Source organism: Corallococcus sp. AS-1-12 (assembly GCF_020036995.1).
Lineage (GTDB): Bacteria > Myxococcota > Myxococcia > Myxococcales > Myxococcaceae > Corallococcus.
Genome location: NZ_JAIQDD010000016.1, coordinates 1 through 180055, shown reverse-complemented (window position 1 = coordinate 180055; position 180055 = coordinate 1). Strand labels below are relative to the sequence as shown.

General features: G+C 71.0%; 147 protein-coding genes and 1 tRNA gene. 88 read left to right on the top strand and 60 right to left on the bottom strand.

Going from position 1 to position 180055, the window contains the following annotated elements; all coding sequences use genetic code 11:
* Positions 1 to 388: 388 nt before the first annotated feature.
* The 12 genes from K8556_RS24175 to K8556_RS24120 form a co-directional block, all read right to left on the bottom strand.
* Positions 389 to 1507, bottom strand: a complete 1119-nt coding sequence (locus K8556_RS24175; RefSeq protein WP_223742436.1) for an LptF/LptG family permease — start codon at positions 1505 to 1507, stop codon at positions 389 to 391.
* Complete coding sequence (locus tag K8556_RS24170; RefSeq protein WP_223742435.1) at positions 1504 to 2616, bottom strand: LptF/LptG family permease; 1113 nt, start codon at positions 2614 to 2616, stop codon at positions 1504 to 1506. Before K8556_RS24170 ends, K8556_RS24175 begins: the two co-directional genes overlap by 4 nt.
* Positions 2613 to 3872, bottom strand: coding sequence for a phosphoribosylamine--glycine ligase (gene purD, locus K8556_RS24165; RefSeq protein ID WP_223742434.1), 1260 nt, complete (start codon positions 3870 to 3872; stop codon positions 2613 to 2615). Before purD ends, K8556_RS24170 begins: the two co-directional genes overlap by 4 nt.
* Position 3873: 1 nt before the next feature.
* The gene (locus K8556_RS24160; protein WP_223742433.1) at positions 3874 to 6915 is read right to left on the bottom strand and encodes a zinc-ribbon domain-containing protein; all 3042 of its coding nucleotides are present in this window, start codon (positions 6913 to 6915) and stop codon (positions 3874 to 3876) included.
* A 4-nt stretch (positions 6916 to 6919) separates the two neighbouring features.
* On the bottom strand, positions 6920 to 8464 hold the full coding sequence (gene purH, locus K8556_RS24155) for a bifunctional phosphoribosylaminoimidazolecarboxamide formyltransferase/IMP cyclohydrolase (protein ID WP_223742432.1): 1545 nt from the start codon (positions 8462 to 8464) through the stop codon (positions 6920 to 6922).
* 107 nt (positions 8465 to 8571) lie between these two features.
* Positions 8572 to 9063: a sigma factor-like helix-turn-helix DNA-binding protein gene (locus K8556_RS24150; protein ID WP_014397952.1), complete on the bottom strand. Its 492-nt coding sequence runs from the start codon at positions 9061 to 9063 to the stop codon at positions 8572 to 8574.
* 57 nt (positions 9064 to 9120) lie between these two features.
* Positions 9121 to 9645 carry a MerR family transcriptional regulator gene (locus K8556_RS24145; protein WP_223742431.1) on the bottom strand — a complete coding sequence of 175 codons (525 nt, stop codon included), beginning with the start codon at positions 9643 to 9645 and terminating at the stop codon, positions 9121 to 9123.
* A gap of 157 nt (positions 9646 to 9802) precedes the next feature.
* Positions 9803 to 11953 carry a serine/threonine-protein kinase gene (locus K8556_RS24140; RefSeq protein WP_223742430.1) on the bottom strand — a complete coding sequence of 717 codons (2151 nt, stop codon included), beginning with the start codon at positions 11951 to 11953 and terminating at the stop codon, positions 9803 to 9805.
* A 20-nt stretch (positions 11954 to 11973) separates the two neighbouring features.
* Complete coding sequence (locus K8556_RS24135) at positions 11974 to 14781, bottom strand: protein kinase (protein ID WP_223742429.1); 2808 nt, start codon at positions 14779 to 14781, stop codon at positions 11974 to 11976.
* A gap of 102 nt (positions 14782 to 14883) precedes the next feature.
* Positions 14884 to 15192 (bottom strand): hypothetical protein, encoded by a 309-nt coding sequence (locus K8556_RS24130; protein ID WP_223742428.1) that lies wholly within the window; start codon positions 15190 to 15192, stop codon positions 14884 to 14886.
* A gap of 205 nt (positions 15193 to 15397) precedes the next feature.
* On the bottom strand, positions 15398 to 18352 hold the full coding sequence (locus K8556_RS24125; protein WP_223742427.1) for a choice-of-anchor D domain-containing protein: 2955 nt from the start codon (positions 18350 to 18352) through the stop codon (positions 15398 to 15400).
* A 206-nt stretch (positions 18353 to 18558) separates the two neighbouring features.
* Complete coding sequence (locus K8556_RS24120; RefSeq protein ID WP_223742426.1) at positions 18559 to 19212, bottom strand: phosphatidylcholine/phosphatidylserine synthase; 654 nt, start codon at positions 19210 to 19212, stop codon at positions 18559 to 18561.
* A 140-nt stretch (positions 19213 to 19352) separates the two neighbouring features.
* Here K8556_RS24120 and K8556_RS24115 point away from each other — a divergent pair, with 140 nt between their 5' ends.
* Positions 19353 to 21923 carry an acylase gene (locus K8556_RS24115; protein WP_223742425.1) on the top strand — a complete coding sequence of 857 codons (2571 nt, stop codon included), beginning with the start codon at positions 19353 to 19355 and terminating at the stop codon, positions 21921 to 21923.
* A gap of 370 nt (positions 21924 to 22293) precedes the next feature.
* Entirely contained in the window at positions 22294 to 22746 is a 453-nt protein-coding gene (locus K8556_RS24110; RefSeq protein ID WP_223742424.1) for a DofA protein, read from the top strand.
* Between the two features lie 77 nt (positions 22747 to 22823).
* Here the strand turns inward: K8556_RS24110 and K8556_RS24105 are convergent, their stop codons facing one another.
* Together K8556_RS24105 and K8556_RS24100 are read right to left on the bottom strand one after the other, a co-directional pair.
* A complete protein-coding gene (locus K8556_RS24105; RefSeq protein ID WP_223742423.1) occupies positions 22824 to 23657 on the bottom strand; it encodes a ThiF family adenylyltransferase in 834 nt (277 codons plus the stop codon).
* Positions 23658 to 23668: 11 nt separating this feature from the next.
* Positions 23669 to 24385 carry a class I SAM-dependent methyltransferase gene (locus K8556_RS24100; protein WP_223742422.1) on the bottom strand — a complete coding sequence of 239 codons (717 nt, stop codon included), beginning with the start codon at positions 24383 to 24385 and terminating at the stop codon, positions 23669 to 23671.
* 440 nt (positions 24386 to 24825) lie between these two features.
* Here K8556_RS24100 and K8556_RS24095 point away from each other — a divergent pair, with 440 nt between their 5' ends.
* Positions 24826 to 26205, top strand: coding sequence for a hypothetical protein (locus tag K8556_RS24095; RefSeq protein WP_223742444.1), 1380 nt, complete (start codon positions 24826 to 24828; stop codon positions 26203 to 26205).
* A 30-nt stretch (positions 26206 to 26235) separates the two neighbouring features.
* On the opposite strand, the gene K8556_RS24090 is transcribed toward K8556_RS24095, so the two are convergent.
* Positions 26236 to 28029, bottom strand: coding sequence for a sigma 54-interacting transcriptional regulator (locus K8556_RS24090; RefSeq protein WP_223742421.1), 1794 nt, complete (start codon positions 28027 to 28029; stop codon positions 26236 to 26238).
* A gap of 619 nt (positions 28030 to 28648) precedes the next feature.
* Here K8556_RS24090 and K8556_RS24085 point away from each other — a divergent pair.
* Together K8556_RS24085 and K8556_RS24080 are read left to right on the top strand one after the other, a co-directional pair.
* On the top strand, positions 28649 to 29878 hold the full coding sequence (locus K8556_RS24085) for a heparin lyase I family protein (RefSeq protein ID WP_223742420.1): 1230 nt from the start codon (positions 28649 to 28651) through the stop codon (positions 29876 to 29878).
* A gap of 80 nt (positions 29879 to 29958) precedes the next feature.
* Positions 29959 to 30525 carry a hypothetical protein gene (locus K8556_RS24080; protein WP_223742419.1) on the top strand — a complete coding sequence of 189 codons (567 nt, stop codon included), beginning with the start codon at positions 29959 to 29961 and terminating at the stop codon, positions 30523 to 30525.
* Positions 30526 to 30532: 7 nt separating this feature from the next.
* Here K8556_RS24080 and tesB read toward each other — a convergent pair whose 3' ends face one another.
* Positions 30533 to 31402, bottom strand: coding sequence for an acyl-CoA thioesterase II (tesB, locus tag K8556_RS24075; protein ID WP_223742418.1), 870 nt, complete (start codon positions 31400 to 31402; stop codon positions 30533 to 30535).
* A gap of 155 nt (positions 31403 to 31557) precedes the next feature.
* Between tesB and K8556_RS24070 the strand changes: the two genes are divergently transcribed.
* Both K8556_RS24070 and K8556_RS24065 read left to right on the top strand, forming a co-directional pair.
* Positions 31558 to 33003 (top strand): glycosyltransferase family 39 protein, encoded by a 1446-nt coding sequence (locus K8556_RS24070; protein ID WP_223742443.1) that lies wholly within the window; start codon positions 31558 to 31560, stop codon positions 33001 to 33003.
* Positions 33004 to 33223: 220 nt separating this feature from the next.
* Entirely contained in the window at positions 33224 to 36787 is a 3564-nt protein-coding gene (locus tag K8556_RS24065) for a fibronectin type III domain-containing protein (protein WP_223742417.1), read from the top strand.
* Between the two features lie 80 nt (positions 36788 to 36867).
* On the opposite strand, the gene K8556_RS24060 is transcribed toward K8556_RS24065, so the two are convergent.
* Positions 36868 to 37269: a VOC family protein gene (locus K8556_RS24060; protein ID WP_223742416.1), complete on the bottom strand. Its 402-nt coding sequence runs from the start codon at positions 37267 to 37269 to the stop codon at positions 36868 to 36870.
* A gap of 219 nt (positions 37270 to 37488) precedes the next feature.
* Between K8556_RS24060 and K8556_RS24055 the strand changes: the two genes are divergently transcribed.
* The 14 genes from K8556_RS24055 (at position 37489) to K8556_RS23990 (ending at position 53759) form a co-directional block, all read left to right on the top strand.
* Complete coding sequence (locus tag K8556_RS24055; RefSeq protein ID WP_223742415.1) at positions 37489 to 37812, top strand: hypothetical protein; 324 nt, start codon at positions 37489 to 37491, stop codon at positions 37810 to 37812.
* A gap of 296 nt (positions 37813 to 38108) precedes the next feature.
* Positions 38109 to 40160, top strand: coding sequence for a M20/M25/M40 family metallo-hydrolase (locus K8556_RS24050; protein ID WP_223742414.1), 2052 nt, complete (start codon positions 38109 to 38111; stop codon positions 40158 to 40160).
* 176 nt (positions 40161 to 40336) lie between these two features.
* Positions 40337 to 40594: a hypothetical protein gene (locus K8556_RS24045; protein WP_223742413.1), complete on the top strand. Its 258-nt coding sequence runs from the start codon at positions 40337 to 40339 to the stop codon at positions 40592 to 40594.
* The gene (locus K8556_RS24040) at positions 40591 to 41208 is read left to right on the top strand and encodes an ATP-grasp domain-containing protein (RefSeq protein WP_370639961.1); all 618 of its coding nucleotides are present in this window, start codon (positions 40591 to 40593) and stop codon (positions 41206 to 41208) included. The genes K8556_RS24045 and K8556_RS24040 overlap by 4 nt, the downstream gene beginning before the upstream one ends.
* An 82-nt stretch (positions 41209 to 41290) precedes the next feature.
* Positions 41291 to 43522, top strand: a complete 2232-nt coding sequence (locus K8556_RS24035; protein WP_223742411.1) for an FUSC family protein — start codon at positions 41291 to 41293, stop codon at positions 43520 to 43522.
* Positions 43523 to 43574: 52 nt separating this feature from the next.
* Positions 43575 to 45467: an RICIN domain-containing protein gene (locus K8556_RS24030; protein WP_223742410.1), complete on the top strand. Its 1893-nt coding sequence runs from the start codon at positions 43575 to 43577 to the stop codon at positions 45465 to 45467.
* A gap of 245 nt (positions 45468 to 45712) precedes the next feature.
* Complete coding sequence (locus tag K8556_RS24025) at positions 45713 to 46837, top strand: hybrid sensor histidine kinase/response regulator (protein WP_223742409.1); 1125 nt, start codon at positions 45713 to 45715, stop codon at positions 46835 to 46837.
* A 22-nt stretch (positions 46838 to 46859) separates the two neighbouring features.
* Positions 46860 to 48485 (top strand): ATPase domain-containing protein, encoded by a 1626-nt coding sequence (locus K8556_RS39845; RefSeq protein ID WP_223742408.1) that lies wholly within the window; start codon positions 46860 to 46862, stop codon positions 48483 to 48485.
* Positions 48482 to 48838, top strand: coding sequence for a response regulator transcription factor (locus tag K8556_RS24015; protein WP_223742407.1), 357 nt, complete (start codon positions 48482 to 48484; stop codon positions 48836 to 48838). Before K8556_RS39845 ends, K8556_RS24015 begins: the two co-directional genes overlap by 4 nt.
* A gap of 120 nt (positions 48839 to 48958) precedes the next feature.
* The gene (locus K8556_RS24010) at positions 48959 to 50341 is read left to right on the top strand and encodes an MATE family efflux transporter (protein WP_223742406.1); all 1383 of its coding nucleotides are present in this window, start codon (positions 48959 to 48961) and stop codon (positions 50339 to 50341) included.
* Positions 50342 to 50476: 135 nt separating this feature from the next.
* Positions 50477 to 51700: a glutathione-independent formaldehyde dehydrogenase gene (locus K8556_RS24005; RefSeq protein WP_223742405.1), complete on the top strand. Its 1224-nt coding sequence runs from the start codon at positions 50477 to 50479 to the stop codon at positions 51698 to 51700.
* A gap of 101 nt (positions 51701 to 51801) precedes the next feature.
* Positions 51802 to 52155: a PleD family two-component system response regulator gene (locus K8556_RS24000; protein WP_223742404.1), complete on the top strand. Its 354-nt coding sequence runs from the start codon at positions 51802 to 51804 to the stop codon at positions 52153 to 52155.
* 109 nt (positions 52156 to 52264) lie between these two features.
* Entirely contained in the window at positions 52265 to 53290 is a 1026-nt protein-coding gene (locus tag K8556_RS23995; protein WP_223742403.1) for a hypothetical protein, read from the top strand.
* 76 nt (positions 53291 to 53366) lie between these two features.
* Positions 53367 to 53759 (top strand): hypothetical protein, encoded by a 393-nt coding sequence (locus tag K8556_RS23990; RefSeq protein ID WP_223742402.1) that lies wholly within the window; start codon positions 53367 to 53369, stop codon positions 53757 to 53759.
* Positions 53760 to 53830: 71 nt separating this feature from the next.
* On the opposite strand, the gene K8556_RS23985 is transcribed toward K8556_RS23990, so the two are convergent.
* The 3 genes from K8556_RS23985 to mprF form a co-directional block, all read right to left on the bottom strand.
* Complete coding sequence (locus tag K8556_RS23985) at positions 53831 to 55396, bottom strand: carboxylesterase/lipase family protein (RefSeq protein ID WP_223742401.1); 1566 nt, start codon at positions 55394 to 55396, stop codon at positions 53831 to 53833.
* A 136-nt stretch (positions 55397 to 55532) separates the two neighbouring features.
* Positions 55533 to 57050 carry a virulence factor family protein gene (locus K8556_RS23980; protein WP_223742400.1) on the bottom strand — a complete coding sequence of 506 codons (1518 nt, stop codon included), beginning with the start codon at positions 57048 to 57050 and terminating at the stop codon, positions 55533 to 55535.
* Positions 57047 to 59590, bottom strand: a complete 2544-nt coding sequence (mprF, locus tag K8556_RS23975; protein WP_223742399.1) for a bifunctional lysylphosphatidylglycerol flippase/synthetase MprF — start codon at positions 59588 to 59590, stop codon at positions 57047 to 57049. The genes K8556_RS23980 and mprF overlap by 4 nt, the downstream gene beginning before the upstream one ends.
* A gap of 549 nt (positions 59591 to 60139) precedes the next feature.
* Between mprF and K8556_RS23970 the strand changes: the two genes are divergently transcribed.
* From K8556_RS23970 to K8556_RS23920, 11 genes are all read left to right on the top strand, one after another.
* Positions 60140 to 62317 carry a methyl-accepting chemotaxis protein gene (locus K8556_RS23970; RefSeq protein ID WP_223742398.1) on the top strand — a complete coding sequence of 726 codons (2178 nt, stop codon included), beginning with the start codon at positions 60140 to 60142 and terminating at the stop codon, positions 62315 to 62317.
* Between the two features lie 31 nt (positions 62318 to 62348).
* Positions 62349 to 62567: a hypothetical protein gene (locus tag K8556_RS23965; RefSeq protein ID WP_223742397.1), complete on the top strand. Its 219-nt coding sequence runs from the start codon at positions 62349 to 62351 to the stop codon at positions 62565 to 62567.
* 9 nt (positions 62568 to 62576) lie between these two features.
* Positions 62577 to 62735, top strand: a complete 159-nt coding sequence (locus K8556_RS23960) for a hypothetical protein (RefSeq protein ID WP_223742396.1) — start codon at positions 62577 to 62579, stop codon at positions 62733 to 62735.
* A gap of 109 nt (positions 62736 to 62844) precedes the next feature.
* On the top strand, positions 62845 to 63483 hold the full coding sequence (locus K8556_RS23955; RefSeq protein ID WP_223742395.1) for a hemolysin III family protein: 639 nt from the start codon (positions 62845 to 62847) through the stop codon (positions 63481 to 63483).
* 18 nt (positions 63484 to 63501) lie between these two features.
* Positions 63502 to 63918 carry a DUF6310 domain-containing protein gene (locus tag K8556_RS39840; RefSeq protein ID WP_370639960.1) on the top strand — a complete coding sequence of 139 codons (417 nt, stop codon included), beginning with the start codon at positions 63502 to 63504 and terminating at the stop codon, positions 63916 to 63918.
* Entirely contained in the window at positions 63819 to 64541 is a 723-nt protein-coding gene (locus tag K8556_RS23945) for a DUF5953 family protein (RefSeq protein WP_223742441.1), read from the top strand. The genes K8556_RS39840 and K8556_RS23945 overlap by 100 nt, the downstream gene beginning before the upstream one ends.
* Positions 64542 to 64607: 66 nt before the next feature.
* Complete coding sequence (locus K8556_RS23940) at positions 64608 to 65846, top strand: FAD-dependent oxidoreductase (protein WP_223742394.1); 1239 nt, start codon at positions 64608 to 64610, stop codon at positions 65844 to 65846.
* A gap of 131 nt (positions 65847 to 65977) precedes the next feature.
* Positions 65978 to 66778 (top strand): SRPBCC family protein, encoded by an 801-nt coding sequence (locus K8556_RS23935; RefSeq protein WP_223742393.1) that lies wholly within the window; start codon positions 65978 to 65980, stop codon positions 66776 to 66778.
* A 97-nt stretch (positions 66779 to 66875) separates the two neighbouring features.
* Positions 66876 to 67181: a hypothetical protein gene (locus tag K8556_RS23930; RefSeq protein ID WP_370639959.1), complete on the top strand. Its 306-nt coding sequence runs from the start codon at positions 66876 to 66878 to the stop codon at positions 67179 to 67181.
* Positions 67182 to 67716: 535 nt separating this feature from the next.
* The gene (locus K8556_RS23925; protein WP_223742392.1) at positions 67717 to 68310 is read left to right on the top strand and encodes a class I SAM-dependent methyltransferase; all 594 of its coding nucleotides are present in this window, start codon (positions 67717 to 67719) and stop codon (positions 68308 to 68310) included.
* A gap of 179 nt (positions 68311 to 68489) precedes the next feature.
* A complete protein-coding gene (locus tag K8556_RS23920; RefSeq protein ID WP_223742391.1) occupies positions 68490 to 68915 on the top strand; it encodes an OsmC family protein in 426 nt (141 codons plus the stop codon).
* Positions 68916 to 68933: 18 nt separating this feature from the next.
* On the opposite strand, the gene K8556_RS23915 is transcribed toward K8556_RS23920, so the two are convergent.
* Positions 68934 to 69197, bottom strand: a complete 264-nt coding sequence (locus tag K8556_RS23915; RefSeq protein WP_223742390.1) for a hypothetical protein — start codon at positions 69195 to 69197, stop codon at positions 68934 to 68936.
* A gap of 106 nt (positions 69198 to 69303) precedes the next feature.
* Here K8556_RS23915 and K8556_RS23910 point away from each other — a divergent pair, with 106 nt between their 5' ends.
* The 6 genes from K8556_RS23910 (at position 69304) to K8556_RS23885 (ending at position 74684) form a co-directional block, all read left to right on the top strand.
* On the top strand, positions 69304 to 69879 hold the full coding sequence (locus K8556_RS23910) for an RNA polymerase sigma factor (RefSeq protein ID WP_223742389.1): 576 nt from the start codon (positions 69304 to 69306) through the stop codon (positions 69877 to 69879).
* Between the two features lie 4 nt (positions 69880 to 69883).
* Positions 69884 to 70666: a hypothetical protein gene (locus K8556_RS23905; protein ID WP_223742388.1), complete on the top strand. Its 783-nt coding sequence runs from the start codon at positions 69884 to 69886 to the stop codon at positions 70664 to 70666.
* On the top strand, positions 70663 to 72309 hold the full coding sequence (locus tag K8556_RS23900) for a caspase family protein (RefSeq protein ID WP_223742387.1): 1647 nt from the start codon (positions 70663 to 70665) through the stop codon (positions 72307 to 72309). The genes K8556_RS23905 and K8556_RS23900 overlap by 4 nt, the downstream gene beginning before the upstream one ends.
* Positions 72309 to 73037, top strand: a complete 729-nt coding sequence (locus tag K8556_RS23895) for a carboxypeptidase-like regulatory domain-containing protein (RefSeq protein WP_223742386.1) — start codon at positions 72309 to 72311, stop codon at positions 73035 to 73037. Before K8556_RS23900 ends, K8556_RS23895 begins: the two co-directional genes overlap by 1 nt.
* A 148-nt stretch (positions 73038 to 73185) precedes the next feature.
* The gene (locus K8556_RS23890; RefSeq protein ID WP_223742385.1) at positions 73186 to 73680 is read left to right on the top strand and encodes a hypothetical protein; all 495 of its coding nucleotides are present in this window, start codon (positions 73186 to 73188) and stop codon (positions 73678 to 73680) included.
* Between the two features lie 74 nt (positions 73681 to 73754).
* Positions 73755 to 74684 (top strand): DUF4382 domain-containing protein, encoded by a 930-nt coding sequence (locus K8556_RS23885; protein ID WP_223742384.1) that lies wholly within the window; start codon positions 73755 to 73757, stop codon positions 74682 to 74684.
* Between the two features lie 14 nt (positions 74685 to 74698).
* Here K8556_RS23885 and K8556_RS23880 read toward each other — a convergent pair whose 3' ends face one another.
* Positions 74699 to 75247 (bottom strand): YceI family protein, encoded by a 549-nt coding sequence (locus K8556_RS23880; RefSeq protein ID WP_223742383.1) that lies wholly within the window; start codon positions 75245 to 75247, stop codon positions 74699 to 74701.
* Positions 75248 to 75398: 151 nt separating this feature from the next.
* Between K8556_RS23880 and K8556_RS23875 the strand changes: the two genes are divergently transcribed.
* Both K8556_RS23875 and K8556_RS23870 read left to right on the top strand, forming a co-directional pair.
* Entirely contained in the window at positions 75399 to 76304 is a 906-nt protein-coding gene (locus K8556_RS23875; RefSeq protein WP_223742382.1) for a LysR family transcriptional regulator, read from the top strand.
* A gap of 108 nt (positions 76305 to 76412) precedes the next feature.
* Complete coding sequence (locus K8556_RS23870) at positions 76413 to 77108, top strand: pirin family protein (protein WP_223742381.1); 696 nt, start codon at positions 76413 to 76415, stop codon at positions 77106 to 77108.
* Between the two features lie 81 nt (positions 77109 to 77189).
* On the opposite strand, the gene K8556_RS23865 is transcribed toward K8556_RS23870, so the two are convergent.
* Both K8556_RS23865 and K8556_RS23860 read right to left on the bottom strand, forming a co-directional pair.
* A complete protein-coding gene (locus tag K8556_RS23865) occupies positions 77190 to 77732 on the bottom strand; it encodes a DUF2378 family protein (protein WP_223742380.1) in 543 nt (180 codons plus the stop codon).
* A 189-nt stretch (positions 77733 to 77921) separates the two neighbouring features.
* Positions 77922 to 78464: a DUF2378 family protein gene (locus K8556_RS23860; protein ID WP_223742379.1), complete on the bottom strand. Its 543-nt coding sequence runs from the start codon at positions 78462 to 78464 to the stop codon at positions 77922 to 77924.
* 407 nt (positions 78465 to 78871) lie between these two features.
* On the opposite strand from K8556_RS23860, the gene K8556_RS23855 reads away from it, so the two are divergent.
* From K8556_RS23855 to K8556_RS23815, 9 genes are all read left to right on the top strand, one after another.
* Positions 78872 to 82798: a Dyp-type peroxidase gene (locus tag K8556_RS23855; RefSeq protein ID WP_223742378.1), complete on the top strand. Its 3927-nt coding sequence runs from the start codon at positions 78872 to 78874 to the stop codon at positions 82796 to 82798.
* A gap of 504 nt (positions 82799 to 83302) precedes the next feature.
* Positions 83303 to 83833, top strand: coding sequence for an RNA polymerase sigma factor (locus tag K8556_RS23850; protein ID WP_223742377.1), 531 nt, complete (start codon positions 83303 to 83305; stop codon positions 83831 to 83833).
* Positions 83833 to 86796, top strand: a complete 2964-nt coding sequence (locus K8556_RS23845) for a CHAT domain-containing protein (protein ID WP_223742376.1) — start codon at positions 83833 to 83835, stop codon at positions 86794 to 86796. Before K8556_RS23850 ends, K8556_RS23845 begins: the two co-directional genes overlap by 1 nt.
* 83 nt (positions 86797 to 86879) lie before the next feature.
* Entirely contained in the window at positions 86880 to 87536 is a 657-nt protein-coding gene (locus K8556_RS23840; protein ID WP_223742375.1) for a hypothetical protein, read from the top strand.
* A gap of 7 nt (positions 87537 to 87543) precedes the next feature.
* A complete protein-coding gene (locus K8556_RS23835; protein WP_223742374.1) occupies positions 87544 to 88962 on the top strand; it encodes a hypothetical protein in 1419 nt (472 codons plus the stop codon).
* Between the two features lie 189 nt (positions 88963 to 89151).
* Positions 89152 to 91017, top strand: coding sequence for an SAVED domain-containing protein (locus K8556_RS23830; RefSeq protein ID WP_223742373.1), 1866 nt, complete (start codon positions 89152 to 89154; stop codon positions 91015 to 91017).
* On the top strand, positions 91010 to 92098 hold the full coding sequence (locus K8556_RS23825) for a cyclic GMP-AMP synthase DncV-like nucleotidyltransferase (RefSeq protein ID WP_223742372.1): 1089 nt from the start codon (positions 91010 to 91012) through the stop codon (positions 92096 to 92098). Before K8556_RS23830 ends, K8556_RS23825 begins: the two co-directional genes overlap by 8 nt.
* A gap of 4 nt (positions 92099 to 92102) precedes the next feature.
* Complete coding sequence (locus K8556_RS23820; protein ID WP_223742371.1) at positions 92103 to 93848, top strand: ThiF family adenylyltransferase; 1746 nt, start codon at positions 92103 to 92105, stop codon at positions 93846 to 93848.
* Between the two features lie 32 nt (positions 93849 to 93880).
* Positions 93881 to 94360 (top strand): Mov34/MPN/PAD-1 family protein, encoded by a 480-nt coding sequence (locus tag K8556_RS23815; protein WP_223742370.1) that lies wholly within the window; start codon positions 93881 to 93883, stop codon positions 94358 to 94360.
* Positions 94361 to 94705: 345 nt separating this feature from the next.
* Here the strand turns inward: K8556_RS23815 and K8556_RS23810 are convergent.
* The 6 genes from K8556_RS23810 to K8556_RS23785 form a co-directional block, all read right to left on the bottom strand.
* Positions 94706 to 94787 (bottom strand) — tRNA-Leu (locus K8556_RS23810).
* An 85-nt stretch (positions 94788 to 94872) separates the two neighbouring features.
* Positions 94873 to 95274, bottom strand: coding sequence for a preprotein translocase subunit SecG (gene secG, locus K8556_RS23805; RefSeq protein ID WP_223742369.1), 402 nt, complete (start codon positions 95272 to 95274; stop codon positions 94873 to 94875).
* Positions 95275 to 95358: 84 nt separating this feature from the next.
* A complete protein-coding gene (tpiA, locus tag K8556_RS23800; RefSeq protein WP_171422625.1) occupies positions 95359 to 96120 on the bottom strand; it encodes a triose-phosphate isomerase in 762 nt (253 codons plus the stop codon).
* 36 nt (positions 96121 to 96156) lie between these two features.
* Positions 96157 to 97350 carry a phosphoglycerate kinase gene (pgk, locus tag K8556_RS23795; RefSeq protein ID WP_223742368.1) on the bottom strand — a complete coding sequence of 398 codons (1194 nt, stop codon included), beginning with the start codon at positions 97348 to 97350 and terminating at the stop codon, positions 96157 to 96159.
* 51 nt (positions 97351 to 97401) lie between these two features.
* On the bottom strand, positions 97402 to 98415 hold the full coding sequence (gene gap / locus K8556_RS23790) for a type I glyceraldehyde-3-phosphate dehydrogenase (protein WP_223742367.1): 1014 nt from the start codon (positions 98413 to 98415) through the stop codon (positions 97402 to 97404).
* 97 nt (positions 98416 to 98512) lie between these two features.
* Positions 98513 to 101392 carry an N-acetylmuramoyl-L-alanine amidase gene (locus K8556_RS23785; protein ID WP_223742366.1) on the bottom strand — a complete coding sequence of 960 codons (2880 nt, stop codon included), beginning with the start codon at positions 101390 to 101392 and terminating at the stop codon, positions 98513 to 98515.
* Positions 101393 to 101472: 80 nt separating this feature from the next.
* Here K8556_RS23785 and K8556_RS23780 point away from each other — a divergent pair, with 80 nt between their 5' ends.
* On the top strand, positions 101473 to 102117 hold the full coding sequence (locus K8556_RS23780; protein WP_223742365.1) for a diacylglycerol kinase family protein: 645 nt from the start codon (positions 101473 to 101475) through the stop codon (positions 102115 to 102117).
* A 196-nt stretch (positions 102118 to 102313) separates the two neighbouring features.
* Here the strand turns inward: K8556_RS23780 and K8556_RS23775 are convergent, their stop codons facing one another.
* Positions 102314 to 102523, bottom strand: a complete 210-nt coding sequence (locus K8556_RS23775; RefSeq protein ID WP_223742364.1) for a hypothetical protein — start codon at positions 102521 to 102523, stop codon at positions 102314 to 102316.
* 334 nt (positions 102524 to 102857) lie between these two features.
* Here K8556_RS23775 and K8556_RS23770 point away from each other — a divergent pair, with 334 nt between their 5' ends.
* The 5 genes from K8556_RS23770 (at position 102858) to K8556_RS23750 (ending at position 109694) form a co-directional block, all read left to right on the top strand.
* Complete coding sequence (locus K8556_RS23770) at positions 102858 to 104453, top strand: NAD(P)/FAD-dependent oxidoreductase (protein WP_223742363.1); 1596 nt, start codon at positions 102858 to 102860, stop codon at positions 104451 to 104453.
* Between the two features lie 48 nt (positions 104454 to 104501).
* Positions 104502 to 104876 (top strand): hypothetical protein, encoded by a 375-nt coding sequence (locus K8556_RS23765; RefSeq protein ID WP_223742362.1) that lies wholly within the window; start codon positions 104502 to 104504, stop codon positions 104874 to 104876.
* A 127-nt stretch (positions 104877 to 105003) separates the two neighbouring features.
* The gene (locus tag K8556_RS23760; protein ID WP_223742440.1) at positions 105004 to 106143 is read left to right on the top strand and encodes a class I SAM-dependent rRNA methyltransferase; all 1140 of its coding nucleotides are present in this window, start codon (positions 105004 to 105006) and stop codon (positions 106141 to 106143) included.
* A gap of 60 nt (positions 106144 to 106203) precedes the next feature.
* Positions 106204 to 107718: an OB-fold nucleic acid binding domain-containing protein gene (locus tag K8556_RS23755; protein WP_223742361.1), complete on the top strand. Its 1515-nt coding sequence runs from the start codon at positions 106204 to 106206 to the stop codon at positions 107716 to 107718.
* Positions 107719 to 107723: 5 nt separating this feature from the next.
* Positions 107724 to 109694, top strand: coding sequence for an HD domain-containing phosphohydrolase (locus K8556_RS23750; RefSeq protein WP_223742360.1), 1971 nt, complete (start codon positions 107724 to 107726; stop codon positions 109692 to 109694).
* Here the strand turns inward: K8556_RS23750 and K8556_RS23745 are convergent.
* From K8556_RS23745 to metG, 3 genes are all read right to left on the bottom strand, one after another.
* On the bottom strand, positions 109681 to 110457 hold the full coding sequence (locus K8556_RS23745) for a TatD family hydrolase (RefSeq protein WP_223742359.1): 777 nt from the start codon (positions 110455 to 110457) through the stop codon (positions 109681 to 109683). The genes K8556_RS23750 and K8556_RS23745 overlap by 14 nt on opposite strands.
* Complete coding sequence (locus K8556_RS23740) at positions 110454 to 111428, bottom strand: HEAT repeat domain-containing protein (protein ID WP_223742358.1); 975 nt, start codon at positions 111426 to 111428, stop codon at positions 110454 to 110456. The genes K8556_RS23745 and K8556_RS23740 overlap by 4 nt, the downstream gene beginning before the upstream one ends.
* A 171-nt stretch (positions 111429 to 111599) precedes the next feature.
* A complete protein-coding gene (gene metG, locus K8556_RS23735) occupies positions 111600 to 113726 on the bottom strand; it encodes a methionine--tRNA ligase (protein ID WP_223742357.1) in 2127 nt (708 codons plus the stop codon).
* A gap of 109 nt (positions 113727 to 113835) precedes the next feature.
* Between metG and K8556_RS23730 the strand changes: the two genes are divergently transcribed.
* The gene (locus K8556_RS23730) at positions 113836 to 114630 is read left to right on the top strand and encodes an NRDE family protein (RefSeq protein ID WP_223742356.1); all 795 of its coding nucleotides are present in this window, start codon (positions 113836 to 113838) and stop codon (positions 114628 to 114630) included.
* Positions 114631 to 114640: 10 nt separating this feature from the next.
* On the opposite strand, the gene K8556_RS23725 is transcribed toward K8556_RS23730, so the two are convergent.
* The 5 genes from K8556_RS23725 to holB form a co-directional block, all read right to left on the bottom strand.
* The gene (locus tag K8556_RS23725; RefSeq protein ID WP_223742355.1) at positions 114641 to 115528 is read right to left on the bottom strand and encodes a patatin-like phospholipase family protein; all 888 of its coding nucleotides are present in this window, start codon (positions 115526 to 115528) and stop codon (positions 114641 to 114643) included.
* Between the two features lie 145 nt (positions 115529 to 115673).
* Entirely contained in the window at positions 115674 to 117563 is a 1890-nt protein-coding gene (locus K8556_RS23720; protein WP_223742354.1) for a M4 family metallopeptidase, read from the bottom strand.
* 336 nt (positions 117564 to 117899) lie between these two features.
* On the bottom strand, positions 117900 to 118349 hold the full coding sequence (locus K8556_RS23715) for a hypothetical protein (protein WP_014398053.1): 450 nt from the start codon (positions 118347 to 118349) through the stop codon (positions 117900 to 117902).
* Positions 118350 to 118374: 25 nt separating this feature from the next.
* Entirely contained in the window at positions 118375 to 119679 is a 1305-nt protein-coding gene (gene holA / locus K8556_RS23710) for a DNA polymerase III subunit delta (protein ID WP_255652114.1), read from the bottom strand.
* A gap of 8 nt (positions 119680 to 119687) precedes the next feature.
* On the bottom strand, positions 119688 to 120722 hold the full coding sequence (gene holB / locus K8556_RS23705; protein ID WP_223742352.1) for a DNA polymerase III subunit delta': 1035 nt from the start codon (positions 120720 to 120722) through the stop codon (positions 119688 to 119690).
* Positions 120723 to 120805: 83 nt separating this feature from the next.
* Between holB and K8556_RS23700 the strand changes: the two genes are divergently transcribed.
* From K8556_RS23700 to nadE, 8 genes are all read left to right on the top strand, one after another.
* On the top strand, positions 120806 to 122296 hold the full coding sequence (locus tag K8556_RS23700; RefSeq protein WP_223742351.1) for a mechanosensitive ion channel family protein: 1491 nt from the start codon (positions 120806 to 120808) through the stop codon (positions 122294 to 122296).
* Positions 122297 to 122430: 134 nt separating this feature from the next.
* Positions 122431 to 123285, top strand: a complete 855-nt coding sequence (locus K8556_RS23695; protein ID WP_223742350.1) for a hypothetical protein — start codon at positions 122431 to 122433, stop codon at positions 123283 to 123285.
* Between the two features lie 3 nt (positions 123286 to 123288).
* Positions 123289 to 123831 (top strand): DapH/DapD/GlmU-related protein, encoded by a 543-nt coding sequence (locus tag K8556_RS23690; protein WP_223742349.1) that lies wholly within the window; start codon positions 123289 to 123291, stop codon positions 123829 to 123831.
* Positions 123828 to 124424: an acyltransferase gene (locus K8556_RS23685; RefSeq protein ID WP_223742348.1), complete on the top strand. Its 597-nt coding sequence runs from the start codon at positions 123828 to 123830 to the stop codon at positions 124422 to 124424. Before K8556_RS23690 ends, K8556_RS23685 begins: the two co-directional genes overlap by 4 nt.
* Positions 124425 to 124534: 110 nt before the next feature.
* A complete protein-coding gene (locus K8556_RS23680; protein ID WP_223742347.1) occupies positions 124535 to 124783 on the top strand; it encodes an acyl carrier protein in 249 nt (82 codons plus the stop codon).
* Between the two features lie 7 nt (positions 124784 to 124790).
* A complete protein-coding gene (asnB, locus tag K8556_RS23675; RefSeq protein WP_223742346.1) occupies positions 124791 to 126761 on the top strand; it encodes an asparagine synthase (glutamine-hydrolyzing) in 1971 nt (656 codons plus the stop codon).
* Positions 126758 to 128350 (top strand): class I adenylate-forming enzyme family protein, encoded by a 1593-nt coding sequence (locus tag K8556_RS23670; RefSeq protein WP_223742345.1) that lies wholly within the window; start codon positions 126758 to 126760, stop codon positions 128348 to 128350. Before asnB ends, K8556_RS23670 begins: the two co-directional genes overlap by 4 nt.
* Positions 128351 to 128352: 2 nt before the next feature.
* Entirely contained in the window at positions 128353 to 129348 is a 996-nt protein-coding gene (gene nadE / locus K8556_RS23665) for an NAD(+) synthase (RefSeq protein WP_223742439.1), read from the top strand.
* Positions 129349 to 129354: 6 nt separating this feature from the next.
* On the opposite strand, the gene K8556_RS23660 is transcribed toward nadE, so the two are convergent.
* On the bottom strand, positions 129355 to 130419 hold the full coding sequence (locus tag K8556_RS23660; RefSeq protein ID WP_223742344.1) for a lipase secretion chaperone: 1065 nt from the start codon (positions 130417 to 130419) through the stop codon (positions 129355 to 129357).
* Between the two features lie 22 nt (positions 130420 to 130441).
* Positions 130442 to 131371, bottom strand: a complete 930-nt coding sequence (locus tag K8556_RS23655; RefSeq protein ID WP_223742343.1) for a triacylglycerol lipase — start codon at positions 131369 to 131371, stop codon at positions 130442 to 130444.
* 215 nt (positions 131372 to 131586) lie between these two features.
* On the opposite strand from K8556_RS23655, the gene K8556_RS23650 reads away from it, so the two are divergent.
* Positions 131587 to 132372, top strand: coding sequence for a hypothetical protein (locus K8556_RS23650; protein ID WP_223742342.1), 786 nt, complete (start codon positions 131587 to 131589; stop codon positions 132370 to 132372).
* A 14-nt stretch (positions 132373 to 132386) separates the two neighbouring features.
* Here the strand turns inward: K8556_RS23650 and K8556_RS23645 are convergent, their stop codons facing one another.
* Positions 132387 to 133139, bottom strand: coding sequence for a pyridoxal-phosphate dependent enzyme (locus tag K8556_RS23645; protein WP_223742341.1), 753 nt, complete (start codon positions 133137 to 133139; stop codon positions 132387 to 132389).
* A gap of 160 nt (positions 133140 to 133299) precedes the next feature.
* Here K8556_RS23645 and K8556_RS23640 point away from each other — a divergent pair, with 160 nt between their 5' ends.
* Complete coding sequence (locus tag K8556_RS23640) at positions 133300 to 134328, top strand: lipoate--protein ligase (protein WP_223742340.1); 1029 nt, start codon at positions 133300 to 133302, stop codon at positions 134326 to 134328.
* A gap of 25 nt (positions 134329 to 134353) precedes the next feature.
* Here the strand turns inward: K8556_RS23640 and K8556_RS23635 are convergent, their stop codons facing one another.
* Positions 134354 to 135673, bottom strand: coding sequence for a YXWGXW repeat-containing protein (locus K8556_RS23635; RefSeq protein WP_223742339.1), 1320 nt, complete (start codon positions 135671 to 135673; stop codon positions 134354 to 134356).
* A 116-nt stretch (positions 135674 to 135789) separates the two neighbouring features.
* Here K8556_RS23635 and K8556_RS23630 point away from each other — a divergent pair, with 116 nt between their 5' ends.
* From K8556_RS23630 to K8556_RS23615, 4 genes are all read left to right on the top strand, one after another.
* Positions 135790 to 137619 (top strand): HAMP domain-containing sensor histidine kinase, encoded by a 1830-nt coding sequence (locus tag K8556_RS23630; RefSeq protein WP_223742338.1) that lies wholly within the window; start codon positions 135790 to 135792, stop codon positions 137617 to 137619.
* Complete coding sequence (locus K8556_RS23625; RefSeq protein WP_223742337.1) at positions 137616 to 138341, top strand: response regulator transcription factor; 726 nt, start codon at positions 137616 to 137618, stop codon at positions 138339 to 138341. The genes K8556_RS23630 and K8556_RS23625 overlap by 4 nt, the downstream gene beginning before the upstream one ends.
* 116 nt (positions 138342 to 138457) lie before the next feature.
* Positions 138458 to 139219: an energy transducer TonB gene (locus tag K8556_RS23620; RefSeq protein ID WP_223742336.1), complete on the top strand. Its 762-nt coding sequence runs from the start codon at positions 138458 to 138460 to the stop codon at positions 139217 to 139219.
* A 187-nt stretch (positions 139220 to 139406) separates the two neighbouring features.
* Complete coding sequence (locus tag K8556_RS23615; protein ID WP_223742335.1) at positions 139407 to 140894, top strand: NAD(P)/FAD-dependent oxidoreductase; 1488 nt, start codon at positions 139407 to 139409, stop codon at positions 140892 to 140894.
* A 42-nt stretch (positions 140895 to 140936) separates the two neighbouring features.
* On the opposite strand, the gene eutB is transcribed toward K8556_RS23615, so the two are convergent.
* From eutB to K8556_RS23580, 7 genes are all read right to left on the bottom strand, one after another.
* A complete protein-coding gene (gene eutB, locus K8556_RS23610; RefSeq protein ID WP_223742334.1) occupies positions 140937 to 143174 on the bottom strand; it encodes an ethanolamine ammonia-lyase subunit EutB in 2238 nt (745 codons plus the stop codon).
* Positions 143175 to 143298: 124 nt separating this feature from the next.
* Positions 143299 to 144693, bottom strand: a complete 1395-nt coding sequence (locus K8556_RS23605) for a hypothetical protein (RefSeq protein WP_223742333.1) — start codon at positions 144691 to 144693, stop codon at positions 143299 to 143301.
* 44 nt (positions 144694 to 144737) lie between these two features.
* A complete protein-coding gene (locus K8556_RS23600) occupies positions 144738 to 145892 on the bottom strand; it encodes a hypothetical protein (protein ID WP_223742332.1) in 1155 nt (384 codons plus the stop codon).
* Positions 145889 to 147841 (bottom strand): hybrid sensor histidine kinase/response regulator, encoded by a 1953-nt coding sequence (locus tag K8556_RS23595; RefSeq protein ID WP_223742331.1) that lies wholly within the window; start codon positions 147839 to 147841, stop codon positions 145889 to 145891. The genes K8556_RS23600 and K8556_RS23595 overlap by 4 nt, the downstream gene beginning before the upstream one ends.
* 77 nt (positions 147842 to 147918) lie before the next feature.
* Positions 147919 to 148848 (bottom strand): TIGR02757 family protein, encoded by a 930-nt coding sequence (locus K8556_RS23590; protein WP_223742330.1) that lies wholly within the window; start codon positions 148846 to 148848, stop codon positions 147919 to 147921.
* A gap of 13 nt (positions 148849 to 148861) precedes the next feature.
* Positions 148862 to 149329 (bottom strand): molybdenum cofactor biosynthesis protein B, encoded by a 468-nt coding sequence (locus K8556_RS23585; protein WP_223742438.1) that lies wholly within the window; start codon positions 149327 to 149329, stop codon positions 148862 to 148864.
* A gap of 245 nt (positions 149330 to 149574) precedes the next feature.
* Positions 149575 to 149889: a Rieske 2Fe-2S domain-containing protein gene (locus K8556_RS23580; RefSeq protein WP_223742329.1), complete on the bottom strand. Its 315-nt coding sequence runs from the start codon at positions 149887 to 149889 to the stop codon at positions 149575 to 149577.
* A gap of 78 nt (positions 149890 to 149967) precedes the next feature.
* Here K8556_RS23580 and polX point away from each other — a divergent pair, with 78 nt between their 5' ends.
* The 3 genes from polX to mrtX are packed head-to-tail and all read left to right on the top strand — an operon-like array spanning position 149968 to position 153069.
* Positions 149968 to 151716: a DNA polymerase/3'-5' exonuclease PolX gene (polX, locus tag K8556_RS23575; protein ID WP_223742328.1), complete on the top strand. Its 1749-nt coding sequence runs from the start codon at positions 149968 to 149970 to the stop codon at positions 151714 to 151716.
* Between the two features lie 19 nt (positions 151717 to 151735).
* A complete protein-coding gene (locus tag K8556_RS23570; RefSeq protein WP_223742327.1) occupies positions 151736 to 152347 on the top strand; it encodes a serine protease in 612 nt (203 codons plus the stop codon).
* Positions 152344 to 153069 carry a myxosortase MrtX gene (mrtX, locus tag K8556_RS23565; protein ID WP_223742326.1) on the top strand — a complete coding sequence of 242 codons (726 nt, stop codon included), beginning with the start codon at positions 152344 to 152346 and terminating at the stop codon, positions 153067 to 153069. The genes K8556_RS23570 and mrtX overlap by 4 nt, the downstream gene beginning before the upstream one ends.
* Positions 153070 to 153077: 8 nt before the next feature.
* Here the strand turns inward: mrtX and K8556_RS23560 are convergent, their stop codons facing one another.
* Positions 153078 to 153911, bottom strand: a complete 834-nt coding sequence (locus K8556_RS23560; protein ID WP_223742325.1) for a class II glutamine amidotransferase — start codon at positions 153909 to 153911, stop codon at positions 153078 to 153080.
* Between the two features lie 216 nt (positions 153912 to 154127).
* Between K8556_RS23560 and dnaK the strand changes: the two genes are divergently transcribed.
* Positions 154128 to 155735, top strand: a complete 1608-nt coding sequence (dnaK, locus tag K8556_RS23555; RefSeq protein ID WP_223742324.1) for a molecular chaperone DnaK — start codon at positions 154128 to 154130, stop codon at positions 155733 to 155735.
* Here the strand turns inward: dnaK and K8556_RS23550 are convergent.
* Both K8556_RS23550 and K8556_RS23545 read right to left on the bottom strand, forming a co-directional pair.
* On the bottom strand, positions 155732 to 155980 hold the full coding sequence (locus tag K8556_RS23550) for a hypothetical protein (protein WP_223742323.1): 249 nt from the start codon (positions 155978 to 155980) through the stop codon (positions 155732 to 155734). The genes dnaK and K8556_RS23550 overlap by 4 nt on opposite strands.
* A gap of 699 nt (positions 155981 to 156679) precedes the next feature.
* The gene (locus K8556_RS23545; RefSeq protein ID WP_223742322.1) at positions 156680 to 156952 is read right to left on the bottom strand and encodes a hypothetical protein; all 273 of its coding nucleotides are present in this window, start codon (positions 156950 to 156952) and stop codon (positions 156680 to 156682) included.
* Here K8556_RS23545 and K8556_RS39520 point away from each other — a divergent pair.
* Both K8556_RS39520 and K8556_RS23530 read left to right on the top strand, forming a co-directional pair.
* Positions 156951 to 157907: a J domain-containing protein gene (locus tag K8556_RS39520; protein WP_304503991.1), complete on the top strand. Its 957-nt coding sequence runs from the start codon at positions 156951 to 156953 to the stop codon at positions 157905 to 157907. The two genes, K8556_RS23545 and K8556_RS39520, sit on opposite strands and share 2 nt — an antisense overlap.
* 21 nt (positions 157908 to 157928) lie before the next feature.
* Entirely contained in the window at positions 157929 to 158693 is a 765-nt protein-coding gene (locus K8556_RS23530) for a CvpA family protein (protein ID WP_223742321.1), read from the top strand.
* Here the strand turns inward: K8556_RS23530 and clpX are convergent.
* Positions 158683 to 159759 carry an ATP-dependent Clp protease ATP-binding subunit ClpX gene (clpX, locus tag K8556_RS23525; protein ID WP_223742320.1) on the bottom strand — a complete coding sequence of 359 codons (1077 nt, stop codon included), beginning with the start codon at positions 159757 to 159759 and terminating at the stop codon, positions 158683 to 158685. The two genes, K8556_RS23530 and clpX, sit on opposite strands and share 11 nt — an antisense overlap.
* A 237-nt stretch (positions 159760 to 159996) precedes the next feature.
* On the opposite strand from clpX, the gene speA reads away from it, so the two are divergent.
* A complete protein-coding gene (speA, locus tag K8556_RS23520; protein WP_223742319.1) occupies positions 159997 to 162003 on the top strand; it encodes a biosynthetic arginine decarboxylase in 2007 nt (668 codons plus the stop codon).
* A 5-nt stretch (positions 162004 to 162008) separates the two neighbouring features.
* Here speA and K8556_RS23515 read toward each other — a convergent pair whose 3' ends face one another.
* The 3 genes from K8556_RS23515 to K8556_RS23505 form a co-directional block, all read right to left on the bottom strand.
* The gene (locus K8556_RS23515) at positions 162009 to 162536 is read right to left on the bottom strand and encodes a hypothetical protein (protein ID WP_223742318.1); all 528 of its coding nucleotides are present in this window, start codon (positions 162534 to 162536) and stop codon (positions 162009 to 162011) included.
* A gap of 133 nt (positions 162537 to 162669) precedes the next feature.
* Complete coding sequence (locus K8556_RS23510; RefSeq protein WP_223742317.1) at positions 162670 to 163098, bottom strand: OsmC family protein; 429 nt, start codon at positions 163096 to 163098, stop codon at positions 162670 to 162672.
* A 45-nt stretch (positions 163099 to 163143) separates the two neighbouring features.
* Positions 163144 to 164367, bottom strand: coding sequence for a deoxyhypusine synthase family protein (locus tag K8556_RS23505; RefSeq protein WP_223742316.1), 1224 nt, complete (start codon positions 164365 to 164367; stop codon positions 163144 to 163146).
* 205 nt (positions 164368 to 164572) lie between these two features.
* On the opposite strand from K8556_RS23505, the gene K8556_RS23500 reads away from it, so the two are divergent.
* Positions 164573 to 165403, top strand: a complete 831-nt coding sequence (locus K8556_RS23500) for a PHP domain-containing protein (protein WP_223742315.1) — start codon at positions 164573 to 164575, stop codon at positions 165401 to 165403.
* A gap of 1 nt (position 165404) precedes the next feature.
* Here K8556_RS23500 and K8556_RS23495 read toward each other — a convergent pair whose 3' ends face one another.
* Positions 165405 to 166946: a methyl-accepting chemotaxis protein gene (locus K8556_RS23495; RefSeq protein ID WP_223742314.1), complete on the bottom strand. Its 1542-nt coding sequence runs from the start codon at positions 166944 to 166946 to the stop codon at positions 165405 to 165407.
* A 294-nt stretch (positions 166947 to 167240) separates the two neighbouring features.
* Between K8556_RS23495 and K8556_RS23490 the strand changes: the two genes are divergently transcribed.
* Together K8556_RS23490 and K8556_RS23485 are read left to right on the top strand one after the other, a co-directional pair.
* Positions 167241 to 167609 carry an NADH-quinone oxidoreductase subunit A gene (locus K8556_RS23490; RefSeq protein WP_143901814.1) on the top strand — a complete coding sequence of 123 codons (369 nt, stop codon included), beginning with the start codon at positions 167241 to 167243 and terminating at the stop codon, positions 167607 to 167609.
* Between the two features lie 9 nt (positions 167610 to 167618).
* Positions 167619 to 168182, top strand: coding sequence for an NADH-quinone oxidoreductase subunit B (locus tag K8556_RS23485; RefSeq protein WP_120552544.1), 564 nt, complete (start codon positions 167619 to 167621; stop codon positions 168180 to 168182).
* An 83-nt stretch (positions 168183 to 168265) separates the two neighbouring features.
* Here K8556_RS23485 and K8556_RS23480 read toward each other — a convergent pair whose 3' ends face one another.
* A complete protein-coding gene (locus K8556_RS23480) occupies positions 168266 to 168634 on the bottom strand; it encodes a PaaI family thioesterase (protein ID WP_169820855.1) in 369 nt (122 codons plus the stop codon).
* Complete coding sequence (locus K8556_RS23475) at positions 168624 to 170807, bottom strand: sulfatase-like hydrolase/transferase (RefSeq protein WP_223742313.1); 2184 nt, start codon at positions 170805 to 170807, stop codon at positions 168624 to 168626. Before K8556_RS23475 ends, K8556_RS23480 begins: the two co-directional genes overlap by 11 nt.
* Positions 170808 to 170964: 157 nt before the next feature.
* On the opposite strand from K8556_RS23475, the gene K8556_RS23470 reads away from it, so the two are divergent.
* From K8556_RS23470 to K8556_RS23435, 8 genes are all read left to right on the top strand, one after another.
* Positions 170965 to 172239: an adenylate/guanylate cyclase domain-containing protein gene (locus K8556_RS23470; protein ID WP_223742312.1), complete on the top strand. Its 1275-nt coding sequence runs from the start codon at positions 170965 to 170967 to the stop codon at positions 172237 to 172239.
* A 170-nt stretch (positions 172240 to 172409) separates the two neighbouring features.
* Entirely contained in the window at positions 172410 to 172928 is a 519-nt protein-coding gene (locus tag K8556_RS23465; RefSeq protein ID WP_120549976.1) for an NADH-quinone oxidoreductase subunit C, read from the top strand.
* Between the two features lie 14 nt (positions 172929 to 172942).
* On the top strand, positions 172943 to 174202 hold the full coding sequence (gene nuoD / locus K8556_RS23460) for an NADH dehydrogenase (quinone) subunit D (protein ID WP_223742311.1): 1260 nt from the start codon (positions 172943 to 172945) through the stop codon (positions 174200 to 174202).
* Positions 174199 to 176088 carry a 2Fe-2S iron-sulfur cluster-binding protein gene (locus K8556_RS23455; protein WP_223742310.1) on the top strand — a complete coding sequence of 630 codons (1890 nt, stop codon included), beginning with the start codon at positions 174199 to 174201 and terminating at the stop codon, positions 176086 to 176088. The genes nuoD and K8556_RS23455 overlap by 4 nt, the downstream gene beginning before the upstream one ends.
* Before the next feature lie 2 nt (positions 176089 to 176090).
* Entirely contained in the window at positions 176091 to 177533 is a 1443-nt protein-coding gene (locus K8556_RS23450) for a complex I subunit 1 family protein (RefSeq protein ID WP_223742309.1), read from the top strand.
* Between the two features lie 27 nt (positions 177534 to 177560).
* Entirely contained in the window at positions 177561 to 178313 is a 753-nt protein-coding gene (locus tag K8556_RS23445; protein ID WP_223742308.1) for an NADH-quinone oxidoreductase subunit I, read from the top strand.
* 171 nt (positions 178314 to 178484) lie between these two features.
* Entirely contained in the window at positions 178485 to 178847 is a 363-nt protein-coding gene (locus K8556_RS23440; RefSeq protein WP_223742307.1) for a (2Fe-2S) ferredoxin domain-containing protein, read from the top strand.
* 17 nt (positions 178848 to 178864) lie between these two features.
* Positions 178865 to 179938 (top strand): prolyl oligopeptidase family serine peptidase, encoded by a 1074-nt coding sequence (locus K8556_RS23435; protein ID WP_223742306.1) that lies wholly within the window; start codon positions 178865 to 178867, stop codon positions 179936 to 179938.
* The last annotated feature ends 117 nt before the right edge of the window (positions 179939 to 180055 follow it).

Genomic DNA, 180055 nt, shown 5'->3' with positions numbered 1-180055 from the left:
CTCCTGTCCCCCTTGTCGCTTGGCAGCCGGCCAACTGGCCTCGCTATTCCGCGCAGACCTCCTGTCGGACAGGTTTTGGGACGTCTCGGCCGCCATGGGGACCCGCGCGGCGTCCGGGTCGCGGAAGCCTGTCCGATTGTCCGACAGGTTTTGGGACGTCTCGGCGCGCGGCGGCCTGCGCGAACCTGTCCGACTGTCCGACAGGTTTTGGGACGTCTCGGCCGCCTTGGGGACCCGCGCGACGTCCGGGTCGCGGAAACCTGTCCGACTGTCCTACAGGTTCTGGGACGTCTCGGCCGCTCCGGGGACCTGCGCGGCGGCCTGCGCGAACCTGTCCGACTGTCGGACAGGTTTTGAGCGGTCCGGGCCCGCGCGGGTGCCTCCGGGCTCAGGCCTGCCGCGTGGCGTTACGGCGCGGTAGGTGCAGCAGCCCTTCGCGGCGCAGCCACAGGGCCGCCGCCACCAGGGTCAGCAGCGTCGTGGGCAGCCAGGCCGCGACGGCGGGCGCCAGCCGCTCGGTGAGCACCAGCGTGCGGGACACCACCATCAGGCCCCACATCGCCACGGCGATGAGCAGCCCCTCCACCACCGCCGCCGTCAGGTGGCCTCTGCGGTTCGTCCGCAGCGCCAGGCCCACGGCCAGCAGCGCCGCGGGCAGCCCCGCCAGCGGGTATGCGAAGCGGTTGTGCCACGCGAGCTGGAAGGCCTTCGTCGCGAGCCCCACCTCCGCTCGCGCGACGATCTGCTCGCCCAGCTCTCCCAGGCGCATCTGCTCCGGGCGGCCCGGCCGGATGCGAAACGTCGTCGCGCCCACGCCCAGCTCGTACTCCGCGGTGGGCAACTGCGTCACGGACGTGCGCCCGTCCTCCGTGAACGTGCGCTCCACCACGTCCGTCAGCTCCCAGAGGTTGCCCTCCACCGAGCGCATCCGCCCCGCGTCCACGCGGCGGCGCAGCTTGAACTCCGGCGTCAGCGTGAAGATGGAGACGTTCTCGAAGCCCTCCTGCGGGTTGCCGCCTCGCAGGAAGAAGATGGAGTCCCCTCGCCGGAACCACTGCTTCGGCGTGTAGTACATCCGCCAGTCGCCCCACCGGTTGAAGCGCTGCGTGGTGATTTCATCCACGCGCCGGCCCGCCCGCGCGGCCACCGTCTCGTCGAACGCCACCAGCCCCACGCACGCCACCAGCGCGCACACGCCCACCGGCAGGTACAGCGCCGCCGGCCCGAAGGTGAGCGCCCGGAGCGCTGTCACCTCGCCCTTCTTGCGCAGCGCCGACACCGTGGTGCCCGCCGCCAGCAGCAGCGCCGCCGGCCCCAACTGCTGCACCGTCACCAGCGCCTTGTAGCCGTAGAGCTTGAGCACGTCCCACACCCAGCCCTCGCCGCCGTAGGCCTTCGCGCGGTCCACGAAGTCCACCACCAGGAACACCGCCACCACGCCCGCCAGGATGCCCAGCGTGTAGCGCACGTACGCGCCCACCACGTACCGGAAGAGGGTGCCCTTCATCGCACCGTCCCCGAACGCGTCACGCGGTACAGCGCGAACGCCCCCACCGCCATGAAGAGCACGTTCGCCAACTGCCCCGCGACGAACACCGGCAACTGGCCCTTCTGCCCCATCTGCTCGAAGGCGCGGCTCAGCAGGTAGTAGAGGACGTAGCCGCCCAGCGTCAGCAGGTAGCCCCACGCGCGGCCCGCCTGCCTGCGGCCAATCGCCAGCGGCGTGCCCAGCAGCGCGAACGCCACCGGCGCCACCGCGTTGCCCATGCGGCTGTGCAGCGCCATCAGGAAGGGCCGCGCGTCCTCGCGCCGCTCCTCCGCGTCCTTCGCCGCCGCCAGCAGCTCCGCCGGAGTCAGCTCCTCCTTCGGCGAGCGGAACCGGTTGCGCCGCGACAGCGACCCGCCCAGCCCCACGTTGATCTCCGCCTTCTCGAAGGCGACGACGCTCGCGTCCACCGAGGAGCGGTTGGCGCGGTGCACCTCGCCTTCCTTCAACTCAATCCGCAGCGCCTCGCCCCGCTCAGACGTGCCCACGCTGCCCTTGTGCGCCAGCACCAGCAGCGGCGAGCTGGGGTCGCGGTCGTCGTGCAGCAGCACGTTCGTCCACCCGCCGCCCTTGGGCGCCACCTTCTGCGCGTACAGCGTCAGGTCGCTCAGGTCCTCGTAGAAGACGCCGGACTTCACGTCGCCCGCGACGTTCTTCTGGATGACCTCGCCCACCAGGTCCTTCACGCCCGTGAGCCCCCACGGCTCCACCGTGGACGTGAGCAGCACCATGAACGCGCTCAGCGCGATGCCCACGCCCAGCGGCGCCGCCAGCAACTGGATGGGGCTGATGCCCAGGGCCTGCAGCGACGTGAGCTCCCGGTCCTCGCCCAGCCGCCCCAGGCCCAGCAGGATGGCCAGCAGGAACGCGATGGGCAGCGCCATCACCAGGAAGTGCGGCGCCAGGTACGCGATGAGCCGGCCCAGGTCGACCAGCGTCACCGCCGAGCCCAGGAGCACGTCCGTGCCCCGCAGGAACTGCATCACGAACAGCAGCAGGAACATGAACGCCACCCACACACCCAGGGGGACGAGCAGCTCCTTGAGCAGGTAGCGCGCCAGCAGCTTCACGGCCGCGCCCGCAGCCCCCGCGCGCCGATATCCCGGCGGAAGTGCTTGCCCTCGAAGCGCACGGCGTCCGCCGACTCCAGGGCCCGCTCGCGCGCCGTCGCCAGGCTGTCGCCCCGGGCGCACACCGTCAGCACCCGGCCGCCCGCCGTCACCAGCGCGCCGTCCTGCTTCGCCACGCCCGCCAGGAACACGGGCGCGTTCGACGCCACCGCGTCCAGGCCTTCAATGCGCGCGCCCTTCTTCGGCGCCTCCGGGTAGCCCTCCGCCGCCAGCACCACGCCCACCGACGCGCCCGGGAACTGCTTCAGCGTCCGGGGCTCCAGCGTCCCCTTCGCGCACGCCTCCATCAGCGGCAGCAGGTCCTCGTCCACCTGCATCATCAGGACCTGCGTCTCCGGGTCGCCGAAGCGCGCGTTGAACTCCAGCACCTTCGGGCCGGACGCCGTGAGCATCAGCCCCGCGTACAGCACCCCGCGCAGCGGCGTGCCGCGCTTCTTGAGCACCGCCAGCGTGGGCGCGATGACCTGCTCGCCCACCTTCGCCAACTGCTCCGGCGTGAGGAACGGCGCCGGGCAGTACGCGCCCATGCCGCCGGTGTTGGGGCCCGTGTCGCCCTCACCCACGCGCTTGTGGTCCTGCGACAGCGGCAGCAGCACGTAGCGCTCGCCGTCGCACAGGGCCATGAGCGAGACCTCCTCGCCCTCCAGCAGCTCCTCCAGCACCATCCGCTGGCCGGCCTGCCCCATCTGGGCCACGGCGCGCACGGCGTCGCGCGCGGCCGTCGCGTCCGGCGCGACGATGACGCCCTTGCCCGCGGCCAGGCCGTCCGCCTTCACCACGATGCGGCCCTGCGCCAGGGCGTACGCCTCCGCCTCCGCCGCGTCCGTGAAGACGCGGAAGGCCGCGGTGGGCACGCCCGCCTCCGCCATGACCTCCTTGGCGAAGGCCTTGGAGCCCTCGATGCGCGCGGCCGCCGCGACGGGGCCGAAGCACGGGATGTCCACCTGCGCCAGCGCGTCCGCGACGCCCGCGACGAGCGGCGCCTCCGGGCCCACCACCACCAGGTCCACACGCTCGCGGCGCGCCAGCGACACCACCGCCTCCGGCGAGTCCGCCTGCAAGGGCACGTTGGTGCCCCAGCGCGCCGTGCCCGGGTTGCCCGGACCGACGAGGAGCCGCGAGAGACGGGGACTCTGGGCCAGCTTCCACGCGAGCGCGTGCTCGCGGCCGCCCGACCCCAGCAACAGGACCTTCACGTCAACCTCGCTCGTCCAGTTTGAAGAGCAGCTTCTTCGCCGGGAAGTAGGCCGGGTCCAGCCCCACCACCTTCTCCAGCACCGCGCGCGCTTCCTTCGGCTTCGACGTCATCAGCAGCTCCGCCAGCTTCGTCTGGGCGGACAGCATCTTCGGCGCGACGTCCAACGCGGACTGCAACGTGCGCATCGCGCTCGCCACGTCCCCGGCCGACGCCTGCGCGAGCCCCAGCGACAGACGCGCCACCGGCAGCCCGCGCTCGACCCGCACCGCGCGCTCCGCCAGGCCCCGGGCCTGCGAGCCCTTCGCCTCCAGCGCGATGAGCGCCAGGTACGCCTGCGCGCCGCCGTTGTTCTCGTTCACGTCCACCACGGAGTGCAGCAGCCGCTCCGCGCTCTGCCGGTCTCCCTGATGGAAGCGCACCAGGGCCTCGTAGAGCAGCGGCTGCACGTCCTCCGGACGGTCGCCCAGGGACTTCACCACGTTCTCCACGCCCACCAGCGTGTCGCCCGGCCGCAGCCAGAAGCGCGACAGCGCGGGCCGGGGGGCCAGCCGCAGCGGGTCCCACTCGCGCGCCTCCAGCACCGGGTAGAACAGGCGGAAGGCCTCGTCGCGCTTCTTCGCGCTCGCCGCCGCCACGGCCTCCAGCAGCTTCGCGTCCATGCGGCGCTCGTCCAGCCGCACCGCCTGCTGGAAGCGCTCCTGGGCTCCGGCGACGTCCCCTTCCAAGAGGTGCACGCGCCCTTCCAGCACCTTCTCCAGCGCGGCGTCCTGCAGCCGGCCCTGGAAGCCCTTCAGGTGCTCGCGGGCCAGGGCCGCGTCCTTCTGCGCCAGCGCCACCATGAACCACTGCAGGTGGGCCTCCGGCATCGCCGGCACCACCTTCAGGGCCGCCGCCGCCGCGGTCGCCGCACCGGCGTCATTGCCCGCCGTGCGCTCCGCCGCGGCCAGATGGCTCCAGATTTCGGAGGCGTCGCGCGGGCCGTAGCGGGACGCGTTCTTCGTCAGGTCCTTCAGGGCGCGCACTGCCTCGCGCGCGTTGCCCTCCGCCTGGTAGCGCAGCACCGCCAGCGCCAGGGAGGCGCGCACATCGCCCGCCTTCGCCTTCAGCCGGTCCTCGTACAGCTTGCGCGCGCGGGCGGTCTCCCCCACCTCCACGTAGATGCGGGCGGCGGCCTCCAGGCTGTTCCAGTCCTGGGGATCCAGCTCCATCCGCTGGCGCAGTTGCTTGAGCGCCAGCCCGTACTGGCCGGCCTGCTCGTGCGCGAGCGCGCTGTAGTAGTCCACGCGCTGGAGCTTCGGCGCCAGCTTCCGCGCGGCGTCGAACTCCTGGTTCGCCAGCTCGCGCGACGTGGCCACGTGGGAGCGGCCCAGCACCAGGTGCGCCTCCGCCTTGTAGGCGTCCGCGGCCTCCGGCTGGGACAGCACCTCCGTCGCCAGCCGCGCCGCCTCCTCCAGGTTGCCGGGCTGACGCGAGCGCGCCAGCAGCAGGTTCGCGTGCGCGACGAGCAGCGCGGGCGTCTCCCCGGCCATGCCCTTCGCGGCCTGGATGAGCTCGCGCGCCTCCTGGAAGGAGTTGTCGTCCATGCCCGGACCGCGCCCGAGCGCCAGCGCCTGCACGTACCCGGCGATGGCGTCCGCGCTGTGGGGGTCGAGCAGCAGCGCCTGCTGGAAGGACTCCTCGGCCTCCGCGTAGGCGACGCGCTGGTCCAGCTCCAGTTGCTTCCGGCCGGCGGCCAGGTGCTCCGCGCTGGTGCCCTCCAGCTCCAGGAACTGGAGCTTCCACCGGCCCACCGCGGCCAGCACCTCCTGCGGCACGGCCGCCGGAGCGGGGGTCTGCGCGGCCCGGGCCAACTGCTCCTGCTTCGGCTTGTGCACGAGGAAGTAGTAGCCCGCGCCCCCGGCCCCCAGGACCGCCAGCGCCAGCAGGCCGAAGACTCCCGCACGGCTTCCGCCGCCACCACGCTGCGCGCTGCGGACTGGAGCGGCCGTGATGTGCGACGTGCGCGCGGGCTTCACCGAGCTCACGCGCGAGTCCGTCGCCAGCGCCGTGGCGCCCTCGGACCGGGGTTCGTCTCCGGACGCGGCGGAGTCCAGGCCGCTCATCACGGGCAGCTCCACCAGGCCGCCGTCGGACGGCGGCGGCGCCACCTCGGGCGCCACCAGCACCGTGGACTCCCGGGGGAACGAGGCCTCCCGCTGCTTGCAGTCCTCGCAGATGCCCAGGGCCTGGTCGAAGGGGTCCGTCAGGTCCTTGCCGCACGAGCGGCAGTTCGTGTGCGACTCCGGCTTCGGGAGGACCGGCGCGGGCGCGCGGGACAGGCGGCCCAGCGATACCGCTCCGGAGGGAGGCGAGGAGGCCCGTCCGGACGCGGGCGCGGCTTCCGGCTCCAGGCCTCCGGGCGGCGGGCCCAGGAAATCGAGCAGCGGATCCGCCGCGGACGCGGGCGTCGCGGGCGCGTCGGGCACCGGCGGTCCGGCCTTCGCGGCGGGCGCGGGCCTGGGAGCTGCCGGAGGAGCCGATGGGCCCGAGTTCGCGGCGGGCGCCGCCCTGGCAGCGGACGGGCCCGGGCTTGCAGCGGGCGCCGCCCTGGCAGCGGACGGGCCCGGGCTTGCGGCGGGAGCGGCCCTGGCAGCGGAGGGGCCCGGATTCGCGAACGGGTCCGAGGGCAGCCCTCCGGAGACCTGCGACGCGGGCGGCCCCAGGTCCGCGAACGGGTCCACGCTCCCCGGCGGCCCCAGCTCCGGCATCTCGCCGAAGTCCCCGAAGAGGTCCGATTTCGGAGCCGCCTTCGGTGCGGCCGGGGCCTCCTGCGGTCGGGCCGCGGCGGCGGGATTGCTCCGGGGCTCGCGCGCGAGCGGCTTCGGCTCGGCGGCGGCGGGCACGGCCCCTTCAGCGGGAGCCGTCGCGGACGCGGCCGAGGCCTCCCGCTTCACGAGCTGGAGGTGACGGCAGCGGGGACACTGCGCGCGGACACCCTTGGGCGTGATCAACCGATCGTCGATCGCGTAGGCCGCCGCGCATTTCTGGCAGACGATGCGCATGAAGTTAGTGGCGGAAGTGTCGCACTCCCGTCACCACCATGGCCATCCCATGTTCATCCGCGGCGGCGATCACCTCCGCGTCCCGGACGGACCCGCCCGGCTGGATGACCGCCGTCGCCCCCGCCCGGGCCGCCTCGTCCAGCCCGTCCCGGAAGGGGAAGAAGGCATCCGAGGCCACGGCGCTGCCCTTGAGGGCCTCGCCACCCCGCGTCATCGCGATGCGCACGGAGTCCACCCGGTTCGTCTGCCCGCCGCCCTGGGCCAGGAGCTGCGCCGGCGCCGCGAAGACGATGGCGTTGCTCTTCACGTGCTTGCACACCTTCCAGGCGAAGCGCAGGGCCCGCTCCTCCTCCGGCGTGGGGGCGCGCTTGGACACCACCTTCCACTCCAGGGGCGGCTCCACCGCGTCCCGGTCCATCAGCAACATGCCCCCGGACACGCTGCGCGCGTCCACCTGGGCCCGGGGCGCCGCCGAGGGGGACGCCAGCGCGGGGCCCGCCTCCAGGAGGCGCAGGTTCTTCTTCCCCGCCAGCACCTGGAGCGCCACCGCCGAGTACGACGGCGCGATGACCGCCTCCAGGAACGTCTCCGCCATGGCCCTCGCCGTTGCCTCGTCCACCTCGCGGTTGAAGGCGACGATGCCGCCGAAGGCGCTCACCTCGTCCACCGCGCGGGCGGTGCGGTAGGCCTTCTCCAGCACGTCATCCACCGCCACGCCGCACGGGGTGTTGTGCTTGATGACCACCGCGCAGGGCTTCTCCGGGAACTCCAGGACGAGCCCCAGGGCCGCGTCCAGGTCCAGGATGTTGTTGTACGAGAGCTCCTTGCCCTGGAGCACCTTCGCGAAGGCGACGGACGGCTCCTTCGGCGCGGCGTACTCCTGGTAGAAGGCGCCGCGCTGGTGCGGGTTCTCCCCGTAGCGCAGCCCCTGCACCTTGCGGAACGCGAGCGACAGCTCCTCCGGGAAGGGCTCCCGGGCCTCGCCGGACAGCCACCCGGAGATGGACGCGTCGTAGGCCGCCGTGTGCGCGAACGCCTTGCGCATCAGCCGGCGCCGCGTCTCCAGGCCCACGCCCTTCTGGCCCTCGATCTCCGCGAGCACCGGCGCGTAGTCGTCCGGGTCCACCACGATGGCCACGTGCTTGAAGTTCTTCGCGGACGCGCGGACCATCGCCGGCCCGCCGATGTCGATGTTCTCGATGACATCGTCCTCGCCCGCGCCGGACGCCACCGTCTGGCGGAACGGGTAGAGGTTCACCACCACCAGCGAGATGGGCTCGATTTTGTTGGCCGCCATCTCCGCCTTGTCACTCTCAAGGTCGGGCCGGCCGAGGATGCCGCCGTGGATGCGGGGGTGGAGCGTCTTCACGCGGCCGCCGAGGATTTCGGGGCTCTGCGTGTGCTCGGACACCTGGGTGGCGGGGATGCCCGCGGCCTTCAGGGCCTCCAGGGTGCCGCCCGTGGAGAGCAGCCGGTAGCCCAGCCGCACCAGGCCCTGGGCAAAGGGGACCAGACCGCGCTTGTCGGAAACGCTCAGGAGAGCCAGCACGTGTGCGCCTCGCAATGGGTGGGGGTGGCGCGGGTCCTAGCAACCACCCCCTGGGGTGTCAACGCAACACGTCACCCCAGGCCCGGAAGCGGAACAGTGCCCTGCCCTCAGGGCTTGCGAGCGGACACGGGAGGCTCTGCCTCCGTGGCCTCGCGCAGCTTCATCAGGCCGCGCGTCTCCACCTGGCGGATGCGCTCGCGGGTGAGGTTCATGATCTCCCCCACCTCCTCCAGGGTGATGCCGCCCTTCTCCGCCACGTCCAGGGCGCAGGTGTGCTCCAGCTCCGTGATTTCCTTGTCCGGGAAGTTGAGCTTGATGGAGCCCGTCTCCGGGTTCACGTCCAGGTAGAGGTTGTGCTTGCAGGACACGAAGAGGCACGGGCGCGGGCCGTTGATGCAGTCCGCGCGGGTGCGCGGCCGCTGCTCGTCCACGAGCTTGAGCGTCTCCGCCTCCTCCGGGTCCAACTGACCGGCGAGCCTGCGCCGGCGCAGGTCGCGCGCCATCTCCTTGCGCGACATCGTCTTGGAGCGCCGGCGTTCCGCGGGCTGCTCCTCCTCATTCCCCCCCTCGCCCTCCTGCAGCTGCTTCACTTCCGACATGTGTCGTCCTCCAGATGCGTGGAGTCTATCCGGTTCAACAGGACCCTGGGGGGCATCCTATTGTGGCCGGAGCGTTTCGTCTTCACGCGCCGTGACGGCGCTGCCCAACCGGGCGACATCGCGGACCAGATCCTGCGCCCGTTGCCTGAGCGTTGCCAACTGGGCTTCGAGTGACCTCCTGCGTTCTCCTCCCAGGGCCCGTCCTCCCAGCTCCTCCTGGAACCCGTCCAGCACCTCCGACAGGTCCCTCTGGAGCTGGTCGATGTGGTTGCGGTGGAACACGAAGGAGCGGCGGATGTCCTCCAGGGTGTGTCCTTCGGCCATCATCTTCTTGATGACGTTGATGCGCCGCACCGCTTCCACCGGGTAGAGGCCCAGGCTGCCCTGGTGCTTCCCCTTGCGGCCCACACGGCGGCTGCGGGGGAGCAGACCGGCCTGGACGTACTTCCGGAACGTCGCCTCCGAGAGCCTCACACCCCGGGGCCGGAAGATTTCCAGGATCGCGTTCGCGGGCAGGCCTCCCGCGTTCTCGCGCTCGATGCGCTCGAGTTCATCGGGCGCGAGCAGGTCCATTGATTCCATTGAATAGAGGCTACTGAATGGACGCCATAGGTGCCAGATTCGCGCGTCATTCGTCAAGGAGGACGAGCAGGCGCGCGGACGGACGTCGTCCGGCCGACGCTGCGCGCCGGCGGCCGGGGGCTTCAGGGGATGGAGGGACGGGAGGGAGGCTTTCCGCTCAGCGGCCGCGAGGCGCGCGGAACTCCTGCATCACGGTGCCGTCGGCGGGGACGACGACGGTGAACGTCTTCTTGCTGGTTGGATGCTGGAAGGTGACGGAGTACGTGCCGGCCGGCACCTTGTAGGTCGCGCGGCCCTGCACGTCCCCGAGCCGCTTCGTGCCCAAGAAGACGGTGGCGTAGGGGGTGGCCTTCACCTGGAGCGTGCCCATGGCCTTCGCCGTGTCCGCGGCGGGCGGCGCCGTGGCGGGGTCGGCCGTGGGCGTCGCGGCGGGGGCAGCCGGCTCGGTGCCCGGGGGCTGAGCCAGGGCGGCTTCGCGCCGCTGCCCTTCCAACTCCGCGTCGACGGCGTCCGAGGAAGGCGCGCGGGCGGGTTCGGCCGCAGGCACCGTGGCGGTGGCCGGAGGCGGGTTCGCGGCGGGGGCCGTCGTGGGCGGAGGCGTCGCGGCCGGGGCCGTGGCCTGGGCGGGAGGGCTCCCCTGCCCCGCGTCCGGCGCACCGGTGTTCGAGCGGGCCACGGCGATGACGCCCACGAGGCCCGCGAGCCCCAGCGCGGCGGCTCCGGCCCACAGGGCGCGCTTGCGGCCCGGAGGGACGGGAGGACCCGGCTCGGTGGCGGAGACCGTGTCGAGCTCGCGGTCGTCGGAGCCGGAGAGTTCGTCGGCGGCGAACGCGCCCCGGTGCGCGGAGGCGGTGTCAGGCTTGCCGGCGGAACCGGCTCGGCGCTCGGAGGCAGTGTCAGGCCTGCCGGCGGAACCGGCTCGGCGCTCGGAGGCAGTGTCAGGCCTGCCGGAGGAACCGGCTCGGCGCTCGGAGGCGAATGACCGCGAGCCTCCATCCTCGGGACGGTCCGCGGGCGCACCGGTGTCCTCATCGGCGGAGCCGGTCCAGGCCATGGAGTCCTCGTCGCTCGGGGACCCGGCCCTGGCGGCGGGGACCTCGCGGGACTCGCTGCGCCGGGCCAGCGGCGCTTCCCTTCCCATGGACTGCAACGGCATCTGCGGCGTGGGCTGCGGAGGACGGCCGCTCCGCGCCTCGTCGTCTCTCGACAGCACCAGCGTCGTCCCGTGGCGGTCCTCGTCCGGCGAGACGCTCCGCTTCGCCCCCGAGGCGTGCTCGCGCGACGGCATCACCGCCGTGGGTTCGCGGGGCGGCGCTCCGGCGGCGGGCAGCGCTCCATCCTCCAGCGCCGTGCGCTCCGGGAGCGCGGGCAGCGCCTGGTTGCTGGCCGCGATGGGGAACAGCGGCCGCACGAACGCGCCCACGTCGGTGTCATCCACGGAGCGGGCGTGGTTCAGCACGCACTGCGCCAGCGCGCGCTCCAGCTCCCCCGCCGTCTGGAAGCGCTTGGACAGGTCGCGCTCCAGCGCGCGGCAGATGGCGGCGTCCAGGTCCGGCGGCACGTCCGGGTTGAGGCGCGCGGGCGGCACGATGGTGCTTTCCTGCACCGCGCGCAGGACGGCGATCTCCGAGTCCCCCTGGAACAGCCGCCCTCCCGTGAGCAGCTCCCACAGCACGACGCCCAACGCGAAGACGTCCGTGCGCACGTCCACGCTCTCGCCCCGGGCCTGCTCGGGCGACATGTACGCGAACTTGCCCTTGAGCACGCCGGGGTTGGTCAGCTTGTTGCCCGCCTTCGCGATGCCGAAGTCGGTCAGCTTCACCGCGCCGTCGTAGGACACGAGCACGTTGTGCGGCGTGACGTCCCGGTGCACCAGGTTCAAGAGCTCGCCGTTCACCCGCAGGCGGTGGGCGTAGTGCAGGCCGCGCGCGACCTCCGCGCCGATGTGCGCCACCAGCACGGGCGGCATCGGCGTCATCGCCTCCTTGCTCCGCTTGCGCAGCTCCCACAGCGAGCAGCCGCGCACGTACTCCATCGCCAGGTAGTAGGTGTCCTCGTGCTTGTCGAAGTCGAAGATCTGCACCACGTTGGCGTGGTTGAGCCGCGAGGCCAGCCGCGCCTCCGCGATGAACATCTGCACGAAGTCCGGGTCGCTCGCGAGGAACGACCGCACGCGCTTGATGACGACCTCCTTCTCGAAGCCCTCCGGCCCGCGCGCGGTGCACAGGAAGATCTCCGCCATGCCCCCTTCGGCGAGCTTGCGGCGCACGACGTACTTGCCGACGTGGGTGCCTGCCTCGAGCGTCACGGAAGGGTCCAAGGCCACACCTACTCGAACTTGACCGTCACCACGTTGAGGTCGATGGGACGCACCTCGATGCGGCGGCTGACGGTGCGCTTCAGTTCGGGGTTGGTGAACTTGCAGTCATAGGTGCCCACCCGCAGCTCCACCGGCTGGAACGGGGTCTCCCCCAGCTTGCGGCCGTTGCACGACACCTCCGCCCAGGGCGTCACCACGAAGCTCACCGGCGCGGCCCGCTCCAGCGCGCGCGCGGCGTCACGCACCTCGGCCGCGGGCAACACCGTGGCCACCGGGGTGACGGCGGCCTTCGCCACGGGCGCGGGAGCCTGGGCGCCAGGGGACTCCTGGGCCTGCTTCACTTCGGGGACCACGGCGTCCTGTTCACGGGGACCGGCCACGCCGGAAGGTCCCACGCCGGGCTCCGGGGTCGTTGGAGCCGGAGGCGCGGGCGCGGGCGCGGGCGGCTCCGTGCCGGGCTTTCCGGGCGACGCCATCGGCATGAGCTTCAGCGGCCCCACGTCCAGCCGGCCGGACGGAGGGATGACGATCTGCGTGCGCAGCTCGCGGTAGCCTTCCTTGATCAGCACGACCCAGTAGCGGCCGGGCTTCACCGCCGGCAGCGTCAGCGGCGTGCGCTCCGGGAGCACCCGGTCCTCGAACACGACGCGCGCGCCGGCGGGGTCGGACGACACGTGCACGCCGCTGGCGCCCGGGCCCAGGCTCCACACGAGGCCCACGCCCACCAGGATCGCGACCAGCACGATGGCGCCGTACAGGAGCCCCCGGCGCTTCGGTGACTCCACGGCGGACTGCTCGGTGAGCGTGCCGGTGCGGGCCGGCGGCGCCCACGCGTTGGGCATGGGCGCGCGGGACGCGGAGCGCGGCGCGGTGGACGCGGTCATCTCCTCGATGGTCGCGTGGGGCGCGGGCAGCCGGTGGCCGCGGTGTTCGCCGGACGGCGCCGGAGTGCCCGTGCGGGGAACGGGAATCTCGGAGCGCGGCACGGCGCGCAGGTCCTGCGTGGGGCCCTCGTCCAGGTCGGCGCGGGAGACGGCGCGCATGTCCAGGGTCGAGTCGTCCTCGTCATCCTGGGTCAGCGTCGCCGTCAGGGAGCGATGATCCAGCGTGGGACCGTCCTCCTCCACCTGGAACCTGCCGGACAGCTTCCCCTGCGTGTCCACCATCGCGAGCGTGGGGCCGTCCTCCTCCACCTGGAACCCGCCGGAGAGCTTCCCCTGCGTGTCCACCATCGCGAGCGTGGGGCCGTCCTCCTCCACCTGGAACCCGCCGGACAGCTTCCGCTGCGTGTCCACCATGGCGAGCGTGGGACCGTCCTCGTCCTGAGTCACCGTCGGGAGGGAGGGCTCCTCCAGGCGCACCGGCCGGATGCTCCGAGAGGGCGGTGACTCCAGCGCCCGCCGCGAGCCCGTCATGCCCCGGGGCGCCTCGGCGCGCGGCTCGGCGTTGCGGACCTCCGAGCGAGGCTCCGGCCGCGCATCGACGGCGCGGGCATCCACTCGCGGGTCGGCGTTGCGGACCTCCGAGCGGGGCTCCACCCCCCTCGGGTCGGCGCCGCGGACCTCCGAGCGGGGCTCCGGCCGGGCGTCGACCCCGCGCGCCTCCGCGTTCCGGGCCTCCACCCGCGCCTCCGCGTTGCGCCCCTCCGGACGCGTGTCCGGACCCCGGACCTCCGAGCGCGCCCCGTCCGCCTCCGGGTCCTCACGGCGCGCCTCCACCTTCCCGCTGGGTCGGCTCGGCCGGTTCGGGCGCAGCGTGGTGGTGGGCTCGTTCTCCGTGCGCGCGGGCGCCGTCGCGGGCCGCAGCACCGAACGTTTCGGCGCGGACGGCGGAGCCACCCCCGCCTCCTCGTCCGTCACCTGCACCTCGCCGGAGCGCGCCTCCTCCGTCAGCCGGTCCGCGTACAGCTCCCGCATGAACCCGGCCAGGTCCGCGGGCGTGCCGCACGGCTGCGGCTGCGACGCGAGCCACCCCTCCAGCGCCCGCTGCAGCTCCTGCGCGTGCTGGTAGCGCGCGTCCGGCTCCTTCGCGAGCGCCTTGAGCACGATGGCGTCCAGCTCCGCCGGCACCCGGGGCGCCACCTGCGAAGGCGCCGGCACGTTGCACTCCGCCACCGCCGACAGGGTCAGCATGTCGCTGTGGCGCTTGAAGAGGCGCCCCCCGGTCAGGAGCTCATGCAGCACCACGCCCAGCGCGAACACGTCCGAGCGCCGGTCCACGCGCTGCCCGGAGGCCTGCTCCGGCGACATGTACGAGTACTTGCCCTTGAGCACCCCGGAGCGCGTCACGGTGGCCTGATCCGCCGCCTTCGCGATGCCGAAGTCCACCACCTTCACGCCGCCGTCGAACGTCACCAGGATGTTCTGCGGGGACACGTCCCGGTGAACGATGCCCAGCGGTCGCCCCGCCGCGTCCGTCTTCTTGTGCGCGTAGTCCAGCCCCGCGCACGCCTCCAGGAGGATGCGGCACACCAGCGGCACCGGCAGCGGACGCCCCGCCGTCTCCGCGCGCTTCCAGAGCCGGCGCGCGTCCACGCCATGGATGTACTCCATGGCGATGAAGAAGGTGTCCCCCTCCGCCCCCAGGTCGTAGATCTGCACCACGTTGGGGTGCGCGAGCCGGGCCGCGATCCGCGCCTCGTCCAGGAACATCCGGACGAACTCGTCGTTCTCCGACAGGTGCGGGAGGATCCGCTTCAACACCAGCAGCTTGTCCGGAGCATCCGAACCCGGCCGGCGCGCGAGGTAGATCTGCGCCATGCCGCCCGTGGCGAGGCGCTTCAGGAGCTGGTAGCTGCCGTAGGTTTCGATGGACACGGCCGGACGCGAGGAGGCGAACCCCAAGCGTAAGCGGCCGGGCCAGGGGAATCAAACATCGAATCCCCCTGGGCTTTTTCCCGGCTCCACCGGGCGTGCGCCCTAGCGCCGGGCGGCCCGGACCTCGCGGGTCTCCCGCATCAGGGCCTCCAGTTCGTCCAGGTGCCGCTTGAGCACCGGCATCAGCACCGGCGCCACGTCCACCCGGTCGAACAGGTCCAGCACCCGGTCCACCTTGCGCTCGATCTCCTGCGCCCTCACCGGGCTGATGCGCTTGAGGAGCAGGTCCGCCCCCGCCTCCATCAGCACCCGCGCCACCGCGTTGCGGTCCGCGAGCGCCTCCTGCTTGCGCTGCCCCCCGCCACGGATGACCCGCAGCCCCGGCGCACCGGCGCGCGGAGGGGACTTCAAGGGCTCATCAGGGGTCCAGGTACTCACAGCGCCTCCAGGGCAACAGCGTGCAGACGCTCCGCAGGGTACACACCGAGGGAGCGCCTCCAATTTTCTGGTCATCCGCACAGGCAGATGCAGTGCTGTAGCACCGGGGTCTGACACCCCCGTTCGAGGCCGGATGACCGGCCCGTCACGGGGTCCACAACCACGGGTCGCCCACCGTTCAGTCGTTGGCGCAGGCGCGGCGGTAGGTGATGGCCACCTTGGAGCCCGGCGGCGGCACCGCGCTGAACACCACGCTGTTGGACGCGGCGTCGTAGGTCCAGCCGCTGGTGGTGGGAGTGCCGTTGACGCTCACCACCACCGTGCCCGCGTCGGGCTCCTCGCTCAGCGGGAAGCGGTCCTGCGCGCTGAACGCCTTGTTGGCCACCTGGCGCAGCAGCGGCGCGTAGTCCGCCGCGCAGACGTTGAGCACCTCGCCGCCCGTCTGCGCCGCCGCGTCCGCGTACCGGGTGCCGGTGCCGCCCGCCGTGGCGCACGACGTCTTGGTGGGCGCGATGGCGAAGAACGTGGCCCGCTGCGGCTGGTTCTCTCCCTTGCGCTGCTGCGCCCACTGCACGTACGTGGAGACCGCGTCCGGCGAGTGGTCGTCCTCGTCGCCCACGAACACCACCACCAGCGCCGCGGAGTCGCGCAGGAAGCCCGCGTTGCCGTCGTTGGGCAGCGCCGTGCGCGGATCATCCACGTTGTTCACCAGGGGGGACGTGAGCGCGCGGCGCATCGCCTCGAAGCCCTGCTCCACCTGGGCGCACTGGCCCACCTGCACGTTCTGCTGGAGCACCTGCGTCACGTCGGGCGTGCCCAGCGTGAGGATGCGCTGGCGGCTGTTGTCCGCCGGGAAGAAGCGGCCGGCCTCGCCACCCAGCGCGCCGCCCGGGCACGCGCCGGACACCGCGGAGATGCCCGTCGTCGTCACCGCCATGTTCACGTCCACCGCCTTGTTGCGCGCGGCGTCCACGAACGAGGGGATGGCGGACACGAGCTTCGGGTGCTCCTCCACCATGGACGCCGTGTTGTCCACGACGAAGAGCACGTCCACCTTGCTCACGTCCTGCTGCACGAAGGTGTCCGTCTTGTCCGTCTTCTTCGACGACTCACCGATGAGCGGCACCATCAGCGGGATGGGCAGGTCGCTGGAGTCCACGTAGAGCGGCGACAGGTTCATGCCCGTCACCTGCGCCAGGTAGTCCACGCCCACCGTGAAGGACTCGCCCGGCTGGAGCTGGAACGCGGGCGGCGCCGGGTGGTCCAACAGCTCGAACTCCGCGTCCGTCGTGCCCGGCCCGATGAAGACGTTGGAGATGGTGACGGGCGTGGTGCACGCGTTGAGGTAGTTCACCTCGCGCGGCGCCGGGCGGCAGTCCTTGCGGCCCAGGCCGAAGTCCAGGTACCAGGGCGACGCCACCAGGCACGTCTCCTGCGAGTTCGCCAGCAGCGGCACCTGCCGCACCGGCGTCACCGGGTTGTACTGCTCCACCTGCAGCTCCCCCGCGAAGCTGCCGCCGGTGAAGGGCGCCTGGAAGGCCACCTGGAAGCTGAACCAGTCCCCCGGGTAGATGATGCCGCCGAAGAGCTCGCCGCCCGGCATCTTGAACACGCCGCCGCCGTCATTCGCGATGCGGATGTTCTTCACCGGGCACAGGTCCGCGCCCTTGTTCTCCAGCTTCACACCCAGCACCGCGCCGCGGCCCGGCGGGAGGGTGCCGAAGTCCACCAGCTCCGGGGTGACGGTCAAATCACACGGCGCGTGCGCCTTCGCGTTGCCGAAGAAGTCCAGTTGCACGGTGGCCGCGGAGAACGCGCTCGTGGTCATCACCAGCGCGCCGGACGCGCTGCCCTCGCGCATGGGCTCGTAGAAGACCTCCAGGTTCAGCTCGCCGTTGGCCGGCAGGGTGAACGGCAGCGTCACCGGCTTGTGGTTGAACTGGAGCTGGGCGCCCGTCGCGTCCGGCGTCCAGTCCAGCGTGTTGATGGTCAGCGGCCCCGCGTTGTCCGTGCCGCAGTTCTTCACGTTCACCACCACGCGCACCTTGGAGCCCAGCGGCTGCTCGCCGAAGTCGTGCATCATCGGCGACACGCACAGCTCGGACGCGCCGCCGAAGCCGCGCAGCGGCACGGGCAGCGTGGGGTGGCGCTTGCTCACCACGGTGTAGACGGCGCGGTCCGTGGCCGGGCCCATGTGGCCGGGGCTGTAGCGGATTTCAAAGGCGCGCACCTCGCCCGGCTGGAGCACCAGCGGCAGGCCCGTGTTGTTCTGGCTGAAGGACGCGTCCGTGCCGTCCAGCATCAGCGACGTCACCGTCACCGGCTCCGTGCTGATGTTGCGCAGGCTGGAGGCCTTGATGGCGTCGCGGTCCACCGGCACCGCGCCGAAGTCCACCACCTCCGGCTCCGCCACCACCGCGCGCTCCAGCGACTCCGCCGTCACCGTCACCGGCACGTCCGCGCACCCGTGGCAGGGCGAGATGGCCAGGGCGATCTGCTTCCTGCCCACCCGCACCGGGTTGAAGGTGAGGGGCAGCTCCACGCGCTCGCCCGGGTTCACCGTCACCGGCGCCGCGACGAACTCGTCCTTGTCCGCGCCCACCAGCTTGGGCGTCACCATCACCGGCAGCTCGGTGGGGTTGTCCAGCGTCACGCCCAGCGTCTTGGTGGAGTCCGCCTCGATGCGGCCGAAGTCCAGCGCGCGCGGCGTCACCCGCGCCCACGCGTCCACGCCGGCGCCGTTGAGCGGGATGCGCATCAGCGGCTCGATGCGCGTGTCCGAGCGCACCACCAGCACCGCGGGCAGGCCGCCCTGCGCCAGCGGCGCGAAGCGCACCTTCAGCGTGCACTCGCTGCCCGGCACCAGGCTGTGGGGCCCCTCGTGGGTGAACTCCGCCTTGTAGGCGCCCTCCGGCCCCTCCACCCAGGCCTCGTCCACCGTGATGCGCGCGCGGCCCACGTTGCGCAGCGTCACCGTGGACTCGCGAGCGTCGAAGACCGCCACCCGCGCGAAGTCGACGCCGCCCGGCGTCGCCGTCAGCCGGCCGTCCGCGAGCGATGAACGCTCCCGGTCCGCGCAGCCCGACAGCAGTCCCACCACCACCAACCCCAGCAGGCCCCAGCGCCCCGTCATGGCACCCACCCGTCCCTCCCGCCTCGCCCAAAAGCCTTGAAGCCGCGCCAGCGACCCCACCGTCCGGGTGGGGTCCTCGCGGATCAGGTGGCGAAGCTAGGCACCCACCCCGGGACTGCCAACCGCCTCACCGTGGGAAAAACAGGGGAACTGCCCTCCAGAACGTCCACTGGATGGCACCCCCATGCCCACCCCGGCGGAAGACTTCAGAATTTCGGAATCCGCAACGTCTTGCTGATCATCGCGCTGCCGCTGGCCACGTAGAGCAGCGCCAGCGGGTGCAACTGGAGCGGTCCCAGGTTCCACACCCCGCCCCACAGCGCGTCGCCAATGCGGCCCTGCCAGGTGGCCGCCGCCAGCACCATCACCAGCAGCAGGCTGGTGGGGATGGGGGTGCCCTCGAAGTACTTCACCTTGCCGGTGCCGTCGGACAGCTCCGCGGACGTGACGTTGAAGCGCGCCAGGCGGCTGATGCCGCACGCGACGAAGTAGAGCAGCGCCGCCACGTCCAGGTTGCCGCGCAGCCCCACCGCGAACGCCAGCGCCGCGGGCGCCATGCCAAAGGAGATGACGTCCGCCAGCGAGTCCAGGTCCGCGCCCAGCGGCGACTTGCGGAAGCGCCACCGCGCGATGCGCCCGTCCGCCACGTCCATCACCAGCGCCACCGGCATCAGGCAGAACGCCACCCACAGCCAGCGGGGGTTGCCCGTGGCCAGCGACTGCATGGCCGCCAGGATGGCCCCGGCGCCGGAGAAGCCGTTGCCGAGCGTGACGAAGTCCGCCAGCACGAAGGTGCGAATCATGGAGAAGTGGCGGCGCGGGCGGCGGGCCGCGGGCGGCGACGAGGGCTCGGACGTCATGGCCCCCGTGTAACACACACCGTCTTTCCGGCTTTCCCAAACCCACGACGCAATGCATCCGCGCGTTTCATCTCCGGGGAAAAGTCAAATCCCAGAAACATTGACCGGCGAATCTCCACCTTCCTAGTCTCCGGGCCGCCATGCCCGAGCACACCCCCGATACTCTTCCTCCTCGCGGAGGGTTCCGTTCTGTCCGGACCCGCCGTCTTTCTTTCTCCCTCATCGCTTCCCTGGCGCTCGCCGCGTTCAGCACCGGCTGTGACGACGAAAAGGAGCCGGTCGACCCGACTCCGACGCCGACCACGCCGAAGTACACGGCGAAGATCAAGCGCACCTCCTACGGCATCCCGCACATCACCGCGGACAACTACGGCAGCCTGGGCTTCGGCCAGGGCTATGCCTTCGCGCAGGACCACGTCTGTACGCTGGCGGACCAGATCCTCAAGGTGCGCGGCGAGCGCGCGCGCTACCTGGGCCAGGGCGCGGGCAACAAGTTCGTGGGCAGCGACCTGGCGTACCTGGCCATGGACCTGATGGGGCGCGCGGAGGCGGCCTTCCCCACCCTGTCCCAGGAGATGCAGGACATGGTCACCGGCTACGCGGCCGGCTACAACAAGTACCTGGAGGACGTGCCCGCGGACGCGCGCCCCGCCGAGTGCGCCAACGCGGCCTGGGTCAAGCCCATCACCCCGGTGGACCTGCTGGCGTACAACACGGACCTGACGCTGCTTGCGGGCATCAACGCGCTGGCGCTCACCATCCCGTCCGCCACGCCCCCCGCCGTGAGCGCGCAGACGGTGGACCCGAAGCAGGCCGCGCTGCGCCCGCAGGCGCCGTCGCTGCAGGAGCTGCAGCGGCTGAAGCTGGCGGACTTCGGCAGCAACGGCTGGGCCCTTGGCGGTGAGCGCACCGACAACGGCAAGGGCATGGTGATGGCCAACCCGCACTTCCCCTGGGAGGGCGAGCTGCGCCTGTGGGAGAGCCAGCTCACCGTGCCGGGCCAGATGAACGTCTACGGCGTGGGCCTGATGGGCGTGCCGGCGGTGCTCATCGGCTTCAATGACAACCTGGCCTGGACGCACACGTTCTCCGCCGGCCAGCGCGCGACCATCTACCAGTTGCAGCTCGTGCCGGGGAAGCCGACCGTCTACAAGTACGGCAACGAAGAGCGCCAGATGACCTCCAAGACCTTCACCATCCTGGTGAAGCTGGCGGAGGGCTCGCTGACGAACTACTCGCAGACCGTGTGGTTCAGCCACTACGGCCCGATGATCGCCTTCCCGGACTCGGCCGCCCCGGCGGGCTTCCCCCCGGGCGCGCTGGGCTGGAACAGCCAGACGGCGCTCACGCTGCGTGACGCGAACATCGACAACACCAAGTTCCTGGACCAGTTCCACGGCATGAACAAGGCCAAGACGCTCACCGAGTTCAAGAGCGTCTACGCCACCGAGCAGGGCCTGCCCTGGGTGAACACCATGTTCGCCGACAAGGACGGCAACGCCTGGTACACGGACGCCACGCCCACGCCCAACCTCACGAAGGACGCGTACACGAAGTGGGCCACCGAGGCGAACACGCCCGCCCTCAACGTCACCTACGGCATCTTCCAGGCCCTGGGCTTCGTGGTGCTCAACGGCAGCGATCCGGCCAATGAGTGGCAGGTGGAGCCGGGCTCGCGCAGCCCCGGCCTGGTGCCCTTCGCGAAGGTGCCGCAGTTGGACCGCAAGGACTTCGTCTTCAACGCGAACGACAGCTACTGGCTGGCCAACCCGGCCGCGCCGCTCACCGGCTTCTCCCCGCTGCACGGCTTCGAGAGCGTCCCCCAGTCGCCGCGCACGCGCATGAACGCCAAGGTCCTCACGGAGGTCTCCGCCACCGGCGCCTCCGGCGCGGACGGCAAGTTCAGCTTCGACGAGCTGAAGACGGCGGTGTTCAGCAACCGCAGCTCCATGGAGGAGCTGCTGCGCGCGGCCGTCGTGGAGCGCTGCACGGGCAAGACGACGGCGACCTACAACGGCACCGCCGTGGACATCAGCCAGGCCTGCGCGCTGCTGGCCGGCTGGAACGGCCGCTACGACCTGGACCAGAAGGGCGCGTTCATCTTCCGCGAGTTCCTGGGCGCGTACACCGGCGCGCAGTTGGTCAACAAGGGGCCGCTGTTCAACGTGCCCTTCGACCCGGCCAACCCCATCGCCACGCCCAACACCCTGACGCCCGCGCCCGCCACGGGTGACGACCCGGTGCTGGTGAAGCTGGCGCAGGCCGTCTTCACCATCAACCGCTCCGGCAACGCGCTGGACAAGACGCTGGGCCAGGTGCAGTTCACCACCCGCTCCGGCAGCCCCATCCCGCTGCACGGCGGCATGCACCGCGAGGGCGTCACCAACGTGATGTCCTTCGGCGCCGCCCGCACCACGGTGTTCGACTTCGCCCAGCCCCACTCCGCCACGTACAACAGCGCCACCCTGCTGGCCAAGGAGGGCTACCCCATCAACAACGGCAGCTCCTTCATCATGGCGCTCCAGTTCACCGACGCGGGCCCCAACGCCAACGCCGTGCTGACCTACAGCCAGTCCGGCGACCCCAAGTCCCCGAACTACGCGGACCAGACGGTGCTGTACTCCCAGAAGCAGTGGCGCCCCATCCTGTTCACGGACGCGCAGATCAACGGCGACGCGAACCTGGTGGAGACCACCGTCTCCGGCGGGTAGCCGCTCCCGTCTGACGGCCTGAAGCCTCTTGAAGGCCCCGGGAGCCACCGCGCTCCCGGGGCCTTCTTGTTTTCATGGGGAGTCGCCGTTGAAACTTGTCACATGGAACGGAATAGACAGACAGGGTGGGCGGCCCTGGCGTCTGGGTTCAACATCCGTTAGCGGACACCCCAGGGGGCCTCCGAGGCAATCACACAGTTCGTGACGCCGTCAGGATTGCGAGGATGTGTCGTCCCGGCAATGTCAGCCTCCAGGGCTAGTTTCTTGACCGTGGCTGAAGCGCAGGATGTCCCCCAGGCCCAGGGAGAAAGCCCGGACGGGTACCGACCGGGACGGCCGCTGGGCCCGACACGAAGGAGTCGCGAACGCCATGGCACTTCCGGTCTACAAGACAGACGTCATCGACAAGGTGTTCTTCCTGCGCTGGGACGCTCCACCGACGCCGGAAGAGATTCAGGCCGTGTTCCAGAAGATGCAGGCCGCCTACCAGCAGCACCAGCAGCAGCCGCTGGTGCTGGTGACGATCGCGGGAGCGAAGTCCGCGGTCCCCAACAGCGAGCAGCGGCGGCACCTGTCCAACATGCTGTCGGACGCGCGGTCGCTGTTCTCCGAGATCCACGTCATCATCGAAGGCAACGAGCTGCAGCACAACCTCCAGCGCGTCATCGTGTCGGGGATGCTCATCGTCACGCGGACGTATGACGATCAGTTCATCCGCGTGCACAAGAACGCGGACGGCGCGGCGGGCTTCATCGCCCGGCGGCTGGGGGTGGACGGCTCGCAGGTGGTGAACGAAGCGCGGTCGCGCGGCGTGGTGATGTAGTCCCCGGGGGGATTCGGGGGCCCTTTTCGAGGGCCCCCGGCCCCGGAAGCGAGAGAAGCCTGCCCGGCGGGCGGCCTTCAGCCCCTCGCGCCCTGCCCCACCGGATGGGCCGGACGGGCGGCGCCGACGGAGCCGCGCACGTAGCGGTGGTCGAAGAGGTCCACGTAGAGGTACTCGGGCCAGGACACCATCGCGCGAGCCCCCAGCATCACCCCTCGCATGATTTCACTCACCATCAGCCCCGCGGCGGTGGTGGCGCCAATCACGCACGTGGGCGCGTGGCCCTTTCCCTGGTAGCAGGCATCCATGTACTCCTGGAGCATGTAGCTGCCCAGGTGCGGGATGATCTTCGGCAGGTCGATGCGGCCGTCCGGGAGGATGAAGAGCTCCTCGTAGAGCGGCGCGTCCGGCTGGAAGACGTGGAGCGCGGCGCCGAAGCCCAGCATCAGCCCGGTCATGATGGGGGTGCCCATCCGCCGGCACGTCTGGTGGAGCGACTCCTTGGCGCGGGCCCCCGCGATGTCGATGACCTCCACCACGTAGTCCACCGGGGGCAGGCCGCCCAGGCCCTTGAGCACGTCCGCCACGTTGTCGTCGGTGATGCCCTCCTTCACCTTCTGCACGCGCAGGTCCGGGTGGATGTCCCGGCACATGCGCTCCACCACGTCCACCTTGTGCTGGCCCAGGGTGCTCTCGAAGCAGCCGATCTGCCGGTTGATGTTGTGGCGCTCGTAGACGTCGAAGTCCGCGAGCGTCAGGCAGCCGAAGCCCAGGCGCGCCAGGTCCACCGCGCACTGGCCTCCGGCGCCGCCCACGCCGGCGACGAGCACGTGGGTGCTGGCGAGCTTGTCCATGGTCTGCGGGTGGAGGACGCCCAGGTTGCGCTGGAAACGGGGGTTCACGTTCGTCATGGAAGGCCTCCCTACTTGCGCATGCAGACGTAGAAGTTCTCGCCGTAGTAGTCGTCGCCGTCGGCCACCAGCGCCTCGCTGAAGCCCACCTTCTCCAGGAGCTTCACCGCCTGGTCCGTGTCCAGGAAGGTGACCATCTCGTTGGGGTCCGTGGTGAGCTTCTGGGCGCAGGTGCGGTGGTGGTTCACCGCGCGCTGGAGGCTCTCCGTCCACCGCCCCTGGGCCTCCCACTCCCGGATGGAGTTCTTCAGCACCAGCTCCAGGTCGGGCCGGGGCCGCTTGTTGCTCGTCATGCACAGGACGCCGCCGGGCTTCAGGTGCGTCCAGGCCTCGCGCAGCACGGCCTCCGGGTCCCTCACGTAGAAGAGGACGTTGTTCATCACCACCGCGTCCGCGGCGCCCTCCACCTCCAGCGGGAACTGCGTCACGTCCCCGGGCAACAGCGTCCAGCGGGCGCGCACCGCCTCCGGCTCCTTCGCGCGGCGGCGCACCGCCAGCGCCAGCATGGCCTGGTTGTTGTCGAAGCCGACCACGCGCTGCCCCCGGCGCACCAGGGGCTCGCTCACGAGCCCCGTGCCACACCCCGCGTCGATGACGTAGGCGCGCTCCCGGGTGTCGCGGAGGATCTTCTCGCGCTGCCGCTGGTAGCACGGCAGCTCGGGGATCATCTGATCGTAGCTGTGCGCGAAGTCGTTCCAGATGTTGTCGACGAAGACGGTCTCGGGCATGGGTCCTCCCCCTCCGAGGGGAGTCAGGGTGAGACCCGCTGTTGTCTCCCGTCCCACCACCCCCAAGCGATTGCCCCGCCGTCTTCCCCAACCATCCAGGACTTGCCTGTTTCAGATGTATGTGTTGGATTGAATGAACAAACACACCCTGGGGGGCCGGAGGGGGCGTCCGTTCAGTCCCCGGGCGTCCGCGCCATCCGTGGTGCGCATGTCTCAAGTTTGAAGGACTCGCCGTCCTGCGTTTCTTCACTCGGGGGATGCCGGGACAGGCGTCCGGCGGTCTTCACCGGTGAAGCTTGCCCCGCGGGGCAACACCAATGAAATCAATGACTTGGGCCCTGGCGCGGAAGGTGCTCTGGGAAGGCCTGCATCAGGAGGCGCCGGGTGTCAGAGCCTGGCGCTTGTCTGCGTGGGGGACCCTCATGCGAGTCGAGGTCGGTATGCGTAGGACGTGGAGCCTGTGGGTGATGCTGGTGTTGTTCGTGGCGCTGCGCGCGAATCCGGGGGACGCGCACGAGGCAGCGATCCAGGCGGAAGAATGGAAGCGATCGCTGGTGGCGGCGGGCCTGGTGGCCTCCCCCACGAAGCGCGAGTCGCTGGGCGGTGGGCTGGCGCACTACACCTGGAAGGTGCGGGTGGGCGGGGGGAGGTACGACGCCATCACCGTGCACCGCGTGGTGCGAGAGGCGCACCCGTGGGTCCCGGCGCGCAGCAGCCGGGCGGTGTTCATGGTGCACGGGGACCTGTGGGGCTTCATGCCCGCGTTCCTCACCAGCAGTTGCGTGACGACGATGCCGGAGAACCGCTCCCTGGCGGCGTTCCTGGCGAGCCAGGACGTGGACGTGTGGGGCCTGGACCTGCGCTGGGTGGGCGTGCCCGAGTCGGAGACGGACTTCCAGTTCATGGAGGGCTGGACCCTGCAGACGCACGTGAAGGACGTGGGCACGGGCCTGGCGCTGGCGGACGTGGTGCGGCGGCTGTCCGGCAACGGCGGCAAGGACGACCGGATGTTCCTGCTGGGCTGGAGCCGGGGCGCGACCATCGGGTACGCGTACCTGGACGGGGAGTCGCAGCGTCCGCGCGCCCTGCGCCGGGTGGACGGCTTCGTGCCCATGGACATGGTGATTCGCTACGGGCCGGACGCGGCCGAGCAGCGCCAGTGGGCGTGCCAGCGGTACGAGGCGCTCCAGGCCGCCCGCGACGAGGGCCGCACGGAGGGGGGCCTCCTGGGGCCCGCGCCGGGCATGCCGGTGAAGACCATCGGGGAGCTGGCGGACCGGGCTCCCGACGAGCCCTCTCCGCTGGCCCCGGCGGGCTTCGCGGGGCCGGTCAGGCCCACCAACCGGAAGTTCGCCGTCATCGCCGCGGGGCGGACCGGGGCGCTGCTGGCGCCGCTCCAGCCCATCACCCCGGGCTACCACCTGGCGGGCAGCGTGCCGGACACCGCCGGCCTCCCGGACACGACGGCCTTCACGGCGGAGCCCACCCTGTTCGACTACCTCCAACTGGCGGTGCCCTACCAGAGCCTCAACGAGGTGGTGGAGACGGAGAAGCAGTTGTGCGGCCTGGACGTGCCCTATGACGACCACCTGAAGGACGTGAAGGTGCCGGTGCTGTACGTGGGCGCGGCGGGCGGCGTGGGCCGCTACGGGGAGTACTCCACGCGCCTGCTGGGCAGCACGGACGTCACCCACCACATCGTGCGCAGCCGCGCCGAGGGCGAGCGCGCGCTGGACTTCGGCCACGCGGACCTGTTCCTCGCCCGGGACGCGCGCGTGCGCGTGTGGCAGCCCATCCTCCAGTGGATGCGGGCGCACTGACGGCGCGCCCCGGGACATGGGGGGCGGGGGCTACTCCGCCTTCCACAGCCCGTGGCGCCGGGCCCGGCGGCCCAGCGTCACGGGGTCCATGCCCAGGGCCACGGCGGCGCGGCGCAGGACGCCGCCGTGGCGCTCCAGGGCCTCGCGGATGAGGTCGCGCTCCACCTGCTGGAGCCGGGCCCGGAGCGAGCCGTCCCCGGTGGGGTCCGCCCGGGGCAGCGTGTTGTTGAGGAGCGCGGGCGGCAGCAGGCGCCGGGTGAGCATCTCCCCGGGCCGGGACAGGAGCACCGCCCGCTCCACCACGTTGCGCAACTCGCGCACGTTGCCCGGCCAGCCGTAGCCGTGCAGCACCTCGTCCGCGTCCGGGGCCACGCCCGTGGCGGAGCGCTTGAGGGTGCGGTTGAACTGCTCCACGAAGGTGCGCGCCAGCTCCGGGATGTCCTCCGGGCGCTCGCGCAGGGGCGGGATGTCGATGGTGAAGCTGTTGAGCCGGTAGAAGAGGTCCGCGCGGAAGCGGCCGGCGCGCACCTCCTCGCCCAGGTCCCGGTTGCTCGCGGCCACCACGCGCACGTCCACGTGGCGCACCTGGGTGCCGCCCACCGGGCGGATGTCGCCCGTCTCCAGCACGCGCAGCAGCTTCGCCTGGAGGTTGGGCGTGGTGTTCTCAATTTCGTCCAGGAAGATGGTGCCGCCGTTGGCGAGCACGAAGAGGCCCGGGTGGTCCGACACCGCGCCGGTGAAGGCCCCCTTCACGTGGCCGAACAGCTCGCTCTCCAGCAGCGTCTCCGTGAGCGCGCCGCAGTCCTGGACGACGAGCGGCAGGTCCCCCCGGCCGGAGAGCCGGTGGAGGATGCGCGCCAGCACCTCCTTGCCGGTGCCCGTCTCGCCCTGCAGGAGCACCGCCACCCGGTGGGGGGCCACCAGGCGCACCATCTCCATCACCCGCTGCATGGGCGGGCTGCGAAAGCCCACGTCCTCCCCGTGGCGCCCCACGCCCACCACCGGCGTCTGGGCCAGCGCGCGCTCGCGCAGCAGGTTGCGCTCCAGTTCCAGCGCCATGCGCCACTGCTCCGTGCGGAAGCCGTGCTCGCGCCCCGCCTGGAGCACCGCCTCGCGCATGGAGTCCGGGTCCGGCCACGCCCCCAGCGCCCGGTAGATGCGGCCGGTGTTGAAGAGCGCCACCAGCCGCTCCGGGGCCGCCGGGGCGCAGTAGACGATGCGCGAGGCCAGGTCGCTGGGCGGCCCCGCCCCCGTGGGGTCCACCTCCGCGCGCATCGCCGCCAGGGACTCCACCAGCGCGAGCGCCCGCGACTCGTCCTGGCCGCACACCAGCAGCACCGCCATGTCCCCGCGCGTGAGCAGCGCCTGCACGTCCTCCGACGTGGCGGCGAAGTGCGGCGTGGCCACGCCGTCCAGGGCCTGGCGCACCGCGCGTGACTCGTCCTCCGAGGCGAAGGCGGCCACCACCTGCAGGTGGGACGTGGCCAGGTAGCGCGCCAGCTTCACGCCGTCCGCCGCGTCGAAGGCGCCGAAGCTGATGCCCAGCGCCGCGACGGTGCCCCCGCCCCCCGCCGTGTCGTGGCGCCAGCGCACCGTGCCGTGCACCCGCACGTGGGCGCCCGTGTCCGGCAGCGAGAAGGCCATCTCCACCGGCTCGTTCTCGTGCGGGCCCTCCGAAGGCCGGCGCGGCGTGGCGATGAGCCCGATGCCCGTCTCGCTGATGTTGACGGACCAGCAGCCGTGCAACGCCGGCTGCGTCACCACCTTCACGTACAGGGGCTTGCGCTCGCTCCGGGGCACCTGCTCGGACGCGGAGCGCGACATGGGGTGCGTCACTCGACCGGCCTCATGGCCGCCGCGCGGCGGGCTTCCTGGAAAAACACGGACATTTCAGCGGGGGTTTCTGCCTGATTCTCCCGGCATCGCAAGTCGGCGGCAAAGGGGTGTCTCTCCGGCACGTCACAAGTGGACACGGGTCCAAAACACCCTGCCTGGAACACGGAGGCCGCTCCCCCCACACCGCACCACAACCCGCGGCGCGAAACAGCCGTGCTCCGGGGGTACGCATCCCACGCGACGGGCCGTATCGCTCCTGCCGGTGTGTTGAAGGATTCCAACCCGGCCGTCTGAAATTGATGTCTGTCTTTCGGTTTCGAACCTGCCCGGCGTGCAGGCGGGCTCGACGTCGCTTGTGTTCGAAATAAAACTTCGCTATTCGGATTATCACCTTGGAAACGGCAGGCTTTCGAACGCTGCCGGATGGAGCACCGCACCCCGTCACATCGTCTTTCTCCTCCCGTCGACGCGGCCCTGTCGAACAGGTCCGGGAGCACGAGAGGGGATTGCCCCGCCGTAAAGCCAGACATCCCCCAGCCATGCCCCCTGACTCCTGACGTTGGAGCATGGTTTTTCATTGCCTGTCCTTTCCCCCTGGGCCAACCCCTTGAAGAAAACCCTCCTCCTGGTTGAAACGTTGTTCGTCCTGGGCGCCGCCGGCTGTGGCGCTCCGGATGGTTCCCTTCCGGCGGAAGAGCGCCAGCCGTCGCTCGAGACCGCCGGTGAGGACCTCACCACCACCGGCTGCACGCAGCTCACGCCCACAAGCGTGAAGGCCAGCGGCGACGACGGCACCGGCAGCGTCGCCACGAACACGCTGGATGATCAGCTCACCACCCGCTGGAGCAGCCTGGGCAAGGGCCAGTGGATCGACTACGACCTGGGCGCCACCAGGAGCGTGGGCGCGATGGCGGTGGCCTGGCACCAGGGCAACACGCGGGTGAACACCTTCACCGTCTCCGTGTCGCCGGATGGCTACACCTATACGCAGGTGTACAGCGGCAAGAGCAAGGGCACGACCACCGCGGCGGAGACGTACACCTTCACGCCGGTGAGCGCGCGCCGGGTGCGCGTCACGGTGCAGGGCAACACCCTCAACGACTGGGCCAGCATCGCGGAGGCGCGCCCCTGCGCCGGCACCACGACGACGCCGCCGCCCACCTCGCCGGGCGGCATCGTGTGGCGGGGCGACTTCGAGTCCGGCGACCGCGGCCAGTGGGACGGCACGCAGATGATGTCCGCGGACCGGCTGCAGGTGATTCCGTCGCCGGTGCGCGAGGGCGGCTACGCGCTCAAGGCCACGGTGAAGCAGGGCGACGACCCCATCAACTCCAGCGGCAACCGCAATGAAATCTTCAAGATGACGAAGGAGCCGTCGGGCTCCGAGTACTGGTACCGCTGGAGCACGCGCTTCGCGCCGGACTTCCCCAGCGTGAACACCTGGCAGCTCTTCACCCAGTGGCACCACGACGGGTGCTGCGGCTCGCCGCCGGTGGAGTTCTACGTCTACGGCGAGGAGATGCGGCTCAACATCGGCGGGTCCCCGGGCATCATCGTCTGGCGCACGCCGCTGGTGCGCAACGCGTGGCACGACTTCATCTTCCACGTGAAGTGGTCCCCCAACGCCACCGTGGGCTTCGTGGAGCTGTACTACAACGGCCAGCTCGTGCTGCCCAAGCGCTACATCGCGACGCAGTACTCCGGGCAGCTCAACTACCTGAAGATTGGCCTGTACCGGAACGACACCATCGCGCCGGTGGGCGTCGTCTACCACGACGGCTGGGTGATGGGCCGGACGCAGGCGGACGTGCTGGATGCCAACTACAAGCTGAAGTGAGACACCGGCCGCGTGCCCCGGTAGGCGCCGGGGCACGCTCCGGGATAGGCTTTCACGAGCCCATCCCCAGGAGTGCCCCCTTGCGTCTGTGCGCCGCGCTGACCGCCTTGTCCCTGCTGGCGTCCTGCACCACGACCTACGCCATCCCCAAGCCGGAGCTCGCGCGGCTGGATGGCTTCCGGGACGACAACGCGGCGCTGATGCGGGAGCTGGGCGACGTGATGCTCAACCGCGCCACGGAGCGCAAGCGCGTGCTGCGGGACGTGGAGGGCCAGCCGCACCCCTTCACCTCCGACACACCGCTGGCGCTGGCGCGGGTCTCCGCCCGGGCGGACGCGGAGTTCCAGCGCTTCATCGAGGTGGGCGTGGACGGGGACCGCTTCCGGGGCGTGCCGCTGGAGGGCTCCACCTCCAGCACCGCCGCGCCCCCCATCGTCGTCCCCCTGTCGGAGGTGGACCACGCCCGGCTGCGCGAGTTCAGCCTGGGCAAGACGCTGCTGTTGACGGGCACCATCGGCGCGGTGGTGCTCGGGTCGCTGGTGGTGGCGAGCATGTTCTTCGAGCCCACCACCGGCTCGGACCCGGACGACCGCGGCGTCATCGACCTGGGCCCGACGCCCCGGCTGACCTCGAACCTGGGCTTCTGACGTCCCGCTAGCGCGCGTCCGTGCGCTGGCGCAGCAGGCCCTCCTGGGCCACGGAGGCCACGAGCCGCCCGTCGCGGGTGAAGACGTGCCCGCGCGCCAGGCCCCGGGCGTTGCCGGCCCAGGGGCTCTCCATCGTGTAGAGCAGCCAGTCGTTGACCTTCAGGTCGCCGTGGAACCACAGCGCGTGGTCCAGGCTGGCCATCTGGAAGCCCGGCTGGAGGAACGTCTGGGCGTGCGGCTGGAGCGCGGTGCCCAGCAGGTTGAAGTCGCTGGCGTACGCGAGCACGTAGCGGTGCACCTGGGGCTCGTCGGGCATGGCGCCGTCAGCGCGGAACCAGACGTGCTTCACGGGCGCCTCGGCCTTGGGCTCGAAGGGGTCCACGTACGTGACGGGGCGCATCTCGATGGGCTTGGCGGAGAGGAACTTCTCCCGGTGCCGCTCCGACATGCGGCCCGCGTGGCGCCCCAGCAGCTCCAGGTCCGTGGGCAGCGACTCCGGCGGCGGCACGTCCGGCATGGTGGCCTGGTGCGTGAAGCCCGGCTCCTCCCCCTGGAAGGACGCCATCAGCGTGAAGATGGGCTGCCCCTTCTGGATGGCCACCACGCGGCGGGTGGTGAAGCTGCCGCCGTCGCGCACGCGGTCCACGGTGTAGACGACGGGCAGGCCCGCGTCCCCGGGGCGCAGGAAGTAGCCGTGCAGCGAGTGCACCGTGCGCTTCTCCGCCACCGTCTGGCTGGCGGCGGACAGGGACTGCCCCAGGACCTGCCCTCCGAAGAGCTGCCGGAAGCCCAGGTCCTGGCTCGCGCCACGGAACAGGTTCTCCTCGATGGGCTCCAGCTTCAGGAGCCCCAACAGCTCATCCAGCACCCGGCTCATGTACGTCCTCCCGTTTTGACGCACCCCGTCCATATCCCAGCCCCGGGCCCCCGCGCGCGGGCCAATGTAGAGTGCGGCGCCTTTCCGTCCCGGAGGAGCCCGTGGCCTCGCTTTCCCTGCCAGACGCCGTCCGGCGGCACCCGGCGGCCTGGGGCATGGCGGCCACGTTCGCCGCCAGCCTGCTGCTGCGCGGGCTGTACCTGGCGGGTTCACCGGACCGGGACTGGCCCTTCTCCGTCTTCTTCGCGGGCGACGCGCGCTTCTTCCACACCGCCGCGCTGGACCTGGCGCGGGGCCGCGAGGGCCCCACCGCCCTGCCCTACCACCCGCCCCTGTTCCCCGCGCTGCTGGGGCTCCTGTACCGGGTGCTGGGCGAGCCCCAGGGCAGCGCGCTGCCGTACAAGCTGGCGCTCGCCTATCTGGGCGCGGCCACGGTGGCCTTCTGCCAGGGCTTCTGGCGGCGCCTGCTGGGGACGCCGTGGAGCCTGGTGGCGGCGGGACTGTATGCCACGAGCTTCGGGTGGCTGGTGCTGTCCACCTCGTACAGCAACGAGACGCTGTCCGCGCTGTGGCTGTGTTTCACCTGTGCGCTGGCGTCGCGCGTGGGCGGCGCGGCGCCGTCCTGGCCCGCGGTGCTGGGGTTGGGGGCGGTGATGGGCTGGGGCACCCTCACCCGCGCGGAGCACCTGGGGCTGTGGCCCTTCCTGCTGACGTATGCGTGGACCGCGCGCGAGCGGGGACCCTGGAGGCCCTGGGCCCTGCGCTGGGGCGCGGCGGTGGGCGTGTCCCTGCTCCTGCTGGTGCCCTCCGCGCTGCGCAACCTGGACACGATGCGCGAGCTGAACGCGCGGGCGCCGCACCTGGAGCCGCTGCCGGAGTGGGTGCCCGTCACCGTGTACGGGCCGCTCAACTTCGCCATGGCCAACCACGCGGGCGCCACCGGGGGCTTCACCCCGACGTTGATCAACCAGGGCGGCAGCAACGGCCAGTTGGATCCCTCCCGCCCGGAGCACCGGCGCCTGCTCCTGCACGGCTACACGCAGGGGCTGCGCTGGATGGTGGCCTCGCCCGCGGACGCGGCCCGGCTGCTCGGGGCGAAGCTGGACCTGTGGCTGGACGGCCTGAGCCTGGGCGTCGGCGTGTCGGACGTGCCCGGAGGCCTCACCGGCGAGCGCGCCCCGGTGGACGTGTTCGTCCCCGACTCCGCGTGGCTCAAGTGGCCGCTGGCGGCGCTGCTGCTCGCCGGGATGCTGCTGTCGCTCAAGCCCGCGCACGCGCCCTTCCGGCTGCTGTCGCTGGTGGTGCTGCACCGGGTGCTCGTCACGCTCGCCTTCTTCGGCTACGCGCGCGGCCTGCTCGTCGTCTTCCCCGCGCTCCTGCCGCTGCTGGTGCTGCCGCTGAAGGTGCTGGGCGAACGCCACGCGGCCGTGGCCCGGAGGCTGCCCGCGCTCGCGGGGGCGCTGCTGCTGCTCGTGTGGGGAGAGGCCGCGCTCGTCGCCACGCGGCAGACGCCCCGCCGCTTCATGGCCAGCGGCACCACCGACGCGGCGAACGGCAAGCTCATCCAGGACGACCGCGTCCGGCTCTGGCCCCAACCCTGAGCGGGGGCCCGGGTGGAATACTGCGAGCGGACCAAAACGCTCCGCGAGTGAAGAATCCCCCAGTGAACATTACAACCCCATGAATTTACTTATTTTCCATAAATTCACAGATACTCAGGAATAACCGCAATTCATTTTTAAAAAGCGAATGACCTAAGCAGGAGGCGCTCCGCCCCGGAGCCCGCCGGACCCGTCCGGCGGCATCACCCGAGGAGACGTCATGCGCCCCCTGCGGTCCGCGTTGTGTTGTCTTGCCCTCCTGGTGTCGTCCACGACATACGCCTTCCAACCCACCCCACCCGAGCAGCAGGGCGCGGTGGCGAAGAAGGCCTTCTTCAAGCCGGACCTCTACCTGCCCATCCAGAACGTGCCGCTGGAGAAGGCGCGGTCGCTGATGCCGCGCGCGGGCGCGGACCGGTGGGCGGGGTTCATCACCCGCTATGGCGGCAACGTGCAGGTGTACCTGGATCCGCTGTCCGGCATGCCCACGGGCATCCAGGGCAGCTTCCCGCTCATCCCGGGTGACGGCTTCCGCAACAGCGTCACGCTCGAGTCCGTGCGCCAGGGGCTGGGCCGCTCGGTGGGCAGCGTGGACGAGTCCGTGGTGGGAGAGCTCGTCTTCAAGTTCGTCGCGGACCACCAGGACGCGATTGGCGTGGACCTGCTGCAACTGGGCTCGCCGCGCGTGACGCAGGTGTCGGACACGCTGTGGCAGGTGCACATCCCGCAGGTGGTGAACGGCGTGCCGGTGCGCCACGGCCGGCTGGCGGCCACCATCAGCCACGGCAACCTCATCCTCCTGGGCACGGAGGCGTGGGCCAACGTGGGCATCGACACGAAGCCCCGCTTCAGCGCGAACCAGGCGCTCGCCGCGGGCAGCACGTTCCTGGGCCAGACGCTGTCGCCCACCAGCCTGTGGCAGCCGCCCACGCTGGAGGTGACCCCCTACGCGCGCACGGGCGCGGCCTTTGGCCAGGGCTATGGCCACGCGCTGGTGTGGAGCTACGGCTTCTCCAACCCCGGTGAGCACGAGCGCTGGAAGGTGACGGTGGACGCCAACTCCGGCGAGGTGCTCGCCGTGGAGGATGACAACCACTACTTCGACGCGCAGGTGAAGGGCGGCGTGTACCCGTCCACCAACATCGGCACGTGCACGTCCAAGGAGACGTGCGGCACCATGCAGCCCAACACGCCCATGCCGTGGGCGAACACGGGCTTCGCGTCCCCCAACAACTTCACGGACGGCGCGGGCGTCTACAACTACAGCGCCGGCACCCTCAACACGACGCTCGCCGGCAAGTACGTGAAGATCGCCGACAGTTGCGGCGCCATCAACGTGAGCTCCGCCACGGGCAGCCTGGACCTGGGCGGCGTGAACAACGACCACGACTGCACGGTGCCCGCGGGCACGTCCGCGGGCAACACGCCGGCGGCGCGCTCCAGCTTCTACGAGCTGAACAAGATCAAGGAGGTGGCCCGCGGCTGGCTGCCTGCCAACACCTGGCTGCAGGGCCAGCTCACGTCCAACGTGAACCTGAGCAGCACGTGCAACGCCTTCTGGAACGGCAGCACCGTGAACTTCTACAAGTCCGGTGGCGGCTGCCGGAACACCGGTGAGATTGGCGCGGTGTTCGACCACGAGTGGGGCCACGGCATGGACAACTTCGACGCCAACGGCTCCCTGTCCAACTCCAGCGAGGGCTACGCGGACATCGCGGGCATCCTGCGCCTGCAGACGTCCTGCGTGGGCTACGGCTTCTTCCAGACGACGGACACGGGCTGCGGCCTCACGCCGGACGGCACGGGCTACAACCAGCAGGAGTCGCAGGTGGCGGGCCAGTCCTGGTGCAACCTGCGCTGCTCCGGCGTGCGTGACGCGGACTGGGCGGCGAGCGCGCCGAACATCCCGGCCACCCCGCAGAACTTCACCTGCAAGATGTGCTCGTCCGGCTCCGGCCCGTGCAGCAAGCAGGTGCACTGCGCCGCGTCCCCCGTGCGCCAGGCGGCGTGGGACCTGGTGACGCGCGACCTCACGGCCGCGCCCTTCAACTACAACTCCAACGACGCGTTCCTGCTGGGCAACAAGCTCTTCTACCAGGGCTCCGGCAACATCGGCACGTGGCACGCCTGCAACTGCACCGCCGGCACGTCCGACGGCTGCGGCGCGACGAACGGCTACATGCAGTGGCTGGCCGCGGACGACGACAACGGCAACCTGGCGGACGGCACGCCGCACATGACGGCCATCTACGCCGCGTACAACCGCCACAACATCGCCTGCTCCACGCCCGCGCCCACCAACGGCGGCTGCGCGGCCGGCCCCACCGCGGCCCCCACCACCACGGCCACCCCGGGCGACAGCCAGGTGAGCCTGTCGTGGACGGCCTCCGCGGGCGCCAACCAGTACTGGGTGATGAAGACGGAGGGCTTCGCGGGCTGTGACTTCGGCAAGGCGCGCGTGGCCACCGTCACGGGCACCAGCTACACGGACCCGGAGGTCGCCAACGGCCGCCAGTACTGCTACTCCGTCGTGCCCGCGAGCAGCAACGCGTGCTTCGGCCAGGCGTCCGCCTGCACCTGCACCACGCCCACCTGCGCCGCGCCCGGCGCCCCCACGCTGTCCACCCCCGCCTCCGGCGCCACCGGCGTGGAGCTGCTCGCGGCGCTGGACTGGGCGGACGTGACGGGCGTGTCCGGCTACGAGGTCCAGGTGGCCACCGACAGCGCGTTCACCAACGTGGTGCGCAGCGCCAACTCGCTCGTGGCCAGCGCCTGGACGGTGTCCCCGGGCCTGACGGCGAGCACCGCCTACTACTGGCGCGTGCGGGCGCTCAACTCGTGCGGCGGCACCAGCTCCTGGAGCGCGACGCGCAGCTTCACCACGCGCGGCTGCGTCACCCTGGCGGCCCCCACCCTGACGGCCCCCGCCAACGCCGCCACGGGCGTCGCGCTGACGCCGGCGCTGGACTGGTCCGACGTGACGAGCGCCTCCGCGTATGACGTGCAGGTGGCCACCGACAGCGCGTTCACCAACGTGGTGCGCAGCGCCACCGGCCTGTCCTCCAGCGCGTGGAACGTGACGCCGGGCCTGTCCAACCTCACGGCGTACTACTGGCGCGCGCGGGCCACCGATAGCTGCGGCGCGAGCCCCTACAGCGCCGCCTTCAGCTTCACCACCACCAACGTGTGCACGCCCACCGTGGCCACGTACAACGCCACCCTGCGCACCCCGGCCTGCGGCTCCGTGTGCGGCTGCGACACCGGCCCCACGCTCGTCAACGGGCGCGGCACGGTGTCCGGCGGCGTGGAGCCCAACCAGCCCAACACCCTGGGCGGCACCTGCGCGGACGGCTCCAGCGGCAGCTACCACGCGGATGAGAGCATCGACCGCATCGTGCTCAAGACGGTGGACCAGGGCACCATCACCCCGGGCAAGCAGCTCACGGTGGACGTGACGGTGTGGTGCTACGGGACCAGCGACCAGTTGGACCTGTACTACACGACGAACACCACCACGCCGTCGTGGACCGCCATCACCACGGCCCAGGCCTGCACCGCGGTGGGGCTGAAGACGTTCTCCTTCCCCGTCACCGTGGGCAGCACCACCGGCAACCACGCCGTGCGCGCGCAGTTCCGCTTCAGCAGCACGCCGACCAGCGCGTGCGTGTCCGGTTCGTACAACGACCGCGACGACCTGGTCTTCAACGTCGTGTCCCCGGTGGCCGCCAGCCCCTCCGCCCCGTCCGCGAAGCAGGTGCGGGGCCGGGCCCTGACGGCGCGCTAGTCAAGACGCGCGCGGCCAGAGGGCCGTGACATGGGGGCTCCCGGTCCACGCCGGGGGCCCCCGTGCCTTTTCGCGCCCCGTCACCAGGTGTAGACGACGGACGGCGCCGAGCGCTTCGCGGGCCCGTGGTGGACCATCTCGATGTTGTTGCCGTCCGGATCCAGCACGAAGGCCGCGTAGTACCCCGGGTGGTAGGAGCGCTCCCCCGGCGCCCCGTTGTCACGGCCGCCCGCGGCCAGCGCCGCCTGGTGGAAGCGGTGCACCATCTCCCGGTCCTTCGCCTGGAAGGCCAGGTGCACGCGCGCGGTGGGCTCGCGGTCGTTGCTGAGGAAGAGCTCGTCCGCGGCCAGGTGCCGCTCGCTCTCGTTGAAAACGGGGATGCCCATCACCTCCAGCACCGCGCGGTAGAAGCGCTTGCTTGCCTCCAGGTCCCGGACCTGGAGGTGGACGTGGTCGAACATGCGGCCGTGGTGCAGTTCCATGGTCTGCCTCCCGTGATGGGCGTGTCGGGTGTCGTTCAACACCTCGCGCTCCCGCGACCATCAGAGCGGCAATTCGCGCATGTCAAGGCGGCTGCGCCCGGGAAGTCGTGAAAGCGGCAGCGACTTCCACAAAAGCACGGGCGCGCGGCGTCAGGACGACGCAGGTTCGTGCGATAGTCCGCGCCACTTCGCTGTTCTTGCCTTCAGGAGGGTGCCGCGATGTTCATCGAAATCATCGTCCTGCCCCGTGAAGAGCAGTCCCCGAAGCGGCGTACGCCGAAGGCCGCCCGGGCGCCCCTGGCGCAGGAGCGGCGCGGCCGGGCGGAGCTGGCCCAGGAGTGGCGTGAAGAGGGCAAGGCCTTCCACACCTCCGTCCTGGAGTTCATCAAGGCCCAGCACCTGCTGGGCGCGGTGAAGTGGATGAGCGAGCCGGGCCTCCTGCCCCAGGTGACGCTCATCGCCACGGACCGCGTCCTGGAGAAGCTCCAGGCGGAGCCCCGGTTCGCGGCCGGCCGCTCGCTGTCCATGAACCTGCAGACCTGAAGGCCGCCCGCCCCCGCGGTCTCCCCCTCTCCGTTTCCCAATTTCCAATCATCCGTCGTGACACCCGCGTGAGCCCTTCCGCGGCGCGTCCGGCCGTGGCCCGCGTGCGTCATCGTTGGCGGAAAAACCTGTCTCATCCTGTTTCACGCTGCTCTCCGCCTTGACGGCAGTGTCTTGAATTCCACAGGATGCGCTCCCAACCCACGAGGTCTGGCCAGACGGCCCGGACTTGAGCGTGGGGGGTCCTTGGTCGTGCCCCCCGTCAGTGCGCCCCTCGCCTGGAATCGGAGCGGAACATGCGTTTGAAGAGAGTGGTCCCCGTCGTCGTGTCGCTGTGTTGCGCCACCGCCTCCGCCGAAGCGCCGCGTGACCGGGAGGTCTTCATCACCATCGGTTCGGACGCGGCGGGCACGGTGCGCTCGTCGTTCCGCGGCGTGGGCACGCCCACGCTGGTGCGCGAGGCGAACGGGGTGAGCGTGCTCAAGCTCACCGAGTCGCAGTTGGGCGACGTGTCCGCCGTCATGCATGCCCAGTATCACCGCTGCGCGGGCTACATGGCGCACGACACGCAGGAGGAGGCGCTCGCCCAGCTCACGCCCGCGCAGCCGGCGCAGCCGCTGGTCAGCTACACGATGGACAACGCGGCGGTGGTCAACTCGCTCTTCTCCGGCCTCCAGGAGGCCAGCATCCGGAGCGCCATCACCCAGCTCTCCAGCTACACGAACCGCTACTACAACAACTCCACGGGCGGCACGCAGGCGGCCGACTGGCTGAAGACGACGTGGGAGTCCTACGCCAGCGGGCGCAGCGACGTGAGCGTGCAGTTGTACACGCACTCCGGCTGGACGCAGCCGTCCGTCATCGCCACCATCACCGGCACCGTCTACCCGGACGAGGTGGTGGTGATTGGCGGCCACCTGGACTCCATCAACATCACCGTGGGCTCCTCCAGCCGCCCCACGGCGACGGCGCCGGGCGCGGATGACGACGCCTCCGGTGTCGCCACGCTGTCGGAGGTGTTCCGCGTGGCCATGGCCAAGGGCTACAAGCCGGCGCGCACGGTGAAGTTCATGGCGTACGCGGCGGAGGAGGTGGGCCTCTACGGCTCGCAGGCCATCGCGCAGGCGCACAAGAGCGCGAACACCAACGTGGTGGGCGTGCTCCAGTTGGACATGACGAACTACCGCGGCTCCACGGTGGACATTTCGCTCGTCACGGACAACACCAACGCGGCGCAGAACGCGTTCCTGGGCAGCCTCATCGACACGTACACGGGCTACACGCGCGCCAACATCACGTGCGGCTACGGGTGCTCGGACCACGCGTCGTGGCACGCCCAGGGCTACCCGGCGTCCATGCCGTTCGAGGCGCGGTACGACCTGAACCAGGAGAACCCCTACATCCACACGGCCAACGACACGCTGGCCAACAGCACGGACGGCACCACCGGGGGTACCGCCAACCACGCGCTGAAGTTCGCGCGCATCGGCGCCGCGTACCTGGCGGAGCTGGGCAAGGGCTCCATCCCGGGCATGCCCACGGACACCACGCCTCCCACCGTGTCGCTCACCGCTCCGGCGAGCGGCGCGACGGTGAACGGCACCACCAGCCTCACCGCTTCGGCCAGCGACAACGTGGGCGTCAGCCGGGTGGAGTTCCTGGTGGACGGCGCGGTGAAGGGCACGTCCTTCGCGTCGCCGTACAGCTACGCGTGGGACAGCCGCACGGTGGCCAACGGCAGCCACACGGTGGCGGCGAAGGCGTATGACAGCGCGGGCAACAACACCGTCACGGCGGCGCGCACGGTGACGGTGGCCAACGTGTCCACGTCCGGCACCTACGACGCCACGTTCATGACCGTGCGTTGCAGCGCGGCGGCGGCCACCTGCGACAGCGGCACGCTCTTCAACGGCCGCGGCACCCGCGGGCCGGAGCTGAACACCCCCAACACGCTGCGCGCCACGTGCAAGGACGGCAGCACCGGCACCTACAAGAGCGACGAGTCCCTGGAGGCCCTGAAGGTGTCCACCGTGGACGGCTCCAACTTCGCCGCGGGCAAGCAGGTGAAGGTGGAGGCCACCCTCTGGGCCTACGCCAACCCCGCGTCGGACCGGCTGGACCTGTACTACACGGCCAACGCCAGCGCGACGACGCCCACCTGGACGCTGATCACCTCCGTCACGCCGTCGGCCGCGAACCTGCAGACGATTTCGGCCACGTACACGCTGCCCTCCGGCACCAACCAGGCCGTGCGCGCGCAGTTCCGCTACGGCACCGGCACCCCGACCAGCGCGTGCATCTCCGGCGAGTACAACGACCGCGACGACCTGGTGTTCACCGTCCAGTGAGCGGCACCTGAGCTGAGCTGACACACGAGGGGATCCGGGGCACGCAGCCCGGATCCCCTTCGTGTTTCAGGCGGTGAAGCGGGCCTCCGGCATCCGCGCGGGCGCCCGGCCGGCCGCCTGCCGAGGGGCAGAGGGCGGGCTGTCCTCCGCCGGGTCCCGGTCCCACCTTGGAGGGGATGATGACCTCCCCCCAGGCCGAGTCCCGCGTCCTGCGCGAGAAGCATCCCACCGAGGGCGCGGAGCGGGGCCGGCTGTCGCCCCGGCGCGAGGCGCTGCTCCAGGCGCGCATCAAGGACCTGTCCCTGCGGCTGGGCGGCACGCCCCTGGAGCGCTACATCGCGCAGCTCCACGCGGAGCTGGAGGCGAAGGGCATCTCCTTCAAGACGAGGCAGGCCGCGCGTTCAACTACGCCTACCGCCTCTACGACGTGGTGAAGCCCGCGCGCTCGGATGCCTCCATGGGCCTGGGGGTGGAGAAGGACATGGAGGGGCTGGCCCGGCGGGTGAAGAAGATCCGCCAGGAGTACGACGACGAGGCGCTGGCGGAGGAGTACATCGAGGGCCGCGAGCTGTACGTGGGCGTGGTGGGTGACACGGCGGCGCCCGAGGTCCTGCCGGTGGTGGAGCTGGACTTCGGCTCGCGGTGGAACCGCAAGCGGATGAAGATCGCCAACCGCGAGGTGAAGTTCGGCCCGGAGACGCCGGGCAGCCCGCACCTGGTGCTGCCCACGGACCTGTCGGACGAGCTGCGCGGCCGCATGGAGCGCGCGGCCGTCACGGCGTTCCGCGCGCTCAAGCTGCGCGACTACGCGCGCATCGACTTCCGCGTGTCCGCCCGCACCAACGAACCCTACCTCCTGGAGGTGAACCCCAACCCCTACCTGGAGACCCAGTGCGAGGTGGCCATGGGGGCGAAGGAGCGCGGCCTGGGCTACGAGGCGCTCGTGCAGCGCATCGTGGACACCGCGGCCCGGCGCCACGGCCTGGGCGTGGAGCCCCGGGCCACGGCGCGTCCGCCCACGCGCGAGCCCGCCCCCGCCCCGCACTGAGCCGGGCGCGCGAGTGACGCCCCCACGGCACCGGTCCCGGATTCCGGTGGCCCGGCCTGGGGCGTTGCTCTAAGGGGGAGGCGTGCTCCACCGTCAGCTCCTGGACCATGCGAAGGCCGTGGCCCGCTTCGCGCCCGTGCGGCCCGCGGTGAAGTCGGGCCTGCGCGCCGCGCTCGCGTTCTTCGTCCCCACCGTGGTGGGCACCGCGCTGCACCTCCCCGGCGCCCTGTGGCTGGCGGTGGGCGGCTTCAACACGTCCTTCGTGGACAAGGGCGGCTCCTACCACGCCCGCTTCCGCGCCATGGGCGGCACGGCGCTGGCGGCGGCGGTGTCCGCGGTGATGGGGGGCCTGGCGGGAATGCACCCGGCCCTGGCCATCCCCGCCACCCTGCTGTGGGTGACGGCGTGGAGCTTCGCGGGCGTGTACGGCGCCGCGGCGAACCTCACCGGCAACATCGCCGCCACCACCTTCGTCATCGCGCTGGGCCTGCCGGCGCCCACCGCCCTGCACGCGCTGGAGTCCGGCGTGGCGGTGCTGGGCGGCTCCGCGTGGGCCATGCTGCTGTCGCTGGTGCTCTGGCCCATCCGCCCCTACCGGCCCGCGCGCAAGGCGGTGGCGGCGTGCTTCGACGCGGTGGCGGACTACGCGGAGGGGCTGTCGCGCGCGGTCCAGGGCGCGCGCGAGGACGCGTGGCAGGCGCTCATCCAACAGCAGCACGGGCGCATCCGCGAGACGCTGGAGGTGGCGCGCACCACGCTCGCGGCCACGCGCCAGGGCCGGGGTGAGCGCGGCCGGGGCGAGCGGCTGCTGGTGCTGCTGGAGTCCGCGGACGCGATGTTCATGGGGCTCATCGCCCTGGGCGAGCAGTTGGAGAGCCTGGGCCCGCCGGTGAGCGGCCCCGTGGGAGACCCGCGCGCGGCGGTGGCGGTGGCGCTGCTGGACTGCGCCAACACGGCCCGGGACCTGGTGCGGCTGGTGGAGCAGGAGGGCCGCAGCCGCAGGCCCCAGCCGGAGTGGGACGGACGCGCGCTGAAGGACGCGGTCGGGGACCTGGACGCGCGCGGGCTCGTCACGCGGCTGGAGCGGGCGCGGCTGACGGACATCGCGCGGCTGCTCACGGAGATGCGCGAGCGCGCGGACGTGGCGCTGGACACCGCGTGCCGGCTGCCCGGCCCCTTCCCCCAGGCCCCGCCTCCCGCACGCGCGCTGGCCGAGGAGTCGCACGTGTCCCTGGGGGACCCCGTGCGCGCGCACCTCACGCTGGACTCGGAGGTGCTGCGGCACGCGCTGCGCGTGGGCATCACCACCACGGCGGCGGTCTACATCGCCAGCGTGTTCCGTCCGAACCACGGCTACTGGGTGACCCTCACCGTGCTCACCATCATGCAGCCGTACACCGGGCCCACCTTCCTCAAGGCGCTGCAACGGGTGCTGGGGACGGTGGTGGGCGGCCTGCTGGCCATCGCCGTCGCGTCCTGGCTCCAGGACCCGCGCGCGATGATGGGCCTGCTCTTCTGCACCGCGGCCCTGTGCGTGAGCCTCATCCCGCTCAACTACGGGCTGTTCACCATCTTCGCCACGCTCACCTTCGTGCTGCTGGCGGAGCTGGGCAGCGGGGACTGGACGCTGGCGACCGTGCGCATCGTCAACACGCTCATCGGCGGCGGGCTGGCGCTCGCGGGCACCTTCTTCCTGTGGCAGCGCTCGGAGGAGCAGCGCTTCCCGGCGCAGTTGGCGGACGCGCTGCGCGCGGACCGTGAGTTCTTCGCCGTGCTGGCCCGCGCGTGGCAGCAGGGCGGGCCGCCGGACCCGACCGCGCTCGCGGAGGCGCGCCGCAAGCTGGGGCTGGCCACCATCAACGCGGAGACGTCCTTCCAGCGCCTGCTCAATGAGCCGCGCTGGCGCACGGAGACGGTGGAGCCGCTGATGACGCTGCTCGCGTTCACCCGCCGGTTCGCCGCCGTCTGCACCCTGCTCGCCTCGCGGCGCTCCGTGCCCTCCACCCCGGCGGTGCAGGAGGCCCTGTCACGCTACGCGCGCGCCATGGACGCGAGCATGGAGGACCTGGCGGACGCGGTGCACCATGGGCGCCGCCCCAGCCCCCTGCCCGCCTTCGACGTCCTCATCGGCTGGAACGTCCCCACCCCGGACGCGGCCGGCGCGGCGATGGCCGCCGAGGCGCCCCTGCTCCAGTCCCAGTTGGAGCGGCTGGCGCGCCAGATCACCGTGCTCCACACCGCCGCCGTCCGCCGCCTGGAGGCCCTTCCCGAGGCTCCGCCCCAGGCCCAGACATCCATGATTACCAAGTCATGACAGAACAATCTGGATAGACTGCGGGGCTCCCCCCTTGGTGTCTGGAGCCCCCATGTCCTCCTGGTTGTCTCGTGTCCCCCTGCAGGGCCTGCTGCTGGCCGCCTCCGCCCTCCTGCCGCCCGCCGCGAGCGCGGCGAACGAGACCGTGCGGGTGTGGCTGACGACGACGTCAGGCAGCGCGCTGGCGAAGAAGCTCAACGCGGAGGCGGACAAGGCGTTCGGCCCGGAGACGGGCAGCGCGACGGCCATCGACGTGAACGACGGCGTCACGTACCAGACCCTGGACGGGTTCGGCGGCGCGCTCACGGATTCGTCCGCGTGGCTCATCTTCAACTCGCCGCAGCGCACGGCCATCATGAACGACCTGTTCAGCGTGAGCGCGGGCGCGGGCCAGAGCGCCATCCGCCTGCCCATGGGCGCGTCCGACTTCGCTCGCGCCAACTACACCTACGACGACACCTGCTGTGACCTGAACGACTTCTCCGTGGGCCACGACACGGCGTACATCCTGCCGCTGCTCAAGCAGGCGCGCGCCATCAACCCGGAGGTGAAGGTGTTCGCGGTGCCGTGGAGCGCGCCCGCGTGGATGAAGTTCAACAACTCGCTCACCGGCGGCGGATACCTGCGCAACGATTTGTACGGCACCTACGCGAGCTACTTCGTGCGCTTCGTGCAGGCCTACCAGGCGAACGGCGTGCCCATCCACGCGCTGAGCCTCCAGAACGAGCCGCACAACGCCAACGGCGGCTACGCGACCATGCAGATGGAGTCCAACGATCAGTCCGTCTTCGCGGCGCAGCACCTGCGCCCCGCGCTCAACGCCGCGGGCTTCAGCGGCGTGAAGCTGCTGGCGTGGGACCACAACTGGTACGACGGCTCCGGCCCCGCGGGCTACCCGCACGAGGTGATGGCCTACAACGGCGGTCAGGCGCAGGGCGCCGTCGCGGGCGTGGCCTACCACTGCTACGAGAGCCCCGAGGGCAGCTACAGCGTCCAGTCCGCCTTCCACGACGCGTACCCCGCCAGGGAGGTGCACTTCACGGAGTGCACCGGCGGCTTCTGGGCCACCAACGCCGCGGCGAACCTGGAGTGGGCGCTGCGGAACAACCTCTTCGGGCCGCTGCGCCACTGGTCGCGCACGTCCTTCTACTGGAACCTGGCGTTGGATCCGAACCACGGGCCGCGCGTGGGCGGCTGCGCGGACTGCCGGGGCATGTTCACCGTGGACAACGCCAACGGCACGTACACGCGCAACGAGGAGTACTACGCGTGGGCGCACCTGGCGAAGGTGGTGCGGCCGGGCGCGGTGCGCGTGGGCGCCACGTCGCTGGGCAACAACAACATCGAGACGCTCGCCTTCCGCAACCCGGACGGCTCGCGCGCACTCATCGCGCTGAACTCGAATGACGGCGCCACGCTGTCCTTCAAGGTCCGCTGGAACGGCCAGGCCTTCGAGTACACGCTGCCTCCGCGCTCGGTGGCGTCCTTCCAGTGGGGCGGGACGTCCAGCCCGCAGGGGCCCTGGTACCGGCTGGTCAACAAGGCCACCGGCAGGTGCGTGGACATCGTGGGCCCGTCCACGGCGGACGGCGCCGGGCTGCACCAGTGGACGTGCCACACCGGCGCCAGCCAGCAGTGGTCGCTGGTGGCCACGGACAGCGGCTACTCGCGGCTGGTGTCGCGCTACAGCGGCAAGGCGGTGGACGTGGCGGACGCGGGCCAGGCGGACGGCGCGCGCGTGCAGCAGTGGTCCTGGGCGGGCGGCGCGAACCAGCAGTTCAAGCCGGTGGCCACCAGCGGCGGCTACACCCGCTTCGAGGCCCGCCACAGCGGCAAGGTGCTGGACGTGAGCAACTGCTGGAGCAGCGGCGACGGGGCCACCGTCCAGCAGTGGGTCTGGTCCAACAACGACTGCCAGCAGTTCCGCCTGGAAGCCGTGCCCTGATCAGCGCACCGTCGGCGGCGGCGGGGTCGAACCGGAGCAGCGAGCCCATGGCCGCCTTCACGGCCCCGCGGTGTGTCCGCCACCCCGTTCCCGCAGGCCCGCCTGGGGAAAGGCGGACGTCTCCAGCGCCGGATCCGTCCTGCGGGCAACACCCGGCGGGGCGCACAGCGCACTCGCGCCAATCTTTTTCGATGCGGGTGGTTCCATTCGCCGCCCGCGCCCCCACTGTTTCCGGTGCACCGCCCGTGAACTCCTCCGACGCCAACAACGCCCACACCGGTCGCACTGCTGTCACGGTCCTCAACGTCAATGACGACCCGGCGACGCTGTACCTGCTGAGCCTCACCCTGAAGCAGGGTGGCTACCAGGTCCTCGAGGCCACGGGAGGACGCGAGGCGCTCCGGCTGGCCCAGGGGCTGCCCGACCTGGTGCTGCTGGACGTGCACATGCCGGACATCGACGGCTACGAGGTGTGCCGCCGCCTGCGCGCGGACGAGGCCACGCACGACCTGCTCATCGCCCACCTGTCGTCCGTCTCCGTCAAGCGCGAGGACCGCGTGCGGGGCCTGGCCCAGGGCGCGGACGCGTACTGGACGCGGCCCCTGGCGGAGGACGAGCTGCTCGCGAACATCGAGGCGCTCCTGCGCCTGCAGGCCCGCGCCCGGGACGCCGTGCGCGCGAGAGACCGGTTCCTCCGCGTCGCCGGCCACGAGCTGAGGACGCCCCTCACCGTGCTGCGCCTCAACCTGGAGCGCGCGGTGGAGATGGTGCGGGGGGACGCGAACACGGGCGACCTGATGCGGAAGCGCCTGGCCCCCGCGGTGCGCCAGCTCACCCGGCTCCAGGGCCTGGTGGACAGCCTGGCGGACGTGTCGCGCCTGTCCACGCAGGACGTGGCCCTGGTGGTGGACACCGTGGACTTCTCCCAGATGGTGCGCGAGCAGGTGGAGCGCTTCCAGGCCCCGGCCCGCAGCGCGAACGTGGCGCTGACGGCGGAGCTGCCGGACGCGCCCGTCCTGCTCTTCGGCGACCGCCGCATGCTGGAGCAGGCCGTGGGTCACCTGTTGTCCAACGCCATCAAGTTCGGCGAGGACCGGCCCGCGAAGGTCCGCCTGTCCACGCAGGAGGACCACGCGGTGCTCGCCGTGGAGGACCACGGCGTGGGCATCGCCCCGGAGGACCAGGCGCGCATCTTCCGCCGCTTCGAGCGCGTGCCCTCCGGCGGCCGCTTCGACGGGCTGGGGCTGGGGCTCTACCTGGCCCAGGAGATCGCCGCCGCGCACGACGGCACGTTGACCGTGAAGAGCGCCCTGGGCCAGGGCGCGTGTTTCGAGCTGAGGCTCCCACTGCATCGCACCCAGCGGTACTGACGTCTCAAGAGGAGAAGGATTCGTGTCGAACAGCGAAGACGCGGACGGGAGCAAAAGGTCCGGCGAAGGCAAGAGCCCGGCGAAGCGGCTCATCACCGGCGTCCCCCGGCTGGACTTCATCACCAAGGGCGGCCTCATCCAGGGTTCGTCCTACGCCATCATCGGGCCGCCGGGCTCCGGCAAGACGGTGCTGGCCAACCAGATTGCCTTCCAGCACGTGAAGAACGGCGGCAAGGCGCTCTACGTGACGCTGCTGTCGGAGTCGCACGGGCGCATGCTGGAGAACCTGTCGCAGATGACGTTCTACGACGACAGCGTCATCCCGGACCGGCTCCAGTACCTGAGCGGCTACCGCGACCTGGAGCGCGACGGGCTCAAGGGCCTGCTGGAGCTCCTGCGCAAGAACGCCCAGGCCCACGGCACCACGCTGCTCATCATCGACGGCATGGACGCGGCGAAGGAGTTCGCCCGCTCGGACCTCTCCTTCAAGCGCTTCCTGCAGGACCTGCAGACCTTCAGCAGCATCCTGGGCTGCACCACGCTGCTGCTCTCCCCGCACCATGAAGGGGAGATCCACCCGGAGAACACCGCGGTGGACGGCATCTTCGAGCTGTCGCTGTGGCTGCACGGCCCCCGCGCGGTGCGCGAGCTCATCGCCATCAAGTTCCGCGGCGGACCGTCCCTGCTGGGCCGCCACGAGGTGGAGATCAGCAACCAGGGCATGGTCATCCACCCGCGCACGGAGGTGCAGTTCGCGCACCCCGCGGCGGAGGGGCGCGAGGACCGCATCCGCATGTCCTTCGGCATCCCCCGCCTGGACGACGCGCTCCGGGGCGGCCTGCTGTCCGGCTCCACCACCCTGCTGCTGGGCGCGCCCGGCACGGGCAAGACGCTGCTGGGCCTGCACTTCCTCCTCCAGGGCGCGCGCGAGGGCCAGCCGGGTGTCTACTTCGGCTTCTTCGAGACGCCCCCCCGCCTCATCGAGAAGGCGGAGGGCACCGGCATGGGGGACCTCCAGAAGTACGTGGACGAGGGCCTCATCGAAATCCAGTGGCAGCCGCCGCTGGAGCACAACATGGACTCGCTGGCGGAGAAGCTCCTGGAGCGCATCGAGGAGCGCAAGGTGGACCGGCTGCGCCTGTTCATCGACGGCGTGTCCGGCTTCCGCTCCGCGGCGGTGTACCCGGACCGCCTGGGCCGCTTCTTCTCCGCGCTCACGCACCAGTTGCGGATGATGGACGTCACCACGCTGTACTCGGATGAGACGCCCCTCTTCAGCCCCGGCGTGGACATGCCCCAGCCGGAGGCCGCGTCCACCGTGGAGAACGTCATCCTGGTGCGCTACGTGGAGCTGCGCTCGCAGCTCTACCGGCTGCTCTCCATCATGAAGATGCGGGAGAGCGCCTACGACAGCGGCATCCGCGAGTTCTCCATCAGCGAACAGGGCATCGAGGTCGCGGGCACCTTCGAGAGCGCGGAGAGCATCCTCACCGGCCACGCGCGCCTGTCCGCCGGAGCGGCCGCCCAGCCGAGCCGCGTGAAGGCGCCCCTGGGCGCGAAGAAGAAGCAGGGCCGCAAGGCGCCCGCGAAGAAGAAGCCGGCCGCGAAGAAGGCTCCGGCGGGCACGTCCCGGCGGAGGCGTTCATGAAGACCGTGCTCGTCGTGGACGATGAGCTGGACATCGCCGAAGCCATCCAGGCCATCCTGGAAGAGGAACAACTGCGCGTCGTCATCTGCGGCAACGGCCGCGAGGCGCTGGCCCGGCTCAAGGAGGAGACGCCCGACCTGGCCATCATCGACGTGATGATGCCGGTGATGAACGGCTACGAGACCATCGACGCCATCCGCAAGGACGGCACCCACCGCTTCCCCATCCTCGTCATGAGCGCCATCCAGCCGCCCAGGGCCAAGATGGAGGAACAGCAGTGGGCCGGCTTCCTCAAGAAGCCCTTCTCCCTCAGGGACCTGGTCGACACCGTGGAGCGGCTGACCGCGCCGTAGGTGCCGCTCTCACGCTTTCAGCTCAAAGCACCCGCGGCGGGCAGGCAGCCGGCGCGGGGGCTTCCGGTTGAAATCGAGGGATCGCGCGCGCACAGTGGGTCCACCTGACGCGACGCCTCCATGCCCACTGAAGTCGAGCCGACGCCCTCCCGGGAGCCGGGCCTGTTCCGCCTGACCTGGCCCATCTTCTTCGAAATCTTCCTCTTCATGCTGATGGGCACGGCGGACACGCTGATGCTCAGCGGCGTGTCGGACGCCGCCGTGTCCGCGGTGGGCGTCGTCAACCAGTACGTCTTCATCTGCATCCTGGTGATGGAGGTGGTGAGCCACGGCGCGTCCATCGTCGTGTCGCAGTACCTTGGCGCGAAGCGGAGCGCGGAGGCGGCGCGCATCGCGGCGCAGGCCATCACGATGAACTTCCTGCTGGGCCTGGCCGTGAGCGGCGGGCTGCTGCTGTCCGCGGACGCCATCCTGGGGCGGATGAACCTGGAGCCCCGGACGCTGGCGTACGCGAGCACCTACTGGCACATCGCGGGCGGCTTCCTGTTCCTCCAGGCGCTCATCAACGTCTTCTCCAGCCTCATCCGCACGTACGGCTTCACGCGGCAGTCCATGTACGTGGCCCTGGGCATGAACGTGGTGCACGTGGCGGGCAACTGGGTGCTCATCTTCGGGCACTTCGGCATGCCGGCGCACGGCGTGGCGGGCGCGGCCATGTCCACCGTCTTCAGCCGCGCGGCGGCGGTGGGCGTCTTCGCGTGGATGCTCTGGCGGGTGATGGACGTGAAGATGCGGCCCGGGCACTTCGTGGCGCTGACGCGCGAGTACGCGCGGAAGATCCTGCGCGTGGGCGTGCCGTCCGCAGTGGAGCAGATGACGTACCACGCGTGCCAGACGGTGTTCCTGTACTACGTGACGTACCTGGGCCCGGTGGCGCTGGCGTCGCGGCAGTACGCCAACGCCATGTCCCAGTACGTGTTCCTGTGCAGCCTGGCCATCGGCATGGGCACGTCCATCCTCGTGGGGCGGCTCGTGGGCGCGAAGCGGTCGCAGGACGCGTACGCGCGCGTGCTCAAGAGCCTCAAGTGGAGCATCGGCATCACGGTGGCGGTGGACGTGACGGCCATCCTGCTGCGCGAGCCGCTCATCCGCCTCTTCACGCAGGACGGCGACATCCTGCGGCTCACCTCGCAGGTGCTCGTCCTGAGCCTGCTGCTGGAGACGGGCCGCTCGTTCAACCTGGTGCTGGTGAACGCGCTGCGCGCCGCGGGCGACGCCACCTTCCCGGTCATCATGGCGATGATCTCCATGGTCTGTATGAGCCTGCCCCTGGGCTACTACCTGGTGTTCCACCTGCACCTGGGGCTCGCGGGCGTGTGGCTGGCGGTGGCCGCGGATGAATGGACGCGCGGCCTGGCCATGTGGCTGCGCTGGCGCAGCCGCGCGTGGGAGCGCCAGTCGCTGGTGTCCCCGGCGGAGGCGCCGGTGGTGATGGCGCACTGAAGAGGGCTTGGACGCGCGCCCGCCCTGCACGCCTGCACGGGGCGGCCGGGCGCGCTCCCTCCCCGGCCCCTTCCGCTGGACGCGGCGCATCCCACTTTTGGTGGGCCGCGTCACAGCCCAACCCGGGAGAGGCCCATGCTCGCCGTCGTCTACAAAGAGAACAACCAGGTGAAGGTGGAGGAGGTCGAGGATCCGAAGCTGGAGTCTCCCACCGACTGCGTCATCCGCGTCACCTCCGCCGGCATCTGTGGAAGTGATCTGCACATGTACGAGGGCCGCACCGCGTCCAAGGCCGGACAGGTGTTCGGCCACGAGAACATGGGCGTCGTGGAGCAGGTGGGCCCCGGCGTCAGGAGCATCAAGAAGGGCGACCGCGTGGTGCTGCCCTTCAACATCGCCTGCGGCACCTGCTTCGACTGCGTGCGTGGCCGCACGGAGGCGTGCCTCGTGGCCAACCCGGACGCCCCGCACGCGGGCTACGGCTACGCGGGCATGGGCCCGTACCTGGGCGGGCAGGCGGAGCTGCTCCGGGTGCCCTGGGCGGACTTCAACTGCCTGAAGCTCCCCGGACAGCCGGGCGACGACCTGGAGGACGACTTCCTGCTCCTGTCGGACGTGTTCCCGACCGCGTACCACGGCACCGAGCTCGCGAACGTGCGCCCGGGCGCCACCGTGGCCGTCTTCGGCGCGGGGCCGGTGGGCCTGCTCGCCGGCTACTGCGCGCTCCTGCGCGGCGCCTCGGAGGTCTACGTGGTGGACAGCGTCCCGGAGCGCCTGGCCAAGGTGAAGGAGATGGGCGCCATCCCCATCGACTTCACGAAGGGCGACCCGGTGAAGCAGATTGTCGACCTGCGCCGCAACAACCCGCTCATCATGGGCGCGCTGCGCCCCGGTGAGGAGAAGGCCCTGGGCGTGATGTGCGGCATCGACGCCGTGGGCTACCAGTCTCGCGACATCCGGGGCGCGGACGCGCACGGCGGCAGGGAGAAGCCCACCCAGGTGCTGGAGCAGTTGGTGGAGCTGGTGAACCCCACGGGCTCCATCGGCGTCATCGGCGTCTACATCGCCCCGGACCCCGGCGCGCCGGACGAGAACGCCAGGCAGGGCATCTACCCGCTGCCCTGGGCCCAGGTGTTCGACAAGGGCATCACCGTGGGCACCGGCCAGACGCCGGTGAAGCGCTACAACCACTTCCTGAGGGACCTCATCATCGCGGGCCGCGCCCGGCCGAGCATGATCGTCAGCCACCGCCTGCCGCTGCACGACGCGCCGGACGCGTACAGGAAGTTCGACGCACGCAAGGACGGCTACACCAAGGTCATCCTCAAGCCCCAGCTCAGCCCCAAGGCTCGCGCGTAGGCGTCCACCCCTGTCCCCAGGTCCAATCCCCGGGGTGCGGACGCCCCGGGGATCTGGCGGTATATGGTTTGACGGTGGTTGCCCTGGACAAACCTTCGACCGTGCTGGTGGTCGAAAGCCATGACGACCTGCGCGAGGCGCTGGCGGCCCTGCTCGTGCTGGAGGGCTACACGGTGCTGTCCGTGGCCACGGCGCCGCAGGCGATGGACGTGCTGTCCCGGCTCCCGGACATCCCCTCGCTGGTGCTCTTGAGCCTGATGCTGCGCAACCCGGAGGACCAGCGCTTCCTCACCCGGCTGCGCACCCTGGGCCTCACGTCGCGGCTGCCGGTGCTGGCGCTCACCGCGGACCCGGACCTCCAGGCGGCCCCGCCGGGGACGGTGGGCCTGCTGGGCAAGCCGGTGCGCACGGAGGTGCTCCTGGCCGCCGTGGACCGCTACCGGACCCGGCGCTGAGGCCCACGCTGGGGGTGGATGTAGGCATGGAAAGGCCGCAACTGCGGGCGGCGAGGGTCGATAATCCATCAACGTCCACCGTCTCGGTGGTTCGAGGGGGAGACCCGACATGTCCAGAATCGGTGAGTCGATTGGCGGCGCCATCGCCGCGCGAGTGCAGCAGGCGCTGACCCCGCAGGTGCGCCCCACCCCGCCGCCCCCGGCGGCGCCGGTCGCGCGGCGTCCCGCGGATACGTTCGAGTCCGCTCCGGCCGCCCGGCGGGGAGGCCCCGCGCTGGGGACGCCCGCGCCCGCGGCCACGCCCACCCCGGTGGGCACGTCCGGCACGGCGGTGCAGACGAACGGCGCCACGGTGGCGGACTACCAGGTGGGTCCTCCCCGGCGTCCGGACATCCACCACGACAACGGCTTCCTGCAGAACCCCAACGACCCCAACGACCCGAACCCCATCCCCACGGAGAGCCCGGGCCTGGGTGACTACGCGGCGCGGGCGGAGTGGGAGCTGAAGCTCAACGCCGCGCGCGCCGTCCAGGGCATCCCGGGCGTGCCGCACAACGACATCCCGGACGGCCTGGACACGTACGACCACTTCCTGCACGGCAACGGGGCGGACCGGCACTTCGACTACGAGCGCTTCGTCAGCACGGACCCCGCCGGCCAGGCGGTGCTCACCAACTCCACGCGCGACACGCAGCAGGCGGCGGAGGCGACCTACAACCAGATGATCGCCCAGGACCCGTCGCTCGCGGGCAAGCCGGTGACGTTCCAGATCACCGGCTCGCAGATTGGCGTGGGCTCCAGCGAGCAGTTCCCCTACCCGGAGACGGAGAACTGGCAGAAGGCGATTGGCGGCCACTCCGTCTGGAACAGCGCGACGGTGACGGTCTATCCGCCGGAGACGCCGGGCGGAAAGCCCCGCTTCGAGATGGACATGACGCTCCACGCGGAGGACCGCTACAACTTCAACCCGGGCCAGGCGGACATCAACACCGGCACGCCGGACGCGGCCAACGGCCGGCTGGAGCAGACGGGCCTGGGGCACCAGTACACCAACTACGGCACGCTCCAGCGGCACGTGACGTGGGACCAGGGGAGCCCCGAGAATGCGACGTCGCGTCCCATCGGTGGCCGTTAGGCGCACGCTGGCTACCACCCTGCTGACAGGGTGTGTTTCGCTGGCCTGCGACAAGCCCTCAGGGGGGAGTGCAACCATGACGACACAGACGGCCGCGCCTGCGGCGAAGACGGGAACGGACCTGGAGACGCTGGAGAAGACCGTGACGCTGCCGCGCCGCCCCCAGGCGGTGCAGTGGCGCCAGTCTCCGCGCGGCATCCCCGGCGGGCTGGGCCCCACGGACACGCAGCTCCTCGCGGTGCTGGAGTACCCGGCCGCGGAGGCCCAGGCGCTCCAGGCCGCGCTGAAGCCCACGCGGCTGACGGTGAAGGTGGAGGACGGCGGGTGGCTGCCGGCGGCCACCAAGGAGGCGCTGAAGGGCGCCACCGCCTACGACGCGGCGCCCTTCTTCAAGGGCTCGCTGCGCCAGGGCACCGTGTTCCAGCTTCCCCAGTCGAGCACCTTCGTGCTGGTGCTCTTCAGCAGCTAGCCTGTCCGCGCAGGAAGGCAGGAGGGACCCGGCCGCGAACGCTCGCGTCCGGGCCCTTCTGCGTCCAGGGGCTACGGCGTGCCTTCGGGCCGGTTCTTCTTCTGGGGCGTGGCCCCCGTGTGTCGGACGTTGCGCTGCGGGCCGGACCTGTTCCCCGCGCCGCTCTCCGGGCTGTTGATGATGCCGCTGGCGAGCAGGAAGGCGTTGAGGCGCAGTTGCATGAAGTTGTGCTCCACCTTCGGCGGCTGCTGCATGCGCAGGGTGCGGTCCTCCCCCTGCTGGTGCCTGGGCCACTCCGTCGCGGGCGCGGGCGCTCCGGCGCGGGCGAACTGGAGCAGCCAGCCGCTCACCTGGCGTGAGTACGCGCGGTCCTCGTCGGTGAGCACGTCCTGGGTGGGCGGGCAGCGGGCCACCGTGTCCAGGAAGTACGGGATGTCCGCGCCGTGTGGGACGCCGTCGGGGAACTCCGGGCGCAGCCCGGTGGCGGTGTACTCGAAGTAGAAGCGCCACGCGTCGGAGACCTTGTGGTGCAGGTCCGCGATCTGCCGGGGGATGAGCGTGAAGACGATGTCGCGGCACACCTGCCGCGCCAGCTCCTCGTCCGGCGTCACGCCCGGGTAGAGCAGGCCGATGGGCACGTTGTTGTCCCGGAGCGCCTGGAGGATCTCCATGGGGTCGCGCCCCATGGCCTCCATCACGCTCACGTCGTCGCTGGTGCTGCCCAGGATGAGCGGCACGCGCGCCTGCTGCTGCGCCTTGAACGTGGACAGGATGGACTGGGGCAGCACCTTGTCGCCGCACACCGCCACCGGCGCCAGCGAGTGCTCCGGCGGCTGCTGCCAGAAGGACTCCGCGGGCAACTGGCGCAGGCGCTCCGGCGTCGCGTCGCCGTCCGCCACGCCCATGCCGCGGATCAGCGCCTCGCCCCTGGCCCGCGCCTTCTCCAGCGGCATCTCGTCCAGGCCGTACACGCTCATCGCCACGCCCCGGTGGAACAGGGGCTTCGCGGCCTCCATGCAGAAGAGGGACAGCACGCTCTTGGCGCCCGCGGACTGGCCGACGAGGGTGACGTTGCCCGCGTCCCCGCCGAACTTCGCGATGTTGCGGTTCACCCACTGGAGCGCGGCGACCTGGTCCAACAGGCCGAAGTTGGCCGCGCCGCCGCCCGGCTCCTTCAGGAGCGCCGGGTGGGCCAGGAAGCCCAGGTGGCCCAGGCGGTAGTTGAGCGTGACGAGGATGGCGTCCCGGGACGCCAGGGGCACGCCGTCGTACGGGGGCAGGCCGCTGGCGCCAATCACATACGCGCCGCCGTGGATCCACACGATGACGGGCAGCTTCGCCTGGGGGTCCACGCGAGGCGTCCAGACGTTGAGGTAGAGGCAGTCCTCGCCCATCGGGTACGGGTCGCCGCCGCCGCCCGCGATGCAGCCCTCACGCGACTGGAGCGAGGACTTGCCGAACGTGGACGCCTGCCGCAGGTGCTTCCAGGGAATGACCGGAGCGGGAGGACGCCACCGCAGCGCGCCCACGGGAGGCTGGGCGTAGGGGATGCCCTTGAAGGCATACACCCCTTCCTCGACGACGCCTTGGAGCTGTCCTTCGACGGTGCTGACGACGGGAGCCGACTGCTGGACCATGTTTGGAACCCCCCACGAGGCCCGGCGCCAGGGCCGGGCCGGTGCGAAGTAGAGGGTCCGCCCATGCAAGTCAATGCATGGGCCTTCAAAGACAATCACCCGTCCGCCAGCCGACGCGGGCCCCGACTCCGGAGCATCAGGGCAATGCCATACCGAGTTCCCGCAGGACGACCCGGGCGATGGCGTCGTAGTCCCCGTCGAAGTGGTGTCCGCCCTTGAGCAGCACGGCGCGGGCGCCGGGCACGCCGGACAGCGTGGGACAGAGGCTGTCGGACAGCTCCTCGTCACCGTAGACGCAGAGCACCGGGGTCCCCTTCAGCGCCCGCACGTCCGGGAGCACCGCGGCCGTGGGCCGGCCCTTGCCGCCGAAGATGTCCGTGACGTGCACCTCGAACTCCGCCTCCTTGCCGGGCGCGAGCAGCACGGCCAGCCGCACGCGCCCGCGCAGGTCCTCCGGCAGGCGCGCGGCGATGGCCGGCACCACGTCCGCGCCGCGCGAGTAGCCCAGCAACACCACGCGCTGCTTGCCCCACGCGGCCAGGAAGTGGCGCAGCGCGCGGGCCACGTCCGCGGACGTCTCCTCCGGCGTGCGGCGCTTCCAGAAGTAGCGCAGCGAGTTGAAGCCCACGACGGGGATGCCCCGCGCGGCGAGCGACTCGGAGACCGACTGGTCCAGGCTGGCCCAGCCGCCATCGCCGGTGACGAAGAGCGCCAGCGTGTCGCCCGGGAGCTCCGGCGTGGCGGGGACCTCCACCAGCGGCAGCCCCTCCACCGACGTGTCCCCGGAGAGCCCCGGGGTGCCCGCGTCCGGCGCCGGCAGCGACTCCGAGGGGAGCGGCGCGGCGGCGGCGTCATGCGCGGCCAGCAGCGCCCCCCGCCACGTGTCCACCGGCATGCGGTCCAGCCCCGGCCCCGGCACCGTCAGCACGCGGGCCGTCGTCAGGGCGCGGGTGAAGTCGTGCGCCGCCTTCACCGGATGGGCCGGATCCTTCTCCGCGCCGAGCAGCACCCACGGCTGCTTCAGCGCCCGCGCGGGTGAGAGCCGCTCCCGTCTGCCTTTGTCCGCGCGCGAGCGCACGAGCCCCGCGCCCGGGCAGAAGGCCGCGGACGTCGTCAGCTCCGGCGTGAAGTCCACGCTCACCGCGCCCCGGAACGTGCCCGGCGGCGCCTGGGCCAGCGCCGCGTAGGCCAGCGCCGCGCCCGTGCCGTCCCCCACGAGGACGGGGTGCAGGTACTCGGGCAGCTCCGCGTGCCGCTGGTAGCCCTGGCTCAGGACCTCCAGGTCGCCCGCCGGATACGCGCACCGGGTGCCCTTCTCCAGGGCCCGCAGGTAGGCACCGGCGTCCACCCCGAGCACCAGCGCGCCGTGCGACGCCAGCGCCAGGGACAGCTCCAGCGCCCTGCCCTGCTCCGCGGGCCCATCCGCCAGCAGGAGCACCACCGTCCCGGGCCTCCCCGGGGGCGTCACCACCGTCACGTGGCCCAGGCGGCCTCCGGGGTGCAGCGTCTCCACGCGCGGCGCCACCGGAGGCTGGGGCTCGGAGACCGCCACCGGGGCCGGCGCGACGGAGGGCGCCGCGCACGTGCGCGCCCCCAGGACGAGCGCCAGCGCCAGCACGGCCCCGACGCCGAACCACGTGGCGCGCTTCCTCATCTCGCCACCACCCCGCCCAGCCCGCGCGACACCAGCGAGGCCACGCCCGCGAGCACGCCCGGCAGCGCGAGCCCGCCCGGTGAGGCCAGGTAGCGCGGCGCCCAGTCCGGACGGAACTTCTCCTTGTACTGGCGCAGCCCCTGGAAGTTGTAGAAGTGCTCGCCGTGCCGGAACAGGAGCGCGCCCAGCCGGTTCCACATGGGCGCGAGCGCGCGCGCCTCGAAGCCGCTGAAGGGCGCCATGCCCAGGTTGAAGCGCTGGAAGCCCTGCTGGCGGCCCCACAGCATCAGCGACGTGAAGAGGAAGTCCATGGCCCCGTGGGGGCTGCCCGGCTGGTAGCGCATGAGGTCCACGCTCAGCTCCTCCTTCGTGTCCGGCGCCCACACGTTGGCGAAGCCCATGAGCACGCCGCTCTTGCGCACCAGCGCCACCGGCCCCTGCTCCAGGTAGCGCGGGGAGAACCAGCCCAGGCTGAAGCCCTTCTCCCGCGTGTGCTTCTCCGCGAGCCACGCGTCGGAGATGGCCCGCAGTTGGGGCAGCAGCTCCGGCACGGCCTCGCGCGGCTGGACCTCGAAGGCCCAGCCCTCGCGCTCCATGTGGCGCATGCCGTGGCGCAGGCCCTTGCGCTCCGGCCCCTCCAGGCTGAAGTGCTGGAGCGGCACGGTGGCCTCCTCGCCCAGCTTGAGCAGCGTGAGGCCCATGTCCAGGTAGCGCGGCAGCGCGCCCGGCCCCACCTGGTAGAAGCACGCCCAGCCATGGTGCCGGTCCGCCAGCTCGCGGAAGCGCCACGCCAGCTCCGTCGCCGCGTCCGGCGGCCCCACCGGGTCGCCCATGGACACCCACGCACGCCCCGACACGCCGTACATGAGGAACGCGGTGCCCGTGTCGTTGAGCAGCAGGGACTTGTCCCCCACCAGCGCCAGCGAGGCCATGGACTCCGGTGCGCTCGCCACCAGGGGGCGCACCCGCCGCAGCTCCTCCGGCGTCGGCGGGTGCGTGCGCGGAACGGCCGGGCTCAGGAGCGCGGCCAGCCCCGCCACGACCGTCGCCCCCAGCACGCCCACGCTGGCGCGCAGGAAGCGCGGCGCGTCGCCGGAGAAGGCGAAGTGCCACCAGAGGTCGTTGCGGTACTCCACGTGCCGGTAGGAGAAGAAGCCCAGCCACACCGACGCGCCCACCACCGCCGCCGTGGCCAGGAACCACCCGGGGCTGAAGGCCTCCGCGAACAGCGACGTGTGCCGGTAGAACTGCTGATGGAACGGGGCCAGCGCCAGGGCCAGGACGAGCAGCAGCGTGGCCTCCTCGTAGTCCACGCCCTTCACCAGGGAGAACACCGCGCCCGCCACCAGCAGCACCTGCGTCAGCACATAGGCCGCGTCCAGGCGCCGCTGGAGCCCGCGCGCGAGCAGGAGCAGCGACAGGCCCACCAGGCTGCCCAGCAGGTGTGACACCTCCAGAAGCGGCAGCGGCACCAGCCGGCGGAGCAGCGCCAGCCGCTCGGCGACGGCCGGCGTCGCGCCGGAGAACAGCAGCACCGTGCCCGCCACGAACGCCCCGGCCGACGCGGCCCACGGCACCACCGGCGCGAACGAGCTGTGCACCACCTTCGCCAGCCGCGTGAGGTGGTGACGGCGCTGGAGCAGCTCATGCCCCGCGAGCAGCAGCGCCGCCACCGTGAAGGGCAGCAGGTAGTAGACGAACCGGTACACGAGCAGCACGCCCACGACCCGTGGCGTGGGCACGTGGGGCGTGAGCGCGGAGAGCATCACCGTCTCGAAGACGCCCAGGCCCGCGGGCACCTGGCTGGCGATGCCCGCCAACTGCGCCAGCGCGAACAGCGCCGTGAGCGACGGCAGCGACACGCTGTCCGGCGGCAGCAGCACCCAGAGCACCGCCGCCGCCAGCACCCAGTCCCCGCACGACACCACCAGTTGCGCCAGCGCCCGCGCGGGCGTGGGCAGCGTCCACTCCAGGCCGCGGATCCGCAGCGGCTTGCGCACGGTGGCGCACGCCACGAAGTACCCCACGAGCAGCAGCCCCAGCGCGGCGCCCACGCCGTGCGCCACGGACGTGGACAGGGACAGCACCCCGCCCCCGCCCTCCACCAGCAACGACGCGCCCGTGACGGCGGCCAGGCCCAGCCAGAAGGTGAGCGCGTTGAACGCGGACACGCGCGCGACGTCCAGCGCGGTGAGCCCCCACGCGGAATACAGCCGGTAGCGCACCGAGCCGCCGCTCAGGAACGACGCGCCCAGGTTGTGTCCGAAGGCGTAACCCACGAACGACGTGAGCCCCACGCGCGGATAGGGAATCCGGTGCCCCGCGTGCCCCAGCGCCAGCACGTCGTACAGCGTGAGCGCCAGGTAGTTCACGACCGTCACGGCCAGGGCCAGGAGGATGCGCCTCGACGACACGGACGCGAGCCCCGCGGCCACGTCCTCGCGGCGGAAATGCGACAGCTCGCGGTGCAGCACATACGCCGCCACGCACAGCAGCAGCAGCGGCAGCGCCGTCGTGAGGACTCTCTGGAGCTTCGACATGCCGGCTCTCCCCTGACCGGGAAGACTCAGCATCCGGCATGCCATGCGTCGCGCCGAGGAGACGCGGGGGCAGTCCTCCGCCCGAAATGCCCCAGCCGAGGCACTTCGCCCCACCCGCGCGGGAGGGCCGGACAGGCGCCGTGCCTCCCTGGCGCACGGGGACACGCCGGAGTCTGGGATGCGCTCCGGGGCTGACTGTCATTGGGCGCCGGCTCTTGTGTTGAAAAAACGCATGAGACCCCGGTCCAGGCAGCCCGGTTCTTCACTCCGCGCATTGTCACAGCCGAAGCCATGCCGGGCCCTCGCTGGCCTGCCCCCTCCGGAATTCGCGGCTCCCGCCCAGAGGGGAGCTGAACCCTCGGGGTAGGAGCCGGAGACAGGACCGACAGCGTGGCGACCCCAAGAACAATTTCATGTTTTACAACTTTGTCTGGACATATTCGTCCACGTCGTGGACGGCGCGTGAAACGCGGAGGCCGCAGGCACGGCGGGGAGGCATCAGGGACCCATTTTACTTTTGACCCCCTCGCGCTGGAGCATGTGTCTCGAATGCGTCGCTTCCGCGTCTTCGCTCTCGCCCCCCAGCTCCAGCTCACGCTCTTCCGCGGCCCCCGGAAGACCCTCTCCCCGCGGTTCGCGGCGGTGGGGACCGTGCTGCTGATGCTCCTCGCGTTCGCACCCGCTGCCCACGCGGAGGCCCCGGGGAGCCCGGCGGCCAGGCCCGCGCTCGACGGGTGGCGCTACCGCTGGGGGGACTCGCCGCTGGGGCCTGACGGCGTGCCCGCGTGGGCGACGGAGCCGGAGGACGCTGCGGGCTGGCAGGCCATGACCGCGCTCCAGGAGCCGCCGGGCCGGGGGGCGAACACCTTCCTCTGGCTGAGCATCCCCGTGCCCCAGGGCCCGTGGCTGGAGCCCGCCCTCTTCCTGGGCAACGTCGCCAACGCCTTCGAGGTCTACGCCCAGGGCCAGCGCGTCCACGTGAGCGGCACGCTGGCCCCTGACGGCCAGGAGCGCATGGAGAACATGGGCTGGAACCTGGTGCCGCTGCCGCCCGCGTCAATGGGCCATCGCGTGCTCCTGCGCATCCAGGCCCATGGGCCCGCCATCGGCGTCACGCGCGACGCGAAGGTGGGCTCGCGTCTGGAGCTGCTCGCGGAGATGACGCGCATGGGGCTGGCGCCCTTCGTCATGGGGACGCTGCTGCTCGGCATTGGCGTGGTGTCGCTGTGCGCCGCGATCCTTCGCCGCCAGTGGCGGATGCTCGCCGCCCTGACGGTGTTCTCCGCGGGCTCGGGCGCGCTGCTGCTCGGCTCCAGCGGCCTGTTCGTGGCGCTCTGGGGCAAGCCGGCCACCGGCAGCGTGCTGACCCTGCTGGGCTCGTACGCCATCCTGCCCGGTCTGGCGTGGTTCATCTCCGATACCGTGGGCACGGACAAGCTGCGCTGGTTCCGCCGGGGCGCGGCGGTCGTCACCGTGCCGGCCATCCTCCAGGCGGTCCTCGTGGTCGTGGACCTGGGCTCCGCGTGGCGGCTGCTGTCCGTCTTCATCCTCTACTCGCTGCCCGGGCTGCTGGTGTGCGTGGGGGTCGCGGTGGTGGAGGCCTGGAAGGGCAACAAGGACGCGCGCATCTTCGTCGCGGGCCTGGGCATCCTCACCATCGTGCTGCTGCTGAGCACCCTGCCGATGCTGGGCGTGATGGAGGCCACCGACAGCCAGGTGCACTGGGGCTTCTTCGCGCTCACACTGTCGCTGGTGGCCATCGTGGCGCGGCGCTCCGCGGAGGTGGTGCGCTCGCTGGCGGAGTACACGCACCAACTGGACGCGCGCCGCAAGGACGTGCGCCTGCTGGCCGAGGGCATGGGCCGCGGCGCGGACGAGCTCGCCGCCGTCGTGCAGCAGTTGCACACCTCCAGCGAGGAGCAGACCGTGGGCATCAGCCGCCAGGCCTCCGCGCTGCGTGAGCTGGAGCAGACGGTGGAGGAGATCCGCCAGGGCTCGCACCTGACGGCGGACAAGGCGCGAGTGCTCGCGGCGTCCGCGGAGAGCGCGGAGGCGGTGGGGCGCGAGGGCGGCGCCGCCCTGGAGCGCACGCTGACGGACCTGGCCGCCATCCGCACGGAGGTGTCGGGGATGGCGTCGCGCATCCTGGCGCTCGACGAGCGCACCCGCGAGGTGTCCAGCATCGTCGACGACGTGAAGACGCTGGCGGACCAGTCCAACATGCTGGCCATCAACGCCGCCATCGAGGCGGTGCGCAACGGCGACAGCGGCAAGGGCTTTGGCGTGGTGGCCAAGGAGATGCGCCGGCTGGCGGACCAGTCCATCCGCGCCACGGAGCGCATCCGCGACGTGCTCGACGGCGTGAGCATGAGCATGCGCGAGGCCGCGCAGATGAGCGAGCAGGGCGAGGCGCGCGTGCAGGTGAGCCTGGACGCGGTCCGCAGCTCCGGCGCGCAGTTGCAGAAGCTGACGAACATCATCGGCGACACCACGGGCAGCGTGCGGCAGATCACCCAGGCCGTGGCGCAGCAGGACTCGGGCACGCACCAGATTGCCCAGGCCATCCAGGAGCTGTCCGGCCAGATGCAGCGCACGCTCCAGGCCGTGGAGGAGACGCGCACCGTCACCCAGTCCGTGCAGACGCTGGCGGAGGTCATGTCGGGCGCCGCGAGCAAGGCGCTCCGCTCCGGCACGCTGGACGACCAGCAGAAGCCCGCGGCGGCGTGAAGCCCGGGGCCGGCCCGGCTACACTCCGGGCATGGTACCCCTGACCGACCACTCCGGGCTGTCCCCCGAGCGGAGAGCCGCCCTGGAGCGGCAGCTCGCGCCGCTCACGCTGATCCAGGACGTGGTCCGCTGGGGCTTCGCGAGCACCCCGCCGCGCGACGTGGCCGCGGTGGTGGTCCAGGACGAGTTCACCCACGACGTGGTGCTGCCCTGGGAGGAGACGCGCTACCTCGTCTTCGACACCACCTGACTGGGCGGCGTGACTTCGGTCTCCGTGTGGGACCGCTGCCCTACCGCGGATGAGCTGCTGGACGCGCGGCTGCGCGCCGGCTGGACGCCCACGCCGACGAGCACCGTCGACGGGGACGTCGTGCTGGGCCACGCCGCGTGCCGGGTGCCGTCCCGGGCCGCGCGCTGACGTCCTGGCGACACTCCCCGCGGGCGATGCGTGGAGAACGCGACGTCCGGGGCACGCGGGCGAGCAGGCGCTGACGAAACCATGACGTGCGGGAAGTACGAGCACCGCCATGGAAGAGAGTTTGAAGCCCCGGTTGCGAGGCCTGTCCCACGTCATCGCGTTCGTGGCGGCGCTGGTGGGCTGCGTGTGGCTGGCGCGGCTGCCGGTGCACGGCGCGCAGTACGTGGCGAACCTGGTGTTCGGCGGCAGCCTGGTGCTGATGTTCGGGGTGAGCGGCGGCTATCACTGGCCCACCTGGAGCGCGGCGACGTACCAGCGGATCCGCCGGTTCGACCACGCGGCCATCTTCATCCTCATCGCGGGGAGCTTCACGCCGCTGGCGACGCTGGACGCCATGGGGGGCCTGAGCCAGCGGCTGCTCTGGGTGATGTGGGGCGCGGCGCTGACGGGCGCCACGCTGACGCTCGCGGGCATCTCCGCGTCGCGGGGCCTGCGCTCGGGGCTCTACGTGGCGCTGGGCTGCGTGGCGGCCCCGGTGTTCTGGAACCTGCCCGGGGTGATGGGCCAGGGCCGCGTGGGCTGGCTCTTCTTCGGAGCGGCGCTCTACGCCGTGGGCGCGGTGGTGTACGCGCGCCGCTGGCCGGACCCCATCCCCCACGTGTTCGGCTACCACGAGGTGTTCCACGTCATGGTCGTCGCCGCGGCCGCCACGCACTACGCTGTGCTGCTGGACTTCGTGGGGCGGTAGGCGCGCCTCGCGTTCGAGGTGAGGCCGTGGCCATGCGTTCGCGCGCGTGCATCGCAATCCTGCTGTTCATTTCGGGCTGTGCCTCGACAGCGCCCATCAAGCAGGAGCCCGCGGCCCGCGGCCAACGGATGGCCAACCTCCAGCGAGCGGCGGCGCTGCCCTGGAAAGACAGCGGGCGGTGTGTCGTTCGTGAAGCCACTTGCCTGCGGCTATGACTTCATCATTGGCGTCAGCACTGGAGCGCATCGACTCGCGCTCATCACGCGAGACTCCTCTTTCAATATCGTAGTCACCGGCTGCCAAAGATGTCTGCCCAAGGCTCCCTCGTTCTCAATATTTTTGCACCTGCGCTTGAGGGTGCCTACAGCCGCACGCTCGCGACAGTCCACGGTTTGGAACGAGCGTTGCCCGGACTGCGCCTTGAATGGACAGTGACGGAGAAGCGGCAGGTCGCTGCCGTGCCACAGCGCGATGCCTGGCTGACCAAGGAAGCGACGCGTGGCGAGTTCCCTTTTATATGTAACGGGGACGAGCGCTATCCAGTCATGATTTCCGGGCACACCCGCTCCTGGCATGCAAGCCCTGGCGGCCAGTCGCAGCTCCAAGTCCATGCGAATCTGCCCCTGGACACGGCTGTTATCGCGACAGCAAGAGATGTGCTTGGCGCCATGGCAGAGGGTGCATGCGCATTCTGGGGGCAAGCGACGCCACACGGGGCCGCAGTGGACATCGCGTATCAGACAGCCCCCACCCGAGGAGGACCGCCGTCCCCTCGCCGGGGGCTGCCCGCCCTGAAGCTCTTCCATCACATCCGCTCGCCCGAAATCCCCTACTACCTCGGGTGGCTGAACTACTGGTCGGATGCCGCCGCACGAGCCATCGGGTTCCCTGACCCTGCTCGCGACTCCGAATTGCTCTCACGGTCCCGGCGCACGGCGACGGGGTGGCTCGTCCAACTCACCGAGGCCCCCCTCGACCTGGACGACCCCGCCCACCTGGAGGCGCTCAAGCGGGCCTACGAACGCTTCCCTGAGATTGGCGGGCGCGGCGTGGCGTAATCCGAGCGCATCAGGGATTGCCGCGCCCCATGGCGGGATGGATCCTCCGACTGAGGAGCAACCACCATGGCCGACCCCACGCTCACCACCCAGTGCTGCATCGCGGGCGGAGGCCCGGCGGGCATGATGCTGGGGGTCCTGCTCGCCCGGGCCGGCGTGGAGGTGACGGTGCTGGAGAAGCACGCGGACTTCCTCCGCGACTTCCGGGGCGACACGATCCACCCGTCCACGCTGGAGCTGATGCACGAGCTGGGCTGGCTGGACGAGCTGCTCGCCCTCCCCCACTCGAAGCTCCAGGACCTGCGCTTCCAGATTGGCGAGCACGTCATCACCGTGGGGGACTTCCGCCACCTCCCCACGCACGCGCGCTACCTGGCCTTCATGCCGCAGTGGGACCTGCTGGACTTCATCGCGCGCAAGGCCGCCATGTACCCGTCCTTCCAGTTGCTCCGCCGCACGGAAGCAATGGACCTCGTGCGCGACCACGGCCAGGTCGTCGGGGTCCGTGCGCGCACGCCCGAGGGCCCGCTGGAGGTGCGCGCGTCGCTGGTGGTGGCGGCGGACGGCCGGAAGTCCACGCTGCGTCAGCAGTCCGGCCTGGAGGTCCAGAATCTGGGCGCCCCCATGGACGTGCTCTGGTTCCGGGTGACGCGCAGGCCTGACGATCCCAACCCGCCCCTGGGCCACTTCGGCCGCGGAGAGTTCTTCCTCCTCATCAACCGGGGTGACCAGTGGCAGTGCGGCCGGGTCATCCCCAAGGACGGCATCGCGGCGGTCCAGGCGCGCGGCCTGGAGTCCTTCCGCGCCGAGTTCGTGAAGCAGGCGCCGTTCCTCGCCGACCGCGCGGGTGAAATCCAAGGCTGGGACGACGTGAAGCTGCTGACCGTGCGAGTGGATCGGCTCCGCACCTGGTACCAGCCCGGCCTGTTGTGCATTGGCGACGCCGCGCACGCGATGTCACCCGTGGGCGGCGTGGGCATCAACCTGGCGGTACAGGATGCCGTGGCCGCCGCCAACCTGCTCGCGGGCCCCCTGCTCGCCCGGCACGTCACGACCGAGGACCTGCGCCGCGTCCAGCAGCGCCGCGAGCTCCCCACCCGCCTCACCCAACGCGCGCAGGTGCTCATCCAGAACCGCGTGGTGGCCCCCGCGCTCCGCGAGCAGGCGCTCAACCGCGGCCGGCTGCCCCTGCCACTCCAGATGCTGCGGCGCATCCCCGCGCTGCGCCGCATCCCCGCGCGACTGGTGGGACTGGGCGTCCGTCCCGAGCACATCCACACGCTGGCCGCTCCACCCCTTCACTGAGGACCGCCGGACCGCCGGTTCCTCCGCTCCGGCTCCAGGCACGGTTGTCCCGGCGCATCCCGGCCCAAAGCTTCGCGGGGAGTGCCTGACGCCCGCGCAGCACCCTCCTGTGCGTCAGGCCAGGAGGAACCATGGCGAGTTCACGAACGACGGCCCTGCGGGAAGTCCGCTCCCAGGCAGCCGAGGCCCGGGAGGAGCTCCGGGCGGGCCAATGGAAGCTGACCGCGTCGGTGGTGGTCGCGGGAACGATGATGTCCGTCGGGATGAAGCGCCGCTCGCTCGGGGGCACGGCGGTGGCCCTGGCCGGCGGAGCCCTGCTCTACCAGGGCCTGCAGTCCCAGCGGCGTGCGCTCTCCGAGGTCGCCCGGAAGGTCCGCCGCGCATTGACAGGCGAGGACGCGCGGCCCCCACAGCTCATCGAGGTGGAGCACACGCTCACGGTGGGACGTCCGGTGGAGGAGCTCTACCGCCTGTGGCGTGAGCCCTCCACGCTGAGCCGCCTGATGGAGCGCTTCGCCGAGGTCACGCCCACCGCCGGAGATGGCCGGCACTGGCGGATCCACGGGCCGCTGGGGCGCGAGGTGAGCTGGGATTCGCGGCTCGTGGAGGAACGCCCGCCCGAGTTCCACAGTTGGGAGTCCACGGAGGACAGCCCGATGAAGACGCGCGGGTGGGCGCGCTTCCGGCCCGCGGCGGAGAACGAGGGCACGGAGGTGACGTTGCACCTGGCCTTCTCGCCCCCGGGAGGCGTGCTGGGCGAGGCGCTGGCGAAGCGGATGCGCGGCGTCCCCGCCATGCAGGTGACGAAGGTGCTGCGCAGCTTCAAGAGCCTGGCGGAGACCGGGGAGATTCCCTCGGAGGACGCGCCGAAGGGCTACGCGTTCCTCAAGCAGAAGGTGGATGGCTACATGCGGAACGTGTTCACTTCTTGAGCAGCAGTCCTCCACCCTTCCCACAACTCAACACCCGCGCGAGGGGCGGGACACGCCGTCATCGCGGGTCCGCGAAGGGGCTCATAGAGGAGAGGACATGCCCCTCATCCTCCGAGCCTCCTTCCGCGTGGGCGCCGCGCTCCTGCTGACGAGCTGCGCGCACCGCTCCACCTCCGACACCGCGCCCGCGCTGCCCGCGCTCGCCCCCGGCTTCAAGGAGCAGCGCTACAGCACGGTCGTCGGCTGGCCGGAGGGCAAGCGCCCCACGGCCCCGGAGGGCTTCGAGGTGACGCGCTACGCGGACGGCCTGCGCAACCCGCGCTGGACCTACGTGCTGCCCAACGGCGACGTCCTGGTGGCGGAGGCCAGCAACACGCTGTGGAAGGTGACCGCGAAGCGCTGAGAGGCAGTGCCTGGCAGCCGGTGCAGACCGGCCGGATGCCCTGCCACTGACCGCAGCCGTTGTCGCCGCAGCACGTCTGGTAGAGCGTGCCGCCGCGGCCGTAGGAGCCATTCGGCCAACTGCCGTCGCCGCCCACCTCGCGACACGCGCCGCAGGACTCCGACCAGATGACCTGATCCGCCACGTATTCGCCCATGGCACAGTCGGGCGTCCTGCCAATGCCCTGCTCCACCTGCGCGGCCTCACCGGCCGGCTGCGACACGTCCTGCTCCGAGGCCGGGCCGCAGGCGGAGAGGAGGCCCACGGAGAAGGTCGCCAAAACCAAACCACGGACAATGTTTCACATGCTGGAAGCTCCAGGTGACGGAGGCGGAAATGCCTCGCGTCCCGCAGTCCGGCAGCATGCGATATCCTGCGCGACCGGGACGTTTGACTTTGACCTCGCTGTTCCTTTCCCGCCCTGGTGCCCGCGATGACACGCTTTCGTCCGCTGACAGTGTTCCCTTTCCTGGCGCGGTGGAGTCTATGTCTCGCCATGGTCACGACGGCTGGCGCCTGCCGCTCCGAGAGCAAGGCTGAAGCGCCGGAGCCGCACGTGGAGCTGCATGGTGTGGGGGGCGTCGAAGGCGTGGATGCCGCGTATGACCGCTCCCGCCAGCCCGCCCGGTTCATCACCGCGTTGGGGCTCTCCCCGGGGCAACGGGTCGCGGACGTCGGTGCGGGCCTGGGGTACTTCACGCAGCGGCTCGCGGAGGCGGTGGGCCCCACGGGCCAGGTGGTGGCCACCGACATCAACGAAGAAGCCATCCGGCAGCTCCGCGCGCGGGTGCTCGGACGCAAGAACATCGAGGTGCGCAAGGTGGCCCCGGACGCGCCGGGGCTCGAAGCGGGCGCGTACGATTTGATCCTCCTCTCGGAGGTGGATCACTTCTTCGGTGACCGGGTGGACTACCTCACCCGGCTGCGTCCCGCGCTCACGCCGCAGGGGCGCATCGCGGTGACACACCTGAGGGCCATGCGTCCCCCGCTCGCCGCCGCCGCGCAGGCCGCGGGCTACGTCATCGTCTCCGAGCACAACGACCTGCCGGACCACTACCTGCTCTTCCTGCGGCCCGCGGTGAGTCCCTGACGGCGGCCCCAACCGTCCAGAACCCAGGCCTCCGCGCGCGCGAGCGTCCACTCCCCGGCAGTCACCGGCCCCCGTCCGCCGACAGGGCCGCCGCGCCCCGGTGAGCGCCCTACCCTTCCGCCGCGCGAACGCAACGGACGCGGCATGGGGCCGCGCCGCGCATGGGGAGACAGGACGCCATGGGCATCAGCAAGGGCAGTGCGCAGTGGAACGGCGGGTTCAAGGACGGCAAGGGCGCGATGAAGCCCGGTCACGCCGCGGAGGTCCCCTTCTCGCTCGGCACCCGCTTCGAGGGACAGCAGGGCAGCAACCCGGAGGAGCTCATCGGCGCGGCGCTCTCCGGCTGCTTCTCCATGGCCCTGTCGGTGGGGCTGGAGAAGGCGGGCCTGAAGCCCACGCGCATCCAGACGAACGCGGACGTGCACCTGGACAAGCAGGGTGACGGCTTCGCCATCACCACCATCGACCTCACCACCGAGGCCACCATCCCCGGCGCCAACGACGCCCAGTTCCAGAAGATCGCCGAGGAGACCAAGAAGGGCTGCCCCGTCTCCAAGGCGCTCGGGGGCGTGAACATCACGCTGAAGGCGAAGCTCGCGACCTGACGGGCCTCGCGCCGGCCTTCAACCGCCGGCGCACGCGTCCCGGCACTCCTGCCGGCACGCGACGACCTCCGGGGTGTTGCCCACGCAGGTCGCGTAGCACTGGCTCAGGCACGGCGTGAGCTCATGCTCCGCCGTGCCGGGCTCGTCGTCCCCGGCCGGGTCCTTCGCGTCCCCCGGCGGGTCATCCCCGGGAGGGGTGTCCACCGGAGGAGCGTCCGCGGGGCCACAGGCCGCCAGCAGCCAGCCCGCCGTGGCCAGCGCCATCATCCAATTGCGCCGCATGCGCCACTCCTTCGCGCTGGACGGAGAAGGCTTCACTCTAACCGCGAAAGCCGTGGAAGAATCCGCGCCCGTGGCCGATTCGCCCAACAGGAGGTCTTCTGCGCAGGTGGGTGAGACGGACGATGTCACGGACGCGGTTCGGCGCGCGACGAGGGGGGAGTCGTCCGCCTTCAGCGAGCTGTACCGTCGCACCCGCCCTCTGGTAGCCCGGCTGGTCGCGGGTTTCGGCACACTGGATCCCGACGAGGCGGAGGACGTCCTCCAGGAGTCCTACGTGCGGGCGTTCCGGGGGTTGGCCCAACTGAAGTCGGTGGGGGCCTTCACCCCGTGGTTGTTGACCATCGCGCGCAACCGGGCGCGCACGCGGCTGGAGCGCCGCAGCCTGCTCCAGCGGATGGAGGAGGAGCTGGCGGATCCGACGCCGGAGACAGTGCCGGCCCTACCGCCCACGCTCCAGGTGGAGCGGGACATCGAGGTGGTGCGGCAGCTCATCGCGGAGCTGCCCGAAGGCGAGGAGAAGAAGACCGTGCAGCTCTTCTACATCGAGGGTCAGCTCTCCGCGCGGGAGATCGCCGAGCAGCTCGGCGTGGGCAAGAGCACGGTCACCATGCGGCTGGAGCGGTTTCGCGGGCGCATCAAGCGCGAGCTCCTCCAGCGGGTGCTCGCCGGACGGTGGGATTGAAGCCATGAGACACCTGGACGCCACCGCGATGGCCGAGCTCGCCAGGCGCGACCCCGCCACGGTCGCCTGGTTCCGTGAGCACCTGGCCTCGCCCTGCGAGGCCTGTGAGACGTTCCTCGCCACACACTCGGACGCGCTCGACGGGCGGACGGACGCGCTGCTCCTGGCGCTCGCGCCCGAGCGCAAGGCCGAAGCCGAGGTCATCCCGCTGCGCTCCGCGCCCCGCGCCCGCCGCTTCGCCCCGCCGCCCGGACGGTACTGGGGCTGGATGGCCGGCGCGCTCGCCGCCTCCGTGCTGATGGTGGTGCTGGTGCCGCTGGTGAAGGGGCCCCGGGGCGTCAGCGAGTGGAACGGCCAGAAGGGCCCGGGCCGCATCTCCCTGGAGCTGGCCGTGGTCGCGCGGAGCACCGACGGGGCGCTGCGCCGGCTGGACTCCGGCGGGGACGTCACCCGCGACGAGGTGCTGCTCCTGCGCTACCACGCCACGGAGTCCGGCGTCGCGTTGCTCTACCAGCAGCGGGAGGAGCAGGCGCCGGAGCTGCTTGGCCGCTTCCCCCTGACCGCGGGCACCCACGACCTGGAGGGGCCTGACGGGCTCGCGGGCGTGAGCCTGGAGTCGGACGAAGGCCGGCTGTCGCTGGCGCTGGTGGCCTTCGCCCCCGGTGAGCCCGCCTCGGAGCAGGACGCACTCGCCGCGCTCGCCGCGGACGGAAGCCCGGATGCACGCCCGGGAACCGTGGTGAGGTTCGACGTGCGGGTCCAATCCGGTCAAACTCTGGCCCCGTGAGGCGCCTCCTTCCCCTGCTGCTCGTCCTCCTCTCCGCGTGCGCGGGCCCTTCCGCCACGGCCGGAGACAAGGGTGGGCTCGTGCCGCTGCGGCTCGACGCCGCGGACCTGTCGCGCGCGTACACGCCCCGGCGGCTCGCGCTGCTCGTGGGCGTGTCCTCCTTCGATGATCCGCAGTGGCGCTCCCTGCGCTTCTCCGCCAAGGACGCCAGCGACCTGGCGGCGGCGCTGACGGACCCCGCGCGAGGCCACTTCGACCAGGTGCGCGTCCTCACGCGCCCGGAGGAGACGACCCGCGACGCCATCCTCGCGGCGCTGCGCCAGCTTCGGCGCGAAGCCACCCGGCCCGACGACGTGGTGATGGTGTACCTGTCCGCGCACGGCACGCTCGCGCGCGACGGCCGGGGCGAGCTCACGCGCTACCTCGTCACCCGCGACGCGTCCTACCGCGCCATCCCGCAGACGGCGCTCTCCATGGACGCGCTGAAGGCGGAGTTCGAACAACTGCCCAGCCGGCGGCGGCTGCTGGTGCTGGCCACCTGCCACAGCGGCAGCGGCAAGTCGCTGCTGCCGCGCGAGCTGGAGGTGGAGCTCGCGGGCATCAAGTCCGGCTTCTACGCGCGCCCCCTGGAGGAGTCGTCCCGCGCCTCCATGGTGTTCGCCGCCAGCGACTGGGGCGAGACGGCGCGCGAGGACGAGGGCCTGCGCAACGACATCTACACGTACTTCCTCATCGAGGGCCTGGGCGGGCTCGCGGACCGCAACGCGGACGGCGCCGTCACCGCCACGGAGGCGCACGACTACGCGCGCCGCCGCACCTTCGCCTTCACGGAGGGCCGCCAGCGCCCGTCCGCGGAGATCATGGAGGTGGGCGCGGATCCGGTCATCCTCGCCGGCCGCATCGACCGCACGGGCCAGCCGGAGCTCTTCTCCTACAACCCGCGCCTGGACGGCTTCCTGCTCAAGGTGGACGGCGAGCCGCGCCTGGAGCTGCCCGGAGGCGCCGCGGTGGGGCCGGGCCGGCGCACCGTGGAGCTCACCAAGGGAGACGCCGTCCTCGTGCGGCGCGAGGTGGACGTGGCCCGGGGCGAGCGCCTGCCGCTGGAGCGCCTGCTGTCGGACGCCATCCCGCGCCGCGCGCTGTCGCTCGTGGGCGGGATGATGTCCTTCGCGGATGGCAGGAGCCGGCGCGAGCTGCTGCCCGCCGCGCCCCAGGTGGGCGTGGTGCTGCGGCTGGAGGACCTGCCGCTCCAGGACCTGGGTCTGATGCTGGACATGGGGCTGGGACACGGGCGCGAGAAGCTCCAGATGGCGCCCGGCAGCGAGGTGCCCTTCCGCTACACCACGCTCACGCTGGGCGCGGCGGTGCCGTACCTGTGGCGCTGGGAGCGGCTGACGCTATTCGCCGGCCCGCGTGTGGCCGCGCTGTACCTGGGCAGGTCTTTCGCCGTGGAGGCCTTTTCAGGAGGCCAGCGCTACTTCACCGTCAGCCCCGGTGTCGTCGGCGGACTGGCGTGGCGCCTGGGGGAGCGGCTGGAGCTCACCGTCCAGGGCCAGGGGATGCTGACGTACGTGGTGGTGGACGGGCAGGGACAGGCCGTGGGCTTCATCGGCGGAAACGCCGGCGTGGGGTACCGCTTCTGATGCGTCGCCAATCCCTGCTGCTGACCCTGTCGTCGCTCGGCCTGGGCCTGGGCCTGGGCGCGTGCGGAGGCCTGGACAACGAGCCCTTCCGCGCGGGCACCGTGCAAGGCCGGCTCACGGAGTTCGACCCCGCCGTCGCGCTGGTGTCCGTGCTGGGCGCGCCCGGCGTGCGCGGCGGCGTGGACGCGCAAGGCCGCTTCACGCTGGAGGACGTGCCCGCGGGCCCGGTGGAGCTCTTCGTCCTGGCCACCTACGACAAGGCCGCGCGGGTGCCGCTCACCGTGCAGGGCGGCCAGTCCGTGGACGTCGCGGACGTCTCGCCGCGCACCGCCGGGAGCTTCCTCGTGAAGCTGCTCGCCCGGGGCCGCCTGCTGGTGACAGAGGCGAAGGCCGTCGTGGACGGCACCCCCATCGAAGCGTCGGGGCTCAACGACAGGGCCCCCCGGCGCCTGGGGCCGCTGCCGGAGGGCTGCTATGGCGTCAGCGTCTCCGCGCCCGGCTTCATCGCCACGAGCCTCCAGGGCTGTGTGGAAGCCGGCAAGCAGACGGCGCTGACCGTGGAGCTCGTCCCGGAACCCGGGTACGCCGGGCAGGGCTGCGCGCGCACGGGCTGTGCCGCTGACAGCCATTGCGCGTTGGAGGGCGGCTGCGTGGAATGCCTCGAAAACAGCCACTGCGCGTCGTCACAGGCCTGCAATGGCTTCCGCTGTGAAGAGAGCTTTCCGTAAAGCCACACATATCCGGACCGTCCGTCTCCTCACACTTCGCCGCCCGTCTGAAGCTGTGGCCACTCCGGGAGCATCCGGGTCTTCCTGACAACGAGGCACTCCGCTCTCCAAGCGGCCCCCCACCGCCTCGTGTCACAGGAGGATGACCATGCGTATCCCGACCGCTCGCTCTTCCGCGAAATGGATGATGTTGTGCGCGACGCTGCTGTCCCTTGGCTGCGGCGGCCCCACGGAGTCGGAGGATCCGTCGCTCGTCACGGGCGATGACAACCTGGGGGGTGCGCCCGGCGAGGCGCTCGCGGATGGCGGCACGTCGCCCGGAGGCCAAGGCGGCTTCACCCTCTGCCACATTCCGCCCGGCAACCCCGCCAACGCGCACACCATCAAGGTCGGCGTGCCCGCGGTGCCCGCGCACCTGCGCCACGGCGACACGGTGGGCCCCTGCGGCGACGAAGGTGAGCCGCCCACGGATGGCGGCACCAGCGAGCCGGACGGTGGCACGTCGGACGGTGGCTCGGGCGGCGGCATCGACGCCGGTCCCCAGTGCATCCCCGAAGGCAACGAGTGCTCCGTCGAAGTGGGCGAGAGCTGCTGCGATTCGCTGTCGTGCACGGAAGGCCGTTGCTGGCCGGTCATCGGCTGACAAACGCCGTGGCCGGTCCGGATGCGGGAGGGTCTCCTCCCGCGTTCTTCCCTGATTCCAACAAAGGTTGACCCATGAAGACCCTGCGACACCTGACCTCCACCCTGCTCATGGCCACGGGCCTGCTGTTCCTCGCGGCCTGCGGCGACGGCAAGTCCCACGTCACCCTGAAGCTGACGGACGCCCCGGGCGACGGCATTGAAAAGGCCGTCGTCACCATCTCCAAGGTCTACCTGAAGGGCAGCGTGGAGGGAGACAAGGACGGCAAGGGCGACGTGGTGCTCCTGAGCGAGCCCGTCACCACCGACCTGCTCACGCTGGCCAACGACACCGCGGACCTGGTGAAGGACGCGGAGGTTCCGGCCGGCACGTACAAGGAGCTGCGCTTCGTCATCACCGGCGGCTACATCCAGGTGAACCAGGACGGCGTCAGCCGCATCTTCGCCACCTCCGACAACTACGAGGGGCTGCCCGAGGGCGCCCGGGTGGACGGCCACCTGCAGATGCCGAGCGCCAGCAGCTCCGGCCTCAAGGTGAAGTTCGACAAGGACGCGGACGTCACCATCACCAGCGATGACGACCAGAAGGTCATCCTGGTGGACTTCGACGTCGCGCAGAGCTTCGGCAAGGAGGCCGGCGGCTCCGGCCAGTGGGTCATGCGCCCCGTCATCAAGGGCGCGGACATGGAGTTCTCCGGCAACGTGGAGGTGACGCTGGAGGCCGGGAGCGTGACCCTGCCCATGGGCTTCCCGCAGTTGGCCGGCTTCTCCGCGGTGCTCATCAACGCCGACGGCAGCCGCGAGACGCTGGCCTTCAGCGCCAGCACGGAGACCCGCTACGTGGCGAACTTCAAGTACCTGCTGCCCGGCACCTACCAGGTGGACCTGGTCGGCCCCGAGGGCGTGACGTTCAGCACGGACATCACGCGCCCGGCGACCGCGACGGTCGGCTCAGGCGCGCAGTCCAACGTGAACTTCGTCCTCACGTCCTTCGACGTCGAGTAGTCCCACTTCGGGGTTCAGGCCGCCTTCTCGCCCGGCTGCGCCTGGGCGGCCTGGACCTCGAGGGCGATTTCAATCTTCTCGCCCACCAGCACGCCGCCCGCCTCCAGGGCCTGGTTCCACGTCAGGCCGAAGTCGCTGCGGTTGATGGACGTCTTGGCCTCGAACGCGGCCTTGGTGTTGCCCCACGGGTCCTTGGCGATGCCCAACTGCTCGGCCTCCAGGACGACCTCGCGGCTGATGCCGCGGATGGTGAGCTGACCCGTCACCTTCAGGTGCTTGCCGGAGGGCTCCACCTTCGTGCTCTGGAAGGTGAGCGCCGGGAACTTCTCCACGTCGAAGAAGTCCGGCGAGCGCAGGTGGTTGTCGCGCTGCTCGACGCCCGTGTGGATGCTCGCCGCCTCGATGGAGACGGACACGGAAGACGCCGCCAGGTTCGCGTCGTCCAGCGTGAGGGTGCCGCTGAACTTCGTGAAGTTGCCGCGCACCTTCGCCACGACCATGTGGCGGACGCTGAAGTGGATGCCCGTGTGCGTGGTGTCGATGTTCCAGGTGGTGGTGGCCATGGTCGTCTTCCTTGTCGTGAGCGCCGCGCTGGCGGCGGTGTGTTTCAACGAGGCGTAAGGTAGCGGCCCCCCACGTTCCGGATTAGACGGGACGCACAGGATGCACTGTTCCACGGCTGGAACAGTCCTGCGCCTGCGCGAGGGAAGGGCCATGGACCTCAACGAACTCCTCGTCTTCGCCCGGGTGGTCCAGGCGGGCAGCTTCACGGCGGCGGCGAAGGCGCTGCGCATGCCCAAGTCCACCGTGAGCCGCAAGGTGTCCGAGCTGGAGGAGCGCGTGGGCGCGCAGTTGCTCCAGCGCACCACGCGCACGCTGCACCTGACGGAGGTGGGGCGCGCGTACTACGCGCACTGCGAGCGCATCGTCGCGGAGGCGGAGGCGGCGGAGCTGGCGGTGACCCGCATGCAGGCGGGGCCCCAGGGCCTCCTGCGCGTGACGACGCCCCTGTCCGTCCACTTCCTCGCGCCGCTGGTGGCGCGATTCATGGAGCAGTACCCGGACGTGCAGGTGGAGCTCCTGTGCACGGACCGCGCGGTGGACCTGATGGAGGAGGGCTTCGACCTGGCGGTGCGCGCCGGCCGGCTGCCGGACTCGTCGCTGATGGCCCGGCGGCTGGGGGACATCGAGTGGCTCGTGGTGGCCTCACCCGGGTATCTCCAGGCGCGGGGCGCGCCGAAGACGCCGTCGGACCTGGCGAAGCACGACTGCCTCTTCTTCGGCAAGTCGGTGCAGGGCAATGTCTGGACGCTGCACGCGGGCGGGCGCTCCGTCGACGTGAAGGTCTCCGGGCGGCTGGTGGTGAACGAGCCGGACATGCTGCGCGCGGTGACGACACTGGGCGCCGGGGTGGCGCTCATCCCGGGCCAGCAATGCATCGAGGACCTGGCGTCCGGGAGGCTCCAGCGCGTGCTGCCGGACTGGAGCTCCACGGGCGCGCCGGTGCATGCCGTCTACCCGCCCACGCGCCACCATGTGCCCAAGGTGATGGCCTTCGTGGAGGTGCTGCGCGAGCACTGGCCCCAGAACCCCGAAGCACTCAAGCGGGCGAAGCGCTGAGACAGTGCCGGCGTTTCGTTCCGCGGATGGAACGATGTGTCCCGAGGTTCGCGTCTGGCCAGGGGGCGTTCGCAAGCGCATGTTGTGCCTCGAAAGGAAGCACACACCATGATGAACGTTCGCCCCTCCGAAGCACGCGGTCACGCCAACCACGGCTGGCTGGACTCGCATCACACCTTCTCGTTCGCGAGCTACTTCGACCCCGACAACATGGGCTTCCGCGCCCTGCGCGTCATCAACGAGGACCGCGTGCAGGCCGGCGAGGGCTTCGACACGCACCCGCACCGGGACATGGAGATCATCACCTACCCGCTGAGCGGCGCCATCGCGCACCGTGACAGCACGGGAGGCCAGGGGCTCCTGCGCGCCGGTGAAGTCCAGCGCATGACGGCCGGCACGGGCGTGATGCACAGCGAGATGAACGGCTCCAACGAGGACGTCCACTTCCTGCAGATCTGGATCATCCCGGAGAAGAAGGGCCTGAAGCCTGAATATGAGCAGAAGTTCTTCCCGGAGAAGGACCGGCAGGGACGCTGGCGCGTGGTGGCCAGCCCCGACGCCCGCGACGGCAGCCTCACCGTGCACCAGGACGTGCTGCTCAACAGCACGCTGCTGAGCCCGGGGGAGAAGGCGGAGTACACACTGCCCAAGGGGCGTCACGCCTGGGTGCAGATCGCCCGCGGCACGGGCACGCTCAACGGCGTGGCCCTGAAGGCCGGTGACGGAGTCGCCGTGTCCGACGAGTCGAGCCTCGTGCTCACCGCCTCCGAGCCGCTGGAGGCCCTGCTGTTCGACCTGGCCTGATGCGCCGGGCACGAAGAAGGCCCCCGGGTCCCTGAGGGGATCCGGGGGCCTTGTCGTTTCTGGGCCCCCTCCCCGCCTGCCTCACGGGTCCCACTGGATGCGGTAGGAGCAGGCGTGGCCGTCGAAGTCGAACGGCTCCACCTGGAGGTTCCGGGCCCCGGCCCTGGCCAGGCCCGCCTCGATGATGCCGCGCATGTAGCCGGGGTTCCCGTTGCACTCGCTCACCCGGAGGACGTGGTGCGCGAGCCCCTGGGTCTCCAGCTCCGTCTGGAGGTAGTTGTTCACGGTGGCGAAGCTCTCCTGGATGCGGATGACGACGCGCTCCGGCCCGAAGATGGGCCACATCGCGACCAGCGCCTTGCCCAGCATCGTCTGCTCCACCCCCTGGATGAGCCCCGCGCCCAGGCGCCGGTAGGCCTCGCCCGTATCGACGTCCGGGTAGAGCTCCCGAGCGGTGATGCGGAGCGCCTCCGCGAACACGACCCGGGGCGTGTTCCGGGGGATGGGCGCCTCCAGGTCCAGGCCGGCCTGCTTCAACTGGCGCTTCAGCTCCGGAGTGAGCCGCCCTCCAATGGAGCGAAAGAGCCCTTCAATCGTGTGACGATAGACAACCTGCTCGGCCATGAATCCGTCCGGGGGTCGGATGTAATTGCGCGCAGCCCTGATGGCAGCTCACGGCAATGTCATCACGAACGCGCGACCGGCCGCCAGACGTCACGTAACCTCAATCAAATCCGTCTGTCTTTCCCAGACACCGGAACTGCGCAGCTATTCAGGTGTTACGCGGCTCCAGGGAACTCCCCGGCTATCGTCTCAGCCGCCCCACCGGATGCGGTAGGAGCAGGCGTGGCCGTCGAAGTCGAAGGGCTCGACGCGCAGGTTCCTGGCGCCGGCCTTGGCCAGGCCCGCTTCGATGAGACCGCGCAGGTAGCCCGGGTTCCCGTTGCACTCGTTGACGCGGATGATGTGGTGCCCGGGGCCCTGGGTGAGCAGCTCCGACCGCATGTAGTTGTTGACGGTGGAGAAGCTCTCCTGGATGCGGACCACGACGCGCTCGGGCCCGAAGATGGGCCACATGGACACGAGCGACCTGCCGAGCACGGTCTGCTCCATCCCCTGGATGATGCCGACGCCCAGGCGCCGGTAGCCCTCGCCCGCGTCGAGCTGGGGATACAGGTGCTCGACGGTGACGCGAAGCGCCTCCGCGAAGATGGGCCGGGAGGTGTGGTGCGGAGACTGGGCGTCCAGGTCCAGGCCCACGTCCTTGAGCTTCTTCCGGAGCTCCGGAGTGAGCCGATCCCCGATGGAGCGGAACACCCCCTCCACCGTGTGGCGATAGACGATCTCTTCTTCCACGAAACACCCCGGCCCAGCCCGGCGGTCCCATTCCGCCGTGTCGCAAAGTATCGTAACCGATCCTCCTGACGAATCCGAAGCCCCCCAGGGGCCAGGATCCGGGTCTGTGGCGTCCCACCCATGTTTCACGGCCGGCACGGGAGATTAATCTCGTATTGCGCGACTCCAGCGCCCCCGGACGCCCGGGGTGGGCTCCGCGCGGATGTTTGTCTTTGATTGAGGCCGGACGTGATGGACCCACCCGGGGTCAGTGGAAACCGCATCAGCCTGAAAGGGCTAGCGGTTTTCCCTGACATCGTTTTTCGACCTATCGGGGCATGACAGGAATTGACGGCATTTGATAGACCCTCGCGCCCGGGGGGCCATGGCCAGACAGCCCTTCTCTCGCCCAGCCTTGGAGACGTCGAATGCGCACGCCGTCAGTCCTTGCATCCGAGCACCATTCCGCGAAGTCCTTGTCCACGCACCAGGGAAACCAGCTCAGCCATGAGCTGTGGTCGCTGGTCCAGCGAGGTCTGGTCTACCCCTCGCCCTACGCCGTGTTCGCGACGTTCTGGCGCACGCCGGAAGGCACCGGCGAGCCGCTGACCCGCGCGCTCCTCCAGAAGCTGATGCGGGACGTGCGCGAGGAGATCCACACCCGCTACGGGAGCGCCAACACCACGGCCATCGTCGGAGTGGGCTTCCGGCTCTGGCAGGAGTGGTGCGCCGAGGACGGGACCGACCTGCCCGAAGGCATGAAGCTGGCCTTCCCGGAGGAGTCCTCGCCGGACTGGCGCTCCAGCGTGTTCTCCCGCTCGAACGGGACGTTCGTCGACTCGCAGGGCGACCTGTGGTTCCACATCAAGTCCGACGAGGAGTCCCACTGCGACGCGGTCTTCGACTTCATCCACGCGCGGCTGCAGGACCAGGCGCGCTGCGTGCGCTCCGGACCGAGTGACCACCAGAAGGCGGCCACCAAGTCCACGCGCCCCGACAAGCGCGGCGGCAAGGTGCTGGGCTGCCGCTTCTCGGAGAACCTCAACAACCCGTCCGACCCGGTCTCCATCCAGGAGCAGACGCTGGTCGGCTTCGAGGACCCCGCGCACCTGGGCGCCTCGTTCGTGCTCGCGCAGCGCTTCGAGATCAACTGGGAGCACCTGCTGGACATGAGCCCCCAGCAGGTGGAGGACCTGGTGGGGCGCACCACCGAGGACATCCTCATCCCCAGCCAGGACCAGCGCAGCCACATCAAGAGCGCCCGCGTGCAGGACGCCCAGGGCAACACGCTGCAGGTGCTCCGGCTGGGACTGCCCTTCGGGCAGGCGAACACGGTGCACAACACGGAGCTGCGCGCCAAGGGGGCCAGCCTCCGTGACGAGGCGGGCATCTACTTCGCGGGCTACGCCCGGAGCGTCCGCGCGCTCGAAGCGGTCATGAACCAGCAGATTGGCGACCAGCGCGGCTTCATGCGGGACCGGCTGCTCTCCGAGGTCCGCTCCAACCTGGGCGGCTTCTATTACATCCCCAGCCAGGCGGACCTGGGGCTGGAGCCCGTGAAGCTCCAGAGCGCCGAGCAGCAGGACTGGAAGCGCTTCCCCGGCGTGGACTGGAGCCGGCTGGACCGGCACTTCGACGTGGCCTCGTCGAACGGGTACATGCATTACAACCACAAGAACTACCTGTTCCAGATGGCGACGATGTCCGGGGACAAGCGCCGGACGCACCAGCCCCCGTCCAACCGGGTGCTGCAATTGCTGTCGGACGCCTTCTCCCGCTGGCAGGACAACTGGTACGTCAACCGGTCGCAGCAGGAGCTGGAGCACCTGTGCGCCTACGTGGCGCGCCAGTACGGCCCCGCGAAGGCCCGCGAGGTGATGGGGCTCTCCGTGGTGGAGCGCATGGGCTGGGCCATCAAGGTCAGCCTGGGCCAGGTCTTCGCCAGCGACGCGTATGGCTTCCGGGGGCGCCGTCAGGACGCGCAGGGCAACTGGTACAACGGCGCGGACACCTATCGCATCCACCCGGTGGAGCTCATCGTTGGGGCCATGCCCAACCTGGGGCTCGGCCAGGGGCGGTATGTCATTGACTACGCGCGCAAGGACGAGGAGCTGGGCAACTTCTTCGCGGGGCTGAGCTCCGCGTCGGGCGTGGGCCACCTGGTGCCGGGCTTCCAGCGCGCCCTGGACCGGGGCCTGGGAGGGCTGATGGCGGACGTGCAGGCGCGGCACGACGCCACCCAGGATGAAGGCAAACGTCAGTTCTACCGGGGCGTCGTGCTGTCATTGGAGGGCGTGCGAGACCACTGCCTGGCCTACGCGGCGCTCGCGGGCAAGATGGCCGCGGAGCTGTCCCTGGGGCAGCACGCGGAGCGCGACAACCTGCTGAAGATCCAGGAGCGGATGCAGCGGCTGGCGACGGAGCGGCCCCAGACGATGCTCGAGGCCGCGCAGCTCCTCTTCACGCTGCACGCGGGCCTGCACCTGATTGGCGAGCCCACGGCGGTGGGCCGGTTGGATCAGATGCTCTTCCCCTTCTACGAGCGCGACGTGGCGGCGGGCGTGCTGGACGACGAGCAGGCGCAGGAGATCATCGACTGCTTCTGGGTGAAGCTGGGGGAGAAGGTGCTGCTCAACCGCCAGTTCGTGGAGGACCACCAGCCCTTCGGCAACCTGGCCATGGGCGGGATGAGCGGCAACTACCCGCAGGGCGCCGCGAACAACCAGTGGATCCAGCAGGTGACGGTGGGAGGGACGGTCGCGGACGAGACGCCCGGAGAGGGCCGGCCCGCGTACAACCGCGTCACCCTGCTCTGCCTGCGCGCGGCCCGGAGGCTGCCGCTCAACGCGCCGTGCCTGTCATTGCGCGTGCGCAAGGACATCCCGCCCGAGTACCTGCACGAGGCGGCGCTGGCCATCCTCAGCGGCGGCGCGCACCCCATCCTGCTCAGCGACGAGAAGATCATCCCCGGGCTGCTGCACAGCGGTGACGGCGTGGGCCAGGGCACGCAGCCCACCGCGGCCACGCCTGTCGCCGAGAAGGCCGGCCGCGCGTGGAGCAGCGAGGTGGTGCTCCAGGCGGCGCGGGACTACGCCTGCGACGGCTGCTACGAGCCGCAGATCGTGGGACAGAACTGGTTCACGCTGGGAGGCATGACGGCGCTGTCGCCGCTGGAGGCCGCGCTCAATCAGGGCAAGAGCTGGAGCACGGCGGGCCCCATGTACTTCCGGGGCCAGCGCGTGTCCTTCACGTCGCCGCCGCCCTCGGCCATCCAGTCCTTCGAGCAGCTCCAGGATCTGTTCTTCCAGCACCTGAGCTGGATGTACGCGAAGCAGGCGGACGGCCTGGTGGGCGTCTTCGGAACCATGAGCGCCGTGTGCCCGTCGCCATTGCTGTCGGTGTTCGTGGACGACTGCATCGACAAGGGGTTGGACCTGTACGGGGGGGGTGCCCGCTACAACATGGTGGCCCCGTGCATCACGGCCCTCTCCACGGTCATCAACTCGCTGTACGCCATCCGGAAGATGGTGTTCGAGCAGGACACGGCGGTGACGTCCCTGCCGGAGCTGGTGGAGGCGCTGCTGTGCGACTGGGGCTACAAGATGGACGAGCCCTTCATCAGCACCTTCGCGGGCCCCGCGCGCATCGAGGCCAAGGCGCAGCGCTTCCGGGACCTGCGTCAGGTGGCGCTGGCCCAGCCCCGCTACGGCCGAGGCAACGAGGAGGTGGACCGCTTCGGCAACGCCTTCATCCAGCGCGTAGCGGAGACGGTGGTGCGCGTCTTCACGGAGCCCGCCGAGCCCACGGCCCAGAAGATGGTGGACCTGGCGAAGCGGTTCGGGACGCCGGAGAAGCCGTTCGGCGGGTTCCAGGTTCAGCCCGGCGCGGGCACCTTCGAGAACTACCTGGAGTTCGGAGCGACCTGCGGAGCCTCCGCGGACGGGCGGAGACTCGGGGAGACGCTGGCCTCGGACCTGAGCCCGTCGCCGAGCATCGCGGATCAGCCGGTGGATCATCAGGAGGAGGGCTTCGTGCGAGCGCTGTCCGGCTACACCGGAGCGGGAGCCGAGGGCTTCACGAGCGGAGCGCCCACGGACTTCAACATCCGCGAGGACTTCCCCGTGGGCTCGCTGGAGCGCGTGCTGCAAGCGTTCGCCCGGGGCCAGGGCTCGAACATCCTGACCATCACCTGCGCCAACCCGGAGACCTTCGAGCACGCGTCGAAGGACCCGGAGAAGTACGACGTGCTCCGGGTGCGCATGGGCGGCTGGTCGGAGTTCTTCGTCGCCATGTTCCCGGGCCACCAGGCACAGCACCAGCGCCGGCCGCTCAGCACGCCTGACGTGGAGCGCTGATCCTGAAACGACACGAGCCCCCGGAGGAGATTCGAATCTCCCTCCGTGGGGCGGATGCGCCTGTCTCAGATCCGGGCCGAAGCGCGAGCGGTACAACCGCGTGAGGAAGTCGTACAGGACGAGTTCGGGGGCCCGCGCGTCCTCCGGCAGCATACCGTTGACGTACATGTGCATCTTCGGGCGCTCCGCGCGGAAGCACGCGCTCGCCGCGGCCGCCGCACGTCGCGTGAATCCCCCCCGGCATCAGGCGCAGCAGCCCCCGGGCCTCGGGGCGGGCATGGTGTGCGAGGGCTTCCTGCCGGAACGAGCCCTCATCCCACACAAAATCCGGCCGGAGGAGGTAACAAACCGGCTGCTCCGCGTCTGGGGGGGCAGGACCGTGCCATGTCCCCACCCGATGCTCTCCCAGACCTGGAGTCCCTTTCTCCTCCCCCTCGCGCCGACACGCCGCCTCTCCCTATTGTGGAGCCCGAGGCACGGCGCCGGGAGGGGCGCCCACCAGCTATGAGCATTGCAAGCCGCGGGCATCGCCTGGGAGAGCTCGCCATGCAGCACCGCGGCTGGCTGATGGGCCAGGCACTGAAGCTGTGTAGGAACGAGACCGACGCGGAAGACCTGGTGCAGGAGACGCTCCTGCGCTTCGTCAAGGCGTTCGAGGACCGCGAACCACTCCCTGAGCGGAGCACCTGCGTCTCCTGGCTCACCAACACCCTCTCCCACCTCTTCTACAGCCAGTGCCGCAAGCAGCAGGTCCGGAAGCAGCACGCCAGCGATCCGGTCTTGGCGGAGCGGGTCGGGCTGGCGCCGGAGCAAGGCGTGGCGTCCGAGTTCAACGTCCCTCCCGAGCAGCTCGCCCGGGCCGTCTCCCAACTGAGCCCTGAAAAGCAGGCCACGTTCGAGCTGTATGGCAAGGGCAAGAAGTACCGGGAGATTGCCAGCGCGCTCGGTATCCAGGTGGGGACCGTCTCCAAGCGCCTGCATGACATCCGCGTGCAGTTGGGCAAGCTGCTGCGCACCAACGACAAGGTGAACTGATGGCGCGCCCCTGTGACAATGTCGAGTTGTTCGTCGACGGGGAACTCCCGCCCGCCGAGGCCGAGGTCTTCCGTCAGCACCTGCCGGACTGCGCGGGGTGCCAGCACGCAATCCCCAACCTGATTCAGTTCAGGTACCAGGCCAGCGAGCACATCAGACTCGTCGGCGAGCGCCCCTCGGGATCCGCTCCGCTTCCCGCCCCGTGGAGGCGTCCCGCCGCCTGGGCCACCGCCGCGCTTCTGGGGGTGCTGCTGGCCGTGCTGGCCGTGCGGCAGCGCCCCGGCCCCGCGCAGGGGGCGGACGACCTCCTGGCGCAGGGGCCCGAGCGCCGGCTGGAACAGCGATTCAGCCTTCGCGAGCTGGACCAGTACCGGCCTCTCGCCGGCACCTACATGTCCGGAGAGCCACAGGCCTCCACCAGCGGCGCGTCATACGAGGCGCTGAGCGCGCTGGAGCGGACCCAGGACTTCCAGAAGCTGGCCATCACCGACGTCCTCCACAACGGCCGCGACGCGGCGAAGCGGGCCCTGGAGGCGCTGGACAAGCTTGCGCCCTCCCCCGAGCGGGAATCCGACCGGGCCGCCATCCTGCTTGAGCAGGGGGACTTCATCGCGGCCCTCCACGCCGCCGACGCGGCCCTGACGGGGCGCCCGCGCATGCCCCAGGCCCTGTGGAACCGGGGCTTGGCGCTTCGAGAGCTACAACTGCCGGGAATGGCAGCCCAGGTCTTCGCCGAGATCGCCAGCCTGCGGGAGCCCGGCTGGGCGGACGAAGCCGCCGGGAAGGTGGTCGAGCTGCGCCGCGCGATACCGGACAGGAGGGGGGCGGAGGCCCTGAAGGAGCTGGGCACATCCCTGCTCGACGTGCCCGTCTCGTCCATTCCCAGCGACTTCCACCTGCGGCCGAGCGCCCGGCTCTATTTCTATGACGCCGTCCGCACGGCCCCCAGCCCCGAGCGCGTCAGCAACCTGGAGCCCCTGGCCCGCAAGCTGGATGCACGGGCCGGAGGCCGGGTGCTCCAAGACTATGTGGAGCGGGTCGCCCGGGCGGACTTCAAGCGCCGGGGCCCGCTGGCCCGGGACTACAAAAAGCTGCTCCAGGGGCGGCTGTCCCGGTCCCAGCAGGAACAGCTCCTCGCCCAGGTTCGCGCGTCCGGAGAGGACGACCTGCTACTGGGTACGCTGGTCCTCATGGGCGCGGTCCCCGAGCACCTGGAGCTCTTCGAGGCAAAGGCCACGGCGAGCAGGGACCCCTGGTTCGTCCTGACGGCGGCCTGGTTCCGGGCGCAGAAGGACTGGGCTCAGGCTCAGCAGGAGAGCCCCCCCGCAGGCACGGAGCGGGCCGGGGAGCACGCCGAGCGCGCGCTCCGGACGCTGGCGGGGGCGTTGCCCCTGTGCCACACGCCGGGCCTGGACTACCGCTGCACTCAGCTCCGCATCGACCTGTCCACCTACTCCACCCACCTGCACCGGCTGGAAGAGGCGCGGGCGTACGCGGAGGAAGGGCTGACGCTGGCACGCCGGGGAGGCGAGTGGTTCCTGGAGCGGGCCCTGCTCCAGAACCTGGCGCAGGTGGCCCGCATGGTGAACGACGGCTCGCTGGCACGGGCCTACTACGGAGAGGTGCTGGCACGGGACGCGGAGGACCCCGACCTCCAGCGCCGCCTGCACCAGCACCTTGCGGACGTGGCGTGGCACGAGCTGCGCGTGGACGAGGCGCGGCGGGAGCTGGACGCGGCGCTGGCCACCGGCCTGGCCCTCTCCCCGAGCGGTGCCTTCACGCTCGCTGATCTCGCGCGGCTCAAGAGCGCGCCCGGAGATGAGAGCCACCTCCAACGGGTGCTGGATGAGGCCCCCAAGACGAGCAACCCCTGGGTGGCCAGACACGCGATGGGGCGCTTCGTCATCGAGCGAGACCCGGGGCGAGGACGCGCGCTGCTGGGCGACCTCCTCCAGCAGGTGGAGGGTCCCGCGCAGGAGGGCAATCCCACCGCGCGGCGGGTGCGCGCCTACAGCTTCACCTCGCTCCTCTTCGAGGCGGGCCAACGTGGCGCCCATGCCGAGGCGTTGAAGCTGCTGGAGCGGGAAAGAGGCTCCCCTCTCCCCTCCGAGTGCCTGCTGGCGGCCACCGTGGATTCCGAGCGCACGCTCCTGCTCGTCCTGGATGCACGAGGCGCACTGACGGGGTATTTCGACGCGTCCCGGCGCCAGCCCCTGAAACAGCGAGTCGACGGGCTGGTGCCGGAGACGGTGCTGACGCCGCTGCGCGGCTGCCGTCAGGTAGAGGTGCTCGCACGGCCCCCCCTCCATGGCCGCGCGGGCCTGCTGCCTTCGGAGTTCGCCTGGAGCTACCTGACGCGCGGTGGGGAACGCCCGCCTCCGCCTCCGGGCCGCCCGCGCCACCTCGTGGTCTCCGAGGTGCAGTTGCCGAAGGACCGCGAGCTGGAACGACTCAACGCCTGGACGCCCGGGTTCGGCGTGGACGAGGAACAGGTGTTGCTCTCTGGCGCCCAGGCGACACCGGCCCGTGTGCTCGCCGCCATGGAGGACGCCACCGAGGTGGACCTGGTGACGCATGGGGAAATCACGCCCCACTCCAGTGCCTCCTACCTTGTGCTGGCTCCCGATGTGGGCGGCCCGGAACTGCGCGGCCCGCGAGTGCGTCAAGCCTCCTTGAAGCGGGCGCCCTTCGTGGTTCTGGCGGCGTGCAAGGCGGCGCATACCACCTATGCGGTGCATGAGCCGCTCAGCCTTCCCGCCGAGCTGCTCGCGGCGGGCGCTCGAGGGGTCCTGGCGTCAACGGAGAAGCTGCTCGACAAGGAAGTGAATGTCTTCTTCAACCGGGTGCGTGAACACATGCGCTCCGGCCTGCCTCCCGCGGTGGCGCTCCGTGACGAGCGGGAGGCATGGCGTCGGGAAGGACGCACCCGGGACTGGCTCGACACCATCCTGTTGTTTGAATGAAGTGAGGTAACAAAACGGTCCAAGGGCGTCCTTGAGCGCGGGTGAATTTTCAGCACCTGCGCCCGCAGGAAAGGGAGCCAGCCTTGGACAAACCAGACCTACCGTTCAACGACCTCGAGTTCTCCACGGAGGACCCCATCTGGACGGGAGGAGACGCGACCACGCGACGCGTCTACCTCATGCCAGTCTCACCGCCCTCGGAGTTCGTGGCCTTCGGAGCGCTCGTTCCGTCAGAGCCCTGCTTCGTGGCCCGGGGCCGGGTGGAGCAGCACCTGGGGCCCTTCATCGAGCGCATGGCTCGGGACGGCGCGAAGGTGGAACTTTATGACTGGCCGCCGCTGCCGGACTGGCTCGTCAAGGAGTACGCCTCCAACCCGCCGTGGGAAGGCCATGAGGTGGAGAACCCAACGGGCACACCGGTGCGAGGCATGGTGCGGTCCAGCGTGGACACCTATGAGCCGAGGCCGGGCACGCCGCTGTGGACGCCGGGTGAAGCAGTCCGGCGAAGCATCTTCATCATCCCGGTGAAGGACGCTTCGGAGTTCCTTGCGCTCGGAGTCATCACGGGCACTGACACGGTGGTGTTCTCGAAGAAGGGCATGGTGCAGGGGGCGCTCGGGGCGCTCATCGCGCAGGCGGTGAATGAAGGGGCCCGCGTGGAGTTGCACGCCTGGCCTCCGCTGCCAAAGGACGTGCTTCACCTCTACCTCGAGCCCGTCCTCGACACTCCCCCGCGCTGAGGCCGCCATGACCTTCGAACTCCTGTTGGCTCATGCCGATACGTGCCGACCCGTGCTCCACCCGGGGCTCGACGAATCGGCACTGCATTCATCCCCGCTCACGCAGTCCAATCCCAAACCCAAACGTCTGTGGGACGCGCTGGGAGACCTGGATGACTTGCGTGCGCAGCGTTGGGGTGTCGTGTACCCGGCGACGCCCGCGGGAGAGCGGCTCCTGGAACTCATCGAGCCGCTGCGGGAGCTGCGCCAGCAGGAGCAGGGGGGCGCCCCAGCGCGGACCTATGCCGTCACTCCCGGAATGGACTGGGAGGAGGCGCACCGATGGAAGGCGCGGGTGCTGGGCAGCGAGCAGGTGGAGGAGCAGGACCGGCCCCGCTACCTGCTGGTGCTGGGAGACCTGGACGAGGTGTCGCTGGAGTTGCAGCAGGTGCTGGCCACCGATGCGCTGGTGGGGCGGCTGGCGTTTGCCAATGAGGAGGGCTACCGCGCATACGTCGCCAAGGTGCTGCACCGGGCGGAAGCGCCCTCACCCGCGGACCGGGCCCGCCTGCTCTTCTACACCTCGCGCGACGGCACGGACGCGACGGAACTGGGCTACCGGAAGCTGGTGGAGCCATGCCTTGCCACTTGCATACGGAACCAGCGCACGGGTGCGCTCCCGGTCGAGCCACCCCGAAGCCTGGCGGACGACGGTACCGCGGAGGGGTCCAGCATCGGCCGGTTCCTCGCCCATGCCGCCGGAGCGGAACCGGCCGTGCTGCTCTCGGTCAGCCACGGGCTGGGCATGCGCGAGGGTGGCTGGCTGTCGGCGGAAGACCAGCGCGCCTTGCAGGGAGCGCTCCTGCTGCCGGGCCATGAGCGGCTCACCGCGGCGGAGGTCACGGCGCGGCCCTTCTTGCCGGGAGGCCTGTGGTTCTGCTTCGCCTGCTTCAGCGGGGGCACGCCCGCGCTGAGCGCCTATGCGCCATGGCTGGGAGACCTCCACCGGGACGGAGCCGGGCGCGTCACGCGCCTTCTGCCTCGGCCCGGAGAGCGCCCGTTCATCGCCGCCCTTCCCCAGGCCGCGCTGGCCAATCCAGAGGGGCCCCTGGCGGTGGTGGGTCATGTGGACCTGGCGTGGAGCTTGAGCTTCAACGATCAGGGGCGGAGCCGCCACGAGCGCTTCCTGGGCGTCATCAAGGCCCTCGCCAGCGGGAGGCGGGCCGGCGCGGCGCTGTCGAGCCTGCTCCGGTTCGCCAACGAGACGAGTGCCTCGCTGACGTCGAGCTACCACCAGGAGAAGGTCGCGCTCACCGCCGGCCGGCAGTACAGCGCATCCCCTGCCGCGAGGGCGAACCTGTGGATGCTGTACCACGACCTCGCCAGCCATGTGCTGCTGGGAGACCCGGCCGTCCGGCTCCCGCTGAAGCATGGGGGCATGAGGTAACAAACTTCTCCGAGCGCGTCTGTCTTCGCACCGGCCTCACGACACCGGAAAGCACACATGCCTCCCAACCAAGCCCCCCTGGAAATCACGCTGGAGCTCTGTGGAACGCAGTCACCGGAGACGCTGTATCCCTTTCCATGGAAGAGACAACAGTATCTGGCGCGCTGCACCCATGGGAGGAGCGCGCCCGTGGAACTTCGCTGGCCCAAGCTCCGAGAGGAGTTGAGGGCGCTGCTGCGGGCAACCCCCGAGTCGCGCAACTTCAAGCGGCTGTCGGAAGCCCTGCGAGGCTTCATCCAACCGGCGGAATGGCTTCGCGCGGAAGACAAGATTCAATACGCGCTCAAAAGCCGACAGCCGGTCCACATCACCGTCTGCTCCAACAACGCCGACGAACTGTACTACCTGCCCTGGGAGTTGCTGCCCACGGGCTTCAAGGGGCCACCCCTGGTGGGAGTGGAGAACTGCCTGCTCCGGTATGAGTGCAAGGACAGGCCCGTCCGGAAGCCGGTTGCCTCGACCCAGGGGCGCATCCTCTTCGCCTGGTCGGATGCAGGTGGTGGAGTGCCCATGGACGGCCACCTCGATGAGATCCGCGCTGCTTGTGCCGCTGCTCAATTTCCTTTCATCGAAGAGGAGGACGTCCTTGAGCGCGTATCTCCACGGCGCCTCGCAGAGAAACTGTCGGAGACAGCTCGTCCCGTGACGGCATTGCACCTGCTCTGTCACGGGTCCAAGGTGGACGACGGCGCCTATGGGCTCGTCTTCGACCCGTCCGAAGAGGGCGGTGAGCCAGAGCGCGTGGACCAGTGGCAACTGGCCAGCCTGCTCTTCTCATCCCGCCACGACAGTCCCCTGCGGCTCGTCACCTTGTGCGCCTGCCAGGGCGGGGACTCCGGCATGCCCGCGCATCCCCTGGGAAGCATTGCCCGGATGTTCCATGTCCAAGGAGTCCCGGCGGTCATCGCCTCGCGGATGCCGCTGACCTGCGCGGGCTCCACCACGCTGACAAAGGCGATCTACCAGAGCTTGCTCGTTCAACAAGAGGACTTGTGTACAGCCCTCTCGAGTGCGCGAAAAAAGTTGCAGCGGGAGCACTCCAGTTCGAGCGACTGGCTCTCCCTGCAGTTCTACGCGCCCGCCGACAGCCCGGCCGCGCTCACGCCATTCAGCGCCCTCCCCGCGATTCCCACCACCCCGGCGGCACGAGGTGACCTGGTCCTCATCTGTCACGAGTCGCTCAAGCAGACCCACGTGACGCCGACGGAAGCGGACGCACCGGAGCTCTTCGCCCATCGCCACGTCCGGCCGAAAATCCTCATCGACCAGCACCAGGCCATCGGCGAGCGCCGATGGGAGAACCTGGAACCGGAGGTGGCTCGGCTCGCCGCAACGGATGGGGTGCTCCGGACCGCCTTCGCCGAGCGCGACACCGAGATTCTCTACTACGGGTTTCCCTATGTCCCGCTGGCCATGCTCGCGGGCTACCTCGCCGACTCGCGCCCGGTCCACGTGCTCGAACACGATCGGACGCGGCAGCGCTTCACCTGGCAGACGGACACGGTGGCGGCTCACCCGCCGCTGGAGGTGGTGACCCGACACGGCGAGACAGGTTCCGCGGCCCGGGTGAGGGTGTCCATCTCCAACGAGGTCAGGCCCGAGGACTGCGCACAGGTGCTCCCGGACTCCGACATCCGGCTGGACCTGCACTTCCATCTGAGTGCACCCGAGCGAGGCGTCGTGAGGAGGGAGGCGCAGTTGCTGGAGTACGCCCAGACCATTCGCCAGATCATCGACCGGAACATCGGTGGCAAGCCGGAGTTCACCAGCATTCATGTCTTTGCCGCCGTGCCCGTGAGCATCGCGTTCCACCTCGGTCGGGCCCTCGCCTACACCGGGCTGCCCGAGTGCTTTGCCTACAACTACAACGCCGACGACGCGCCCCGGTACAAGTGGTGCCTGAGCCTCAAGGCAGCCAAGGCAGCCGACCCGAAGCAGCCGAGCATCACCATCTTCCCTTCACCCTCCCAAGGGAGCAATGCCAACCATGGCTGACATCCAGACATACCTTGAGCAGTTTGACGACAAGATCCGCCTCAAGCGCTTGAAGGAGAACAAGGAACTCATCGAGAAGCGAGACATCATCCTGAACAAGCTCCGTGAGCGCTTCGAGCTGATGCGCGAGGGCGAAGACGACGAAGAGGGCATGGACATCCCCTTCTTCGCGTTCATCAACCAAGGCAGCTACGAGATGGGCACGGGCATCCATCCGGCCGAGGGGCAGGACTATGACATCGACGTGGGGCTGACGTTCAACGCCGCCAAGGCGGACTACCCCAACCCCGTCACGCTCAAAGCCCTGGTGGCAGACGCCCTGGAGGACCACACGGACCTCGGCACCGAGGTCCGGAAATCCTGCGTCACCATCAAATACAAGCGCGACGGCGAGCAGGCCTTCCACGTCGACCTCGCCGTCTACACCTACGATGACCCCAAGAGCGCCACGAAGCGCCGCTACATCGCCAAGGGAAAGGTCGGCTCGGGCGACAAGGATCGGTACTGGGAGGAGTCGGCCCCGGAGGGCCTCGCGCTGTGGGTGGAGCAGCGCTTCAAGGACCGGGAGCAGGAGCAGTTCCTGCGGGTGATTCGTGCGCTGAAGCGGTGGAGGACGGAGAAGTTCAAGACGGATGGCCAGAACGCGCCATCGGGCATCGGGCTCACGGTGGCCGCGGGCCAGTGGTTCCAGCCGAATATCATCACCAGTGACGCTTTTGCCGCCAGGAGGAAGCCCGATGACCTGACGGCGATGCGGGGCTTCGTCGCGAAGCTGGTGAATGCGTTTCATCACGTGGGGTCGAAGCAAGACGGGACGCCGCTCTACCGACTCGAGGTGAAGGTGCCCGTCGCGCCCTGGAAGGACATCTTCGTGAAGATGACGGACGGGCAGATGACGACGTTCCGAGATCGGCTCATCCAGCTCCGTGACCAGCTCGACAAGGTGATGCAGCAGCCGGATCCCGTCGACGCCTGCAAGCTGATGCGTGACCAGTTCGGCCCAGAGTTCCCTATCCCCGACAAGTCGAGCACGGGGAGCAAGGCCTCGCCGGCCATCATCTCCGCCGCCACCTCGGCCTGAACGCATGTCCGCCGCGATCATCGCCCAGCAGGAAATGCACATCCGGGTGCTCCAGCAGCTTGCCCACAGCGGGCTGCTGGAGGACTGCGGCCGGCCGATCTGTCTCCCCGAAAAGTGGTCGGGCACCCGCACCGAGGCGACGTGCACGGGGAAGATGACCGTGGAGGGGCAGACCTTCTGGCTCCGCGTCCGTCTGCCTTGGGAGTTTCCCCTGTGCCTTCCCATCGTCTCCGTGGAGAAAACAGACTCGGAGGCCGCCCTGCCACACTTCACCAATGACGATGAGGTGTGCTTCGCGTCGGATGTGGGCTTGCTCGACAGGCGCCGACCCGACGCCATCCTGCATGAGTCGATTGAGCGAGTCCGCGCCCTGCTCCGCGACATGCTCCGGGGGGACCGTGGCGGGGAGTTCCTCCGGGAAATCCAAGCCTATTGGTTCGGCATTTCCAGCGGACACCGTATCGACTGCACTGTCACTGCGGACAACCGTCCGCGCTTCATCTCCGCCCTGTACCGGGGAACGGAGTTGCAGGCGTTGGCAGATGATGCCGACTCCTATGCACACTCATTGCCAGACAGGAGGGCCGGAGGCCTGATCGCCAAGAAGGCCCTCTACCTGCCGCTGTCTCCTGGTGACGGCAATCCTTCCTTCCTGCCGAAAGAGCTCACGACGCCCGAGGGCCTCCGCAAGTACGTACGACGAATGCCCGACGGAATTCAGGGTGCCCTGGCCGGTCTGCTCCGTCGCTTCGACGTGAGCGAGCACCTGGTGGTGCTGGGCTTGAAGAGGCCGCAGGGAGAGCGGGCCGTGGTTGGCGTCCACCTCAAGGGGCTGGAGCACGGCCACCCCTTGCTGCAAGACCGTACCGGCGCGCAGGTCGAGCCTATCGCGCTGATGCGGAGGGACCCGGACTACCTGCTCCCCAGGGGCGGCGCGGAGCACGGGCTCCGGGAGCGCCGTGTGCTCATCGCGGGCTGTGGCTCCGTCGGAGGCCACATCGCGCTCGCCCTCGCACGAGCAGGTGTGGGTGGACTCACGCTCGTGGATCCAGACCTCTTCATGCCGGAGAATACCTTCCGGCACGTGTGTGGAATGCGCTGGCCTTCCACGCTCAAGGTCACCGGGCTCAAGAAGGAAATCGAGAGCCGCACCCCCTATGTCTCCGTGCAGCCGATAGCCGGCTGGCTCGAAAAGCTCCTCCAGGACGAGCCAGGCATCGTCCGTGGCCACGACCTGGTGATTGCAGCGCTGGGCCAGCCCACCCTCGAACTCCATCTGAACGAGTGGGCCTGGTCGAATGCCGAGCACCCACCCGCCCTTTTCACCTGGCTGGAGCCCTACGGCCTGGGCGGGCATGCCCTTCTGACCCACGTGCGAGGCAAGGACGCAAGGCAACGCGGCTGTCTGGAGTGCCTCTACGACCGCGACCTGGGAAACCGCGCGGCCTTCGCCGACCCAAGAGGCACGTACACGCAGGACGTACTCGGCTGTGGAAGCCGGTTCATGCCCTTCGCGGACCTTGATGCACAACGCACCGCCGAGTTGGCCACGCGGCTGGCGCTGCGAGCGCTCCGGCAGGAGGCCCATGAAGCGCCGCTGCTGTCCTGGAAGGGAGATGCCCGCCAGTTCCGGCAGAAAGGGTTCACTGTCACGCCGCGCTATGAGCAGGAACCGGACAAGCTGGAAGCCACCTGGCTCGACTACAGGCGCGACGACTGCCTCATCTGCGCGCCTGGCCCCACCTCATGAGTGGGCGCCTGTTCCGCCGCGCGGGCGGTGCCGTGGTGAAGATCGACGCGGCGGCGCTCACGGACCTGCTCCGCTTCAGGCAGTCAGGGTTCCAGCGCGCGGAGGCCGGCGGTGTGCTGCTCGGCCGCCGCATCCTGGGCAGTGCGGACGTGGTCATTGACGAGGTGACCACCCCCCTGGAGGGAGACCGCCGGACCCGCACCACCTTTTACCGAGCCCAGGAGCGGCACCAGCAGGTCATTGACGCGCGCTGGAGCGAGTCCGGAGGAACGTGTCAGTACCTCGGCGAGTGGCACACGCACCCGGAGCCGCTTCCGGTTCCATCCCGCATCGATGTGCTGGACTGGTGCCGCCGTCTGGATGAGGACCGCTTCGACGGCGAGTCCCTCTTCTTCCTCATCGTCGGCATCGACGTGGTCCGCGCCTGGGAGGGCTTCCGCCAGCCGCGGATCATCGTCCCGCTGAACCCGGTACCTGAGGAGTCCTCCAGAGGCGGCACACCTGCTTCTTGATCACATCCTTCAGGCCGCTGGAGACCTTCTCGAAGACACGGCTGACGCAGATTCGTTTCATCACTCCACCAGCGAGGGGGTGGCACTGGGAGGACGTCAGAGGCCGGGCAATGGCTCGCGCCGGGTCGGCTGAACGGACGCATTCGCTGCTCCTGCAGCACTGGCCGCTGGCTGCCGGTTGCTCTGCGCCCACGCGCGGATGGATGGCCAGAGGGCGCAGAACGACACGGCGCGCACTCTTGATATGCGCCCGAGGGGCACGCTGGGGGCACCTGGCCAAGCGAGCACCCAGCCTGAAACGACAAGAGCCCCCGAGTCTTTCGACTCGGAGGCTCTTGTTCGGAGTGCCCAGGGCGGGATTCGAACCCGCACACCTTTCGGCGCCACCCCCTCAAGATGGTGTGTCTACCAGTTCCACCACCTGGGCGTTTCGGCGGGGTCCATGTACCGGACCCCGTGGATTCACGCAACAACCATTTCAACGGTCGCGTGAATCCGATGCTTCCTGACGACTACGGCGCAGGCGTCGTCGGCGCGGGAGCCTGCTGGCCCTCCGCCGGCGGCGTCGCGGAACGCTCCTGCTCCACCGCTCCCGGAGCAGCAGGCGCCGGCGTCGTGGCTCCCGGGGTCGCCGGGGCCGTCTTCGCCGGCGGCGTCGCCACGGAGCCTCCCGCGGCCACCGAGCCGCGCAGGCCCACGAACGACAGGCCCAGCGAGGTCAGGAAGAACAAGCCGGCGCAGACGCCCGTCAGCTTGCTCAAGAAGGTCACCGCGCCGCGGCCACCGAAGGCGCTCGTCGCGGCGCCGCCACCGAGGGCGGAACCCATGCCGGCGTCCTTCCCCGGCTGCAGCAAGATGACGAAGATCATGAACACGCAGAGCAGGACGTGCACGATCGTGAAGAAGGTCAGCATGGGTGTTCCCAACGCTCCGTGAAAAGAGGGCGCAACCTACACAAAGTGGTCAACGGGTGACAACTTCTAACGGGGAGACCGGCCTCAGCCAGCCGCCTTGACGATGGCCACGAAGTCCGCCGCCTTGAGGCTCGCTCCCCCCACGAGCGCCCCGTCCACGTCCGGCTGACCCAGCAATTCCGCCGCGTTGTCCGGCTTCACGCTGCCGCCGTACTGGATGCGCACCCGCTCGGCCGTCCCCTCGTCGTACATCCGGGTCAGCAGGCCCCGGATGGCCGCGTGGACCTCCTGCGCCTGCGCCGTCGTCGCCGTCCGGCCCGTGCCAATCGCCCACACCGGCTCGTACGCCAGCACGAACGTCGCCACGTCCGCCCCGGAGAAGCCCTCCAGCGCGCCCCGCACCTGGCGCTCCACCACCGTGAGCGTCTGGTTCGACTCGCGCTCGGCCAGCGTCTCGCCCACGCAGACGATGGGCGTCATCCCGGCGGCCTTCACCGCCTTCGCCCGCTTGTTCACCGTGGCGTCCGTCTCACCGAAGAACTGCCGGCGCTCCGAGTGCCCGACAATGACGTAGGCACACCCCAGCTCCGCCAGCATCGGCGCGCTGATTTCGCCCGTGAAGGCGCCCGAGGACTCCCAGTGGCAGTTCTGCGCCGCCAACTGGAGGGGCGCCCCCTCCAGCGCGACGTGCAGCGGCTGCAACGCCACGAACGGAGGCGCGATGGCCACCTCCACCTTGTCGCCCAGCGCCGCCACCGCGCCGCGAAGCTCCCGCACCAGCGCCAGCGCTTCCGGCACCGTCTTGTTCATCTTCCAGTTGCCAGCGACGATCTTCCGACGAGCCATCGAGGTGTCTCCCCCGGTGCGTACCGCGTGGGTGCCCTACTTCGTCTCCAGCGCCTTGATGCCAGGCAGCGGCTGGCCCTCCAGGAACTCCAGCGACGCGCCGCCGCCCGTGGACACGTGGCTCATCTTGTCCGCGTAGCCCATCTGCTCCACCGCCGCCGCGCTGTCGCCGCCGCCAATCACCGTGACGGCGTCCTTGTTGATGGCCATCGCCGCGGCCACCGAGCGCGTGCCCTCCGCGAACTTGTCGACCTCGAAGCGGCCCATGGGGCCGTTCCACACCACCGTCTTCGCGTCGCGGATGCGCTGCGTGTACATCGCGCGCGTCTTGGGGCCGATGTCCAGGCCCATCATGTCCGCCGGCACCACCTGATCCGGCGTCTCCCGCACCGGGCCCTTGCCGTCCGGATCCGCGCAGACGATGTGGTCGATGGGCAGCACCAGCGGCGTCTTCAGGCGCTTGGCCGTGTCCAGCAGCTTCGCCGCCAGCGCCAGCTTGTCGCCCTCCTCCACCCGGCTCTTGCCCACCTCAATGCCCTGCGCCTTCAGGAAGGTGTACGCCATGGCGCCGCCCACGAGCAGCGCGTCCACCTTGGGCAGCAGGCTCTCGATGACCTTGATCTTGTCGCTCACCTTGGAGCCGCCCAGGATGGCCACGAAGGGCTTCTGCGGATTGCGCAGGACCTTGTCGCCCAGGTACTCGATCTCCTTGCGCATCAGGAGGCCGGCGGCCTTCTCCTTCACGAAGGGCACCATGCCGGCCGTGGACGCGTGCGCGCGGTGCGCCGTGCCGAACGCGTCGTTGACGTAGACGTCCGCCAGCGCCGCCAGCTCGCGCGCGAAGGCCTCGTCGTTCGCCTCCTCCTCCTTGTGGAAGCGCAGGTTCTCCAGGAGGAGCACCTGCCCCGCCTTCAGGTCGTTCACCTGCTTCTTCACGTTGTCACCCACGCAGTCGTCCGCGTGGATGACCTCGTGCTTGCCGCCCAGCAGCTCCGCCAGCTTCTCCGCGACGAGCACCGTGGACAGCTTGGGGTCCGCCCCCTTGGGCCGGCCGAGGTGGGACGCCAGGATGACCTTGCCGCCCATCTCCAGCGCGCGCCGGATGGTGGGGAGCGCTTCGCGGATGCGGGTGTCGTCGGTGACGCGGCGCCCCTCCAGCGGGACGTTGAAGTCCACGCGGATGAAGACGCGCTTGCCGGTCAACTGCAGGTCATCGATGTAGCGGATCATCTTGGGTGTCCCTTGTGCCTGTCTCGGTCGGCCTGATGTGACGGGGAGGCGCTACGCCACGCCCTTGGACACGAGAAACTTCGCCGTGTCGACCATGCGGTTGGAGAAGCCCCACTCGTTGTCGTACCAGGCCATGACCTTGAGCAGGTTGTCGCCCATCACGTAGCAGTTGGTCGCGTCGAAGATGGCCGAGTGCGGGTTGCCGTTGTAGTCCACGGACACCGTCTGCGCGTCGCTGAACTCCAGCACGCCCTTGAGCGGGCCGTTGGCGGCGGCCTTCATCGCGGCGATGACCTCTTCGGCGGTGACCTTCTTGGAGGTGTTCACCGTCAGGTCCACCAGGGACACGTTCGGGGTGGGGACGCGGACGGACAGGCCGTGCATCTTGCCCTTGAGCGACGGGAGCACCTCACCGATGGCCTTCGCGGCGCCGGTGCTGGTGGGGATCATGGACAGCGCGGCGGCGCGGGCGCGGCGCATGTCGTCGTGGGTGAGGTCCAGGATGCGCTGGTCGTTGGTGTAGCTGTGCACCGTCGTCATCAGGCCCTTCTCGATGCCGAAGTTGTCCACCAGCACCTTGGCGATGGGCGCCAGGCAGTTGGTGGTGCACGAGGCGTTGGACACGATGTGGTGCTTGGCCGGGTCGTACTCGTTGTGGTTGATGCCGTACGCGATGGTCAGGTCCGGGCCCTTGGCCGGCGCGGAGATGATGACCTTCTTGGCGCCCGCGGCCAGGTGCTTGGCGGCGGCGTCACGGGCCGTGAAGCGGCCGGTGCACTCCATCACCACGTCCACGTTCATGTTCTTCCAGGGCAGCGCGGACGGGTCCTTCTCCGCGGTGACGGCGATCTCCTTGCCGTTCACCACGATGCCCTTGTCCGTGTGCGAGACCTCGCCCGGCCACGTGCGGTGCACGGAGTCGTACTTGAACAGGTGGGCCAGCGCCGCCGGCTTGTCGAGGTCGTTGATGGCGACGATCTCGAGGTCTTCCTTGCGGCTGAGCGCGGCGCGCAGGATGCAGCGACCGATACGACCGAAGCCGTTGATGGCGAGCTTGATGGCCATGGTGTTTTCCGTCTCCTTGAAGGAGTGGGCCTTCGCGGCCCACCGTCATGAATCTCGTAAAGAAGGCGGGCGACCGTAGGCAGGCGCCCCCGCCGAGTCAACGCTTCGCGTGGGCCGCTTTCGCGCGTGCACGCCGGAGCTGAACAATCACCCCGACCAACAGCCAGAGCCCGGAGGCCGTTCCCGCCCCCGCCCCGCACCCGCAGCCGCTGTCCCCCTTGGGGGAATAGTCGTTGGGGAGCGCCGGGACGACCGTCGGTTCCGGCGGCGGCGGTGGCGGCGGCGGCTGCACGGGCGGATGCGGATCCACCTCCCGCACCGCCACGCAGGACGACAGCGGCCGGGGGCTGACCGCGGGCACCGCGTCCGCCTCGGGCAGGGCCGGCGCCTGGGCGACGATTCCCGAACGCACCAGGAACGCGCCCACCAGCCGCGAGCGCTCACGATTGGACGCAAGGCCCTCGAACGGGAAGCCCAGCACCAGCACCTGGCCCGCGGGCGCCGTCCCGGACAGGACCGCCGCGCCCAGGCCGGTGTTGGGGTAGCGGAGCACGTCGGCGGCGCCGCTCGAGGGCAGCAGGATGTCCGTCACCCCGACCGGGTAGGCCCCGAGCGTCCCGTCGTCCAGCGGCGTGGCCGGCAGGTCCGCGAAGATGCCGCCCGCGAAGCCCTCCACCCGGTTGAGGGCCGAGCCCACCCCGAACGAGGCCCGGAGGATGTCCGCGAGGAAGGCCTTGTCCTCCGCGCTGCCCTGCGAAAGCGTGAACACCGTGCGGCTGCCCGACAGCATCAGGTTCCCGCCCCCGGTGACGAACGCGCGCAGGGCGTCCTGCTCCGTCCGCGTCAGGCCCGCGCCCCCCACGCCGCCGCGCCCGGTGGACCAGTCCACCAGCCGGTAGCCCGTGGGCGACACCAGCCCCGCCGCCACCGCGTTGCCCGTCGCGCTGTCGAAGGCCACCGCCGCCCCAGCGAACGCCGCGCCGTGCCGGCGCAGGTAGCTGCCGTCGTTCATCGCCTCCAGGTAGACGCGCAGCGGGGCCTCCAGGTCATACGGCGTCTCCAGCTCCTCGCCACACGCCACCGTGGCGTCCAGCCGCTCGTAAGCGTTGACCAGCAGCACCGGCGCGGTGTCCCCCACCCTCACGCCCACCGTGGCGGACGGGAAGGACTCGCCGCCCGCGTTCACCGCCGCCACCCGGAAGTAGCGCAGCGTGCCGGGCGACAGCGTGACGGTGGCCGACGTGCTCTGGACCTCCGTGCCCTCGTCCCAGCCGAAGCCGTCCGCGCTCTGATAGAGCCGGTAGGCCGTGGGGGCGTCCCGCCCCTCCTCCGACGCGACCTGCGGGGGCGCGCTCCACTTCACCTCCACCGCGCCGGGCGTCGCGTTGCGCGCCACCACCGCTCCCGGCGTCTCCGGCGGCAGGTGCACGGCCGCGCCGTCGCGGGTCGCGAAGTACTTGATGAGCCCCTGCACGATGGAGCGCGCGGCCACGTGGCGGAAGCGGGCCTCCTTGAGGCTCGCCGCGTCCGCCGTGTTGTCGTGGTACGCCATCTCCAGGAGCACGCTGGGCATCTCCGGGTTGTGCGTGGGGTTCACCTCGCCCAGGTTCGCCGAGCGCAGGCCGCGCACCCGCCAGTTCGGATCCACCTCGCGCTTCAGGTCCGTCTCGAGCTGGGACAGGAGCGCGCGCCCCAGCACGTCGCCGCCCTTCACGCCGGTGAAGTTGAGCGTGCCGTCCACCGGGTTCGGCCCGTAGACGTAGGCCTCCGTCCCCCGCACCGTGCCGGACGAGCCCGCGTTGGAGTGCCACGCGACGTAGACGGCGTCCTCGCCCTCTTCATGCAGCCACGCGGCGAAGCGCGGCCGGGACGTCACGTCCGCGTTGCGCTCGTTGGAGAGCGCGTTGGCCCCTGACGGCGCGTACACGCTGAACGGTGCCCCGCTGTACTGCACGTGGTAGCGCCCGCTCTCCTCGAAGCGCGGGCGCAAGAGCGGCCCCTGCGCCGCGTCGCCCAGCAGGCCCCGTCCGCCGCCCAGCCGCACCGCGTCCACGGACAGCGTGGCGCCCGCGCCCTGCGCCGAGTCGTTCTCCAGCACCACCGCGCCGGACTCCGGGTGCTGGCCCGCCTTGAAGTAGAAGCGCCCCAGCAGCACCCACGTCCCGCCGTGGCGCTGCTGGTTCACCCGGAAGTGGCTCTCCCCGCCCGCGTGCTTCACCACGTAGTGCGCGTCCGTCGCGCGCGTGGGGTCGGAGCCGTAGGAGACATAGACGTTGTAGGCCGCGTCCGCCGGCACGTCCGGCGTCCACGTCGCCTTCGCGGTGGAGGTGGCCGCCGTGTCCAGCGTGCGCGTGGTGCCCAGCGTGAAGGGCTCCACGCCGTTGCCCATGGGCACGGGCGGAGGCGCCCAGCCCTTCTGCGTGGAGGCGTGGAAGCGCGCGGCGTCCCCTTCCTCCACGTAGCCCGTGCCGCCGTTGTCCACGGTGGCGAGCAGCGGGTTCAGGTCCGTCTCACGCACGGACACCACCGTGGCGCCCGCCGCCATCAGCAGGGGCTGCAGCTCCTGCGACACCACCTCCGCGGAGATGAAGTCCTCCACCACGCCCCAGGTGTTGGGCCGCTGCGTGGCCCAGCGCTTCAGGCCGTTGTCCCGGTAGAAGCCGTGGCCCGGGCTCAGGTAGATGACCTTGCCGGACAGCGCGCCCTGTCCCCGCCGCGTCTGCGGCACGCCCGCGGCCTTCACGTTGGACTTCGCGGCCCGCGTCTCACGCCGCACCACGGCGGGCGCGTCCGGCGACAGGCGGCGCTGCTCGTGCGGCCGGGGCGCCGGAGCTGGCAGGTATTGAACACCCGGCGGCTCCAGCCCCAGGTCGTCGCCTTCGAAGGCTTCGGGGGTGCCCTGCGCGCGGGCGAGGACGGAGGTGCACAGCAGGGTCAGCGCCAGCGAGCGCGACCAGGACGGAAGGGACGTTCGCATCACGCGACCGACCTTACCTGTTCACTCCCCCGCTTCAATCGGACCCGTGGGTGCTAGCCTGCCCACCCCTTCACCTTCCGATGACCGTTCCTGCGCCTCCCCGTCCCCAGTTTCCCTCCCGCCGCAGCAACGGGCTGTTCGCCTCGTTCGGTCATGCGTGGGCAGGGCTCATCCACACCGTGGCCTGGCAGCGCAACATGCGCATCCACCTCATCTCCGGCGTCCTGGTGGGGCTGGTGGGCAGCGGCATCCCGCTGGGCCTCGCGGAGAAGGTCACGCTCATCTTCTGCGTGCTGCTCATCTTCTTCGCGGAGATTTTGAACAGCGCGCTGGAGCAGTTGGTGGACCTGGCCGTGCAGCAGTTCGACGAGAAGGCCCGGCTCACCAAGGACGCGGCGGCCGCGGGCGTGCTCGTGCTCGCGGGCGGCACGGTCGTCATCTTCGCCGCCATCCTGATCAACTACTGGGAGACCGTGCGCACCAGCACCGACGCCATCTTCCGGCAGGTCGCACTGGGGCTGCCGCTGGCCGGCTGCGCCACGGTGCTCGTGCTGCCCCAGCCCAGGCCCGCCGCCGTGGACGTGCTCGCGTTCCTCCTGGCCCTGGGCCTGCTCGCGCTGACGGCGCCCACGTCCGCGAGCCTCGTCTTCACCGCCCTCACCGCCGCGCTGCTCGTCATCGCCGCCGCGGCGGCCCGCGAGCGCAGGCGCCATCCCAGGGCCTGAGGACGACGCGGCGCGTCACACGGCCTCTGCCTTGAGTTTCCAGAGGGAGAAGCCGGCGGTCCGCTCGCGGGGCCCGGTGAACGGCCCGTCGGTGACGGTGCGGCGGGGCTGCTCCCGCCACCTCGCGGGTGGGGCGCCCGGAGCCAGTCCGGAGCCCGCTCACCCGCGGAGGGTCGATGCGCTGGATTCTAACCGACTACGCGCGCTGCTGAAAGCCCGCCCCGGCGTCGGGGGCCTGCGTCGACTGGGCGGCGACCGCCTTGTCGCCTTCCTTCAGGTCGGTCGTCACCAGCTCCAGGAGCTCCGTGGCGATGCCGATGACCTGGTGCGGCGTGTAACCGCTTGCGCGCAGTTGGTTGAAGAACGTGCGCGCGAGGATGCGGGTGCCCTTTTGGTCGGTGCTCACGGGAATTGCCTCCGGAATCGGCGCCCACGCCTCCAGGCGCCGCGTCTACGTGGGAATCCGGTCTTCAACCTCCGTGCCAGCCGTTCTCTTCCGAACGGATTCCCCAGCAGTCCTCGGGGGTTGAAGCCTGGAAGTGCACGGCACGGAACGTGGAGAGTGCGAAGGGGGTTACGCACCCGGACGTCCGCTCCGCCTGGAACGCGGTTCCGGGTGCATCACCGGGTACGCACCCACCCCAGGTCGCCCCAAAGGGCCGTCCCGTGTTTTCAAGTGCTTGCATTCCCTCCGGGGGGTGGAGCACATACGCGCCCCCCCACCGAGGAGTCAGAACACAATGGCGTACCGGGTGAACAACATCGGGCTGTGGCTGGACGAGCCGGAGGAGCTGCTCGGCCAGCGCGCCGCGGAGAAGCTGGGGGTCACCCGGAGCGACCTCGCCTCCGTGCGGGTGGTGCGCTCCGTGCTGGATGCGCGCAAGAAGGGCAGCCCGCGTTACATCTACACGCTGGAGGTGGAGCTGGCCCCGGGCCGCAAGGCGCCGCGGCTGCCGCCGGACGTGAGCGAGGCCCCGCCCCCGCCGGAGCTGCCGCCGCGCGTGAAGGAGCCGGAGAAGCTGCCGCTCATCATCGGCACCGGACCCGCCGGGTTGTTCTGCGCGCTGGGCCTGCTGGAGCGCGGCGTGCGCAGCATCCTGCTGGAGCGCGGCAAGGAGGTGGTGACGCGCCGCAAGGACGTGGCGAAGCTCATGCGCGACGGGTCGCTCGACCGCGAGAGCAACATGAACTTCGGCGAGGGCGGCGCGGGCGCGTACACGGACGGCAAGCTGTCCACGCGCATCAACCACCCCATGGTGCGCAAGGTGATTGAAGCCTTCGCGAAGTACGGCGCGCCGGATCACATCCTCATCGAGGGCAAGCCGCACATCGGCTCGGACCTGCTGCCCGGCGCGGTGGCGAAGCTGCGCGACGAGCTCATCGCGGGCGGCTGCCAGGTGCACTTCGAGCAGCGCGTGGACGACCTGCTCTACCGCGACGGCCGCGTGGCGGGCGTGAAGATGGCGGACGGGCGCACGCTGGAGAGCGACCGCGTCATCCTGGCGCCGGGCAACTCCGCGCGCGAGCTGTACGAGCGCTTCGCCGCCGACGGCCGGGTGAGCGTGGAGGCCAAGCCCTTCGCGCTGGGCTTCCGCGCGGAGCACCCGCAGTCGCTCATCAACGGCATCCAGTACGGCGCCGCGGCGAAGCACGCCAAGCTGCCGCCCGCGGACTACAAGCTGGCGGAGAACCTGGACGTGGACGGCGAGGTGCGCGGCGTCTACTCGTTCTGCATGTGCCCCGGCGGCATCGTGGTGCCCACGCCCACGGAAGAGGGGCTGCAGTGCACCAACGGCATGAGCAACTCGCGGCGCAACGCGAAGTTCGCCAACGCGGGCATCGTCGTGTCCGTGTCCGTCGCGGACTTCGCGCGCGAGGGCTTCCACGGGCCGCTCGCGGGCCTGGAGTTCCAGCGGTACTGGGAGGGCGAGGCCTACAAGCTGGGCGGAGGCCGCTTCTTCGCGCCCGCGCAGACGATCCCGGACTACCTGGCCGGCCGCGTGAAGAAGGACCCGGGTGACACCAGCTACCGCCCGGGCCTGGCGCACACGGACCTGAACAAGCTCTTCCCGGAGCGGCTGACGCAGTCGCTCAAGGCGGCGCTGCGCACGTTCGACCGGAAGATGAAGGGCTTCATCAGCGACGAGGGGAAGCTCATCGGCATCGAGAGCCGGACGTCCTCGCCGGTGCGCATCACCCGGGGTGACGACCTGCAGTCCGTGTCCATGCGCGGCCTGTACCCCGTGGGCGAGGGCTGCGGCTACGCGGGCGGGATCGTGTCCTCCGCCATTGATGGACTGCGCGCCGCTGAGCAGATTGCGACGGAGCTGGCTTGAGGTCCCCGCCCCCTTCCGGGCAGGGTGGGCCGGGAGGGAGGAGAACCCATGGCGTACCGCGTGCGCACTCCGGATGGTGAGCTGATGTTCCCCACGCTGGGCGACATCGAGCGCGCCTACGTGCAGGGCCTGGTGGACCCGGACGACGAGGTGCGCGAGGACGGCGCGGAGACGTGGCGCAAGGCGTCCTCGCTGCCCGTCCTGGCCCGGGCGAAGAAGCCCCATGCCCGGGATACGTCCAGACGCGCCCAGACGCTCACGGTGGCGGGCGCGGTGGCGGCGGGCGTGCTCGCGCTGGTGCTGCTCTTCACCGGCACGAACTGGAACATCCGGATGATGGGCATCGCGCTGGCCCTGGTGGTCAGCGGCTTGCTCACCCGGGTGACCTTCAAGGCCTACAAGCGGCCTCCTCCCGTCCTCTGACGACGCTCCCTCCCCTGCCCTCCGGGGCAGCGGCACGGCCCTCGCCGCCAGCAGGCCCCACACGGCCCATGTTTGGTGGAAGGCACCCCGCGGGGTGCCCGCCATCGCGCTGGAGGAGGACCGCACCTTGCTCAGCACCTACCTGTCCCGAGAAGCCGCCCGCAAGCTTCGCCATGGCGCCCCCTGGCTGCGCCGCGAGGACATCGTCTCCATGGAGGGCGAGCCCGAGCCCGGCACGCCCATGCAGCTCAAGGACGAGGACGGACAGGTCCTGGGCGTCGCGGACGTGGACCTCCAGGCCTCGTACGCCGTGCGCCGCCTGGGCCTGCCGGACGAGTCCGTGGAGGGGCTCATCCCCCGCCGCGTGCGCCACGCCTTCGAGCGCCGCGCCCGGCTGGTGGACGACCCGCGCTTCTGCCGCATCGTCAACGATGACGGGGACGGGCTGCCGGGCCTCATCGTGGACCGGTATGATCAGCACTTCGTCGTCCAGACGCTCACCCGCTCCATGGACGCGCGGCAGGAGGAGATCACCCGCACGCTGGGAGAGGTGACGGGGGCGGCCTCCGTGCTCCTGCGCAACGACACGCTCCGCCGGAAGGCGCTGGGCCTGCCCGCGCAGCGCCCGCACGTGATGTACGGCACGCCGCCGCGCTGGTGCCGCCTGCTGGAGATGGGCGCGCGCTTCACCGTGGACCTCACGTACGGCCGGGGCACGGGCTACGCGTACGACCACCGCGAGCTGCGCCGCTTCCTGGGACGCACCGGCAACGGGGACCGCGTCCTGGACGTGGCCTGCAACGTGGGCGGGCTCTTCGTCCACGCGGGGCGCCACGGGGCGAAGCAGATACTGGCGTTCGACGGCAACGCGGACGCGGCGGACCTGGCGCGGGAGAACGCGGAGGCCAACGGGCTGCTCGGCCGGGTGACGGTGGAACAGGGCGAGCCGCTGGCCGTGCTCCGGGCCCTCAAGGACACCTTCGACCTGGTGCTGCTCGACACGCTGGGGGTGGCATCCGAGGAGGACTTCATCGAACAGGTGCGGCTGGCCCTGCGGCGCACCCGCCATGGCGGACGGCTGCTCGTGGTCGGTTATCACCCACCGCTGGCGCTGGGCTCGTTCACGGAGTGCGTGGCCACGGCCTGCGAGCAGGAGGCGCGCATCGCATTCCGGCTGGTACGGATGGGACTGCCGCCAGACCACCCCGCGCCGGTCGGCTCCCCTGGGGCCGAGTACCTGGAGGCGGTGGCGCTCGAGGTGAGCTGAAGCGGGGGGCGTGTTGTTTCGCCCTGGACGGGCCTCCTCGGTGTTAGTGTCCGCGCCGCGATGACTACCGAAAACGAGTCCCAGGCCGCGACCTCTTCCACCCCGGAGGCTTCCGTCGAGACCGTCCGCAAGGTGTACGCGGCGGACCTGCGCGAGAAGGACCAGGTCAACACCGTCTTCCGCGTCACCAAGAAGGAGAAGGTGAACGCGCGCAGCGGCAAGGTGTTCCTGTCGCTGTCCCTGGCCGACAAGAGCGGCACGGTGGACGCGCGCGTGTTCGACAAGGTGGACGCGCTCGAGCCCGTGTTCCAGAACGGTGACTACGTCCTCGTGCAGGGCAGCGTCATCGTCTTCCACGGCCGCACCCAGGTCGTCGTGGAGGCCGTGGAGCGGCTGGATCCGGAGCCGCTCGACCCCAAGGAGTTCGAGCCGCCCCCCGCCCCTCCCGCCGAGGCGAAGGCCGCCGACGCGAAGTCCGAGGCCAAGGCCGGTGAAGCGAAGTCCGAGGCCAAGGCCAGCGAAGCGAAGTCTGGTGAAGCGAAGTCCGGCGAAGCGAAGCAGGCCGAGGGCAAGCCCGAGCGCCACGAGGGCGGCGGTGGCCCGCGCGCGGTGGGGCAGATCCGCGAGCTCATCACCGAGCGCGTCAACGACCCCTACGTGAAGCAGTTGCTGCTGGCGTTCCTGGACGACGCGCAGGTGTCCGCGGCGCTGCCGGTGGCTCCGGCGGCCAAGGGCGTGCACCACGCGTGGCGCGGCGGGCTGGCCGAGCACGTCCTGTCGGTGATGCGCCTGACGCTGCGCGTGTCGGACCACTACCCCATGGCGGACCGAGACCTGCTGCTGGCCGGCGCGTTCCTGCACGACGTGATGAAGGGCGGCGACGGGGCGTCCGACAAGGGCTTCGACACCTCCGACGAGGGCCGGCTGGTGGGCCACGCGGTGCTGGCCGCGCAGAAGATCCGCGAGAAGACCGTGGGCATCCCCGGCTTCCCGCCGCTCCTGGAGCAGCACCTGACCCACCTGGCGATCTCCCAGACGGGGCCGGCCGGCGCGCCCGGCGCGAAGGTGCCGGTGACGCTGGAGGCGCAGATCGTCGACACGCTCAGCTCGCTCGACGCGCGCATCTCCTCGTGGGTGGAGGCCATGCAGCGCGATCCGAACGAGCGCTGGACGGACCACCTGCGCGCGTATGATCGCTCGCTCTGGAAGGGCTTCGTGCCCACCGGTCGCGGCCGGGCTCCGGTGGAGGGTGGCCGGCGCAAGCACCGCGAGGAGAAGCGCAAGGCGCGCGCCGACAAGGGCCCGCCGTCCCAGGCTGGCGAGGGCGCCGCGGCCCCCGTGGCCCAGGAGGCCCGTCCGGAGCGTCCGCCTCGGCCTCCTCGCGAGCCGCGCGCCGAGCGTCCGCCTCGCGAGGACCGGGGTCCCCGCGAGGAGCGCCCCGCCCGTCCGCCCCGCGAGGAGCGTCCGCCGCGCGACCCCAAGAGCCTGCCCGGCGAGCTGACCTTCAAGCCGTTCAGCGCGCTGGCGCCGGCCCCGAAGTCCGGTGGTGAGGGTGGTGGCTCCTCGGAGGGCTGAAGTCCATGGCGAAGCGGCTGGGAGAGCGGTTGATTGAGGCCGGCCTCGTGACGCCGGGGGCCGTGGAGCAGGGTCTGGAGCACCAGAAGATCACCGGCCACAAGCTGGGGGACTGTCTGGTGGAGCTGGGCCTGCTCCAGGAGGCCGCGCTGCTGCGGCTCCTGGCCAACGAGTTCCAGACCCGCTTCGTCACCGCGGACAAGCTGGCCAAGGTCCGCATCGACACGAAGGTGTTGGACAAGCTGCCGGTGCGGCTGGCGGAGGCGCAGAACGTGCTCCCGCTGGCCGTGGATCCGGAGCGCAAGCTGCTCTCGGTGGTGGCCGCCGAGCCGCAGAACAAGTCGCTGCTGGACGAGATCGCCCTCGTCACCGGCATGTCGGAGGTCTACGCGTACATCGGCCTGCGCAGCGCCATCTCCGCGGCCATCCGCAAGCACTACTACGGCGACCCCACGGCGTTCTCCACGCTGCTGGAGGGCCCCTCCGCCAACAACGGCCCCCGCCGTCCGGACACGCCCTCCAACACGCACGTGGGCGCGGAGCCCGGACGCGGCGGGAGCTCCGCCGGACGCAGCAGCGCCACCAGCCTGAGCATGCGGCTGGAGACGGACGCGCGGATGCGGCTGCAGCGCGGAGGCAGCGGCACCAACGTGGCGCGCGTCTCCACGCAGCGTCGCGAGCCGGGCGGCCCGCGCGGGCTCATCAGCGACACGGATTATGTGGAGACGCTGAGCCTGATGGTGGGCCTGCTGGAGCAGGACCGGCCCCGGCACCGGGGCCACTCCGCGCAGCTCGCGCGGCAGGCGGGCATCGTCGGCCAGCGCATGGGCATGCCGCACAAGGAGCTGGCGGCGCTGTCCATCGCGGCGTACCTGCACGACCTGGGCAAGCCCGCGGAGCGGCACTTCTCGCTGGCGAGCAACGCGGCCAACCCGGAGTGGAAGGCCCAGGCGAAGGCGTGCTGCCGCGCGCCCACGAAGCTCTTCGAGACGGTGCACCTGCCCGCGCAGGTGAACACCATCCTGGCGCAGTTGTACGAGGCCTGGGACGGCTCCGGCACGCCCCAGGGCGCCAAGGGCGAGGACATCACCCTGGGCGCGCGCATCCTGGCGGCGGTGGACAGCTTCCTGGAGCTGACCAAGAACCCGGGCAACGCGCACGGCCGCGTCTTCACCAAGCAGCAGGCGCTGGAGCACCTGAAGAAGCACGCGGGCGTGCTCTACGATCCGGTGGTCGCGGACATCGTCGGGCAGTTGCAGAGCGGCGCGCTGCTGGTGCACCGGCTGGCCAGCGAGGGCCGCCAGGTGCTCATCGCGGAGCCGGACGAGGCCACGCGCGGCGAGCTGCTGGAGGCGGTGCTCAAGCAGGAGCTGGTGGCGCACGCGCTGTCCACGCTGGACGGCGCGCTGGACGGCCTGTCGCGGCAGGACTGCGACGTGCTGGTGGTGAGCCTGCGCCTGGGCCAGCAGGAGGTGATGGACCTGCTGGAGGCCGTGCGCTCCACGCCGGAGAGCGCGGGCCTGCCCATCGCCGTGGTGGGCGAACCGGATGCGCAGGCGCGCGAGCGGCTGCTCATGGCGGGCGCGACGGCGGTGCTCTCCCCCAGCGACAAGGCGGAGGTGGCGCGCACGGTGCTGACCCTCTTCCAGGACCGCGTGCAGCACAACGGCCCGGGCCGGGTGGTGCGCGGCAGCTTCGACGAACTGCCCCCGAAGGAGCTGCTCCGCACGCTGGGCGGCGGCAAGAAGAGCGGGAAGCTCCAGTTGCGCAGCCACACGCTGGAGGGCTCGCTGCACCTGGAGCGCGGCCGCGTGGTGCACGCGGCGTTCGGCGGCCACGCGGGGGAACCCGCGCTGCAGGCCCTGCTGAAGCTGAAGCAGGCGGACTTCGTCTACGACCCGGACGCGCTGCTCCTGGACATGCCGCAGTTGGACCAGGACCTGGAGGCCCTGGCCAACGCGCTCACCCCAGCGTGAGGTTGAAGAGGCGGGCCGCGTTCGCCGTGGTGACGCGGGCCACCTCCTCCAGCGACACGCCCTTCAGCTCCGCGACCTTCTTCGCCGTCTCCAGCACGTGCGCGGGCTCGTTCTTGCGGCCGCGGTGGGGCACCGGCGCGAGGTAGGGGCTGTCCGTCTCCACCATCAGGCGCTCCAGCGGCGCGAAGCGCACGGCGTCCTGGAGGGCCTCCGTCTTCTTGTAGGTGACGACGCCGGACAGCGACAGGAAGAAGCCCCGGTCCAGGTACTTGCGGGCCGCGGCCGTGTCGCCGGTGAAGCAGTGGATGACGCCGCTCGTGACGTCCTCGGCCGCCAGGGCCGCGTCGCAGTCGTCATGCGCGTCGCGCACGTGCACCACCAGCGGCTTGGCCAGGCGCTTCGCGAGCGCGCACTGGCGCCGGAAGACGGTGGCTTGAACCTCGCGCGGCGAGTGGTCGTAGTAGTAGTCCAGCCCGGCCTCGCCCACGGCGCGCAGCTCCGGGCGGGCGCAGGTGCGCTCCAGCATCTCGAAGTCCGCTTCGGTGGCGCGGGCGGCCTCATGCGGGTGGATGCCCAGCGTGGGCGACAGGAAGTCCGGGTGCCGGGCGGCGACCTCCAGCGCGTGGCCCCAGTCACCGGGGCCGTGGAACTGCCCCACCAGCACCGCGTGCACCAGCCCCGCGGCGCGGGCGCGCTCCAGCACCGGCGCCACGTCCGCGTAGTCCTTCGGCTCCAGGTGGCAGTGCGCATCAACCAGTCTCATGGCTTCTCCTGAAACAGCTCTTCCAGCTCCGTCCGCGCCTCTTCCGAGGCGAAGGTGGGCACGGCGGCGCGCAGGCGCTCCACGCCCTCCGCCACGCCCAGGCGCCACACGCCGTCCGCCGCGTCCAGCCGGTCATCCTCCGGCGCGCTCCGGTCCTCCAGCACCGCGAGCAGCCAGGGCAGCGCCCGCGCATCCCCCAGCCGGCCCAGCCCGCGCGCGGCGGCGCCACGGCACGGGTCCTTCGCGTCCGCGAGGATGTCCTTCAACCGCTCCAGCGCGCCCGGGACCTTCAGCTCCCCGCACAGCTCCACCGCGAGCGCCCGGTCCGCGCTCCACTTCTTGCGCGTGCGCTGCATCAGCCAGTCCGCGCCCTCCGGGTCGCCCAGCTTCAGCAGCACGCCCGCGGCCTGCGTCTTGTCGAACGCGGGCAGCAGCCACTTGCCGAAGAGGCGCTTCACCGCCGGCAGCGCCCGCGGGTCCTCCAGCTCCGCCAGCGCGCCCAGCGCCCGGAAGCGCAGCGTGTCCACGTCCAGCGCGGCCACGAGTACGTCCAGGCCGGCGGGGTGCTTGAGGGCGGCGATGCCTCGCGCGGCCTCGAAGCGGACCTCGGGCGTGGGGTCCTCCAGCATGCCGGCCAGGGCGCCGCGCGCGTGCGGCAGCGCCAGGTCCGCGAGCCGTCCGGTGGCCTCCAGCCGCACGCGGGTGTCCTCGTCGCGCAAGCGCGGCAGGAGCATGTCCGGGAGCTGCTCCGGCGGCAGGATGACGGACGCCAGGCTCACGCCCGAGCGGCGCACCTCCGGCTGCGCGTCCGCGAGCAGCCGCACGAGCACGTCCGTGAACTCCGCCGCGTGCGCGGGCTCCTCCGACGCCAGTTGGAACAACAGGTCCGCCGCCTCGGCCCGGCTCGCCGGCCGCTTCTCGCGCTCCAGGGTCAACAGGGCGCGGTCCCGCTCGGCACGCCAGTCCGCCACGTCTCGTCACCTCTCTGGCGCCCGGGCCTTCCCATGCCCGGTACGTCCTTGGAGTTCCTGCCGCTCCACCCGAAGCTGAAACCACCTCCGCGGCGCGTGGATTCAGGGCGGGAGGGCCTTCTGGACGACGCCCTCCCCTGCTCCGACCCGCACCGGAAGCGACCGCCCGCGCTACTTCACGTCGGCGCCGGGCGGCACGTCGCCCGGATCCAGCAGGGACAGGTCCTTGCCGCCCGAGCCCGCCGTCAGCAGCATGCCGCGCGACTCGATGCCCTTGAGCTTGCGCGGCTTCAGGTTCGCCACCACCACCACGCGCCGGCCCGCCACCGCCTCCGGCGCGTACGCCTCCGCGATGCCGGACACGATGGTGCGCGGCGTGCCCTCGCCCAGGTCCACGTCCAGCTTGAGCAGCTTGTCCGCGCCCTTCACCTTCTCCGCGGCCACGATGCGCCCCGCCTTCAGCACCACCTTGGCGAAGTCCGCGTACTCGATGTCGGCCGCGGGCGCGCCTTCCGCCGGCCCCGCGCCAGGGGACGCCTGCGGGGTGGGCGCCGCTTCGGGAGTCTTCACTTCCACGGGCTTCTTCTCCGTCTTCTTGTCCTTGCCGCCTGCCTTCGCGGGCTCGGCGGCCGGCGTCCCCGCGGGGACCTTGATGATGGCGTTGACGCGCTCCTCCTCCAGCCGGGGCAGCAGCGGCTCCGGCGTGCCCAGCGGACGGGTGCGGTCGAGCAGCGGGTACTTCGCGGTGGCGAGCGCCTGGAACGTCAGCGGCTCCGCCCCCAACTGCGCGAACAGCTTCTCCGACACGCGCGGCGTCACCGGCGCCAGGAGCGCGCCCAGCAGGTACGCCACGTCCGCCGCGTCCGACAGGTCCGCGCGCGCGGCCTCCGCGTCCTTCTTCACCAGCGCCCACGGCGCCGCCGTCTGCAGGAACGCGTTCGCCGTGGAGGCGATCTCCGTGATGATCCGGATGGCGTTGCGGTACTCCAGCTTCTCGAACGCCTCGCGCACCTCCGGCACGCGCGCCAGCGCGTCCTCCACCAGCTTGCGCCCCGCCCCTTCCGCGCGGCCCGGCGCGAGCTTCTTCTCCAGCGGCCCGGCCAGGAGCGACAGCGCGCGGTTGGCCAGGTTGCCCACGTTGTTGACGAGCTCGCCGTTCACCCGCAGGCGGAAGTCCTTCAGGTTGAGGTCCAGGTCCTCCACGCCCGCGCCCAGGTTGGCCGCGTAGAAGTAGCGCAGGTAGCTGGGGTCCAGCAGGTCCAGGTAGTCGCGCGCGGCCACCATGGTGCCGCGGCTCTTGCTCATCTTCTCCCCGTTCACGGTCAGGTGCCCGTGCACCTTGATCTCGTTGGGGATGTGGAACCCCGCGACGTTCAGCACCGCGGGCCAGAACAGCGCGTGGAAGTAGACGATGTCCTTGCCGATGAAGTGGATGATGCGCGTGGGCGCGTCCTTGCCCCAGTACGCGAGCGCGTCCGGAGCGCGGCCCGACTCCTTGGCCCACTTCTCCGTCGTGGCGATGTACCCGATGGGCGCGTCCAGCCAGACGTAGAAGAACTTGTCCGTCTCACCCGGGATCGCGAAGCCGAAGTACGGCCCGTCGCGGCTGATGTCCCAGTCCGCCAGGCCCTTCTCGAAGAAGCCCTGGAGCTGGGCGGCCAGGCCCGGGTGGATGAAGCCGGGGCGCTTGAGCACTTCCTGGAGGAAGTCCGCGTGCCGCGACAGCTTGAAGAACAGGTGCACGGAGTTGCGGCGCACCGGCGGAGTGCCACACAGCGCGCACTTCGGATCGATGAGGTCCGTGGGGTTGTACGTCTTGCCGCACTTCTCGCAGGCGTCGCCGTACTGATCCGTGGACCGGCAGTTGGGACAGGTGCCCCGGATGAAGCGGTCCGGCAGGAAGCGCTTGTCCTTCTCGCAGTAGGTCTGCTCGATGTCGCGGCGGTCGATGTCGCCCGCGTCCTTCAAGCGCCCGTAGATGAGCTCCGCGTAGTGGCGGTTCTCCGGCGAGTTGGTGGAGTGGAAGTAGTCGAAGCGGATGTCGAAGTCGCGGAAGTCGCGCTGGTGCTCGTCGTGGAAGCGCGCGACGAACTGCTCCGGCGGGATGCCCTGCTTCGCGGCGTTGATTTCGATGGGCGTGCCGTGCGTGTCGTCCGCGCAGAAATAGACGACGTCCTGGCCGCACGAGCGCAGGAAGCGGACGTAGATGTCCGTCTGGATGTACTCGACGGCGTGGCCGAGGTGGACGGCGCCGTTCGCGTACGGAAGGGCGCTGGTGACGAGGATTCTCTCCGCCATGGACTCTCCTGAGGGCGGCGGACCATAGCCGCTCGGGGAAACGAGGTCATCGCCAACATGCAGGCCGGACGCTGCATGGCGCGAAGGGGGATGTTATCGAGCGGACGCCATGTGCACCGTCCTCATCCTCCGTAACGTCCATCCCGAGTGGCCGCTGGTCCTCGCCGCCAACCGGGATGAGCTCTACGCGCGTCCCGCCCACGGGCCCAGGGTCCTCTCCCAGTCCCCCCGCGTGGTGGGCGGCCAGGACGTGGAGCGGGGCGGCACGTGGATGGGGGTCACCCACGAGGGAGTCATCGTCGCCCTGACGAACCAGCGCGGCGCCCGGAGCCTGGGCCTGGCCCCCCGCTCCCGGGGCGAGGTGGTGCTGCGCGCCCTCCAGGCCGGGTCGGTGGACGCCATCGAGCGCTACCTCGGCACCCTGCCCGCCCCGGAGTTCCTGCCCTTCAACCTGCTCTACGGCGACGCGAGCACCCTGCGGGTGGCCTACGCGCGCCCGGGCCACGAGCACCTGCTGCACGAGGACGTCCCGGACGGCGTGCACGTGCTCCCCAATGACAGCCTGGACAACCTGGCCCTCCCCAAGGTCCGGCGGGCGCATGCCCTGGCGGAAGGCGCGGCGAAGGGCCCGTGGCCGGAGCTGGTGACGGGGCTCCAGGCGGCCCTGGCCGACCATGCCCTGCCACCCCGCGAGGCCGCGACGGGGCCGCTCGCGGAGAACGACCTGCCCGCGGACTTCCTCCAGCAGCTCCAGGCGCTGTGCATCCACACGGAGGGCTATGGGACGCGCTCGTCCGCCATCGTCGCGCTGGGGCCCGGCCACGTGGGGCACTACCTGGCCACGGACAGCGCGCCCTGCCAGGGCGGCTGGCGGGACGTGACGGGGCTGCTCACGGCGCCCTGAGCGGCGGTTCTCAGTCCAGCCGCGCCCGCATCACCGCGTCGCGGCCCGCGTCGTAGGTCGCTTCGAAGGCAGGCCCGCGTCCGGTGAAGGCCTCCACCGGGGGCATGGCCACGTCCACGCGGACCTCCCGCACGTCGCAGCCCAGGTCCGGGCTGTAGAAGGCCGGCTCGCCGGTGACGTTGATGGCGATGAGCCGCGCGCCCGGGAACAACTGACACGCGTCATGGACGGGCGTCGCGGACACGCGGTCCGCGCCCGGGTCGATGCGCTCCAGCGTCGCGTCCTTGAACAGGAGCGGGTTGGCGGCGCTCGCGGCGACGGCCTCCGCCAGCGGGCCGCGCGTGACGGTCACCAGCCGGATGCCGCCCGTGAAGGGCTCCTGGTGGAAGGTGGCGAAGGGCACGGGGAGCTCCTCCACGCGCGCGCCCGCGTAGAAGGACTCCAGCACCTGGGTGAAGCGCTCATGGCTCAAGGGAGGCACCGTCGCCGCGCCCCCCGCCGCGCCCAGCGCGCCCGCCGCCACCGCCGGTCCCAGCGCACCGCCCGACACCAGCACCGCGAACAGGCCCACCGCCGCGCCCACCGCGCCGCGCTTCGCGGCGGCCCTGCGCGTCTCGTCTTCATAGGCGGTGAAGAAGGCGTGGTAGCGCTGGCGCAGGTTGGCGCCGGGCGCGGACGCGTAGAGGCCGCCCACCACCGCGCCCATGCTGTTGCCCACCACGCAGTCGATGGGCACGCCCCGGGCCACCAGCGCATCCAGCGCGCCCACGTGCGCGAGCCCCTTGGTGCCTCCCACCGACAGCACCACGCAGGTGCGCGAGGCGCGCGTGTCCCGGTGACACGACAGGGCTCCCGAAGCCACCACCACCGTCAGCCACACCAGGCCCAAGCGCCGCATGCGTCCTCCTGCTCGCGAAGTCGGGCCACCCTACCCCGTGGCGCCACTCCCCCCAAACACGACCGCCCCCGGGACAGGAGCCCCGGAGGCGGAAGGTGACCTTCACGAGGCCCGGCGTGGACTCACGCCGGACCCGCGCGAGGGACTAGTACGTGGCCTTGAGGGACACGCTGCTGTACGCCGAGTAGCCGCGCAGCATGATGTACATCTTGCCCGACGCGGTCTTCGCCGCCGCGCTGCACGTCTCGTTGTTGCCGGACAGGTACGGACGGCAGTCGTACGAGGTCGTCGTCGGGGCGGAGCCGAACTTGATGTACATGTCCGCGTCGCCCGTGCCGCCGCTCATGACGTACGTGGACGCCTTGGAGGCCGGCAGGTCGATGCAGTAGTAGGTCTGCGAGCCGGAGGCGCCGGACAGGCCCGTCTTCGCCACGCCGTTGGTCAGCGCGGTGCAGGTGATGGGGATGCCCACGCCCACCGCTTCCCAGGCCGCCTTCACGGAAGCCTGCGTCGCGGCGTCGTAGCCCAGGGCCGCGGCGGCCTGGATGGTCCACGTCTTCGCCTGCTCGTAGGTGGTGCTGGCCGTGTAGAGGTTGGCGTTGGCGTAGTACCAGATCTGCGCCGCCTTCTGGACGCCGATGCCCGTCACGACGATGGAGCTGCGGCCGCGCGGGTGCGTGCCGCCCTTGGCGAGCAGCGCGAACGCCAGGTTCGGGACGCCGGAGGTGTAGTGCACGTCCTGGCCGCTGTAGTTCGGCGCCCAGTCGATGGACGCGCCGTCCTTCGCCGGGTCGTCCATGTAGCGGAGCGCGTCACCGGCCGTGGCGGGGGTCCACACGTCCTCGCCCACCTTCCAGATGTCCGCCCCGGTGCTCCACGTGCCGGACTTCCAGCTCTCGCAGATGGCGCCGAAGGTGTCGGACATGGCCTCGTTGAGGCCGCCGGACTGGCCGGAGTACGTGAGGTTGGACTCGTTCTCCGTCACCGCGTGGGTCAGCTCGTGGACCGTGACGTCCGCGTCCTTGCCCAGCTCGATGGAGTTCACGCCGTCGCCGTCGCCGTACACCATCTGGGTGCCGTCCCAGTAGGCGTTCACGTAGTTCTTGCTGTAGTGAACCGTGCTGATCAGCGTCTGGCCCGCGTTGTTCAGCGAGTCGCGGTTGAAGTTCGTCTTGTAGCAGTCGTAGGTGTAGCCCAGCATGTCGTAGTTCATGTCGACATGGGAGTCACCGATGGCCGCCTGGCCCTCGCTGCGCTTGAGCGTGCCCGGGGTAGTGGTGCCGTTGTTCGCGCTGTAGAGCTTGCGGTTGAGCGCGGTGTGGATCTCCGGAACGCGCAGCAGCGTGGCGCCGTTGAGCGCGTCCACGTAGACGCGGTCGCGCAGCGGCATCTGGGCCGTCTCACCGGTGACCTTCACCTCGTAGGCCAGGCGCAGCCGGCCGTCCTGCTCGGACTTCACGTACACCAGGCGCGCGCCCTCCGCGGCCAGGCCCGTGCCCTTCGTGTCGCGCAGCGCCGCCGTCTGGGCCGCCTCCGCGGCGACCAGCGGACGCGCGGACACCGTGCCACCGGCGCGGGCGGAGCCGTTCGCGCCGAAGATGGCGCCCGAGCGGTCCACGTGCACCACCAGCTCCTCGCCCACCACCGGCAGACCGTTCATCGTCTGCGCGTAGCGGATGTGCGAGACGCCCTGGTCGTCCACGCTGATGCGGCGGACCTGCAGGTCGTTCGCGTTCAGGCGGAACAGCGACGCGATGGAAGGCAGCGACCCGGCGATGGCCGTGTGCACGTCCGCGGCCGCGAAGCCCGTCAGCGGGCGGTCCGCCTGGCCCAGGCGGCCCTGGATGGTGTGCGGCGTCCCATCCGCGTTGGTGCCGACAATCTGCGCGCCCGGGATGACGCTCAGCGCGTTCTGCACTTCGGCGACGTCGTCCGGCTTCTGCTGCTCATTCTGCGTGTTGGCGTCCGTGTCCCCGACACCACAAGCCATCAGGGGAAACGCCAGCAGGGCTGAAACGAAACGGGTGCGAACCAAGGTACTGCCTCCTGCCCGGCGCGAAGGGGGTGGTCGCCGGGCAGCGCTCCCTTCAGCATTCTTCAGGCCAACTCATTAAGTCCGCGAAATGCTTCGGAGTACGGGAAGGCACTGAAAAACGGCTGGCACATCCGCGCCCAGTAAATCTTCTGTAATGTGGAAGCATTCGTTACACCCCCGGCGCAACCCCCCGGACTTGCTCGGGATTCAGGGGCGAGCGGGCGGCTGTCCTGAACCATGACAGCGCACGCGGGGTGCGTCTTCTATTCGGACAATCCCAGGCTGACGGCTTTTTCTTGCTACGCAAAGCAACGCCGCGAATTCGCGCGGTGTGCGTCAGCGCCACACGCCGAGCAGCACCCGCGCGCGTCCGTCCATGGGGAGCGCGGCCTCTTCCACCGTGGTGAAGCCGGCGTCGCGGGCGACGTCGGCCAGGTGCCGCATCCACGGCTTGTAGGGCATCCCGTTGTCGGAGCAGCACGGGACGACGGCGAAGCCCAGCCCGTGGCGTGCGGCGTACTCGATGATGATCCGCGTGGCGCCGTCCGGGTGCATGCCCACGACGAGCTCCGCCTCGCAGGGCTCCTCCAGCGTGAAGAGCCGCTGCGCGTACTTCACGGGCAGGTGCTTGTGGCGCAGGTCGAAGGTGGTGACGGTGCGCCCGCGCTGGGTGAGGGACTCGTTCAGCTTCCCCATGCCGCCGGCGATGTCATAGACGCGCAGGGCCTGGGGGAAGCGCGTGACGAGCAGGTCCGCGAAGAGGTCGAAGCGTCGCTTGTCCGCCATGGCGGCTCCTTCAGCCCGGGCCCCTTCAGGCGCGGGTGCACACCGTCCACAACAGCCGCTCGATGACGAGCTTCCCGCTGGCGGAGGACTTCAGGGCCAGGTCCGCGTCCGCGCACGCCACCAGGGCGTTGAGCAGCTCGCGGCGCTCGTAGCGGGCGGCGGCCTGCATGCCGAACGCGAGCGCCCACGCGTTGGGCGTCTTGCGCTTGGAGGCCTTCAGCTCGGCCTCCAGCTTGGGGAGGATGCGCGCCTCCACGTCGCGGCCGGTGCGCGGCGGCTGGCCGCCCGCGTACTTCTCCAGCCAGGCGTGGTTCTCCAACAGCGAGCGGACGATGGACGCCACCGCGCCCAGGAGCTGCAGCGCGTGCGTGCCCTGCCCCATCGCGTCCTCGGCGTAGGAGAGCGCGTCGCGCAGCTCGCGCTTCTGCAGCGCCTCCGTCAGCTCGAAGAACTCCTCCTCGCGCGCGTGGTGCACCAGCAGCGCCACGTGCTGCGCTTCAATGGTGGGCCCCTCCGCGTAGACGGCCAGCTTCTCCAGCTCCGACTGGAGCAGCCGGATGTTGCCGCCGATGCGCTCCTTCAGGCCCTCCAGCGCGCCGGGCCCCAGCTTCTTCTTGAAGGGGGCGAGGAACTCCCTGGAGATTTCGCTGAGGTCCAGGTCCTTGTGGCGCGCGGCCACCTTGCGCTCGAAGAGCCGGCCCTTGTCCTGCGCGAACTTGAGCAGCGGGCTGCGCGAGTCCACGTCCGTGGCCGCGAGCACCAGCGCGTGCCCCGGCGGCACGCCCTTCTGGAGCAGCTCCAGGAGCGCGGACGCGTCCCCTTCCGGGGCGCTGATGCGCTCGTCGCGGCAGAAGGCCGCCGCCTCCTGGAGGAAGGCGAGGTCCGCCTCCGCCAGGTCCACGTTGAGCTCATCCTTCCACTGCTCCACCGTGGGCGCGCCGGGCACGCGGGGGTCCAACTGGTCCACGCCCCAGCCCGCGCGGCCCGCGAGCGCCAGCAGCCGCCGGGCGCCCTCCTTGCGCTTGCCCGCCTTCCACGCGTCGCGCGCCTTGGCCAGCGCGTCGCCCTTGCCCTTCTTGGGCGCGAGGAACTCCGGGTCGCGCACCAGCACCACCTTGCGCCCGGGGAACAGCGGCAGCGTGGCCAGCTCCTGCGCCACCTCGCGCGGGGAGGCCGCGTCCAGCACCGCGAGGTTCAGCCCCATGGCGGCGTCCGGCACCAGCGTCTTCACCAGCTCGTCGGCGCCCTTCCTGACCAGGAACTCCTCGCCCCACAGGAGGTACAGCGGCCACACCTTGCCGCCCTTCACCTCCGCCAGCACCTCGTCCATGTCCGCGCTCACCGGCCCTCCACGCACAGTTCGATGAGCAGCCGCTCCAACTGCAACCGGGGCGCGCCGTTGCGCGAACCGATGGCCGTGCGCGCTGACTCCAGCAGTGAATGCCGCCGGTGCAGCGCGGCCTCCGACGTGCGCTTCGCCGCTTCTTGCGCCAGCGCCGTCAGGTCGCGGTTCGCCAGCGCCTCCAGCGCCCCGGCCTTCGCGAGCGACACGTCCCGCGTCCACAGGATGAGCAGCTCCAGCGCCGTGTCCGCGTCCTCGCGCGAGCCGCCGTGCGCCTCCGCGAAGCGCAGGAGGGCCGGGATGTCATCGCCTCGCAGGCCCTCAAAGGCGGTGAGGACGTCCTTGCGCTCCTTCAGCGCGTCCACGTCCAGCGCGAGCGCGCGGCCCAGGCTGCCCCCGGACATCACCGCGGCCAGGGCGGCGGTGTCCGCGTCCAGCTTGCGCTCCTGCTGCACGTGCCGTGCGACCAGGTCCACCGGCAGCGGACCGAAGTACACCTTGCTGCACCGGCTGCGGATGGTGGGCAGCAGGCGGTCCATGGCGCTCGCCACCAGGATGAGCGTGGTCTCCGCGGGCGGCTCCTCCAGCGTCTTGAGGAACGCGTTCTGCGCCTGGACGTTCATCTGCTCCGCGCTGACCAGGATGGCCACCTTGCGCTTGGACTCCAGGCCGCGCAGCGCCAGGCGCTCCTGGAGCTGCCTTACCTGCTCCACGCGCAGCTCGCGGCTGGGCGTGCCGGTGAAGTCGGAGCGGCCCGCGAGCCCGCGCGACACGCGCTCGTCGTCCGGCATCACCCAGGTGACGTCCGGGTGCAGCCCCTTGGCGAGGCGCACGCAGCTCGCGCACCTGCCGCAGCCCACCTCCGGGGCCTCCGGGCACGTGAGGGCCTGGGCGAGCCCCACCGCGGCCAGCTCCTTGCCCACCCCTTCAGGCCCGGCGAACAGGTAGGCGTGATGCACCGAGCCGGACCGCAGGGCGGATTGGAGCGCGTCCATCGCGCGGGGCTGTCCCTGCACCGAGGCAAGCGTCATGGGGGGCGTGTATCCCCGCTCGGGGCCCACCCGTCAACCGCCACCTTGACCCGTGCGCGTGCCGCCGGTCTGATTCGTCCGGCGTGTTGAACTTCCTCGAAGGCCACCTCCCCCTGCTGGCGGGCTCCATCCTGACGGTGCTCCTTCTGGGCATCCAGCGGACCACCCGCGACCCGGACCTGCGCGACGACCTGCGCGGCGCGGTGCGGATGCTGCTCGCCTTCCTGGTGCTGCGGCTGGTGTCGCGCCTGCTGCCGGAGGCGTCCACGCCGGAGGGCCTGCGCAAGTTCGTGAACGTGGGCTGGATGCTCACGTTCGCCTACGGCGTCATCCGGGCCGCGGTGGCGTTCGCGCTGAAGCTGGCGAGGATGCGCTCGCCGGTGTCGACGCCGAAGATCCTCCGCGACGTCATCGACTTCACGCTGTACGCGCTCGCCACGGTCCCCATCCTCCAGAGCCAGCTCAACCTGGACCTGGCGGGCCTGGTCGCGTCCACGGCGGTGCTGACGGTGGTCATCGGTCTGGCGCTCCAGGAGACGCTGGGCAACCTCTTCGCGGGCCTGTCCCTGCAGTTGGACCGGCCCTTCGAGGTGGGCGACTTCATCCGCATCGGCGAGCACACCGGGCGGGTGGTGCACATCGGGTGGCGCTCCATCCGCATCGCCAACTTCCGGCGCGAGGTCATCACCCTTCCCAACAGCATGGTGGGCAAGGAGCACGTGAAGAACTTCACCCAGCACCGCGAGCCCGTGGGCATCGAGATGCAGGTGGGCGTGTCGCTGGACGCGCCGCCCAACCAGGTGAAGCAGGCGCTCCTGGACGTGGCGCGGGAGATCCCCCAGGTGCTGGTGCAGCCGCCGCCCATCGCGCGCACGGTGGCCTTCACGGACTCCAACGCGCAGTACATGGTGCGCGTGTTCCTCAACGACTTCGCGCTGTCGGACACCGTGCGGGAGGAGCTGCACACGCGGCTGTGGTACCGGCTGCGCCGCGAGGGCCTGGAGCTGCCCCACGCGCAGCGCACCGTGACGCTGCGCCGCGAGACGAAGCACCGCCGCCGCGAGCTGGCGGACGACACCGTGCGCGACCTGCTGCGCCAGGTGGACCTCTTCGCGCCGCTGGGCCCGGAGGAGCTGGAGCGCCTGCGCTGCGAGGTGGTGGTGCGCCGCTTCGGCCGCAACGAGCGCATCATCCAGGAGGGCGAGGAGGGCGGGACCTTCTACGTCGTGGCCTCCGGAGAGGTCAGCGTGCGCGCCGGCACGCTCCAGTCCGAAATCACGCGGCTGGGGCCGGGGCAGTACATCGGGGAGATGTCCCTGCTCACCGGCGAGCCCCGCGCCGCCACGGTGGTGGCGCTCCAGGACTCCGTGCTGATGGAGCTGGACCGGCCCACCTTCGCGCGCCTGTTCTCCGACTATCCGGGCCTCGCCCGCCAGCTCTCCGCGCTCCTCGCCCAGCGCCGCACCCAACTGCGCGCCGTGGCCCAGGCCTCGGGCGGCGGACCGGACCACTCGCCCGAGGCGGGCCGCATCCTCGGAAGGCTGCGGGCGCTCTTCGGCCTCACACACGAATAGCGGCTTTCCCTCACCTGAGTCCGGGGCAATCACGACCCGCTTTCACGCAGAGCGTGGCGGCCTGGGAGGCATGCATCCGGCCGTGACGCCAGGGCCTTTGACGCTTGGAGCCTGAAAGGTCTAAAGGTTCACACATGCAAGACATTCGTGGCTTTCCCGCGCGATTGGGCGCGCTGCTCCTTCCCGGCGCGCTGTGGATGGGCCTGCCCCAGAGCGCGGCGGCTTCGGCCCCGGTGAAGCCAGACATGACGGCCGCGGGCCTGGAGCGGCTGGCGCACCGCCGAGTCTTCTTCGGCCATCAGTCGGTGGGCGGGAACATCCTGGACGGCGTGCGCGGCCTGCCGGACGCGAAGGCGCCGGCCATCGTGGAGGTGAAGGACGCGAACGCCACGATTCCCCAGGGCACGCTGGCGCACGCGTTCGTGGGCCAGAACGAGCGGCCGGAGACGAAGCTCGCGCACTTCGAGCAGCTCCTGGACGGCGGCGTCGCGAAGCAGGTGGACGTGGCGCTGATGAAGTTCTGCTACATCGACTTCACCTCCAGCACGGACGCGAAGTCGCTGTTCGAGAAGTACCGCGCCACGCTCGCGGGGCTGAAGTCGCGCCACCCGGGCGTCACCTTCGTGCACGTCACCGCGCCGCTGACGACGGTGCAGCGCGGGGCGAAGGCGTGGTTCAACGAGCTGCGGGGGCGCCCCGTGTTCGGCGTGGGGGAGAACGTGTCGCGCGAGGCGTTCAACGCGCTGATGCGGCAGACCTACGGCGGCAAGGAGCCGCTGTTCGACCTGGCGGCGCTGGAGTCGACGCAGGCGGACGGCACCCGTGAGACGTACGAGGTCAACGGCCGCGCGTATCCGGCGATGGTGCCGGCCTGGTCGGATGACGGGGGGCACCTCAACGCGCAGGGGCAGGCGCGCGTGGCCTCCGCGCTCGTCACGTTCCTGGCGGCCCTGCCGGAGTCCCCGGCCTCCGCGAAGGCCGGGCCCTGAGCCATGCGCGTCCCGTTGATGATGATGCTCGGCCTGGGGCCGACCGTGGCGCGCCTGAAGCTGCGCCGCTGTGAAGCCGTGGGCGCCACCCCCACCGTCTGGGGGCGCGTCTGGATTCATGGCGAGGGTGAAATCCAGGTGGGGGACCGCGTGGTGTTCGACGCGCGGATGGCGCCCATCGAGCTGCACGCGCAGCGGGGGGGACGCATCGTGATTGAAGACGACGTGACCATCGAGGGAGGCAGCTCCATCGAAGCGCAGTCATGCGTGACGCTGGGCGCGCGCAGCCGTCTGGGCATGTGGTGCAAGCTGATGGACAACATGTACCACCCGGTGCGGGGCAACCGGCACGAGCGGCCGCAGTCGGTGCCGCTGGTGGTGGAGGAGGGCGTCACGGTGGGCAGCCGCTCCATCCTGCTGCCGGGCGCGCACCTGCAGAAGGGCGCGAGCGTGGCCTCCGGCACGGTCATCTCCCGCCGGATTCCCCCGGGCGTGACGGTGGGCGGCTCTCCGGCCCGCGTGCTGCGGCGCGAGGTGACGCGATGAAGCCCGCCCTCCCCTCCCGCGACGAGGCGCTCCAGATGGCGCGCGCGGGCCTCCAGATGGTGCGCACGGAGGTGTTCCCGCGCGCCGAGCGCGTGGTGGCCGTGGCGCGGGCGCGCTGGCTGTTCCGCGGCTTCCGCATGGGCCGGGACGTGGCGGCGTATGGCCCGGTGGCCGCGCGCAACGACGGCCACGCGGAGCTGGGCGACAAGCTGACGTTCCTGGGCGGCATGCTGCCCACGTCGGTGGTCTGCTACGAGCACGCGCGGCTGCTGGTGGGCTCGGAGACCCAGTTCAACTACGGCGTGTCCGTGGAGGCCTGGGAGTCGGTGCAGATTGGCGACCGGTGCATGTTCGCGTCCTACGTGCGCGTGAGCGACCGGGACGGCCAGCGCATCGCGCCCATCATCATCGAGGACGACGTCTGGGTGGCCCACGGCGCCATCCTGCTCCCCGGCGTGCGCATCGGCGCGCGGTCGGTGGTGTCCGCCGGCAGCATCGTTTCGCAGGACGTTCCTCCGGATTCGCTCGCCATGGGCAACCCGGCGCGCAGCATGAGCCTGGACCTGGTGGCGCGCGACGCCACGGGCACCTGACGGGCGGCCTGACGCGCTTCGCCCGGCGCTCAGCAAAACGCGCCGGGCGCGTTCTTTTCCGCATCCCCTTCCACACCCCACCGCTTCGCCTCAACGACAGGACCCACCCCATGAGCACGCGTGACACGCTTCGCACCTTCATCGTCGACACCTTCTTCGTGGACGACTTCGCGGACGACGACTCGTTCCTGCGCAAGGGCCTCATCGACTCCACGGGCATGATGGAGCTGGTGGCCTTCATCGAGACGGAGTTCCACCTCAAGCTGGACGACAAGGAGCTGGTGCCGGAGAACCTGGACTCGCTGTCGCGCGTGGTGGCCTTCGTGGACCGCAAGCAGTCGCTGGCGAAGGCGAGCTGAGACGCCCATGTGCGGCATCGCGGGGTTCACCTTCCCGGCGGGTGACGCTTCGGGCACGGCGCAGCACGCCGACCGCCTGCGCCGCATGACCGCCAGCATCAAGCACCGGGGGCCGGACGCGCAGCGGGCCCTGCTCCTGGATGGCGCCGCGCTGGGGCACGCGCGGCTGTCCATCGTCGACCTGGCCTCCGGCCACCAGCCCATGCGCGACGAGGCCACCGGCCTCACGGTCGTCTTCAACGGCGAGATCTTCAACCACGTGGAGCTGCGCGAGCAGTTGTCGGGGGCGTATGCCTTCCGCACGCGCTCGGACACGGAGGTCATCCTCGCGGCGTTCCTCACGTGGGGCATCGACTGCGTGCGCCGCTTCGAGGGCCAGTGGGCCTTCGCGCTGTGGGACCCGCGCGACCGCACGCTGTGGATGTCGCGCGACCGCGTGGGCATCTGCCCGCTGTTCTACGCGCAACTCCCTCAAGGGCACCTGGCGTTCGCGTCGGAGGCGAAGGCGCTCTTCGCCGGAGGCCTGGTGACGCCGGCGCTGGACGCGCGGGGGCTCAAGCAGACGTTCCAGCTCTGGGCGCCGGTGGCGCCGCGCACGTCCTTCGAGGGCGTGTCGCTGCTGCCGCCCGCGCACGTGGCGAAGTGGCGCGACGGGGCGCTGACGCTCCAGCGCTACTGGGACCTGGACTTCGGCGTGACGCCGGACGCGGCGGAGGCGCCCCGGCTGCTGGAGGAGCTGGGCGCGGTGCTGGACCGGGCGGTGCGCCTGCGGCTGCGCGCGGACGTGCCGGTGGCGGCGTATCTGTCGGGCGGGTTGGACTCCAGCCTGCTGTGCGCGCTGGCGCAGGAGCAGTTGGGCGGGACGCTGCGGACCTTCTCCGTGGGCTTCGCGCACGCGCGCTTCGACGAGCGCACGCACCAGGCGACGGTGGCGGAGCAACTGCACACCGAGCACCGCGTGGTGGAGATGCGCGACGGGGACATTGGCGCGCTGGTGCCGGGCGTCATCTTCCACGCGGAGCAGGCGATGATGCGCTCCGCGCCCGCGCCGTTCCTGCGGCTGTCCGGGTGGGTGCGCGACCAGGGCATCAAGGTGGTGCTGACGGGTGAAGGGTCGGACGAGATGTTCCTCGGCTACGACCTCTTCAAGGAGACGAAGGTGCGCCAGTTCTGGGCGCGCCAGCCGGGCTCCAGGTACCGGCCGCTGCTCCTGCGCCGGTTGTACCCGACGCTGTCGGTGAGCCAGCAGAGCGTGGAGCTGCTGCGCGAGTTCTTCGGCACGGGGCTGGAGACACCGGACGCGCTGGGGTTCTCGCACCTGGTGCGGTGGGGCAACAGCGGGCGCATCCTCCGCTTCCTCGCGCCGGAGTTCGCCGCGAAGGTGGCGGACGAGGATCCGGTGGCGTCGGTGCTCGCGACGGTGCCGGACGCGGTGGCGAAGTGGCGGCCCCTGGCGCGGGCCCAGTACCTGGAGGCGCGCACGTTGCTGTCGGGCTACCTCCTGTCCGCGCAGGGCGACCGCATGCTGCTGGGCAACGCGGTGGAGGGGCGCTTCCCGTTCCTGGACACGGGCGTGATGGAGTTCGCCGCGCGAGTGCCGGAGCGGCTGCGGCTGCGGGGGCTGGACGAGAAGCACCTGCTCAAGCGCTTCGCGAAGGGCCGGGTGCCGGCGTCCATCCTGGAGCGCAGCAAGTTCCCGTACCGCGCGCCCATCGCGGGAGCGTTGGTGGGCCCGGATGCGCCCGCCTGGGCGCGCGAGCTGCTGGCCCCGGAGGCGGTGTCGGCGACGGGCGTGTTCGACGCGCGCAAGGTGGAGCGGCTGGTCGCGAAGCTGCGGGCGCCGAACTCGGCGGAGAGCGAAGCGGACACCATGGCCCTGTTCGCCGTGGCGTCCACGCAACTGCTGGCCCACCACTTCCTGAAGCCGAAGCCCGTGCCCCAGGCGGACGTGGATGCCGTGCGGTTGGAGGCCGCGTGAGCGCGGATACCGCCCCTTCATGGGTTCGTGGCCACGCGGCCGCGACGCCGGAAGCTCCGGCGGTGGACTCGCCGTGGGCGCGGCTCACCTACGCCCAGTTGGAAGCGCGGATGCTCGCGCTCGCGGGACAGTTGCGCGCCGCAGGTGTGGAGCCCGGGGCTCGGGTCCTCATCGCCCTGCCCCTGGGCTGCGCTGCCGCCGTCGCGAGCCTCGCGGTGCAGGCCCTGGGTGCCTGCGCCGTGGAGCTGGACCGTGAGACGGGCGCGGACTCCCTGGCGAGCATCCTCGCGCAGACGGGTGCCCGCCTCGCGGTCATCTTCGGGCAGGACGCGCGGCGCTGGACGGGCCGCTCGCAGCTCACCCACTTCTTCGTCGTCCACGGCTCCCGGCCTCCGGAGCGCATGCTCGGGCTGCTGAAGCCCGCTTCGTGCACGTGGCTTCAGGAGGACGGCGCGGTGGATCCGGACGTGCGCCCGGAGCCGCTGGCCGCCCTGCCCTCGCCGCCCCCGGATGCGCCCGCTTCCATCGTCTACACGTCCGGCAGCACGGGCACGCCCCGCGGCGTCGTGCAGACGTTCGCCAACATCGCGGCGAACACGCGCTCCATCGCGGAGTACCTGGGCCTCACGCCCCGCGACCGCGCCATGCTCATCCTTCCCCTGCACTACTGCTACGGGAAGAGCGTGCTCCAGACGCACCTGCTCGCGGGCGGCTCCGTGTTCCTGGATCCGCGCTTCATGTACCCACGGGTGGTGCTGGAGGCCATGGCCACCGAGTCCTGCACCGGCTTCGCGGGCGTGCCCCTCACCTTCGAGCTGCTGCGCCGTCAGGCCGCCCCGGACTCGCTCGCGAACCTGAAGCTGCGCTACCTCACCCAGGCCGGCGGCGGCATGTCCCCGGACACCGTGCGCTGGACGCGCGAGGCCTTCCACCCGGCGGAGCTGTTCGTCATGTACGGCCAGACGGAGGCCACCGCGCGGCTCTCCTACCTGCCGCCCTCGCGCGCCACCGACAAGGCGGGCTCCATCGGCCAGGGCATCCCCGGCGTCACGCTGGCCGTGGTCGCGGACGACGGCGCGCCCCTGCCCGACGGCGAGGTGGGCCAGCTCGTGGCGAAGGGCGCCAACGTCACGCCGGGCTATCTCAACGCGCCTGACGACACGGCCGCCATCCTCCACGACGGCTGGCTGTGGACCGGCGACCTCGCGTGGCGCGACGCGGACGGCTTCTTCTTCCTCGTCGGCCGCGCGAAGGAGATCCTCAAGGTCGGCGGCCACCGGGTGAGCCCCGCGGAGATGGAGCACGTCCTCGCGCGCCACCCGGCCGTGCTGGAGGTCGCCGTGGTGGGCGTGCCGGACGACCTGGGCGGCGAGGCCGCGTGCGCCGCCGTGGTGCTCCAGCCCGACGCCAGCGCCCAGGAGGACGACCTGCGCCGCTTCTGCCGCGAGGCGCTCCCGGCCCACAAGGTGCCACGCCACGTGCTGTTCATCGACGCGCTCCCCCGCGGGCCCACCGGCAAGGTGCTCAAGGCCGACCTGCGCACGCGCGTGCTGTCTTCACTCTCTTCCCCTGAATCGAGGTCGCCGTGACGATGAAGTTCTCCAAGCAGGTACTGGAACTGGACTGGGAGGCCAAGGCCGCGTCGCTGTCCGACGGGCTCAAGGAGGCCGTCCTCAAGAAGCTGCGCAAGCGCGGCCTGGTGGTCGCCGTCTCCGGCGGCATCGACTCCGCGTGCGTCGCGGCGCTGGCGGTGCGCGCGCTGGGGCCGGACCGCGTCTTCGGCCTGCTCTTGCCGGAGCGCGACTCCAGCGGCCTGTCCTCCAAGCTGGGCCGCGAGCTCTGCGAGAAGCTGGGCATCCAGTACACGCTGCACGACATCGCGCCCGTGCTGGAGGCCGCCGGGTGCTACTCGCAGCGCGACGCGGCGGTGCGCTCCGTGTTCCCCGCGTTCCAGCCGGACATGAAGTGGAAGATCGTCATGCACGGCGACCGGCTCAACACGGACGCCCTCAACGTCTTCTACGTGGTGGTGCAGGTGGACGGGCAGGAGCAGCGCTTCCGCCTCACGCCCCAGGCCTACGTGCAGATTGTCGCCGCCACCAACTTCAAGCAGCGTGTGCGCAAGATGATGGAGTACTTCCACGCGGACCGGCTGAACTTCGCCGCGTCCGGCACGCCCAACCGCCTGGAGTATGATCAGGGCTTCTTCGTGAAGCTGGGCGACGGCTCCGCGGACGTGAAGCCCATCGCCAGCCTCTACAAGACGCAGACCTACAAGCTCGCGCGGCACCTGGGCGTCATCGACGGCATCCTCAACCGCGAACCCACCACGGACACCTTCAGCCTGGAGCAGTCACAGGAGGACTTCTACTTCTCCGTGCACTACTCGCAGTTGGACCTCATCCTCTGGGCGAAGAACCACGGCGTCGCCCCCGAGGAGGTCGCCCCGGAGATGGGCCTCACGCCGCAGCAGATCCAGCGCGTCTACGACGACATCGACCAGAAGCGCCGCACCACCGCGTACCTCCATGCGCAGCCGCTGCTGCTCGAAGAGGTCAGCGAGCTGAAGCCCTTCAAGATCGCCTGAAGCGCCTCACCCGCCGCCGGAGCCAGGGGAACCGGAGGCCGCGTCGATGGTGTCCGCGGCCTCCACCCGGAGGCGCTCCTCCGGGGTGAACGAGTCGAACAGCAGCCGCTGCACCGCGGCCTGACGCCGGGCCGGGTCCGGCTCGCTCTGGCCCAGCGCCGCGCGCTTCGCGCGGAAGTCCGCCAACCGCTGCTTCCATTGCGCGCGCTCCGCGTCCAGCGCCTCCAGCCGCCCGGTGGCCTCCGGCCCCACGGTGGACAGCCGGTGCTGGTGCAGGTCCTCCGCCGTCGCTCCCGCCGCCAGCAGCTCCTGCTCCACGGCCTGCTGCCGCAGCGGGCGCACCGCCTCCTCGCGGCTGGCGCGCACGTCCGGGGGCAGCCGCTCCTCCAGGGCCGCCATGCGCTGCTCGCGCTCCTCCTTCGTCAGCGACGCGTCCTTCATCAGCTTCAGCCGCTCCACGGCGACGGCGTCCACCGCCTCCTCGTGTCCGAAGAGGCCGTCCGCCACGCCCGGGCCCAGGTGCTCCCGGCGCAGCTTGCGCAGGGCCTCCAGGCGCTCCGCCGCGTCCGGCATGGCCGCGGAGCCCTTCGCCCCCAGCCCCCGCGCCGCCTCCAGGTAGGCCAGGTAGTCGTCCAGCACCTGCACCGCTTCGTCCATGGCGGCGGCGGGCAGCTTCTTCGCCCGCAGGGCCGTGAGGATGCGCTCGCGGATGAGCGACGCGGGCTCCTCGCCCGTGGCGGACAGGTAGTAGTTGAAGAAGCGGCGCAGGTCCGCGTTCGGCACCAGGTGCCCGGACGCATCCACCATCACCGCGCCGTCCTCCTCCGTGTCCTGGAGCGAGCCGGGCAGCGGCGGCAGCGGCGCGTCCCGCGACGGAGCCGGGCTCGCCGTCGCGGCGGCACCGGAAACGACGGGAGACGCCGCGCGCGGCAGCCCCTGCGCGACGGGCGCCGCGGACGGCGGGACAGCGGGCCCGGGCGCATCCTCCGCCCGGACCTTCCACCACGAGAAGACGCCGGCACCCAGGAGGGCGCACAGCGCGACCACGTGAATGACGGCGCGGCTCTTCATGGCGGGCGCTCCCTGCGGCGGACTACAGGCCCGCGGACTTCAGGCGGTTCGCCTGGGTGCGGAACACGGACTTCGGGTCGGTGAAGAACGCGGTGAGGCCCAGCACCTGGTTCACCTCGTCCAGGTGGTTCATGTCGTAGTTGTCGCGGATGACCGTGCCGAAGTGCGAGCTGCAGCGGCCCACGAGGCCGTCGTTGGACTCGCTGTAGAAGAAGGACGACAGCTTCAGCGCGTAGTCAGACGCGTCCAGGATGTTGGTGAAGGGGTCCGTGCCGGACCAGGAGTAGTAGCGCTGGCCCTGGGTGCCCGTCGCCGCGCCGCTGCCGCAGGACGTGGTGGGGACGCCCGCGGGGAACTTCGCGGTGAACGCGGCGCCGCCCGCCTTGCTCAGCGCCGCCAGCGCGCCAATCGCGTCCTGCGGCTGCGTGTGGCCGGACAGCAGGCCCAGCACCGTGCCCAGGCTGTTGGCGAAGTAGGCCAGCACGCCCTCCGTGAACGAGCCGTTCTTGAGGTTGTTGCGCAGGTAGTCCGCCAGGTCCGCGCCCTTGTGCGGCGAGCCCACCGTCGTCACGGACGCCACCAGGTCCGGCCGCACCGCCGCCACGTAGCGCACGTCCAGGCCGCCGTGGCTGTGGCCAATCAGGTTCACCTTCGCCGCGCCCGAACGCGCGAGCACGTCCTGCACCTGCGCCAGCAGCGCCTCGCCGCGCGCCTCGCTCGTGTTGAACTGCGGAACGTGCGTGACGTAGACCCTCGCGCCGCCCGACTTCAGCGTCGACTCGATGCCATAGAAGTAGTCGAGCACCCCGAACAGCGAATCGAAACCCGCCATGCCGTGCGCCAGCACGATGGGGTACTTCGTCTGCGTGTACGTATCCGCGGCGCGCGCGGGCTGCGCCCAGAGGGCAAGAACCGCGACAGTCAGAACGAGGGTCCGGACGGCGTTTCGCATACAGGCTCCTGATTGGGGAGGGCGGATCATCGAAGGGATTGACCCGCGAATCAGCCCATAAGGCGAGACACTGATAAAAATCAAGCCAACCTCAGAATTCACTGAAAAGCGTGTCAGCTCCGGGTCAGCCCCCTTCAATTCAACGCAACGCATCAATCACTCCAACGCTCCGCGTCGAAACGGCAGCATGCGGGCCCATCCAGAGGAGAACGCACTTGGACACCGCCGCCTATCAGGCCTTCACCACGGAATTGACGCACAGCATTGACGCGGACGGTCGTGCCCGGGGGCTGGTGGCGCTGGGCTCGATGGCGGCGCGCGACTACGCGCCGGATGACTTCAGCGACCACGACTTCTTCGTCATCGCGTGGCCGGGACACGCTGAAACATTGAGACAGGAGCGCGGCTGGCTGCCCCGCGCGGAGGACGTGGCGCTGGCGTTCCGCGAGACGGCGCACGGGCTCAAGGTCGTGTACCGCGACGGGCACCTGCTGGAGTTCGCGGTGTTCGACCTGGAGGAGCTGTCGTTCGCGCGCGTCAACCGCTACCGCGTGCTGCTGGACAAGGGCGGCGTGACGGAGCGCATGGACGCGCGCGCGCGGGACACGGCGGTGGAGTTCCAGCGCACGGCCCCGGACGACGCGTGGCTGTTCGGCCAGTGGCTCACGCAGGTGCTGGTGGGCGTGGGGCGCCACGCGCGCGGCGAAGGGCTCAGCGGGTGCGCGCGGCTGCACGAAGCGGTGCGCTTGTTCTGCCTGCTGCTCGCGCGCCACGTCCCCGCCCCCGAGGCTTCGCTGCTGGACGGGTTGGATCCGCTGCGGCGCGTGGAGCGCGTGTATCCGGAGACCGGCGGGGAGCTGGCGCGGGCCCTGGAGGGCGACACGCGGGGGCTCGCGAGCACGCTCCTGCGGCTCGCCGAGCGCGAGCTGTCCCACGTGCCCGCGTACCCGCGCGACGCGGTGGCCGCCGTGCGGGCCCGGCTCCAGGCGGTGCACCGGTAGGCACGGCGGGCGACTCAGGCCCGGACGGTGTCCTGCTCCCGGGCGTTGTGCGCGATGACGAGCACCCGTTCGGGATGTTGCTGCCGGCGCGCCCAGTCCAGGAGCGCGCTGAAGGCATCCGGCGCGGGGGCGGCCGTGGAGAGGAGCATGCGCGGCTGGTGCTCGTGGAAGAGGTCCTCCGCTCCCAGGTTCTGGGCCGCCCACGTGCGCCAGCCGGGCACCGGCTTGCCGGGCGCGGGCTGCAGGCCGGTGACGGTGAAGCCACCGGCCATGAAGACGCGCGTCAGGCCCACGAGCGTCGCGCCCGTGCCGAAGCCGCACACCACGTGCCGCACCGTGGGGAAGCGCTCGCGCACCTGCGCGCGCAGGCCCGTCGCCCAGGCCTCCACGCACGCCACCATGGCCCGGTTGGTGAGCTGCCGGGGCCAGCTCCAGCCCTCGCGCTCCAGGGCCTGGGCCTGGTGGAACATGTCCGCCATCGAGTCCACCTGGCGCACCTGCCCCTGGAAGCCGTGGGCGCGCAGGTACGTCGCGCCCGCCGCGTCCGTCAGGGCCACCGTGGGCAGCCCCCGCTCGCGGCCCAGGACGTCCAGCGCCAGCGCGCTCGACGCGCCGGACAGCTCAACCAGCCCGCGCGAGCCCGGCGGCATCGCGGCCAGGTAGCGCGCGAAGGTGAGGTACTTGAGGCTGCCGGAGGGCTGCGCCCCGCCCCACAGCACCACCGGCCCGCCCGCACGCGGACGCGACAGGGAAAACACTCCACGCATGGCCGCCCCTCTGGCGCGCGACCGCATTCCGCGCCCGACATGCGCCTGAGTCTTCCGGACGGGGTGCCCCGCGGCCATTGCCCCCGGGACGGGGCGGATGTCCTGCGGGGGACGGCGCAAGTCCCTGCAAGCACGTGGCGGGCGGTTATGCTCCCCGCCCATGTCTCAAGCTCCTCGCGTCCGCATCCTGCTGTCGGAGACGTACAACCCCTGGTTCAACCTCGCGACCGAGGACTGGATCTTCCGCGAGCTGGACCCCTCCACCCAGACGCTCTTCCTCTGGCGCAACGACAACACGGTCGTCATCGGCCGGAACCAGAACCCGTGGTCCGAGTGCAACCTCACGCGCATGGAGGAGGACAAGGTCTTCCTCGCGCGGCGCACCAGCGGCGGCGGCGCGGTGTTCCACGACCTGGGCAACACCTGCTTCACGTTCCTGTCCGCGAAGGAGGGCTACAACAAGACGGCGAACGTCAGCATCCTGCTGGACGCCCTGTCGCGGCTGGGCGTGACGGCGCAGGCGTCCGGGCGCAACGACCTGGTGATTCCGCTGGAGGACGGCCCCCGGAAGATCAGCGGCAGCGCGTACCGCGAGACGAAGGACCGCGCCTTCCACCACGGCACCTTCCTCATCCACGCCAACCTGTCGCGGCTGGCCAACTACCTCACGCCGCACCCGAAGAAGCTGGAGTCCAAGGGCAGCGCGTCCGTGCGCTCGCGGGTGATGAACATCCGCGACCTCCAGCCGGAGGCCTCCCATGAGTCGCTGGTGAAGGCGATGATTGGAGCCTTCTGCGACTTCCACGGGGCCACCGCGGAGCCGGAGCTGCTGGAGCCCTCGTTCCTGGAGGGCCAGCCTTCGCTCAAGCGCACCTTCGAGCACTACGCGTCGTGGGACTGGCGCTTCGGCAACGCGCCCCGCTTCAGCCACCAGATGGTGGAGTACCTGTCGTGGGGCTTCTTCGAGGTCCACGTCGACGCGGAGAACGGACACGTCACCCGCGCGCAGGTCTTCTCGGATGCGCTCTACCCGGACCTCGTGCAGGACCTGCAGGCGGCGCTCACCGGCAAGCCGCACAGCCGCGACGGCATGCGGCAGGCCGTCTCCGAGGTCCGCGCCCGCCACCCCTCGCAGGAGCGCGAGCTGGCGGAGCTGGAGACGTGGCTGATGGGCCAGGTCGAGGTCTGACCCGGCCCCCCCGCCGTCCCTTCACTCAGCGATGGCCACCACCGCCGTGGCCACCGCCCCAGCCGCCGCCATTGCCGCCACCGTGGCCGGAGCCGTGAGACCCGCCGCCGCCGCTGGAGCCGCGCGAGGGGGACCCGCCGCCACGGCCGGAGCTGCCGCCGCCCCAACCGCCGCCGTGGCTGCTGGAGGACCCACCGCCGGTCTGCTGGACGCGAACGGAGCCGCCACCCCAACCGCCGCTGTTGCCGGACGAGGAGCGTCCCCCGCCACCCGGCGACGGACGCCCGGGGTTGGAGCCGCCACCCCAGCCGCCGCTGGACTCGTGCGAGCCACCGCGCGTGCCGTTCCCACCGGGGGGCGGATTGCGCGTGCCGCCCCAGCCGCCGCTGTTGCCGCCGTTGCCGTTGTTCGACGAGTGGACGCCGCCGCCCTGCGGACGGTAGGGCCCGGGACGGCTGTCACCCCGGCCGTACGACGAGCCGTAGCGAGGACCGGCCGGCGACGCGTCATGCACGCGCGGCCCGTACCGGTACGGGCCCGGACGCGAGTAGTGGTAGCGGCCCGGGCGGTAGCGGTCGTACCCGTAGCCGTAGTAGCGCCACGACACGCCCGGGTAGCGGTACCACGTGCGCAGGAACGGGTTCGGACGGCCGAAGGAGAACGAGATGTGCGCGTGGCGGTAGACCGGGACGACGACCCGCACCGAGCCGTTCCAGCCCCAGCCGCCACCCACGAACACCCAGGACGGGCCGCGGCGCACCCAGTGCGGAGACACGAACACCAGGCCCGGACGCGGCGGCTCCATCCACGTGCCGGAGACCCACTCATAGCCGTTGGCGCCCCAGTACCAGTAGCCCGGCGCCCACGTGTAGCCCACGGCCGGCGCGGGGGGCGGGGTCTCCACGCGCAGGGCGGGAGGCGCCTGGGTGGCCCTCACGTCTTCGCTGGCGACCTCGATGGGGATCTCCACCTCGGTGGAGCCCTCCGGGGCCCAGCCGCCGGACACCCAGCGCCAGACGTCGCCGTCCTGCGCCCAGTAGCCGTTGATGTACTGGTAGCCGGGCATGCGCTCCACCCAGCCGCCGGACTTGAACTGCCAGTTGTCGCCGTCCCAGTACCAGTGCCCGGACGTCCAGATGGCGCCGGCATAGGGCCGGGGAGTCGGTGACTCGGCGGGCAGGTCGGGGGGCGGAGAGGGCGCGATGGGCCCGGTGTCCTCCACGTTGGCCTGCTGGGCATACCCGTCATCATCGCCCCAGTCATCCGCGGCGACCGGCGAGGTCTGCGCGAACGCCCCCTGGGACGCCAGGCCGACAATCAAACCCATCCACCATCGAGAACCCATGACTCCGTCTCCGATCTCCAGACACCCGAGGGGACGCGGGCTGCCCCCACTTTATTCACCCTGGAGGCTCCAGGCCCGCAAACCTGTCGACACTGCTACAGTCCCGCGGGACGCGAATGCTGCGCCGACTCCTCCCCACATTGCTCGCCCTGGGTTGTGGACTGCTGGCCCTCGGATGGGGGCTGGTGAGCCTCCAGCGCATCTTCACCCAGGAGCGTGAGGACGCGCGCGCCCAGGTGCGCTCGCGGCGCATCGCCCTGGAGCAGCTCGCGGCCGAGTCCCTGCGCACCGCGCTCGCGCAGAGGATGAAGACCCACCTGCCGAACCTCAACGCGGCCGTGGGTGACCCGCTGCTGCCCGCCGAGGGCTACTACCTGCTCTTCCGCAACCACCAGTTCCTGCCGCGCGTGGACTGGCCCCGCGAGGGCGCGGACGTGCCGGCCCAGGCCAACTACACGATGCTGGCGCACGCGCTGGACGACGGACAGGCCCCCTCGCCCTACCAGGACCGGCTGGCCCGGCTGCGCGCGGCGCAGGCCGCCCTGGCCTCCGGCAGCGAGGCGCGCAAGGACGCGGCGGTGGAGTCCCTGCTGCGCTACCACGCGGCGCACCCGCTGCCGCCGGATCAGGAGCTGCCCTTCACCCTGCTGATGGTGGAGTACCTGCAGCGCGGCGAGGACACGCAGCCCCTCATCCGGGCGCTGGTGCGCGAGGGCCTCCCGGAGGAGCTGGGCGGCATGGCGCGGGACGCGGGCCTGCAGCGCAACCTGCTGCGCGCCCGGTCCCAGCTCACGCAGCCGGACTTCAACTTCCTCCAGGCGCGCATCGTGGCGCTGAGCCGCGCCCTGTCGGAGCCGTCCGACGCCTTCGTGGCGCGCGTGCAGGAGGCCGGCGCGGGCGCGCTGGTGCTGCCGGAGCCGCTGGACGGCCCCACCCTGCTGGCCGAGCAGTGGTACGTGGAGCCCGCGGCCGAGCAGGTGCACGGGCTGGCGGTGGACATGGGCGCGCTGCTGTCGGAGCTGACGCAGGAGCTGCGCGGGCGCAACCTCATCCCCCGGGATGGCCAGGTGCGGCTGGGGCCCGGCGGCGTGGCGCGGCCCCTGAAGCACCCCGGGCTGGAGGTGGCCACGCCCGGCTGGGCCGCGGCGGAGGCGGACATCGAGGCGCGGTACGGCCTGAAGACGCTGCTCGTCGCGGCGTGCGGCGCGCTCGCGTCGGCCATCGCGGCGCTGGCGGTGGTGGCCCAGCAGCGCAAGTACCGCTTCGTGGAGCTCAAGAGCGACTTCGTCTCCACCGTCTCCCACGAGCTGCGCACGCCGCTCGCGTCCATCCGCCTGCTGGGCGAGACGCTGGAGCGCCGGCTGGGCAAGAGCCCGGAGGCGGGGGACTACCCCACCCGCATCGTGCGCGCGGCGGAGGGGCTGCACTTCCTGGTGGAGAACATCCTGTCCTTCAACCGCATCGACAAGGGGCGCTGGGCGCTGAAGCCCGCGCGCATGCGGCTGGAGGAGGCGGTGGGCAACCTGCGCGACGACCTGATGGACGCGGTCACCGTGCCGGTGGAGCTGCGCTCGGACGTGGGGGACGTGGAGCTGGACGCGGACGCGTCGCTCGTGCGGATGCTCTTCGCCAACCTGGGCCGCAACGCCTGCCTCTACAACCAGCGCAGCCCGGTGGTCCTCACCGTGCGCGCCTATCCGCAGCCGGGCTTCGGGGCCACGGTGCTCTTCAGCGACAACGGGGTGGGCATTCCCCCGGAGGAATGGGAGCGCGTGTTCCAGGACTTCTACCGTCTGACAACGCCCGGGCCGGAGGTGCATGGAAGTGGCCTGGGGCTGGCGCTGTGCCGCAGAATCATGGGCCTGCACCAGGGCAGCATCCAGGTGGCCTCCTCCGGCCCCGAAGGCACGACCTTCGCCCTGACCTTTCCCGAGACGCGCCGATGACGACGCAGACGCCGACCTCCTCCTCCCGCCCCTCCATCCTCATCGTCGAGGACGACGCCAACCTGCGCATGGGCCTGCGCGACAACCTGCGCGACGAGGGCTACGAGGTGACGGACGCCCCGTCCGCGAAGGACGCGGCGCCGCACCTGGCGTCGCGCGAGTTCGACCTGCTCATCCTGGACGTGATGCTGCCGGGCGAGGACGGCTACAGCTTCTGCCGCCGCCTGCGCGCGGAGGGCGTGAAGAGCATGGTGCTGATGCTCACCGCGCGCTCGCTGGAGGACGACCTGGTGCGCGGCTTCGAGGCCGGCGCGCAGGACTACCTCACCAAGCCCTACCGGCTGCGGGAGCTGCTCGCGCGCGTGCAGGCGCTGGTGCGCCGGGCGGGCACGGCGCCGCCGCAGGTGGTGACCTTTGGCGCCTTCACGCTGGACCTGGGCCGCCGCGCGGTGCTGCGCTCGGACGGCAGCGAGGTGGACCTGACGCGCACGGAGTTCGACCTGCTGGCGTTCCTCCTGCGCCACCGCGACCGCGCCCTGCCCCGGGGCGAGATCCTGGACGCGGTGTGGGGCCGCGACGTGGTGGTGGATCCGCGCACGGTGGACAACTTCGTGTCGAACCTGAAGAAGAAGCTCGGGTGGACGAGCACGTCCGGCTTCACCATCCACACGCTGCGCGGCGTGGGCTACCGCATGGAGGTCACGAGCGGCGGGCCGTCATGACCGAATCATGACCGACACATGGAGCCCCGTCTGCCTTCCGGCGGACGGGACTTCGTACCTTGCCTCTTGTGGGACGGGACGCCTGGAGCGTCCGTCCTGAACAGGAGGCGGGTCAGATGTTTGAGTCGGTCATCGAACGGCGGGGAGTGCGCTCGGGACGGTTCGGCACGGGCGCGTGGGTGTCCATCGGCGTGCACGCGGGGCTCCTGGGCCTGGTGTTCTTCATCTCCGGCCGCCCGCCCGAGACCGTCGAGCCTCCCGAGCGGACCATCGTCTTCCACCCGCCCGCCATCCAGAAGGGCGTGAAGCAGGCCGCGCGGCCGGCGCCGGCGACGGCCGCTCCGAAGCCCAAGCCCAGGCCGCGCACGGACCGCGTCCCGCTGAACCCGAAGCCGCTGCCCGCGGATCCGCCGGAGGCGAAGCCGGATCCGGAGCCGACGACGATCGCGGACGCGGCGGCCACCACCGGCGCGACGGGCACGGGAGAGACGGGGCCGGTGGGAGACCCGGACGGAGACCCGAACAGCACCAGCCCCATCGGCGCCATCGGCGTGGCGGGGCTCGTGCCGACCGCGCCCACGGGCACGGAGGTCCTGCCCTTCCAGGGTGGGATGACGCCCCCGAGGATGCTGAGCGGCTCGCAGTTCAGCTACACGCGGGAAGCGGCGCTCGCGGGCGTGGAGGGGATGGTCATCGCGAAGTGCGTCATCACCTCGGAGGGCCATGTGCGCGACTGCCGCATCATCAAGGGCCTGCCGTTCATGGATGACGCGGTGCTGGAGTCGCTCTACTCGCGCCGGTATCAGCCGCTGACGTTCCAGGGCCGTCCGGTGAACGTGTCGTACACGTTCAACATCCGGCTGAAGATGCCCCGGTAACAGGGGCGGGTGTCCGCCAGTGAAAGCGCCCGGACGCCCGCCTCCCCTTCGGGAAGGGAAAAGAATCGCGGCGGGAGTGCGGGCCCGTTAGGAAACTCCCGTCGCGCCTGGCCATGTGCGCGATACCGGCACCGGAAGGAGCGGGTCTCCCCCGGCCCGCTCCCGGTGCCGGTCCTTTACCCGAACAATGGCGGATACCTGGTACGACGCGGTGGTGGTGGGTGCGGGCTTCGGCGGCCTGGGTACGGCGTTGGAGTTGTGCCGCCGGGGCGCCCGGGTGGCGCTGTGCGAAGGGCTCAACTACCCGGGCGGCTGCGCGAGCACCTTCCGGCGCGGCGGCTACGCCTTCGAGTCCGGCGCCACGCTGTTCTCCGGCTTCGGTGAGCATCAGCTCTTCGGCCGGTGGATCCGCGAGCACGCGCTGGACGTGACGGTGGACTGGTTGGATCCCCTGGTGGAGCTGCGGACCCCGGGGATGCGGTTGCCGGTGCACCGGGACCGGGAGCGGCTCATCGCGGAGCTCTGTGGGCTGCCCGGAGCGCCCGTGCGGGGCGTGCGGCGGTTCTTCGAGTTGCAGGCCCAGGTGGCCGGTGCGCTGTGGCCGCTGTTCGATGACCCGGACCTGTTGCCGCCGTTGAACCTCCAGACGCTGATGCGGCACGCGGGCCGCGCATGGTCGTACGCGCCGCTGGCGCGGTGGCTGGGCCGCCCGCTGGGCGCCGTGCTCGCGAATCACGGGCTGGAGGGCTTCACGCCGCTGCGCACGTACCTGGATGCGCTCTGTCAGATCACCGTGCAGTGCCCCGCGGCGGAGGCGGAGGCGCCGTTCGCGTTCGCGGCGATGGACTACTACTGGCGCGGCACGGGGCACGTGCGTGGCGGCATCGGGAAGCTGGCGACGGCGCTGACGAAGGCCATCTCCGACCGGGGCGGCGACGTGCTCCTGGCGAACCGGGTGCGCGCGGTGACGCCGGTGGACGGAGGCTGGAGGGTGACGGCGCGCAGGGGGGAGCTGCTCGCACGGCACGTGGTGGCCAACGTGTTGCCGCACGGCCTGCGCACGCTGCTGGATGCGCCGGTGGGACAGCTTCCCCGCGTGGATGCGCTCGCGGAGCGCGTGGACGAAGGCTGGGGCGCGGCGATGCTGTACCTCGTCGTGCGGCCTCCCGAGGGTGACTCCGGCGGCGCGCATCACTTCGAGCTGGTGCGCGACGAGCAGGCGCCGTTCGTCGAAGGCAACCACCTCTTCGCGTCCATCAGCGGGGCCTCGGATGAGGGCCGCGCACGGCCGGGCCAGCGTACGATGACGGTGTCCACGCACGTGCCCTTGAAGAAGGTCGCGGGCATGTCACCCGAGGAGCAGGCGGCGTACTTCGCCGGGCTCCATGCGCGGATGCGAGAGAACCTGGACGCGCTGCTCCCAGGGTGGACGGCCAACGTCGTGCACGCCATGACGGGTTCGCCGCGCACGTTCCAACGCTTCACGCTCCGCGAGGCCGGCGCGGTAGGAGGCGTGCCCCGGCGCGCGGGGTTGGACAACTACCGCATCCTGGGACCGTTCCAGGCGCAGCGCGGGGTGTGGCTGGTGGGGGACTCCGTGTTCCCGGGGCAGAGCACCCTGGCCACCGCGGTGGGGGGCGTGCGCACCGCCGCGAGCATCGCCTCGGCGCGCTGACGCCGTGTCTGCCCCAGGAGTGCCGAGCCGTTGAACCCGGACCTAGGCCACTCCCGAAACCACGGAGGGGTTCGAGGTCCGCGCCTCCGCGAGGATGCGCGCCGACTCCACGGCGGCGTCCTCCGGGCGGACGCTGGTGTCCGAGATGCCAGCGATGAGCCGGGTGCGGTCGTGGTCCACCGCGCCCGGCTTCGCCCAGGTGTCCGCGTCCGGCGCGGTGAGGTACGCGGAGAACGCGTGGTGCCCGGAGCCGGGGCGCTCCCCAATCACATGCACCAGGGCGCGCGGACGCGGGTCCCCTTCCGCGCCGAACAGCAGGTGGCCCACCTGGTAGCCCGCGCGCACCCGGCCGTGCTTCACCACCAGCACCTCCGGCGCCACCCGCCAGCCCGTCGCCTCCAGCTCCGCGCGCAGCCGTGTCAGGAACGGTGCCAGGTGGCCCTCGTCCATCAGCGACCGGGGATCCAACCCATCCGACACGACCACCTGCGCGTCGTACCGGCCCGCGTGCTGGTCGCGCAGCGCGCGCACCGTCGCCTCCGAGGCCTCGTCCAATGACTCGCCGGACGGCGGATGCAGGATGTAGTCGCGGCGGTCCAGGGAGCGCGTCTTGAGCCGCGTCGCGCGAGCGATGGACTCCACCGCCGCGTCGGACAGCTCCGACCACAACCCCACCTTGCCGTCGTCGTAGAGGCCGCGCACCTCGCGCTCCAGCGCGGGCTCCGGCGTCCAGGGCGCCTCGCCATGCCCCACCGCCAGCGGCACGCCCCGCGCGCGCACCTCCGCCATCTTCGCTTCCGCCTCCGCGCGCAGCTCCGCCTCCGTGCGCGTGTCGCCCCTGGCCCGGCGGTAGTGCACGTAGACGTGGGCAGGGTCACCGAAGTGCCTCGTGGGCCGGCCGTCCGCGTCGATGACGCCCAGGCGCTGGAAGAAGGCCCACATCCGGTCATCCACCTTCAGGCCGTACCGCTCGCGCAGCCGCACGTGGTCCTGGAAGGACGTGGTGAGGTAGCTGAGCATCGGATCATTCCGCGTGGGCAGCGCCATCAGGTACGCGGGCCCGGCCTCCGCGAGCTGCTCCTGGCACCAGCCCAGGTCATCCAGCGTGACGTCCATGTGCAGCGTGGAGCACACGTCCAGGCCCAGCGTGAGGCCGTGCAGCTTGCCCATCACGATGTCCTCCAGGCAGCAGCGCACCAGTTGCTCGCGCGTGCGGAAGACCTCCGGGCCAATGAAGCCCGCCACGTCGTTGACGTGCACCCACGGCGCCGCGTCGCGCCCCGCCCCCGCCTGCGCCAGGGCCACCCGGCGCTTGAGTGCTCGCGCGAAGCCGTACTTGCGCGACTCGTGGATGAGCATGTCCGTGCCGTGGTGGTGCCCGTTCGTCGCGTCCGCGCCCTGCCCCGTCTCGAAGTACAGGCCCCAGCGCCCGGTGCGCGCCGCCGCGTGCGCCACCATCTTCTCCAGCGTCACGTCGAAGGTGCGGTTGGCGGCCTCGTTTCCCCCGAGGCTCTGGAACCAGATGCCCGTGGTGCCCGGCCGCTGCGCCTCCACCTGCGCCTGCACGTCGATGTGCGCGAGCACGCAGTGGGGCATCACCTCCTCCAGCCCGAACGTCACCAGCACGTCGTGCAGCGCGGACTCCACCGCGGCCACCGACGCCACGTCCGATGACACCGGGTTGGTCCCCAGCACCACGTCGCCCACCGCGAAGGACCACCCGTTGAAGACCTGCCAGCGGATGTCCTCCGGATGATCCGTGGGCGAGTTGGGCTGCAAGCGCGCGCCCAGGTAGCCCTTCGCGCCCACGCGGCTGCCCGGCAGCGGGTGGAAGATGCGCCCACCGACGGTCTTCAGCTCCGCGTCGTCCATCAGCTTCACGACGCAAGCGATGACGTCACTGGGCAGCCCGTCCAGCACGTCATGCACCTGGGGCTCCGGCGCGGTGAGCAGGAAGTCCTTCAGCCGCCCCAGCGTCCAGTCCGCCACGCGCCTCCAGCGCACCGGCTCCCACGCCTCCAGGTTGAAGACATACAGCCGGTCCTCGAAGGGAGGATGCGCGTGCAGGTCGTCCAGCCGCGTGCGCGACAAGAGGGTCCGTGCGTTGCGCCGCGAAGCTTCATCCGCCGCCGCGACGCCGATGGCCTCGTCGCCTTCCTTGAACGCGTTCGCCGCGCCCAGGACCTGCTGATACAGGCGCGCATCGAAGCCGCCGCTCAGGCGCTGCACGTAATCCAATACGTCTTCGTGGGGGAGGACGCCGGGGAGACGGACGCTCATGGGGCCAGAGCTTTAACCGGCGCCCCCGCCGCGCCACCATCCCCCGAGGGCGCTGTCGCCTGCGTGACGCCCGGACGCCTGCCCTTCATGATGCTTGGTGTTGCAACCGTCAGCACGCGAAAGCTCACCCGCCGTTGTTGCCCGGCGCGCAGCCCGGTGGGGGCTTCCAGGTCACGAGCGCATCCACGCGCGCGTCCTGGACCTGCGACACGCCCTCCGGTGCGTCGACGCGGCTGACGCCAGGCTCGCCCGTGAAGTCGAGCTCCCGGACGGGGACGGGCAGGCCCGGGCAGCCCTCCTGCAACGTGGCCTCGACTTCTTTCATGAGCACGTTCGCGTGGTCCTCGCCGGGGGCCCACGAATAGGGATACGTGAACGCACCCGACAGGGGCTCCGCGCCACCGGGAGGAAACCACTTCCAGCCCAGCCTCGTCTGCGCCGTGGAGCCGCCGAAGACGCCTCCGACGATCCCACCCAGGATGCCGTCATCGGTCGCGGGCCATTCGACGCGGAGGCCCTTCGGCACCGGGATGCGCACGGCCTCCACCTGCACGCGGTCCTTCACCTCCGGCACCATCAGCAGCATCCACGTCAGTTCGTGGAGCCGCTCCGGCGACACGCGCCCCACCTTCACACCGGACCTCCGCGCCGCATTCGTGGCCGCGCCGTCCACGTTGCCGTCAGGCATCAACGCCAGGCCGGAGCAACTCATCGAGCGGTACGCGGTCCCTGTCGCCAGGTGGTAGGCGTCGAGCTGATCACAGAAGGCGTGATGGCCTCGCCGGCCGCGGATCACCAGCCAGCCGTCCATCGGCGCGCGGATGCGGCCCAGCGGCAGCACCGTCTGGCCGTTCCGCGCGCTCGGGCTGTTCGCCAGACACATCCGCCAGGCCTTGTAGCGGCTGCGTGAAGGCTGCCTCCGGGCTTCCTTCATGCAGTCCGGCGGAGGCGGCGGCTTCTCGTCGAACGTGCCGGGGCGACGGTTCTCCGGACGAAAGGCCTTCTCCGCCCGCTCGCGCCAGGCCTCGGTCTCCGCGCCGCATCCACCGGCCTTCACCGGGCACACCAGGGCGGAGAGCCGGTGCTTCGGTGACACATCGCGCGCCAGCACGTCGCGGACGTCCGGAGGAATCACGACGGTCCGCGCTCCGGAGCGCCCCAGCTCCAGTTGGGACATGAAGTACGCCTTGCCCCCATCGCGCCACCACGTCCGCAACGCGAGCGCGGGCACCGGGTGCTCCTCATCCCAGCTAAGGGGCTCCCTGCCCGCTTCCTCGCGCGCGAGGCCGAAGCAGCGGTGGCTGAGCAGCAATTGGAGGCCCGCCCGCGCCTCGTCCACCTCCCCATCGTCCGGGAGCGCCTCCATCCGCGCATCGAACGCGGACAGCGCCTCCCGCGCCGCCTCCCCATCAGCGGAGTCCGGCGAACACGGGACGATGCGCTCCGGCTGCGCGGGCGCGGCCGTCAACAGCCACCCCAGCCCGAAAGACACCACGAGGGACACGGACATGCCCGCCATGGCAGCCGCTCCCGGGCTCCAACGTCAAGTCGCGTGGCGGCGCGCTACTCGTCGAGGAGGGCCGACCAGAAGCGCACCATCTTCAGTGCCTCCATCGCGCTGGCCTTCCGGTCCATCTCCGCGTGGGTGATGAGCGGCGTGGGCCGCAGGTGCACGCGCGTGTACGGCTCCAGCGCGCGCGCCAGCAGCGTGGATTCGATGGCGGGGATGACGGAGTCGTCCGTCCCGTGCAGCAGGTACACCGGCGCCCGGGGCGCGGGGGAACGCTCGGGCGACAGCGACGGGTCTCCCGCGAAGTCCTTCACGAAGGGCAGCAGCCGGGGCCCCAGCGCGGCGACGTCGCGCGTGTTCACCTGATGCAGCAGCGTGGCCGCGGGCTCCGGCAGCGTGGCCTCCATCGCGCGCGCCTCCGCGAACGCGGCCTCCGCCCGCCGCGAGTCCACCAGCGTCAGATGCGATGCGTGCATGAACGTCAGGACGCCCTTGCGCAGCGCCTCCACCTGCTCCGGCGGCACCAGCCGGTCCGCGACGTTCAGCAGGATGACCACCACGCCATAGTCGTGCGGCGTGCGGCGCACCCCGTCCGCCTGCACACCGGTGCACAGGAAGGACAGCACGCGGGACAGCTCGCCGTGCCCTCCGAAGGACAGCACCGCGGCCACCCTGTCGCGCAGCGCGGGCCGGCCCGCCGCGACGACGGACAGCCCTCCGGAGAAGCTGATGCCGAAGAGGTCCACCTTCCCCTCCGGCGCCAGCGCGCCCGGCCCCAGCGCCCACAGGGCCGTGTCCTCGATGACGTCCGGCAGGCGCGGGGTGATTTCGTAGCGCAGCAGGTCCGGCGGCTCCGGCGTGAGCACCGGGTGTCCGCCCATGGCCAGGTCCTCCGCCAGCTTCACCAGGCGGGGCTCGTCGATGCCCGCCGCGTGCACGCCGGACGTGAGCACGATGAGCCGGCCCTCGCGGCGGTCCGGCTGGTAGAGCCGCCCGCGCACCGGCCCGTGGCGCGTGGGCACGCTCATGTCCGTGACGGTGAAGGCCCCGGTGCCGTAGCGGGCCAGGGCCTCCGCCGTGGCGCCGTGGAGCCCCGCCGCGCGCAGCACGAAGGACAGCCCCCGCAGCTCGGGCGGCAGCAGGAAGACGACCGCGAGCAGCAGGGCCGCCAGCACGGCCCCCAGCGTCCAGCGCGTCCGGTGCTTCATTGCATCAGGGTTTCGACGAAGGTGCACAACTGGTCGCGCTCGAAGGGCTTCTCCAGCAGCTCCCGCGCGCGGCGGCCCACGAACTCACGGGCCTGCGGGTTCACCCCGCCCGTCATCAGGCCGGTGCGCGGCGCCAGCTCCGGCGCCAGCCGCTCCAGCTCCACCAGGAAGTCCATGCCGCTCATGCCCGGCATCATCAGGTCGCAGAGGATGGCGTCGAACTTCTCGCCGTGCGACAGGCGCTTCAGGGCCTCGCGCGCGTCCTGGATGACGTGCACCTCGTAGAGGTTGCGCAAGAGGCGGCTCACCGCGCTGCCCACCGCCGGCTCGTCGTCGATGAGCAGCAGCCGGCGCAGGTCTCGCGTCGCGCGCACCGGCTGCGTCGGGGGCGACTCCGTCACGGCCAGGGTGGCCTGCGCGGGCCGGGGCGCCTCGGGCGGCAGGGTGAGCGCCGGCAGCTCCACGCGGAAGAGGCTGCCCTGCCCCTCCTCGCTGGCCACCTCGATGTGGCCGCCCATCGCGTGCACCAGCGTGAGGCAGATGGACAGGCCCAGGCCCGTGCCCCCCTTGGGCGAGCGCGTGGTGAAGAACGGATCGAAGATGCGCTGGCGCACCTCCGCGGGCATCCCGTGCCCGTTGTCCTCCACCTCGATGACGACGTGGCCCTCGCGGCCCGGACGCACGCGCAGCTTGAGCAGGTTCTCTTCCGGGGGCCTGTCGCCGAAGGCCTGGAGCGCGTTCGTCAGCAGGCCCGTGACGACCTGCGCCAGCCGGCCCTCGTTGCCATGCACCGCGGGCACCGGCTCCAGGTCGCACGCCATGCACGCGCGGTGCTGGATGGCGTCGCGCATCAGCTTGACCGCGCCCTCCACCGCCCTGCGCACGTCCACCGGCCCGTGCTGCTCCTCCTCCGTGCGGGAGAACGTCCGCAGGTCGCGCACGATGGAGCGCACCCGCCCCGCGCCCTCCAGCGCCTCCGCCACCACCTGCCGCAGCTCCTCCAGTTGCTCGGCCGGCACCACCGGCTGCGCCACGCGCTCCCAGAGGTAGGCCAGGTTGGAGGTCACATACGAGAGCGGGTTGTTGATTTCATGCGCGACGCCCGCGGCCAGCGTGCCCACGGACGTCATCCGCTCCGCCAGCCGCCGCTGCGTCTCCAGGCGCGAGCGCTCGGTGACGTCGCGCACGAGCCCCACCAGGAAGCGCTCGCCGTTGGGCAGCATGTACGCGGCCCGCAGCGTGAGCACCTCGCGCGAGCGGCCCTTGCCGTCGGTGAAGGAGCCCTCGTCCTCCACGGTCTGCCCGGTGGTGAAGGCGCGCTCGTCCTGGCGCCAGGACGCCTCCGCCTCGTCCGGCCGCATCTGCGCCGAGGTGAGCGAGCCGCGCAGCGCGTCGGCGGATTGATCCAGCAGGCGGCAGTAGGCGTTGTTCACCGCCACCAGCCGGTGCTCGCGGTCCTTGATGAACAGCGGCTCCGGCACCGCGTCCAGCGCGCCCTGGAACATGTCCCGGGCCCGCCGGAGCGCCTGCGCGTCCCCGTCCGCGGATCTGCGCCGCAGCGCCACGAGCCTCGAGCCCCAGCGCGTTCCGGGTGGCGCCACGCACTCGTCCGCGCCCGCGGCCACCAGCGCCTCCGCCTCCTCGCCCTCGCGCTTCGTCAGCACGACCAGCCAGGTCCGCGTCGGCAGCCGGCGCGCGTGCGCCCACTGGCAGCGCGCCTTCACGGCCTCCAGCGGACCGCCGTGATCCCACAGGACGAGGAGCCCTTCGGGCAGCGGCTCCGGCGGGGACTCCACGCGGATCACCCGGCACGCACGCCCTTCGGCCGTGGCGCAAAGGTCGCGCTCCACGTCCTGGGCCACCGGGGCTGGGACCGCCACCAGCATTGCGTGCACCGCGTCGCTCCTCGCGCCCCGCGGGATCATTCCACCCGCGTCGCCCGACCGCATTGCAGCCTTGACCGCGCCAACCCGTCAACGCGGGGCCGCGCGGACTGCCCGTAGCCCATTTCCGGGTCGGGTGGGACTCAGAATTGCAGTGAACCGCGCGCGATGACGCCGGGGCCTACCTTGCAGGAAGGTAGGAGCGAGCAGCGCTCGCAGTGCTGGGGCAGCGTCTTCGCCGGGCATGCGCCACTCATGCCGTAGTGGCACAAAGCAAAGTCGTAGCGGACGGGATCCTCGGGATCGAGCGCCCGCAGCGAGGCCGTGACCTCCTCGGCGGTCCGCCACGTGAGGTCCGTGCGCTGCGTGAGGCCCAGGTGGAGCGCCATGCGTCCGATGTGCGTGTCCAATGGGACCAGCAGTGCGGACGCGGGCACCTGCTTCCAGATGCCGAAGTCCACCGCGTCCGGTCCGCGCACCATCCACCGCAGGTACAGGTTGAGGCGCTTCGCCGCGCCCGGCCCCAGCGGCGAGGGCAGCAGGTGATGCAGCCCCCGCTCCGGGCCCATGGCCTTTCGCAGCGCGCCCATGGGCACGTCCCGCAGCGTGGCGGTGAAGGCCGCGAGCCCCCCATGCAGCGTGCCGCTCGCCTTGAAGCCCCGCACGAACAGGGCCTCCAGGCTGCCGTGCTCGCGCAGCGCGCGGCCCATGCCCAGGAGCAGCACCGCCAGGTCGGTGCCCACGTTGAAGCGGTACACGAAGCCCGTGAGCAGCGCCTTCGCGCCCTTCACGTCCAGCGCGCGCACGAAGGCCGCGGGGGACGGGCCCATCTGCTTGAGGAGCCCATCCACCTTCGGGCGGAAGAGGTCCGCGCGCCCGTAGGCCAGCGCCGCCGCGAGCAGCGCGCTGACCTCCACGTCGCGAGGGTCGGTGTAGCGGTGGGGGAACTCCACCGGGTCGAACCCGATGCGCGCCTTCGCGTCCGTGGAGGCCAGGAAGGCATCCAGGCGGGGGCGCAGGCGGTCGGCCGCCTGGGTGCTCAAGCCGGTGTGCGCGACACGGCGCTTCGTCATCTCGCGTCCAGTCCTAACGCGTGAGCTCGCGCACCGCGTGGCCCAGCTCCGGGAGGATGAGCGCGTCCAGGGCCAGCCGCACCGCCTGCGGCGAGCCCGGCAGCGCGAAGAGGATCATCCCCTGGTACGTGCCCGCCGTGGCGCGCGACATCATCGCGGGGCTGCCGATGCGCTGGAACGACAGCATCCGGAACAGCTCGCCGAAGCCGGGCAGCTCCTTCTCGAAGAGCGCGCGCAGCGTCTCCACCGTGCAGTCGCGCCGGCCAATGCCCGTGCCGCCCGTGAAGAGCACCGCGCGGGCCCCCGCCGCCTGAGCCTGCGCGAGCGCGCCCCGGATGGCCTCCGGATCATCCTTCACCACCGTGTGCCCGGCGACGGTGTGCCCCGCGGCGGTCAGGCCCTCGCGCAGGTCCTTCCCGCTGCCGTCGTGCGCTTCGTCCCGGCTGTCCGAGCACGTCACCACGTACGCGCTGACGTGCACCGGCGCGCGCGACTTGTGCTCCGCCGCCACCGGCGAGCCCTCGTGCGAATGCCCGTGGTCGTGGTCGTGCGAGTGGCCGTGTCCATGGTCATGCCCGTGGTCGTGCGAGTGCCCGTGGCCATGGTCGTGCGAATGCCCGTGGCCGTGGTCATGCGAATGGCCGTGGGGGTGATGGCCATGACCGTGGTCATGGTCGTGATCGTGTCCGTCGTGTCCCATGTTGGACGCTCCTGAAGGAGGAAGGCTCAAACGTCGGGCAGGTCGACGACGAGCGTTCCGTCCTCGACCGTGAGCTGCACCGTCGGCTGGTCGTCACAGACGCCGGGCGAAGTCGCGTTCTGCCCCGTGTCCATGTCGAAGCCGACCTCATGGCAGGGGCACACGACCATGTTGTCCTCGAGGCGCCCGCCCGACAGCAGACACCCCGCGTGGTTGCACCAGTCATCAAGGCCCTTGTAGCGGCCATGGATCTTCGCGATGCAGACGTTGCGCTTGCCGATCTCGTACCCCCGCATCTCCCTCTCGGCGAAGTCCGCGGGGCCCAGCTTGATCTTCGTCATTGCGTTCCTTTTCCCACAACCCGTCCGGGCCTGCACCCCCGTTCCCCCGGCATTAATTTCCCGACCGTGACTCCCGACGTGACACCCTCCACCGCCGTGCTCACCGACAAGGCGGCCGTTGCCCAGCTCCTCCGGGACATGTCCCTCCTGCTCCAGCTCCAGGGGCAGAGCGGCTTTCGCGTCCGCGCCTACGACATCGCCGCGGACCGCATCGCGAACCTGCCGCAGGACCTGGGCGCCGTCGTCACCGAGGGCCGCCTGCAGGAGCTCCAGGGCATCGGCCCGGGGCTCGCCGAGAAGCTCACCGAGCTGGTGACGACCGGCCGCATGACGGCGTTCGAGGAGCTGAAGGCCCGGTTCCCCCCCGGCCTGCTGGAGCTGATGAAGCTGCCGGACGTGGGCCCGAAGAAGGTGGCCGCCCTGTGGAGCGAGCTCCAGGTGGGCAGCGTCGAGGACCTGGAGCGCGCCTGCAAGGACGGCCGCGTGCGGGAGCTCAAGGGCTTTGGCCCGAAGAGCGAGGCGAAGCTCCTGGACGGCATCGCCGTGTACCGGCGCGCGCGCGGAGAGCGGAAGCTCCTGGGTGACGCGCTCCCCATCGCGGAGGGCCTGCTGGAGCGGATCCGCCAGGCCCCGGGCGTGGTGCGCGCCAGCCTGGGCGGCAGCGTGCGCCGCCGCGCGGAGACCGTGTCCGACGTGGACCTCATCGCCTCCGCGCAGGAGGCGGGGCCGGTGCTGGACGCGCTCGCGAACGCGCCGGGCGTGGCGACGGTGCTGGGCAAGGGCGACAGCAAGTGCTCCGTGCGCATGGTGCAGGGCGACCTCCAGGTGGACCTGCGCGTGCTGCCGGACGAGGACTTCGCCACCGCGCTGCACCACTTCACCGGCTCCAAGGCGCACCACATCCGGCTGCGCAACCTGGGCCACGAGAAGGGGCTGAAAATCTCCGAGTGGGGCGTGCACCGCGAGGACGGCACCAAGGTCCCCGTCCCCGACGAGGCGACGCTGTACCGGCTCCTGGGCATGCAGGAGGTGCCGCCGGAGCTGCGCGAGGACAACGGCGAGGTGGAGGCCGCCCGGGCCGGGAAGCTGCCGGAGGACCTGGTGACGCTGGAGGACGTGCAGGGCGCGGTGCACGCGCACAGCACCTGGTCCGACGGGCGCAACACGCTGGAGGAGATGGCGAGGGCGGCGCAGGCGCTGGGGCTCAAGTACCTCACCATCACCGAGCACAGCGAGGCGGCCATCCACGCGGGCGGCCTCAAGGTGGACGACCTCAAGCGGCAGTGGGAGGAGATCGACCGCGTGAACGCGGCGGTGCCCGGCGTGCGGCTGCTCAAGGGCATCGAGGTGGACATCCTGGAGTCGGGCGCGCTGGACTACGCGGACAGCGTGCTGGAGCAACTGGAGGTCGTCATCGCGTCCATCCACGTGCGCCACTCCATGGACGAGGACCAGATGACGCGCCGGGTGCTGGCCGCGCTGGACAACCCGCACCTGCACATCCTGGGGCACCCCACCGGGCGCCTCATCCAGAGCCGCGAGCCGTACGCGCTGCGCATGGAGGAGGTGCTGGAGCGCGCCCGGGAGCGCGGCGTCGCGGTGGAGATCAACGGCAAGCCGGCGCGCCTGGACATCAAGTCCGAGTACGTGCGGCAGGCCGTGGGGCTCGGGGTGAAGCTGGTGGTGAGCTGCGACGCGCACCGGCAGGAGGACCTGAGGAACCTGGCCTACGCGGTGGCCACGGCGCGCCGGGGCTGGGCGCGCAAGCAGGACATCCTCAACACCCGGTCCGCGGAGAGCTTCCTCGCCGCCCTGCGGGAGCGCTGATAGGCTTCCGGGCGCGAAGATGTTCCGCCCGCTCCTCCTCGTCCCCGCCCTCCTCTGGCTCCTCCTGGCCCTGCCCTCGCGGGCCGGCGCGGAGGCCCGTCCGTCGCGCGCCGACCTCCAGCGCGTGCTGGAATTGCACACCCGCTCGTCCGTGCGCGTGCGCGGCCCCCTGCACACAGGCCCCGGCATCATCGTGGGCGCGGAGGGTCAGGTGCTCACCGCCGTGTCGCTCGTGGGGCCCGACTCCGCCCAGGTGGTGCACGCGGGCAACGCGCTGACGGCGCGCGTAGTGCTCTCCAGCGCGGAGCTCCAGGTCGCGGTGGTGGCGGGTCCCCAGGGCACGTGGCCCGCGGCGCCGGTGCGGCTGGTGCCGGAGGGGCTCGCGGGCCGCTGGGTGGTGGGCGTGATGCCCGCGCGCAAGAAGGGCCAGCGGGACACGCCCAGGGCCGCGGTGGCCAGGGCCGCCCCCGCGCCGTTCTTCGACGTGGACCTCACGCTCGCGCCGGGCAGCCCGCTGTACGACGGGGACGGGCGGCTGGTGGGCGTCGTCGTCGAGCGCCGGGGCCGTGGCGCCCGCGCCCTGCCCCTGACCGCGGTGAAGGCGCAGCTCGCCTCGGCGGACGCGCCATGAGCCGGCCTTCGGGGCCCCCGTTCAGGTTGAGCGCGGTGCAGGAGGCCATGGGCCTCTGGGCGCTGGGCTTCCTGGGCATCATCGCGGCGTTCCTCGTCGCCGGGGGCACCAGCGTGCCCAAGCTGGTGGCCACGGTGGGCTTCCTCTACCTGCCGCTCATCCCCATGCGCTGGCGCGACGAGGACTACCGCGACTACGGCCTCACCCTGCGCGCGTGGAAGCAGGACGCGCGGCTGTTCCTGGTGATGTGCGCCATCGTGGGGCCGCTGTTCTTCGCGGGCTTCGCCGCCTTCGTGCAGGTGGTGCCGCACCTGCCGCCCGGGCTCGCGCGCCACCTGACGCCCATCATCGGCGAGGGCCACTTCCAGCCGCGCCTGCCGCCGCGCTTCGGCGAGTGGGTGATTGATCAGCTCTTCGTCGTGGCCCTGCCGGAGGAGTTCTTCTACCGGGGCTACCTCCAGGCCCGCCTGCGCGACGCGTGGCCCCAGGGGCGCGTGGTGCTGGGCGCGCGGCTGGGGCGCGCCTTCTGGGTGACGGCGCTCCTCTTCGCGCTGGGCCACCTGGCCATCTTCCAGACGTGGCGGCTGGCGGTGTTCTTCCCCGCCCTCCTCTTCGGCTGGATGCGCGAGCGCACCGGCACCATCGTCGGCTGCTCCCTCTTCCACGCCGCCTGCAACCTCTACGTGCGCTTCCTGGAGGTCTCCTTCTTCGGCGGTCCGTAGCGGCCCGCTCAGCCCGGCGGCAGGTGCTGGACCTGGAGGTCCGCGCCCACCGTCAGCGTCGTGCCCTGCGGCAGCTCCACCCAGCCCTGCGTGCGCGTGACGTGGCTGGCCACCACCACCGTGCGGCGGCGGCGGTGCGCGCCCACCTCCGGGTGCGTCTCCGGCGTCGTGGCCGTCACGCCGCAGTGCGCGCACTCCGCGCTGCCCTCCAGGCGCGTGTAGGACAGCGGGGCCTCGCCGCGGCGGGTGGCGACCAGCACGGCGCCGTTGGTGGCCACCAGGTTGAGCGGGGGCGTGCGCCGCTGCCCCACCCGCACGAGCTCGGCCTCCACCTCGCGCACCGTGTCACGCAGCACGCGGCCGGCGACGGCCGGCTCCAGGCGCGGATCATCCGTGCGGCCCAGCTCCCGCAGGCGCGTGAGGAACAGGGCGAAGAGGACCTCGCTGTCGGTGGGGCCGCGCACCAGCCGCTGGAGGTGCTCCGGCACGCGCGACAGCAGCGGAGCACGCAGGGGCTCAAAGTCCGGCAGCGGCCCCTGGTGGGCGAACAGCCAGTGGCGGGCCCGGAAGGGCTGCGTGTTGTCCTCGGGGGACAGGCCGGGCGGCAGGCGGTTCGCGTGGAAGAGCACCGCCTCCGATTCATGCGGCGGTCCCAGGTCGTCCAGCGTGAGCTCGCGGTCCGGCGCCAGGCGACGCAGCAGGACCTCCTCCTGGGCATAGGAGCCCACCCCCAGGGCATTGGCGCGCGCCTCCGGGCGGAGGACGACCTGCCCGGCCAGCCGGTGCAGCTCGCACCGGAGGAGGTTGGGGTCCGACGACAGGGCGGCGAGGATGGCGGACATGGTGATTTCCCCCCTTTCCCCCTTAGGGATAAGGTCCAGGGGGCCGGGGTTCAGCGCAGCGAACCCGCTCCCCTGCCTTGGCGCTAAGCCCTTGAAATGGCTGGCATTTGATCAGCCATTGAATTGACACCCTGGAGCGTGGAGCCTAACCTCCGGGCGCTTCCCGACGGCCCTCCCCCCAGAGGGATCGGGGTGCAGGTCTTCACCGGAGACGGAATGGCGGACGACATCGCAATCGGCATCGACCTGGGCACGTCGTACTCATGCGTGTCGGTCGTCCATGAAGGCCAGCCCACGGTCATCCCCAATGAGTGGGGCGAGACGACGCATGCCTCGTGCGTGTCCTTCCTGGAGGAAGGGTCCGTGCTGGTGGGCAACGCGGCGAAGAAGAACATCATCACCAGCCCCGAGAACACGGTGTACTCGGCCAAGCGGCTCATCGGCCGGTACTACTTCTCCGACGAGGTGAAGAAGGCGCAGGCGGTGATGCCGTACCGCATCGTCGAGGGCGACAACAACTCGGTGCGCATCGGCGTGCGGGACCGCAGCTATTCGCTGCCGGAGATCTCCGCGCTGGTGCTCAAGGAGATGAAGGCCGTCGCGGAGACGTACCTGGGCCGCGAGGTGCACAAGGCGGTCATCACCGTCCCCGCGTACTTCAATGACAACCAGCGCCAGGCCACGAAGGACGCGGGCCGCATCGCGGGGCTGGAGGTGCTTCGCATCCTCAACGAGCCCACGGCGGCGGCGCTGGCGTATGGCTTTGGCCGGGACGTCAACCAGCGCGTCGTCGTCTACGACCTGGGCGGCGGCACGTTCGACGTGTCCATCCTGGAGATCGGCAAGGACGTCTTCGAGGTGCTTGCCACGGCGGGTGACACGTACCTGGGCGGCGACGACTTCGACGACCGCATCATGACGTGGATGGCGGACGACTTCCTCGCCCGCACGCGGCTGGACCTGCGGCAGAACAAGTACTGCCTGCAGATGCTGAAGGACGCGGCGGAGAAGGCGAAGATCGACGTGGGCCAGTTCGGCACCGCGGACATCCTCTGCCAGGGCATCTGCCAGGACGCCAACGGCAACGTGATGGACCTGCGCAACACGCTCAACCAGGACCAGTTCAACCGGATGGTGATGGACCTGGTGCAGCGCACGTTCAAGGTCTGCGACGAGGCCTTGCAGAGCGCGCGGCTGACGGCGGCGGACATCGACGCGGTCATCCTGGTGGGCGGGCCCACGCGGCTGCCCATCATCCGCAACTCGGTGAAGCACTACTTCCAGAAGGAGCCGCTGGAGGGCATCAACCCGGATCAGGTCGTGGCCATGGGCGCCGCGCTCCAGTCGCACGCGCTCCTGGACAGCAAGACGGAGACGTTCCTGGTGGACGTCACGCCGCTGACGCTGCGGATTGGGACGGTGGGCGGGTACACGGAGAAGATCATCGACAAGAACACGCCGGTGCCCATCGACCGGTCGAAGACCTTCACCACCAGCCGCGACGGGCAGGAGAAGGTGAAGATCCGCGTGTACCAGGGTGAGTCCAACCGCGCCGAGGAGTGCGAGATGCTGGGCGAGTTCGAGTTCTCGGGCTTCCGCATCGGGTATCGCGGCGAGGTGAAGATCGAGGTGACGTTCGAGATCAACACGGACGGTCTGGTGAACGTGTCCGCGTGCGACGTGGAGACGGGCCAGAAGACGTCCACGACGATCACGCTGTCGTCCGGCATGACGGAGGCGGACATCCAGCAGTCGATCCAGTCGAACCGCAACACGCGGCTCGCGGGCCACAACAGCAGCGACCTGCCCGCCGTGGCCAACTAGGCACCGCCGATGTCCGAGCCTTCCGATCCGAACTCTGGCGCGCCGCCAGGGCCCGCCGCGCCCGCGGCCCCGGCGCGTCCGGCGACGCCCGCCCTGCCCCGGGTGACGGCCTCCATGCCGCCGTCCGTAGCGCCAGCGGCGCCCCGGCCCCCCACGGCGGCCCCCACCGCCCGCGCCACGCCGCCCCCCGTCGCGCCCCCGCAGGCTCCGGCGACGGCCCGGCCCGCCTCAGGGCAGGTGCCCACGGTGCCTCCGGCGAAGCCCGCGTCGGGTCAGGTGCCCTCGGTGGCTCCGGCCACGGGCGGCGTTCCGCCCGGGGTTCCAGCGACGGCACGGCCCGCGTCAGGTCAGGTGCCCTCGGTGGCTCCAGCGACGGCTCGGCCCGCCTCGGGGCAGGTGCCTTCGGTGGCCCCAGCGACGGCTCGGCCTGCGTCGGGTCAGGTGCCTTCGGTCGCGCCGGCTGCGGCCCCCCGAGGGACACCGCCGGGCATCGCACCGGTGGGTGCTCCTGCCGCGGCACGCCCCACGGTGTCGGGGGTTCCGTCCGTGGGTGTCGCGTCCGCGCCGCCGGTGACGACCGCGCAGACCCGGCCCACCGTGGCCGCGATGCCTGCTGTCGGCGCGGTGACCCCGCCCCTGGCCCCAGCAACGCCCGCTACGCCTCGAGCGACCGTGACCCCGATTCCTGCCGTGGGCGCGGTGCCTCCACCCCAGACTCCCGCAGGCGCTCGCCCCACCGTCACCGCGATGCCTGCCGTCGGCGCGGTGCCGCCGCAGACCCCTGCGCGTCCCACCGCCGCGACACCGGCCGTGGGCGCGGTGACTCCGCCCGTGGCGCCCGCTGTTGCCCGGCCGACCGCCACGACACCGGCAGTAGGCGCGGTGACTCCGCCCGTTGCCCGCTCAACCACCACGGCACCGGCCGTGGGCGCGGTGACTCCGCCTCAGGGCCCCGCCTCTGCCCGGCCGACCGCGACGACACCGGCCGCGGGAGCCGTGACGCCGCCGCAGGCGCCCGCTGTTGCCCGGCCGACCGCCACGACACCGGCCGTGGGCGCGGTGACGCCTCCCGTGGCGCCCGCGTCGATGCCTCGGGTCGCGCCGGTCGTTCCGCCCACCGCGAGCGCTTCGCCCGCCATGCCTCCAGCGGTACCGGGCGTCGCGTCCATGCCGACGCCGCCGCCCGTGGCTCGCGGACCTTCTGTCGTGCCGACCATGCAGCCCCTGAGCCCGGTGATTCCGCCCGTGGCTCCCGCCGCCCGTCCGCCCTCGGTGCCCACCATCAGCCCCGCAGGGGCCCCGCCCGCCGCGCGCCCGGTCCCCACCGTGGGCCCGCTGACGCCGCCTCCCATCGCCTCCAGGCCTCCGGGCCCACCGACCGTCGCGCCCACCCCGCCGCCAGTGCTCGCCGTCGGGCAGGTCGCCCCGCCCATCGCTCCGGCGACTCCCGCGCCGCCGCGCCCCGGCAACCGCCCCACCACGTCCCTGCCCGCGCTCGCGCCCGCCGGTTCACCCCGCCCGCTGACGCCACCGCCTGTGGCCCCGCCGCGTCCTCCCGCCGCCAGCACGCCTCCGCCGCCGCCCGCCTCCGCGGGAGGCCCGGCCCTCAGCCCGGAGCAGCTCGTGGACCTGGAGTCGCGCTGCGCGAAGCTCGACCAGATGGACTACTTCGAGCTGCTCGGCCTGGAGCGCACCGCCGCCCCCAGCGACATCAAGAAGGCGTTCTACAAGGAGAGCCGCGTCTACCACCCGGACCGCTTCTTCCACCTGGAGTCCAAGGCCCTCAAGGACCAGGTGAACGAACTCTACAAGCGCGTCACCGAGGCCTATTACGTCCTGCGCGACGACACCAAGCGCAAGAAGTACCTCACCGACATCGCCGGCCCGGACCGCGCGCAGAAGCTGCGCTTCACCGACGCCTCCGAGGCCGAGACCAAGGCCGCCGCGAAGAAGGAGCAGGAAGAGCAGATCGGCACCCACCCCAAGGGCCGTCAGTTCTACACCCAGGCCCAGAAGGACCTGGAGTCCGGCAACCCCTCCGCCGCGGAGCGCAACCTCAAGATGGCGCTCACCTACGAGCCCTCCAACGCCCGCTACAAGGAAGCCCTCGCGGAAGCCCAGAAGCAGACCGCGGACAAGTCCAAGGGCGACTCCTCGTTCAAGATCCGCTAGCGGCCCCCAGGAGCCCCACCCATGGTCATCGACCTCATCCTCCTGGGCATGGTGCTGTTCTTCGGCATCCTCGGCGCCCTCTCCGGCGCCGCCCGGCAGGTGGCCAACTCCGTGGGGCTCGCGGCGGGCTACTTCGTCTCGCGCAAGCTCGCGCCCCTCGCCGGCCCCAAGCTCGCCGTCGCGCTGGGCTCACCGCTGCTCATCGGGACGCTCTTCGGCACGGTGCTCCTGTTCGTCGTCACGTGGCTCACCGTGAGGTACGCCCTGGGCGCGCTGCTCCTGCGCTTCCTCTCCGGCAGGGACCCCGACGAGCGCGGCCTGGACCGCACCCTGGGCTTCGTGCTCGGAGGCGGCAAGATGGCCGCGCTGTTCTGGGTCTGCCTGAGCGCGCTGACGTTCATGGAGCAGCACGTCATCGTCGCCGGCAAGCGCATGGGCGTGGCCCCCAAGGACTCCGTCGCCTTCGACCTGTCCCGCCGCTTCAACCTCTTCGAGCTGACCCAGTTCGCCCCGCTGGAGGACCTGGTCCAGGTGGCCCAGGCCACGCACGACCCGGCGAAGGCGAAGAAGCTCCAGGAGGACCCGGCCTACAAGGCGCTGCGCAAGGACCCGCGCTTCCAGCTCGCGCTGTCGCACCGGGACCTGCAGGACGCGCTGGAGCGCGGCGACACGCGGGCCCTCCTGCGCAACGACGTCATCCTCCAGCTCATCCAGGATCCGCAGGCGGCGGCACGGCTGGGCGCCGCCGCCCGGGCCTCGGAGAAGCCCACGCCCGCTAGGCGTTGAGCTCCACGTCGTCCAGCGCCGCCAGCCGCGCCTTCACGAACTCCGCGTCCACCGTCACCTGGCGGTGCTTGCGCTCCGGCGCCTCGAACATGATGTCCGACATCACGTGCTCCAGGATGGAGCGCAGGCCGCGAGCCCCCAGCCCGCGCGCGATGGAGTAGCGCACCACCTCCCGCAGGCCGCTCTCCGGGAACTCCAGCTCGATTTCATCGAGCGACAGCAGCTCCTTGAACTCGCGGGTGATGGCATCCGGCGGCTCGGTGAGCACGCGCAGGAGGTCGGGCTCGCCCAGCCGCTCCAACTGCACCATCACCGGCATGCGGCCCAGGAACTCCGCCATCATCCCGAAGTCCACCAACTGCTTCGTGGAGATGCGCTTCTCCTTGCGCTTCGCCGTGAGCGCGTCCGAGCCGAAGCCCATGGCCCGGCCGCCCTCGTCGCCGTAGTCGTGCAGGTCGCTGAACGTGCCCGCGCAGATGAAGAGGATGTCGCGCGTGTCCACCTGCACGAAGTCGCTCTTGTTCCACGCCTGCGTCACGTTCATGGGCACGTGCACCTCGCGCCCCTCCAGCAGCTTCAGGAGCGACTGCTGCACGCCCTCACCGCCGATGTCGCGGCTGCCCGCGCCGTTGCGGGCGCCCTGGGTGCGGCGGGCGATCTTGTCCACCTCGTCGATGAAGATGATGCCCCGCTGGGTGTCCTCCACGGAGTGGTTCGCCTTGAAGAGCAGGTCGGACACCATCACCTCCACGTCCTTCCCGTAGTAGCCCGCCTCCGTGTACTCGGTGGCGTCCACGGTGGTGAACGGGACGTGGAGGATCTCCGCCAGGTTGCGCGCGATGTGCGTCTTGCCGCTGCCCGTGGGACCAATCAGCAGGATGTTGGACTTCTTGATGAGGGACTGCCGGCGCATCCGCCGCGCCTGGATGCGCTTGAGGTGGTTGTGGGCGGCGATGGCCACCGCTCGCTTCGCGGCGTCCTGGCCGATGACGTAGCGATCCAATCGTTCGAAGATCTCCCGCGGGGTCAGTGGCGCTGCCTCTTCCCTGCGTGCGGACGACTCCATGTACCCTCCCCTTCTCTCCACTCGGCCTCCCGGTGCTGCCTGGAAGGAAGGGTAGGAATTGGATGCTGACCGGCCCACCAGGGCCAGAGTCCCGAATGGAGGCCCTGCCCGCCTGCCTGCCCTGGGAACAGGCGGCTATTGAATGGATGGGGCGTTTCCGATAGTCCGGCCCCCCTCCCGTGTTCATGGGAGTTTCCACACCCCCGCCGCGCGCTCCACCGGAGGCACGAAACAACGATGGCCGCTCCCTCCCCTCAGCACCGCTGGACCCTGGCCGATGCCCACGAGCTGTACGGCATCCGCAACTGGGGCTCGCCCTACTTCGGCATCAACGACAAGGGCCACGTGTGCGTCCACCCGGACGGGCCCGCCGCTCCGAGCATGGACCTCAAGGAGCTGGTGGACGAGGTCCGCCGCCGGGGCATCGGCCTGCCGCTGCTCCTGCGCTTCACGGACGTGCTGCGCCACCGCGTGGTGCACCTGAACAACGCGTTCAAGAAGGCCATCGCGGATCAGGGCTACAAGGGCCTGTACCGGGGCGTGTACCCCATCAAGGTGAACCAGCACCGCTACGTGGTGGAGACCATCATCGAGGCGGGCAAGGAGCACACCTACGGCCTGGAGGCCGGCAGCAAGCCGGAGCTGCTCGCCGTCATGGCGCTGCTGGACAGCGAGGACGCGCTCGTCATCTGCAACGGCTACAAGGACGAGGAGTACATCGAGACGGCGCTCTTCTACTCGCGCCTGGGCCGCAACGTCATCCTGGTGGTGGAGAAGCCCAGCGAGCTGCCCCTCATCGCGGAGGTGGCGCGCCGCACCGGCATCACGCCGCGGCTGGGCATGCGCGTGAAGCTGTCCACGCGCGGCGCCGGCAAGTGGGAGGCGTCCGGCGGTGATCGCTCCAAGTTCGGCCTGTCCTCGTCGGAGCTGATGAACTGCATCGGCTTCATGAAGGACGCGGGCCTGCTGTCCTCCTTCGAGCTGCTGCACTTCCACCTGGGCAGCCAGATCTCCAACATCCGCAACGTGAAGAACGCGCTGCGCGAGGTGGGCTGCTTCTACGTGGAGGTGGCCCGCCAGGGCGCGCCGCTGAAGTACCTGGACGTAGGCGGCGGCCTGGGCGTGGACTACGACGGCTCCCAGACGAACTTCGCCTCCTCCATGAACTACACGACGGAGGAGTACGCCAACGACGTCGTCTTCGGCGTGATGGAGGCCTGCGACCGCGCGGGCGTGCCGCACCCCACGCTCGTCTCCGAGTCCGGCCGCGCCGTGGTGGCGCACCACGCGGTGCTGGTGGTGGACGTGCTGGGCACCAGCGAGTTCGACCCGTCCCAGACGCCGGACAAGGTGGATGAGAAGGCGCCCTCCGTGGTGCGCAACCTCTATTCGACGTTCCGCGAGGTCACGAACAAGAACGTCATCGAGGCCTTCCACGACGCGCAGGACGCCAAGGAGGAGAGCCTCCAGTTGTTCTCCCTGGGCCACCTGTCGCTGGAGCAGCGCGTGGCGGCGGAGAACCTCTACTGGGCCATCTGCCACAAGATCCTGCGCGTGGCGCGCGAGGCCGGAGAGATCCCGGAGGAGCTGGAGGCGCTGGAGAAGCAGTTGTCGGACACGTACTTCTGCAACTTCTCCGTGTTCCAGTCGCTGCCGGACTCGTGGGCCATTGATCAGCTCTTCCCGATGATGCCCATCCACCGCCTGGCGGAGAAGCCGACCCGGCGCGCGACGCTGGCGGACATCACCTGCGACTCGGACGGGAAGATCGAGCACTTCATCGACAAGCGCGAGGTGAAGGACGCGCTGGAGCTGCACGCGCTCAACAGCGACGACTACTACCTGGGCATCTTCCTGGTGGGCGCGTACCAGGAGATCCTGGGCGACCTGCACAACCTCTTCGGGGACACGCACACGGTGCAGGTGTCGCTCGCTCCGGGCGGCGGCTACCTCATCGACCACGTCGTCGCCGGGGACACGGTGACGGAAGTGCTCAACTACGTGAGCTACAACAAGGACGACCTGGTCGCGAAGCTGCGCAAGTTCACGGAGCTGGCGCTGCGCCAGGGGCGCATCACCCTGGACGAGTCGCGCAACCTGCTGCGCGTCTACGAGGACGGCCTGTCCGGCTACACGTACCTGGAGCGCGAGGTGGACGCGACGTTCACCTCCGCCAGTCAGTTGCGCCTGCTGCCCGGCCCCGAAAACGGGACGCGCGCGCCCGTCTCGCCCTCGGGGACCTGAAGTCCCTAGGCCTCCGTCGGGACCGGTGCCTGTTCGCCGGTCTCGACGGACGTGTCGCTGAACGCCGCATCCGTCGAGCGCAGCCGCAGCGTCTGGAGCGTCTCCAGTTGCCCGTCGGCGCGCTCGGCGAGGAACGCGAAGTCGAAGCGCGCCAGGCGCGGCTCCTTCGCGGCCACCCGCTCCAGGCTCCTCCACAGGGACACGCGTCCGTGGGAGCCCACGCACAGCCCCTCCAGCTCCACCAGCCGGCTCAGCGGCGAGTAGCGCAGCCAGGAGCCGTTGAGCTTCAGCCGCGACAGCTTCTCCGTCAGCCACGCGCCGCCCACCTTGAGCGGATCCACCCGCACCTCCAGGGCGGCCATCACCGTGAGCAGCGTGGCGCGGTCCTGTTCGATGAGCGGGATGAGCGTGGCCAGGTACTGGCCCACCGGGTTGCTGCGGTTCTCGCGCTCCGTGCGCTTCGCGAGGTCCAGCCCCACGGTGGAGCCCAGCAGGTGGTCGTTGAGGTAGATGCCCAGTCGCTTCAGGTTCATGCCGAGTGCCCCTCCCCCGAGGCAGCAGAGAACCTCAGGAGGGTGGGCACGGCGGCTGCTCGCCGCACGCCGCCGTTGGGGCTCGGAGCGGGCTCGGGAGGCGGACGGCCTGCCGAGCCCCCTCACGGCCGCTTCAGTCCGGGTAGCCGAACGAAGCCGTGACCTTCACGTCCGGGTGGAGGCTGCGCGCCACGGGACACTCGTGGGCGATCTTCTCCAGCGTGGTGCGCTGCTCCCGCGTGAGGCCGGCCGGCATCAGGATGGAGAGCACCAGCTCCCCAATCTTGCGCGGCGGCGGGGTCATCCGCTTCTCCACCGTGGCGCGCACCTCGCCCAGGGTGATGCCCTCCTTGCCGGCCACCAGGTGCATGGTCGTCACGACACAGGACGCCAGCGCCGTGGCCACCAGGTCCGTGGGGGAGAAGCTGCCGCCGGTGCCGCCGTTGTCCTTCGGCGCCTCCGTGGGCAACGTCGCGCCGGACGGGCCGTGCGTCACCTGCGTCTTCAGTTGGGGGGCACTCACCAGGGACATCACCACACCCGTCGCGGGCTGCTGACTCATCACCGTCTCCTTGGGACTCGGGGCCTTGGTTGGAGGGACTGCGCGCTAACGCACGAAGCTGTCGTGGGCCTTGGCATCCTCTTCGGAGGAGGGCTCGGCGTCCTCGATGCTCCAGTCCAGCGTCTTCATCAGCGACTTGCTGCGCTTCTTGACGTCCGCGTCCAGGAACTTCACCGCGTCGTCCATCTTGTCCATCAGGCGCATGGGCTTGCGCTTGTTCTTGGGCTCGCTGAACAGCGCGTGCGTGAGCCAGGGGAACACCGCCGTCACGTCGCAGTGCACGTACATGGAGCCCGTCTCCACGGCCTCCACGGACACCTTGCCCCAGGTGTGGCCCTCACCGGCCGGGCAACTGGACAGCGCGCCGTTGTCCACCGGGTCCACGCAGAACTGCACGTCGATGTCGAAGCCGGACGTGGGGACGTTGAGGATCTGATCCAGCAGCGGCTCGCCCTGGAGCGTGTAGTTCTTGGGCACGCCGCCGCCCAGGATCCAGATGGCCAGCTTCCCGCTGCCGTGGTGGCGGCAGTAGTGCTGCATGGCGGCCATGGAATAGACGTCGTCGTTGATGTCGAGCTCGAACTTGAACTCGTCGCCCAACAGGCGCTTGAGCTTCACGACGTTGAGGAAGATGGAGCCGTCCTGCACCGCGCCCACCCAGATGGGCACGCCGTGCTTGTAGCAGGTGGACAGCAGCGACGGCTGCTTCACGCCCAGTTGCTTCTCGATGCCATGGATGGCCTTGCCCAGGAGGTAGTGGAACTCCGGGGTGGTCATCTTCCGCTGGAACTGCGGCTGCCGGAGGATGGCGGAGAAGAGGCGGTCGGTGTCGAGCAGCGCCTCCTCCCAGAAGCCCAGGTCGTAGATGCGGATGATGCGCGCCAGGCGGTACTGGAGGTCGCCCGCGTTGGGGTTCACCTCGCGGATGCCGTGGCCGATGATGCGGTGGGCGTCGTGGTAGAGGTTGGCGCCCGTGGTGGTGATGGCGGAGATGATGCCCTTCTCCACCAGCGGGATGATGCAGGACTGGTGCAGGCCCGCGGGCGTCATGGCGCCCGACAGCGTGAGGAAGATGGACGCGTCCTGCTGCACGGACTGCTGCATCAGCTCGAACGCGGTGCGCTCCTGCCGGCCCACGTAGGCGCTGAACGCGTGCGCGAGCAGCTCCGCCGGCTTCTCCTTGCCGGTGATGGGGCGCGGATCCGCCTTGCGCGCGTTCGCGTAGGCGGCGCGAAGGGTGGACTTCTTCGGGGTCGGGGTCTTGGCCATGGCGCGGCGATCTAACACCGCCCGCCAGCCAAGGGGAGGCCCGCCTTCAACCCCGCCCCTCCCCGAGCCTCCCCGAAGGGCCGCCACCGGACAGGAACAAACCGTCCGCCGTGCGGATTCACACAGGGCCCGCTCTTCCGGCCCCTTCCCATGGGGACATGGCGTAAGAGTGCCCGCCTCGCCGCCCCCCGGAGGGTCCCCCGCCGTGATCGACCTGCATTCGCACACCACCGCCAGTGACGGCCAGTACCCGCCCTCGGAGCTGGTGGCCAGAGCCGCCGCCGCGGGCGTCACCGTCCTGGCCGTGACGGACCACGACACGGTGGCCGGGCTCCAGGAGGCGAAGGCCGCCGCCGCCGCGCACGGGGTGGAGCTGGTGCCCGGCATCGAGCTGTCCGCCTTCGTGTACGGCAAGGAGGCCCACATCCTGGGCCACTTCCTGCGCCCGGAGGACCCGGACCTCGCGCGCTTCGCGGACCGGCTCCGCGATGAGCGCACGCACCGCATGGAGGCCATGGTGGCCCGCCTGCGCGAGCTGGGCTTCCCGGTGCGCATGGAGCAGGTGCGCAAGGTGGCCGGGGACGCGCAACTGGGGCGTCCCCACCTGGCGCGGGTGCTGGTGGATCAGGGCTGGTGCATCGACGTGAAGGCCGCCTTCGACCGCTTCCTGGGCACGGGCCGCGCGGCGTGGGTGGAGCGCTTCAAGCTGGACGGCGCGGACGCCATCCGGCTCATCCGCAACGCAGGGGGCACCGCGACGCTCGCCCACCCCGGTTCTTCCAAGATGGAGCGCCCGGAGATCCAAGCGCTGGCGAAGGCGGGCCTCTCCGGCCTGGAGGTCCTCAGCGTGGACCACAACCCCGCGGTGCGGCAGAAGTACCTGGGGCTCGCGGCGGAGAGCGACCTCGTGCCCACCTTCGGCAGCGACTTCCACGGCGAGGCGGTGGCGCCCGACCACCGGCTGGGCGTCGCGGCCATGCCCCCGGAGCTGTTCCAGAAGCTGCGCGCCCGCGCGCCGTCGTCCCGGCCCGTCTGACTCAGGAGCGCGGCTGGGCCTTGAAGCGGCTCGTCACGGCGGTGAGCCCCTCCGCCACGGCTTGCAGGTCCTGGGCGATGCGCGTGGTGCGGCCGGTGGCGTCCACGCCCTGCTTCACCAGGTCCGCCACGTTGCGCGCGCCCTGCACCGCCTGCTCGCTGGACTGACGCTGCTGGCGGGTGGCGATGGTGATCTGCCGCGCCGCCTCGCTGGTGCCGCGCGCCAGCTCCACGATGCGCAGGAAGACGGCGGAGGCCTGCTCGGCCACCTCCACGCCCCGGTCGCTCGTCGCCATGCCCACGCGGGCCTTGGACGCGGCCTCCTCGCCGGAGTCCTGCACCTTCTCCACGATGCGGGCGATGTCGCGCGCGGACACGGACACGTTCTCCGCCAGCTTGCGCATCTCCGCGGCCACCAGCGAGAAGCCCCGGCCCACGTCGCCCGCCTTGGTGCCCTCCAGCGCCGCGTTGAGCGCCAAAAGGTCGCTGCGCTCCGCCACCTGGTTGATGACCTGGGCGATCTTGGAGACCTGCTGCAGGTCCTTGTTCAGCCCCACGATGGCGTCCGCCACGCCCTTGGACTCCGTGCGGATGTCGTTGATGCCGCCCACCACCTGCGCCACCACGGCCATGGCCTCCGCGACCGCGTCATGGGTGCGCCGCGCGCTGGACTCCACCACCTCCGTGGACGAGGAGATCTGCTCGGCGGTGCGGGAGAGCTCCTCGAACGTGGCGGCGATCTGCTGCGCGTACGCGGCCTGCTGGCTGATGACGTGCTCCTGATCCGCGGAGGCGCCCATGAGGCCGCGCGACGCGCTGGACAGTTGCTCGGTGCGCGTGACGAGCTCCATCACCGTGGAGCGCAGCGTGCCCAGCATCTCGTTGAAGGAGGTGGCCATCTGCCGCACCTCGCCGGCGGCGGACACGTCCAGCTCACCCCGGAACACGTCCCCCCGGGCCACCTCCCGCGCCACCTGCGTCACGCGCGACACGGGGTCAGCGATGGCGCGGCTGATGATGACGGCGAGCCCCAGGCCGAGCACCGCGGCGCCCAGGTAGCCCATGAGCGAATAGCCCTCCGTCGCCGCCAGCGCCGCCTTCACCTCGTGGGTGCCGAAGCCCGCGCGGTACACGCGGCCGTCGCTCTCGCAGCGCACCACGACCTGCTCCGAGCCCCGCGCCACCGTGCACGTCCCCGGCTGGGGCTCCTTCGGCTCGGGGGTGCCTTCCGGCACCTGGCCGCGCAGGGCCACCACGGCGCCGTTCCGGGTCAGCTCCTGGAACGTCAGCGTGAAGCCGCCGGACTCCACCTGCTTGAAGACCTCGTCGCGCCGCGCGCGGGCGTCCGGCGCGGTCTCCGGCAGCGCGAGCGAGGGGTGCCGCACCACCAGCGTCCCCAGCGTCATGGCCCTGCCGGCCAGCACCTCCAGGCCCGCCGCCTTCTGCCGCGCGGGGAAGTACACCCCGGTGAAGAACACCACCGCGAGGCACGGGAGCAGCACCGCGATCGCCACCTGCATCCGCAAGGTCAGCCGGCCCCACATGTCGACGACTCCCCAGGCGATGAGCGGAAGGACTACAGCCCGCTGACGCTAGGCGTGGGCTCCCCACAGCGTCAAACCGGCCGCGGTCCAGGCCCGGGGGCGGCGGGGCGGCCCCGGGGCGCCCGCTGATCCACCGCCCGTCCGGGGGCAGGCGTCCGGGCGGCGTGGGGCGCGGCGGAGCCGGGCGCCGGATGGGCCCGGCATTTCGGCCGTATTCTCAGGGGGTTGGCGCGCCCGGCGTGGGGGTGTTTCCCTTTGACACGACGCCAGCGGTGTCGTTAGGGTCCGCGCCCGATGACTACACCCCTTGCACCGTACCTGCCGCTGGCGGTGGTGCTCCTGCTGGCCGGCGTCCTCGGGATGATCATCCCCCAGGTCACCACCCGGCTGGGCCCCAAGCGCCCGAGCAGCACCAAGTCGGCCCCCTTCGAAGCAGGCTCCGAGTCGAGCGGTCCCGCTCGCCAGCGCTTCGCCGTGAAGTTCTACGTCATCGCGCTGCTCTTCATCGTGTTCGACGTGGAAGCGGTGTTCCTGTACCCCTGGGCGGTGAACTTCCAGGCGCTCGGCTGGTTCGGCTACGTGGAGATGCTGGTTTTCGCGTCGACCCTGGTCGTGGGCCTTATCTATGTCTGGAAGAAGGGCGCTCTCGACTGGGAGAGCTGAGACTACGCCATGGCTGACACCGACATCGCGCCGATCATGACCACCCGCCGGGACGAAGCCATGGGCTTCTTCCAGAAGCTGGTGTCCAAGGGCCTGGGCTGGGCCCGCAAGTACTCGCTGTTCACCTACCCGTACGCCACCGCGTGCTGCGGCATGGAGTACATGTCCGTGGCCGCCAGCCGCCACGACATCTCGCGCTTCGGCGCGGAGTTCCCGCGCTTCTCGCCGCGCCAGGCGGACCTGCTGATGGTGGTGGGCACCATCAACCTGAAGCAGGCCCCCATCCTCAAGCGCGTCTACGAGCAGATGACCGAGCCCAAGTGGGTCGTGTCCTTCGGCGTGTGCGCGTCCTCCGGCGGCTTCTACGACAACTACGCGGTGCTCCAGGGCATCGACCGCATCATCCCGGTGGACGTCTACATCCCCGGCTGCCCGCCGCGCCCGGAGCAGGTGCTGGACGGCCTGATGCTGCTGCAGGACAAGATCGGCAACCAGGTGCACCGGCTGCGCGACCCCGGCCAGCCCAACGAGACCGCGGCGCACCACGACCGCATGCTCGCCGCCGGCAAGTAGTCACACCGCTTTCGCTGTCCCCACGGGCCCCGCGCCGCCTCTCACGAAGAGGCAGGTGACGGGGCCCGAGGCGTTCCTGGGGCCTACCAGCGGTGATACGCGGGGTGCCCTTCCTTCACCGCGACGAAGGTGCCCCGGCAGGTGGCCGTGACCTTGCCGTTCTCCCCGGTGAGCGTGCCCTCCACGACGACGCGGTCGCCCTCGATGGACACGGGCTTCGCGGACAGGTGCACGGGCCCCATGGGCGTGGGGCGCTTGAGCACGATGGCGTAGTCGGCGGTGACGGTGCACGGCGGGGTGGCCGCGCCCTGCGCCTTCATCAGGTGGTACGCCGCCGTCCAGTTGCAGTGGCAGTCCAGCAGCGCGCCGATGATGCCGCCGTTGAGCACGCCCGGGAACGCCTGGTGGTGCTCCTCGGGCGTCCAGTCCGCGACGACGAGGTCACCCTCCACGCGGCTGCGGATGCGCAGCCCCTTGGGGTTGGCCGGGCCACACCCGAAGCAGGCGTTGTGGGGGGCGTACGTTTCCTGGAGGCCGCGAGTCGTTTCGGTCGTCGACATGGCCGGCGACTCTACGTGAGGCGGCCTCCGGTGCGCGCTCCGTCGCGTCGTCCAGCCAGTCCGCCAGCGCTCGCGCGTCCGCCCCTTCACAGTCGCCCGTGCAGGTGCGGCGCACGGTGCCGTCCGCCTGCGGCCGGTCCACCACCCAGCGCTGGCCGTCGAAGGCGCCGGTGTCCTTCTCGCGCAGCACCGCCGTGCCCGCCTCGTCGCCCATCTCCACCACGCCGTCCGGGCGCAGGCGGTACGCGTCGAAGGTGCGCGGCGCGCCCGGCCAGTGGCCCGGGTCGAACACCTCCGGAACCACGTGCGTGTAGCCCGTCTCCGCGTACAGCGGCGTGAGCGGACGCCCCTCGCCGCGCAAGAGCGGCCCGAGCGACGCCCCGTCCGACTCCGGCAGCGCGGACAGGCCGGACAGCTCCAGCAGCGTGGGGCCCACGTCCACCAGCCGGGCCAGGTCATCCACCTGCGCGGGGCCCGCGCCACGTCCGCCGGGCAGCTTCACCGCGAGCAGGATGCGGTTCTCCTCCTCACCCAGCCGGGCGCCGTGCACGGACGTCGCGCCCGCCAGGTCCGGCCTATCCGCGTGGAAGCTCTCGCCGTGGTCGGACATCAGCACGATGAGCGCGTCGTCGTAGCGCCCGGAGGCCCGGAGCGCGTCCAGCAGCGTCCCCACCTGCGCGTCCGCCTGCGCGAGCAATTCGTCGTAGAGCCCCTCCGCGCCCGCGCGGTTCCACGCCCCCTTCGCCCCCGGCGTCACCGGCGCGAAGTGCATGCGCAGCCGGCGCTCCAGCGGCTCGGAGGAGGACACGTAGCGGCGGTAGAACGGGTACACCGGGTCACCCGGGAAGTGCGCCGCCGTGGCGTGGAAGGCGAAGAGCAGCGGCCCCTCCCCTGCTTCCGCCACCAGCCCGTCCGACAGCCGCCGGGCATAGCCCATGGGGTCGTGGATGCCGGCGAGCGCGCGGTTGTCGATGAACTCGGGCACCCACGCGGCGCCGGCCGGGTTGTCCGCGAACAGGCCCAGCGCCCGGTAGCGCAGCTTCTCCAGCGCGAAGTTGATGGCGCCGCGGGGAGGCTGCCAGCGCGTGGCGAAGCCGGAGGCCGGGCCCTCGAAGTGGAAGCGCGAGCAGTCCGTGGCGAACACCGTGCGCCACCCGGCCTCCGCGAAGCGCTGCGCGAAGGTGGGCGCCAGCACGAGCCGCGCGTCGGGCGTCAGCGGGTAGCGCACGCCCGTGCGGTACGGCCAGCGCGCGGTGAGCAGCGAGCGCCACGCGGGCTCCGTCTGCGCCACCGGCGTGTAGGCCCGGGTGAAGAGCGTGGCGTCCTGGAGGAAGCGCTCCACCTGGGGGGCGACCCCGCGCCCCGCCGCGCCCAGCCGGTCCGGCCGGAACGCGTCGATGCCGATGAGCACCACCAGCGGCCGCCGCACGGAAGGCTCCACGCGGCGCACCGTCAGCGCCACCGCCAGCACCCCCACGACGCCCGCCACCACCGCCCACGCGGTGCGCTCCGCCCGGAGGACCGTTGGATCGCCAGAGGCCACGGACCGCCGCAGGCCCCGCGCGCCGCGCCACGCCAGCACGGCCAGATGGACCGCCACCCACGCCCCGGCCGCCGCCCGCGCCTGCCACGGCTCCCCGTGATCCACCAGCCACGCCAGCACCGGCCGCGCCGCCGGCAGGTCGTCAAAGAGCGCGGGCCTCGCGAGCGCCCGGTCCCAGGCCCAGAACAGCAGCAGCCCCAGCCAGTGCGGCACCATCACCGCCAGCGCCACCCACCCACCCCGCCGCGTCCAGGCACGGGTCAGCACCGCCGCGGCGAGCCCCAGCAGACCGCCCGCCACCATGTACACGGAGGCCACGCGCAGGATGACGCCGGGCAGCAGGGGCCGGACCGCCGCCGCCAGCGCCGCGTAGGGGCCGTCCAGCGGGATGTCCACGCCCACCACGCCCGCCTTGAGCAGCCAGACCGTCTCGGCGGCGAAGAGCAGCAGTCCCAGCAGGGCGCCCAGGGCCAGACGCCCCGAAACGGCACGGAGGAAGGAGGCGACGGACCGCACGGACATGCCCCCAGCCTCTACTCCGTCCCGGCGTTCTTGCGCCAACTCTGTGTTCTACCGGGCTTTCGGGGTGCCCTTGACGTGCATGGCACACACTGACGGTGCAAGATGGCGCCTTCACTGTTTCCAACCGACGCCCTCCTCGGCCCGGGGGGCACCGACCATGACATCCAGCGTCACGCCCAGCGACAGCCTGCAGGAGTCCGTCCGGCGCGCGCTCGACATGGAACGGCAGTCCAATGGACGGCACCTGGCGTGGGTCCGGCTGGGCGCGGTGGGCGCGCTGTTCTCCATGGCCGTGTACCTGGGCCGCGCGCGCGAGCTGCACGACTGGGACGTCTACCTGGCGCCCTTCGCGCTGTACCTGGTGTGCACCACCGTCGTGGCCGTGGCGGTGACGGCCTCCGCGCGCATCGCCCGCTGGGCGTCGCTGTCCGTCGCGTTCGTGGACGTGCCGGCCGTGTACTGGCTGCAGCACCTGGCGCTGCCGGTGTCGCCCTCGCCGGGCGGCGTGGCCGGCTTCACGCTGGGCATCTTCGCGGCGCTGGTGCTGCTGTCCGCGCTGAGCCTGCGGCGGCCCGTCACCCTGCTCGTCACGGTCATCGCCATCCTCGCGGAGGTGGAGCTCCAGCGGCAGGCCTCCATCGGCGGGGGCGCGCAGGTGGCCGCCGCCGTGATGCTGGCCATGACGGCCGCGGGCGCCTCCCGGCTCCTCCAGCGCATCCGCCTGCTGTCCGCCGCGGTCACCCAGGAGGAGCTCCAGCGCGCCCGCCTGGGGCGCTACTTCTCCCCCGCCGTCGCCGAGCGCCTCCAGGACCGCGACTCCCCCACCCCGGAGCTGCGCGAGGTGTCCGTCCTCTTCGCGGACGTGCGCGACTTCACCGCCCTGAGCGAACGGCTGCCCCCCGAGCAGGTGGTCACCATCCTCAACGAGTACTACGGCCGCATGGTGGAGGTGGTGTTCCGCCACGGCGGGACGCTCGACAAGTTCATCGGGGACGCACTGATGGTGTACTTCGGCGCCCCGCTGCCGGACGCCCACCACGCCCGGAGCGCCACCCGGTGCGCGCTGGACATGGTGCGCGAATTGGAGGCCGTCAACGCCGAGCGCGCCGCCCGGGGGGAGCCCGGCCTGCGCATGGGGGTGGGCGTGCACTCCGGGCCGGTGGTGCTGGGCAACATCGGCTCGCCGTTCCGGCGCCTGGAGTACACGGCCATCGGCGACACGGTGAACCTGGCCAACCGCATCGAGCGGCTGACCAAGGGCTTCGGGGTGCCGGTGCTCGTCTCCCAGGCGACCCGCGAGCGGGCGGGTGACGCCTTCCGCTGGGCCCCCGCCCCCACCGCGCTCGTGCCCGGCAAGAGCCAGCCGGTGGTGACCTTCATCCCCCAGCCCTCCGAGGACGCCCCGGGGCTGGGCCCGGACGTGGCGGCCTGAGCCTTCCCCCTCGCGCCCAGGCAGGCAGGGGGTGGATCGCGACGCGGGCTACTGGACCACCTAAGTGGCCTACACGGCTGAGGGTTTACGTTGACGCCCCACGCGAACGGTCCTTATAAAGCCGCGGTTTCCTCTGTCGTAGATCGAGGCCCCCCTTGAGCATTTTCGCGTTGGACCGGGTCGCCGCCCAGTTCCCCGAAGCGGTCGCGGAGCGCTATGTCGACCGCGCTGGCGGAGCCTGGGCCGTCATTCATGCCGAGTGGCTTCCGAAGGTCGCCACCTTCCTGAAGATGGACCCCGAGCTGGACTTCAAGCTGTTCGGCTCCGCGGACGCCGTGGATCGCCTGCACCTGGCGGAGAGTGATCCGCGCTTCGAGGTCGTCTACTTCCTCTATTCGCTCAAGCGGAAGGAGCACGTGCGCCTGAAGGTGCGCGTGACCGAGACCCGTCCGGAGCTGCCCTCCCTCACGCCGCTGTACCGCGGCGCCAACTGGTGGGAGCGGCTGGTGTTCGACTTCTACGGCATCCGCTTCACGGACCACCCGGACCTGCGCCGCATCCTCCTGTACGAAGAGTTCCAGGGCCACCCCCTGCGCAAGGACTACGCGCTGCGTGACCGCCAGCCGCTGATCCCCGAGCGCCCCATCAAGGACATCTTCCGCGGCCCCGGCACCAGCGGCATCGCCTGATCGAGACCTCCACCATGGCCGACAGCCACAACACCGACGCGCAGAAGCCGCACAACCCCGACACCGATGGGTTCGCCCATGAGGAGTCGGAGCTGGAGTCGCACTTCCAGACGAAGAACATGGTCATCAACATGGGCCCCTCCCACCCGGCCACGCACGGCACCGTGCGGCTGAAGGTGGAGCTCGAGGGTGAGACCATCGTCAAGATCGACCCGGAGATCGGCTTCCTCCACCGCGGCTTCCAGAAGAGCTGCGAGAACGTCACCTGGACGCAGTGCCTGCCGTACACGGACCGGCTCAACTACCTGTCCGCGATGATGAACAACTTCGGGTTCCTCAACGCCGTGGAGAAGCTCATCGGCCTGGAGATCCCGGAGCGCGCCCAGTACATCCGCGTCATCGGCAGCGAGCTGCACCGGCTCACCGACCACCTGACGTGCGTGGGCGCCACCGGCCTGGAGATGGGCGGCTTCGCGCCGTTCCTCTACGGCATGGAGGCCCGCGAGCTCATCCAGGACCGCGTCACGGAGCTCACCGGCGCGCGCCTCACCACCAGCTTCGGCCGCGTGGGCGGCATGAACCGCGACCTGCCGGAGGGCTGGTCGGAGAAGGTCAAGAAGACGCTGGACCGCACCGAAGAGCTGCTCCTGGAGATGGACGGGCTGCTCACGCGCAACCGCATCTTCGTGGACCGCACCAAGGGCACCGGCGTCATCAGCGCCGAGGACGCCATCGACTACGGGTGGACGGGCCCCGCGCTGCGCGCCTGCGGCGTGGACCACGACCTGCGCAAGGTGCAGCCCTACTGGGTCTACGACCGCTTCGACTTCGAGTCGGTGGTGGGCCAGCACGGCGACAACTACGACCGCTACCTCGTGCGCCTGGAGGAGATGCGGCAGTCCATCAAGATCATCCGCCAGGCCCTGGACACCATCCCCGCGGGCCCCATCATCGTGGACGACTGGCGCATCGCGCTGCCGCCCAAGCCCGAGGTGTACGGCACCATCGAAGGCGTGATGGCCCACTTCAAGCTGGTGATGGAGGGCATCCAGGTCCCCCCCGGTGAAGTGTACGACGCGACGGAAGCGTCCAACGGCGAGCTGGGCTGGTACCTGGTGAGCGACGGCCGCGGCCGTCCGTACAAGGTCCACGTGCGTGCCCCGGGCTTCCCGGTGCTGTCGGCGCTGCCGCACATCATCCAGGGCAAGATGATCGCGGACCTCGTTCCCACCTTTGACACCATCAACATGATCGGCGGCGAGGTCGAGCAGTGAGCGACAACGACACGAAGAAGCCCACCGGTGACGCGCAGACGCCCCCCAAGGGCGCGCCCACCGACACGCCCGCGGCCAAGGTCGGCCCGGAGCCGTCCAACCCGCCCGCCGGCGCGAAGCTGGACTCGCCGCCCGCGGCCGCCAGCGGCCCCACCGGCACGCCTCCGCCCAAGCCGGCGGCGCCGGCCGGTGGCCCTCCGCCCAAGCCGCAGCCCAAGAACCCGGGCTTCGTGACGGCGGTCATCGACGGGCGCGAAGTCGTGGTGAAGCCGGGGACCAACATGATCGAGGCGGCCAAGTCGGTCGGCTCGGAGATCCCCTACTACTGCTACCACCCGCGCCTCTCCATCGCGGCCAACTGCCGCATCTGCCTCATCGAGGCGTCCAACGCGCCCAAGCTCGTCCCCGCCTGCCAGACGCCCATGGCCGAGGGTCAGGTCATCAAGACCACGACCCCCAAGGTCAAGGAGCAGCAGCGCGCGGTGATGGAGTTCCTGCTGCTGAACCACCCGGTCGACTGCTCCATCTGCGACCAGGCCGGTGAGTGCAAGCTGCAGGACTACTACATGAAGTACGACTACAAGCCCTCGCGGCTGGAGGGCACCAAGGCCCTCAAGCACAAGCGCAAGGTGCTGGGGCCCCGCGTCGTGCTGGACCAGGAGCGCTGCATCATCTGCACGCGCTGCGTCCGCTTCATGAACGAGATCCCGAAGGAGCCCCAGTTGGGCGTCTTCGGCCGTGGCAGCCACGAGCGCATCGACGTCTTCCCGGGCAACGAGCTGGACAGCAACTACTCGCTGAACACCGTGGACGTGTGCCCGGTGGGCGCGCTGCTCTCCCGCGACTTCCGCTTCAAGGCGCGCTCCTGGTTCCTGTCCGCCACGCCGTCCGTCTGCACGGGCTGCTCGCGCGGCTGCACCATCTCCGCGGACTGGATGTCCCAGGACACCTACCGGTACCGCCCGCGTGAGAACGAGGCCATCAACAAGAGCTGGATGTGCGACCAGGGCCGCCTGTCGTACAAGGACCTGAACGTGGGCCGCGTGCTGTCCGCCCGCGTGGGCCGCGGCCTGCAGGCCCCCGGCACGGTGCAGCCGGTGCTCACCCGCAAGGACGCCGCCCTCGGCGCGGTCAAGGCGCTCAAGCCGCTCGCGGGCTCCAAGCAGCTCGCGGTGCTGGCCTCGCCGCTCGCGTCCAACGAGGACCTGCTCGCGGGCCTGACGTTCGCCAAGACGGTGCTGGGCGTGACGTCCGTGTTCGTCGGTGGCCGGGCGCAGGGCAAGGCGGACCACTACCTGATGACGGCGGACAAGAACCCCAACCGCCAGGGCCTGGCGCTCATCGCCAAGGGCCTGGGGCTGTCGCTCAAGGGCTTCGAGGAGCTCACCCCGGCCATCAAGTCCGGCCAGGTGAAGGCGCTCTACGCGCTGGGCGCGGAGGTCCCCACGGACGCGGCCGCGTTCGCGGAGGTCGCCGCCTCGCTGGAGGTCTTCGTCGTCCAGGCGCAGAACGAGTCCCCGGTGACGGCGCAGGCCACGGTGCTCCTGCCGGCCTCCGCGCACATCGAGGACGAGGGCACGTTCACGCAAGCGGACGGCATCACCCAGCGCTTCCGCAAGGCGTACCCCTCCAAGGGAGACGCGGTGCCGCACTGGAAGTGGGCCACGGAGCTGACGCGCGAGCTGGGCGGCGAGGCCGCCGCGGCTTCCGCGCGCGACGTGTGGCGGGCGCTCTCCGGGCAGGTGTCCGAGTTCGCCGAGTTCAACTGGGACAAGGCCTCTCCGCCGGACCGGGAGAAGCCGGGCATCAATCCGCTGCCGTCGGGGGCCGACGGCCGTCCGCCGGGCTACCGTGAGTTCGGCGCGCCGCGCGTGAGGGGCATCTGACCATGAGCCGTATCCTGACCATGCTGTTCGCCATGGCCTTCATCATCTTCGCCGTCGCCGGCGGAGTGGCCTCGGCGTATCTGGTGGGCTACCTGGCGGAGGAGTACCTCTTCGAGGGTGCCAGCCGCCTGACGAACATCCTCTTCCTGATGCTCGTCTTCGTGATGATCACCGCGACGCTGCTCACGCTGGCGGAGCGCAAGTGGTCCGCGTTCATGCAGGACCGCGTGGGCCCCAACCGCGCGCGCCTGGCCATCCCCGGCCTGTCCAACCGCTCCCTGGGCGGCATCCCGCACATCATCACCGACGTGCTGAAGATGCTGACCAAGGAGGACTTCGTCCCTGGCCAGGCCAACCGCTTCCTGTTCAACCTGGGCCCCATCCTCGCCTTCGCGCCGGTGTTCGCGCTGTTCGCGGTGGTGCCGGCCGGGCCGTCCGTGAACGTGTTCGGCAAGACGGTGGACATGGTCGTCGCCACGCCGGACTTCGGCATGCTGTACCTGCTCGCCATCGCGTCGCTCGCCGTGTACGGCACGTCGCTGGCCGGCTGGTCCTCCAACAACAAGTTCGCGCTCCTGGGCGGCGTGCGCGCCTCCGCGCAGATGATCAGCTACGAGGTGGCGCTGGGCCTGTCGCTCGTCGGCCTGTTCCTGGCCTTCTCCTCCGTGCAGTTGCCCGCGCTGGTGGGTGAGGTGGGCAACGCGCTCGTGTCCGGCACCGGGCAGGCGAAGTACCTGTGGCGCACGGACGGCACCTTCGACCTGGGCCTGCCGGCGTGGGGCATCTTCATCCAGCCCCTGGGCTTCATCGGCTTCTTCGTGGCGTCCTTCGCGGAGACCAAGCGCGCCCCGTTCGACGCTCCGGAAGGCGAGTCGGAGATCATCGGCTACTTCGTGGAGTACTCCGGCATGAAGTTCGGCATGTTCATGATCTCCGAGTTCGTGGAGGTCGTGGTGCTGGCCGGCGTAACGGCGTCGCTCTTCTTCGGCGGGCACCACCTGCCCTTCGGCGGCGAGTGGCTGGCGGCGCAGCCCTTCTTCCAGGAGCACGGCTGGGTGTACGGCACGCTGCTGGGCACGGTGTTCTGGATCAAGGTCATCCTGCTCATCTGGGTGCAGCTCGTGATTCGCTGGACCTTCCCGCGCTTCCGCTACGATCAGATCCAGAACCTGGGCTGGAAGATCCTCCTGCCCGCGGGCCTGGCCAACGTGTTCATCAGCGGCGCGCTGGTGCTGTGGGATCCGTCCCTGCGCGCGCTGGGCGTGGTGGGCCTGCTGGAGATCGGCTTCGTGGTCGCCCTGACGATGACCACGGGCGCGAAGGCGGCGGACGCGCACGACGCGGCGCACGGCCACGGGCACGACGCGCATGGCCACGGACACGATGCGCACGGCCTGCCGGCGCACGCGGACGCTCACTCCCATTCCCCGGCGGGCGCGCACTAGCGCGGTCCGGAAGCGAGACAAGTCACCATGGCGTTCAATGCCTCCCAGGATCCGCGCACGGACCTCCGTGAGCGGATGTACATCCCGGAGCTGCTGCGCGGTCTGGCCATCACGACCAAGCACTTCTTCCGCAACATGTTCGGCACGCGCGACACCAACCCCCAGGTGGTGGACCGCACGGGCACGAGCCTGATGACCACGGTGGAGTACCCGGAAGAGAAGCCCATCTATCCGGAGGGCTACCGCGGTCTGCACCGGCTGGTTCCGCGCGAGGACGGCAAGCCGCGCTGCGTGGCCTGCTACATGTGCGCGACCATCTGCCCCGCGCAGTGCATCTACATCGAGGCGGGTGAGTACGAGCGCGAGGGCACCGACTCCGAGTCGGCGGTCATCGAGAAGTACCCCACCCAGTTCGTCATCGACGAGCTGCGCTGCATCGTGTGCGGCCTGTGCGTGGAGGCGTGCCCGAAGGACGCCATCCGCATGGACACGTACATGCACACGCCTTCCGAGTACAACCGGCAGAACTTCGTCTACGACATCCCGAAGCTGCTCAAGGGCCCGGCGGTGTCGCACCCGTCCGACCCGTGGAACAAGCGGGAGAGCTCCACGGAGCCGCACCACGTCCACAAGGAGGCGCACACGCGCATCGGCGAGGGACACGCGGACCACGGCCACGGCCACGCCAAGCAGTTGGGCGCGGGCCCCGCCAAGGCGGGCGCCGGGCACGCGGTGGTGACGCAGCAGGGTCCCATCCAGGTGACGAAGTTCATCAAGTAGTCCGTGTTTCGCACCGCGGGGGGCGGCCGTGCGCCGCCCCTCCGCACGCATCCCGGCCCGCCTCCTTCCCGCTGTCCTGGGAAGGGCGGGCCGAAGCCTTTTCTGGGGGCATGTGGTGATGCTGCACCTCTTCAATGCGCATGGTGCCGGCCTGGCACGGGGAGCCCCGCCGTGAAGCGCTACCGGATGTCGGTGTGCAAGGGTTCGAGCTGCCGCGCGGGCGGCTCGGACGCGGTGCACGTGGCGGCGCGCGAGGCGCTGTCCGACAAGGGCCTGCAGGCCCGCTGCGAGCTGTACCGGGGCGGCTGCTACGGCTTCTGCCACATGGGGCCCAACGTGGTGGTGCGCGAGGACACGGGCCGCAAGCGCGACCCGCTGTCCCCGGAGGACTACCAGCTCATGGGGTGGCCTGGAGAGGTCTACTACTCCGGGATGACGGCGGAGAAGATGCGCCGCGTGGTGGACGAGCACATCCAGAACGACGCGCCGGTGCGCGAGCTGTTCGGCCAGCCGGACTCCGGCGACGACGACTGAAGTCCAGGAGGTGGGCCGTGCGTCGAGCGTCCCGGGTGTCCCCCCTGCTGCCGGGCCTCGTGGGCCTGCTGGTGCTCGGCGCGTGTTCGCGCCCCGTGGCCCCGGCGCCCGCGCGGGTGCTCGGCGCGCACGCGGACGCGGACAGCCCCCGCGTCGTGGGAGCGGCGCTCGTGCGGGACGGCGACTCCCGCAAGGAGCTGCGGCGGCGCCATCCCCGCGTCGAACCCGATGCGGCGCTGACGGCCACCCTGGCGAGCATCCTCGCGGACTCCGGGCAGCGCCTGCGCTGGAGCGCCGCGCCCGTGGAGGACCTGGCGTGTGACAACGGCGACGTCCGCTTCCGCATCCAGGTGCGGGTGCCGCCCGCGTGCACGGAGCGCGCGTGTCCGGTGCTCGCCTTCTACACGACGGGCTGTCCCAGGCCGGGCTACCACTGGCGCCCGGAGTTCTTCCTGCGTGCGGGCTTCATCTACGCGGAGCCCGCCGTGCGGGGCACCCAATGCTCCGAGGACTGGGCCCGCGCGGACGACGGACCGTTGCGCGTCGCCGCCGCCACGGACCTGGAGGCCGCCAGCCGCTGCCTGCGCCAGCGCTTCACGCGCGAGGGCGTGGTCCCCAGGCTGGGCATCCTCGGGTGGAGCTACGGAGGCAACCAGACGCTGGTGGGCATGACGCGCTTCGCGGGCAGCTACGACGCGGGCTTCGCCCTGGCCGCCAAGACGGACCTGGCGTCGTTCCTCTCCCAGACGACGCCGGAGCTGCGCCGTGCCCGGGCCACGGAGTACGGAGACCCGGAGCGGGACGCGGAGCGGCTGCGCGCCATCTCCCCCATGACCTGGGTGGACCGGGTGGAGGGCCCCATCGCCCTGATGCTGGGAGCGAGGGACCCCAAGGTGTCGCTGTCCGACGCGGACGCCTTCGTGCGCAAGCTCCGGGACCGTGGCCAGGACGCGTCGCTGATGATCGTCCCCGAGCACGCCCACCTCACGGAGCGCCCGGAGGAGATCGCGTTCGAGCACGCCCACCTCCTCCAGTTCTTTACTTCGCGCTTCGGTGTGCCCCTCCGGGTCGACTGTCATGGGCCGGGGTAATGGATCGCAGCGGGGTCACCCAAGCTGTTCATAGCGGGGTCGGCCAAGCGGATCGCCCCGGGGACGGCCAAGCGGAGCGCGCTCCGTAGGAAGTGGGCGGCGCACCGGGCGCCCTGA

Bases quoted from the DNA above. Each gene is read 5' to 3' on its own strand.
- K8556_RS24175 (WP_223742436.1), bottom strand. From the start codon at position 1,507: ATGAAGGGCACCCTCTTCCGGTACGTGGTGGGCGCGTACGTGCGCTAC.
- K8556_RS24160 (WP_223742433.1), bottom strand. From the start codon at position 6,915: ATGCGCATCGTCTGCCAGAAATGCGCGGCGGCCTACGCGATCGACGAT.
- K8556_RS24150 (WP_014397952.1), bottom strand. From the start codon at position 9,063: ATGTCGGAAGTGAAGCAGCTGCAGGAGGGCGAGGGGGGGAATGAGGAG.
- K8556_RS24145 (WP_223742431.1), bottom strand. From the start codon at position 9,645: ATGGAATCAATGGACCTGCTCGCGCCCGATGAACTCGAGCGCATCGAG.
- K8556_RS24125 (WP_223742427.1), bottom strand. From the start codon at position 18,352: ATGACGGGGCGCTGGGGCCTGCTGGGGTTGGTGGTGGTGGGACTGCTG.
- K8556_RS24120 (WP_223742426.1), bottom strand. From the start codon at position 19,212: ATGACGTCCGAGCCCTCGTCGCCGCCCGCGGCCCGCCGCCCGCGCCGC.
- K8556_RS24115 (WP_223742425.1), top strand. From the start codon at position 19,353: ATGCCCGAGCACACCCCCGATACTCTTCCTCCTCGCGGAGGGTTCCGT.
- K8556_RS24110 (WP_223742424.1), top strand. From the start codon at position 22,294: ATGGCACTTCCGGTCTACAAGACAGACGTCATCGACAAGGTGTTCTTC.
- K8556_RS24105 (WP_223742423.1), bottom strand. From the start codon at position 23,657: ATGACGAACGTGAACCCCCGTTTCCAGCGCAACCTGGGCGTCCTCCAC.
- K8556_RS24100 (WP_223742422.1), bottom strand. From the start codon at position 24,385: ATGCCCGAGACCGTCTTCGTCGACAACATCTGGAACGACTTCGCGCAC.
- K8556_RS24095 (WP_223742444.1), top strand. From the start codon at position 24,826: ATGCGTAGGACGTGGAGCCTGTGGGTGATGCTGGTGTTGTTCGTGGCG.
- K8556_RS24090 (WP_223742421.1), bottom strand. From the start codon at position 28,029: ATGTCGCGCTCCGCGTCCGAGCAGGTGCCCCGGAGCGAGCGCAAGCCC.
- tesB (WP_223742418.1), bottom strand. From the start codon at position 31,402: ATGAGCCGGGTGCTGGATGAGCTGTTGGGGCTCCTGAAGCTGGAGCCC.
- K8556_RS24070 (WP_223742443.1), top strand. From the start codon at position 31,558: ATGGCGGCCACGTTCGCCGCCAGCCTGCTGCTGCGCGGGCTGTACCTG.
- K8556_RS24065 (WP_223742417.1), top strand. From the start codon at position 33,224: ATGCGCCCCCTGCGGTCCGCGTTGTGTTGTCTTGCCCTCCTGGTGTCG.
- K8556_RS24060 (WP_223742416.1), bottom strand. From the start codon at position 37,269: ATGGAACTGCACCACGGCCGCATGTTCGACCACGTCCACCTCCAGGTC.
- K8556_RS24055 (WP_223742415.1), top strand. From the start codon at position 37,489: ATGTTCATCGAAATCATCGTCCTGCCCCGTGAAGAGCAGTCCCCGAAG.
- K8556_RS24050 (WP_223742414.1), top strand. From the start codon at position 38,109: ATGCGTTTGAAGAGAGTGGTCCCCGTCGTCGTGTCGCTGTGTTGCGCC.
- K8556_RS24045 (WP_223742413.1), top strand. From the start codon at position 40,337: ATGATGACCTCCCCCCAGGCCGAGTCCCGCGTCCTGCGCGAGAAGCAT.
- K8556_RS24030 (WP_223742410.1), top strand. From the start codon at position 43,575: ATGTCCTCCTGGTTGTCTCGTGTCCCCCTGCAGGGCCTGCTGCTGGCC.
- K8556_RS24015 (WP_223742407.1), top strand. From the start codon at position 48,482: ATGAAGACCGTGCTCGTCGTGGACGATGAGCTGGACATCGCCGAAGCC.
- K8556_RS24010 (WP_223742406.1), top strand. From the start codon at position 48,959: ATGCCCACTGAAGTCGAGCCGACGCCCTCCCGGGAGCCGGGCCTGTTC.
- K8556_RS24005 (WP_223742405.1), top strand. From the start codon at position 50,477: ATGCTCGCCGTCGTCTACAAAGAGAACAACCAGGTGAAGGTGGAGGAG.
- K8556_RS23995 (WP_223742403.1), top strand. From the start codon at position 52,265: ATGTCCAGAATCGGTGAGTCGATTGGCGGCGCCATCGCCGCGCGAGTG.
- K8556_RS23990 (WP_223742402.1), top strand. From the start codon at position 53,367: ATGACGACACAGACGGCCGCGCCTGCGGCGAAGACGGGAACGGACCTG.
- K8556_RS23985 (WP_223742401.1), bottom strand. From the start codon at position 55,396: ATGGTCCAGCAGTCGGCTCCCGTCGTCAGCACCGTCGAAGGACAGCTC.
- K8556_RS23980 (WP_223742400.1), bottom strand. From the start codon at position 57,050: ATGAGGAAGCGCGCCACGTGGTTCGGCGTCGGGGCCGTGCTGGCGCTG.
- mprF (WP_223742399.1), bottom strand. From the start codon at position 59,590: ATGTCGAAGCTCCAGAGAGTCCTCACGACGGCGCTGCCGCTGCTGCTG.
- K8556_RS23970 (WP_223742398.1), top strand. From the start codon at position 60,140: ATGCGTCGCTTCCGCGTCTTCGCTCTCGCCCCCCAGCTCCAGCTCACG.
- K8556_RS23965 (WP_223742397.1), top strand. From the start codon at position 62,349: ATGGTACCCCTGACCGACCACTCCGGGCTGTCCCCCGAGCGGAGAGCC.
- K8556_RS23955 (WP_223742395.1), top strand. From the start codon at position 62,845: ATGGAAGAGAGTTTGAAGCCCCGGTTGCGAGGCCTGTCCCACGTCATC.
- K8556_RS23940 (WP_223742394.1), top strand. From the start codon at position 64,608: ATGGCCGACCCCACGCTCACCACCCAGTGCTGCATCGCGGGCGGAGGC.
- K8556_RS23935 (WP_223742393.1), top strand. From the start codon at position 65,978: ATGGCGAGTTCACGAACGACGGCCCTGCGGGAAGTCCGCTCCCAGGCA.
- K8556_RS23930 (WP_370639959.1), top strand. From the start codon at position 66,876: ATGCCCCTCATCCTCCGAGCCTCCTTCCGCGTGGGCGCCGCGCTCCTG.
- K8556_RS23925 (WP_223742392.1), top strand. From the start codon at position 67,717: ATGGTCACGACGGCTGGCGCCTGCCGCTCCGAGAGCAAGGCTGAAGCG.
- K8556_RS23920 (WP_223742391.1), top strand. From the start codon at position 68,490: ATGGGCATCAGCAAGGGCAGTGCGCAGTGGAACGGCGGGTTCAAGGAC.
- K8556_RS23915 (WP_223742390.1), bottom strand. From the start codon at position 69,197: ATGCGGCGCAATTGGATGATGGCGCTGGCCACGGCGGGCTGGCTGCTG.
- K8556_RS23905 (WP_223742388.1), top strand. From the start codon at position 69,884: ATGAGACACCTGGACGCCACCGCGATGGCCGAGCTCGCCAGGCGCGAC.
- K8556_RS23895 (WP_223742386.1), top strand. From the start codon at position 72,309: ATGCGTCGCCAATCCCTGCTGCTGACCCTGTCGTCGCTCGGCCTGGGC.
- K8556_RS23890 (WP_223742385.1), top strand. From the start codon at position 73,186: ATGCGTATCCCGACCGCTCGCTCTTCCGCGAAATGGATGATGTTGTGC.
- K8556_RS23885 (WP_223742384.1), top strand. From the start codon at position 73,755: ATGAAGACCCTGCGACACCTGACCTCCACCCTGCTCATGGCCACGGGC.
- K8556_RS23880 (WP_223742383.1), bottom strand. From the start codon at position 75,247: ATGGCCACCACCACCTGGAACATCGACACCACGCACACGGGCATCCAC.
- K8556_RS23875 (WP_223742382.1), top strand. From the start codon at position 75,399: ATGGACCTCAACGAACTCCTCGTCTTCGCCCGGGTGGTCCAGGCGGGC.
- K8556_RS23870 (WP_223742381.1), top strand. From the start codon at position 76,413: ATGATGAACGTTCGCCCCTCCGAAGCACGCGGTCACGCCAACCACGGC.
- K8556_RS23865 (WP_223742380.1), bottom strand. From the start codon at position 77,732: ATGGCCGAGCAGGTTGTCTATCGTCACACGATTGAAGGGCTCTTTCGC.
- K8556_RS23855 (WP_223742378.1), top strand. From the start codon at position 78,872: ATGCGCACGCCGTCAGTCCTTGCATCCGAGCACCATTCCGCGAAGTCC.
- K8556_RS23850 (WP_223742377.1), top strand. From the start codon at position 83,303: ATGAGCATTGCAAGCCGCGGGCATCGCCTGGGAGAGCTCGCCATGCAG.
- K8556_RS23845 (WP_223742376.1), top strand. From the start codon at position 83,833: ATGGCGCGCCCCTGTGACAATGTCGAGTTGTTCGTCGACGGGGAACTC.
- K8556_RS23835 (WP_223742374.1), top strand. From the start codon at position 87,544: ATGACCTTCGAACTCCTGTTGGCTCATGCCGATACGTGCCGACCCGTG.
- K8556_RS23825 (WP_223742372.1), top strand. From the start codon at position 91,010: ATGGCTGACATCCAGACATACCTTGAGCAGTTTGACGACAAGATCCGC.
- K8556_RS23820 (WP_223742371.1), top strand. From the start codon at position 92,103: ATGTCCGCCGCGATCATCGCCCAGCAGGAAATGCACATCCGGGTGCTC.
- secG (WP_223742369.1), bottom strand. From the start codon at position 95,274: ATGCTGACCTTCTTCACGATCGTGCACGTCCTGCTCTGCGTGTTCATG.
- tpiA (WP_171422625.1), bottom strand. From the start codon at position 96,120: ATGGCTCGTCGGAAGATCGTCGCTGGCAACTGGAAGATGAACAAGACG.
- pgk (WP_223742368.1), bottom strand. From the start codon at position 97,350: ATGATCCGCTACATCGATGACCTGCAGTTGACCGGCAAGCGCGTCTTC.
- gap (WP_223742367.1), bottom strand. From the start codon at position 98,415: ATGGCCATCAAGCTCGCCATCAACGGCTTCGGTCGTATCGGTCGCTGC.
- K8556_RS23785 (WP_223742366.1), bottom strand. From the start codon at position 101,392: ATGCGAACGTCCCTTCCGTCCTGGTCGCGCTCGCTGGCGCTGACCCTG.
- K8556_RS23780 (WP_223742365.1), top strand. From the start codon at position 101,473: ATGACCGTTCCTGCGCCTCCCCGTCCCCAGTTTCCCTCCCGCCGCAGC.
- K8556_RS23770 (WP_223742363.1), top strand. From the start codon at position 102,858: ATGGCGTACCGGGTGAACAACATCGGGCTGTGGCTGGACGAGCCGGAG.
- K8556_RS23765 (WP_223742362.1), top strand. From the start codon at position 104,502: ATGGCGTACCGCGTGCGCACTCCGGATGGTGAGCTGATGTTCCCCACG.
- K8556_RS23755 (WP_223742361.1), top strand. From the start codon at position 106,204: ATGACTACCGAAAACGAGTCCCAGGCCGCGACCTCTTCCACCCCGGAG.
- K8556_RS23750 (WP_223742360.1), top strand. From the start codon at position 107,724: ATGGCGAAGCGGCTGGGAGAGCGGTTGATTGAGGCCGGCCTCGTGACG.
- K8556_RS23745 (WP_223742359.1), bottom strand. From the start codon at position 110,457: ATGAGACTGGTTGATGCGCACTGCCACCTGGAGCCGAAGGACTACGCG.
- metG (WP_223742357.1), bottom strand. From the start codon at position 113,726: ATGGCGGAGAGAATCCTCGTCACCAGCGCCCTTCCGTACGCGAACGGC.
- K8556_RS23730 (WP_223742356.1), top strand. From the start codon at position 113,836: ATGTGCACCGTCCTCATCCTCCGTAACGTCCATCCCGAGTGGCCGCTG.
- K8556_RS23725 (WP_223742355.1), bottom strand. From the start codon at position 115,528: ATGCGGCGCTTGGGCCTGGTGTGGCTGACGGTGGTGGTGGCTTCGGGA.
- K8556_RS23715 (WP_014398053.1), bottom strand. From the start codon at position 118,349: ATGGCGGACAAGCGACGCTTCGACCTCTTCGCGGACCTGCTCGTCACG.
- holA (WP_255652114.1), bottom strand. From the start codon at position 119,679: ATGGACGAGGTGCTGGCGGAGGTGAAGGGCGGCAAGGTGTGGCCGCTG.
- holB (WP_223742352.1), bottom strand. From the start codon at position 120,722: ATGACGCTTGCCTCGGTGCAGGGACAGCCCCGCGCGATGGACGCGCTC.
- K8556_RS23695 (WP_223742350.1), top strand. From the start codon at position 122,431: ATGCAAGACATTCGTGGCTTTCCCGCGCGATTGGGCGCGCTGCTCCTT.
- K8556_RS23690 (WP_223742349.1), top strand. From the start codon at position 123,289: ATGCGCGTCCCGTTGATGATGATGCTCGGCCTGGGGCCGACCGTGGCG.
- K8556_RS23685 (WP_223742348.1), top strand. From the start codon at position 123,828: ATGAAGCCCGCCCTCCCCTCCCGCGACGAGGCGCTCCAGATGGCGCGC.
- K8556_RS23680 (WP_223742347.1), top strand. From the start codon at position 124,535: ATGAGCACGCGTGACACGCTTCGCACCTTCATCGTCGACACCTTCTTC.
- asnB (WP_223742346.1), top strand. From the start codon at position 124,791: ATGTGCGGCATCGCGGGGTTCACCTTCCCGGCGGGTGACGCTTCGGGC.
- nadE (WP_223742439.1), top strand. From the start codon at position 128,353: ATGAAGTTCTCCAAGCAGGTACTGGAACTGGACTGGGAGGCCAAGGCC.
- K8556_RS23660 (WP_223742344.1), bottom strand. From the start codon at position 130,419: ATGAAGAGCCGCGCCGTCATTCACGTGGTCGCGCTGTGCGCCCTCCTG.
- K8556_RS23655 (WP_223742343.1), bottom strand. From the start codon at position 131,371: ATGCGAAACGCCGTCCGGACCCTCGTTCTGACTGTCGCGGTTCTTGCC.
- K8556_RS23645 (WP_223742341.1), bottom strand. From the start codon at position 133,139: ATGCGTGGAGTGTTTTCCCTGTCGCGTCCGCGTGCGGGCGGGCCGGTG.
- K8556_RS23640 (WP_223742340.1), top strand. From the start codon at position 133,300: ATGTCTCAAGCTCCTCGCGTCCGCATCCTGCTGTCGGAGACGTACAAC.
- K8556_RS23635 (WP_223742339.1), bottom strand. From the start codon at position 135,673: ATGGGTTCTCGATGGTGGATGGGTTTGATTGTCGGCCTGGCGTCCCAG.
- K8556_RS23630 (WP_223742338.1), top strand. From the start codon at position 135,790: ATGCTGCGCCGACTCCTCCCCACATTGCTCGCCCTGGGTTGTGGACTG.
- K8556_RS23625 (WP_223742337.1), top strand. From the start codon at position 137,616: ATGACGACGCAGACGCCGACCTCCTCCTCCCGCCCCTCCATCCTCATC.
- K8556_RS23620 (WP_223742336.1), top strand. From the start codon at position 138,458: ATGTTTGAGTCGGTCATCGAACGGCGGGGAGTGCGCTCGGGACGGTTC.
- K8556_RS23615 (WP_223742335.1), top strand. From the start codon at position 139,407: ATGGCGGATACCTGGTACGACGCGGTGGTGGTGGGTGCGGGCTTCGGC.
- eutB (WP_223742334.1), bottom strand. From the start codon at position 143,174: ATGAGCGTCCGTCTCCCCGGCGTCCTCCCCCACGAAGACGTATTGGAT.
- K8556_RS23605 (WP_223742333.1), bottom strand. From the start codon at position 144,693: ATGGCGGGCATGTCCGTGTCCCTCGTGGTGTCTTTCGGGCTGGGGTGG.
- K8556_RS23600 (WP_223742332.1), bottom strand. From the start codon at position 145,892: ATGAAGCACCGGACGCGCTGGACGCTGGGGGCCGTGCTGGCGGCCCTG.
- K8556_RS23595 (WP_223742331.1), bottom strand. From the start codon at position 147,841: ATGCGGTCGGGCGACGCGGGTGGAATGATCCCGCGGGGCGCGAGGAGC.
- K8556_RS23590 (WP_223742330.1), bottom strand. From the start codon at position 148,848: ATGACGAAGCGCCGTGTCGCGCACACCGGCTTGAGCACCCAGGCGGCC.
- K8556_RS23580 (WP_223742329.1), bottom strand. From the start codon at position 149,889: ATGACGAAGATCAAGCTGGGCCCCGCGGACTTCGCCGAGAGGGAGATG.
- K8556_RS23570 (WP_223742327.1), top strand. From the start codon at position 151,736: ATGTTCCGCCCGCTCCTCCTCGTCCCCGCCCTCCTCTGGCTCCTCCTG.
- mrtX (WP_223742326.1), top strand. From the start codon at position 152,344: ATGAGCCGGCCTTCGGGGCCCCCGTTCAGGTTGAGCGCGGTGCAGGAG.
- K8556_RS23560 (WP_223742325.1), bottom strand. From the start codon at position 153,911: ATGTCCGCCATCCTCGCCGCCCTGTCGTCGGACCCCAACCTCCTCCGG.
- dnaK (WP_223742324.1), top strand. From the start codon at position 154,128: ATGGCGGACGACATCGCAATCGGCATCGACCTGGGCACGTCGTACTCA.
- K8556_RS39520 (WP_304503991.1), top strand. From the start codon at position 156,951: ATGCAGCCCCTGAGCCCGGTGATTCCGCCCGTGGCTCCCGCCGCCCGT.
- K8556_RS23545 (WP_223742322.1), bottom strand. From the start codon at position 156,952: ATGGTCGGCACGACAGAAGGTCCGCGAGCCACGGGCGGCGGCGTCGGC.
- K8556_RS23530 (WP_223742321.1), top strand. From the start codon at position 157,929: ATGGTCATCGACCTCATCCTCCTGGGCATGGTGCTGTTCTTCGGCATC.
- clpX (WP_223742320.1), bottom strand. From the start codon at position 159,759: ATGGAGTCGTCCGCACGCAGGGAAGAGGCAGCGCCACTGACCCCGCGG.
- speA (WP_223742319.1), top strand. From the start codon at position 159,997: ATGGCCGCTCCCTCCCCTCAGCACCGCTGGACCCTGGCCGATGCCCAC.
- K8556_RS23515 (WP_223742318.1), bottom strand. From the start codon at position 162,536: ATGAACCTGAAGCGACTGGGCATCTACCTCAACGACCACCTGCTGGGC.
- K8556_RS23510 (WP_223742317.1), bottom strand. From the start codon at position 163,098: ATGAGTCAGCAGCCCGCGACGGGTGTGGTGATGTCCCTGGTGAGTGCC.
- K8556_RS23505 (WP_223742316.1), bottom strand. From the start codon at position 164,367: ATGGCCAAGACCCCGACCCCGAAGAAGTCCACCCTTCGCGCCGCCTAC.
- K8556_RS23495 (WP_223742314.1), bottom strand. From the start codon at position 166,946: ATGTGGGGCCGGCTGACCTTGCGGATGCAGGTGGCGATCGCGGTGCTG.
- K8556_RS23490 (WP_143901814.1), top strand. From the start codon at position 167,241: ATGACTACACCCCTTGCACCGTACCTGCCGCTGGCGGTGGTGCTCCTG.
- K8556_RS23485 (WP_120552544.1), top strand. From the start codon at position 167,619: ATGGCTGACACCGACATCGCGCCGATCATGACCACCCGCCGGGACGAA.
- K8556_RS23475 (WP_223742313.1), bottom strand. From the start codon at position 170,807: ATGTCCGTGCGGTCCGTCGCCTCCTTCCTCCGTGCCGTTTCGGGGCGT.
- K8556_RS23470 (WP_223742312.1), top strand. From the start codon at position 170,965: ATGACATCCAGCGTCACGCCCAGCGACAGCCTGCAGGAGTCCGTCCGG.
- nuoD (WP_223742311.1), top strand. From the start codon at position 172,943: ATGGCCGACAGCCACAACACCGACGCGCAGAAGCCGCACAACCCCGAC.
- K8556_RS23450 (WP_223742309.1), top strand. From the start codon at position 176,091: ATGAGCCGTATCCTGACCATGCTGTTCGCCATGGCCTTCATCATCTTC.
- K8556_RS23445 (WP_223742308.1), top strand. From the start codon at position 177,561: ATGGCGTTCAATGCCTCCCAGGATCCGCGCACGGACCTCCGTGAGCGG.